This is a genomic window from Amycolatopsis sp. CA-126428, assembly GCF_002904335.1.
In the GTDB taxonomy this organism is placed as follows: Bacteria; Actinomycetota; Actinomycetes; order Mycobacteriales; family Pseudonocardiaceae; genus Amycolatopsis.
On the sequence record NZ_PPHF01000136.1, the window covers coordinates 1 to 222,620 of the forward strand.

The following is a 222,620-nucleotide window of genomic DNA, read 5'->3' on the forward strand; positions in this document are numbered from 1 at the left end:
GCGGATGACGGGATTCGAACCCGCGACCCTCACCTTGGCAAGGTGATGCGCTACCAGCTGCGCTACATCCGCGTTGTCTTGCTGATGGGGGAAACTCTATACCCATGGCTGAGGGGTCCGGTCACCGGGTCCCCCTGTGCCGGGACCGGTGCTTCGGTGTCACAGCTGGCGTACAAGGGGTGACGACGGCTGATTCCCTCCGTATGGTGTCTCCATTCGACCGAATGGGGAGACCTTCGGGGAGGAGGTGCCGGGCCGGATGACCGAGCTGGGCACGGTGCCGCCACCAGCGGCCTCGGAATCCGATGAGCAGGCACTGCTGCAACGGCTCCGCAACGGCGAGGACGCCGCGTTCGGGGAGCTGTTCGAGCGGCACGCCGCCGCGGTCCGCCGGCTCGCGCAGAGCTTGGCGGCCGATCGGTCCGAGGCCGAGGACATCACCGCGGAGACGTTCTTCCGCGTGTTGCAGGCTCTCCGCCGGGGCGCCGGTCCCCGTGACTACGTTCGCGCTTACCTGCTGACCGTCGCCCGCCGGGTGTCGTGGGAGTGGCACGGGGCGCGCCGGGACGTCCCGGTGTCCGACGACGAACTGACTTTCCGCGCCGGGGCGGGGGCCGACACGCACGCCCGCACGGCCGAGCACACGTTGATCACGACGGCGTTCACGAGTTTGCCGGAGCGCTGGCGGACGGTGTTGTGGCAGACCGAGGTCGAGGGTGAGCAGCCCGCGATGGTCGCTCCCCACTTCGGGTTGAGCGCGAACGCGACCGCGGCGCTGGCCCGCCGGGCCCGGCAGGGGCTGCGGGCGGCGTACCTGCAGGCCCACCTTTCGGTGAACCGCGGGCCGGATTCGTGCCGGGCGGTCGTCGAGAAGCTGGGCGGGTTCACCGCGGGCAGCGTCACCGGCGCCGAGGCCGAGCGGATCAAGGCGCACCTGCACGGCTGCCCGTCGTGCCGGGCGACGCAGGACGAGCTGCGTGACGTCTGCTCGTCGCTGCGCGCGCACGCCGGGGTGCTGGTGCTGCTGGTGCCGGCCGCCGCGTCGCTGGGTGGTGGCGGGGTGCTGGCCGGGCTGGGCGCGACGGTCAAGGGCGTCCTGGTCGGTTCGAAGGTGAAGATCGGGCTGGCGCTGGCGTCGACCGCCGCGGTGGGCGCCGTCGGTGTCGCGGCCGGGCCGGTGCTGTTCGGGTCCGGGCCGGTGCGGGACATCGGGTTGCCCGGCGGGGCGCCTGAGCTCGTCGTGGTGCCGCCGTCGGAAACGCACCAGCCGCCTCCGCAGGCGCCGCCGGAGCCGCGGATCGGGATCGGCGTGCTCAACGGCCGGGGCAGCGCGGTCGCGGTGCCGGCCCGGGCGCGGGGCGGGGAGCCGCAGGTCGCCGCGAACGAAGTGCCCGCTCTGCCGTTCGCCGGGGACGTCCCGATCGCGGCCGTGGGCGGCAGCGGCGCGGGTGACCAGCTCGTCCCGCGTGAAGACGTCCCCTCCTCGACTTTCGCCGCGTCCGACCACCCGGGGTCGTCGCCGCGGCTGGATTCGTCGAGGCCTGTCATGACGATGACGACCGAGTCCACCGACGCGCCCGTGCCGGAGGACGCCGAAGCGCCCGAGCTGTCGCCGACCGGCAAGCCGCGCCCGTCGTCGGACGAGCCCACGGACCAGCCGGAGAAGCCGGCGCCGAAGGACGACCAGGCCGGCGACCCGCAGGCCGGCGACCCGGAGACACCGACGGACCCCAACGCGACGGACACCAAGACGACGGAGCCGTCGACGACGGTGACACCGACTTCGGGGAAGCCCTGCCCGAGCAGGGCGTCGTCCGTCACCGGGTCGGGCGAACCGGCGGACCCGGCTCCGGCCCCGCCGTCGGGTTCTTGATCAGCGATGATCGGTTCCGCCGGGCGAGTTGTCCGGTTCCTCCCTCGCGCGGGTGAGCCCGGGCACGGTACCGTTGAGGCGCTCACCCTGCGGGCGCCCCGGGAGGCAACTGAATGAACCGGCTGGTACGCGGCGAAGACGGCCGCGACTGGGTGGTCCGTGCCCAGATGGAATGGCGCGCACCGGCGACGGCCGACGACTTCGAGCACGACGTCGCGGGCAGCTACGGGCCCGGGATCGCGATGATCGTCGTCACCACGCTGCTGGCCGTGATCCTCGTCGTGTGGACGCCCGACCAGGTCAACGTGCCCGCGTGGGTGCTGCTGGCGCTGCTGCTCGTGGTGCTGTTCTTCCCGCTGCGGTGGATCCTGCGGCGCCCGTGGACCGTGGTCGCGGAGACCGAGGGCGACGTCACCGGCGACAGGCCGTCCGAGCGCTGGGTCGGCACCATCCGCGGCATGTTCACCGTGCAGGGCGAGGTAAAGAAGATCTCCAAGACCATCCAGCGGCATTCGCTGCCGGACTTCGACGGGCCACTCCACCCGGTCGAGTAGGACACTGGTGCCATGCCCGAGCTACCCGAGGTCGAAGCACTGGCTCACCACCTGCGCGAGAACGCCGTGGGCCGGCCGATCTTCCGCATCGATGTCGCATCGCTGAGCGTCCTGAAGACGGCGACCCCGCCGTGGACCGAGCTGCACGGCCGCGAGATCACCGGCGCGACCCGGCACGGCAAGCACCTCGACGTCGTGGCCGGTGACCTGCACCTGGTCGTCCACCTGGCCCGCGCGGGCTGGCTGCGCTGGTCCGACGGCCTCGCCGCGGCGCCGCTGAAGCCGGGGAAGGGCCCGATCTCACTGCGGGTGCACCTCGAGTCCGCCACCGGGCCGGGCTTCGACCTCACCGAAGCGGGCACGAAGAAGGGCTTGGCGGTCTGGGTCGTCAAGGACCCGCAGGAGATCGCGAGCGTGGCCCGGCTGGGCCCGGACGCGCTCGCCGTGGACGCCGCCCAGCTGCGTGAGCTGTTCGCGGGGAAGAACACCCGGCTGAAGTGGGCGCTCACCGACCAGTCGCTCATCGCCGGGATCGGCAACGCCTACTCCGACGAGATCATGCACCGCGCGAAGCTCTCGCCGTACGCCACGATCGGCAAGCTCGACGAGGGTGCGCTGGAGACGCTCGCCGAGGCGATCCACGACATCGAGACCGACGCCGTCGAGCGGTCGGTGGGGCAGAAGGCGGCCCGGCTGAAGGGCGAGAAGCGGTCGGGCCTGCGGGTCCACGCGCGGACCGGGCTGCCGTGCCCCGTCTGCGGCGACACGATCCGCGAAATATCCTTCGCCGACAAGTCGTTCCAGTACTGCCCGACCTGCCAGACCGGCGGCAAGCCGCTCGCGGACCGCCGGATGTCGCGGCTGCTGAAGTAGCCGCTTCCGGACGCTCGGTAGGGTCTCTTCAACTCTCGGTCATCGCTGTTGGACAGAAAGTGGGAACAGGCCTTGCACCCGGTCGGTCGAGCGCAGAGCATGGACGCCGTGTCCGGGTTTCCGCTTGCGCAGATCGTCCCGTGGGGTCTCGTGGTGCTGCTCGTCGCCGCGTTGATCGTGCTGCTGGTGCGGCAGCGCAAGCCGGCCAGCGTGGTGGAGGACGCCATGCTGCAGGCCGTGCACCGGATGTCGAAGGCGGCGCCGAACCTGCGCGCCGGCCTGGACGAGGACGCCGCCGACAAGATCACCACGCAGCTGCTGCAGATGCTCGACTGCGTCGCCGTGGGCATCACCGACAGCGAAGGCACGCTGCTGTCCTGGGACGGCGAGGCGAACGAGCACTACGTCGACCTCGTCGACGCGATCGGCAACGCGATCCGCAAGCACCGCCGCGAGGTCGTCGCGCACGACCGGATGCCGTGCAACCACCGCGGTACCTGCCGGATGAAGACCGCGGTCATCGTGCCGCTGCTGGTGGAGGGCGAGACCGAGGCGGCGCTGATCGTCGTCGGCCGCACCCGCGGGCGGCTGGTGCAGATGGCCGACGCCGTCGCCCAGTTCGTCTGCACCCAGTTCGAGCTGTCCCGGCTGGACGAGTCGAAGCAGCAGCTCCAGCAGGCCGAGATCAAGGCGCTGCGCGCGCAGATCTCGCCGCACTTCGTCTACAACGCGCTCAACACGATCTCCGCGCTGATCCGCACGGATCCCGAAGAGGCCCGAGAGCTGCTTCAGGACTTCGCCGACTTCACGCGCTACTCGTTCCGGACGTCGGGCATGTTCACCTCGCTCGCCGAGGAGCTGCGCAACATCGACCGCTACCTGACCATCGAGAACGCCCGCTTCGGCGGCCGGCTCGAGGTGCGGATGAAGATCGCGCCCGAGGTGCTCAGCGTCGTCGTGCCGTTCCTGATCATCCAGCCGCTGGTGGAGAACGCGGTCAAGCACGGCCTCGCGAGCAAGCCCAGCGGCGGCTGCGTCACGGTGATCGCGCAGGACTACGGCACCGAGGCGCTGATCAGCGTCGAGGACGACGGCATCGGCATGGACCCGCGGCGGCTGAAGGACGTCAAGAACGCGCACAGCACCGGCGCGCACGTCGGGCTCGGCAACATCAGCCAGCGCATGCAGCAGGTCTTCGGCAGCGACTACGCGGTGATGGTCGAGACCGCGCCCGGGGCCGGCATGAAGGTGACGCTGCGGGTGCCGAAGTTCGTCCCGGGCGTCCGGCCGAACATGCCGGACTACAGCTCCGAGACCGACTCCGGCGACGCCGACGTCCCGGCCCAGGGCGGTCCGACGCAGCTGAACGGCGCCGAGGTGAACGGCGTCAACGGCACGCGCTCCGGCATCCTCCCCATGGGCTGAATCCGCTGTGACATCCGGGGCTTCGCCCCGGGGCCGGGGGCTTCGCCCCGGGGCCGGGGGCTTCGCCACCCGGACCCCCGAAAAACCTGTGACATCCGGGGCTTCGCCCCGGGGCCGGGGGCTTCGCCACCCGGACCCCCGAAAAATCCGGCTAGCCTGGCTTCATGAGCGTTACGGACAAACTGGCTTCGCGGATCCCGGTGCTGGCCGACCGCGTCGAGCGCAAGGACGTCGTGGCCGTGGTGAAGCTGCACGGCGTGATCACGCCGTCGCCGTCCCCGCTGGCCCGGGGCGCGATCAACCTCGCCGCCGTGGAAACGGCGCTGACCAGGGCGTTCGGGCACGATCGGCTCAAGGCGGTCGCGTTGCTGGTGAATTCGCCGGGTGGCGCGCCGACGCAGTCGGGGCTGGTCGCCGAGCGGATCCGGCAGCTGGCCGACGAGAAGGGCGTGCCCGTCCTGGCGTTCTGCGAGGACGTCGCCGCGTCGGGCGGGTACTGGCTGGCCTGCGCCGCCGACGAGATCTACGCGCACCGGACGTCGATGGTCGGCTCGATCGGCGTGATCAGCGGCGGCTTCGGGTTCACCGGCCTCCTGGAGCGCTTCGGCATCGAGCGCCGGCTGCACACGGCGGGCGCGAACAAGTCGCGGCTGGACCCGTTCTCGCCGGAGAAGCCCGAAGACGTCGAGTGGCTGAAGAAGATGCACACCCAGCTCCACGAGCTGTTCGTGAACTGGGTGAAGGAGCGCCGCGGCGAGCGGCTGACCGACGCGGAGGACCTGTTCACCGGCGACGTCTGGCTCGGCGCGAAGGCGCTCGAGCTGGGCCTGATCGACGGCCTCGGCAGCCTCCGGCAGATCATCACCGAGCGCTACCCGGACGCGGAGATCTCGGTGGCCGAGCCGAAGAAGCCGCTGCTCGCGCGCCTCGGCCTCGGTGCACCGGCGGCGGCCTCGGCGGTGCTGGACGCGGTGACGCAGAAGGCGGCTTGGTCGCGCTTCGGCCTCTGACGCCGATGTCCGGTTCGAGTACTTCCGGGCAGACTTTGTGACCTGGATCACTCTTCCTGTGTAACGCCTCTGGAACCGGGGGTGGAGTGTCAGGTTTCCTCGTCAACGGGCTCTGTTGTGAACGGCAACAAATCCGGACGACAAGGAGGTCGTACCCGATGCCCCACCTCCGGTTCACCATCGGCGCGGTGCTCGGCGCCGCACTGATCGCCATCCCGCTGACCATCCCCGCCGCCGCGTCGATCCCGCCGCCCGAGTCGGGCTGGACGACGGTGTTCGCCGACGACTTCACCGGCGGCGCCGGCTCGCTCCCCTCGAGCGCCAACTGGATCGTCGACACCGGCCACAGCTACCCCGGCGGCCCCAGCAACTGGGGGACCGGCGAGATCCAGAACTACACGGCGAGCAGCAGCAACCTGTCCCAAGACGGCAGCGGCAACCTGCGCATCACGCCGTTGCGCGACGGCGCGGGCAACTGGACGTCGGCCCGGATCGAGACCCAGCGCGCCGACTTCAAGCCCCCGGCGGGCGGCGTCATGCGGATCGAAAGCCGGATCCAGATGCCGGACGTCACCGGGGCGGCCGCGCTCGGCTACTGGCCGGCGTTCTGGGCCCTCGGCGGCCCCTACCGCGGCAACTGGTGGAACTGGCCCGCCATCGGCGAGTTCGACATCATGGAGAACGTCAACGGGATCAACTCCGTCTGGGGCGTCCTGCACTGCGGCGTCAACCCGGGCGGTCCGTGCAACGAGACCACCGGCCTGCCGAACAACCGGGCGTGCCCCGGGAGCAGCTGCCAGTCGGCCTTCCACACCTACCGCTTCGAATGGGACGCGAGCAGCAGCCCGCAGGTCCTCCGCTGGTTCGTCGACGGGCAGCAGTTCCACTCGGTGAGCCAGAACCAGCTCGACGCGACGACCTGGGCGAACATGACCACCCACCAGGGCTACTTCGTGCTGCTGAACCTCGCGATCGGCGGCGCGTTCCCCAACAACAACTCCGGCACGACCACGCCGGGGCCGGGGATCGTGCCGGGGCACCCGATGGTCGTCGACTACGTCACGGTGACCACCCGCGGCGGTGGTGGCGGCACGACGACCCCGCCCACCACGACCACGCCGCCGACCGGTGGCGGCAGCGCCTACCGGACCATCCAGGCGGAGTCGTACAGCCAGCAGTCCGGTCTGATCACCGAGACCACCACGGACACCGGCGGCGGCCAGAACGTCGCCGCGGTGGCCAACGGCGACTGGGCGCTGTACCCGAACGTCGACTTCGGCGGCAGCGCGGCGACGAACTTCCAGGCGCGCGTGGCGTCCGGGGCCGCCGGCGGGGTCAGCGGGCTGGTCGAGGTGCGGCTGGACAGCCGGTCCAACGCGCCCATCGGCAGCTTCGCGGTCGGGAACACCGGTGGCTGGCAGAGCTGGCGGACCGTCCCGGCGAACATCGGCGGGGTGACCGGCGTCCACAACGTGTACGTCACCTTCACCAGCGGCCAGCCGGCCGACTTCGTGAACCTCAACTGGTTCACGTTCGTGCATTGAGAGCAGGGGCCCGCGGCTCCGGCCGCGGGTCTCCTCACTTAAGGCGGACGGGGGCTGGACATTGCACTCGGCAATGGGCAGGATGCGTTTCACTGTGAGTGCTCACGATGACACCCGGAAGCTCGTGGTCCTGGCTGTGGACGACGAGCCGAACGGTCTTGACGAACTCGTCCACTGCCTGCGCAACAGCCCGCACGTGGCGAAGGTGTTCCCGGCGATCGACGCCTCCGAGGCGCTGCGGTTGCTGTCCACCGACGACCCGCGGTTGCGCGAGCGCAAGGACCGTGGCCTGCCGATCGTCGACGCCGTCTTCGCGGACATCGACATGCCCGGGCTGTCGGGGATGGAGATGTCGCGCGTGTTCGCCGCGCTGCGGCCCTCGCCCGCGCTGGTGTTCGTCACCGGGCACGCCGAAGAAGCCGTCAACGCCTTCGACCTCGGCGCCCTCGACTACGTGCTCAAGCCGTACCAGCAGGATCGCCTCGATCGCGCCATCTCGCGCGTGCTGGACAAGCTGGCCGCCGCCGCGGCGCCCCCGCCCGGCGCGCTGGGCGGCGAGCCGGTCAAGAACGACGACGAGGTCATCCCGGTCGAGCTCGCCGGCACCACCAAGCTCATCCCGCGCTCCTCGGTTCGCTGGGTCGAGGCACAGGGCGACTACGCGCGGCTGTTCACCACCGAAGGCAGCCACCTGGTCCGCATCCCGCTGGCCCAGCTCGAAGAGCGCTGGGAGAAGGCCGGCTTCGTCCGCATCCACCGGTCGTTCCTGGTCGCCCTGCCGCTGATCACCGAGCTGCGCATGGGTCAGGGCGGCTACCAGGTCGTCATCGGCAACGAGGAGAAGGTGCTGCCGGTGAGCCGGCGGCACACCCGCGCGCTGAAGGACCGGCTGGTCGGTTCGGGCCGGAACGGCTGAGCCGGGGCCGGCCATGACGGACGACTTCTACGAGCGCCGCTCGAACGGCGTCCGCGAACCGGATCCGACCCTCGGCAGGCGCGGCCCCCGGCACCGGCCGCTGCCGCAGCCGGCGGAGCGGGCCGTCGTCGAGTCCCTGCCGCCGGCGCCGGAGAACGAGCCGCAGCCGAAGCCGGAACACCACGCGAAACCCAAGCGGGAGCGCGTGATCCTCGCCGACCCGCGCCGCGGCGCCGGCACCCTGCGCGCCCGGGTCGAGCTGGAGGAGCAGACCAGCTGGGGCAAGCTGCTCGTCCGCGACCACCTGGTGAAGGTGCAGCTGCGGACCGCGTTGCTGCTCGCCCTGCTCGTCGTCGGCGTCTTCGGCTCGCTGCCCGTGCTGTTCTACCTGGTGCCCGGGTTCTCCCAGGCCAGCCTGCTCGGCATTCCGGTGGCCTGGCTGATTCTCGGCGTGCTGCCGTTCCCATTCCTGTTCGGCGTCGGGATCTGGTACAACCGGCTCGCCGAACGCCACGAACGCGCGTTCGTGGACATGATCGAAAACTAGTTTCGCACCAAGTCGTGCGAGGATTCCTCCCGTGCAGTTGAACCCGTGGGCCTTGACCGGCATCGTGCTGGTCGCCGTGGTGACGCCCTACCTCGGTCACCGCTCCTCGCGGTCGGCGACGAGCACGCACGACTTCCTGGTGGCGCGGCGCACCGTGCGGTCCCGCCGCAACGCCGCCGCGATCTCCGGCGAATACCTGTCCGCGGCCTCGTTCCTCGGCATCGCCGGAATCGTGCTCAAGGACGGCGCCGACGCGCTGTGGTTCCCGATCGGGTTCACCGCCGGATACCTCGCGCTGATGCTGTTCGTGGCCGCGCCGCTGCGCCGGTCCGGGGCCTACACGCTGCCCGACTTCGTCGAAATGCGGCTCGGCTCGCAGGGCCTGCGCCGGTTCTCCACGGCGTTCGTCGTGTTCATCGGGATCCTGTACATGGCCCCGCAGCTGCAGGGCGCCGGCCTGACCCTGGCGACGGTCGTGCCGGTGCCCGCGTGGGCGGGCGCCATCGTGGTCATGGTCCTCGTGGCGTTCAACGTCATCTCCGGCGGGATGCGCGCGATCACCGTGGTCCAGGCGTTCCAGTACTGGCTCAAGCTGTTCGCGATCGCGGTGCCCGCGTTCGTGCTGTGCATGGTCTTCTTCACCGGCGGCGGCCCGGACGGGTTCCGGCCGCTCGGTTCGCCCGCGCCGCCGGTGTTCGTCAGCGACACCACGGTGGACGTGCAAACCGACGTCACGCTGCACGTCACCTCGGACACCTACCTCTACGCCTACGGCCGCACCGACAACGGCCCGGCGGCCGGGCCGACGCACTGGACCCCGCTGGCGCCGCACACGGTTTCCGAAGGCACCAAGCTGAAGTTCGTGGCCGGCACGCCGGTCCCGGTGGTCAGCGACGCGAGCGCGGACAACTCGGACTGGCTGCACCCGGCTTCGGGCAGCCTCACCGACCTGCTCCAGACGTACTCGCTGATGTTCGCGACGTTCCTCGGCACGATGGGCCTGCCGCACGTGCTGGTGCGCTTCTACACCAACCCCGACGGCAAGGCCGCGCGCCGCACCACCGTGCACGTGCTGCTGCTGCTGGGGCTGTTCTACCTGTTCCCGACGCTGCTGGGCGCGCTGTCGCGGATGTACGTCCCCGAGCTGCTGGTGACCGGCAAGACGGACGCCGCGATCCTGCAGCTGCCCTCGGCGATCCTGCCCGGCGTCGGCGGCCAGCTCCTCGGCGCGGTCACCGCCGCCGGCGCGTTCGCCGCGTTCCTGTCCAGCACGTCCGGGCTGCTGGTGAGCGTGGCCGGGGTGGTGTCGACCGACTTGCTGCCGGGCCGGGTGCGGGACTTCCGCGTGGCGGCCGGGCTGGTCGCGCTGTTCCCGATCGGGCTGGCGCTCGCGCTGCGGCCGGAGGACATCTCGCTGTCGATCGGGCTGACGTTCGCGCTCGCCGCGTCGACCTTCAGCCCGCTGCTGGTGCTGGGCATCTGGTGGCGCAAGCTGTCCTGGCCGGGCGCGCTGGCCGGGATGTTCGTCGGCGGCGGCCTGGTGCTGACCGCGCTGGTGGTCAACGTCGTGAGCGGCTACACCGGCGGCTGGGCGCCCTGGTTCGTCAACCAGCCCGCGCTGATCACCGTCCCGGCCGCCTTCGTGACGACGTACCTGGTCAGCCGTGTGACCGGCTACGGCCGTCCGGAGCACGTCCACGACATCATGCTGCGGCTGCACGCGCCGGACCCGCTCGGCTTCATGCGGGACAGGGCGGTCGCGCGGTTCGGGCAGGCCGAGGAAAAGACCCGCGTCACCAGCCGCGGCCGGCACCGCAAGTGATCCGCTGACCTCACGCGCGGGCAACGCCTCCGCATGGCAGCATGGACACCGTGGTGAGCCCTGCTGAACTGCCGACCGCCGAGGTCCGCGACCTGCCCAAGGACGGCCTCGTGCTGCTCGACGTCCGCGAAGACGACGAGTGGGCCGCCGGGCACGCGCCCGGCGCGGTGCACATCCCGATGGGGGAGCTGCCCGCTCGCGTCGGCGAGCTGGCCGAGCTGCCCGAAGACCAGCCGATCCACGTGATCTGCCGCAGCGGCGGCCGGTCCGCGCGCGCGGCCGCGTGGCTCAACCAGAGCGGCTGGGACGCGGTGAACGTGGCCGGCGGCATGGGCGCGTGGCAGCGCGAAGGCCGGCCGATGGTCGGCGAGCACCCCGGCATCGAACCCGAAGTGATCTAGCCTTGCACCCGGGGCAGCCTCCCGCCGGGCAGCCGTACCCGCCCGGGTACTGGCCGCGCCAGGCGCCGCCGCCGACGGCCCAGCAGCTGCACGGCCGGACGCTGGCCGCCCAGCCGGAGCCGTACCCCTACCACCGCCGTCCGCTGCACCGGCCGAAGCTGCGCTGGGTGGCCACCCCACCGCCCGGCGCGTGGCCGCGCCGCCGCGTCGTGGCGCCCGAGCCGTACCTCGGGCCGCCGTCGTACCCGGTACCGCCGCGCTGGGGGTTCCCGAACCTGGTCTGGCGCCGCCCGACGTCGGTGCCCGGCACGGCGTCCGACGAGGTCCGCCCGATCGACCGGGTGCCGGTGCTCAGCCGCAGCGTGGTCGTCGTCCTCTTCGCGTTCGCGGCGCTCGCCGTGGCCGCGGCGAGCGCGGAGATCTGGCGGTACGTGCTGCTCGTCCAGGGCCGCGAATCCGCGCTGTCCCGCTCGGTGGTGGCGTTCTCCGACGCCTTCGTGCTCACCGCGGGCCTGCTCGCCTCGATCCTCGCGCTGCTGCCCGCCGGGCTTTCGCTCTGGTGGCTGCTGGTCGCGCGCCAGGCGGCGGCGGACGTCTCGGGCGACGACCCGCCCCGGCCGGTGTGGCAGGTGCTGGTCGGCGTCCTCGTGCCAGTGGCGAACCTGCCGCTGGCGCTGTCGGTCGTCGGCGAACTCGAGCACGCGGTGCTGGGCCGCGCGCGTGACGTCCGGCCGAAGCCGTCGCGCCGGGTGCTCGGGTGGTGGGGCGCCTGGCTGCTCAACTGGGTGCTGCTGGGGGTGTCGATCTGCTGGCGCTTCCGCGACGACGTGCAGTCGATGGCCGACAGCGTCGTCCTGGTCGCGGTGACCGACCTGTCCGCGGCCGCGCTGGCGGTGATGACGGCCCTGGTGGTGCGGCGGTTCACCGCGCTGCTGGCGCCGTCGGACGCCCTTGCCGTGCGCGAAATGCGCGTGCTGAAGGTTCAGGGTGCGCCTGAGCCGGAGCTGCGGGCTTCGCGGCCGGCCGGCGCCGCGCGCTAGTAGCGACCGAAAACCGGTTCGAGCTGGTCGAAGGCCTGTTCCGCGATCGGCCAGAGCTCCTCGGCGACCGTTTTTTCGTTCTCGAGGGTCCGGTCGAAGGCCTCCTGGAAGAGCACGCGCAGGACCGTCGCCAGGTGTGCGGCGGCGAGCGTGGGGTTGAGGTCTTCTTCGGGGTGGCGGCGGATGAGGAGGTCGGCGAGCGCCGTCTCGCGCTCGCGGTGCATCTCGTGCAGCGCGTTCGTCAGGACCGGGCTTTCCTTGATCATCCGCACGAAGCCGGGGCCGGAGAAGCCGACCAGCGCGTGTTCGGCGCCCAGCGCTTCGAAGTAGAGCTCGCGCGTGTCGTGGAAGACGCTGTCGCGGATCAGGGCGGCGGGCCAGGAGGTGAAGTCCTCCCGGATGTCGAAGACGAGGTCTTCCTTGCGTGGGAAGTGGTTCGTCACGGTCATCTTGGCGACCCGCGCCTCGGCGGCGATGTCCGCGATCGTCACGTCCTCGAAGCCGTTGCGGATGAACAGCCGCGTGGCCACGTCGGAGATGGTCTTCCGGGTCTCGTGCTTCTTCCGGTCGCGGAGTCCCTCGCTCATGGCGTCACTCTACTGGGTCGGACCCAAGATTGTGCTTGACCTACTGAGTGGGTCGGACCTAATCTGAGGTTCGACCTAATCAACGGGGGGGTGAACATGACGACGGCAGTCCGGCCGGATGCGGCGCTGTGGCGGCTCGGCGGTGTGCTGATCATGGGTGCGGTGCTGTCGATCCTCGACGCGACGATCGTGACCGTCGGGATCGGCTCGATCGCCCGTGACCTGGACAGCCCGCTGACCACGGTGCAGTGGGTGGCGAGCGCGTACCTGCTCGCGGCCTCGGCGGCCATCCCGCTGTCGGGCTGGCTGACCGACCGGTTCGGCGGCCGCGCGGTCTGGCTGGCGGCGGTGGCGATCTTCACCGCGGGCACGCTGCTGTGCGGCTTCGCCTGGTCCGCGCCGGCGTTGATCGCGTTCCGGGTGCTGCACGGGCTGGGCGGCGGGCTGATGCAGCCGGTCGGGCAGGCGGTGTTCGCGCAGGCGGCGGGTCCGGCGCTGGGCCGGATGATCGGCGTGATCACCCTGCCGGCGGCGGTGGCCCCGGTGCTGGGCCCGATGCTCGGCGGTGCGCTGGTGGCGGGCTTGGGGTGGCGCTGGATGTTCTTCGGCATCGTCCCGCTGGGCGTGGCGACGTTCCTCTGCGCGCGGCGGCTCCTCCCAGCCCCGGCGCCGGGCGGCGAGCCTGCCGCGTTGGACGTCCGGGGGCTCGTGCTGCTCTCGCCCGGGCTCGGCGCGTTCGTCTACGGGCTGGCCGAGGGCGTGGTCGTCGCCTGGGTGGCCGGGGCCGTGCTCCTGCTGGCGTACGGCGTCCACGCTTCCCGGGTGGCGTCGCCGGTGCTCGAGCTGGCGTTGTTCCGGAACAAGGGGTTCGCGGTCGCGAGCGCGAGCACGTTCCTGCTGGGAGCGTCGCTGTACAGCTCGATGCTGCTGCTTCCGCTGTACTACGAGCAGGTCGAGCGCGCGAGCGCGTTGCGGGCCGGGCTGTTGCTGGCGCCCCAGGCCCTCGGCTCGGCGGCGGTCATGCTGGCGAGCGGCCGGCTCCTGGCCCGCTTCGGGCCGCGGCGCACGATGCTGGCCGGGATCGCGCTTTCCCTGCTGGGCACGATCGCGTTCACCCGGCTCGGCTCGGCACCCGGCGGTGCCCTGCTGACGCTGTCCCTCCTGATCCGCGGCGCCGGCCTGGGCGCGGCAACGGCCCCCGGCATGACCACGCTGTACGGCTCGCTGGAGCGGTCCCGCATCCCCCGGGCGGCGAGCGCGTTCAACGTGGTCAACCGGATCGGCGGCTCGCTGGGCACCGCCCTGCTGGCCGCGATCCTCCACAGTGAACTCTCGGCCGCCCCGGCCCCGGCGGCCTTCGGCACCACGTTCACGTGGGCACTGGCGCTCTCGGCGCTGACCTTGATCCCCGCACTTTTCTTCCCTACGAGGAGCACACGGTGACTTTCCGCCTCTTGAGCGTCCACGCCCACCCGGACGACGAGTCCAGCAAGGGCGCGGCCACCCTGGCCCGCTACGCGGCCGAAGGCGTCGACGTCCTGGTAGCCACCTGCACGGGCGGCGAACGCGGCGACGTCCTGAACCCGGCCCTCGACACGCCCGAGACGTGGGCGGACCTCCCGGCGATCCGCCGTCGCGAGATGGCCGCGGCTGCCGAGATCCTGGGCGTCCGCCAGCGTTTCCTCGGCCTGGTCGACTCCGGCCTCCCCGCCGAGGGCGAGCCCTTGCCCGAAGGCAGCTTCGCGGCCCTGCCGCTCTCCGAAGCGGCGGCCCCGCTGGTGGCGCTGATCCGCGAGTTCCGCCCGCACGTGGTGATCACGTACGACGAAACGGGTGGCTACCCCCACCCGGACCACATCCGCACCCACGAGGTGACGGTCGAGGCCTTCACCGCCGCCGCCGACCCCGCCCGCTATCCCGGCACGGGCGAGCCGTGGCAACCACAAAAGCTGTACTACCAGGCAACTCTGAGCCGCGCCTGGTTCGAGGCACTACACGAGGCCACCCTGGCCGCCGGCCTCGAATCCTCAATGGCCGAAGTCCTGACCGAACTCCCACCCGACAAACTCCCGCCAACAACCAAAATCCGCTGCGACGCCCACTTCGCCACCCGCGACCGAGCCCTCCTGGCCCACGCCACCCAGGTAGACCCGGCCCACCCGTTTTTCGCCCACTCACGCGAAATCGAGCGCCAAGTCTGGCCCCACGAGGACTACCACCTAGCCCACCCCACCCCAGGCCCCAGCATCGAAGAAGACCTCTTCACCGGAGTAACCCCATGATGCCTCCCCAATCACGCGAGTCGCCCCTCCAATCACGCGAGTTGGCTCCCCAATCACGCGAGTTGGCTCCCCAATCACGCGAGTTGCCTGCCCAGTCACGCGAGTCCCGTCCGGAATCACGCGAGAACCGGGCCAAGAGACCCCGTCACGCGGTGACCCGAAGCTCCTTCAACCCGCGGATCACGAACTCCGGCCGCCGCGGCGGAGTTCCGGCCAGTTGCAACCCCGGCAGCCTCTCCACCAGCGCGCTCAGCGCGGCGGCGATCTCCACCCGAGCGAGAGGAGCACCCACGCAGTAGTGGATCCCCATGCCGAACCCGAGGTGGGCGTTCGGCGTCCGGCCGATGTCCAGGCGGTCCGGCTCGTCGAACACCTTCGGGTCGCGGGCCGCGGCACCCAGGAGCGCGCCGATCTTCTCGCCGCGCGAAACGACATGTCCGCAGATCGACACGTCCTCCGTCGCGGTCCGCTCGAACAGCTGCAGGGGCGCGTCGAACCGGATCAGCTCCTCGACACACGAATCCAGAAGGGCAGGTGAGGCCAGCAGGCGCTCCCATTGGTCCCGGTGCGTGAGCAGGGCCGCGATGCCGTTGCCGAGCACGTTGACCGTCGCCTCGTGGCCGGCCATCAGCAGCAACACCGCGGTGGCCACCAGCTCGTCCGGCGTCAGCTCGCTGCGGAGGAGGTCGCTGATGATGTCGTCGCCCGGTGCGTCCGCGCAGGCCTCGGCGACCGAGCGGATGTACTCGACGAACTCGGCCGCGGCCTGCTCGGCGGCGTCGCGTCCTTCCTCCGGCAGGTCGTACTCGTACATCTTGACGATGGCGTTGGACAGCTGGACCATCCGCGGTCCGTCGGTGCCGGGGACGCCGAGCAGCTCGGCGATCACCGCGACCGGCAGCGGCTGGGCGAGGTGCTCGAGGAGGTCGGCACTGCCGTCGGCGGCGATCGCGGCCGCCAGGTCGTCGACCATGCGGGCGGCGAGCGTCGCGACCATCGGACGCAGGCGTTGCACGTGGCCGCGGCCGAAGGCACCCGCGATCAGGCGACGCAGGCGGGTGTGCGCGGGCGGCTCGTTCTCCAGGAGCGAATTGCGGTGCAGCAGGTTGAACGACGCGAACCGCTCGAGCGGCTGGGCGTCCTGCCAAATCCGGCCGAGGCCGCGGTGGCGCAGCACGGCCGAGGACGCGGCGTGCGACACCGCGATGGCGAGGCCGAGCCCTTCGTGGAAATGCACGTCGCCGCGCGAGCGAAGTGCGGCGAACGCCGGGTACGGGTCTTCGAGGAATGCGGGATCGCGGGGGTCGAACACGTCGCGAGACTAACCCTTCGATAGCGTCTGAAGCCGAGCCAGAGGAGGCAGCAGTGGGCAAGGGCGCGCGCAAGAAGGGTCCCAAGCAGGCGGCGGACCGCAAGCCGAAGGTGCGCGACGTCTTCGTCGGTCAGCCGTTCGAAGGTCTGGCGGCGGAGCCCGAGCTGATCGCGCTGCGCGAGTTCGTGCCGTCCGCGACGGCCCAGCTCACCCTCGCCGACGGCGGTGACGTCACCCTCGGGACCGTGCTGCCCATGGCGGCGGCCGCGTTCGTCCGCTCGGACGGCCGGCGCTACCTCGGGCTGCAGGTGCAGACCCGCTCGTCCGACATCAGCCGGGACCTCGGCCGGTCGCTGAAGTGGCTGCTGGACGCCAAGGAGGGCGACGTCCTCGGCGTGCCGGACACCACCACCCCGCCCTCCGCCGACGAGCACGCGCGGCTCCAGGACCTGCTGACGCCGGGTGCCGAACTCGACGTCACGCTGCACCAGGACTTCGGCTGGTGGCTGCCGGAGGACGCGGACGCCACCGGTGACGTCGCCGTGTCCCTCGAGCGCGCGAACGCCGCGATCATGCCCACCGAACGGCTCGGCTCGGGTGCCTACTGGGTCCTCGCCGGCGAGAAGGCGCACCTGCGCTGGGTCCGGCCGGAGCCGGAGAACCTGCTGCTCCAGGCCCTCGCCCGGCTGTCCGCGGCCGGTGAGCTCGGCCTCGGTGAGGGCTCGCGTTACGCGGGTTCGTTCCGGGCGCACGGCTTGCTCGTCCCGGTCTGGGACCTCGACCCCGAGGCCCACGCCCGCGAGTGGGCCGAAGCGAAGGACGCCCTCGGCGTCCGGCTCGAGACGGCGTTGAAGTCGCTCGACGACGAGCCGCTGAACGCGACCGAGCGCCGGGCGCGGGACGGCCTCATCGGCCGGCAGCTGACCCTGCGCTGACCCTGTCGGCGGGTGCCGGACCGTCGGTACGAACCGGCGGTCGGTCACCCGCTCGATGAGCGTTCAACCAGGCATTATGTGTCGCACGAGACACCGCCGCCGGATCGCGGTGGTGGGACCATTCTCGGCGTGATACTTCACATCTGTGGGGCGGCCGAGTGGGCCGAAGTGGGTGAAGGCGGCGAGTACCGGCCGTCTTCGCTGGGGGAAGCCGGGTTCATCCACTGTTCCGACTTCGGCACGGCCACGCTGCCGGCCAACATCCGCTACCGGGGTCGCACCGACCTGGTACTCCTCGAGATCGACCCGGCGAAGGTCGGGTCCCCGGTCCGCTGGGAAGACGGCGCTCCGCCGCACCCGGAGGGGATCTGGTTCCCGCACGTCTACGGCCCGATCCCGCACGCGGCGGTCGTCGGCGTGCACGAATTCCGTGAGTCCGAAGGCGGCGGTTTCCGGCTGCCCGACTCGCTCGCCCACCGCTGACGTGGGCAGACAATCACCCGGCCGAGCGATCACGAACTCGGCCGGGAACGCAGGCAACCTGAGGGGGCTGTGATGCGTGTTGGGGAGGAAAGCGACTCGGCTTCCGGCTACCCGACCCCGATGGGAGGCGATACGGTGACCGCTGCGGCACCCGTCTTTACCGGGGGAGATGCTGCGCCGACCGGTGACGATCCGACCGGCAGCCACGGCGTAACGGGTGCCGGTGAGTGGATCGACTCCGGGCCGTGTCCGCCTGCTTTCGGCCGGATCGTCACCCCGGTGACCAGCGCAGGCCGAGGGAGGGCCGCGACGTTGCCTGGCGAATTCGTCGACTTCGGCGACTTCGTGCAGGCCACCTTGCCCGGCCTGCTGCGCTACGGCCACGCGCTCACCGGTAACCCGCACGACGCGGCGGATCTGGTGCAGACCGTGCTGGAAAAGATCGGTTCGCGGTGGACCTACGTCCACGAAAAGACGGGCGACCCGCTGGCCTACGTCCGCCGGTCGATGGCGAACGCGCACGTGAGCCGCTGGCGCCGGACGCGTCGCGAGAACCTTGTCGCGGACCTGCCGGACACCAGCCCGCACGTGCCGGCGGACCCGTTCGAGCACGAGCCGCTGTGGCGTGCGTTACGAACACTGCCGCCGAGACAACGGGCCGTGATGGTGCTGCGTTACTACGAAGGTCTCTCGGAAGCGGAGATCGCCGGGGTCCTCGGAATCACGCAGGGCACCGTAAAAAGCCAGGCCAGCAAGGCGATCGCGTCGCTGCGGATGAAGCTGAAGTCGGTCGACGGCGAAGGCGAAGGGAGTGGTGCGGGTTGAACATCTCCGAGGACGAACTGGAGCAGCGCCTGCGCGCGCTGTTCGCCGACGAGCGGCTGGACTTGCCTCCGCCGCCCGACGCCGGCGCGGTCATCGTCACCGGTGCGCGGCGCCGTCGCCGGCGCCGCCACACCGTGCAGGCCGTGGCCGGGGTGGCGGCCGCCGTGGTCGCCGTCGCCGGTGGGCTGACCATGATCCGGCTCCACACCGAGGATGGGACCGCGGCGATATCCGTCCCCGGCACCGGAGTCGGCTCCAAGCCGGCCGAGAACCTCACGCAGGGCCGGCCGCCGGAGCCGTCGACGCCCGGCCCGACCGGAACGCAGAGCATCCAGGCTTCCGCACCGCCGGGAGCGTCGACGCCCTCGTCGCCGACACGGCGGCCGACGTCCGCCCCGGCGCCATCCACCCTCGCCGAAGTGACCACTGGACCGCTGCTCGCGGCGGACGGCTTCGGCAAGCTGAAACTCGGCATGTCCGAGGCCGACGTGGCCGCTCAGACAGTGACGCTCAGCGACGCCCAGGCCGGCGCGGGCTGCACCGTCTACAAAGCACAGGGCAGCGGGGTTCCCGCGTCCGCGAGCGTCGTCATTTCGAAGGCGGCCGGGCTCGTCGTCGTCACGCCGGACGTGGCCGCGCACACCGCCGAGGGCATCGGCGCCGGGTCCACGAAGGACCAGATCCTCGCCGTCTACCCCGCGGCCAAGGAAGAAACGGGTGGCGTGGTCGCCCCGGCCGGAACTGCCGCCGAATACCGCTTCCGGCTCGACCGGACCGGCGTCGTGCAGACGAGCTTGACGAGCGTCACCCAGGACTGCGCCGGCTGAGGGCCGGCGACATGCAGAAACCCGGGCTGTCCACAGGGGGAGAGCCCGGGTTTCGTGCTTCGCGCCGCGGTGCTGAACCGGCACCCCGCCCTCGACGGAGGGCTAACGCAGCGTCAGAGCTTGCCGCCGGCCACCGGCGGCATCTGCGAGTCGGCGCCGTCGTCGCCGACGGACTCGCGGGCCAGGTGGTTCTCGACCTCGAACAGGTTGCCGTTCGCGCGCTTGACGACGTTCAGCAGCGTGCTCATCTGCGAGATCTCTTCGACCTGCTCCTTGAGGAACCACTGCGTGAACTGCTCGCTGATGTAGTCCTCTTCGGCGCGCGCCGCCTTGACCATCGCGGAGATGTCGGCGGCGACCTCCTTCTCCTGCGCGAGGGCGAGCTCGATCAGCTCGGTGACGCCGGAGAAGTCGTTGTGCACCTCGCCGGTGCCGGGGATCTCGACGTGGTGATCGCGGTCGAGCATGTACTGCACGAGCGCCATCGCGTGGTTGCGCTCCTCGACGGACTGCTTGTAGAAGTGCTTCGCCAGCTGGGGCAGGTCCTCGGCGTCGAACCACACCGCGAGCGCGATGTACTGCTGGGACGCGTTGAACTCGTTGTGGATCTGCGCCTGCAGCAGTTCGTAGAACTTCGAGCGCGGCTCTTTTTTCTTGGTGAGGGCCATGGTGACCACGATACGGCAGAATTCGATTTCCGACTACATCCGCCTGGTGATCTTCCCCCTATTAGGGTTACCATTCCTAAAGAAGACTCACCTAATTTAAGTAAGCCTTCCCTAAAGGCATGCGCACTTTAGGGAAGGCTGCCATTACAGCGGATCGCGGCGGACCGGACAGGACATGCACCGCGGCCCGCCCCGGCCGGAGCCCAGCTCGGAGCCCGCGATCGGCAGCACCTCGATGCCCGCCGCTTCCAGCCGCTCGTTCGTCTCGGCGTTCCGCTCGTAGCCGACGACCACGCCGGGCGCCAGGGCGAGGGTGTTGTTGCCGTCGTCCCACTGCTCGCGTTCGGCCGTCACGGGGTCGAGGCCGGTGTCGATCACGCGCAGCCGGTCGATTTCCATCGCCTCGGCCGCGGCCACCAGGAACGGCGCCGGGCCGGCCACCTTCACCCCGCCGTCGCCGGTCGGGCGCAGCGTGAACGCCGTCAGCGAGTCGCGGGCGAGCGGGTACATCACCACCGCGTCGGCGTCGACCATCGTGCACACCGTGTCCAGGTGCATGGTCGCGCGGGACTGCTCGATCGGCACCGCCAGCACGGTGTGCGCGATGCCGTCGGCGAACACCGACCGGGCGAGCGACTCCGCGCCGGCCGCCGTCGTCCGCTCGCCGACGCCGATGGCGAGCACGCCCGGCGCCAGCAGCATCACGTCGCCGCCTTCGATCGGCGCCGAATGGGCGCCGTACGCGCGGGCCGCGTGGCGGAACTGCGGGTGGTAGGCGTAGATGAGGTCGAGCACCGCGGTTTCGCGGCGGCGCGCGGGCATGATCAGGGACGAAATCGCCACCCGGTCGCCGATCCACACCGACGAATCGCGCGTGAACAGCAGGTTCGGCAGCGGGTCGACGGCGAAGTCGTGCGGGTGGTTCATCATCCGCACCAGCGACGCGCCCTCCGCCGACGGCAGCTCCTCGAACGTCATGCCGGCCATCAGCACCTCGGCGAGGCCGGCCGCGTCGACGCTCGAGAGGTGCGAGCGCAGCGAGTCGGCCAGGTCGCCGCCGAGCCGCCGGTCGTCGACCGCGGCATGCACGCCCGCCGCGTGCGCCCGGTCGTCGTCCAAGGCCGTCCGGAGCGCGTCGGCCAGCAGCAGGACCTCGACGCCGCGGTTGCGCAGCACCTCGGCGAACGCGTCGTGCTCGTCCTGGGCCCGGTCGACCCACGGGATCGAGTCGAACAGGAGCTGGTCGTTGTTGCGGGGCGTCAGCCTTTTGAGCTCGTTGCCGGGCCGGTGCAGCAGCACCGCGCGCAGGGGTCCGACTTCGCTGTCCACCCGGGGAGGTGCCGTTTCGTCGATCACCCCCCTGATCCTAGTCAGGGCAACCAGGAAACGTGCCCCTTGAGCAGCGAATACCCGACGAACGAAACGAAGTCGAACAGCGTGTGCGCGGCGACCAGCGGCCACAGCCGGTTGGTCTTCTGCCACAGCCGTCCGAACACCAGGCCCATGATGAAGTTCCCGACGAACCCGCCGAACCCCTGGTACAGGTGGTACGACCCGCGCAGCACCGCGGCGCCGAACACGGCGTTGTTCTCCCGGACGCCGAGCTGCCGCAGCCGCGTGAGCAGGTACCCGATGACCAGGACTTCTTCGGCGAAGGCGTTGCCGAACGCGGAGAGCGTCAGCGTGATCGGCCGCCACCACGTGTCGCCCAAAGTGGACGGTTGCACCGCCAGGCTGAACCCGAGGTGGTAGGAGACGAAGTAGAGCACGAGGCCGGGGATCCCGATCAGCGCGGCCAGCCCGAGCGTCAGCAGCGTGTCGTAGCCCGCCGACCGGCGGTCCAGGCCCAGCCGGTTGACCTTGATGCCCGCGCGCCACAGCAGGTACAGCCCGAGCGCGCCCCAGCCGACCAGCTGCGCCGCCGACAGCAGCTGCTTGAGCAGGTCGATCAGGCTCGCCGCGGCCTGCGGCACGTTCAGCTGGGTCTGCTGCTGGGCCAGTGGCACCGGCTGCAGCAGCGAGTCCACAAGGGACAGCAGGCTGCGCACCCCGGACAGGCCGAGCGTGATGCCGAAGACGATCAGCAGCTCGAGCTTGATCGCCCGGCGCTCGGCCGGGTCCTCGACCGTGGCGGGGAACTCGGGGCGATCCGGCGCCAGCCACGATCGCGCGGTGAACGTCATGGACGCACGCTACCTTCGGGGTATGCCCAGGAGCATCGCCACCAACGAAACCGTCGACCGCGCCGCGCTGGTCGAATTCCTGTCGACCCGCCACCGCGCCATCCTGCTGACCACGAAGGCCGACGGCGGCCCGCAGCTCTCGCCGGTCACCTGCGGCGTGGACGCCGAGGGCAGGCTGGTCATCTCGACCTATCCGAAGCGCGCGAAGGTGGTGAACGTCAAGCGCGACCCGAAGGTCTCCGCCTGCATCCTGTCCGACGAGTGGAACGACCAGTGGGTGCAGGTGAACGGCGTCGCCGAGGTGCTGGACGTCCCGGATTCGGTCGAGCCGCTCGTGGACTACTTCCGCAGCATTTCGGGCGAACACCCGGACTGGGACGAATACCGCGAGGCCATGGTCAAGCAGGACAAGAGCATCATCCGCGTCACCATCGAGAGCTGGGGGCCGATCGCGAAGGGCGGCTTCCCCGCCGAACTAGCCTGACCGCCCGCGCAGGAACGGGCAGCCGACCAGCCGGCGCAGTTCGGACGCGAGCTGCGCCGGGCTGTCGACGGACTTCGAAAACGCCAGCCGCACGTCGTGGTCGCCCGTGTCGGACTCGACGCGCAGCCGCAGCCCGAACCGGTCGAGCCCGAGCGGGCGGATCCGGCCGCCGCGCAACGCCGCCGGCAGGTGCTTCGCCAGCTGCTCGACGACGTCGGAGTGGTCGCTCTCCAGGTGCCGCAGCCACCCGGCCTCGTAGTCGTGGAACGGGTCGGGTGGCGCGGCGCTGAACATGTGCGGGCGCAGCGAGTGCGTGCCTTCGGCGTCGGCGAGCACGAGCGACGCCGGCGTGAGCCGCAGCAGCGTGACGCCGTGGCCGACGTCGAGGAGCCGTTCGTCCGGCCGCGTCTCGGCGATCGCCACCGCCCGCGCGCGGGCCGAAACCGGGGAGAGCGGCCGCAGCCAGCCGGTGATCCACAGCAGCCCGCGGATGGGTTCCCGCAGGTCGACCGGGGCCTGGTCGGCGACCTCGACCATCACGGCCAGCTCCCCGCGCTGGGTCTGCTTCGCCGCGCGGACCATCGGGTGGTCGTCGGGCAGCAGCACGCTGACGCTGCCGCTGTGGTGCACGTGGTGCAGGACGGGGACGACGCGCTCGCCGTTCAGGTCCGCGCGGTCGCAGGTGGGCAGCAACGACGCGGGGCCGTTGCGGGTCGCGATCGTCTTGGCGCGCTCGGCGGGATTCGGTGCCGGCGGGCGGCGGACGGATGTGGGGGCCTCGGTCACGGCTCACCTCCTACTTAGGCGAGCCTAACCTGAATTCGATGGTCTGGATAGTCGTGACGGTCACCTCCCTTCCGCTGATCGGAGCATTTGGTAACGCCGGTGCCCACTTCGTCGAAAAGGCGGGTATCAGTGCCGACCCGGGTGGGGGCTCATCGTGCCGATCGTCCCGCTTCCCGAACGCGTGCGCGCGTTCGAACTCGACCCCGCCATGCCGTCCGGTGCCCTCCCGATCTTCGGCGAGTACCTCGACCGCCTCGGCGACACCGCGAACCGGCGGCTGGTGGCCGGGTTCTTCCTGGTGTTCGGCATCGCCCAGTTCGTCGCCGGCGCGGGGGTCGCCCGGCCGCTCGGCACGTTCGCGCTGGCCGGCGCGATCGAAGCGTGGTGGCTCTACCGGGCGTACGGCCGGGTGCCCGAAAGGCGGCTGAAACGGGAAGCCTTCCGGCAGGTGGACGTCACCGCCGACGGCCTGGTCGCGGCCGGCCGGACGGTCGGCGTGCGCCTGCCGGACGGCCGGTGGCTGCGCGTCCGGCTCGACGAAGCGCACCGCCTGCTGGTGGCCGGGCACCGGCGAGTGTGGCTGCTGGGGCGGGGCCCGAAGGTGTTCGTCGGCTTCTCCGGCGTCGTGCGGCTTCGCCGCGCCACCATCCACGACGGGCCGCCGCCGGGTGCGGTGCCGATGCCGGCACCGGCCGGGTCCGGTTCGCCGAGGCTCGACCCCGTGCTGACCGCGCACCGCCACCAGCTCGCCCGCGACCTGCGGGCGACAGCGGCGTTCCTGCTGGTCCTGGCCGCGTTCGCGGTCTGGGTCGGGCTCGGCCTCCCGGTGGTGGGCTGGCTCGCGTGGCCGTTCGTGGCCGGCGCGGTGCTCGGTGCGTCGGTGACCGCGTTCCGCGCGACCGCGTACCGGCGGCCGCTCCCGGCGGACCACTGGACGGAGCTGCGCGCGGTCCTCGACGGCCCGGTCCGCATGAGCCGCCACGGCGCGGCCAGGCTGAGCGGCCTGACCATGCTGGCCGACGGCCGCGTGGTCCCGTTCCGCCTCCCCAAAGCGGACCCGTCGATGGCGGCGAACATCGCGGCGACGGGCCGCCTGTGGATCGCGGGCGTCCCCCGGCCGGGCGCGGCCAAAACGGGCCTGCCGGGCTACCCGGTCCTGGGCACGGTCTGGCTCGGCTGAGCGGCCCAGCCCGGCCGCCACGCGCCGGCGACGCGCTCACTCGTCGCGAGGTGCCGCCGGAGGGCGGCGAGGCCGGGGTGCGCGTTGCCCCGGCGCCACAGCAGGGAATGCGGGTACACCGGCACGGGGTCTTCGATCGGCACGCGCCGCAGGTCGTGCCCGGGCGGCCACCACACCCGGCTGCCCGCCCCGACCAAGGTCACCACGTCCGCCGACTCCGCGACCGTGTCCAGCACGACCTCGGTGCCGAAGTTCGGCCCGGCGGCGTCGATCCACAGGTCGAACGCGGCCGCGAAGGCGGCGTAGTAGGCGCCCCACTCGGTCCCGGGCACCACACCGGGCAACCGGATCCGATGCCCGGCGAGCTCGGCCGGAGCCACCGACGGCGCTCCGGCCAGCGGATGCCGGGAGCCGCACAACAGCTGGATCGGCTCGTCGAGCACCCACTGGGCATCGAGGTCCTCCGGCAGCGCGACGACCGCGCGGAACGAGGCATCGATCGAGCCCTCCCGAAGAGCGGCGATCGCGGTGTCGAAGAGCGTCGCGACCTCCAACGCGACATCCGGGTGTGCCTCGTGGAATCCACGCAGCAGGGTGGCCGGGCACAGCCGCCGGCCGATGACGTCGACCCGGAGCGGCCCGTCGCGCACCGAGGCGAGCGCGCGCAGCTCGGCGGACAGCAGCTCGCGGGCGTGGGGCAGGAAGGCTTCGCCGTCCCCGGTGAGCACGGCCCCGCGAGCGGTGCGCGTGAACAGCCGCACTCCGAGCGACCTCTCCAGCGCGGCGATGCGCTTCGAAACCGCCTGCTGCGTGACCGACAGCTCGGTGGCGGCGTCCTGGAACCGGCCCGCCTCCACGACGGCGACGAAGGTGCGCACGGCATCGAGGTCCACGACGCGCGACTCTAGATGTTCTGTCCGGTGAGGTTGGGGACGCGGGTTGCGGATGGGTTTGCCGCCGAGCGCGGTGTGGCCGCAGTGGTGATTGCCATCCCGGATAAGGCCGCGTAGCTCATCCAGATTCACAACGCCGCGTTGTGGCTCGCCGCCGCGTCGGTTGTTTGCTCCGCGTGGGCGTTCCCCGCTTTGATCTCCCGGTGATGCGCGGGCGGTCGCTGGGACCGCGGTTCAGGTGGCTCTGGTCGGCTTACGCCGTGAGCGCGTTCGGGACGTGGCTCGGCTTCGGGGCCTTCCCCATGCTCGCCATCCTCGTCCTGCACGCCGGACCCACCGCCGTCTCGGCGCTCGCCGCGGTCGGGCCGGCCGTCGGTGCGCTCGTCGCCGTGCCGCTGGGGCCGTGGGTCGACCGGCGGCGGAAGCGGCCGGTCATGGTGGGGATGGATCTGATCCGGTTCGGGGCGCTGGTCAGCGTGCCGGCCGCCTACGGTCTCGGCGTGCTGAGCTTCGGGCAGCTCCTGGCCGTCTCGGTGGTCGTCGCCGCGGCGGACATCACCTTCAGCTCGGCCAGCGGTGCCTTCCTCAAGGGATTGGTGCCGCCGGAAGACCTGCTCCTCGCGAACGGCCGGTTCGAATCCACCAACTGGACCGCCACCGCGCTCGGGCCGCCGCTGGGCGGGGCCGCGTTCGCGCTGTTCGGGCCGGTGACGTCGGTGGTCGCCAACGCCGTCAGCTTCCTGCTCTCCGCGCTCGGGATCCGCGCGATCGGCGGGGACGAGCCGCGGCCGCGCACCGCCACCCGGCTTCGCCCGCGCGACCTCGCCGATGGGTGGCGCTTCCTGCTGGCGCACCCGGGACTGCGGCCGCTGCTGTTCAACACCATGCTGTTCAACGGCCTGGTCATGGGGACCGAGCCGCTGCTCGCCGTGCTGATGCTGAACCAGCTCGGGTTCACGCCGTGGCAGTACGGGCTCGCGTTCGCCGTCCCGTGCCTCGGCGGGCTCGCCGGCTCGCGGCTGACCCCGCGGCTCGTCGAGCGGTTCGGCCGGCACCCCGTCCTGCTGGCGGCCGGCGCGGTCCGGGCGTGCTGGCTGCTCCTGCTGCCCTTCATCCCGGCCGGCACCGGCGGGCTGGGGTACGTCATGGTCGTCGAACTGGGCCTGATCGTCAGCTGCAGCGTCTTCAACCCGGTGCTCGCGACCTACCGGCTGCAGCAGCTCCCGGCGGACCGCATCGCCCGGTCACTCTCGGCGTGGGCGGTCAGCACGAAAGCGGCGATCGCGACCCTCACCGCGGTCTGGGGCGTGCTCGCCGGCCTCACCGGCCCGCGCGTCGCGATCGGGATCGCCGGGGTCCTCGCGCTGGCGACGCCGCTGCTGCTGCCCCGCCGCGACCGGACGCCGGTGGCCGCTTAACCCAGCGACTTCCGCGTCGCCTCTTCGGTCTCCAGCACGCCCTGCCGGATGCCCTCCAGCTGGTCGCTCAGCTCCCGGACCGCGCCGGTGTCCACGGTGACGTCCGCCGTCGCCGCCGTCAGCTCCGCGACCCTGGCCACCAGGCTGTCCAGGCCGAGCGCGCCGGACTGCAGCTGGGCCAGCAGCTTGTCCCGGGCGCCGGACAGGCGGGCGTGCACGTCCGCCTGGGCCTGGACCGCCGTCAGTGCCTGCTCGAGGTCGCCGCGGACCTCGGGGTTCGCCGTGCGCAAGTCACGTTGCAGCCGACGTCGTTCGTGCGCGACCGCCTCGAGGTCGACCCTGGCCAGCGCCTGCCCGGTCGCCGACGCGCGGCCGGCCAGCCGCCGCAGCGTCGACAGCGTCTCCCGGACCACCGGCTCCATGTCCGCGACGCGCTCGGCGAGCGGGCCGGCGGCGAGGGAGGCGCTGAGCGAGCCGAACCCCTCGGCCGCGCCCTCCGCCCGGTGCAGCCAGTTCTCCTCGGCCGACCCGGGCGCGACGTCCAGGACGCGTGCTTCCCGTGGGGGAGGCTCGTCCTTCTCGCCACCCAGCACCGCCACGCCCGCCCGCGCGGCGAGCACCGCCACCCCGACCCCGACGGCGGCGGCGACCGGCAGCTGCACGGCCCACGCCACGCCGGCCGACGTGGCGGCGAGCAGCAGCCCCCACGGTTCGGCGAGCTCACGGGCGAACTTCATCAGAAATTGGAAATCACGGAGGTGAACACCTGGTTGATCGAGTCCGGTTTGGACGAATCGTACTCCGAGCCGGCGGTCGCTTCGGCGATCTGCTTCAGCACGTTCTGATCGGCATCGCCACCGTAGGCGATCGTGAACAGGCGGACCGTCTCCGCGTTGCCCTCCGGCCGCAGCTGCGGCACCAGGTGCTCGAGGTCGACGCCGCCGGGGTCCTCGTTGCGGCCGTCGGTGAGCACCACGACCGCGTTGATCGCCGCCGGGTCCAAGTGGGCGTTCAGGTACTCGTACGCGGCCAGCGACGAGTCGTACAGCCCCGTGCCGGACTGGGGCGTCAGCCCGCTCAGCCGCATGGCCAGGGTCTCCTTGCCGCCGGTCCCGAGCGGCTGCACCGGGAGCAGCTCCTGGTAGTCCTTGTCGCCGTCGAGGCGGGTCGAGAACTGCCAGAGCCCGACCTGGTCGCGCGGCACGAACTGGCCGAGCGAGTCGATCGCGGCCTGCTTCGCGAGGTCGATCTTGCTCTTGCCGGTGCCCTTGACCTCGTCACCCATCGAGCCCGAGACGTCCACGACGAGCAGCACGTTCGCCTTCTTGCGCAGGTCGGTCCACGAGGCCAGCAGCTTCGACAGCACCGACGGCGACGGCGGCCGCAGGAAGGTGATCTTCGCGTCCGGCTGGACACCGTTGGCCGGCGTCGCCTGCGGGCCCGGCTTGCCCTCGAACGACCGGAAGCCGAGGGCGGCGAACTTCGCCTGCGTCTCGTTCTGGCGCAGGTAGCCGAGGAAGTCGGCGGCGATCTGCTTGCGCGTGGCGTCCGCCCAGTTGAGCGTGACGAACGGGTGGTCGGAGTTCAGCGTCCCGTCACCCGGGTAGATCGCCACCAGCGGCACCTTCGGCGGCCCGTGCTGCCCGACCTTGGCCGGGTCGTTCGTCGGGTTGCCCTGGTTGTAGCCGACCAGCGAGTTCTCCTCGACGGTGACCGCCGAGATGTACGACAGCGCCGCGCCCTTGTCGTCGGCCTTCTGCAGGTTGGTCAGGAAGGTGAGCGTGGTGTCACCGTAGTGCACGATCGCCTGCTCGATGTTCGTGACGAACTGCTTCGCGTCCGGCTTCTCGAGCGCGGCCGTGGTGAGGTCCGACGACGTGCCGGTGGCGGCGTAGTAGGCGCCGATCGTGGCGTTCAGCCCCGACGTCGAGATGTTCGGGTTCGTCTTGCCCAGCCGGAACTTGCCCCACTCCGGGTGCCCGTACTTCGCCCAGCCCGCCGGGTCGGTCGCCAGCCCGGCGAGGTCCTTCCAGCCGATCGCCTTGCCGGGCCAGCCGAGCGCCTCGGCCATCGGCTTCGGCATCGCCACGACCAGCGGCGCGTTGGCGACCGACGGTGCGTCGCCGTCCGGCACGATCGAGCCGGTGTCGCCCTTCGCGTTGACGCGCAGCAGGTTGACCCAGCCGCTCGCGGCCGGCGTCCAGACGTCCGGGCGCGGCCCGTCGGTGGCCTCGTTCCAGCCGTTCGCCAGCGCCTGCATCGCCACGCCGGACGACTTCGATTTCACGACGACGTCGACGCAGTGCCCGGCGACGGTCCGTCCGGAGTAGGCCTTCGCGGCCTCTTGGACGATTCCCGCTTTTTCCGGTGAAGAAGCGACGGTGAGCGCGACCGCGTCGGACCCGGTGCATTTCGGCTGGTCCGCCTCGTCGCTCGAGTCGCTGGTCCAGTACCGGATGCCGATGATCAAGCCGGCGGCGACCACGATCGCGGCCAGGAACGGGAGAACTTTTCCCCTGCGTCGTGTTGGCTGGGAATTGATCATCATGCCTCCCCGTTCCGCCACCCGGAATTTCATTATCCGGGCGGCGGAACGAGGATGGGACGGTATTTCCGAAACTTGACTAGGACTTAGGGCCGCGGCGCGACCACGTCCACGCGTAGCCGGGGTCTTCGGACGCGTCCGCGGCTTCGCCGAGCTCCAGCGGCGCGAACGTGTCGACCATGACCGCGGTCTCGTCGAAGAACTCCGCGCCGATCGACGCCTCCGCCGCGCCCGGCTGCGGGCCGTGCGTGAAGCCGGACGGGTGCAGCGAGAGCGAGCCGATCCCGATCCCCGACCCCTTCCGGGCCTCGTAGTTGCCGCGCACGTAGAACATCAGCTCGTCGGAGTCGACGTTCGCGTGGTTGTAGGGCACCGGGATCGAGTCCTCGTGGTAGTCGACCTTCCGCGGGCAGAAGGAGCAGACGACGAAGTTCGGGCCCTCGAACGTCTGGTGCACGGGCGGCGGCTGGTGCACGCGGCCGGTGATCGGCTCGAAGTCGTCGATGTTGAACACCCACGGGTAGAGGCAGCCGTCCCAGCCGACGACGTCGAAGGGGTGCGTGGCGTACGTGTAGCGGGTCAGCCCGGCGCGGTGCCGCACGAGCACCTCGACGTCCTCGCCGGCTTCCAGCAGTGGCTCCGACGGCCCGCGGATGTCGCGCTCGCAGTACGGCGAGTGCTCCAGGAACTGCCCCTTCGCCGACAGGTAGCGCTTCGGCGGCCCGATGTGGCCGCGCGCTTCGAGGGTGAAGAGGTTGACCTCGCCGTGGGGGACGACCCGGTAGGTGCACGACGTCGGGATGACGACGTAGTCGCCGTCGCCGACCTCCAGCCGGCCGTAGATCGTCTCGACCGTCGCGGAGCCGCCGTGGACGTAGAACAGCTCGTCGCCGGCCGCGTTGCGGTACAGCGGGCTGGGCGCGGTCGCCGTGACGAACCCGATGGTGACGTCGCTGTTGCCGAACAGCCGGCGCCGGTCGGTCACCGCGTCGGCTTCGCTGCCGAACTTGAGGTCCCGGGTCTGGTAGGCCCGCGGCTTGAGCGGGTGGTTCGGGGTGAGCGACCCGCGGTCTTCCTCGACCGCGACGGCGTCGACGATCGCCGTCGGCAGGCCGCGGTGGTAGAGCAGCGCGGAGTCGGCGGAGAAGCCCTCGACGCCCATCAGCTCTTCGGCGTAGAGGCCGCCGTCCGGCTTCCGGAACGCGGTGTGCCGCTTGTGCGGAAGCTCGCCTACTCGCCGGTAGTAAGGCATCGACGTCCCCTTCTGACGTGTCCGTTGTGCGAACGATTTTGTCCTGATGTCGTACGCTACTAGCGTGTCAGTCGTGTCAAGCGCTGTGGAACTCACGCCCCCCGGCCCCCGTGGAATTCCTCCCCTGTTCGCGAGGCTCGTCGACGACTCGGCGCTCTTCCCTCCGGGCGATGCGGCCATGCCCGAAGCGCTGCGCGCGCACTTCGCCAGCCGGGACTCCGAACACGCCGGTGTACTGGGGGTTTTCCTCTGCCAGGCGTCGCGGCTGCCCGAGCTCATCACCGAGCTGATCAAGATCAAACCGAAGCAGCCGCTGCCGCTTTCGCTGATCATCGACACCGGCCTCGGCGGCGTCCCGAAGGCCATCTCGATCGTCGAGTCGCGCAGTGAGCTGCTCGCGCTGCGGATGGTCGAGATGCCCGCGCCGTCGGACGTCGACGAGGTGTGGCTCGAGCGCGTCTCGGAGTTCGTCCCCGAGGACGTCATCCGGGTGGTCGAGCCGCGGCGCGGCGTCGGCTGGCTCGAGGGCGTGCGGAAGGTGATCGAGCACGGCAGCTGGCCGAAGATCCGCTGCGGCGGGCAGGCCGGTGAGAACTTCCCCAGCGTCGACGAGGTGGCGGACTTCCTCGCCGTCGTCAGCGGGTCCGCCGGGGCGTCGTTCAAGGCGACCAACAGCCTGCACCGCGCGGTCCGGCACACCGACCCGGGCACCGGGTTCGTGCACCACGGCTTCCTCAACCTGCTCGTCGCCTCGGCGCGCAGCCTGGCCGGTGGCGACGTCCGGGCGGCCCTGGAGTCGACCGACGCCCAGGCGCTGGCCGACGAGGCCCGGGCGCTGTCCGAGCCGGCCGCGAAGGCCGTGCGGGCGCTCTTCGCGTCCTACGCGGCGGCGTCGTTCGAGCAGCCCGTCGCCGACATGGGCGAACTCGGCTTGCTGTGACCGGCCGGGAGGGGTCGCTGACGCTCGACCGCGGCTTGGCGCTGCTGCAGGCCGTGGCCGACGCCGGCGGCGACGCGGCGACCATCTCCGAGCTGGCCGTGGCCATCGGGGCCAGCCGCGCGGCCGTCTACCGGCTGCTCGTGCCGCTGTCCGAACGCGGCCTGGTCTGGCGGGACGGCACGAAGGTCCGGCTCGGCGTCGGGCTGCTCCGGCTGGCCGGGCAGGTGCTCCCGCAGCTGCGGGACGCCGCCGGCCCGGTACTGCGCGAGCTGGCCGAGAAGGTGGGCGCGACCGCGCACCTGTCGGTCGCCCAGGGGGCGCAAGCGCTTGCGGTGGCCGTCGTCGAGCCGTCGTGGACGAATTTTCACGTCGCCTACCGCGTCGGCAGCCGGCACCCGCTGACCGCCGGCGCGGCCGGCAAGGCGATGACCCTGCGTCCCGGCGGCGACGGCTGGGTGACGTCGGCGGGCGAGCTCGAGGCGGGCGCGTCCGGCGTCGCGGCGCCGGTGCGCGGGGTGCCGGGGCTGCGGGCGAGCGTCGGCGTCGTCTCGATGGAGCCGCTGAAGGCGGCCGAGGTGGGCCCCCAGGTCGTCGTGGCCGCCACCCGGCTGGCCGACATCCTGAAGACGGACGCCTCCTAGCGCCGCGACACCGCCAGCAGCGGGCGGACCATGGTCAGCAGCAGGGCGACGTCGACGGTGAACAGCAGGCGCTCGAAGAGGCCCAGCGTGACGTCCTGCTGGGCCGGGCCGAGGACGAGCGTCAGGACGAACCCGCCGAGCACCACGCCGATGCTGACGAAGCTCGCGGTGGCCAGGCGCCGGATCGTCGTCCGGCGGGGCTCCCACGGGCAGCGCTCGCGGCCCTTCTTCGTCAGCACGAACGCGGCCACGGGAAGCGCGACGAACGCCGTCAGGGCGGCGAGGTTGTGGACCTGCCCGGCGAGCGAACGCGCCTGGCCGTTCGGGTCGACCGGCACGAGGCCGCAGACGAGCAGCCCGGCCGACCAGACGCCGAGCAGCACGCAGACGGCGGTGGTGCCCGGGCGGTGGGCCTTGGCGATCCCGGCGAGCAGGGCGACCGAGCCGAGGGACAGCGCCAGGCACATCACGCTGAACAGGGGAGCCGCCGAGGACGTGCCGAGCTTGCCGTAGACGTACTCCGAGAGCGTCTGCCAGATCGGGCTGACCTGGGCGGACAGCCGTAGGTGCAGGTCGATCGAGATGACCACGGCGAGGCCGATGCCGCCGAGCGCGAAGCGGCCGTGCAGCGGCGAGACCGCGCTCGAAGGCTTGTTCACCTGGTGCTCTCCCTTTCGTTTCCGAAAGGTTACCGGGCGAACCTGTGAAGGATCGGTCAGAAGGTCAGCTGGACCAGGGCGAAGGCGGCAAATCCGGCAAACGCGAACCCGGCGCAGCGCTGGATCAGCTTCGGCTTGATCCGGCTGCGGATCTTCGCGCCGATGAACACGGCGAGCCCGGCCACCACGACGAGCGCGGTGAAGGCGCCGACGCCGACGGCGAAGGGGTTGCCGATGCGGGCGGTGAGACTCGCCGTCGCGAGCTGGGAGGCATCGCCCCACTCGGCCGCGAAGAGCACGCCGAAGGACGTCATCGCCGAGCGGAGGAAGGACTGCGGCGCCGGCCCGACGCGCGACGCGTCGTCGCCCGCTTCGTCGGCCTTGCTGAATCCCTCGCGAAGGAGCATGAAAGAGCCGAGACCGAACATCGCGGCGACCACCAGCGAGAGGACGACGTCCGGTAACAGCGTCAACACGCTGCCGAACGAGACCGCTATGACGCATTGCACGGCGAACGCGGCGCACACCCCGGCGAAAACCGGCCAGCCGCGGAAACGGGTGGTCAGCACCAAGGTTGCGACGAGCGTCTTGTCCGGCAGCTCCACGGCGAGGACCAGGCCGAACGCGCTGATCAGCGCCACCATAGCGGTAGTCATGAGAGTTTTTCGCCCCTTTCACTGCAACGATAAAGGGGAGATCAGGAAAACCGCAAGCTGATGGCGATCGCGAAATTGCCGGATCGGCGGCCATGAATTTGGCACCCAGGAGCGTCACACAATTTTTTTCGGTGTGCCGAATTTTCGGTTGTGGCCTGCGGTAGGTTCACCGGCATGGGGTCACAGGCGCGTGCCGCGCAGGTCGAAGAGGTCATCCGCCGGTTGGACGCGCACTACGTCTTCCCGGACGTTGCCGCCAAGCTCGCGGAGGTCCTTCGCGCACGCCTCGGCGAAGGGGCGTACGCCGAGCTCGGGGACGCGGACTTCGCGACGGCCGTCACCGCGGACCTCCAGTCGGTGAACGACGACAAGCACCTGCGGCTGCGCCACCACGCCGACCCGGTGGCCGAGGACGGTGACGCGGAGCACGCGTCGGAGGACTTCCGGCGGGCGGCCGAGCTGGAGAACTTCGGGATCGCGTCGGTGCGGCGGCTCCCGGGCAACGTCGGCTACGTCGACACGACCCTGCTCTATCCCCTCGACCTCGCGGCGGCGGCGGTCTCGGCGGCGATGACGCTGGTCGCGCCCACCGACGCGCTGCTGCTCGACGTGCGGCGCAACCGGGGCGGCACGCCCGACACGAGCGCGTTCCTGCAGAGCTACCTCGTCGACGAGCGGACCCACTACCTCGACATCTACGAGCGCGAGGGCGACCTCGTCACCCAGATGTGGACGCTGCCGTACGTGCCGGGCCCGAAGTTCGGCGGCACCAAGCCGATCTGGGTGCTCACCGGCCCGGCGACGTTCTCCGGCGGCGAAGACCTCGCCTTCTCGCTGCAGCGGCAGGGGCGCGCGAAGACCGTCGGCGAGCCGACGCGGGGCGGCGCCCACCCGCGTGAACAGTTCAAAGTGGACACCTACCTGGACGTGACGGTGTCGATCGCCCGCTCGTACGACCCGAAGACGGGCGAAAACTGGGAGGGCACCGGCGTGCCGCCGAACATCCCGGTCGCCGCGGACAAGGCCTTCGACACCGCGTATGAGCTGGCCCTGCGGCACGTCCTCGAACTGGGCGAAGAGGGGCCGCGGCGGGTCGTGGCCGAGGAGGCGCGAAAGGCGCTCGACCAGCTGTAGGACGTTGGTCCCGCCACGAACGGGACCAGTTGATCTGGCCGCGTCACCAGGCTCGGAGCACGCTGGACCACGTGGAGGTCCTTGAGCTAGCGCGGTGGCAGTTCGGCATCACCACCGTCTACCACTTCCTGATGGTCCCGCTGACCATCGGGCTGTCGATCCTGGTCGCGGCGATGCAGACCCGCTGGGTCCGCACCGGCGAGCTGCGGCACCTGAAGATGACCAAGTTCTGGGGCAAGCTGCTGCTGGTCAACTTCGCCATGGGCGTGGTGACCGGGATCGTGCAGGAGTTCCAGTTCGGGATGAACTGGAGCGCGTACTCCCGCTTCGTCGGCGACGTCTTCGGCGCGCCGCTCGCGATGGAAGGCCTCGTCGCCTTCTTCGTCGAATCGACGTTCCTCGGCCTGTGGATCTTCGGCTGGGACCGGCTGCCGAAGAAGGTCCACCTGGCCTGCGCGTGGGCGTTTTCGCTGGCCACGATGGCGTCGGCGTACTTCATCCTGGCCGCGAACTCGTGGATGCAGCACCCGGTGGGCGTGACGTTCGAGAACGGCAAGCCGACCATGAACTCGATCTGGGCGGTGCTGACGAACAACACGGCGCTGGCCGCGATCCCGCACACCCTGGCCGGCGCGTTCTCGGTGGCGGCAGCGTTCCTGGTCGGTGTCGCGGGCTGGCACCTGTGGCGGCGCGGCGACCACGCCGACGTCTGGCGATCCTCGCTACGGCTGGGTGGCTGGGTCGGCGTGGCGGCGTTCGCGGTCCTCGCGATCACCGGCGACACGCAGGGCAAGCTGATGTTCGAGCAGCAGCCGATGAAGATGGCGTCGGCGGAAGCGCTGTGCCACACGGAAAAGCCGGCCAGCTTCTCGATCATCGCGATCGGCGACGTGTCGGGCTCGAACTGTGAGGACGTGAAGACGTTCAACGTGCCCGCGCTGCTGTCGTTCCTGGCGCACAACGACTTCAAGACCGAGGTCAAGGGCGTGGAGAACCTGGTGACGGAGTACCAGGCCAAGTACGGCACGAACTACCCGGACGACCCGGCGCTGGGGTCGCTGGCGGGCAAGCCGATCGACTACGTGCCCAATCTGCCGGTGACGTACTGGGGCTTCCGGATGATGATCGGCTTCGGTGCGGTCTCGGCGGGCATCGGCGTCCTGGCCCTGTGGCTGACCCGCAAGGGCCGCGTCCCGGGCCGCCGCTGGTTCCCGTGGCTGGTCCTCGGCGGCATCGCCACGCCGTTCCTCGGCAACAGCGCGGGCTGGATCTTCACCGAGATGGGCCGTCAGCCGTTCGTGGTCGCCCCCAACCCGACCGGGGTGGACGGCGTGTGGATGTTCACCGCCCAGGCGGTCTCCCGGCTGACGACGGGCGAGGTGTGGACGTCGCTGATCGCGCTGACCACCGTGTACGCGGCCCTCGGCCTGGTGGAGCTGTACCTGATGCGGAAGTACATCCGCGGCGGCGTCGACGCGGTGATGCCCCCGCAGAAGCCGGCGGACCCCGACAAACCGGGCGAGGACACCCTCGCCTTCGCCTACTGAGGTGCTGACGATGAGTGTCAACATGACCACTCTGTCGAGTTACCCACAGTTCGTCTGTGGACAACTCGCTCACCTGTGGATAACTCACAGCCACCGGACGGCCGGAGAAGCGCGATGAGCCTCGAAATCGCCTGGTTCGTCGTCATCGCCTTCTTCTGGCTCGGCTACCTCTTCCTCGAAGGCTTCGACTTCGGCGTCGGCATGCTGCTGCCGGTGCTCGCGCGCGACAACACCGAGCGCCGCGTCATGGTCAACACCATCGGACCCGTCTGGGACGGCAACGAGGTCTGGCTCATCGTCGCCGGCGGGGCCACGTTCGCCGCCTTCCCCGCCTGGTACGCGGGCCTGTTCTCGGCCGCCTACCTGCCGCTCCTGCTCGTGCTGCTCGCCCTGATCGGCCGCGGCGTCGCCTTCGAATACCGCGGCAAGGTCGACTCCGAGCGCTGGCGCCGCACCTGGGACCGCGTCATCGTGATCGGCTCGTGGCTCCCGCCGCTCGGCGTCGGCCTGATCCTCGCCACCACCGTCCTCGGCCTGCCGCTGGACGCCGACGGCAACCGCGTCGGCTCCGCGTTCGCCGCCGTCCGCTGGGACACCCTGCTCGGCGCGGTCGCGATCGCGGCCTTCTCGATCACCCACGGCGCCGCGTTCCTCGCCCTGAAGACCAGTGGTGACCTGCGGGAACGTGCCCGCACGCTGGCGCTCAGGCTGCTGCCGATCGCCATGCTGCCGATGGTCGCGTTCCTCTCGGTCGTCCAGTGGCGCGCGGGCACGTTGTGGACGCTGCTCGCGTTCGGGATCAGCGCGGTCGCCGCGGTGGTCGCCTGGCTGCGGCTGCGCGCCGACCGCGACGGGCAGGCGTTCGCCGCGCTCGGCGTCGTCATCGCCGGGGCCGCGGTGGTCATGTTCGGCTCGCTCTTCCCGAACGTCCTGCCCTCGACCCTCGACCCCGCCAACACGCTCACCATCGAGGGCGCCGCCTCGAGCCCGTACACGCTGACCGTGATGACGTGGGTCGCCGTCTTCGGCGCCCCGGCCGTGCTGGTCTACCAGGGCTGGACGTACTGGGTGTTCCGCAAGCGCATCGGCACCCAGCACATCCCGGCGGTCCACGCACCATGACAACCCAACTTCCCGGACGCGCTCCTCTTCCCGCCTCGGAGTCCACAACGGACTCGGCGCGACCGGGAAAGGGCCCGCTCGGCGCGTTGCCGGCCCTCGTGCCGGCGGTGCGCCGAGCGCTGGCCCTGGTGGGTTTCCTGTCGTTCGTCAACGCTGCCGCGCTGGTGGCACAGGCATTCCTGCTCGCCGGCGTCCTCGCGGCGATCGTCGGAGCAGGATCCGGGGGAAGCACCGCCCAGCTGGTCGCGCTGCTCGCGCTCGTCGCGACGCGCGCGCTGACCGGCTGGGCGGTGCGCTCGGTCTCCGCCCGGGCCGCCGCGACCGCGCAACGCGAGCTGCGGGCCAAGGCCGTCGACCACGCGCTGCGCCTGGGGCCCGAGTGGATCGCCCAACGCGGCCACGGGGAGCTGACCGCGTTGACGACCCGCGGCCTCGACGCGCTCGACGCCTACTTCCGCGAATACCTTCCCGCCCTGGTGACGGCGGCCGTCGTGCCCCTCGGCGCCGGGGCGGCGATCCTGCTCGCCGACTGGCCGTCCGGCGTGATCGTCGCGCTGACCGTGCCGCTGCTGCCGGTGTTCGCCATCCTCGTCGGCAAGTACACCGCCGACCGCGTCGCCGGCGCGACCGACGCGACGCACCGGATGTCCGGACGGCTGCTGGAGCTCGTGCGCGTGCTGCCGGTGCTGACCGCGTTCCGCCGGGCCGCGGCGCAGGCCGAGACCGTCCGGCAGCTGTCCGAACGCCACCGCCGCGCGACGCTCAAGACGTTGAAGGTCGCCTTCTCCTCGGCGTTCGTGCTCGAGCTGGTCGCGACGCTCTCGGTGGCGCTCGTCGCGGTGGTGATCGGCGTCCGGCTCGCCGGCGGCCACCTGCCGCTGGCCATCGGGCTCGGCGTGCTGATCCTCGCGCCGGAGTGCTACCAGCCGCTGCGCGCGGTCGGCGCCGCGTTCCACGCCAGCGAGGACGGCGTCGAAGCGGTCCGGCGCGTCGCCGGCCTGCTGGCTCTGCCGGTGCCCGCGGCCGGGACCGCGATCCCGTCTCGCGGCGAGCTGCGCGTGTCGTCCCTGCGCGTCGCGCGGCGCGGCGGGTTCGCCCCGGACGGCGAGTCGTTCGCGGTCCGGCCCGGCGAGACGGTCTGGCTCCGCGCGCCGAGCGGCGGCGGCAAGTCGACGACGCTCTCGGCGCTGCTCGGCTTCGTCCCGGCGGACGACGGCGCCATCACGGTCGGCTCGACGGACCTCGCCGACGCCGACCTCGTCCGCTGGCGCTCGCAGGTCGCCTGGGTGCCGCAGTCGCCGGTGTTCACCGGCGGCACGGTGAGCGAGGAGGTGGGCTCGTCCGGCGCGGTGCTCGCCGAACTCGGGCTGGCCGGGCTGGCCGACCGGCCGGTTTCCCAGCTGTCACTTGGGCAGCGTCAGCGCGTCGCCGTCGCCCGGGCGTTGCACCGGGTGCGGTGCGGGGCGTGGTTGCTGCTGCTCGACGAGCCGACGGCCCACCTCGACGAAGCGAACGCGCGCCTGGTGCTCGACGCGGTGCAGCGCGCCGTCGACAACGGTGCCGCGGCCGTCATCGCGGCCCACGAGCGCACCCCGGCGGTCGACCTGCCGCCCGATGTGGCGGCGGCTACTGAGACGTCCACAGTGGACTCTTCGGCCGCACCGCTGAGGTGGCGCGCGCTCCTCGACGGCCGGCTCTTCGGCGGCGCCGCGCTGGGCGCGCTCGCGCTGCTGGCCGGGGTGGCGCTGACGGCGACGTCGGGCTGGCTCATCGCCAAGGCGTCCCAGCAGCCGCCGATCCTGACGTTGACGGTGGCGGTCGTCGGCGTCCGCGCGTTCGGGCTCGGCCGCGCCGGGCTCCGGTACGTCGAACGGCTGGTCACGCACGACGCCGCGTTCCGCATCGCCGGCCGCGTCCGGGTGCGGCTGTGGAACTCCCTGGTCCGGCTCGGGCCGGCGCGCAGCCTGCGCGCGGGCGAGGGGCAACGCCGGCTGGTCGGCGACGTCGACACCGTGCGCGACCTCCTGCCGCGGGTGGTGTCCCCGCCACTGGTGGTCGCGCTGGTCGCGGCCGGGGCGATCGCCGTGCAGACGTGGGTGCTGCCGGCCGCGGGAGTGACGCTCGCGGCTGCGGTGGCCCTCGGGCTGTGCGCACCGTGGGTCGCCCTGCGCGCCGAGCGCCGGGCGACGTCCGCGCTGGCGGCGGGCCGTCGTGAGGTGGCCGCGCGAGTCTTGGTGATGTTCGAAGCGGCGGCCGAGCTGCTCGCGTTCGGCGCGGCGGGGAGTCACCGCCGCGCGCTCGCGGCCGCCGACACGCGGCTGGTGACGCAAGCGCGTCGGCAGGCGTTCGGCGCGGGCGCGGCGGAAGCCCTGGTCACGCTGGTCTGCGGAGCGGCGGCGGTCGTTAGCACAGCGCTCGCCGCGGCGGCGGTCGCGGGCGGACGGCTCGACCCGGCCCTGGCGCCGCTGCTGGCCCTGGTGCCGCTCGCGCTGGCGGAGGTCTTGGCTCTGCTGCCGCCGGTGGCGCAGCACTGGGACACGCTGCAGCGAGCTCGTCGCCGGCTCGCCGACGTGCCGGAAGCGCCCGTGCTCACTTCGCGCGGGACGGACGTCTCGTTGCGGGGCGCGGACCTCGGCTGGCCGGGCGGCCCGGTGGTGCTGCACGACGTCGACGTCGATCTCGCACCGGGCACGTACGCGGCGGTGGTCGGCCCGAGCGGAGCGGGCAAGTCGACGCTCGTCGCCGCGCTGCTGGGCTTCCTCCCGCCGCGGCGTGGGCTGGTCGCGGTCCCCGAGGGGGTGGCGTGGGCGCCGCAGGAGCCGATGCTCGCGGCGACGACGATCGCCGAGAACCTCCGCCTGGCCCGCCCGACGGCGGCGGAGGAGGAGCTGCGCTCGGCGTTGCACGCCGCGGCGCTGACCGACGTCTCGCCGGAGACGGTGCTCGCCAGCGGCGGCACCGGACTGTCCGGCGGCCAGGCGCAGCGGGTGGCGCTGGCGCGGGCCCTGCTCGGGGCGCCGTCGGCGGGGCTCGTGCTGCTGGACGAGCCGACCGCGCACCTGGACGAGGCGACGGCCCAGGCGGTCCGGGCGCACCTGCGGGAGGCATTGGCGGGCCGGACGGTGGTGCACGTGACGCATCTCGCCGAGGAGGCGGCCGGAGCGGACGTGGTCCTCGAGGTCCGCGACGGCCGGGTCGTCACCCGGGTGCCGGTGCCGTGATCGATTCCCGCTGTGTCCTTGCCGCACCGCCCTCGCGCCGCGCGATAATGACGGAACTCATGGATCCGACGCTTGCCGCCCGGGCACTGTCCGCGGCCACCGAGATAACGAGCACCGCCCTGTCCGGCGACGACCCGGGAGCGGTGCTGGACACGGTCGTGGCCCGAGCGGCCGAACTGGCCGACGCCGACCTGGGCCTGGCCATGGTCAGCACAGAGGACGGCCGAGTGGTGGTCGAAGCCGCCCACTACGCAACAGCCCACCCGGCAACGGAGGGCAGCACCAAGCAGGCCGCCTCCGCACCGGCGACCGGCGGTTCGGTCGGTGGCCCGGCATCGGGTACCAGCGGCGGCGAGCTGGCCGGGACTCCAGCCGCGACTGGCTCGGCCGCGCCGGTGGCTGGCGGCCCGGCAGAAGGCTTGGCGCCCAGCGCCAACGGCGGCAAGCTGGCTGGCGACCCGGCCGCGCCCGCCGCGAGCGCGCTGGCGGCTGGTGGCCCAAGTGACACCGCAGCCGCCGCCTCGGCGACCAGCGGCCCGACCGTCGCCACTGCCCCCGGCGCGCAGGCGGGCGATGCTCGCGGCGACTCCACCCAGCCATCCGGCAGCCCGGATCCGGCGTCGCTCCCGGGCCCACCGTCCGCCGGGGAGTCCTTGCGGGGGCTGGCTCTTCCTGCCGACTCCGCGGCCGGGCGGGTGGCCCGCGGTGGCGAACCCGTGTCCAGCGAGGACTTCACCGTCGATCCGCGCACCGCCCCCTACGTGCCCGCCGAACTTCATGGCTACGGGCCCTTCGCGGCCGCGCCGTTCGGGTCCGGGGGGCGGGTTCTCGGGTCGCTCACCGTCTACCGGAAGCAGGGGCGTGAGCCCTTCTCCGCCGGGACCGTCGAGATGCTCGTTGCCTTCGCCGCGCAAGCCGGCGTTGTCCTCGCGCTCGCCGAAGGCGCCAATGCCCGGCACCGGGTTGCTCTTTACGAAGAGCGCGAACGCATTGCCCGCGAGCTGCACGACGTCATCGTCCAGCGGCTCTACGGCGCCGGAATGCAACTGGACCGCGTCCGGCGCAACATGCGCAAGCGGTTCGCCCAAGCCGATGGGGCCCGGCTGTCCGACGCCATCGACCAGCTCGACCAGACCATCGAAGAAATCCGCGGCACCGTGCGCGCGCTGCGCTCACCCGAGCCTCGCCACGACACCGGCACGCCCGCCGACCTTGCCGAGTCGGCGCGCGGCGAGGTTCGTATCGCCGGCGAACTTCTCGGCTATCCGCCGACCCTGGAGCTGTCCGGCGAATTCGCCGACGTTCCCGCGGAACGCGCCGACCACATCCGGGCCGCTCTGCGCGAAGCACTGTCCAATGTGGTCAGGCACTCCGGCGCCAGCGAAACCCGCGTGACGCTGACCAGGGACTCCGGCGGAGTGAAACTCCGCGTCCGGGACAACGGTTCCGGCGTTCCCCAAGGTGTCGCCACCCGTGGTCTGCGTCATCTCGCCGAACGCGCGGACGCCGCGGGCGGGACGTTCTTCCTGAACTCCTCACCCAGCCTCGGCACGCTCGTCGCGTTCGACCTGCCTCTCGACTGACCCCGATCTCCTGCGCCTCACCCTTCTCGGGTCATCCCGTCCTCCTTTCCACGCCCTCTTGTTTGATCTTACCGGGTTGTCGAACATATATTCGACTCACGTTCGGGTGAATCTCTGCCCGAAAATGCCCTGATCGAGATGGCGGTCCGTGACGAGCTGCAAAAAGGTCGCAGCGAACGGCGGATTGCGGACGAGCGGTTACTTCTCGCGCCGCGCGATCCAGGCCGCAGCCTGCGTCCGGCGCTGCATGCCGAGCTTCGCCAGCACCGACGTGACGTAGTTCTTGACCGTCTTCTCCGCGAGGAACAACCGTTCGGCGATCTCGCGGTTCGACAGGCCCTGGCCGATCAGCTCGAGCACGTCGCGTTCGCGCTCGGTGAGCGCCGCCAGCTCGTCCGTCGGCGGGTGCCGCATCTTGTCCAGCACGCGCGCGGTGCTCACCGGGTCCAGCAGCGACCGGCCGGCCGCCACCTCGCGGACCGCGTTCACCACGTCCTGCCCCCGCACCTGCTTCAGCAGGTAGCCCGCGGCGCCGGCCATGATCGCGCCGACCATCGCCTCTTCGTCGTCGAACGCGGTGAGCATCAGGCAGGCCGGCGGGTTCGGCTTCGACCGCAGCTCGCGGCAGAGCGTGATGCCGTCGCCGTCGCCGAGGCGGACGTCGACCACCGCGACCTCCGGCTCGACGTGCATCGCCACCGCCAGGGCCTCTTCGACGCTGCTCGCCTCGGCGACGACCTCGATGTCGGGCTCGTCGCCGAGGAGGTCGCGGAGCCCGCGGCGGACCAGTTCGTGGTCGTCGACGAGCAGTACCTGGATCGGCATACCCCGAGGTTACGGGGTGCGCGGAGCCCGCGGTGGCGGCCGGTCGGCACCGTCACACGTGAATTACCTCAAAGGTGTGACCGCGTACCCGTAACATTCCCGCCGGTATGCATTCCTGGGGCACAGATCCGCAGGTCGAAGCAGAACCGGGGAAGAATCACCAGTCGCGTCGTTCTTCGTGGGACGCTGGCATTTCCGGAATTCCGGAACAGTCCGTAACGGCACCGCCGAGGCGGCGATAGTAACCACGCAATCGCCCCAGATTCCGCTCGGAAGGAATTCCGTTGTCCCTGTTTCGCCGCGCCTTGACGACGGCCGCCGCCGTCGCCGGGTTCGCTCTTCTCGGCCCCGTCCCCTTCGCTTCCGCGCAGCTCGCGACGCCGCTCGTCGGCGACAAGAACTGCCCGGACTTCCAGTACCAGGAAGAAGCCCAGGCGGTTTTCGACGCCACGCCGGGCGACCCGAACCACCTGGACCGCGACAAGGACGGCATCGCCTGCAACGATCTGCCGCACCGGATGCAGCGGAGCACGACCACGGCGGAAAAGCCGGTCACCACACCGCATTCCGCGCCGAAGACCGCCCCGAAGACGACCACCAAGAAGCCCGCCACCACCGGCGGCCAGGTGAAGGTCAAGCCGGTCGGCGGCGTCGCCACCGGCGGCGGTGAGCCGGACGCCGAGGTCCCCGGCTTGCTCGTGCTCGGCGGCACGCTGCTCGCCGCGACGGTGTCCGGCGGCATGGTGCTCTACCTGCGCCGGCGCCCGAGTTGAGGCACCCGCGCCTGTGGCCCGCGGTCGCGGCGGTCGCCGCCGCGCTCGGCGTGGTCCTGGCCGTGGCCCTCGTCCTCGTCCTGTCGCCGAAAGCGCCGCAGGAGATCGCCCCGCCGAGCCCGGCCGCCACGAACCCGGCGGGCACCGCGAGCATCGCGCACACCTCGGCAACGGCCGCCGACGGCCTTTCCGCGGCGAAACCGGCGTCCCTGACCATTCCGGCGATCGGCGTGCGGGCCGAGGCGATCAAGGACCTCGGCCTCACGCCGGACGGCGCGCTGGAAGTCCCGGGCGACGCGACGACGGTGGGCTGGTTCACCGGCGCGCCGTCGCCCGGGGAGACCGGCCCGGCCGTGCTGGCCGCGCACGTCGACTACAAGCACGTGCCCGGCGCGTTCTCCCGCCTGAAGGAGCTGCGCCCCGGCGAGCAGGCCAAGGTCGGCCGCGTGGACGGCCGGGTCGCGGTCTTCACCGTCTACCGCGTCGACCACTACCCGAAGGCGACGTTCCCGACCGACCAGGTCTACGGCGACACCCCGGACCCCGAACTGCGGCTCATCACCTGCGGCGGGGCCTTCGACCGGGCGAGCGGCAACTACCTGGACAACGTCGTGGCCTACGCGAGGCTCACCGCCGTCGAGGCCTGAGCCAGCTCGATCCGGGTCAGCTCGAGCCGCCGGTAGGTGCGCTCCCGGAGGGACCACACGTCCAGGACGTCACCGTCTAGCTCGGGATAGGCGATGACCAGGTGCTCGCCGCCGTAGGCGATGTCGACCGGCAGCCCGGCTTCGAGCTGCCAGCAGAGTTGCTGCTGCTTCGGCGTGAGCCGGCCCGCGTAGCGGTCGCTCATCGCCCGGGCTAGCTGCCCGCGCAGCAGGGCCGGGCCGCGCGCCGGGGTGGCCAGCAGCCGTTCGGCGTGTTCGGTGGGATCGGCGGGCCGCTCGCCGGGGCCGGGGTCTCGGACGGCTACCGTCGGCTCGGGCTGGTCACGGGCGGGCAGCACGATGCTGCCGTCCGCGGCGTGGTGGGTCGGCGCGTAACCCGCTTGGCGCAACGCCTCCAGCGTGCCCGCGGCGTCCACAGTGGACGTCAACACGGTCGGTGCCACCGGGCGCAGGCCGAGTTTGGCGAGCTTCCGGTGCGCGGCGAGCTCGGCCAGCACGGCGGGCTCGCCGACGACGACGCTCGCGACGTCGTACACCTGCGCCTCGCCGTGCCGCCGCGCGACGTCGTTGACCAGGTACACCAGCGGCTGCGGCAGGTCGCCCGCGGCGATGGCCCGCAGGTCGTCGAGCAGTCCGGCCGTCGTCGCGCCCTGGTCGAACGCCCGCCGGACGGACGCGGGGGAGAACCGCCAGCTGGTCGCGGTGCCCTGCGCTTCACGGTCGGCGACGCGGTCGAGCAGCGCGGCGAGCCGGGCGTCGGGCGAGCCGGGCACGATCGCGGTCAGGTCGGTGCCGAACAACGCCGTCGTGCGCGCCCGGGAGACCAGTTCGCCGGTGACTTCGACGAGCTTTTCCTGGGCGAGCAGGGCGCGTCCGGCCGCGGTCACGGCGCCGTGCGCGACGACGCCGAGCAGTTCGCCGTCGCCGAGCGCGGCCCGGACGTGCCCGGCGAAGTCGTCGGTCGGCAGCAGCGGCGCGTGCCATTCGGCGAGCAGGATCAGCGTGTCGACGTCGAGCGCGTCTCCGGGAGCCAGCCGCGCCAGCAGCCGAAGGACCAGCCGTCGCACCAGCGCGTCGACGTCGGTCTCGAACTGCGGCGGCGCCGGGTCCCACCAGGTCGTCAGCAGCAGGCGGTACAACAGCGCAGGCGCGGGCCGCGCGAGGTCCGGATCCGGCGCGAGCGTGGGCGCGGGTGCCTTCTGGCCGCGACGCGGCGGCGGTGGCTCGTCGGCCACCAGCAGCCCGGCCTGCGCGGCGAGGTCGATGGCCAGTTCGATCTCCGCCGGGGTGGCCCCGGTGTCCTTGGCGAGCTTCTTGACCAGCCGGGTCCCGATCGAGCCGTCCTTGAGCAGCGGCAACGGTTCCGCGGTGGCCAGGTCGAGGACCGCCGACACGCGGTCGAGCAACCGCAGCGCGGCCGCCGACGACGCCGCTTCGGCCGCCTCGGCACCGGTGTGGGTGACGGCGTACCCGGGTTCTTCGGGCGTGAACGGCAGCTGGTGGCCCGGGCCGCGCAGCGCGAGCGACACTTCGATCGGCATGGCCACCGTGCCGTGGTAGGTCCCGAACAGGAACCCGTGGTCGAACGCCCAGCCCGCCGGGACCAGGCCTTCGACCTCGGGAACGCCGCCGGCCATGTCCAGCAACAGGTTCCGGGTCTCCGCGGGCGCGGTGGCGAAGAGTTCGCGGACGCTTTCGCCGTCCCGGAAGAAGCGGACGAGGGCGAGCAGGAGCTCGGATTTGCGGTCGGCGCCGGGCAGGCCGAGGGCCCGCGACAGCGTGGCCAGCCGGCGCGTGCCGAGCTCCCCGAGCAGGTTCTCGACGGGCCGCCCGAGCCCCTCGGCGCCGAAACTGGTGCGGTGCAGCAGTTCCGGCAGCTTGACGCCGTCCTCGTCGCCCCACAGCAGCGCTCGCTCGGCCAGTTCGTCCACCGAGGACTCGACGGTGGCGGCGTCCGTGCCGAGCAGCCGGGCGACTTCCGCGACGGGCGCCGGCCGCCACCCGAGCGCGTAACCCAGCTGGACGGCTCGCAGGACCTGCACCAGCGGCAGCGGCAACCCGAGCAGCGCGGCATCGACGGACCCACCCGACGCGAGCCGCGCGGCGACGACGTCCAGCCGCCGCGGCCACGGTTCCTGCAGCACGTCCGGCCGGTGGGCCAGCACCTTCGCCAGTGCGGCCTCGTCCAGGCCCGCCAGCCTGCCGAGCAGCTCGTCGGCGGTCGTCATCGGCCCAGGCTAGAGCACCGTTCGCCGGCCACGCCGTCGCCGGGTCGGCGCCCCGCCGCGGCGGGGCTCGCCGCACTCGGTGGTGCCCCCGTGCGGCCTGGCCGGGCGGGACCCGGTTCACTGGCACCATGGCGGCAATTCCGGAGCTCGCGCTGCGGCAGATCGAGCGGTGGTGCGCGCAGCGCGTCCCCGAGCACCTCCAGGACCGGATCCGGGTCGAGTGCCGGACGCGGGGCCGCACGGTGACCATCGTCGAACGCCGCGCGCCGTGGTCGCCGCAGGCCGGGACCGAGTGGAGCGAGCAGAAGATCGCGCAGCTGCGGTTCGACGAGTTCGGCATCTGGTCGGTGTGGTGGGCCGACCGGAACGGGAAGTGGCTGAGCTACCCGGACGCGCCGGTCGCCAGCACGCCGCCCGCGCTGCTCGCCGAAATCGACCGCAATCCCGGCGGGGTGTTCTGGGGCTAGGCCGGCGGCGGGAAGCGGAGCTCGTTGCGGTCGATCTTCGCGTGGGCCGCGGCGGCCAGGTCGACGCCGAGCCGGTCGGCCAGCTGCAGCAGGTACAGCGTGACGTCCGCGATCTCGTCCAGCACCTTCCCCTCCAGCGCCGGATCTTCGCGCCACGCGTCGGATTCCTCGGGGGTCAGCCACTGGAACAGCGAGGTCAGCTCGCCGACCTCGCCGGAAAGCGCCATCACGAGGTTCTTCGGGGTGTGGTACGGCTCCCACGCGCGGGCCGCGGCGAAACCGCGCAGCCGCTGGGTTACCTCGTCGAAAGTCACGACTGCGATTGTGCCCGGCCGTCACCGTGCGCTAACAGCCGTATGGCGGATTGGCGTTGACCGGTGAATCTCTCACTCAATAGGTTGAACTTCGTCGGGATGCTTGCGGGGACCAAGGCTGGGAAGGGAACGTCTTGAAGTACCTGCGATCCGTCCGCGGCCGCATGCTGGGCATCGCGTTCATCCCCGGTGGCGCGCTCGTCGCCGTGGCCGTCGTGATTGCGATTCTCCTGATCCACCAAGCGGTTCGGACGCGGGACGCGGCCGTGCAGACGGCGGCGGCCGCGGACCGCACGGCCCGCGCGGTGGTCGCGCTGCAGGCCGAGCGCAGCGCGGCGATGGCCGCGCCCGAACAGCGGAGTGCCGCGTATGCGACTTACACACAGCGGATCGAGTCCGCCATCGCCGGCCTGCGCGAGTACGCGCGCCACGCCCCGGACGCCGAATCCGCCTGCCAGCAGACGACCGCCGTCGAGCTGCTTTCCGTCGCCGAAGGCATGGATCGCTCCGATTCCCTCGCTCTGGCCGGGCTGGACAACGTGACGCGGGGATCGTTCACCTCCGCCGTCGCCTCCTACCGGGCCGAGCTGGCGCGGGTCGTCCCGCAGCTCACCGAGAGTGGCCGGACGGCGTACGAATCGCTCACCCGTAGCGCCGAATGGAGCAGGCTGGCCGCCGCCGAGAACGCGTTCACCGCCGCCGAACCGCTTCCAGTGCCCGAACCCACGTGGCGAAGCGCCTCCTACGCCGTGGCCGCTCAGCTCGGCCTGCTGTACACGCAGCAGAGCCAGTACGCCGTGCAGCTGACGCTCGACGACGGCCGCCGCACCCTCGCCGGGGCGCTGGCGGCGGGAACGGCGCTCCTGCTGTTCGCCGGGCTGCTGATGGTGGTGGTCCGGCGGCTGGTGGCGCGGGTTCCGGTGCCGGTCGTCCCGATCATGGTGCCGACCGTGCACGCGGCCATCCCGCGACCCCGCCACGCACGGTCACGACGGCCGGGGCTGCCGGATCCCTGGCCGCTGAAAGCCGTGTTCGACGACCTGCGCCGCCGCTGAGCCGCTCACGCAACGTCATGGATTACTCCGAAAAGAGCACGCGGTTGGCCCACACGCGTGGCGAGGGCCGTCAGGCAGACTGGTGCGCGTGAGTCCCCCCTCGGATCTTCGCCCCTACCTGCGCACTTTGGACGCGGAGACGCTGGCGGACCTGCTGCACGCCCAAGCCGAGCGCGATCCGGAGCTGCGGCATTCGCTCGAGCTGCGCGCCGCCACCCAATCCGGTGACGTCACCGAAGCCCACCGGCTGCTCGATACCGCGGTCACCGACGGGAACGTCGAGTACACCGCCAAGATCGGCGCGGTCCTCGACACGCTGCAGCGGATGCTCGACGCCGGCAGCCGCGCCGACCTCGCCCCGCTGGCCCGGCGCACGGTCGACGACATCAGCGAGGTGCTGGAGCAGTCCGGCGACCACGCCGGCGACCTGGCCGACCGGCTGGACCGGGCCGTCGAGCTGTACGCCCGCGCCTGCGCCGCGCGGCCGCCGGACCCGGAGAAGCTGGCCGACTGGATCCTCGAGGTCGAGTTCGACGGCCCCGGCCGCCCGGTGATCGACCTCGCCGAGTTCGCGACGGCGCTGGGCGAGCCCGGGCTCAAGCGGATCAAGTCCACTGTGGACGAGGTACTCGCGGCCAACGGGCCGGGCCACCGCCGAGACGTGGCCGAACGGCTGCGCGAGCAGCTGGCCGAAGTGCTCGGCGACGTCGACGAGCTGGTGGCGATCCTGTCGGCCAAGCCGCCGCGCGTGGACGTCAGCCTCAAGATCGTCCGGGTGCTGCGCGCCGCCGGACGCCACAGTGAGGCCATCGCGCACGCCGCCCGCGCGCTCACCCACGACAAGCAGCCGCCGGCACCGGAGCCGGAAAGCGAGACCTCCCGCCGTCGCAAGGAATTCGACGCCAAGCCGGATCGCGAGACGTTCACCGCGTTGCGCGAGGCCGCGACGGCCGACGGGAAGTGGACGGTCCAGCGCCGGGACGCGCTGGCGTGCCTGCGCGAACGTGCCGCCGGAGGGGTCGAGCAGGCGGACGAGCTGGTCCGGGTCCTGCTCGACGACGGCCGTCCCGACGAAGCCTGGCGGGCCTGCGTGCGGTTCGGCGCGTCCGCCGAGCTCAAGCTGGAACTGGCCGAACAGCGGGCCGCCGAGCACCCCGCCGAGACGATCCCGGTCTTCCGCGAGCACGTCGACGAACTCATCGAGCGCAAGGACCCGCAGGCCTACCAGGAAGCCGCGCGCCGGCTGAAGCTGTTGCGCAGCTTGCACAAGCGGGCCGGGGCACCGGACGAATTCACCGCTTACCTGGCCGCGCTGGTGGAAAACCACCGGCGGAAAACCCGGCTGATCACGGAAATCCGGGCCGCCCGGATCGCGCTGCCGAAACCCGTAACCTCCCCGCGCACCCCTCGTTGACCCAGGCGAACCGGTGTTACACGTGCACCGGGACATCGTGAGCGCGCCAGGCGTCGCGGTGGCCCGGTTCCGTCGTCCCCGCTCGGCGCCTCCCCGCCGAGCAGGCGGCGGGACCCGCGCCAGGGCCACCGCGACCCACTCGCGGTGAGGTGAAAGCATGACGTTATGAGCCCGGTCAGTCGCGCCCGCAAGAGGCAGCCGCAGCCCGTCACGCACAGCGTGACCGGCCTGTTCAAGGACGTCCTGAACGACTTCTCGGCGCTGGGCGCCGACCCCGCGCCTGCCGACGTCGAGCTGCTCGCCTCCGAGGTGCTCGGCCAGTTCCACGACGTGCCCGTCGAGGACGGCGAAGAGCCGCTCGGCCTGGAGCTCATCGCCTTCGCGCAGCGCAAGATCACCCCGGGTGCCGCCGCGCTGCTGGCCGCGCTGAAGGTCGTCGCCGAGACCGACGTCGAGCGCAAGGCCGCCGACGCCGGGCTGCAGGTCGTCCTCGGCCGCGGCATCCCCGCGCCGACCTGGGCCGGCGAGCTGGGCCGCGTCACCGCCGGCGAGTGCTGGCGGACCGGGGACGTCTACGGCGACGAGTCGTCCCTGCTCTGCGTCTTCTCCCACGGCGACCAGGCGTACGGCCTGCTCGCGCTGCTCGACTTCACCGAGGGCGGCCGGGTGCGGGACCTCGTCGTGATCGACGGGCCGGCCGAGGTCATCGCCGAGATGCGGGAGCAGTCCGACGCCGACCCGGAACTGGTCCTTTTCGAGGCGGTCGACCCCGCCGAGGCCCACCGCCTGATCGCGGACGGCCTCGCCGCCACCGACCACCTCGACGAGGCCGACGTCAGCGAGGACTACGCGCGTTTCCACGCGGTCGCGCTGACCTGGTGCCGTGCGCTGCCGGAGCCCGCGCTGGTGCCCGAGGTGGCCGAGTGGTCCGCCACCGAGCGCGCCGCCGTCGTCGAGCAGTTCGTCGCGGCGAGCGGGGAGGACGCCGACGCCGCCCGCGCGATCGGCGCCCTGCTGCTCGAACACGGCCTGCGCACCGACCCGGGCAACCCGCTGCGCGTCGGGCCGGAGAAGATCGCGCGGTTCCTCGAGGGCCTGCTGGGCGAGGAGTACGACCTCGACGCCGACCACGAAGACGCCGTCGAGCCGGTCGTGCTGGCCTGGGTGCAGTGGGCGGGCGAGCGGGCGCACCTGACCGAGACCGCGATCGCCGCCCTCGACGAAGCCGTCGCCGACTACCTCAGCGAGTACGGCGACGAGGACGACTCACCGCTGGAGCGCTACTTCGCCGGCACCGACGAGCTGTCGCCGACCGAACTGGCCGACGCGCTGGAGCGCCGGATGTTCGCCGTGCCGTCGCTGACCACGGAAATCGACGAGGAAGAGGTCGACCTCGACCCGACCGACCCCGACCAGCGCCGCGCCCTCGTCATCGCCGAGGCCGACGAGGACGAGGAAGAGCAGCGGCTGATCCTGCGCGCGACGATCGTCGACCAGCTGTGGGACAACGAGCCCGCCGAGGTCTGGCCGGCCGTCGAGCGCCTCAAGGAGGGCGAACTCGACCGCGACGAGATCTTCGAGCAGCTGATCGACGCACTGGAAAACAGCCTGCTGGACGGGGAAAACCTCGAATACGACGAGGACGCGTACCTGGCGGCGCTGGCCGAGCTCTGACGCCTAGGGGAGGGGTCCCGCGGGTTCGACGGGCTTCGCTTTGCGGCGGCGCTCCTGCAGCCGGTCGTCGAAGTCGACGACGAACGTTCCGGCGGCCATCGCGATCAGCAAGGCCAGACCGAGCACCGCACCGACCCACGTGAGGATCATCGTGAACATCGTGGGCCTCCTCCCCAGCTCAGAGCCGTTTTCCTGACTTCTTCAGGGTCGCTTTCCCCAGCGGCCGGGGGTATCGGCCAACCGGTTACGGCTGAACGGCGCACCTCGGCCGATCGGCCGGATTCCGGCGCGGAGAGTCGCGAATCGGCAACGATTCGTGGCCGCGCATTCGCTCAGCGTGCGAATGCGCGGCATGTGGGTGACAGGCCGCGTGACCAGCCCGCCAACGCTCGTGAGTGGTAAGGCGGGTTCTAACCCGCCTTACCACTCACGAGCGGGTCAGAGCTTGCGCAGGCGGACCCGGTTGATGGCGTGGTCGCAGTCCTTGCGCAGCACCAGCGTCGCCCGCGGCCGGGTCGGCTTGATGTTCTCCATCAGGTTCGGCTCGTTGATCGAGTGCCACAGGTGCCGCGCCTCGGCGCGGGCCTCGTCGTCGGGCAGGCCGGCGAAGTGGTGGAAGTGCGACGCCGGGTCCGCGAACGCCGTGTGCCGCAGTTCGAGGAACCGCTCGACGTACCAGCGCTGGATGTCGTCGGTGTGCGCGTCGACGTAGATCGAGAAGTCGAAGAGGTCGGACACCATCAGCCGCGGCCCCGGCTGCAGCACGTTCAGGCCCTCGACGATGAGGATGTCCGGCTGCTGCACCACCTGCTCCTGGCCGGGCAGGATGTCGTAGGCCAGGTGCGAGTACACCGGCGCGGCGACGCGCTCGGCGCCCGACTTGACCTCCGTGACGAACCGCAGCAGCGCGCGGCGGTCGTAGCTTTCCGGGAAGCCCTTGCGGTGCATGATCCCGCGCCGCATCAGCTCGGCTCGCGGGTACAGGAAGCCGTCGGTGGTGACCAGGTCGACGCGGGGGTGGTCCGGCCAGCGGGCGAGCAGCGTGCGCAGGATGCGGGCGGTGGTCGACTTGCCGACCGCCACGCTCCCGGCGATGCCGATCACGAACGGGACCTTCGTGCCGCGGGAGTCGTCACCGAGGAACGTCGTCGTCGCTTCGTAGAGCCGCTGGCGGGCGGCGACCTGCAGGTTGATCAGGCGGGACAGCGGGAGGTAGACGTCGGCCACCTCGGCCAGGTCGACCTGCTCGCCGAGGCCGCGCAGCCGCAGCAGCTCGGCCGCGGTCAGCGGCAGCGGAGTCGAACTCCGCAGTTCTTTCCATTGTTCCCGGTGCAGCTCGACATACGGGCTGAGTTCGCGGACCCGGGTCATCGCACACTCCTCCGGCCGTCGCCTGCACTGGCGGACGTTTTTACCTGCTCGATCAACGGTAGGGCTTACGGCCGGTTAAAGCGCTGTGACGTAGTCCACCCCCCAACAGGGGTTGATCACCGAGCGTCACGATTTCCGAAGACTTCGTCCCAGGCCGCGGCGACCTGCCGGGCGCAGGTCGGGGCGGCCACGCCGCCGACGCCGGTGCCGAGGCCCGGCATCGCGATCGTCTGGACGAACTCCCGCACCGGGCCGTGGTCGAGCTCGCCGTCGCGCCACGTCAGGAACACCGCGCGGGCGGCGAGGTACGGGTGGACGGTGTCGGCGGGCAGCAGTTCGCCGGGCTCCCGCATGGTCGGCGCGCTGATCAACCACGCCGGCTCGGCTTCGCCGGTCGGCACCACCACGGCGTCGCCGATCGGCAGCTCACCGCCGTGGAAGGCCAGGACGGCGCTGCGGACGCTCTGCTCCACGCCCGGGAACGCCCGCGCGTAGACGGCGTCGATGCCGCCGCGCATCCAGCCGTAGGAGTTGGCCGGGCTGACCACGGCCTGGGCGACGACGTCGAGCACCGACCCGCGGTGCACCCGGACCCGGCCGGCCAGTTTCTGCGCGGCGGCGGTCCAGGCATCGGCGAGTGGTTCCTCGACAGCGCACAGCACCAGCTCCGGTGCGCGAGGGGCGAGCGGCGGCTTGGCGCCCTCACGTCCGGCGTGCGTGCCGGATTCGGCGGTCACGCCCTCAGCATCGCAAAAAAAGCCACCCGGCGTAACCGGTTCCCGTACCGGCTGTCCGAGTGAATGTCGCCACGGCCAGGCCCCGTAGCCTGGGTGCTGTGTCACGGATCGCATACTTCGGCCCTCAGGGGACCTTCACCGAACAGGCCGCGCGGGTGCTCGCCGCCGGCGAAGAACTGATCCCGTTCGAGACCATCAGGCAGGCGATGACGGCCGTCCGCGAGGGCGCGGCGGACGCCGCCTGCGTTCCCATCGAGAACTCCGTCGAAGGTGTGGTGCCCGCCACGCTCGACGGGCTCAGCGAGTCGGCGCCGCTGGTCGCCGTCGCCGAGACCATCCTCCCGATCCACTTCAGTGTGCTGACCCGGCCCGGCGGCGGGGAGATCCGCACCGTCGCCAGCCACCCGCACGCGCTGGCCCAGGTCCGCGAGTGGCTGGAGGCGAACTTGCCGAACGCGAACGCGGTGGCGTCGTCGTCGACGTCCGCCGCCGCGGTCGGCGTGCTGGACGGCGACTTCGACGCGGCGGTCTGCGCCCCGGTCGCGGTCGAGCACTACGCCCTCGACGTGCTGGCCACCAAGGTCGCCGACGTCACCGACGCGGCCACGCGGTTCCTGCTGGTCCGCCGGCCGGGCGAGCTGCCGGAGCGGACGGGCGCGGACCGGACGTCCGTGGTCGCCGCGGCCGCGAACCGCACCGGCACGCTCGCCGAGCTGCTCACCGAGCTGGCCAGCCGGGGCATCAACCTGACCCGGCTCGACGCCCGGCCGACGCGCAGCAACTTCGGCGAGTACCGCTTCTTCATCGACTTCGAGGGCCACGTGGCCGAGCCCCGGGTCCTCGACGCGCTGACGGCGTTGCGCCGGCACTGCCGCAACCTGCGGTTCCTCGGCTCGCACCCGCGTGCCGACGGCGTTGCCACCACCATCGAGGCGGGTTTCGGCAACGACGACTTCGTCGAAGCGGCCGCGTGGGCCGACGCCGTCCGCAAGGGGGCCCACGCGTGAGGCTGCTGCTCATCCGCCACGGGCAGACCGACGGGAACGTCCGCGGCGCGCTGGACACCGCCCTCCCCGGCCCGCCGCTGACCGAGCTCGGCCGGCGGCAGGCGGCCGACCTCGCGGTGCGGCTGTCGGAGGAACCGGTGGTCGCGGTGTACGCGTCCCAGGCGACGCGCGCCCAGCAGACGGCGGCGCCGCTGGCCGCGCGGCTCTCCCTGGACGTGCAGGTCGTCGACGGGGTGCACGAAGTCGTCGCGGGTGATCTCGAAGGGGCGACGGACCACGCGTCGATCCGGACGTACATGGAGACGGTCCGGCGCTGGACGCTCGGCGAGCTGACGCCGTCGCTGCCCGGCGGCGAGAGCGGCACGAGCGTGCGCACCCGGATGCTGGACGCGGTCGGCCGGCTGCGCGCCAAGCACGAGCAGGCCGACCCGGACGGGGTGATCGCCCTGGTCAGCCACGGCGGCGCGATCCGGCTGGCCGCGGAGTGGCTGGCGCCGAACGTGCACGCGGACGTCGCCAACGCGGCGTTGATCCCGAACACCGGTCTCGTGGAGCTGGCGGCGCGGCCGGACGGCCAGTGGCGGTGCCTGACCTGGGTCGACACGCCGCTCTGAAGCCCCCGAACGTGTGATCCTGTCACGTTTAGAACACGTCCGGTGGGGAATTTACGAGAGCAGCCAACCCGCCCGCGACCCGGTACGTCTACCCAGTAGCACCACACCAGGGAGGCGATTGACATGAAGCTTTCACGGTTGTTCCCGGTTGTCGCGGCTTCGGCGGGCGTCCTCGCGCTTTCCGCCTGCGGCGGTGGCGGCACCACGAACGCGGCGAGCAGCTCGACGCCGTCGACCTCGGCGTCGCCGACCGCCACCACGACGGTCACCACCGCCACGTCGAGCCCCACCCCCACCTCGACGCCGGTCGCGCCCCCGCCCGCCGCCCAGCCCGCCGACAGCGGGCTGTGCCGGTCCGGGGACGTCAAGCTCTCGCTCGGCCAGGGCGACTCGGGCGCCGGCTCGACGTACCGGCCGCTGCTCATCACGAACTCCAGCTCGAAGCCGTGCACCATCCAGGGCTTCCCCGGCGTGTCCTATGTGGCCGGTGCGGACGGGCACCAGGTCGGCAAGGACGCCTTCCGCGACGGCACCAAGGGCAACGCCGTCAAGCTGAACCCGGGCCAGGCGGCGGCGGCCGACATCCAGTTCGTCAACGTGCGCAACTTCGACCCGGGCACCTGCCAGCCGACGCCGGTCAAGGGCCTGCGCATCTACCTGCCGCAGGAGACCGCGTCGAACTTCGTGCCGGACGACGGCACCGGCTGCGCCAGCACGAAGATCCCGGGCAACCAGCTCGCGGTGAAGACGGTCCACCCCGCCTAAATCCGGCCACAGATCTCCTTGGCCTCGGTCAGGTGCCGCTGGCCGGAGATGTCGTTGAAGTGCAGGCTCAGCACCATCCGGCTGACGCCGTCGATGTGGTCGGCCAGCGGCTGGTAGTTGGCGTTCACCTGGGCGGCGGCCGCGGCCAGCTCGCGCGCCGCCATCATCCGGTGCAGCCGCTCCGAGCTGAGCCCGGGCGTGAGCGACGGCTGCGCGTCCCGGCTCGTGTCGGGCAGCTCGCCCACGCGGTCGAGCGCCTGGCACGCCGCGACGGCGTCTTCGAGCGCGCCGGCGTGCACTCCGGACAGTCCCCACAGGAGCCCGAGCACGCTGCCGCCCAGCACGAACCCGGCCACCGCGCACACCACGAGCAACCGGCGTGACGGCGGGGGCGAGGTGGACTCGGACTCGGGCTCGGCCGGAGACTCGTCGAAGTCGGGATCGGCGTCGGTGCCGGTCCCCGGGTCCACGGTGCGCATGACTGCCTCCTCACCACCTGGGTGAGGAGCTATTTCAGCTCACAATCCCGGATCGTGGTGGGTCGGCGCCGCGGCTGAGTCCGATTCGTCACCGAGCAGGCCGGGACCCGATCGTGGTCACGGGGGTTGCCACTAGCCCCAGCCGAGCTCGTGCAGCCGGGCGTCGTCGATGCCGAAGTGGTGCCCCAGCTCGTGCACGACGGTGATCAGGACTTCCTCGACGACCTCGTCCTCGTCCTCGCACATGGCCAGGATCGGCTGCCGGTAGATCGAGATCCGGTCGGGCAGCACCCCGCCGTACGACGACGTCCGCTCGGTCAGCGCGATCCCGTGGTAAAGCCCCAGGATGTCCGGTGCTTCGTCGTTGAACTCCTCGACGAGCACGACGACGTTGTCCATCGCGCGCGCGAACTCGGGTGGCACCTCGTCCAGGGCCTCGGAGACCAGCTCTTCGAACCGCTCCCGGCTCATCTCGACGGGCATCAGCCGCCCTGTTTCGCCGTCGACGGCGCGGGATTCGGCGTGGCCGCGCCACCGCCGCCGTCCGATGGCGGGCCGCCGTCCTGGGGCTGGCCGCCGTCCGGGCCCGCCGGGGCGGCCTTGACGCTGCCGGTCACCGCCTGCAGGCCGCTCTTGTCCGGCAGCACCGAGGCCACCTTGCAGTTGACCTTGGTCGAGCCGGTGTCCCAGCTCTCCTGCTCCCGCAGGTCCCAGGTCAGGATCACCTTCTTCGCCTCGAGGTCGGCGCCGCCGGTGTAGTCGCCCGCCGCCTTGTTGCACTCGGTGTCGAGCCAGGCCTTCTGGTTGTCCTGGGAGGGGTAGCCCTCCTTGAAGTTCGTCTTGAGGTCGAGGGTCGCGACGATCTCGTACGAGTGCTGCTTCGTGCAGTCGATCGGATCGCCGACGCCCTTGCCGCGCAGCGCCAGGCAGGTGCCCGGCTCGAAGACCAGCGACTGGTCCTGGTCCTTGGCCGGCCCGGTCGTCGGCAGCAGCTTGCCGCCGGGGCCCGCCCACTGCAGGCCGCACCGCAGCTGGCGGTCGCCGTCCTCCCACTGTGACGGCGTCGGGCGGAGCAGATTCGTCGTGAGCTTGCCGTACGGGTCGAGCTTGTGCCCGAGGTACGGCTTCACGTCCGCGGTGCACTTCTGCTGCGCGATCTGCTGCCACTGGTCCAGCGACGGGACGGGCGCGCCCTCCGGGTACTGGGCGCCGATGTCCACGAGCGTGGTCACCTCGAACAGGTGCGGCTGGGTGCAGGCCACCTTGCGCGCGTCGCTGGCGTCCGGGTTGTCCCAGGTCAGGCAGCTGCCGGGCGGGGAGTGGAACGCCTCCTGAGCCGCCGCCGACAGCTTGCCCGCGCCGCCGCCGGAACCGCCGACGATGCCGTCGCTCCACGAGAACACGACGCTGAGCGCGAGCGCGATGAGCGCGCCCGCGAAGATCCCGCCCATCACGACGCGAGTGCGTAACGTCTGAGGGGCGGTGGGGAACCGATCGGCACTGGGAGACATCGCAGTCCATGATGCCCGCGCCGCGCATGACGTGCGCGGTCCGGGTGGTTAGGGTGGTCACGGTTTCGCGGTGGCCGGTGATTACGGAGCGCACATGACGCAGGACAACAATACTGGGGACCAGCCGCCCCCCGAGCCGCCGAAGCGCGGCTCGATGAGGTTTCAGGACTCGAACACCCGTCCCAAAGAGCCCTCGCTCGCCGAGCAGCGGGCCCGCCAGCAGGCGCTGGTCCAGGAGGAGCGCGACGAGGAGCTGACCCGCCAGGCCGATGCCAAGGCGGCGACGCGGCGCAAGATCCTGATCGGCAGCGGCGTCACGGTCGGGCTCGTCGGCCTGGTCGCGACGTTCTACACCGTCGCGAAGCCGCAGGGCGAGGTCACCGCCGTCTGCACCGACAGCAGCGGCGTCGTCCAGAACGACGACAACTGCGACGAGAACTACGTCACCAGCCACCACGGCTACTCCAGCGGCGGCTTCTGGTTCATCCCGATCGGTGGCGGTGGCTACCAGAGCTACCGGTACAACTACGGCGGCAGCGGCACGATCGGGCAGCCCGTCACCGGGGGGTCCTACGACCCGCCGTCGTCGCGGACCAGCGTGAACACGAAGTCCGGCAAGTCCGTCCAGCGCGGCGGCTTCGGCATCAGCGGCAAGAGCGGCAGCACCGGGGGCACCGGCGGCAGCGGCAAGAGCGGGGGATCGTAGGTGTACCGGGACCGGCGTGAGCCGCGGCGCGACTGGCAGCGGATCGTCGAGGAGCAGGGGCTCGTCTACGGCACGCCGGCCCGCGACGGCAGCGGCCGGGTGCGGCCGTACTGGGACGAGTCCGTGCACTACGTCTTCGACATGGACGAGGTCCTCTCGCTCGAGGCCGACGTCGAGCTGCTGCACTCGATGTGCCTGGAGGCCGTCGACAACGTCGTGACGACCGAGGGCTACCAGCGCTTCGGCATCCCCGAGTGGGTCTGGCCGCACATCGCCGAGTCGTGGAAGCGGCAGGACCCGCACGTCTACGGCCGGTTCGACCTGCGCTACGACGGCAAGTCGCCGGCGAAGCTGCTCGAGTACAACGCGGACACGCCGACCACGCTGCTCGAGGCGTCCCTGCTGCAGTGGCACTGGAAGACCGACGTCTTCCCGGACGACGACCAGTGGAACTCGATCCACGAGAAGCTCGTCGAGCGGTGGGCGTTCCTGCGGGACAAGCTGCCGTCCAACGAGCTGCACTTCACCTGGTCGGCGGCCGACCCGAGCGGCGAGGACAACGTCACCACGGCGTACCTGCAGGAGACCGCGGCCGAGGCCGGCCTCGACACGGTGGGCCTGGCGATCGAGGAGATCGGCTGGGACCCGGTGCTCAAGCGGTTCGTCGACCTCGAAGAGCAGCAGATGGCGACCGTGCTGAAGCTGTACCCGTGGGAGTGGGTGGTCGACGAGGAGTTCGGCCGCAACGCCGTCGAGTCGCTGCCGCGGACGCTGTGGATCGAGCCGCTCTGGAAGATGATCCTCTCCAACAAGACGCTGCTGGCGATCCTGTGGGAGAACTACCCGGGCCACCCGAACCTGCTGCCCGCGTTCGCCGACGACCCCGGCATCCTCACCGAGTACGTCCGCAAGCCGAAGCTGGGCCGCGAGGGCGCGAACGTGCAGATCGTCGCGACCGGCTACGAGACCCAGACCGACGGCGTCTACGGCGCCGAAGGCTTCGTCTACCAGGCGTTCGACCCGCTGCCCGAGTTCGACGGCTACCGGCCGGCCCTCGGTGCGTGGATCGTCGGCGACAGCTCCGCCGGGCTGGGCATCCGCGAGACCGGCGGCCTGGTCACCGACGACGGTGCGGCATTTGTCCCACATCGCATCCCCGAGTCGTGATACAACACCGCTGCTGATCAGCTCTTTCTCCCGGGAGACAATTCGTGAACACGACCCTTGCGCTGTCCGACACGTTCGGCTCCGACCTCGTGCGGGGGATCGGCGCGATCCTGCTGTACGGCGTCATCGGGCTGCTGCTGATGTTCGCCGGCTTCTACGCGATCGACTGGACCACGCCGGGCAAGCTGTCGAAACTGGTCACGCAGGGCCTGCCGAACGCCGTGATCGTGACGGCGTCCGGGATGCTCTCGATGGCGTTCATCGTCGTCGTGGCGATCTTCAACTCGGCGAGCGACCTCACCGAGGGCCTGATCACCTCGCTGGTCTACGGCCTGCTCGGGATCATCGTCCAGGTCGTCGCGGTCCGGCTCCTGGAGTGGGCGACCCGCATCGACGTGGCCTCGACCATCGAGAGCGAGAAGTTCGCCCCGGTGAGCATCGTCGTCGCGGCGGCGCACCTCGGCCTGGGCCTCGTGGTGGCGGTCGGCATCTCCTGAGCGGTGTTTGTGAGCCGGGCCACGTGACGCGTGGTCCGGCTCTTCCGTTCGCACTAGCGTGGGGTCCGTGCGCCTGCTGAGGACACCGGACGACCGGTTCACGGACCTGCCCGACTTCCCCTTCGAGCCCCGCTACGCCGAGCTGGACGACCCGCACGACGGTCGCATCAGAGTCGGCTACGTCGAGGCGGGCCCGGCGGACGGCCCGGTGGTCCTGCTGCTGCACGGCGAGCCGAGCTGGTCGTTCCTGTACCGCAAGATGCTCCCGGTCCTGGCCTTGGCCGGCTTGCGCGCGATCGCCCCCGACCTGGTGGGCTTCGGCCGGTCCGACAAGCCGGCGAACCAGGCGGATCACTCGTACGCCCGCCACGTCGAGTGGATGCGCGGGTTCGCGTTCGACGCGCTGGACCTGCACGACGTGACCCTGGTCGGCCAGGACTGGGGCGGCTTGATCGGCCTGCGCCTGGTGGCGGCGGAGCCGGCCCGGTTCGCCCGGGTGGTGGCATCGAACACGGGCCTGCCGAGCGGCGACCACGACATGCCGGCGGCGTGGCACGCCTTCCGCGAGGCCGTCGAGAAGGCGCCGGTGCTGGACGTCGCCCGGTTCGTGCAGTCCGGCTGCGCGTCGAAGTTGCCGGACGCGGTGCGGGCAGCCTACGACGCACCCTTCCCGAACGAGACGTACAAGGCCGGTCCCCGGGCCATGCCGGGGCTGGTGCCCTACCGGCCCGACAACCCGGCAACGGAGGCCAACCGCGCGGCGTGGAAGACGTTGACCGAGCTGGAGCTTCCGTTCCTGGTGGCGTTTTCCGACGGCGATCCCATCACGGGTGGCTTGGCCCCGATTTTGCAGCGCTCGATGAAGGGGGCGCGGGGACTGGAGCACCCGGTGATCGCGGGGGCAGGGCACTTTCTGCAGGAGGATGCGGGCGAGGAACTGGCTGAGCACGTGGCGCGGTTCGTGCGGGGCTGAGCGGACTGGCGGCCGGCTGCGCAAGTCGGACCCGCTTTGCTTTTCTGCCGCGGCAGAAAAGCAAAAGCTGTCCTCGCCGGACGGGCAGGCTCTGGGATGGCCACCTCTTGCCGCTGCCGTCTCACCTTCTCGAGGTGGGCCGCTGGGTGGTCATCCCGTCGCCTGATCGAGGCCTATCACTTTGAGCCGGGCCCGCAAGCTTGCGTCGTTGTCTTGCGTTGGTCTGTGGGTTGCGGGCCCGGCTCAAAGTGATTTTTGCGGCCTCAGGCGACGGGATGACCACCCGCTCCTTTTGTCTGGGTCAGGCCAGCGCTGCGTTTGTTGCCGCCAGTGCGTCGATCAGGATGTCCAGGCCCTCCTGGGCCTCCTCCGCCGTCAGGGTCATTGGGGGGCCCAGGCGCAGCACGTTTCCGTGCAGGCCGCCCTTGCCGATGAGCAAGCCGCGCTTCTTCGTCTCCTCCAGCATGCGGGCGGCGGCTGGGACATTTGGCGTTGTCGTGCCCGGCTTGATCAGCTCTATCCCGATCATCAGGCCCTTGCCGCGTACCTCCGCCACGATCGGCGAGTCCGCGGCGCGCAGCCCCGAAAGGAGCTGCGCCCCCCTGGCCGCGCAGTTGGCCTGGAGGTTGTGGTCGTTGATGTAGTCCAGGACCGCTGTTGCCCCCGCCATCGAGACCGGGTTGCCGCCGAACGTCGAAAACGACTGGGCCTGGAAGCAGTCGAGCACGTCGCCGCGGGCTACTACGCCGCCGACCGCCAGGCCGTTTCCGAGGCCCTTGGCGAACGTCATCATGTCCGGGGTCACGCCGTGCGCCTCGATGCCCCAGAAGTGCTCGCCCGTTCGGCCCCAGCCCGTCTGGACCTCGTCCGAGATGAACAGCACTCCATAGGAATCGAGCACCTCCTTCATCGCCCGGAACAGGCCGTCCGGCGGCAGGCTGAAGCCGCCGACCCCCTGGATCGGCTCGGCGATCAAGCAGGCCACGTCGCCCGCCGTTGCCGTGTCCAGGACGTCCACCAGGTCCGCGACACACGCGTCGATGTAGTCCGCGTCGGTCATGTCGCGGAACGGGCTGCGGTACCGGTAGCCGCCGTGGACGTAGTTGACCTTGACCGGGCTCAACGCCGAGGCCGACCAGCCGCGGTTGCCGGTGATCGCGACCGTTCCGAACGAACGGCCGTGGTACGAGTTGCGCATCGCCAGCACCTGATTGCTGCGGCGGTACTGCGTCGCCAGCATCAGCGCCGTGTCGTTGGCCTCGCTGCCCGAATTCGTGAAGAACACCTTGGCGTCCGGGATGTTCGACAGCTTCGCGATCCGCTCGGCCAGCTCGACCTGGGAGCGGATCAAATACAGCGTCGAGGTGTGCAGGATGCCGGTGTCGAGCTGCTTGCGGACCGCGTCGCCGATCTCGGCGACGTCGTAGCCCATCGAGTTGGTCAGCACCCCCGCGAAGAAGTCCAGGTAGGTGCGGCCCTGGGAATCGGTCATCCGGCGGTCGTGCGCGTGCACGATCTCGATCGGCTCTTCGTAGAGCAGCGACATCCAGGACGGCATGACTGCGCGGTGCCGGGTCAGCAGCTCGTCGGTCATCGGGCGCCTCCTCAGGGTTTCCCTGGAGTATGGGGACGCCGTGAACAGCGCTTCAACGATCAGACTGTCGGGATAACCCAGTAGGGCCGCACAGTCTGTACGGACTACCCTCTGACCCGTGATTGACCCCAGGACTCTGCGCGATGACCCGGAAGCCGTGCGCGCGTCGCAGCGCGCTCGTGGTGAAGACGAGGGAGTGGTCGACAAGCTGCTCTCCCTCGACTCCCGGCGCCGGTCCTCGATCGCGGCCGCCGACAAGCTGCGCAACGAGCAGAAGCTGCTGGGCAAGCAGATCCCGAAGGCGCCGCCGGAGGAGAAGCAGCAGCTGCTGGCCACGGCCAAGGAGCTCGCCGCGCAGGTCAAGGCCGCCGAAGCGGAGCAGAACACCGCGTCGGAGGAGTTCGACCAGCTGTTCCGGACCGTGCCGAACCTCGTGCACCCGGACGCGCCCGTCGGCGGCGAAGACGACTTCGCCGTGGTCAAGCACGTCGGCGAGCCGACGAAGTTCGACTTCACCCCGAAGGACCACCTCGAGCTGCTCGAAGCGCTCGGCGGCGTCGACATGGAACGCGGCGCCAAGGTCTCGGGCTCGCGGTTCTACTTCCTCACCGGCGTCGGCGCGCAGCTGCAGCTCGGCCTGCTCAACATGGCCATCGCGCAGGCGCTCGAGAACGGTTTCACGCCGATGATCACGCCGTCGCTCGTCCGTCCCGAGATCATGGCCGGCACCGGCTTCCTCGGGCAGCACTCGAGCGAGATCTACCACCTCGCCGACGACGACCTCTACCTCGTCGGCACGTCGGAGGTGCCGCTGGCCGGCTTCCACGCCGACGAGATCCTCGACCTGAACGACGGCCCGAACCGGTACGCGGGCTGGTCGTCCTGCTACCGCCGCGAGGCCGGCTCGTACGGCAAGGACACCCGGGGCATCATCCGCGTCCACCAGTTCGACAAGGTCGAGATGTTCGTCTACGCCAAGCCGGCGGACGCCGAGGCCGAGCACGAGCGGCTGCTCGGCTGGGAAGAGCAGATGCTGGCGAAGATCGAGGTGCCCTACCGGGTGATCGACACCGCGACCGGCGACCTCGGCACGTCCGCGCACCGCAAGTTCGACTGCGAGGCGTGGCTCCCCACCCAGGAGACGTACCGCGAGCTGACCTCGACGTCCAACTGCACGACGTTCCAGGCCCGCCGCCTCTCGGTCCGGTACCGCGACGAGAACGGCAAGCCGCAGATCGCCGCGACGCTCAACGGCACCCTGGCCACCACCCGCTGGATCGCCGCGATCGTCGAGAACCACCAGCAGGAAGACGGCTCGGTCCGCGTGCCGGAGGCGCTGCGCCCGTTCGTCGGCGGCAAGGAAGTCCTCACGCCTCGCTGAATCGGATGGATCCGCGATGCTGCTCCGTTCGTCCCAGTACAGTCCGGGCCGAACGGGAGGACTCGCATGCGCAAGAGGTGGCAGGTCGCGGCGGCACTGGCGGCCGTGACCGTGGTGACCGGCTGCACGGTCACGGTCGGTGGCTCGGCGTCGCCCGTGCCGGGGCAGGGCCCGGTCGCCCAGGCCGTCGACGCCTGCACGCTGCTCGATGAGGCCCAGGTCGACGCCCTCGGCTACCGGTCGCCGGGCCGTTCGGTGCCGGAGAACAAGGAGCGGCTCCAGCCGCCGATGTGCCTCTGGAACTCGAAGGACGACATCGAGCCGTCGGCCGTCCTCAACGTGGGCGTCGCCTCGGACATGGACTTCAACGAGTACATCTCGGGCGCCGTCAAGAAGTCCGAGCCGCTGCCGGTCGGCGGGCTGACCTGGACGCAGTACGCCTCGATCCTGCCCGGCGACTGCACGTTCTACGCCCTGCTCGGCACCAAGTCGTTCGCCTACGTCAGCGTCTCGGCGGGCAAGCTCGACAAATCGTGCGAACTGGCGAAGACCGTGATCCCGCAGGTCGCGGCGCACCTGCCGGGCGGGCAGGACGCCCCGCCGCTCACGCCGACGACGTCGGCGAAGCCCGAGCCGGGCGGCCCGCTGCTGTCGGCGGACCCGTGCGCGGCGCTGAAGCCCGAGCAGGTGGCCCAGCTGAAGGACATCTCGCCCACCGGCGAGAAGGACACCTCGTCCACGGTGCCGAACGCGTCGTACTGCCTCTGGGACGACACCGACGGCGACGGCGGCCAGAAGGCGTTCGAGGTCTGGTTCGGTCCCAGCACGCCGGTCGGGGAGTGGCCGGGCGCGAAGGGCGTCAACCCGACCGAAACCGTCGACGTCGGCGGCCGCAAGTGGGGCCTGTTTCCCAACATGGGCGGCCTGCGGGTGACCTGCGGCGCGACCCTGGCGATCACCGACACGTCGTCGGTGCAGGTGGTCAGCGGGTTCATCGGCGACGACACGAAAACCTGCGACCTCGTCAAGCAGGGCCTGCCGTTGGTGACCGCGAACCTGCCGGGCTAACTCTCCGAGGAAACCTGGTCCGCGATGTGGCGCGCGATCTCCAGCGCGCTCGTCGCGGCCGGCGACGGCGCGTTCAGGACGTGCACCTGGTCGCGCGCGGTCTCGATGAGGAAGTCGTCGACGAGCGAGCCGTCGCGGCGCATCGCCTGGGCGCGCACGCCGGAGCCGTGGCGGACGATGTCGTCTTCGGTGACGGCCGGCACGAGCCGGGCGAGGCTCGCGGCGAACCGCTTCTTGGAGAACGAGCGGCGCACCTCGTCGAGCCCGGTCGGGAACGCGTACTTGCGCGCGAGCCGCCAGACGCCGGGGAAACCGGCGACCTCGGCGACGTCCTTCGCGGAGAAGTCGCGCCAGCGGTAGCCCTCGCGGCGCAGCGCGAGCACGGCGTTCGGGCCGGCGTGGACGCTGCCGTCGAGCATGCGCGTGAGGTGCACGCCGAGGAACGGCAGCGTCGGGTCCGGCACGGGGTAGATCAGGCCCTTGACCAGGTGCCGCCGCTCCGGCTTGAGCTCGTAGTACTCCCCGCGGAACGGCACGATCTTCGCGGACGGCGTCAGCCCGGCCAGCCGCGCGACGCGGTCGGAGTGCAGGCCGGCGCAGTTGACGAGCGCATCGGCCTGGACGACGTCGTCGCCGGTCGCGACCTCGACCCCGCCGTGGCTCCCGGCCCGGATGGCCAGCGCGGGCGAGTCCAGCCGAAGGTCGACGCCGGCTTCGTCGAGCAGCCGGACGAGCGCGTGGCAGACGGCGGGGAAGTCGATGATCCCGGTGGATTCGACGCGCAACGCGGCGACGCAGGCGACTTCGGGCTCGTACTCGCGCGCTTCGGCGGGCGAGATCTGCTTGGCCGGGACGCCGTTGGCCTCGGCGCGCTCGGCGAGCGTGTTCAGCGCGGGAATCTCCCGCTCGTGGGTCGCGACGACGAGCTTCCCGCACACCTCGACGGGCACGCCGTACTGCCGCGCGAAGTCCACGATGGACCGGTTGCCGGCGACGGACATCCGCGCCTTGAAGGAACCGGGCTTGTAGTAGAGCCCGGCGTGCACGACGTTCGAGTTGTGCCCGGTCTGGTGGGCCGCCCAGCGGGATTCCTTTTCCAGGACGGTGACGTCCAGCCCGCGCCTGGTCAGCTCCCAGGCCACGGCCAGACCGACGATCCCGCCCCCGACGACTACCACGTTGCGCACGGTCGATCAGGCTACGCGAGTCTTCGCAGATGGTCTTCCTGGCGTTACCTAACGTCTGTCAGGTAAAGTACCTAACCGATGTCAGGTAAGCGGTTGACGAGGGAGGCCCGCCGCGAGCGGATCCTCGCGGCGGCCGGCGAGGGTCGGCGCCCAGTTCGTCGGCCAGCGTGCGGCGGGCGTCTTCGAACGCGGCGAGCGCGTCGGCCGGCCGGCCGGCGGCGGCCAGCGCGCGGACGAGCTGCGCCCGCGGCCGTTCCCGCAGCGGCTGCCCGGCGACGGTCTCCCGCAGGCCGGCGAGGACGTCTTCGGCCTGCCCGAGCGCCAGCCGGGCCTCGACGTGGTCGTCCGCGGCGTCCGCGCGCAGCTCCTCGAGCCGGGTGGCCTGCGTGGCGGCGAAGGGCGCGTCCGCCAGGTCGGTGAACGCGGGCCCGCGCCACAACGCCAGCGCCTCGCCCAGCACCTCCGCGGCCCGCCCGTGCTCGCCGTTCTTCAGCAGCGTGCGGCCGGTCCGGGCGAGCCGTTCGAAGCAGTGAACGTCCACTTCGTCCGGTGCGACGGCCAGCCGGTAGCCGGCCGCGGTGAACTCGACCGGCGCGAGGTCCTTCAGCGCCGTCCGCAGCCGCGACACCTGCGACTGGAGGGCGTTCGCGGCGCCGTCCGGCGGGTGTTCGCCGTACATGCCGTCGATCAGCCGGTCGGCCGGGACGAACCGGCCGGCCTCCAGCGCGAGCAGCGCCAGCAGCGTCCGCGACCGCGGGCCGCCCACCGCCACCTGCGTGCCGTCCGGGCCCCACGCGGCGACGGCCCCCAGCACCCCGAATCGCATGGAGACCAGCCTAGGACGTCCCCGACCTGGGGGAAGCGTCACTCCAAAGGGGAGTTCGGCGTGGGGCTGTGAATCACCTGAGCGAGCGTCTATACACTTCGCCGGGTCCCCACGCAATGGGAGAGGTATGTCGCCCGAGAGCATTGCCCTAGGTCAACCCACCGTGGGCGAAGAGGAGCTCGCTGCCGTCGCCGAAGTCTTCCGGTCGGGGTGGCTGGCCGGTGCCGGACCGGCGTGCCGCCGCTTCGAGGAGCGCTTCGCCCAGGTCACCGGCACGGCGCACGCCTTGACGACCGCGAACTGCGGTTCGGCGCTCTTCCTGGGGCTGAAAGTCCTCGGGGTCCGGCCGGGCGACGAGGTGATCGTCGGCGACTACACCTTCCCGGCGACCGGCCACGCCGTCGTCCAGGCGGGCGCGAAGCCGGTCTTCGCCGACATCCGCCCGGACGTCTTCAGCGCGGACCCGGCGCACGTCGAAGCCCTGATCACCCCGAAGACCGTCGGCATCCTCGCGGTCGACGTCGCCGGCCAGCCCGGTGACTTCGACGAGTACCGCGCGATCGCCGGCAAGCACGGCCTCTGGCTCTTCGAGGACGCCGCCTGCGCCGCGGGGGCGACGTACAAGACACGCCCGGCCGGCAGCCTCGCCGACCTCGCCGCGTTCTCGTTCCACGGCCGCAAGGGCATCACCGCGGGCGAGGGCGGCGCGCTGGTCTCCGACCGCGAAGACCTCATCGCGCACGCCCGCAAGCTGCACACCTACGGCATCGAGCCGGCGATCAGCCGCGAAGGCTCGGACACGCTGCCCATCCCGGAGTTCCACGAGCTCGGCTACAACTTCCGCCTCTCGGACGTGCAGGCCGCGATCATGAACGTCCAGCTCGACCGCCTGCCGGACCTGCTGGCCGCCCGCCGCTCGGTCGCGAAGCGCTACCACGAGGCGTTCGCGGACGTCGGCGCGCTGACCGTGCCGGTGGAGCTGCCCGACCGCGAGCACCCGTGGCAGGCGTACCTGCTCACGGTCGCGCCCGAGGTCAGCCGCGACACGCTCGCCATGCGCATCCGCGAGCAGGGCGTCCAGTGCAACTTCGGCACCTACGCCTCGCACCTGCAGCCGATCTACGGGCCTCAGGCCCCGCTGCCCGTTTCGGCCGACGCGTTCGCGCGTCAGCTCGCCATCCCGATGCACGCCAACCTCACCGACGCGGAAGTCACCCGCGTCGGCGAGGTCGTGCGCGAAGCCGTGCAGTCCCTGTCCTGAAGCCGCCGACCGAGGAGAAATTGGTGTCCGACAAGAAGGTGTTCTTCACCGGGGGTGGCGGGTTCATCGCCGCGCACGTGATCCCGCTGCTGCTCGAGGGCGGCTACACGGTCCGGATCTTCGACAACATGACCCGCGGCGACCGCGCCCGCGTCAACGAGTTCGTCGCCACCGGCCAGGTCGAGCTGGTCGAAAAGGACGTCCGCTACGGCGGCGCGGTGCGCGAGGCGATGCGCGGCTGCACGCACGTCATCCACTTCGCGACGGTGTCGATCAACAAGTCGATCGCCGATCCGCACGAGTCGATCGACATCAACATGATCGGCAACCACAACGTCTTCGCCGCGGCCGCCGACGAGGGTGTCGAGCGGCTGGTGTTCGCCTCGACCGCGTCGGTCTACGGCGACCCGAAGCGGCTGCCGATGCACGAGGACGACGAGCTGCGCCCGCTCACGCCGTACTGCATCTCGAAGCGCGCCGGCGAGGACCTGCTCGGCTTCTACGAGCGCCAGAAGGGCCTGTCCTGGAACGCGCTGCGGTTCTTCAACGTGTACGGCCCCGGCCAGAAGATCGAGGCCTACTACACGTCGGTGATCAACCACTTCATCCAGCGCCTGCGCGCCGGCCAGCCGCCGATCATCGACGGCCGCGGCGACCAGTCGATGGACTTCGTGCACGTCACCGACCTCGCGCACGCCGTCGTCGCGGCGCTGGAGTCCGAGAAGGCGAACCTCCCGATCAACATCGGCACCGGCATCGACACGTCGATCGCGGCGCTGGCCAAGATCCTCATCGAGGCCGTCGGCGTCGACGTCGAGCCGCTGTTCAACGAGCGTGACGTGCTGGTCTCGCGCCGCGCCGCCGACATCACCCGGGCGCGGGAAGTGCTGGGCTGGGAGCCGCGGATCACCGTCGAGGACGGGATGCGGGATCTGGTCAAGGAAACGGAGTGACAACCACTGCGGGGCCAGGCCAGGGGCGTGCGATGCGCATCGCGGTGGTGAACAACTTCTTCCCGCCGCGCGTGGGCGGCAGCGCGCACATGGCGGCCTCGCTCGCGGCGCAGTTCGCCGCGGCCGGGCACGAGGTCCTGGCGATCACGGCCGCGTACGGCGAGGCCCCGGCCGAGGAGGAGCGCGACGGCTACCGCGTCGTGCGCTTCCCGGCGGTGAAGATGCCGCAGATCGGCCTGTCGATCGACTTCGACATGAGCTTCGCGTCGCTGCGGCCGGGCAACTGGCGGCGGCTGTGGAAGCTGCTGGACGAGTTCAAGCCGGACGCGATCCACCTGCACGGCCAGTTCTTCGACCTGTCGTGGCTGGCCGGCATCTGGGCGCGGCGGCACGGCGTCCCGGCGCTGCTGACCATCCACACGCTGCTGATCAGCGACAACAAGCTGTACGGCGGGGTGTTCCGGCTGCTCGACGCGGTGCTCGTGCGGCCGATGCTCGCCTACATCAAGCCGCGGTACGTCATCCTCGACAAGCTGGGCGTCGACTACTGCGTGGACCGCTACGGCACCAGCGACGCGAACTCCGAGTACTTCCCGATCGCCGTCGACACCGGCCACTTCGCGAAGCCGGTGACGAAGGACGTCCGCGCGGAGCACGGGATCGGCGACGCGCCGCTGATCGTGTCGCTCGGCCACGTCATCCCGCTGCGCAACCGGTTGCCGCTGATCGAGGCGCTGCCGTCCATCTTGGACAAGCACCCCGGGGTGCGGGTGGTCGTCGTCGGCCGCGTGTACCACGACGCGTTCCTCAAGCGGGCCGCGGAGCTGGGGGTTTCGGACGCGCTGGTCGTCACGGGCGCGGTGCCGAAGGAGGACGTCCCGGCGTACTTCGCGGCGGCGGACATCGTCACGCACGACCTCAACGGCGGCTGCGGCACCGCGTCGCTGGAGGCCATGCTGTCCGGCACGGCGACGATCGCGTCGGTCACCGAGGACAACTACCCGGGCATCGAGCTGCGCAACGGCGAGAACGTGCTGCTCGTGCGCCCGGACGACGCGGAAGCCGTGGCGCGCACGGTGATCGAGCTGCTCGACGACCCGGATCGCCGGGCCCTGATCGCGCAGCGCGAGAGCGAGCTGGTGCGGTCGAACTTCGGCCTCGACGTCGTCGCGGAGGAGCACCTCCGCACGTTCGAAAAGCTGGTGTCGGAAGCCGATGTTCTTCGATGACGAGCGCAGCCACCGGCTGCGCCCGCAGATCCTGACCGAGCTCGTCTCGCAGTACATGAACGACGCCGAGCGCGCGGCTTTTTACGGCTTGCCGCCGACCTGCCGCGTGCGCGAGCGCGTGAAGATCATCAGCCCCGAGAACCTCGAGATGGGCGAGCACTGCTGGATCGGCGAGGGCGCGGCCCTCGACGCGAGCGGCGGCCTGGAGATCGGCGAGCACACCAGCATCGGCCTGAACACGCTGATCTTCACGCATTCGAGCTGGCTGGCGAACATGACGCTGCAGAACCACTCGGGCAGCGACCTGATCGAGCGCAAGCCGGTGAAGATCGGCAAGGGCTGCTTCATCGGCGGCCTGGTGGTGATCATGGCGGGCGTGACGATCGGCGACTTCGCGACGGTCCAGCCGAACTCGGTGGTGGCGAAGGACGTTCCGCCGCGGACGCTGGTGGCGGGCAATCCGGCGCGGGTGTTCCAGCGGTACGACGAGGAGTACATCCAGTCCGAAGTGGACCGGGTGCGCGCGGAGAACGCCCGCCGCCGCGAGATCGCGGAGTCACACGGGCAGAACACTTCGGGCTGGGGAGCCCCATCGGGCGACTACTCAGAGGAGTAGCGATGCGGCAAGCTGGCGTGAGAAGATGACGTCCAGTAACTGACGGTGAGGAGAAGGCGGATGAGCGTCATGGAATGGCCTCACCATCTGCTGTCCCTCGACGACTGGACTGAACTACCGGAAACCCGGGAGTTCCATGTCGAAGTGGTCGAAGGAGTTCTCGCAGTGTCGCCGCGTCCGTTGCTGGCTCATCAGTGGGCGGTCACCCGCCTCGGGTATTGGCTCAACGAGCGGCTTCCGGCCGAGTACAGCGCGTGGAGCGAGGTCGAGGTGGTCATCGCCGAGACGCCGCTCACCGTACGGGTGCCCGACGTGGTTGTGGCTCGCACCAAGGTCATGGAGACCAACCCGGCTCGGCTCCAAGCCGGTGATGTGCGAATGGTTGTCGAGGTCTTGTCCGAGGGGAGCAGGCGGACCGACCGGGTCACGAAGTTCTCCGAGTACGCCGAGGCGGGTATCGACCACTACTGGATCGTCGATCTCGACCCACCGATCAGCATGGTCACGTATCAGCTGGTCGATGAGGACTACGAAGACTTCGGGGAACAGTCCGGCGTCGCCGAGCTGGAGTTCGCCGGTGCCGAGCTCACCATCGACCTGAACGCCCTCACCACTCCGCGCGCCCAACGGCCCTGACGTGGATGACGGCGGCACCGGCGCCGGACGCCGGCGCCGCCGTCGTGAAACCGCCCGATCCTCCCGGCGGCGAAGTCCCACGCACGGATCCGCACGCTCCGTACGCTGGACAATTTAGTACTCAGTGACCGAGCGCGAGATATCGGTTACACAACGTTTCGTCGACCTCGGCGTACGCTCACAAGATCCACGGAGCAACCTTCCGGCGCGCCGGCCGTCGCTGGGAAGGACGGAACGAGGTGACGCATGGCGCGTGGCGACGAGGAGTTCGCGGAGTTCGTTCGCGCGTCGTCGGCCCGGCTCACGCACGCCGCGTTCCTGCTCACCGGCGACCGCCACCAGGCGGAAGACGCCGCCCAGACCGCCTTCACGCGCACCTACGCGGCCTGGTCGCGCGTCCGGCACAAGGACGCCTACGGCTACGCCCGGACCGTCCTGGTGAACCACGTCATCGACGGCTGGCGGCGCCCGATCCGCGAGTACGCCACCGAGGCCATGCCCGAGCGGCAGGACGGCTCCGACGTCGACAAGGCCGTCACCCAGCGCGCCTGGCTCACCGCGGTGCTCAAGACGCTCACCGCCCGCGAACGTGCCGTCGTCGTGCTCCGGCACTTCTTCGACCTGCCGGAAGCCGAAGTGGCCCGTGAGCTCGGCGTTTCCCTGGGTACGGTGAAGAGCACGAACTCGCGGGCGCTGGCCAAGCTGCGACTCGAAGCGGCGGACCCGGAGGACACGCTGATCGGGAGGAGCGGGCGGTGAACGAACTCGACGACTTCCGCGCCGCCCTCCGGCAGCCGCCCGGCGAGCCCTTCGCCGAGCCCGATCTGGCCCGGATCATGGCCGACGGCACGCGCCTGCGGCGTCGCCGCCGCCTGCTGACCGGGGCCGCCGGGGTCGCCGCCGCGGCCGCCGTCGTGCTCGTCGTGGTGTTCGCCATCCAACTGCGGCAGCCCGCGTCCGCGCCGGTCGCGCAACCGCCCGCGCCGGCGCCGGCCGTGTCCACGACGTCGCCGGCGCCGGCCGCGGAGCAGCCGATCGGGGACGTCGTCGGCACCGGGATCCGGACTCAGTCGGGCGAGCTGGTCTTCTACGCGCGGGCCGTCGACGCGCCGGAGCTGCCGGACATCCGGTTCGGCCTGGTGGCCGGCTTCCGATCCGGGGCCTCGCTGCAGTCCGTGCTGGCGACGAACGAGTTCCGCGGCTCCGACCGGTCCTTCGGCTTCCACGCCACCGACGGCGGCGAGGTGCTCCGCGACCAGCTCATCCCGGTCTTCGGCTACTTCGCCGGCCCGGCGGCGAAGATCACGACCACGGTGCACGGCCGGACCGTCGAGGCGCACCTGGCCCGGTGGACCGCGGACGCGAACGTGGTCATCTTCTGGTTCGACCCCGCCGCCGTCCCCGACGCCGCCGTCCTGACGCCGCTGGTCGCCTACGACGCCGACGGCAAGCGGCTCACCAAGTAGGCGGTACCCGGCCACCCGATGCGGGCGTAAGACGTGGATCGTGACCTCTCGACGAGCGTTCCTCACCGCGTCGGCCGCCCTCGGCCTGGTGGCCGCCGCCGCTCCGGCCGGCGCCGCCGAACTGGGAGATCGCGGGCCCGGCGTCCCGGTCCGCCCGCAGCGTCCCGATCCGGAACTGCGCGCGCTGCTCCGCCAGGTCGACGACCGGCGGATCGAAGCGACCGTGCGGCGGCTGGCCGCGTTCGGCACCCGGCACACGCTGTCCGCCCAAGACGACCCGGTCCGCGGCATCGGTGCCGCGCGCGACTGGCTCTTCGCGCAGTTCCAGCAGGTCGCGGCGACTTCCGGGGGACGGCTGAGCGTCGAGCTGCAGTCGTACGTCCAGCCGCCCGCCGACCGGATCCCGGTGCCGACGAAGATCACCAACGTCGTCGCGACGCTGCGCGGGTCCACCGATCCCGGCCGCGTGTACGTCGTTTCGGGGCACTACGACTCGCGCCGCACCGATGTCATGGACTTCACCGGGGACGCGCCGGGCGCGGACGACGACGCCTCGGGTGTCGCGGTCGTCCTGGAGCTGGCCCGGGTGCTCTCGGCCCGGCAGCCGCCCGCGACGATCGTCTTCGCCGCCGTCGCGGGCGAGGAACAGGGCCTGTACGGCTCGCGGTTCATGGCGCAGCAGTTCAAGGCGGCCGGCACCGACGTCCAGGCGATGTTCACCGACGACATCGTCGGCTCGAGCCGCGCCGACGACGGCACGCGCGATCCGTTCACGATCCGCCTCTTCGCCGAAGGCGTTCCGACGGCGGAAACCCCGGCCGAGGCGACCCTGCGCCGCAGCATCGGCGGCGAGAACGACTCCCCGCCGCGGCAGCTGGCCCGGTTCGTGAAGTCCGTGGCGGAGAACGACGCGACCGGCATGACCGTCCGGGTCGTCTACCGCCGCGACCGCTACCTCCGCGGCGGCGACCACATCGGCTTCCTGGAACAGGGCTACCCGGCGGCGCGGTTCACCGAACCGAACGAGGACTTCGCGCACCAGCACCAGGACGTCCGCGTCGAAAACGGCGTCCAGTACGGCGATCTGCCGGAGTTCTGCGACTTCCCGTTCACCGCCCGGGTCGCGCGGGTGAACGGCGCCGCGCTGTGGTCGCTGGCCACCGCGCCGGGCACGCCGAAGGGCGTGAAGATCCGCACGGCGGCGCTGACGAACGACTCCGAGCTGCTCTGGACGGCCACGCCGGGCGCCACGAGCTACGAGGTCGTCTGGCGCGAAACGACCGCCCCGGACTGGACGCACGCCCTCGACGCCGGCCCGGCGCTGACGGCGAAGATCGATCTGTCGAAGGACAACGTCTTCTTCGGCGTCCGCGCGGTGGGCGCCGGCGGGCGCCGGAGCCCGGCCGCGTTCCCGGTGCCGGTGAGCTAGGCCGCGGCCTGCGTCAGGACCTGCTCGACGACGTGGTGCGAGGGCAGGATCAGGTCGCGCTCGGCGGCGGCGTCGATCTTGCCTTCGAGGAGGTCGCAGAAGCGGTCCAGCTGGGTGGCGAGGGGCTCCCGGGCCGTGACGAGCTCCGGGATCTCGATGACCGTCTGCTGCCGGTAGCCGAGGCCGTCCGGGGTGACGGAGTCGTGCGAGATGTGCCGGTAGATCGTGACGTCGCGGCGCAGCAGGTCGATCTCGATCAGCCGGTCGAGCTCCGACACCATCAGCGACCGGACCTTCCGCTGCCCCAGCCGCGAGGCCGACACCGTGGCCAGGCCGGTCGGGAACGACAGCACCGTCTCGATGGTGTCCTCGGCGCCGTCGGCCGACTGCGGGTGGAAGTAGCCCGCGCCGGAGGTCACGCGCTTCGGCGTCGCGCCCCCGAAGAACTGGATCGCCAGGTCGACGTCGTGCACCAGCAGGTCCCACGCGACGCCGGTCTTGATGCGCGGCGCGTACGGGCCGTGGCGGCGGGCCATCAGGTGGATCGGCTCCTGCACCAGCGCCCGCGCGGTCATCACCGCCGGGTTGTAGCGCTCCAGCAGCCCGCACATCAGCGGGATGTCGTTCTTCGCCGCCAGCGAGACGATTTCCTGGGACTTCTCGAAGCTGTTGCAGACCGGCTTCTCGACCAGCATCGGCTTGCCCTGGCGGAAGATCTCCTGCGCCAGGTCGTAGTGCACCTCGGTGGCCGACGCGAGCACCACGGCGTCCACATCGGACAGTTCACCGATCTCCGGCGTCCACTGCGTTTCGTACCGCTCGGCGACGGCCCGGCCCGCTTCCTCGCGCGGATCGATCACGCGGACCAGGTCGACGCGCTCGTTGCCGGCGAGCACGCGGGCGTGGAGGGAACCCATGTTCCCGGTACCGACCAGAGCGATCCGATGCGTCATGCGCCCAGTACCTCGCGAACGGTTTCGATGATGGTGTCCAGGTCGGACTCGGTCAGGTGCGGGTGCACCGGCAGCGACAGCGCCTGCTCCGAAACGGCGCGGGCCACCGGGAAGTCCTCGACGCGCGCGCCCGGGATCAGGTCGTGACCCGCGTAGCAGTCGTAGTCGAAGACGATCTTGGGGTAGTAGATGCCGTTGCCGATGCCGCGCTCGGTCAGCGCCGCGGCGAGCTCGTCGCGCGACAGGAACGCGTGCGGCCCGACCAGCACCGTGTACTGGTGCCACACGTGCTCGCGGCCCGGCAGCACCTGCGGGACGTCGAGGCCCGGCGTGCCGGCGAGGCCCTCCGACAGGCGCTTCGCGTTCGCCTGGCGGGCGGCGGTCAGCTGGTCGAGCTTCGCCAGCTGCGGGATGCCGACGGCGGCGTGCAGGTCGGTCATCCGGTAGTTGTGCCCGGCGACCTCGTACTGGTAGCGGGCGCGCATGCCCTGGTTGCGCAGCACGCGCAGCTTGTCGGCCAGCGCGTCGTCGTCCGTGGTGATGACGCCGCCCTCGGCGGTGGTGATGTTCTTCGTCGCGTACAGCGAGAAGCAGCCGATGCCGAACGAGCCGGCCGGCTTGCCTTCGAACGACGCGCCGACGGCCTGCGCCGAGTCCTCGATCACGTGCAGGCCGCGCTCGGCGGCCAGGGGCGCGAGCTTGCCCATGTCGGCCGTCTGGCCGTAGAGGTGCACCGGCATGAGGACCTTCGTGCGGTCCGTCACAGCCTTCGCGACGGCATCCGGGTCGATCGCGAAGTCGTCGCGCCGGATGTCGGCGAACCGGACGGTGGCGCCGGCCTCGAGAATGGCGTTCAGCGTCGCCACGAAGGTGAACGGCGAGGTGATGACCTCGTCGCCCGGCCGCAGGTCGAGCACCTGGAGCGCGGCCACCAGCGCGGTGGTCCCGTTGTTGACCGCGATCGCGTGCTTCGTCCCGGAGACCGCCGCGAAGGCGTCTTCGAAGCGCTTGACCATCGGTCCCTGTGCGATGGCGCCGGAGCGCAGCACCTCGACGACGAGGTCCTCCGCGTCGCGGACGTCGACCACGGTGATGGGGATCATGGGCAGTCTCTCTCGGCAGGCGATTTCGGCGCGTCCGGTACAGTGAGCCGCCGGTTCTGCGCCCGGCTGCCCTGCAACAACGCGGGCCACACGTTACCGGGCGCGATGGCACGCCCAGTACCCAGCCGCCGACGAACGGATACCCGCCCGTGGCCAACCGCATCCACCCGACCGCCGTCATCGGCGAAGGCGTCGAGCTCGGCGAGGACAACGTCATCGGGCCGTTCGCCGTGGTCGCCGGGCCGGTCCGGATCGGCGACGGGAACTGGATCGGCCCGCACGTGACGATCGGCACGCCCGGCGAGGACCGCAGCCGCCCCCACCCGGCGGCCTGGGAAGACGCCCCGACCGGCGACCCGGACCACGACGGCCACGGCGTCGTCATCGGCAGCCGCAACCGGATCCGCGAGTACGTGAGTGTCCACCAAGGGACCTGGCGGACGACGACGGTCGGCAGCGACGGCTACTACCTCCGCAACTCCCACATCGCGCACGACTGCCTGGTCGGCGACGGCGTCACGATCGCCTCCAACGCCGTCACCGGTGGCCACTGCCACATCTGGGACGGCGCGAACCTCGGCATGGGCGCGATCCTGCACCAGAAGGTCGTGATCGGGCCCGGCGCGATGATCGGGATGGGTTCGGCGGTGCGGCGCGAGATCGGCGCGTTCACCATCGCCGTCGGCAACCCGGCCCGCGTCACCGGCGTCAACGTGGTGGGCCTGTCCCGCCGCGGTCTCGACGAGGAGACGATCGAGGCACTCGGGCCGTGGCTGAAGGGCAAGGAAGGTCTCCCGGACGTCACGCTGCCCGGCGACCTCTCTACCTTGGTAAAGGCGTGGGACGCCCGCCCGCGCGAAGAGCACTAGGAGCTGCCTGATGTCGGAAGTCGCCCCCAAGCTGCGCGAGGTCTTCGTCGAGGCGCTGGACCTCGACGGCGGCGTGGACGTCGAGAACCTGAAGTACCGCGACATCGAGGCGTGGGACTCGGTCGGCCACATGGCGCTGGTCGCGGCCATCGAGGACGAGTTCGACGTCGAATTCGACACCGACCAGGTCATCGACATGTCGAGCTTCAAGGTCGCCGTCGACATGGTGACCGAGCTGCAGTCGAAGAATGACTGATTTGCCGCTGTCCGGTCGCGTCGCGCTCGTCACCGGCGGGACGCGGGGGATCGGCCTGGCCACCGCCCGCGCTTTGGTGGAGTGGGGCGCGACGGTGGTGCTCACCGGCCGCGACGAGGCTCGCGCCAAGGAGGCGGCCGCCTCGGTGGGCGCCTCCGGGCTCGCGCTGGACGTCACCGACGCGAAGGCGGTGTCTTCGCTGGTCAGGGGGGTCGCCAAGGAGCACGGCAAGCTGGACGTCGTCGTCGCGAACGCCGGGATCATGGAGGACGCGCTCCTCGGGATGATCAAGGAAGACCTCGTCGACACGACGCTGAGCACGAACGTCGCCGGCACGCTGCACACCGTCCAGGCCGCGGCCCGGGCGATGATGCGGAAGAAGACCGGCTCGATCGTCGTGCTCGCTTCGATCGTCGGCGAGTACGGAAGCGCTGGTCAGACCGTGTATGCGGCGTCGAAGGCGGCGGTGGCGAACATCGCGCGTTCGGCGGCGAAGGAGCTCGGCCGGTCCGGCATCCGCGTCAACGCGGTCGCGCCGGGCGTGATCGAGACCGATCTGACCGCGGGCCTGAGCGAGGACGCGAAGGCCGAAAACTCGGGCCGGACGCCGCTCGGGCGCCTGGGCCGGCCCGAAGAGGTCGCGAACGCGATCCGGTTCCTGGTGAGCGACGAAGCGTCGTTCATCACCGGCCAGGTGCTGGGGATCGACGGAGGCTTGGTGCTGTGACGTTGCTGGGTGCGGGGGCTCGGCTGGTGGACGTGGCCGGGGGCCGCACGCTGGCGGGCGCGGAACTGGCGGCCGAGGTCGGCCGCGCGATGGAGGCGCTGAGCGCGCTGCCCACCGGGGTCGTCTTCGCGCGGATGGCGGTCGACCTGCCGAGCGTGCTGACCTACCTGGGCGCGTTCGAGTCCGGGCGCGCGATCGCGCTGATCGACCCGGCCCTCGACGCCGACGTGCTCGCCGGGCTGGTCTCGCGCTTCCGCCCGGCGGCCGTGCTGTCGGCCTCCGGTGACGCGCCGGACGGGTACTTCGTCCGGGGTGACGACTGGGTCCGCTCTTCGGCTGACGGCGTCAGCCCGCACCCCGACCTCGCCGTCCTGCTCCCGACCAGCGGCTCGACCGGCAACCCGAAGCTCGTCCGGCTTTCCCGCGAGGCGATCCTCACCAACGCCGACGCCATCGCGCAGGTGCTGCACATCGACGCCGACGAGGTCGCGCCGACGTGCCTGCCGCTGCACTACAGCTACGGCCTGTCGGTGCTGAACTCGCACCTGGTGCGAGACGCGACCGTCGTGATCGAGCCGTCGGGCGTGCTCGGCCGCGGGTTCTGGGACGCGGTGACCGCCCACGGCGTCACGTCGCTTTCGGGTGTCCCGTACCACTACGAAATGCTGCGGCGGCTCAAGTTCGACCCCGCGAAGTACCCGACGCTGCGGACGTTGACGCAGGCCGGCGGGAAGCTGCGCGACGAGCTGATCGCCGAGTTCAACGACAGGATGCTCGCCGTCGGCGGCCGGATGTACGTCATGTACGGCCAGACCGAGGCGTCGCCGCGGATGACGACGGTGCCCGCCGAACGGCTGGCCGAAAAGCTCGGTTCCGCCGGGCCGGCGCTGCCGGGCGGGAAGTTCTCGGTCCGCCGGGACGACGGCTCGGAGACCACGCACCCGAAAATTGTCGGTGAGGTCGTCTACCGTGGGCCCAACGTGATGATGGGCTATGCGGACGACGAGTCCGGACTGGCCAAGGGCGACGAATTCGGTGGCGTGCTGGCCACCGGTGACCTCGGGTACCTCGACCAAGAGGGCTACCTGTTCATCACCGGCCGGCTCAAGCGCATCGGCAAGGTCTTCGGCAACCGCGTCAGTCTCGACGACCTCGAGCAGGCCGCGCGCACGGCGGCGGTGGGGATCGACGTGGTGGCCGCGGTGGCCGCCGGAGACAAGGTCGTGCTGTTCGCCGAAGGGGTCGACAAGGACATCTGCAAGGACGCGTCGCGGGCGCTGTCCGAGCGGCTGCACCTGCACGTCAGCGGGTTCGACGTCCGCCCGATCGAAACCGTGCCGCTGCTGGCCAGCGGCAAGATCGACTACCGGACCTTGGAGGGGCGGGTATGAGTGTGTTCACGCGGTCGCAGGCCGACCGGGAAGCCTTGCTGCTGCCCGAGCTGGCCGCGCTGACGGCCCACCACCGGGCGAACTCCGAGGGCTACGACCGGATCTTGGCCTCGCTGGGGATCGCGTCCGACGCCTCTTTCGCCACGATCGCCGACCTGCCGTGGCTGCCGGTGCGCATGTTCAAGACCCACGACCTGAAGTCCGTGCCGGACAGCGAGGTGTTCAAGACCCTCACGTCGTCCGGCACCACCGGCGCCGGCGCGTCGCGGATCTACCTGGACAAGGAGGCGGCGGGCGCGCAGACCAAGCAGCTGGGCGCGACGCTGCAGGAGGTCCTCGGCGGCGAGCGGCTGCCGATGCTGATGGTCGACACGATCGGCATCATCAAGAACCGCCGCTCGTTCTCCGCGCGCGGCGCCGGCGTGCTGGGCATGGCGAACTTCGGCCGCAAGCACACGTACGTGCTCGACGAAAACGACCAGCCGGACATCGAGGCCGTCAAGAAGTTCCTGGCGGAGTACGGCGACAAGCCGTTCCTGATCTTCGGTTTCACCTTCATGGTGTGGCTGTACCTCTACGAGGTCGCGCGGGACCACGGGCTGGACCTGTCGAACGGCATCCTGATCCACAGCGGTGGCTGGAAGAAGCTGATCGATCGCGCGGTCGACAACACGGAGTTCCGGCGGCGGTTCAAGGAGGACACCGGGCTCACCCGGATCCACAACTACTACGGGATGATCGAGCAGATCGGCACGGTGTTCCTCGAAGGCCCGTCCGGGAACTCGCTGTACTGCCCGGACTTCGCCGACGTCGTGATCCGGAACCCGGAGACGTGGGAAGAGCAGCCGGTCGGGGCGCCGGGCGTGATCGAGGTCGTCTCGACGCTGCCGCGGTCCTACCCGGGGCACGTCCTGCTGACCGAAGACCTCGGCGTGTACAACGGCATCGACGACGGCGACTGGCCGGGCAAGCACTTCTCCGTGCTCGGGCGGCTGCCGAAGGCGGAGGCCCGCGGCTGCTCCGACACGTTTTCGGGAGCGGCGGCATGACTTCCCTGACCCAGCGGTTCCCCGCCGCTTCCGGCATCGAGGTCGGCGAGCTGGTCTCCCAGCTGCGCGCTGAGCCGCCGGGTGGCCGGTTGCGCGTCGGCGACCCGCGGATCGTCGAGTTCGTCACGAAGTTCGCCCGCAAGCTGCTGGCCCCGGCCACCGCGCGCCGGTTCCCGGAGCTGGCGTCGCTCGGCTTCTTCCTGCGCAAGGGCGAAATCGCCAAGGCGCTGTCCACTCTGGACACTTCGGGCACCGCGCTGCGGTTCCCGCGCGGGCTGGTGTTCCACGTGCCGCCGGCGAACGTCGACACGATCTTCGTCTACTCGTGGGCGCTGTCCGCGCTGGCGGGCAACCACAACGTCGTGCGGGTGTCGTCGCGCTCGGCGGGGGCCGCCGAGGCGGTGCTGGAGGCGCTGAACGCGGCACTGTCCGAAGTGGACCCGGCGACCGCGGCCGCCATCACGGCCACCCAGCGCATGGTGACCTACGACCGCAGCGACGAGGTGAGCGGCGCCCTGTCGCTGGCCGCGGACCTGCGCGTCATCTGGGGCGGCGACGGCTCGGTCGCGGCCCTGCGCAAGTACCCCCTGGCCCCGCACGCGCGTGACCTGACGTTCCCGGACCGGTCCTCGTTCGCCGTCGCGTCGGTGGCGGGCTGGCAGCGAGCGTCCTCCGAAGAGCGCCGCGCGGCCGCCGAAGGCTTCTACAACGACTCGTACTGGTTCGACCAGGCCGCCTGCTCGTCCCCGCGCGCGGTGTTCTGGGTCGGCGACGAGCCCGGCGCCCGGGCCGCGGGGCAGGAGTTCCGCACGCTGCTGGCGGCGGTGCTGGAGACGAAGCAGCACGTCACCGAGCCCGCGATGGCGGTCCAGAAGCGCGTCTCGGCGTACGGCGCGGCGGCCGACGGACTGGTCAAGGAGATCGCGTTCCAGGGCAACGGCCTGGCCACGCTCGAGCTGACCGACCCGGCGGTGCTGCCGCGCGAGTGGCTCGGCGCCGGCACGTTCGCCAACGCGCGCGTGTCCTCGCTGGCCGACCTGGTGCCGATCGTGCTCCGCAAGGACCAGACGGTCAGCCAGTTCGGCTTCACGGCCGAGGAGCTGACGGCGTTCGCGCACGAGCTCGCGGGCCGCGGCGTCGACCGGATCGTGCCGTTCGGCTCGGCCCTGACCTTCTCGGCGGTGTGGGACGGCTACGATCTGCTGTCCGAGTTCAGCCGCCTGGTCACGGTCCAGGCCTGAGGAGAGCCGTCGATGACGACAGTTGAGGACCTGCCGGCTGCCGGCAAGCAGCCGAAGTCCACCCGGGCGAAGATCCTCGACGTCGTCCGGTGGGTGGCGATCCTGCTGGTCATCGGCTTCGCGGCGAAGCAGCTGGCGGCCAACTGGGGCGAGTTCTGGCACACCCTGCGTGATGTCGCCTGGGAGTCGTCCCTGCTCAGCCTGGTCGCCCTGGTCGCGGCGATCCTGGTGTCGACCTGGGGCTGGCAGGTGATGGTCGACGACCTGGGCGAGCCGATCGGCTACGCCCGCGGTGCGCAGATCTGCCTGGTCGGCTCGCTCGGCAAGTACGTGCCGGGCTCGGTCTGGGCGTACCTGCTGCAGATGGAGCTGGGCCGCAAGGCGGGCCTGGCCCGCGCCCGGATCTTCACCGGTTCCCTGATCCAGCTCGGCGTGGGCGTGGTGTCGGCGCTGGTGGTGTCGCTCCTGGCGGCCCCCGCGGTGTTCAGCAACAGCCCGCGCGCGCTGTGGCTGTTCGTGCTCATCCCGCTCGGCCTGGCGATGCTGCACCCGAAGATCCTCACCTGGGGCACCTCGCTCGTGCTGCGGATCCTCCGCCGTCCGCCGCTGCAGCACCCACTGGGCTGGCGCGTGATCGGCAAGGTCTTCGGCGCCTCGACAGCGGCGTGGTGCCTGCAGGGTGTCCACCTCTGGCTGCTGGCCAACTCGGTGGGCACGCCGGGCCTCAGCGGCTTCGTGCTGTGCGTGGGCGCGATGGCCGTGGCGATGACGGTGGGCACGTTCGCGTTCATCCTCCCCAGCGGCGTCGGCGTCCGCGAGGTGGCCCAGGTCGCGGTCCTGACGGCCAGTGGCTTGACGGTCGGCCAGGCCACGGCGTTCGCGGTGGCGTCCCGCGTGATGTTCACGGTGGCGGATCTCCTGACGGCGGGCTTCGCGGCGGTCGCGGCCCGCTCGGTCCGCCCCGCGGCCACCCCCGCCTGACCCGGGGTTGTCCCCCGGTTGTCCACAGGCCTTACGCACATGTGGACAACTCCGACCCGCTCGCTGGAGCGCATGCGCTGGCCGGCCGGTGCCGCGCGGTGCCCGAGCTGCCCACCGCGCGGCGGTGACCACGCTCGATCGCCCGGCCGACCAGAGCCGCCGACGCCGAGCCCACCCCTCACGGCACCAGCCGGTAGATCACCGCGTCCGGGTTCCGGTACACCGCCCTCAAGAACGGCTCGCCCGCCAATCCGGTCAACCCCGGCTGATAAGGCCGGCCCGGTTCGGCGGCCGGTTTTCCCAGAATGACCCAATGGATGTTCAGCCGGCGCACCGCCGCCCGCACCGCCGGGTCCGTCGAATAGTTTCGAAAGCGGTTCGCCAGCAGCACCGCGTCCGCCGGTGGGGAAGTTTCGTCGAAATGCGCGGCGACCGTTCGAATTCCTGTCAACGCGTATGTCCACGCGGTTCCGTCGAACCGGTCGTTCATGGCCCATTCGCCGGGTCCGGCCCGCGCGCCGAGTTCCGCCATCGCCGTCTGCTCACCGGGCGTCACGGGCAGCGTCGACGGGTCCGCCGCCTGGTAGCCCAGGTACACCTGGTGCCCGTTGGAGCGGACGTACAGCCCGTTCGTGAGCAGCACGAACCCCAGCAGGACCACCGAGACGACAGCGACCGGCGGGACCCGGGACGGCAGCCGATCGCGTAGCCAGGCCTGTGTCGAGGCCAGGCCGTGGGCCGCCAGGACCGACAGCGGGACCGCGGCCATCGAGAAGAACCGGTACGGGTCGTCCCACCAGGGCCGCGACAGCGCCATGGCGATCGGTGCGTTCGACGACGCCACCGCCATGTAGGCCAGGCCGGTCACCGCCGCCGTCAGGCCGATCCAGCGCAGCTCACCCGCCCGCGCGAAGAACACGATCCCCAGGAACAACGCCACCGACAGCCACACCTGCGGGTGCGGCTCGAGGTGCTGGAACCCCAGCAGCGCACCCAGCGCCGTCGAGGCGCGGTACTCACTCGGCCAGCCGTAGTACGGCACCGCCAGCCCCAGTGCCCCGAACAGCTGCAGCCAGGCCACCAGCAGCGAAACCACCGCGATCGGCAGCAGCGCCAGGAGGTCGCGGCCGAGCCGGCGCCACCCCGTGAGCCAGCGCTGCACCAGCAGCGGCCCGGCGAACAGGATCCCGCCGAACAACGTCGACGAATGAATGCACAGCAGCCCCGCCGCGGCCAGCACGAGCACCAGCGCCGTGTCCGGTGCGGGCCGCTCCAGGTAGCGGCGCAGGGCCACCGCGGCCAGCGGCGTCAACGCCACCCCCAGCGCGAACGGCAGCAGCGGCCCCCGGCTCATCGACTCGTAGACGCCCATCACCGGCGCCACCGCCGTCAGCGCCACCGCGCCGGCGAGCACCGCCCGGCCGCGGAACTCCCGCACCAGCGTCACCAGCGACAACGCCAGCAACGCCGGCAGCAGCACCGTGTTCGCGTCCAGCGTCTCCGGGATCGACACCCCGCCGAGCCGGTAGGTCACCGCCGCCAGCAGGTGGTAGGCGTTGGGGTAGAACACCGGCGCCGCGTCGCCGTACCAGTTCACGTGGCCCGTGCCGAACAGGCTGCCGTCGCCCGTGGCGGCGATGTAGCGGACGGCGTTGCCGTGGTAGACCGCGTCGAAGCCCTGCGGGAGCGCCCCGATGCAGCCCAGCCCGAGCAGCACGGCGGCCGTCCCGATCGCCGCCGCGAACAGCAGGCACGCCAGCACCGCCAGGTGCCCGCGCCGCGCCCACAGCCCCGGATCGGGCGCCGGTCGGCGGCGGCGCACCGTGCTCCTCCGGACACCGAAGGCGATCGCGGCGAACACGACGGCCGAGCCGGCGTAGGTCAGCGGGGTGAACGGCAGCCCGGCCGCCGCGGCCCACGGACCGGTCAGCCCGCCGGCGGCGTAGCTCAGCAACGGCGCCATCCCGGCCACGACCCAGCCGCGCAAACCCGCGGCGAGACCGATCACGAGACCGGGCACGACGATGACGACAATGGCGATGCCGGCGGAGAGCACGCTCGAGACTAAGCCCGGAATGGCCGGCCGGATGCGCTGTGCCGGCACCCCGATCGGTGCTTTTCCGGGACGTCACTTCAACCGTCGGAGGCGGCACCCGTTCGGGTTATTCTGGGCCGTGAATTTCCCTGATTGACTGTCGCCGGCGAAGTGATCCGCCCCAATTCGGGCCTGTGCTCGGCTCACGGGAAACGCCTCGCCGCCGAGGACCGATAACCTGGCCGGGGAACCGGCCGGGCGGGTGCGGTGACGAGGTGGAGGGGGCCGGGTGGTCTACGCGGTCGTGGTGGCGTGGCTGGTCGTCGCCGCGATCGTGGTGCTGACCTGGCACCGCCTCGACGCCGACCGCGGCTGGCGCGCGTTCGTCCTGACCCTCGTCCTCGGCCTTTCCCTGCTGCACCAGCTGCTGTTCGCGACCGTCACCGAGGACGCGCTCGTCACGTTCCGCTACGCGCAGAACATCGCCGACGGCAACGGCCCGGTCTTCAACCCCGGCGAACGCGTCGAGGGGTACACGAACTTCCTCTGGCTGGTGCTGGTCGCCCTGCCGCGCGCCGCGTTCGGGGCCGACGTCCGCACCACGGCCGTCGTCCTGGGGGTCGTCGCCGCGCTCGGCTGCGTGCTCGTGTCCTGCTTCCTGGTCAACCGGATCGTCGCCGCGCCGCGCCCGGCGATCGGCGTCGCCGCCGCCGTGCTCACCGCGAGCGCCGGCGGCCTCGCCGTGTACGGGGCTTCGGGCTCCGAGGTCCCGCTGTTCGTGCTGCTCGTCCTGGCCACCGGCTACGCGCTCGCCGCGCGCCGCCCGGTCGTCGCCGGGGTGCTCGTCGCTTTCGCCGTCATGACCAGCCCGGAAGGCCTGGTGGTCGCCGTGCTGGCCGGCCTGTGGCTCGCCGGCGCCGCGCTCAAGGGGAGGCACAGCTGGTGGGCGCCGGTCGGGTACGTGCAAAGCGCGCTGGTCTTCCTGATCCCGCGGCTGGCCTGGCGCGCGACGTTTTACCAGCACTTCGTCCCCGCGCCGCTGGCCGCGAAGCTCGGTGGGACGCTCGACGCGCGCGTCGCCGCCGGCTGGCCGTACCTGTCCGGGTTCGCCCTGGCGCACCAGGGATTCCTGCTGCTGGGGCTGGTCGCCGCGGTCGCGCTGGCGCTGCGCCGCACCGAAACGGCGGCTCGGGGCGATGCCGTGGTGGGCGCGGCTGCCGTTCGCGGGTCCCGGGAGGCGCCGGCTCGGGGTGAAGCCGCGGTGGGCACAGCGGCTTCCCGGGTGGCGGAGTCCCCGGCTCGGGGCAATGCCGTGGTGGGCACCGCCGTGGAGGCCCGGGCCCTGCTCTGGCTGTTGTTCGCGATGGCCGCCGGGCTGGCCACGGCCGCGGTGCTCATCGGCGGCGATCCGGGCCCGTCGTGGCGGCTGCTGGCCCCGCTGCCGCCGCTGCTCGCCGTCGCGGCCGCGGGGACGTACGGCGTGCTGACCGTGAACGTCGTGGCCAAGCCGTCGCCGCGGCCGAAGCCGTGGACCGGTGGGACGCGGCTGGTGCCGGTGACCGCCTGCGGGCTGGCCGGGATCGCGATCCTCGTCTCGGTGTTCAGCCCCGAGATGCTCGACCGCGTCCGCGTCTGGCACTCGCACGGCACCGAGCTCGCCGAAATCGGCGGCTGGCTGGGCGATTACCTGCCGCCCGGATCGGTGGTCAGCACCGCCGCGCCCGGCGCGCTCGCCGCCCACGGCGGGCCGTTGCTCATCATCGACGTCCTCGGCCGCACCGACGACCACATCGCCCGCGAAGGACGGCACGACGGCGGCACCGCGACCGACTACGACTACGTCGTCAACGTCCGCCGCCCGACCGTCGCCGTGCCCGCCGACGGCGGTTACGCCGACCGCCAGCACTGCGCGATCGACCCGGTGTACGCGGGCAAGTACGAGGTCGCGACCTTCCGCCGCGTCGGCACGCCCTACTGGGTCTCGGTGTACCCGCGGGCGGAACAGGTGAAGACCCTGGTCGCCGACCTCGACCAGGGACCGGACTTCCGCTACGTACCCTGTCCTTCGTGAAGCTCGAGGCCCCGGACCGGCAGCTGAGCGCCGAGGCGCGGCTCGGGCTCGGGGTGTTCGGCACGTCGCTCGCCCTGTTCGTGGTGCGGTTCCTGGTGCCGCGGCCGATCGCGATGTCCAACAACGGCGACGGCGGCCGGGTGCTGTGCGGTGCCGGGATCACCTGGAAGGGCCTGCCCGAGCCGTTCGTCCACCTCGCCTACACGCCCGCGCCGGGGACGCCGCCGTGCCGCCCGACGTACCTGCTCACGCAGAGCTGGCTCGCGGACCTCGCCGTCCGGATCGGCCGGCTGATCGGCCTCCCCGGCACGCTGAGCCTCGTCATCCTGGGCCTGCTGAGCAGCGTCATCGCGGCGGCGGCGATCACCGCGATCGTGCTCGGCCTGCCGCACCCGCGCCGCACCCGGCTGTTCGTGGCGGCCGGGCTCCTGCTGGTCGTCGCGGATTCGGCGTTCTTCGGGTACTTCGCGGCGATCCTCGGCGAAGGCGCGGCCTTCCTCGGCCTGCTGCTCGCCGCCGGTGGCCTGCTCCTGACCGCGCGCGAGGGCCGGTGGAGCCACGCGGGCATGGCGGTGACGTTCGTGGGCGGCGTCCTGGCGGTCAACGCCAAGGTCCAGACGCTGATCATCCTGCCGATCCTCGCGCCGGCGATCCTGCTGGTCCGGCCGGGCAGGCTGCGCGGGGCCAAGCGGTGGGCGTCGGCGGTGCTGGTCATCGGCGCGATCGGCGCCGTCACGCTCTACGCGCAGCAGAGCGTCGAGCCCGCGCGAGCCCCTGACGGCACGTACACCGAGTTCCCGGGCGACGACTCGCGCGAGATCAACGTCTTCAACTCGATCTTCCTCAACATCGTCGACGGGCGGCACGACACCCGGGCCGACCTGGCCGAGCTCGGGCTGCCGCCGTCGTTCGCGCAGTACGCGGGCAACGGCTGGTGGCACCCGCACCCGGCCACGATGGACCCGCTGTACCCGCGGTACCGCGACAAGATCAGCCGCCGGAACGTCGTGACGTACTTCGCCACGCACCCGGGCCGGACCCTCGAGGTGCTCGACCGCGCCGCGACCGACCAGCTCACGGCGCGCCCGGACTACCTCGGCAGCTTCGACCAGAGCGCCGGGTTCCCGCCGCACGCCCAGGAGCACCGGGTGCCGGTGGTGTCGTGGCTGACCGGCCTGATCGCCCCGCTCGGGCTGTTCGCGCTGGTGCCGATCTGGCTGATCGCGGCGGTCAGGGCCTGGCGACGACGCCGGACCGCGCTGGGGGTCGCGCCCGCGTTCCTGCTCGCCGTCTCGGTGACGCAGTTCGGCACGGCGGCGCTGGGCGACGGCATCGAGGGCGTCAAGCACCAGTCCGTCGCCCTGTTCGCGCTGCTGATCGCGCTCGTATTGTGTTCTTCCCCGCTGAACCGTCGTTCCGAACCTACGGTCCCGTAACCTTGCCGGATGGCTGACCTGGTTTACCCGCCCGTGATCGCGGCGGCCCGGACGATGTTCCGGGTACTCGACAACCGCATCCGGATCGAAGGTGCGGAGCACATCCCGCGCCGCGGCGGTGCGGTCATCGCCTGCAACCACGTGAGCTACCTGGACTTCATCTTCTGCGGCCTCGGCGCCCGCCCGGCCAAGCGGCTGACGCGGTTCATGGCGAAGAAGGAGATCTTCGACAACCGCATCGCCGGGCCGCTGATGCGCGGCATGCACCACATCTCCGTCGACCGCTCCGCCGGGCTCGCCTCCTACCGCGAGGCGCTCGGGAAGCTGCAGTCCGGCGAGGTCGTCGGCGTCTTCCCCGAAGCCACCATCAGCCGGTCGTTCACCGTCAAGGAGATCAAGTCGGGCGCCGTCCGGATGGCCGCGGCGGCCCACGTCCCGGTGGTGCCGATGGCGCTGTGGGGCACCCAGCGGCTCTGGACGAAGGGCCGGCCGAAGGACCTGACCCGCCGGCACGTGCCCGTCTCGATCCTCATCGGCGAGCCGATGCACCCGGCGAAGGGTGACGACTGGGACGTCGTGACCAAGGAGCTGCGCACCCGGATGAGCGCGCTGCTCGACCGGGCCCAGGCCGAGTACCCGGACCAGCCGGCGTCCGACGAGGACCGCTGGTGGCTGCCCGCCCACCTGGGCGGCACGGCGCCGACCCCGGCCGAAGCGGCCGAGCTCGACCGCCACTAGAGAGCTAGAACCAGCGCTCGAGAACCTGCGCGACGCCGTCCTCGCCGGCCGGGCCGGTGACCTCGTCGGCCACCGCGAGCAGCTTCGGGTGCCCGTTCTGCATCGCGACGCCGTGGCCGGCCCAGCGGAGCATCTCGACGTCGTTGGGCATGTCGCCGAACGCGATCACCTGCGCGGGGTCGACTTCCAGCCGCTCGGCGACGTCGGCGAGGCCGGTCGCCTTGGTGATGCCGTGCGCGGACACCTCGACCAGGCCGCCCGACGACGAGTACGTCACGTCGACGTCCCGGTCGAACAGCGCGTCGACCGCGTCCGCCATCTCCTGGGACGACATCCCGCGGTGGCTGACCAGCAGCTTGATCGCCGGGTGCCCGAGGACCTCGGCGCGCGGCCCGGTGCGGCCTTCGCCGTCGCCCCACGGGTTGTGGTAGTCCGGCTCGATCACGAAGTTGCGCATGTCGTGGTCGACCGCGCCGGTGCTGACGCGCTCGGTCGCCAGCCGGCAACCCGGCAGCGCCTTATCGAGCGCGTGCGCGATGTCGTGCAGCAGCGTGGGCTCGAGCAGGCCGTGCACCTCGATGACCTCTTCGCGGCCGCAGTCGTACAGGACCGCGCCGTTCGCGCACACCGCGTACCCGGTGAGCTCGAGCGGCTTCGCGATCGGGGCGATCCACCGCGGCGGGCGGCCGCTGGCCAGGACGAACGGCACTCCCGCCTCGATCGCCCGGCGGACGGCCGCGATCGTGCGGCCGGTCAGGGATTCGGAGGGGCCGAGCAGGGTGCCGTCGACGTCGGACGCGATCAACTGGGGTCTCTCCACCCGGCCATTGTCCCTGACTCGTTCGGGGGAAGACTTCCCCGTCCGTGCGACGGCCGGTGGTAACCGATAGCGTCCGGACCCGTGCGAGTTGGCATCGTGATTCTTCCGGAAGATCGTTGGTGGGCCGCCGAGCCGAAGTGGCGCGCGGCCGAGGAGTACGGCTTCGACCACGCCTGGACCTACGACCACCTGGGCTGGCGCAACCTGGTCGACGGACCCTGGTTCTCCGCCGTCCCGACCCTGACCGCGGCGGCGATGGTGACGTCCCGCATCCGGCTCGGCACGTTCGTCGCGTCGCCGGTCGCCCGGCACCCCGTGCCGTTCATGCGCGAGCTGAACACCCTCGACGACGTCTCGGACGGCCGGCTCGTCCTCGGCGTCGGCGCGGGTGTCGACCACCACCACTACGACGGCGCGGTGCTCGACGCCCCCGAGCTGACGCCCAAGCAGCGCGTCGACCGCTTCACCGAGTTCGTCGAGGCGCTCGACGGGCTGCTCATGACCGACAAGTTCGACTTCGACGGCGAGTACTACCGGGCCCGCGGGGCCCGCAACCTGCCCGGCCCGGTCCAGCGGCCGCGGCTGCCGTTCGTCGTCGCGGCGAACGGGCCGCGCACGATGACCCTCGCCGCGCGCTTCGGCGCGGGCTGGGTGACCACCGGCAAGGGCGGCGACACCGCCGACGAGTGGTGGGCCGGCATCAAGCAGCTCACCGAGGTCTTCGACCAGCGGCTGGACGCGGTGGGCCGCGAGCGGGCGAGCATCCAGCGGCACCTCAGCCTGGACGCGTCGCCGGTCTTTTCGCTGACCAGCGTCGAGGCGTTCCGTGACGCGGTGGGCCGGGCGCGGGAGCTGGGCTTCACCGACGTCATCTCGCACTGGCCGCGGTCGTCGTCGCCCTACGAGGGCCGGGAAGCCGTCCTGGAGCAGGTCGCGAGCGACGTCCTGCCGGAGCTCCACTAGTCCGAACGAGTGACATTGCGGTGATCGGGAAACCGATTGTCGCGCCCCGGGCGTCGGTACTTTGCAGACGAGACCACCCCGGGGGGTGCGGGGGCCCTCGTGGCCGCGGAGGGGCGCCGCGGCCACGAGGGCGTTCTACTTCACGATCCGGTAGATGGTCGCACCCGGGTTCCGGTACACGACTTCGAGGAAGTCGTGCCCGTCCAGGTGCCGCAGGCCCGGCGCGATGGGTGTGTCCCGGCGGATGGTGCCGCTGCCCACCAGCACGTAATGGACGTCGAGCCGCTGAACGGCCGCGCGCACCTGCGGGTCGCTGTCGTAGTCGGCGAAGTGCTGGGCCAGGTACAGCGCGTCCGGCGGGGCCACGCCCGCGTCATAGTGGCCGGCGACCGGGTGCACGCCGGTCAGGGCGTACATCCAGGCCGTGCCGTCGAGCCGGTCGTTGAGCACCTTCTGGCCGGCCGGGATGCCGAGCGTGCCGAGGCGGTCCATCGCGTCGATCTCGTCCTGGCTGACCGGCGGGACCACCTCGCCGGGCAGGCCGTTGTAGTAGAGCAGCGACACCGTCTTGGCGTTGGCCGCGCGGTAGAACCCGCCGGTCAGCACGCCCATCGCCACCACCAGAAGCACCGCCGTCGCCAGCCCGACCCGGCCGGTCAGCCACGGCCGCGCCCGTACCCACGCACGTCCGCTCGCGACCTTCGCCAGCCACTGCTGGGCCTCGCTCATGCCGTGCGCGGCGAGCAGGCACAGCGGGATCGCCGCCAGCGCCATCAGCCGGAACCGGTCGTTCCACCAGGGCCGCGACAGGCTGATCACCCACTCTTCGCCGCCGAAGCACGCGACGAGGACGAACAGCGTGGACAGCCCGATCGCCGAGAGCACCAGCCAGCGCATCCGCCGCAGCCGCACCAGCGTGAACACGCCGATGGCGAGGAACACCGTCAGCCAGATCTGCGGCACCGGCAGCACCTGCTTGAACGTCGCCAGCATCGCCAGGGCCTTCCACACCGCCATGTGGGAGCCCCAGGGGTGGTACGGATACGACCCGGACGTGAAGGTGAGCGCGCCCAGGATCATCGGCGCGGCCAGCACACCCGCCGCCACCATCACCGGGACCATGCGCAGGACGTCGCCGCCGACGACCCGCCAGGCGCGCCTGCCCTCGGGAACGCCGTCGACGCGGCGGCCGCGCAGCGCCCGGTACCAGCGCTGCACCACCAGCGGGAAGGCGAACAGGAGCGCCCCGAACAGCGCGCTCGAGTGCGCGGCGAGCAGGCCGGTCGCGCTCAGCGCGAGCACCGCGCCGGTGTCCACGCCCGGCCGCACGACGAACCGCTGCAGCGCGATCACCGCCAGCGGCGTCAGCACGATGCCGAGCGCGAAGGGCAGCAGGCCGCTCGACACCGATTCGTACGCCCCGGTCGTCGCGCCGCCCGCGACCAGCGCGGCGCTGCCGGCGAACACCGCGCGGCCGCCGAGCTGGCGCACCAAGGCGGCCATGGCCAGCGCGAACAGCCCGGCGATGGGCATCGTGATCGCGTTCAGCGTGACCGGGATCGACGTCCCGGACAGCTCGTAGACCAGGGCGCCGACCAGGTGGTAGGCGTTCGGGTAGAAGGAGCCGCCGGGGTACCAGTTGATGGTGCCCATGCCGGTCAGGGAGCCGTCGCCGGTCTCGGCGATGTAGCGGATGCCGTTCGCGTGGAACACGGTGTCCCAGCGCTGGAACACCGCGGTCGTCCCGCCGCGGCCGGTGACCACCACGGCGACCGACACGGCGACGGCGATCGCCACGCAGGCCCCGACGGCCAGGTGCGCCCGGCGGGTCCACGGCTCCGCCGGCTCCTCGGCCCCCGGCGTCGACCAGCCACGCCCGGTGAAGAGCCGGCGCAGGCCGTAGAGCACGGCGGCGAGCAGCAGCGTGCCCGCGGCGACGCTGAGCGAGCCGTACGGGATGTGGGCGATGGCCAGCCACGGGCCGGCCAGGCCGGTGATGGCGTAGCTGAGCAGCGGCGCGAGCCCGGCGAGGGCCCAGCCGCGGAGACCGGCGGCCCACCCGACGACGCCGCCAGGCACCGCGAGTACGGCCAGGTAGGTGGCCACCGCGGCGAAGTAGCTCCAGAAGTCCTCGGGTGCAGGCACTGCTTTCCAGGTGTGTCGTAGGCCGAAATGTGATAGTCGGGTGCGGGCCGGGTCAGCGACCTGCGTACCCTCGACGCCCGTGAGCGCGCACACGAACCCCGCCAAGATTACTGAAGACGATTTCGCAGGTTACGACCTCGTCGTCGTCGGGTCCGGTTTCTTCGGCCTGACCGTCGCCGAACGGGCCGCGGCCGAGCTGGGCAAGAAGGTCCTCATCCTCGAGCGGCGCAGCCACCTCGGCGGCAACGCCTACTCGGAGCCCGACCCGGAGACCGGGATCGAGGTGCACAAGTACGGGGCGCACCTGTTCCACACCTCGAACAAGCGGGTGTGGGAGTACGTGAACCGGTTCACCGAGTTCACGAACTACCAGCACCGCGTCTTCGCGCGGGTCAAGGACCAAGTCTACTCGTTCCCGATGAACCTGGCCCTGATCAACCAGTTCTTCGGCAAGTCGCACACCCCCGACGAGGCCCGCGAGCTCATCGCGAAGCAGTCGTCGGAGTTCGAGACCTCCGCCGCGCAGAACCTCGAAGAGAAGGCGATCTCGCTGGTCGGCCGCCCCCTCTACGAGGCGTTCATCCGCGGTTACACGGCGAAGCAGTGGGAGAACGACCCCAAGAACCTGGGCGAGAACATCATCACGCGCCTGCCGGTCCGCTACAACTTCGACAACCGGTACTTCAACGACACCTACGAGGGCCTGCCCGTCAACGGGTACACCGCGTGGCTCGAGAAGATGGCCGAGCACGAGAACATCGAGATCCGGCTGAACGTCGACTACTTCGACGTCCGCGAGCACATCCCGGCGGGCACCCCGACCGTCTACACCGGGCCGCTGGACCGCTACTTCGGCTACTCGGCGGGCCGGTTCACCTGGCGCACCGTCGACTTCGAGTCCGAGGTCGCGCAGACCGGTGATTTCCAGGGCACCTCGGTCGTCAACTACAACGACCAGGAAGTCCCGTACACCCGGATCATCGAGTTTCGGCACTTCCACCCGGAGCGGGACTACCCCAAGGACAAGACGGTCATCTTCCGCGAGTTCTCCCGCTTCGCGACCGACGAAGACGAGCCGTACTACCCGATCAACACCCCGGAGAACCGCGAGAAGCTCGAGGCCTACCGCGAGCTGGCCAAGGCCGAGGCGCGCGAGAAGAACGTGCTGTTCGGCGGCCGGCTGGGCACGTACAAGTACCTCGACATGCACATGGCCATCGGCTCGGCGCTGTCGGCGTTCGACAACAAGATCGCCCCGCACCTGACCGACGGCGCGCCGCTCGACGGGTCCCTCGATGCTTGAGAAGGGGCACCCCACCGGCGAGGTGGCCGTCCTGGCGAAGGCTCAGGGCTTTCTGAAGAGTGAAGCTTCGGTGAAGGCTGCGCGCGGCATGTCGCACTTCGGCGAGCACGCTCTCGGCTGGTTCGGCCTGGGGCTGCTCGGCGCCGTCGTCGACAAGAAGCGGCGCACGGACTGGCTGGTCGCGTCGGCGGGGGTCGTCGGCGCGCACGCCGCCTCCATCGCGGTGAAACGCGTGGTCAGGCGGCCGCGACCGGACCACCCGAGCGTCGAGGTCCTGGTCGGCACGCCGAGCAAGCTGAGCTTCCCGTCGTCGCACGCGACGTCCACCACGGCGGCGGCGGTGCTCTACTCCGGATTGACCGGGCGTAACCTGGTGCCCGCCCTGGTACCGCCGATGCTGGCCTCGAGGCTCGTGCTCGGCGTTCACTATCCGACAGACGTTGTGGCCGGTGCAGCTCTCGGGGGGCTCGTCGGTGGTCTGATACGACGGAAGCTGAAGAAGAACCCATGAGCGAGACGACCGAGCAGCGCAACAGCGACGAAGCGGCCGTGACTCCTGAGGCACCGGAGACACCGGTGACTGAAGTGTCTTCGGAGACGTCGACGGTGACCGCCACCCGGGGGAAGTTCGGCCTGGTCGGCGGCGTCATCAAGACGGCGCGGCCGCGGCAGTGGGTGAAGAACGTCCTGGTCTTCGCGGCCCCGTTCTTCGCGTTCTCGAAGTCGACCGACCGCACCGGTCTCCTGATCGACGCGATCATCGCCTTCGTGGCCTTTTCGCTGGTGGCGAGCTCGGTCTACCTGATCAACGACGCGATCGACGTCGAGGCCGACCGGGCCCACCCGACCAAGCGCAACCGGCCGATCGCGGCCGGGATCGTGCCGGTCCCCGTCGCGTACGGGGCCGCGGTCGTGTTCTTCTTGGCCGGCCTCGGCGTGTCGTTCCTCGCCAGCTGGCAGCTGGCGGTCGTGCTGGGCGTCTACGAGGCCGTCCAGCTCGGCTACTGCTTCGGCCTCAAGCACCAGCCGGTGGTCGACCTGGCCATCGTCGGCTCGGGCTTCCTGATGCGTTCCATCGCCGGCGGCGTCGCGGGCGGCATCGCGCTTTCGCAGTGGTTCCTGCTGGTCACGGCGTTCGGCTCGCTCTTCATGGTGGCGGGCAAGCGCTACGCGGAGATCATGCTGTTCGAGCGGACCGGCGCGAAGATCCGCTCGTCGCTGAAGAAGTATTCGGCCAGCTACCTGCGGTTCGTCTGGGCCACGTCGGCGGCGATCCTGATCATGTCGTACTGCCTGTGGGCGTTCGAGATCCGCCAGACCGAGCACAACTCGGTTTGGGCGCTCATCTCGATGGTGCCGTTCCTGGTGGCGGTGCTGCGCTACGCGGTGGACGTCGACGGCGGCATCGCGGGCGAGCCCGAGGAGATCGCGCTCAAGGACCGCATCCTGCAGGTGCTGGGCGCGTCCTGGGTGATCACGCTGTTCCTGGCGTTCTACCTGTGACTCATTGCGGATCGACAGGTTCGCTTCAGCTCGTACACAGCTGAGCGGCGCACCCTGAGGTGGTGGGGGCGGGCACTGCGCCCGTCCCCGTGACCCCAGGAGCGACCATGAACGACCAGCCGCGCGAGCAGCAGGCCCCGGACGGAGCCGGGCAGCCGACTGTCGAGCACCCGACCGAGGCCACCCAGCCAACGGCGGCCACCGACACCCCCACCGCGGCACCGGCCCACCCGGCGACGCCCGCTTCCGAGCCCGCGCGGCCGGACCAGCCGGCTGCTACGCCCACTGCCGCTGCCGCTGCCGCGCCGGAAGCCACGCCTGCTGCTGGAGCAGCAGCCGGCGCGCCGGCTGATGCCGGGCCGGAGGCCGCGCCTCCTGCCGGAACGGCTGCCGCGCCGGGTGCGACCGGCCCCGCGACTCCCGGCCAGGCGGCCGGAGCCGCTCCGGCCGACCAAGCCGCCCAGGCAGCCGATCAGACCGCCGTCCACGGTCAGCAGCCGCCGCCGACCCCGCAGCTCTCGCAGCCCGGCCCCGGGCCGCACTACGCCGCCTGGGGGCCGCCGCCGGCACGCCCGGCCGGTGGCTTCCGGCGGTTCGCCGGTCATCGCGCGACCCAGCTCGTCGCCGTCGGGGTGTTCGGCATGCTCGTCGGCGGCGGCATCGTCGGCGGGATCGCCGCCGCGAGCCACCACGGCCCGCGGGACAGCCGGCCCGGCGTCCACCGCCAGTACGACGGCCCCGGCCAGGGCTTCGACGGCCGTGGCCCCGGCTTCGGCGGCCGCGGCAACGCCGGCCCCGGTGCCGGGGACGGCATCTGATCCCCTGACTGTGGCCTAGGCCACCCGTACTCCGCTCAGATCACAGAAGCATCACGAGCGGGGTACGGTGGCCCGGATGCGAAGCGCCTCCGCAGAACTCCCCCAAGCCGTCCGCGCGCTGCCGGCGGCCATCCCCCTCGCCCGCTCGTGGGCCTTGCCGGCGGGCGCCGCGGCCGCCTCCGCACTGGTGTTCGCGCTGGTCAGCAGCCATCTCATCGATGACACGTACATCACGCTGTCCTACGCGAAGAACCTCGCCTTCCACGGCCACTGGGGCCTGATCGAGCAGGGGACGGCCAACACCGCGACGTCGCCGCTGAACGTCCTGGCCCTCGGCGCGGTCACCTTCGTGGTGCGCGACGCCGTGCTGGCCGCCGGTGTCGTGTTCGTCGCCGCGCAGGTGCTGCTCGTGCTGGGCCTGCGCCGGCTGGGCGAGCGCACCGGCCTGCCGCCCGCGTTCGCGCCGCTCACGTTCGCGCTGCTGCTGGTCAACCCGCTGCTGCTGTCCTCGATCGGCCTGGAGGTGGCGCTCGGCGCCGCCGGCGTCGTGTGGACGCTGGTTTACGTGGGGGAGCGCCGGGCCGGCCGCCTGGGCGTGGCGATCGGGCTGCTCGCGCTGGTCCGGATCGACCTGCTGCTGATCGCCGCGGTGCTGTTCGCCGCCCGCCGTGAGTTCTGGGCCGGCATCTGGCAGACGATCTTCGCGGCCCTCGCCGTCACGCTGCCCTGGTTCGGGTTCAGCTGGGTGGTGCTCGGCTCGGCCGTGCCGGACACGCTCGTCATCAAGATCAGCCAGCAGTCGTGGGGACCGTTCAGCTTCACCAACGGCCCGCTGCTGTACTGGCGCAACTTCCCGGCCGCGGCCACGCTTTCGTTCCTGCCCCTGGTGCTGGCCGCCCTGGCCGGGGTGGCCTGGATCGTGCAGTACCGCCGAGGTTCCGGGACGGCCCGCCTCCTGACGCCGTTCGCGGCGCTCGCCGTCGCCGGCGCGCTGCACTACCTGGCCTACAGCCGGCTGGGCGTGCCGCCCTACCACTGGTACTACGCGCCGAGCATCATCGGCGCGACGATCTTCCTCGCCGCCTGCGCGTCGGCGGTCCCGGAGCGGGTCAGGCGCGGGACGTGGACGGCGGCCGGCGCGGTCCTCGCGGCGAGCGTCGCGGTGTACGCGCTGCCGGGCCTGCCCCGCCAGTTCGCCCCGATCACGAGCAATCACGCATCGACGACGGAGTACCGCGAAATCGGCCACGAGCTGGCGGCGATCGCCCACGGCCGCAAGGTCGAGACGGCGGGCGAGGTGGGCGCGCTGGCGTACGCGTGCGACTGCGAACTGGTCGACGAGTTCTCCGACCGCGGCGCGGTCGACCCGGCGATCACCGAGACCAAGCGCCGCAGCGACGACCTCGGCCGGGCGTTGCTGGAGGCCAACTTCCACAACTTCGACCACAGCGTCGCCCCGGCCAGCCCGGACCTGGTCCTGGCGACGACCCGCCGCACCCCGCCGCCGGCCGCGCTGGCGAGCTGGCACATCGAATCGCCGTGGGTGGGCAGCCAGAACCTCTACCTGGTCCCCGCCCACGCCATCGGCGGCTGAGCCGAGTTCCGCCCTGCGGCCGTTCAGGCTAAAGGGCTTGCTCCCCCGTGCGGGTGACCGGTAGGACGAGAGCCGGTCAACCGCGGGGAGGAACGACAGATGGCGGACCCGTTGACGCTTTCGGTGCTCGGGGCGACGGTCCTCACCGAAGGCATCAAGTTCGTGTACAACCAGGCAACCGAACTCCTCAAGCGCCGTCGCGAGAAGGCGGCAGAGGTCCCGGACGCGCCTGCTCTGGAGGGGCAGCTGGCTCCGCTGGACCCGGATCCCGCGGTGCTCGACCGGGTCGAACCCGACCTCCGCGAGCTGCGCAAGGTGCTGCAGGACTACGTCGACGAAATCGAACCCATCAGCACCCAGGACGAGAGGTTGCTCGAGACCACCGACGCCGTCCGGCGGTTGCTGGAAGCCGTCTACCGCCAGCGCATCACTTTCCGGGGCGAGCAGCGCCCGGCCTCCGGCCCGGTGGTCGAGGGCTCGGTCGACGTCGCCGCGGTTTCCGGCTACGTCGCCGGTGTCCGCGCGAGGGTCGTCGGTGGCGGCGCCCACGTGCGCGGCGCCATCCGGGCGGACGAAGTCTCCGGGACCGCGGTGGGCGTCGACCTCGACCGGATCGGCGATTGACCGACGAGCAGGCCCGGCTCAGCCGGGACGAGTTGCTGTACGAAAAGGTCATCGCCCGCTACCTCGAGCAGGGGTTCGTCGAGCGCTTCTGGCTGGCCGCGAGGATCGAACGGCACTTCCGGGACCCGGACTGCCGGTTCGTCCTGATCTCGGGCGGCCCGGGTGCGGGCAAGAGCACGCTGCTGGCGTGGCTCACCCAGCGCCATGCCTTGTCGCCGCGGTACTTCCTGCGGCGGCTCAGCAGCCACCCGCTGGCCAGCGGCGACGCGTGGTCGTTGCTGCTGAGCGTCGGGCACCAGCTCGCGTTGCTGCGTCCGGAGCTGATGCGGGTCGACCTGGACGTCCAGGTGACCCAGGCGGTCGGCAGGGTGGCCGAAGCGGGTCGCGTCGTGGGCGCACGAGTGGGACTGCTGCACATCTCGCCGTTCCAGCACACGGCCGTGCAGGTGGCGCAGCAGGTCGACGTGGCGGAAGGCAGCGTCGTCGGGTTCGAGATCGCCCGGATGGTGGCGGATTCACGGCTCAACGACGTCGGCAACCTGCAGCACCTCGCCCTGATCGAGCCCGCCGTCCGGCTCGCCGCCAGTGACCCGGCGGCCATGGTCGTGCTGTGCATCGACTCCGTGGACGAGCTTCGCCACCAAGGCCGTGACGTGGGGCGGACGGACATCCTCGAATGGCTCGCCGACTGCCCGGAGCTGCCGGCGAACCTGCGAGTGGTGGTGTCCGCGCGACCGGACACCGAGCTGCTGAGGCGGTTCCGGCTCGCGCAGGCGGACCGGCTGCGGGAGGAACGGATCGAACCTTCCGCCGCGGAGGTTCGCGAGGACCTGCTCAAGTACGCCCGGACAGTGGTTTCCGCTCCCGGCATCGCCGAGCTGCCCGAAGTGCGCCGGGTCGGCGCGGAGGCGGTCGCGCGGCGCATCGCGGACCACGCCGAGGGCAGCTTCCTCTACCTGACGCTGTGGGCGAGTGGCCTGCGGGACGCGGTGAGCGACGGCGACGGCGAACGGGTCGCGGCGCTCACCCGGCTGTCCGTGCTGCCCGCGGGGCTGGACGGTATCTACGAGTACTTCCTCGTGGTGATTCGCGACACAGTGAAGCGTCGTGAAGGTAACCGGTGGACTCACGTGTGGGCGCGAGTGCACCGGAAGCTGCTGGAGGTGCTCGCCGTCGCCCAGGCACCGTTGCCGCTGAAGACGCTGCTCCTGCTCGCCGACCTGAGCCGCGATCGCGCCCACGCCCGCGCGGCGCTCGATGATCTGGCCCAGTTCCTGTCCGGGGACACTCGGACCGTCCGGCTGCACCACGTCACCATGGCCGAGTTCCTGACCTCGGCGGACGAGGACCGGATCCTGGATGATTGGCATGTGGAAGCCGACGAAAGCCATCTCGCCGTAGCTCAGCGGCTGCTCACCGAACACGGTGACTCCTGGGCGACGTGCGACGACGCGTACGCCTTGAACAACACGGCCTCGCACCTCGTCGCGTCGATCCGGACCGCCGCCTCGGCCCGCACCCGCCGCGAGGCCGAGCAGTTGCTCACCGACCTGCTGGCCGGGCCGTCCTTCGGGCTCGCCAAGAGTCGCCGGGTCGGCGTGGACGACATGCTGGGTGATTACGTGGCGGCCTACGTGGCCTTGTCCGGTTCGCCCGAACTGGAAGAGGGCCTCACCGCCGTGCTGGCCCGGTTGATCAACGAAGGTCGTACCGACCTCGCGAGCAGCCTGCACGCCATGCTCCAGCACCGGCACGACGTGGCCGATCTCAACGCGGCCGTGCTGCGTCGGCTGAGCGATTCGGACTACCTCGAGCACGCCATCCCGAACCCGAGGAACCGCGCGGCCGCGCGAATCGCCTTCTCCCACGGTGAGGCGGGGCGGCTGCGCCGGCTGGGCGGCGCGGACAACCTGGACGCCGCGCACCGGCTGCTGGCCCAGGCGATCGCGGACGTCGAGGACGTCGACCACGTCACCTCGGCGCGACAGCGCTCTCCTCTGTTCTACGACCTCGCCTACCTCGAAGCCCTGCACGGCCGGCTCGACCAGGCGCTGACCTGGTTCACCGAATCCGCTGAAGCCGCCGAGGAAGCCGGTGACCGGACCAACGCGTACATCTCCCGGTTGGTGGGCCTGCGGCACGGCTTGCTGGGCGGTGTCGTCGATCCGGAGGAGTACAAGGCCGAGCACCTGTCCGCGCTTGAGTACTTCGCCGGCGAGGACGCGCAGGGGCCGAACGTGTCCCGCTGGGTGATGAACGCGCACGCCCACCTGGCCGACCTCGGGTTGCTGACCGGCGACCTCGATCTCGTCGTCACCCACCTGCAAGCGCTCGAGGGTGATCCGTGGATCCGGCAGAACGACCGCGGGGACCTCGTGTTGATCTACCGGGCTCGCGCCGCGTGGGCGTCGGGACACTGGGCGGTGGCCGCCGAACTGTTCGCCCAGGCACTGGACGGCCACTTGACCGAGCCGCCGTCACACCGCGAGGCGCTCTCCCGCGATCTGTACTACTACGGGCAGGCGATGGCCGAACTGGGTGATGTGGAGCGGGCGCGTGAGCTGTGGGAACTGGGGCTGAGGTGCCCTGACCACGCCGGGAACTGGCCGTGGAAACCGAAGATCACCGAGGCCCTGAACAGCCTGTGACATTCACCCAGGTGCGGCGCGCCCTTGCGGCCGGCAGCACCTGGGTGACCCGTGGGTGCGTCAGATCGGGAGCTTGCGGAAGATCGGCCGCGGGACGTGCCGCAGCGCCGACATCACCAGCCGGAACGGTGCCGGCGCCCACACGAGGTCCTTGCCTGCGCGGGCCGCGCCGACGGCGATCTCGGCGACCTGCTCGGCCGTCTGGGCCAGGGGAGCGTCCTTCAGGCCCTCGGTCATCTTCGTCTTCACGTGCCCGGGGCGGACGACCGTCACCTTGACCCCGAACGGCGCCAACGCCTCGCCGAGCCCCAGGTAGAAGCCGTCGAAACCGGCCTTCGTCGAGCCGTAGACGAAGTTGGAGCGGCGGACGCGCTCGCCGGCCACCGACGACAGCGCGATCACCGTGCCGTGGCCCTGGGCCTTGAGCTTCTCCGACAGCGCGACCCCGACCGACACCGCCGCGGTGTAGTTCACCGTGGCCAGCTCGACGGCCTTCGCGTGGTCCTGCCAGACCTCTTCGGGGTCGCCGAGCAGGCCGAACGCCACGACCGCCACGTCGATGTCGCCGCCGTCGAACGCCTTGGCCAGCACGGCCGGGTGGGTCGCGGTGTCCTTGGCGTCGAAGTCCACAGTCGACACTTCGGCGCCGCGGTCCTTCAGGCGCTGCGCGGCCGCGTCGAGGCGCGGCGACGGCCGGGCGGCCAGCACCACGCGCAGCGGCTTCTCGGCCAGGTACTTCTCGGCGATCGCCAGCGCGATGTCGGACGTGCCGCCGAGCAGGAGCAGGGATTGGGGGTTGCCCACCGCGTCGATCACAGTTCGAGCCTCCGGCTCATGTCAGAGGCGAAAACGCCTTCGGGGTCGATGGAAGCGCGGACCTTGCGCCATTCTTCGAGCCGCGGGTACATCTTCGCGAACGTCTCGGGCGAGGTGCGCGAGTCCTTCGCGGTGTACAGCCGCCCGCCCAGCTCCAGGACGTCTTCGTCGAGCTCCTGGCAGAACCGGCTGAGGCCGTCCTTGATCGGGAAGTCGACGCAGACCATCCAGCCCGGGTGCGGGAACGACAGCGGCGCCGCGTTGCCCTCGCCCATGCGCTTGAAGACGTTGAGGAAGGACACGTGTCCCGACTCGGCGATCTTGCGGACGATGTTCCGCAGCGGCTCGTGCGCGTTCAGCGGGGTCGAGAACTGGTACTGCAGGAAGCCCTTCGAGCCGTAGGCGCGGTTCCACTCGCCGAACATGTCGAGCGGGTGGTAGAAGGCCGTCAGGTTCTGGATCACGCCGCGGGCCGCCTTCGGCGTCTTGCGGTAGTACAGCTCGCCGATCGCGCCGAAGGTCAGCTTGTTGGCCAGGCCGTTCGGGAAGACGTCCGGCAGCGTCGCCAGCTGCGGAGCGTCGAACTTCAGCGGGTTCGCGCGCAGCTTCGGCGGCAGTTCGTCCAGCTTCGCGAGCGAGCCGCGGCCGAAGGCGGCGCGGCCGAGCTTCGAGCCGGTGGAGATCGTGTCGAACCACGCCGACGAGTACGTGTAGTTGTCGTCGGAGCCGTTGCTGACCAGCTCCAAGGTCTCGTCGAGGTTGTTCGTGCGCTCGTTGTCCGCGAGGAAGTACGCGGTCTCGGTCTTGGTCATCCGGATCTTGGCCCGGACGATGATGCCGGTCAGCCCGATGCCGGCCACGGTCGCCCAGAACAGCTCGGCGTCCGGGCCCTCCGGCGTCAGCGTGCGGAGCTGCCCGTCGGCGGTGATCAGGTCCATCGACACGACGTGGTTGCCGAAGCTGCCCGCGCTGTGGTGGTTCTTGCCGTGGATGTCGTTGGCGATCGCGCCGCCGATGGTCACCTGGCGCGTGCCCGGCAGCACCGGGACCCACAGGCCGTACGGCAGCGCCTCGCGCATCAGCTGGTCGAGGCTCACGCCGGCGTCGACGTCGACGAGGGCGGAGTCCGGGTCGATCGAGTGGATCCGGTTCAGCGCCGTCATGTCGACGACCAGGCCGCCGGCGTTCTGCGCGGGGTCGCCGTAGGAGCGGCCGAGGCCGCGGGCGATGACGCCGCGCTCACCGGCCTGGGCCACGGCGCGGGCGATCACCTCCACGTCGGCGGTGGTCAGCACGTCGGCGGTGGTCGGTGCGGTCCGCGCCCAGCCCATGAGCGTGCGACGCTGTGTATTGGGTGCTTGGGTCACCCGTCAAGTAAACCAGCGGCGCGAAGCGCCTCCGTTGAGGGTGGTGGTGGGGGCATGGATGGAGGTAGCCACGCCGACGGACGCCCGGAACGTGACCCTGAAGTGCTCGCTTCTACACTTTGCGCATCAAGGCACAAGCGCCCGCGCGGGTGACCATGACACAGGTGACGAGGTAATGCAGTGGTGGCGACCGATCCGCAAGCCGAGGCAACGGCTGGGCAGTCCTCCGTGGGACTGCTGGGCCAGCTCGTCCGCTTCGCCCTGATCGGGGGCTTTTGCGCTCTCGTCGACCTGGGCACCTACACGCTGCTGACCCAGGTGGCCGGGATGGCCACCTCACCGTCGGTCGACATCGCCCGCGCTATCTCTTTCGTCGTGGGCACGACCACGGCGTTCTTCCTGAACCGGAAGTTCACCTTCGCCGGCGGGCGCCGCGACGGGAAGGCGCAGGTCGGCTCGTTCGTCCTGCTCTACACCGTGACGTTCTTCGTCGCGGTCGGGGTGAACCAGCTAATGCTGAACGTGCTGCCGGAGTCCGCCTGGCAGCACACCCTGTGCTGGGCCGTGTCGCAGGCCACCGCCACCGTGATCAATTTCGTGATGCTCAAGTGGGTCGTCTTCCGCGAGCCGTCGACTGAGGAGAACTGAGGAACCAGATGCCCGGTAAAACAGCCACCCCGGCGCCGACCACCGAAGCCGGCACGGCCACCGAGACGCGGTTCACCGAGCACACTCCGCAGGGTCGCCTGACGGCGCAGCGCGGGCTCTACGCCGGCCCGGCGCCGATCGTCAGCAAGGACCTGTACGCCGAGCTCCAGTGGGGCGCGGCCGTGCGGGAGCGGGCGTCGATCGCCCTCGAGCCCGCCTCCAAGGTGTCGGGCAACACGTACTTCGGCCGGTTCCCGGCCAGCTACTGGCAGCGCTGGACCACGGTGACCGAGGTCTCGGTCGAGGCCGTCGTCACCGGCACCGGCCTGCTGTCGATGGGCGCCTCCGACGTCGAGGGCGAGCCCCGCGTGGTGGCCGCCGAGCAGGTCAAGGACGCCAAGCAGGCGAAGGTGTCGCTGACCGGCAAGCTGGACAAGTTCTACGACGGCGGCGCGCTCTGGCTCGACCTCGAGACCGAGGGCGGCCAGACGCTGCGCGTCGAGCAGGTCCGCTGGACAGTTGAAGCGCCGGAGAAGATCCGCCCGACCGCGGTGACCATCTGCACGATGAACCGCGCCGACGACTGCCTGAAGAACCTCCAGGCCCTCGCCGCGGACGTCTCCTCGCTGGAGACCCTGGACGCGATCTACGTCGCCGACCAGGGCACCGACCTCGTCGAGTCGCGCGATGGCTTCGAGCAGGTCGCCAAGGACCTCGCCGACAAGCTGCACTACATCAAGCAGCCGAACCTCGGCGGCGCCGGCGGCTTCACCCGCGGCCTCTTCGAGGTGGCCGGGCACACCGCGACCGAGCACGCGAACGTCCTGTTCATGGACGACGACGTCCTGCTCGAGCCGGACCTGGTGATCCGGATGACGGCGTTCTCGAACCGCGCCGCCAACCCGATCATCGTCGGCGGCCAGATGCTCAACCTGTTCCACCCGAACCAGCTGCACGTCGGCGCCGAGTACGCGCGGCTCAACACGCTCGAGCCCGGCCAGCCGGTCGAGCACTCGCTGTCCACCGCCGACCTGCTCGGCGTGGACGAGGAGACGCTGAAGCCGAACCGCCAGGAACGCCGGCTCGACGCGGGCTACAACGGCTGGTGGTCGTGCCTGATCCCCTACGAGGTCGTCCAGGCCAGCGGTTACCCGCTGCCGTTCTTCTTCCAGTGGGACGACGCCGAGTATTCCTACCGGGCCCGCGCGCACGGCTTCCCGACCGTCACCCTGCCGGGTGCGGGCGTGTGGCACGCGGACTTCCACATGAAGGACTGGGACGAGTGGCACCGGTACTTCAACCTGCGCAACTCGATCATCACCGCGGCCCTGCACTCGCCGTTCAACCTGAACCTGCTTTCGCGGGTGCTGATCGCGCAGCTGGTGCGCTACCTGCTCGGCATGCAGTACGGCCTGTCGGCGACGCTGATCAAGGCCGTCGAGGACTTCCTGAAGGGCCCGGAGATCCTGCGTGACGGCGGGGTCGAGGCGATGAAGGAGATCCGCCGCATCCGCGACGAGTACCCGGAGACCAAGCGCCACAAGGCGACCGACGTCCCGGGCATCGCGTCCAACGACATCGGCATCATCAACAGCTCGCCGCGGCCCAGCCTGCAGCGCGTGGTGCTGATCAGGCGCGTCCTCGACCGGCTGCTCGGCCGCAGCCGCTTCGGGCTCGGCGCGGTGCCGATCGACGAGGCCAACTGGTGGCACATCGCGCTGTTCAACACCGCCGTCGTCACCGACGCGAGCCAGGAAGGCGTCCGCGTCCGGTCGTACGACCGGGTGAAGATGTTCGCGCTGGCCAAGCAGGGCGTGAAGGTCATCCAGCGGCTGCGCAAGGAAGGCGCGGCGGTGCAGGAGCAGTACAAGCGGGCCATGCCCGAGCTCACCTCGCGCGAGAACTGGAAGCGCCTGTACAAGCTCTGAGCACGGGCTCCCGCGAAGGCCGTCTCACGTTCTCGTGAGGCGGCCTTCGCCGTGTCAGGCGTGCATGCCGAACACGGTGCTCTTGCGGTTGAGGTCGTCGATGTACGCGGCGGCGACGTGGGCGAAGTTGATCGCGACCACCGCGTCGGCCTTGGTGGTCACCGATTCGACGGCGCCGGTCTTGACGAGCTGGGCGAGCTTGCCCGCCAGCTTCCCGGATTCTTCGGTGGTCAGCGCGAACAGCAGCGGTTCGCCGCCGGTGGCGAGGTGCAGGACGAGGGCGGGTTTCGGGTCAGCCATGCGTCCATCGGACCAGCGCCGATCTTCGCCGGGCAAGCGGGTTCGCTGAGGGCGGAGCTGTCGTTCGGGGGGCTCCCGGTGGCGGAGCCCCCGGCCCGGGGCGAAGCCCCGGTTGTCACCGCGGTGGACTACCGTTTTCGGCGACGACCGGAAGACCCCGGGGGGACGGAAGCGATGCCTCACTCGTTCTCGCTGTCGCTGGCAGCGGTGGACATCCTGCTGGAACAGCTCGGGCTCGGCCGCGCGCCGACGCCGTTCGAGGTCCCGCACGTCGGCACGACCGTCGAGCAGCGCGCGATGATCCGCGACGCCGTCGTCCGCGACCTGACCGGCCGCGGGCTGTGGAGCCGCGGCCGCCTCGACCCGGACGCCGAGCTGGCGCTGGCCACGTTCGTCCGGGGGAGCGTGTCCATCAACGCGGCCGCCGAGCTGGGCGACCGCCACCTGTTCGCGCGCGTCGCCTCCGACGGCCAGTTCGCGGTGCTCGCGCGCCAGGAGGAGAACCTCCTGGTCTTCGAGGAGGTCCGCCCGACGGGCATCGTGCCGGCGATCGTCGACCTCCTCCCGCTGACGCCGGCGGCGCCCGGCCAGTCGGTGACGATTTCGCGGCCGGTCCAGCAGCCCCGCCACCAGCGCCGCGACGAGACGTACGACCCGTTCGCCGGCGTCGCCGGCCCGCGCGCGCACAGCAACGCCGGCGGCCCGCAGGTCCGCATGATCGAGCGCGTCTTCCAGGAGCCCAAGAAGCGCGTGGGCCAGTTCACGGCCCAGACGCGCGGCGGCACGTTCCCCCCGCTGGCCTGGTTCGACACCCCGAGCGGCCGCTGGCTGATGTCCTCCCGCGCGGCCGCCGACGGCCAGCGCTGGATCACCTACGCCCCGGCCGACAACGCCCGGCTGGCCCAGCAGCTGTACGCCCAGCTCGAAGGCCAGTTCTGACGGGACGGGAACCGGCCGCGCCCCGGGCGCGTCCGAAGTGGAGATCGGTGAACGGCGGTCGCGCTGGGTGCCCGGCTAGTAGACTTCCGGGTGCACACGCACGGGCGAAGCGATTCGGGGTGGAACAGCGATGCAGATGGCTGACGGCGGGGGCGGCGGCTCGATCGCCGACATCGTCAACCCGCTCTCCTCGGCCGGGATGGGCGCCGCGGTGCAGGCGGTCACGGCCGAGACCCAGAAGCTGGTCGACGCGGCCAAGGGCGGCGGGTTCAAGATCACCCCGGAGGGGGTGAAGCCGATCCGGGACGCCCTCCTCGACCTCGTCAACGGCCTCGCCGACGTGCAGTCCACCAGCTACTTGCTGGACCAGAACCCGCAACTCGGCGACCACCCGTACGGGCACACCGTCGCCAAGCACGACTCGACGGCCGCGGGTAAAGCGACCGAGGTTCTCGAGCAGCTCAGGCGGGTCGCGCAGCAGGCGGACGAGGCGCTCGCCAGGGCCGCGGGCCTCTACAAGGAAACGGAGAGCCAGGCCTTCTCCGCTCTCCAGACCAAGCAGGCTTGAGGGATGACGAAACTTTTCGTTCGGGTGCTCCTTCCGCTCGTGGCCGGCGGCACGCTGCTCGCCGGGTGCACCACGACGCAAGGGGGAACGCCGTCACCCGCCCAGTCGTCTCCGGCCGGCGAAGCGGGAACCTCGGAAAACCCGTCTTCCGGTGGCGGCGGGACCCAGTCGATCACCGACGCCTGCTCGCTGCTGGAAGCGAGCGACCTGAGCGGCTACGGCGAGTTCAACGAGCCGCTGAACAAGACGGTCGGCGGCGTGCGTTCCTGCAGTTACCGGCAGAAGATCGCCTCGGCGAGTGACAACGCCAAGGTGATCGGCGTCAACGTCCGCGACACCGCATCGGTCGCGCAGACCAACGACACCGGCGGTGGCGTGGTCGACAAGGACGTCAACGGCCGGAAGGCGAAGGAAGCGCCGGGTGGTGCGTCCGTGGCGGCCTGCACGCTCGCCCTGCCGGTGGGAGATTCGTCTCGGGTGGATGTGGCGGTGACCGGTGCCGCCTCGGCGGACGAGGCCTGCCAGGTCGCCGAGGCGGTCGCGAAGGCCGTCGAACCGCGGCTGCCGAAGGGATAGGGGAACCCAGATGACCACGCGACAGGGACCGCGGCCGAAGACCGAGGACAAGACGCCCCAGCAGGTCCAGGACATGGCGCCCGCCGAGCGGGACGCCTACCTCCAGCAGAAGGCCGAAGAAGGCGTCGACCCGAGCAGCTGGTTGTTCGGGCCGGTGCAGCAGTGGGTGGCCCAGGCGCAGGCGAAGAACCAGGCCCAGCAGATGGGCGACAAGAACGTCAAGGAAGCCACCCAGGGCCGCGACGTCGAGTACGTGCAGGGCCTGAACCCGTCGAGCGCGGACTACAAGGGCAGCGACCACACCCAGCTCCAGAGTTATCTGAACACCAACCTGAACGTCGAACAGGTTTCGGAGCTTTCGACCGCGTACCACGACGTGCACAAGGTCTTCGACAAGTTCGCGCAGTCGATGAACACCGCCGTCAACGCCTCGAAGGGCACCTGGGAAGGCAGCGCCGCCGAGAACGCGCAGCAGTACTTCACCAGCCTCGGCAAGTGGTCCGACGCCAACTCCCAGAACGCCAAGCTGGCCTCGGAAACCATCTACGACCAGGGGCAGGCCGCCGCCACGGCGAAGAACTCCATGCCGGCGCCCATCCCGTTCAGCTGGACCGACGAGTTCAAGGGCTGGGCCACCTCGAACCCCTTCAACCTGCCCGACAACGTCGACAAGTCGATCCAGAAGCAGAAGGACAGCCAGGCCGCGCACGACGAGGCCGCCGGCGTCATGGCGACCTACGACAAGAACCTCTACGAGGCCGCCTCCAAACAGCCCGCTTTCGCGCCGCCGCCGAGCTTCAGCACCGGCGGGGGCAGCGATGACCCCAACGGCACCGGCGACAAGAACGGCGTCAACAACCCCTCGAGTGTCAACATGCCGGGCTCGCACTCGGTGAACACCCCGGGCGGCACCGCCCAGGGCTTCGTGTCCGGCACCACCTCCGGCCCGCTCGGTAGCCCGGCCGGGCACTCCTTCTCCGGGCCCGGCTCGACCACCGGGTCCGGGTTCGTGCCCGCGGGCACCACCACGCCGTCCGGCTTCACGCCCAGCTCGGTCCCCGCCGCGTCGACGTCGAACTCGAACCAGCAGTTCGGGATGCCGCCGATGAGCCCGATGCCGATGGGCGGGATGAACTTCGGCGGCGACGAGGCCTACAACTCCAAGGTCGGTGGCGGCGGCGGTGGCGGCGGCGGGCGCGGTGGCGGCGGCTTCGGCCCCGGCGGCTCGGGTGCCGGCAACGCGACGGGCGCGGGCGCCGCGTCGGGTGCCGCCCGGCCGGGCGGGATCGGCGCCGCGGAAGCGGCCGCGGGGCGCGGGATGGGCGGCCTGGGTGCGGGTGGCGCCGGTCGCGGGGGCATGAGTCCCGGTGGCGGCGGCCTGGGCCGCGGCCAGAAGGGCGAAGGCGACGAGGACACCGAGCACTCGCGCCCGACCTACCTGGTCGAGGGTGACCCCGACGAGGTCTTCGGCACCGACCTGCGCACGGCGCCGCCGGTCATCGGCGAATAAGCCCGCTCGACGGAAAAGGCCCCCGCGACGGGAGCGGGGGCCTTTTCCGTTGCGGGATCAGTAGCGGTAGAACTTCTCGGCGCGGCCCTGCCGCACCAGCTTCAGCCACTGCAGGAACGCCTTCGGGTCGCGCTTCACGCCCACGAAGTACAGTCCGAAGCGGACGATCTCCAGCGCGCCGATCTTCCGCATGCCCGGCTGGGACAGCAGGTAGCCGCGGTTGCGGTAGGTGTAGTACCGCTTGACCTCGTTTTCCGGGTCCTGCGCGTGGAACTTGCCGCCCAGCATGGGCTTGAACTCGTCCGAGCCGTCCGGGTGCAGGTACTTCGTCTTCAGCGACGTGCCGAACGGCAGCCCGGACCGGACCAGCCGCCGGTGCAGCTCCACCTCGTCGCCGCGGAAGAACAGCCGCAGGTCCGGCACGCCGACGACGTCCAAAGTGGACGCGCGGAAGAGCGCGCCGTTCATCAGGGACGCGATGCCGGGCAGGAAGTCGGCCCCCAGCTCGGACTGCGAACGCTTCCAGGTCAGGCCGCGGCGCAGCGGGAACGCCAGCTTGTCCGGCGCGTCGATGTTCGACACCACCGGCGAAATCTCGGCCAGGTCCCGCTTTTCCGCTTCCTCCAGCAGGATCGCGAGCACGTTCTCGTCGGCCGGGCGCCCGTCGTCGTCGGCCAGCCAGATCCAGTCCGCGCCCAGCGAGAGCGCGTGCAGCATGCCCAGCGCGAACCCGCCGGCGCCACCGAGGTTCCGGTGCGACGGCAGGTACGTGTGCGGCAGCGGGTAGTTCTCGACGACCTCGCGCGCGGAGTCGTCCGGCCCGTTGTCGACGACCACCAGGTGGTCGACCGGCCGGGTCTGGGCCGCGATGACCTTCAGCGAGTCCGCGAGCAGCTCCCGCCGGTGCCGCGTGACGACCACGCCGACGACCGCGCCGCCGGGCAGCTGCCGGGTCTCGCTGGCCATCATTCCCCGCCGTTCGTCATCGCCGCCGGCTCGATGCCGAAGCGCTCCAGGGTTTCCTGGCTCATGTTCTCGAAGGGGTCACGGCCCTTGTACGACGTCAGGACGTCCCGCAGCGAACCCTGTTGCTTGAGGTGCCCCTCGTCCATCCAGATGGCCGAGTCGCACAGTTCGAAGAGGAACTCGTCCGAGTGGCTGGCGAACACCAGGATGCCGGAGCGCTTGACGAGGTCCTTGAGCCGGTCGCGCGCCTTGTTGAGGAACGCCGCGTCGACCGCGCCGATGCCCTCGTCGAGGATGAGGATCTCGGGGTCGATCGACGTGACGACACCCAGCGCCAGCCGCACCCGCATACCCGTCGAGTACGTGCGCAGCGGCATCTGCAGGTAGTCGCCGAGCTCGGTGAACTCGGCGATGTCGTCGACCCGCTTCTCCATCTCCTTGGCGGTCATGCCGAGGAAGAGGCCGCGGATGATGATGTTCTCGACGCCGGAAATCTCGGGGTCCATGCCGATGCCGAGGTCGAACACCGGCGCGATCTTGCCCTTGATCCGCGACGAGCCGCGGGTCGGCTCGTAGATCCCGGCGAGCAGGCGCAGCAGCGTGGACTTGCCGGCGCCGTTGTGCCCGACCAGGCCGACGCGGTCGCCTTCACTCAGGTTGAGGGACACGTCGTGCAGGGCTTCGATGATCGGCACCTTGGTGTCGGTGCCGATCTTGCCGCCGACCTTGCCGAGGACCTTCTTCTTCATCGACCGCGTCTTCGCGTCGAAGATCGGGAAGTCGACGAACGCGTTGTGGACGTCAATGGAAACCATGTGTCACACCCAATAGGAGACGCGGGCACGGTAGTTGCGCATCGCGACCAGCGCGAGAGCCCAACCGACGACGGTGATGGAGCCGACCACGATCCAGTTCCCCACGGAGAACTCCTGCCCCAGCAGCGGCGCGCGGACCACCTGCATGAAGTGGTAGAGCGGGTTGATCTTGACGATCGGCAGGATCCAGGAGGCGCCCTCGCGGGTGCCGCCGGTCATCAGCTGGTCCACCGGCCAGACGATCGGCGTGCCGTAGAAGAGCAGCTGGATCAGCGAGTTGACGACCTGCGGGATGTCGCGGAAGCGGGTCGAGATGATGCCGAACAGCAGCGTCACCCAGGCGGCGTTGAGCGCCAGCAGCACGAAACCGGGGATGGCCAGCAGGATGTTCCAGCTGAGGCCCGGGTGGCAGATGTGGCCCGGGACGCACGACCCGTTGCCCAGCAGCGAGTACCTGTTGCTGAGCGCGCTGAAGAAGATCGCCAGCACGCCGACGTAGACGATCATGTTGTGGGCCAGCATCAGCGTCTGCCGCCACACCGTGCGCAGCATGTACACGCTCAGTGGCGCCGGGACCTGCTTGATCAGCCCCTCGTTCGCGATGAACGTCTCCATGCCCTCGGAGAGGCAGCCGCTGATGAAGCCCCAGATGATGAAGCCGGTGGAAATGTAGGGCAGGAACACCTCGACGGGCAGCTTGAACAGCTGTGAATACAGCAGCCCGAGCCCGAGCGCGAGGACGGCCTGGCTGATGGTGATCCAGAAGGGGCCGATCACCGAGCGGCGGTATCTCTGCTTGATGTCCTGCCAGCCCAGGTGACCCCAGAGCTCGCGGGCACTGAATCCGGCCTTGATGTCGGCGAAGGCACGCGAGAACGTCTTGCTGTCCGACGTCGGGGGCGCCGAAGTCGTCACGGGTGAGTCTGCGGCCTGAACCGTGCTGGTGGCATGCACGAAGACGAGGGTACCGATGGGTCGTTCACCGGCCTGGCCACCCCGCCCGCAACACGTGCTCGCGGGGGGCGCGAAGGTGACCTGGATTACAGTCCGTCACACCGTACGATTCGCCGCATGGCGGTCGCTCCCGGTGAGAATTCGTCGACGAAGTCGGCCCAGCGTGCTCTCTATTACCTGGTGGCTCCGGTGGGGCACCCCAATTACGGCGACGAGCTCATCGCGGCGAGCTGGCTCGGCGAGCTGGCCGCGATGGCTCCGGACGCCGACGTCTGGGTGGACACGCACTCTCCGGGGCCCGCGGCGGTCCTGCTGGACGGCATCCACCCCCGGGCGAAGTTCACCGACACGCTGTGGCGGTTGTGCTGGGAGGCGCCGTCGGAAGAGCCGTGGCAGGTGGCCGCCTGGGTGCGCGAAGCGGTGCACAACCCCGGCATGATGCCTCGCCTGCACAGCGGGATCGAGCTGCTCGCGACCGCCGACGTCGTGCACGTCGTCGGCGGCGGCTACATCAACAAGCTGTGGCCGAAGCAGCTCGGCCTGCTCGCCGGCGCCGCCGCGGCGGTGGAACGGTCCGGTGGCCGCGCCGCGATGACCGGGCACGGTCTCGTGCCGGCCTGCGAAGACGTCACGCCCCTGCTGCTGAGCCTGCTGGACCACTTCGACGTCGTGGAGGTCCGCGACGAAGCATCGGCGGCCCTCGTCGACGTGCAGCCCGGGATCGACGACGCGTTCCTGGACATCGGCCCGCACCGCTACGAGGCCGCCGAGGACCAGCCGGAGGTGATGCTGTGCCTCCAGTCCGACCTCGTCGAGGTCGGCATCGGCAAGCTGGCGGGCGCGGTGCTGTCCATGCTGCGCGCCTGGAAGGTGCCGCCGGAGCGCGTCGGGGTCGTCGAAGGGGTGCCCCGCGTCGACCGCGAGGTGTTCGCCCTGCTGGAGCGCGAGCTGCCCGGTGCCCGGTTCTACCCGTTTTCCCACATCTGGGCGCACGGCCTGCCGGCCAACTCCCACCAGACGTGGATTTCCACCCGCTTCCACATCCACATGCTGGCGGCCGCGGCCGGCGCGTCCGGGGTGGCGGTGTCCATCAACCCCGACTATTACGCGACGAAGCACCGCTCACTGGCGGCGCTGGGCTCGAACTGGACGGTGCTGGAGGATCTCACCCAGGTGCCGGACCGCCCCACGGCCGGGGGCTATCCGGCGGACACCCTCGCGCACCTGCGACGGGCCAAGGTCGAGATCGCGAAGACGGTATACGCCCCGGTAGCGCGTCGGATTCCCGAGAGCGCTTCGGATGAACCGCAGCCGGAGTCGTTCCGGCGTCGCTGGTCGAGGCGGATCCTCGGCTGAGCGGTTGTCCGGGGTGGCCGCAGGCGTCCACCGCCCCTAGTTGTCCACAGAGGTTGTCCACAGGCCCTCCGGTCTGTGGACAACCCCGGCCGTCAGAGGTACTGGCCCGTTCCCGAGATTCCCGGTCCGTGCTCGTGCCCGTGGCCGACCGCGCCCGAAGGGCCCGCCGGCAACCCGCGCCGCATCTGCTCCAGCTGGACGCGGGCGGCCATCTGCTGGGCGAACAGGGCCGTCTGGATTCCGCTGAACAGCCCCTCCAGCCAGCCCACCAGCTGGGCCTGGGCGATCCGCAGCTCCGCGTCCGACGGCGTCGAGTCGTCGGTGAACGGGCGGACCAGCCGCTCCAGCTCGTCCTGGAGCTCCGGCGCCAGCGCCTTCTCCAGCTCGCGGATCGACGTCTGGTGGATCTCGCGCACCCGCGTGCGGGAGGCGTCGTCCAGCGGGGCCGCCCGGACCTCCTCCAGCAGCTGCTTGATCATCGTGCCGATGCGCATCACCTTCGCCGGCTCTTCGACGAGGTCACCCACCGACTCGGGGTGCTCGGCGCCGGCGTCGGGGGAGGGCAGCTGCGTGGCGCCGACCGGCGTGCCGTCCGGTCCGACTACCACCACCTGGGGTGAAGATTCCTGGCCCGGGTCACCCGCTGTGAAGTTCGGCTCGGTCATGTGCTCCATCCTGGCTTGCGTTCGACACGCTCCGCGACACCCACGGGGTGTCCGTCTCCGAGCGTAGCGGCTCCGAGGGTTCCCGGTGGCTCTCCACCCAACCCCGGACGCACGGCGAAACCGCACGTCCGTACGGTGTCCCCATGGCGTTCGACGTCGCTCGTATCCGTGGGCTCTTTCCCGCGCTGGGTGACGGCTGGATTCACTTCGACGGCGCCGCCGGAATGCTGGTCCCGGAACAGGTCGCATCGGCCGTTTCCACGGCGATGCGCGCCCCGGTGTCCGGGCCGGGCGGAGCGTTTCCGGCCTCACAACGCGCGGAAAGCATCGTGACCGCGGCCCGCCGGGCCGTGGCCGACCTGGTCGGGGCCGACCCGGCCGCCGTCGTGCTCGGGCCGAGCGCGCCGGTGATGCTGCGCCGGCTCGTCGACGCGCTCGCCGAGCGCTGGACCATCGGCGACGAACTCGTCGTCTCGAGGCTCGACGAGCAGGCGAACCTCGCGCCGTGGCAGCGCGCCGCCAAGCGGGTCGGGGCCGTCATCCGCTGGGGCGAGATCGACATCGAGACCTGCGAGCTGCCCGCGTGGCAGTACGAGCAGCTCGTGTCGGCGCGCACCAAGGCCGTCGCCGTCACGCTCGCGTCCGGTTCCGTCGGCACCCGGCCGGACGTGCCGACGATCATCGAGTTCGCCAAGCGGGTCGGCGCGCTCGTCGTCGTCGACGCCACCTACGCCGCACCCTTCCTGCCGCTGGACATCAACGCGCTCGGCGCCGACGTCATGGTCGTGTCCGCGCAGGCCTGGGGCGGTCCGTCGGTGGGCGCGCTGGTCTTCCGCGACCCCGAGCTGATCGAGCGGATCCCGCCGGCGTCGCTCGACCCGATGGCCCGCGGCGCCGCCCGGCTGGAGCTCGGCCCGCACGCCTACCCGCTGCTGGCCGGGCTGATCGCGTCGATCGACTACCTCTCCGGCCTCGACGACGCCGCCACCGGCTCGCGGCGCGAGCGCCTGGTCACCTCGCTCGGGTCGGCGAAGTCCTACCACGCCGGGCTGCTCGCGCAGCTGTCCACCGAACTGCTGTCGCTGCGGCACATCATGGTCATCGGCAACGCCATGCGCCGGATCCCCGCGCTCGCCTTCGCCGTCGCCGGCAAGAAGTCGCCCGAGGTCGCCGAGTACCTGGCCAAGCAGGGCTTGTGTGCCTTCGCCGACGACGGCACGAGCGGCGTCTTCGCGTCACTCGGCGTCGGAGAAGTGGGCGGCGCCGTGCGGATCGGGCTCGCCCACTACTCCAACGTCTTCGAGATCAACCAGCTCGTGCGGGTGCTCGACGAACTGCGCTGACGCAGTCAGGACTTCGCGGCCAGCAGGACCTTGCCGAAGACGCTGCCCTCTTCGAGGATCCGGTGCGCGGTCGCGGCTTCGGCCATCGGCACGACCTGGCCGACGATCGGCTTGACGAGCCCCTCGGCGACCAGCGGCCACAGGCGCTCGCGGACGTCGGCGACGATCGCCGCCTTCTGGTCGAGCGGCCGGAACCGCAGGCCCGCGGCGAACACCGAAGCCCGCTTGCCCAGCAGCGTGCCGACGTTCAGCTCGCCCTTGACCCCGCCCTGCATGCCGATGATGACCAGCCGCCCGTCCTGCTGCAGCGCGTCGACGTTGCGGCCCAGGTAGGACGCGCCCATGTTGTCGAGGATGACGTTCGCGCCACCCGTTTCCTTCTTGAGGACCTCGACGAAGTCCTGGTCCTTGTAGTTGATCGTGATGTCGGCGCCGAGCTGGCGGCAGCTTTCGAGCCGGTCCGGCGAGCCCGCGGTGACGGCGACGGTGGCGCCCAGCGCCTTGCCGACCTGGATGGCGTGCGTGCCGATGCCGCCGGCGCCGCCGTGGACCAGCAGCACCTCGCCTTCGGTGAGCTTCGCGTGCATCAGGACGTTCGCCCACACCGTGCAGGCCACCTCGGGCAACGCGGCCGCGGTGATCAGGTCGATCTCGCCCGGCACCGGCAGCAGCTGCCCCGCCGGGACGACGGCCTTCTCCGCGTAGCCGCCGCCGGAAAGCAGGGCGCAGACCTCGTCGCCGACGTTCCAGCCGGTCACGCCTTCGCCGAGTTCCGCGATCGTGCCGGAGCACTCGAGGCCGAGGATTTCGCTCGCGCCGGGCGGCGGCGGGTACTGGCCCTGGCGCTGCAGCAGATCCGCGCGGTTCACCGCGCTCGCCGCGACCTCCAGCAGCACCTCGCCGGGGCCGGGCCGCGGATCCGGCACCTCCGCCCACTCGAGAACGTCCGGGTCACCTGGTTCACGGATGGTGATCGCGTACATGTGTCGACTGTATACCGGCGGTGAAGTTCCCGCCGAAAGGCGCATTGACGGACTTCGCATATCGAACAAAGGTGAGCAACCATGTCACCCTTTAGAACGAAATTTCTCCCGCCGCTGGCCTTGGCCGCCGGCGCGACGCTGGTGCTCGGCCTGACCCCGGCCGCCGCCGCGAACACCGTTCCCGACGGGCCGGCCCTGGCGAAGCAGCTCGTCAAGAAGGTCGACGCCAACGGCGTCAACCGGCACCTGATCGCGCTCCAGCGCATCGCCGACACCAACGGTGGCACGCGGGCGGCGAGCACCGAGGGCCACAAGAAGTCCGCCGAGTACATCGCGACCAAGCTCGAGGCGGCCGGCTTCCAGGTCACCCGCCAGGAGTTCCCGTTCACCTACTCGCAGACCCTGGCCGAGAAGCTGACCGCGGGCGGCGCGAACGTCCCGGTCATCGCCATGGAGTACACGACGTCGACGCCGGTCGGCGGCATCACCGCGCCGCTCGCCGTGATCGCCGTCGACGACACCAGCGGCTGCGAGGCCACCGACTACACCGCGGACGTCGCGGGCAAGATCGCGCTGATCAAGCGCGGCGGCTGCTCGTTCGCGCAGAAGCAGCAGACGGCCGCGGCCGCGGGGGCGATCGGCGCGATCGTCTACAACAACACCGACGGCGCCCTGAACGGGACGCTCGGGGGCCCGGAGAACGCGAAGATCCCGACCGGGGGCGTGACGGCGGCCGCGGGGGCGCAGCTGGCCACGCTCGGCGGGCAGAACGTGACGCTGGAGCTGCGGGCCTTCCAGGAGGCCCGGACCAGCTACAACGTCATCGCCGAGACCAAGACCGGGCGCAAGGACAACGTCGTGATGCTGGGGTCGCACCTCGACAGCGTCCCGGCCGGCCCGGGCATCAACGACAACGGTTCCGGCTCGGCGACCCTGCTCGAGACCGCGCTGCAGCTGGGGAGCAGCCCGAAGGTCAACAACGGCGTGCGCTTCGGCTTCTGGAGCGCGGAGGAGTTCGGCCTGATCGGCTCGACCTACTACGTCGACCAGCTGACGTTCGAGCAGCAGCTCGACATCGCGCTGTACCTCAACTTCGACATGATCGGCTCGCCGAACGCCGGCTACTTCGCCTACGACGGGGACAACTCCGACGGCGTCGGCGCGGGCGCGGGCCCGTACGGCTCGGCGCAGATCGAGAAGACCTTCGTCGACTTCATGCAGGCCGCGCGGGGCGTGTCCCTCGAGGGCACCGACTTCACCGGCCGCTCGGACTACGGCGAGTTCATCGCCGTCGGCATCCCGGCCGGCGGCCTGGACACCGGCGCCGAGGTGCTGAAGACCCCGGCGCAGGCGGCGAAGTGGGGCGGCACGGCCGGCATCGCGTTCGACCCGTGCTACCACCAGGCCTGCGACAACCTGGGCAACATCGACCGGGTCGCGCTGGACCGCAACGCCGACGGCGTCGCGTGGGCCCTCGGCGTCTACGCGACGAGCACCGAGAGCGTCAACGGCGTCCAGCCGGGCAAGGCCAAGGCGGCCAAGCAGAAGGCCGCCGAACGCGGTGCGCAGCGGAACTTCTCCGCCCGCGCCGTGGCCGGTGACCCGCACGCGCTGACTGCCTGACCCCGGGTCGTGAGTGGTAAGGCGGGTTCTAACCCGCCTTACCACTCACGACGGGTTTGGCCGTCAGCCGAGGTTGTTCGTGCCGAAGGTGTCGCAGCGGGCCGGTTCGCCGGTCTGGAAGCCGGTGGTGAACCACTTCTTGCGCTGCGCCGACGTGCCGTGGGTGAACTTCGAGCGGTCGACCTGGCCGCCGCCGAGGTTCTCCTGGATGTAGTCGTCGCCGATGCGGGACGCGGTGTCCAGCGCGGCGTTGATGTCGTCCTGGGTGACGTCGGTGATCAGCGGCTTGCCGCTCTCGGTCGGCGTCGTCGAGGCGTGGTTGGCCCAGACGCCGGCGTAGCAGTCGGCCTGCAGCTCCAAGCGGACCGAACCGGACGTGGGGCCGGTGCCGGTGCCCTTCTTCGAGGTGCCGAGCAAGTTCTGCACGTGGTGGCCGTACTCGTGGGCGAGCACGTACGCCTCGGTGAAGAGGCCGCCCTGCGCGCCGAAGCGGGTCTTCAGCTCGTCGAAGAACGACAGGTCGATGTAGACGTCGGAGTCGGCCGGGCAGTAGAACGGGCCGGTGTCCGAAGTGGCGCTGCCGCAGCCGGTGCGCACGCCGCCGTTGAAGAACTTCGTCGGCGCCTTCTGGTAGGTCGAGCCGGAGCGCGCGAACTGCTGCGCCCAGTAGTCCTGGACGGAGTTGACGATCGCGACGATGGCGCAGTCGTGGTTCTTGTTGGCGTCCGCGCCCGTCTTGCACTCGCTGGACAGCTTGGAGTTGTCGACCTGCTCGCCGGACCCGACGCTGCCGAGCCCACCGCCCAGACCACTCCCGCTCGGCGCGCTGACCCCGCCGAGCTGGGACAACACGAAGTAGATGATCAGCCCGACGACGCCGAGTCCACCGCCGCCGAGCGCCACGCGGCCGCCGATCCCGCCGCCGCCTCCACCGCTTCCGCGCAGGTCCTGGACTTCGGAGGTGTCCAGGCCGGCGTCGTCGTCGAATCTCACCCGGGAATCGTAACGAGCCTGGGCCCGGCCGTCGCGCTGACTGCCGTGCCCAGGCTCTTGTACCGAGGTATGTCTTTGGTCGAGCGGCTGGCCGCTTCCGGGGCCGGCGTTCAGGCGCTGTGGTCACAGCTTCCGAGACCGTGACCGGAGCCAGGCCCGACCGACGCCGTATGCGTGATGCGCATGGAAGCCCGCTCTTGGCTGTTCACAATCGCGGCCGATCCGGTAGGTGTCCGTTCCGGTCGCGGGGACGCAGCGGGCGGTCAACCGCGAGGTTCACCCGTCACACAACCACCTGACCTCTCCTGGCGGGGGAGCCGGGCCGGCACGTCACCTTCGCCGCGCCGCCTACCTGGCCGAACGTCCGCCCACAAGCAGAATGCGCCTTTCCCGGCCGAGTCTCAACCTTTTCGTAACCCCACCTTCGGGCGATGTTGCCACGGTATTTTCACCGGCAGACGAATCGGACTCGGACCGCGCGGTTCCTTGATCAGCGTTCTACGCTGTCTTATGACCGAGGAGCGGGCTGTGCGGTGGTTGAACGAGGCCGAGATGGCGGCGTGGCGCTCCTACATCGTGGCGACCCTCCTGCTGCGGCAGCGGCTGCACCGCGAGCTGACCGAGTGCCACGAGGTGTCACTGGTCGATTACGAAGTGCTCGTCTGCCTGCAGATGCAGCGCGACCACCGGATGCGGATGTCGGAACTGGCTTTCATGATGGGCTCGACGAAGAGCCGGCTTTCGCACCAGGTGGCCAAGCTCGAGGAGGCGAGCCTGGTCCGGCGGGCGCGTGACCCCGAGGACAAGCGCGGCGTGATCACGGAGCTGACCGACGAGGGCGAGGCGCTGCTGGAGAAGGCGGCGCCGACGCACGTCGAGGGCGTGCGAGAGCACCTCATCGACCTGCTGAGCCCCGAGGAGCAGGCGACGATCGCCGCCGCGTTCGAACGCGTGCAGGCGCACTTGCTGGAGCCGGAAAGCTGAACCCGGGCGCTCGGCGCGCCCGGGTGCTCAGTGCGGTAGCGGTGGGATTCGAACCCACGGAGAGGTTGCCCCCTCGCATGTTTTCAAGACATGTTCCTTCGGCCGCTCGGACACGCTACCCCTGCCCACGAGGGTAGCCGACGGTTCCGGGCAACCCCGGCCGCGCCTCCGACGTCGTCACGCCGTGAAGACGCGATGGGATCCGGACGGCCCCGGCTGGCCGGCCGACGCCCCGGGTCCGCCGGCGACGGCGTTCTCGATGGCCTGCCTGGCGATCGTGCTGGTGTCCTTCGGTGGCCTGATCTTCCTGGCGGCCACGCTCCGGGACCGGGCCGGTTCGGTCGTGGCTCCGGCGACCGTGGAACGGGTGGTGTCCCTGGATCGGGTCGTCGCGCGCGTCGACGGCCGGCTCATGGACGTGCGGACGCCCGCGCACTACGACCGCCACACCCACCTCCGGACCGGCCCCGGCTACGTCCGGGGCACCCGCTTCGAGGTGCGCTACCGGCCCGGCAAGGCCGAGCCGGCGACCGACACCGCGCGGGAAGTCCGGCTGCCGGGCCCCTGGATCTTCGCCCTCGCGGGCGGCGGGCTGCTGCTCGGCATCGCCGGCCTGCTGGTGCCGGCCCGGCCGCTCAGGTCCAGGTCAAAGTGAGGGCCGCGCCCTGTGCGCGGCCCGCTTCGGCCGCCGGGGTGCGGGTGGCCGGGTCCAGCGGGTTCGCGCCGGCCGCGGCCTTCGAGGCCTCGTCCGGGGTGATCAGGGTGACCTCGGCGCCCGCGGCGCGCAGGTCTTCCAGGACCTCCAGCAGCGGCTTCTCCATCGGCAGCGGGGCGTCCACGCCCAGCGGCGAAACCACGGTCACGCGCTTGAAGCCGGTCGCGTAGTCGGCGTTCTCGGCCGAGCGGACGCCGCCGTCGACGTAGCGGCGGCCGTCGATGGTCACCGCCGGCCAGACGCCCGGGACCGCGCAGCTCGCCGCCACCGCGTCGACCAGCGAGACGCCGGACTCGCTGTCGAAGCGGCGGGGCTCGCCGGTCTCCGCGTCCACCCCCACGATCACGAGACGCTGCGCCGGCCAGTCGTGCACCGGCAGCCGCGCCTCGATCACCGCGCGACGCTCCGCCTCGGACACCGTTTCGGCCGCCAGGGCCAGCCGCCCGACCGCTCGCCGCACCTCGGCCGGGTCGGTCGCACCAGTGAGCGCGCCGCCGAACTCGGCGGCGAACTTCTCGAAGTCGATTTCGGCCGGGATCTCCGGCGTCTGGTGCGCCGGATCGGCCTGGCGCGCGTACAGCTCCGCCAGCGGCCGCCCGCTCGCCACCTGCGCCGCCACGACTGACCCCGCCGACGTCCCGACGAGCAGGTCCGCGCCCGTCAGATCCTGGCCGTGTTCGGCCAAGCCCACCAGCAGCCCCGTCGTCCACGCGATTCCGGCGATCCCGCCGCCACCCAAAACCAAAGCCTGTCCGCCCATGCGGGCAGCCTAGCGACGGGGTCCGACAATTCCCGGCCGCCGGGATTACCCTCCAGGTCGGTGCGGCGAGAGGGGCGGAAATGACCGCGAAGATCGAAGGCATCCACCACGTCAAGTTCCCCGTGAGCGACCTGGCGCGCAGCCGCGCGTGGTACGAGCGCGTGCTGGGGCTGGACGTCACCCACGAGTTCCCGGACGCCGACGGTGTCGTGCGCGGGGTCGCCGGGGCGATCGACAGCGTGCCGGTGGCGTTGCGCGTGCAGGAGGCGGCCGCCGCGGGGCTCGCCGGGTTCGACCCGGTCTGCTTCTCGATCGCCGACCGCGCGGCCGCCGACGCGTGGATCGCGCGGCTGGACGAGCTCGGCGTCGAGCACTCGCCGCTGTTCGAAGCCACCACCGGCTGGATGGTCCGCTGCACCGACCCCGACGGCACCGAAATCCGGCTCTACAGCCTGGCGAAGGACGACGGCGTCGACCACACCGGCGAGCAGGGCTACGCGCAGCGCGTGCGCTGACTCAAGGCCGGCGCATGGCCTTCGCGGCGATCCGCGCCTGGACCTCGGGACGGCGCAGCGGCGGCACGGTCGCCGGCGGCTGGCGGCGCTCGGGCAGCTGCTCCAGCAGCCGGGTGGTGATTTCGGTGATTTCGGCGACCGCCGCCTCGAACGGCTCGCGCGTGGCGTCCGACAGCGACTGCACGCCGGTGACCTTGCGGACGTACTGGCGGGCCGCGGCCTCGATCTCCTCGCCCGTCGCGGCCGGCTGGAGCCCTCGCAGGGTGGTGATGTTTCGGCACATGCCGCTCAGGGTACGGCTTTTCGCGGGCATCGATCACACGGTCGGGTAGGCCGGGCCCGGCTTCGTTGACGCCCGAACCGCCGCTGGGCAAGGTCGGGGAAGTGCCCCTCAGACCACGCCCGTTCCGCTCCGCCCGTCCCGAACCCGGCATCCTCCAAGAAGAGGCCCCGGAAACCCCGATCCCGGAACAGGCCTGGCCCCGCGTGCGGGCCGACGAACTGGTCACCCTCGTGGCGCACGTCTTCGCCGCGCACGGTCTCCCCGAAGCGCGCGCCCGCATCGCCGCCGAAGCGCTTTGCCACGGCGATCTCACCGGCTCGCCGGAGACCGGGGTCGCCGACCTGACCCGCGTGCACCTGCCGCTGCTGAAGAACGGGCTCGTCGTGCCGCACGCCGAGCCGCTGATGATCGCCGACCGCGGGGCCGCCGCGCTGATCGACTACCGCCGCGCGCTCGGCCTCTGGGCCGTCGGCGACGCGATGGACCGGGCGGTGACGCGGGCCGGCCGCTTCGGCGTCGGGCTCGTCTCGCTGCGCGGCATCGGGCCGTTCGGCCGGGCCGGGCACCACGCCGCGCGGGCGCTGCCGCACGCCATGATCGGGCTGGTGCTGGCCGCGGGCGGGGAGCCCGGCCAGCCGATGAACCCGCTGGGCATGGCGGCGCCGGGCGGCGCGTACCCCGAATTCGTCTTCGACATGGACCGGCCGGGCTCGGAAGCGGCCGGGCTGACGCTGCTGGTCGAGGTCCTCGCCGGGGTGCTCTCCGGCGTCGCCGACCACGAGCACGACACCGGCCTGCTGGTGCTGGCCATCGCGCCGACGACCCTGCGCAGCGCGGACGGCTTCTACCGGGCGGCGAGCGCGCTGTTCGGCAGCATGCTCGGCTGGGACGGCGGCGCGCCGATCCGCTACCCCGGCTGGCGGGAGGCCCAGCACCTCGAGCAGTGCCGGGCGCTGGGCGTGCCGCTGGCCGGGCCGGTGCGCCGCGAACTCGACGCGCTCGCCCGGTCGCTCGGCCTGCCGCCGCTGACCAGCGTCGGTTAGCGGACCAGGATCACCTTGCCGCGGTCCGGGCCCACCGCCACGACGTCGCCGTCGGTCAGCTGGCGGCCGCGGCGGGTCTCGACCTCGCCGTTGACCGTGACCTCTTCGGCGTCGATCAGGTCCTTGGCGTGGGAGCCGTCCTCGGCGAGGCCGGCCAGCTTGAGGAACTGGCCGAGCCGGATCGGCTCTCCGGTGATGGGTACGTCGACGGGCTCGCTCATGCCCCGCATCATGCCGCCTCAGGTGCGGGCGGTCGTCTGCCGGTAGAGCGCGAGGACGTCGGTGTCGAAGTAGCTCGAGTACGACGTGTCGGCGTCGTCGCCGCCGAACTCGAAGCCGCCGATGACGCCGATGACCGTGCCGAGCCGGGTTTCCGGGTTCTGCCCGGCGACCCACGGGCCGCCGCTGGTGCCGGTCGGGAAGCCCGCGCAGTCCACCCGCAGCTGGTAGGTGTCCTGCTTGGCGGTGGTGTTCCGGCAGACCGCGGGCACCTCGGAGTCGTCCGGGTAGCCGGTGAGCGTGATGGCCTGCTCGAACGCGGTGCCGGTGGCCAGCAGGTTCGCCCCGACCAGGCTCTCCAGGGACTTCGCGGTGCCCGCCTGGTGCGCGGTGGCGAAGCCGACGTCGAGGTCCGGGTCCGAGGACGCGGCCCAGCCCGGCGCGACGAGCTCGTCCGACACCGCCCAGTAGCCGAACGGCGCGACCCCGTCGTGGTAGCCGGGCGCGAAGGTGACGCCGGTGAGGTAGCCGCCGCCTTCGCCGTTGTGGATGCAGTGGGCAGCGGTCAGCAGCACGTCACCGCGCTCGCTGTGCACGACGCTGGCGGTGCAGTAGTGCTCGCCCTCGGCGAACAGCGCTCCGACCGCGGGGCTCGACACCGCGGGCAGGTCGGCCGGAGCCGCCTCGGCCGTGGCGAGCTCCGGTGTCGTGGCGCTCGCCAGCTGCGCCGGCCGGGCGGCGGCGACCACGACGAAGGTCACGCCGAGCAGCACGATCGCGGCGAGCGTGAGCAGGACGAACGGCCGCCGCAAGATCATCGCCTCCTCGTCTCGGTGCTGCCGGAGAGACCACCATAGGACGACGCACCGACACAATCAGCACACCCACAGCAAGCTCACAGCCGCTAACATTCCCTACTCGGGAGTAACACCGGACGGTCGGGAGAGCCGATGAAGCAGTTCGCGGACAAGGTCGTGGCGATCACCGGAGCCGGCTCGGGCATCGGCCGCGCGCTCGCGTGCGAGTTCGCCCGGCGCGGGGCCCGCGTCGCGCTGTCCGACGTCGTCACCGCGAACGCCGAGGAGACGGCCAAGCTCGCCGGCGACAACGCCCGCGCGTACACGTTGGACGTCGCCGACCGCGGCGCCGTGCTCGCGCACGCCGAAGAGGTCGCCGACGAGTTCGGCGCGGTCAACGTCGTCGTGAACAACGCGGGCGTGGCGCTCGGCGCGACCGTCGAGGAAATGACGTTCGAGGACTACGACTGGCTGATGGGCATCAACCTCGGCGGCGTCGTGAACGGCACCAAGGCGTTCCTGCCGCACCTGATCGCGTCCGGTGACGGGCACGTCGTCAACATTTCCAGCGTGTTCGGCTTCGTCGGCGTGCCGACGCAGAGCGCCTACAACGCGGCGAAGTTCGCGGTGCGCGGATTCACCGAAGCGCTGCGCGAGGAAATGCTGATCGCCCGGCACCCGGTCGCGGTGAGCTGCGTGCACCCGGGCGGGATCAAGACGAACATCGTGCGCAACTCCCGCAGTGCCGCCGACGACCAGGAAAAGGCCGCGCAGGGCTTCGAGCGGATCGCCCGCACCACCCCGGAGAAGGCGGCGCAGACGATCCTGCGCGGGATCGAGCGGAAGTCGGCGCGGATCCTCATCGGACCGGACGCCTACGTGATCGACGCCATTCCGCGCGTGCTCGGCGCGGCCTACCAGCGGCCGTTGGCGGCGCTCGCCCGGCTCGGCTTGAAGCAGAGCTGAGCCGCGCTGTCACTCAATGGAGTTGCGTTTCTGACAGAACCGTCCGAAACGGTCCAGAATGCTGGGGGTCCGCCAGCCCCGTCCCGGAGGTCCCCGATGCTTCGCACCGCACCGCGCAGTGCGACCCGTCCGTCCAGCGACCGCACCGCGGTGGAACTGCTGGATCGCACCGGCATCGTCGCGGCGAGCCTGCCCCGGCGCCGCCGCACCGACGGCGAGGTGGCTCAGCCGGAGGAGCCGATCTACACCCGGCCGCCGGTGTGCGACCAGGACCTGCGCCCGAAGTCGGTGGTGATCCGGCGCCGCGCCCGCACGTGGCTCGGTGGCGGGGCCGCGGTGCTGCTCGTCGCGGCCGGTTGGCTGGGCGGCGGGCTCTTCGCCGGCGGCCTGTTCGCCCCGGAACGTGACGTCGCTCAGCTCGACGCGCGCCCGGCGGTGGCCGCGGCCCCCGCGCCGCAACCGCCGGTCGCCCAGGCTCCGCCGGCGCCGCCCGCCGTCACGCCCGCCCCGAAGACCGTCTACGTGGCGGTGCCCGCGAAGCCGGCGCCGAAGCAGGGGCAAGCGCAGGCGCAGGCGCTGCCGAAACCGCAGCCGAAGAAGCCGGTGCCGGACGAGGACGCCGAAGCCCGGGTCGACCTGCCGTCGTCGGCCACCCCGCCGCCGGTGAGCAACCCGATCCAGGCGTGGGTCGACGTCGCCGAGAGCATGGCGCGGCGCTACGGCGGCCGCTGAGTCAGGCCTCCGACCAGAGGTATTCGTGCTCGGGGCGGCCGGTGGCGCCGTAGCGCAGCCGCATCTGGACGGTCCCGGACTCCGCCAGCGCGGTGAGGTACCGCTGCGCCGTCGCCCTTGCCATGCCCAGCTCGCCCGCCACCTCCGCGGCCGACAGCGGCCGCCCGGCGCGTCGCAGCTGCTCCGAGACCAGCCGGGACGTCGCCGTCGACTGGCCCTTCGGCGCGGTCGTGCGGTCCTGGTCGTGCAGCACGCGGTACGCGCGGTCGACGTCGTCCTGGGCCAGCGCCCGGTCTTCGGCGAGCAGGCCGCGGAACCGGGCGTACGACGTCAGCCGCTCCGCGAGCTGGCGGGTGGTGAACGGCTTGATCAGGTAGTTCAGCGCGCCGGCGCGGATCGCCGCGGCCACCGACGTGCTGTCGGTCGCCGCGGACAGCACGATCGTGTCCGTCTGCAGCTCCGGGAGCACCGCGAGGCCGGACTCGTCGGGCAGGTAGACGTCGAGCAGGATCAGGTCCGGCGCGAGTTCCCGGACGCGGGCGCGCGCCTCGGCGGCGGTGTGCGCGGTGCCGACCACCGCGAAGCCGTCGACCTCCTCGACGAAGCCGGCGTGCACCCCGGCGACCCGGAAGTCGTCGTCGACGATCAGCGTGCGGATCATCCGTCCTCCGTCAGCATTCCGGGCAGTTTGGCGACGAACAGGGCGCCCGTCTCGCCTTCGCCGGGGTCGGCCAGCCAGACGTCGCCACCGCGGGCGCGGGCGGCCTGCCGGGCGAGCGCCAGGCCGAGGCCGTGCCCGGGGGCGATCTTCGTCGAGACGCCTTCGTCGAACAACCGCCGCCGCAGGTCCGCCGGCACGCCGGGGCCACTGTCCACAACGGACACGTGCAGGGTGCCGCCCTCGGCGAGCAGCCCGACCTCCACGGTCGCCGGCCGCCGCGGGCCCATCCGCGCGGCGTGCAGGGCGTTGTCGACGAGGTTGCCGATCACGGTGTTCGCGGCGATCGGGTCGGTCACCGCCGTGGGCACCCAGGTGTCTTCGGCGAGCTTGAGGACGAGCCCCTTTTCCTGCGCCTGCTCGGTTTTCGCGACGAGCAGCGCCTGCAGGTACGGGTCGGCGACGGCGTCGCCCAGCTCGCTCGGCCGCGCCGACGACGAGTCCGTCAGCGTCTGCAGGTACTCGACGGCTTCGGTGTGGTGGCCGAGCTGGAGCAGCCCGTAGAGGGTGTGCAGCCGGTTGGCGAACTCGTGCCGCTGGGCGCGCAGGCCGTCGGACAGCGCGCGGATGCCGTCGAGCTCGCGGGTGAGCGTGTCGAGGTCGGTGCGGTCGCGGAAGGTGAGCACGGTGCCGATCGGCCGGTCGTCCAGGCGCACGGCCCGCGAATTGATCACCAGCACCCGGTTCCCGGCCACCGCGAGGAGGTTGTCGACCGGGCGCCCCTCGCCGACGGCCTTGTGCAGGCGGGGGCTGAGCTCGAGCTCGGCCATCGCCGCGCCGATCGGGAGTTCGGTGCCGAGGAGGCGCTCGGCTTCGTCGTTGCGCACCGAGACGCGGTTGTGCTCGTCCACGGCGAGCACGCCTTCGCCGATCCCGTGCAGCACGGCTTCGCGTTCGTAGAGCAGTTCGGTGAGCTCGTGCGGCTCGAGGCCGTGGGTGACGCGCCGCAGCCGCCGGTTCAGCAGCGCCGACGCGCCCGCGCCGAGCAGCAGCGCGCCGCCGGCGAACAGCAGCGTGATCGCGAGCTTCTGGTTGAACTCGCTGATCGGCTGGGCCACCTCGAAGCCGACACTGACTTCGCCGACCACCCGGCTGTGGTCCGGGGTCCAGATCGGCGTCTTGCTCCGGACGGACAGGCCGAGGGTGCCGCTCGCCACGGTGTTGATGTCGTCGAACCCGGCGAGCGCCCGCTCCGCCGAGGTGCTGACCTTCTTGCCGATCTCGGTCGGGGTCGGGTGCGCGAGCCGGATACCCCGGTCGTCGGTGATCACGACGAACAGCGCGTTCGTGCGGTCTCCCACGGCCAGCGCGCGTTCCTGCAGAGCGCCCCCGGGGATCTTCGCGGTGGCGTTTGCGACGACCACCGGGTCCGCCGCCACCGACTTCGCGATAGCCAGCGCACGCTCGCCGAATTGGTCGGTGAGGGTGTCGCGAAGGAGCACGCTGACCAGGGCGACGCCGATTCCGACGACGAGGACGACCACGCCGATCTGCAGCAGCAGCACCTGCCTGCTGAACCGCATTCGCGGGAAGAGCGCCCACTTTGGCATGGCTGGGAACATACCCCCAGGTCAAGCCCGTGCGCTAAATGAGCAAAACATTCAGAACGCACCGCCGGCGCGAAGAACGTCGACAAGCTTCACGCGGGCGCCACACGTACTTAACGTCCCTTCCCAACGTGAGCCCCACCACGTGACGAAGGAGTCACCTCCACCATGGTTCCCCCACTGATCGAACTCACCGGAGCCACCAAGCGGTTCCCGAGCGGGTCCGGGTCCGTGCACACGGCCGTCCGCGATCTGACCATGACCGTCCGGCCCGGCGAGTTCGTCGCGGTCGTCGGCCCCACCGGCTGCGGCAAGTCGACGACGCTCTCGCTGGTCTCCGGCCTGCAGCCGCCGTCGGCCGGCCGGGTGCGGGTGAACGGCGAGGACGTGAAGTCCATTCCGGACGGGGTCGGCTACATGTTCCAGACCGACGCGGTGATGCCGTGGCGTTCGGTGCTGGAGAACGTCGCTTCCGGCCCGCGGTTCCGCGGCGTGCCGAAGGCCGAGGCCCGCGCGCAGGCCGTCGACTGGATCGCCCGGGTGGGGCTCGCCGGGTTCGAGAAGTACTACCCGCACCAGCTCTCCGGCGGCATGCGCAAGCGCGTGGCGCTGGCCCAGACGCTCGTCACCAAGCCGAAGATCCTGCTGATGGACGAGCCGTTCTCCGCGCTCGACGTCCAGACGCGGGCGCTGATGCAGGACGAGCTGCTGCGGCTGTGGTCCGGTTCGGGTGCCGCGGTGATCTTCGTGACGCACGACCTCGACGAGGCCATCGCGCTGGCGGACAAGGTCGTCGTGCTGACGTCGTCGCCCGCCACCGTGAAGGACGTCTTCGAGATTCCGCTGGAGCGGCCGCGCAAGGTCGAGGACCTGCGGCTGACCGAGGAGTTCCGCAAGCTCTACGCCGACATCTGGGAATCACTGCGCAGCGAGGTCGACAAGGCCCGTGAGAAGGGAGCGAGCAATGTCGCTTGAGACCCCGGCGGCGCCGTCCGCTGCTCCCTTGCCGGTCCTGGAGACCGAGCAGGACATCCTGGCCCGCGCGAAGCAGGCCACGGCCAAGCGCAGGCGCAACATCTGGCTGCTGCGCCTGGCGATCGTCGTCGTCTGGCTGGGCAGCTGGGAGCTGACCGCCACGTACTGGATCGACCCGTTCTTCTACTCGAAGCCGTCGAAGATCTGGGCACGGCTGGTCGAGTGGTTCAGCGCCGGCACCGACTTCGGCTCGATCTGGTACCAGATCCTGGTGACCGTCGAGGAGGCCGCGATCGGCTTCGTCATCGGTGCCATCTTCGGCGTCGTGTTCGGCGTGGTCCTCGGCCGCAGCGCGTACCTGGCGCAGGTGCTGGCGCCGTTCATCAAGGCCGCCAACGCGTTGCCGCGCATCGTGCTCGCCGCGCTGTTCGTCATCTGGTTCGGGCTCGGGCTGTCGTCGAAGGTCGCGACCGTCGTCGTGCTCGTGTTCTTCGCGGTGTTCTTCAACGCCTTCACCGGCGCCCGCGAGGTCGACCGCAACCTGATCGACAACGCCCGCATCCTCGGTGCGACCCGCGGCCAGGTGCTGAAGTCGATCGTGCTGCCGAGCGCGACTTCGTGGATCCTGTCGTCGCTGCACGTGGCGTTCGGCTTCGCGCTGATCGGCGCGGTGGTCGGCGAGTACACCGGCGCGAAGGCCGGCATGGGCTTCCTGATCGCCAACGCGCAGGGCACGTTCGACACCGCGGGCGTGTACGCCGGGATGCTGATCATCACCGTCGTCGCGTTGCTGGCCGAGTGGGGGATCAGCACGCTGGAGGGCAGGCTGCTGCGGTGGCGCCCGCCGTCCGCCTCCGAAGCCGCGATCAAGGCGGTCTGACATGCGTCTCAAAAGGACAGTCGGGGTGGTGGCCGCGGTCGCCGTCGCCGCGGCCGGGCTCACCGCCTGCCGCGACTCGCGGGAGATCTCGCTCGGCACCGGCGGCCAGCCGCACATCAAGATCATGGTCGGTGGCCTGTCGAAGGTGATCTACCTGCCCGGGCAGCTGGCCCAGCAGATCGGCGCCTACAAGAAGCAGGGCCTCGACGTCGAGCTCTTCGACCAGCCGTCCGGGGCGAACGCCGAGACGTCGCTGCTGGCCGGCGAGGTGCAGGCGGTGGTCGGGTTCTACGACCACACGATCGACCTGCAGGCCAAGGAACAGTGCATCGAAAGCGTCGTGCAGTTCGCGAACGTGCCGGGCGAGGCCGAGATGGTCGCGACCAAGAAGGCCGGCGAGGTCAAGTCGGGCGCGGACTTCAAGGGCCGCAACCTCGGTGTCACGTCACTGGGTTCGTCGACGGACTTCCTGACCAAGGCGCTGGCCGCGCGCGGTGGCGTCAGCTCGAAGGAGTACACGCCGGTGAAGGTCGGCGCCGGGCAGACGTTCATCTCGGCGATGAACCAGGGCTCGATCGACGCCGGGATGACGACCGACCCGACGATCGCGCAGCTGACGAACACGGGCCAGGCGAAGGTGCTCTACGACATGCGCACGCCGGAAGGCACCAAGGCGGCGCTGGGCGGTTTGTACCCGGCGAGCTCGCTGTACATGGGCTGCGAAATCGTGAAGCGCTATCCGGACATCGTGCAGAAACTGGCCAATGCGTACGTCGAGACCCTGAAGTGGATTTCGTCGCACACACCGGCGCAGGTCGCCGCGATGATGCCGCCGTCGTTCGCCGGCGGGGACAAGGCGCTGTACGTCAAGTCGCTCGAGGACAGCCTGCCGATGTTCACCGAGGACGGCCGGATGGACCCGGCCGGGGCGCAGAACGTGCTCAAGGTGCTCGGTTCGTCGTCGAGCAACGTCAAGCCGAAGAAGGACAAGATCGACCTGTCGAAGACGTACACGACCCAGTTCGTGGACGCCGCGCACGCGCAGGCGCAGCAATGAGCCCCGCTCACCTGACCGGGCGGTAGGTGAGCGACATGGACCCGTGAAGGCCTCTTTTCCCCCGCGGAGGCCTTCACGGGTCTTTTCGGTTCAATTCCGGCAAATGGTGAGTATTTCCCGGAATGTGAAGACCCTTCGAAAGTAGCTACCTTCTCGCGGGCGCGAATCCAACACTGGGCACACACGGCTTTCCCCGGTCCCCATCGGTGAACGGAGTCCCCGCATGTCCAAAACCCTTCGCGTCCTCACGGCGATCGCCGCCGCAGCCGCCGGTCTCGCCGTCTCCGGCACCGCCCACGCTGCCGTCGAGTACGGCTCACACTTCCACGGACACCAGTTCTCGGGCGGCAACTGGGGCGGTTACGTCAGCTTCGGCAGCTTCACCACGGCCACCGCGAGCTGGACGGAACCGTCCGTGAGCTGCACGTCCACCAACGACCTGTTCGCGCCGTGGGTCGGCATCGACGGCGACGGATCGTCCACTGTGGAGCAGACCGGCGTCGAGACCGACTGCTCCAGCGGGAGTCCGGTGTATTCGGCCTGGTACGAGATGTACCCGGCCGCGCCCGTGTACTACAGCGTTTCGGTCAGCGCGGGCGACCACATCACCGCGACGGTGACGCGCACCGCCACCAACACCTACCGGCTGGACCTGGCCGACACGACCAAGGGCTGGTCGAAGAGCACCACGAAGTCGCTGACGTCGAAGCACGCGTCGGCGGAGGCGATCATCGAGTCGCCGACCGACTCGTACCCGTCGATCTCCGGCGGCATCAAGTTCACCGGCGTCAAGTTCAACGGGACGAACCTGGCCTCGACGAGCCCGTCCGGCCTGAACGCCGACGACCGGGGCCGCTACACCTGGAGCCCGAGCGCCGTCGGCTCCGACGGCCAGAGCTTCACGATGACCCGCCACTGAATCACTTGAGGTTGTTGATCGCCCACGCAACGACCATGACCGCCAGCACCAGTGAGATGACGGCCTGCAGCATCATCGTCATCTTCGCCCAGATCCGCAGGGGCAGCACATCGGTGGGGCTGAAGGCCGCCGCGTTGGTGAACGAGAAGTAGAGGTAGTCCAGGTAGGACGGTTCCCAGTCCCGGTGCGCCAGGTCCGGGTCGGCCATCTGCGGGAACTGCAGGTCGGGGAATTCGGCCCGGCCTGCGGCCCGCCGGCCCGGGCCGCCGCGGTCGAACTCCCAGTACCAGAGGGAGAAGGCGACGATGTTCGTCCAGTAGACGGTCCCGCCGGTGACCAGCACGGCCCCGGCGCGGTCGCCGATCGTGCCGTTCGCGATGGAGTAGACGAGCGTCACCGCCGAGCCGGCGTTCACCGCGGTCACGGCGGCGACGAGCAGCAGCGAGATGACCCGTTCGACGGCGCTGAACTGCGACATCCGGCCCGGGTTGACCAGCAGCAGGGCGACGACGAGCAGCACGGAGACGCTGGGCAGCAGCCACCACGGGCGCAGCGCCATGTCATCGGGCAGGGCGACCTGCAGGACGAGCGTCGCGACGACGACGCCCATCGCGGGCCAGCGGGTCTCGCCGGACGTCCGCCGCCGCCACGCGGGAAGTGCCTCTTCTGTCACGCGCTCAAGGTAGGACGGCGACGCCCCGCTAGCCAGCCGGTGCGGTCGCCACCTCGCCCGGCAGTTTCCTGGCCACGTCCGTCCGCGAACGCGCGCCCAGCTTGCGGAGCACCTTGGCCACGTGCTGTTCGACCGTCCGCGGCGAGAGGAACAGCCCGTCCGCGATCTCGCGGTTCGTCCGGCCTTCCGCGAGCATCCGCGCCACTTCCCGCTCGCGCGGCGACAGTTCACTCCCGTACCCGCGCCGTCCGCGCTGGGATGGCGCCCAAGCGCCGTGCTCGCGCAGCTGGTGACGGCAACGTCCGGCGTCGCGGGTCGCCCCGAGCTGCTCGTACGCCTCGGCCGCCGCGGCCAGCTCGTCGACGGCCGAACGGTTGCCCGCCGCGAGGCGGCACATCGACGCGCGTTCTCGCATGGCCGTCGCGGGGTACGGCATCGGCAGGGCCGCGTAGCCGGACACGGCTTCGTCGTACAACGTCGCCGCGGCCAAGTGCTTGCCGCGCGCTTCGAGCAGCACCGCGCGGCCCGCCACGAGCGCGGCCGCGGCCACCGGCGCGTCCCGGCCTTCGATGCCGCGCGCGAACGCTTCGACGACGTTGTCGGCCTCGGGCCAGCGCCCGGCCCGCGCGTACGCCTGTGCCGCCACCGGGACCAGCGCGGCCGCCCAGATCCAGACGCCCTTGCGCCCGGCCGCGGCCATCGCGGTGTCGGCCGCCGCGCAGGCGCCGTCGACGTCGTCGGTCGCCAGCAGCACCGAGATCAGCACCCCGGCGGCCGACAGCACCACGGGGATCGGGCCGCGGTCCGGCGCGTGCACGCTCGCCGCGGTCAGGTGCCGCTGCGCCGCGGCGAACTCCCCGCGCACCGCCGCGAGCCCGCCGAGCACCAGCGACGACTCCATGACGATCGGGCCGAGCTCCGGGTAGCTGTCCCGCAGCTGCTCGGCGGCCTCGGCCAGGCCGGTCCAGCGCCCGCGCACCCAGTCCAGCCGGACGCGGGTGCCCTGGATCAGGCCGATCGCGTACAACGCACCGGCGTCGGTCGCCCGCCGGACGCCTTCGGTCACCAGCCGTTCGGCGCGGTCGAGGTGCCCGGCCCAGGACTGGCCGTCGGCCAGGTTGCACCACAACCGGGCCAGCTGGACGCGCTCGGCGACGGTGCCGACCGTGTCCGACAGCGCTTCGAACTCCGCCCACGCCGAGCCGTCGCCGACGTGCGAAGCGGCGGCGATGCGGTCGGCGGTCAGCGCCAGCCGCAGCTCCGGGTCGTCGAGCCGCTCGTACACCTCGCCCGCCCGAGCGCGCCAGGATTCGTGCCACGACAGCGGTGTCAGCCCGTCGATCGGCTGGGCGAGCAGGGTGATCCCGCGAGCTGCGAGGTCCGGCCGGTCGGTCAGCTCGCCGACCGCGCGCTCGACCTCCAGCCGGCCGCGGCCGAGCCCGCCGATGGTCCGGACCAGCAGCATGCCGAGGCTCAGCCGGATCGAGCCGCGGACCGACGGCGGCAGCGTCACCTCTTCGAGGACGCGCTGCAGCGTGCCGAGCACTTCGGGGCGAAACCCCCGCAGCGCGATTTGGCTCAGCTTGCCCGCCACGCGCCCGACATCGGCCTGGGTGGGGCCGGGTTCGGCGAGCACCGACTGCAGGAGGTCGATCGCGCGGGACGTCTCGCCGCGCGTGATCGCCTCGTCGGCGGCGGCTTCCGCGTAGTGCCGCCACTGGTCGACGCGGCCGGCGGCGCGGGAGTGCCGGGCCAGCAGCGTGAGCGGCGGGGACGGCTGCGCGGCGAGCACGCGGATCGCCTGCGCGTGCAGCAACGCGCGTTCGGGGCCGCTCACGGTGTCGTAGACCGCCTTGCGGGCCAGCGGGTGCCGGAAGCCGTACTTGCCGTCGCCGACCTCGCCGAGCACCCCACCGGAGAGGGTGTCGAGCAGCGCGGTGCGGAGGGTGTCGCCGGAGAGGCCGGCCAGCTCGCCGAGCACGTCGGCCTCGGCGCCGACGCCGAGCACCGCGGCCGCGCCGGCCAGCCGCACCGCCGGCCCCGGCAGCGCGGAAAGCCGGTCGGTGACGGCTTCCCGCAGCAGGACCGGGACTTCGAGGTTTTCGAGCAGGCGGTCGGAGAGGACCTCGCCGACCGGGAGCCGGTCGGCCGCTTCCTTCAGCGCCCGCAGGGTTTCCTCGACGACGAACGGGATCCCGGCCGTGCACTCGTGCAGCTTGGCCGCGAAGTCGTCGGTCACCCGGGGTAGTTCGAGGAGGCCGGCGGCCAGCTCGCGCACCGCCCCGACGTCGAGCGCGCCGAGCGCGACGCGGGCGGAATGGACCGCCGGATCGGTGCGGAAGGCCGCTCCCCGGGTCGCCGCCCCCGTATCGGCGGCGGACCGGTGGGTGGTGACCACCGCCAGCTCGGGCGGCATCGTGCCGGCGAGGAACCGCAGGAAGTCGCGGGTGTCCTCGTCGGCCCACTGGAGATCGTCGATCAGCACGAGCGCCGGCCCGCAGGCGGCCAGCAGCTCCCGCAGGGCGCGGAACACGCGGTGGCGCTCGGCGACCGGGTCGGCGAGGGGCTCGGGCCGCGGGGGAAGCGCTTCCGCGAGTTCCGGCAGCAACGGCCGCAGCACGCCGGCGACCGGGCTGAGCGGCCCCAGCGGCCCGGCACCGACCGCGCGAAGCGCTTCCAGGACGGGCCCGTAGGGAAACGGTTCACGCAGCGGCTGGCAGGCGCCGGTGAGCACCCGGCCGCCGTCGAACTCCTTGCGGCGCCCGATCTCCGCGAGCAGCCGGGTCCGGCCCATGCCCGGCTCGCCTTCGATGAGGATCGCGGCCGGGCGCCTCCGCAGCACGGCGACGATGGCGTCGAGCTCGGTGTCGCGGCCGGTCAGCCGGGCGGGTCCGGACCGGACGGACACCGAGGTGGGGCGGGGGGTGGTCAGCCACATTTGACCTCCTCGACGCGCACCGAAGCACTGGTGCGCGGGAGCCTAAGCAGCGCCGATCCGTCCGTAAACCTTTCACCGAATACGTGGCCGGTACCGTTGTCACACGTCCGCCTACTCGCCGTCACCGGTTTGCTGCGGGATCCGGGGGGATCGGCTCACCCTGCGTACGAAACTCCGGCCGATCGCGCGTTCGAGCGTCGCTTAACGCGTTCGTGTACTGCGCGTGACTACTGAAAGTAGTTCACATAAACCCTACTTACGGACCTGTCCGACCGGGTGACGCCCGGCGCTTGAGCCCGCCGGAGCAGGGGATTCGTCCTCGGTGAATGCGTATACCCATTCGCCGGGCGCCCGGATTGCACCGTAACGCCCACTGCGGGGACGCTCACTCGGGGGAGTACCACTGCGTGGCCGATGCGGAGCCGCGCGTAACCACCGTAACCACTTGGGAGAAGCATGAAGATCGCGAGACTTCTCGGTGCCGCTGCCACCGCGGTGATGGCGACGGGCGCGCTGGCCGCGACCGCCGTCCCCGCGTCGGGCCAGGACCTGCTGAACCCGGACATGGTGCCCGCCATGCAGCGGGACCTCGGCTTGACCCACGACCAGGCGCTCGCGCGGCTGAAGAGCGAGGACGTCGCGAACAAGGTCACCGAGTCGCTCACCGCGGCGCTCGGCGACGCGTTCGGCGGCGCCACCTACAACGCCGCCACGGGCAAGGCGCACGTCACCACGACGAACGCCGCGCTGGCCGGCAAGATCCGCGAAGCCGGTGCGGAAGCCGAAGTCGTGCGGTTCAGCGCCCGCCAGCTCAATTCCACTGTGGACAGGCTGAACGCCGCCGACAAGGCCGCGCCCGCCGCGATCACCGGCTGGGGCGTCGACGACGCCACCAACCGCGTCACCCTGGACGTGCTGCAGGGCCAGCGCGCCGCCGCGACCGCGTTCCTCGCCAAGTCCGGTGTGGACTCCGCCGCGGTGGCGATCCGCGAAACGGCGTCGGTGCCGACCACCTACGCCAACATCCGCGGCGGGGACGCCTACTACATCGGCGGTTCGTCGCGCTGCTCCGTCGGGTTCTCGACGACCACCGGCTTCCTCACCGCCGGCCACTGCGGCGCGCTCACCGGCGGCGGGTCGCTGACCGGGTCCAACGGCGCGGCGCTCGGCAGCTGGATCACCTACCGCTTCCCGGGCAGCGACTACGCGGCGGTCCGCACCAACAGCAACTGGACCCCCGTCGCGCAGATGAACAACGGGACCGCGGTGCGGGGTTCGTCGAACGCCGCGACCGGCTCGTCGGTCTGCAAGGCCGGCTCGACCACCGGCTGGACCTGCGGCACCATCGGCGCCAAGAACCAGAGCGTCCGCTACTCCGAGGGCACGGTCAACGGCATGACCGCGACCAACGTCCGCTCGGCGGCCGGTGACTCGGGCGGCGGCTTCATCGCCGGCAACTACGCGCAGGGCCTGCTGTCCGGCGGCAACACGTCCGTGACGTACTTCTTCCCGATCGCCCCGGCGCTGTCGGGCACCGGCACGACGCTGAAGACCAGCTGAGTCGTTCTCAAGACAGCGAAAGGGCGGGTTCCGGGCGCCTCCAGCGCGCCCGGAACCCGCCCTTGTTCCTCGCCGCGGGAATGGGAGGTTCAGGGGTCAGACGTTGCTGATCTCCTCGATCAGCCCGTCGACGTCGAAGTGCGCGCTCTCTTCGCCGAGCGGCACCAGTTCGGTGGACGCGTCCAGGAAGGTCCGGACGTCCTCGACTTCGAGCTCGAACGACGCATAGCCGTCCGGTGACTCGATTTCCAGGGTGAGGAAGTCTTCGTCATCGGAGAGATCCGGGCGGATCCGGACGTCGCCGAGGCCGGCCGGCTCGTCGAGCCCGGCCACGAGCAGGTCACGCGCGAAGGTCCACTCGATCCACCGGCCGCGCTCGGTCCGGAAGGCCACGGTCACCGCGAAGGGTTCGTGGGCGTGGTACGACAGGCGCGACAGGACGGGCGTGGTGCTCTCGTTCAGCAGCACGAACTGGCTCTGGTGTACGGCGTCGGTGTGCACGGCCCCTCCTGGAGTCTCGCGGTGGTTCGCGCGGCGCGAACTGTTCGGCAAGGAGATGACGAGGGCCAACGGTCATGACGGAGAAACTCTCACGTTCACTTGATCGGTTGCATCCGTCCATTGTGGTGTAACACCGGGCACATACCCCTTGCGCTCAGGCGGACACGGCTGGTGACGGTTCGCGCAGGGCGGCGGGTAGCTTCTTCCGCAGCACGACCAGCGCGGGGACGGCGGAGGCGCAGGTCAGAGCGAGGATCGACCAGGTCAGCGCGTTGCTCGCGCTGAGGAGGGTGGCCAGCAGGCCCGGCGCCAGCGCGATGGGCAGGCCCCAGGAGAGCTGGAAGATCGAGCTGGCCCGCCCTTCGGCCCCCGGCGGAGCGGCCGCGGCGGCCGCCGCGGTGGCGGTCGGGCCGAAGAGCGCCTCGGCGATCGAGAAGCCGAGGCTGGTGAGCAGGATCAGCACGGTCGCCACCGGCAGCGGGACGGCTTGCAGCGGGATCAGCAGCGCGAAGCAGAGGGCGAAGAGAACGGCGGCCCCGATGAGCCCGGCGGTCCGGCTCCGCCCGGCGAGCAGCCCGACGATCGGCCGCTGCCCGGCGACGACGACCACGGTCCCCACGGTGATGGCGGTCCCGGCGATCCACTGTGGACCATGCAGCAGATCGCGCACGACGATCGGCAGCACGGAGAACTTGCTCGCGCTGGCGAGGGTGAAGGCCATGTGGGTGACGCAGAACCCGGTGAAGGCCCGATCGCCCAGCACCGCCCGCCAGCTCCCGGGCCGAGCTGCCGCCGGCCTGGCGGCCTCCGCGAGCCCACCGCCCCCGGCTCCCGCGCCAGCCGCCGAGTGGTCTGCCGCGGCTGGTCGTGAGTGGTAAGGCGGGTTAGAACCCGCGTTACCACTCACGACCCGCGGCAGGAGGCGGATCAGGACCGCCGCCACGCCGAAGCTTGCTGCGTTCACGTACGCGAGCAGGTGGAACGCCCACGGGCTCGTGATCGTCGGCAGCACCGCCATCGCCGCCGCGCCGAGGCCCGCCCCGCGAACCGGCCGACGGTCTGCGTGGCCAGCACGCGGTCCGTGTCGCTGCCCGAAGTGAGCCGGGTCACCATCGGCGCGTTGCACGTCCAGAACAACCGGTCGCCGAAGCCCGCCACCGCTGACACCACGACCACCTGCCAGCTCGTGTGCGCCAGCGGGTAGGCCGCGAACGCGGCGAGCCGCACCAGGTTGCCCGCGATGAGCAGCGCCCGCGGCCCGAAGCGGTCCATCGCCGCCCCGGTGGCCGGCCCGGTCACCAGGGCCAGCAGGGCGCCGGTGGTCAGCGACGCGCCCGCGTCGACCAGGCCCATGCCCTGCCCGTGCACGAGGAACAACAGGGCGAACGGGACCCACAGCCCGCTGCCGAGCGCGTCGATCAGCGTCGCGGCCAGAAAGATCCGAAGCATGCCTCCCCCAGCGGGACAGCTTACGGGTCGAGCGGGAGGCTGAGGCCCACCTTCACGCGATCCATCGTCACGCTCGTCGTGAAGTGCCGGACGTTCGGGTTGTCGAAGAACATCCGCCGGGTGAACGCCTCGAAGCCCGCCATGTCCGGGCACGTCACGATCAGCACGAAGTCCGCCGTGCCGGTGACGTAGTAGCACTGCTGGATCGCGTCCTCGGCCAGGACCTGGCGGCGGAACCCGTCGAAGACCGCGAGGTTCTCCCGCTCCATCTCGACCGTCACCACGAACGTCATGCCCAGCCCGAGCGCCTCCGGCGACAGCACCGCCACCTCGCGCTCGATGACGCCCGCCTCGCGCAGCCGCTTGATCCGCCGCTGCACCGCCGCGGCCGAGAGCCCGACCTTCGCGCCGATCGTTTCGGCGATCGTGCGGGCGTCCGCCTGGAGGCAGGCGAGGATGGCGATGTCCAGCTGGTCGAGGTCGGGTGTCCGCACCCCAGCAGGCTAACCGGCACCCCCGACAATTCGCCGCCGTTCACCCCTCCGTGACGTCGCTCACTACTCCCTCCGCGGGGAAGATGAAACAACTTTCAACGTGAGCTGGAACACAACTGACGGGTCTACCAGGGGGTAGCCCATAGAAGTGGTAGACCAGCCGGTCGCTCTGCCAACCCGCCGGCGTGGGGAGGCTCTCCCGTGCCCGCACCTGCCGCCGTGTTGACCGGTCTCGGTTCCTGGTTGCCGACGAAAGTCCTGGACAACCACGAAATCGCCGCCCGGCTCGACACCTCGGACGAGTGGATCCGGACCCGCACCGGGATCCGCGAACGCCGCGTCGCCGGGCCCGGGGAGTCTACTGTGGATCTCGCGGTCGGGGCGGGCCGCGAAGCGCTCGGGGGCACGTCCGCCGACGCCGTCGTCCTCGCCACCTCCACGCCCGACCAGCCCTGCCCGGCCAGCGCACCGCAGGTCGCCGCCCGGCTCGGGCTCGGCACGGCCGCGGCGTTCGACGTCAACGCCGTCTGCAGCGGCTTCGTCTACGCCCTCGCCACGGCCGCCGGCTTCATCGCGGGCGGCCTGGCCGAGCGCGTGCTCGTGATCGGCGCCGACACCTTCACCACGCTCATCGACCCCAGCGACCGGACCACCGTGCCGATCTTCGGCGACGGCGCGGGCGCGGTCCTGCTGCGCGCGGGTGAGGCCGGCGAGCCGGGCTCGTTCGGCCCGTTCGACCTGCACAGCGAGGGCGAACACGCCGACCTGCTGTGGGTCGAGGCCGGCGGCGCCCGGAAGCGGCTTTCCGACACCCCGGCCGACCGGTTCCTCGCCATGCAGGGCACGGCCGTGTTCCGCCACGCCTGCGCGCGGATGGCGGAGTCGTCCCGGACTGTGCTTGATCGCGCGGGCTGGATGGTCGGCGACGTCGACCGCTTCGTCGGCCACCAGGCGAACATCCGGATCCTCCAGGCGACGGCCAAGCAGCTCGGCATGCCCGCCGACGCCGTGGTCGCCAACATCGACCGGGTCGGCAACACCAGTGCCGCGTCCATCCCGCTCGCCCTGGCCGACGCCCGCGCCGACGGCACCCTCGTGCCCGGTCACCGCGTCCTGCTCAGCGCGTTCGGCGCCGGCCTGACCTGGGGTTCGACCGTGCTGCGCTGGCCGGACCTGGGTCAGCTGCCCTGAGGGCCGGTCGTCCAGGTCGGCGTCGCCTCCGCGCGGCCGCGCAGCTCCAGTTCGCCGTGCTTCTCCCAGTGGGCGGCTTCGCCCGGCAGCGCCCCGGAGACGACGGCGTCGCTGGCGAGCACCCGTGACGGGACCGCCTTGGCGAGTTCGGTGAGCCGCGCGGCTTCGTTGACCGCGTCGCCGATCACGGTGTACTCGAGCCGGCTGCTGGTGCCGAGCTGCCCGGCGAACACCGGGCCGCTGGAGACGCCGATGCCGAGGTCGAGCTCGCCGGCCTCGCGCACCGCGTCCCGGATCGCCCGCGCCGCGGCCAGCGCGGCCGTCGGGGCGTCCGCGAGCCGCGTCGGCGCGCCGAAGATGCACAGCGCGGCGTCACCCTGGAACTTGTTGACCAGCCCGCCGCGCGCGTTGACCGCGGAGACGACCGCGGCGAACAGCCGGTTCAGCTTCCCGACCAGCTCCTCCGGCGGGGTGCGGTAGGCCAGCGCGGTCGAGTCGACGACGTCGACGAACAACGCCGTGACCTCGCGGACGTCGCCGGAGAGGGACGCGCCGTACTCCAGGGCGTGCCGGGCGACGTCGGCGCCGACGTGCCGGCCGAACAGGTCCCGCATCCGCGCCTGTTCGCGCAGGCCGGCGGCGAGCTGGTTCACCGACGTCTGGAGCAGGCCGATCTCGCTGGAGTCGTCGACGTCCACGGCGACGTCGTTGTTGCCGCGGGCGATCTCGTCGAGGGCCACGCGCAGCCGGTGCAGCGGCGCCGCGACCGCCCTGGCCAGCAGCGCCGTGCCGATCGCACCGACGCCGAGGCCGATCACCGACAGCATGATCAGGCTCGCGGTGTGGTCGCCCGAGCCCAGCTCCGGCGGGGTGGCGATGAGCAGCACGCCCACCAGCGGGACGCCGCTGGCCAGCGCCCAGGTGACGACCAGCCGGGTCAGCACGGTGACCGGCAGCGAGCCGCGCGGCGGCAGGACGTCCAGGGCGATCGTCATCACCGGCCGCGCCACCCACTCGGCGGCGAGGTAGGTGAGCCCGACGGTGGTGAGCCCGCCCAGGCCGATGACCGTGGCCATGCCGACGGCGTCGTCGCGCGAGCCGAGCGTCCCGGCGAGCGCGGTGAGGACGACGGTGCCGATGAGCCAGAGCGTGCCGCTGACCACCGCCATGTCGACCGGCAGCCGCAGCGCGCGCCGAGCCTCGCTTTCCGACGGCGGGCGGCCGAGCACGAACCAGATCACGGTGCGGCGCTGCAGCCACGCCGTCCACAGCGTCCCGGCGAGCAGCGCCCCGGCGACGATGCCGGCCGCGGTCAGGCCGAGCACCCAGCCACGATCGCCGACGTCGTTCGGCAGGCCCTGCACCACCAGCAGCAGCGCGACCACGCCGGACCCGGCGACGCTCGAGCCGAGGCCCAGGCCGGCGAAGCCCAGGCTGGTGCGCAACACCACCCGGAAGTTCTTCACGGCGATCTTGCGCACGGCGTTGATCGTACGGCCGAAAATGCGTGGCCACCGCCGGTGGCCGGTGGTTACCGTGCGGATCATGGACCCACTCGGCCAGGAGGAGATCCGGGCCTCGTTCGTCAACTGCACCCGCGGCGAGGCCAAGGGCGTGACGCTGCCCGCGCGGCCCGAAGAGATCCCGTGGGAGCAGCGGGAGTTCCTCGGCTGGCGCGACCCGAAGGCACCCGCGCGCGCCTACCTCGTGCTGCCCTACGGAGGTGAGGTCGTCGGGCTCGCCCTGCGCGCGGCTCCGCCCCCGAAGTCACGCCTGCGCAGCAACATCTGCGGCTTCTGCACCACGATCCACGGGCTCGCCGACATCACGCTGTTCTCGGCCAAGCGCGCCGGGAAGCCCGGCCGCGAGGGCAACACGCTGGGCACCTACGCCTGCGGCAACCTGGCGTGCTGCCGGTACGTCCGCGGCGACCTGAAGTCCGACGTCCCGCAGCCGTTCGAGACGCTCACGCTCGAGGAGCGCATCGCGCGGCTGGAGGAGAAGCTGCACAAGTTCGTGGCGCGGGTGCTGGAGTCGCGTTAGAAGCGGTACCGCACGATGTGCGCGGTCCGGGCCAGCGGCGGGAACACCTTCAGCATCCGCATCTGGAACCGGGTGATGGGGCCCAGCTTGGCCAGCACCTCCGGCGTCGCCCAGTGCCCGGCGTCCAATGAGGACTCACACGTGAGGCCGCAGCTTTCCAGCTCGCGCGGGTCGTTGACGCCCCAGTACAGCGTCGCGCCCGCCTTGCGCACCGGCGCGTTGAGCTTCTGGATCTTGATGGCGCTCCTGCTGAAGAGGTCGCAGATCAGCTCGCCCGACGGGAACTTCCCGGCCAGGCGGCGGAACAGTTCGGTGCCGGTCTCGGGCTTCAGGTACATCGTGAGGCCCTCGGCGACGATCAGCGTCGGCCGGTCCGCCGGCACCTGGTCGAGCCACTCGAAGTCGGTCACCGACGAGCCGATGTGCGTCTGGTTCGGCGCCTGGGGGTACAGCTTTTCGCGCAGCTCGATGACCTCGGGGTAGTCGACGTCGTACCAGTGGACGGTCTCCGGCGGCGCGAGGCGCTGGAACCGCGTGTCCATGCCGCAGCCCAGGTGCAGCACGACCGCGTCCGGGTGGGCGCGCAGGTATTCGGCGGCCCAGTCGTCGATCGGCTTCGCCCGCAGGACGACCGACACCGCGCGGTCGGGGGAGATGCCGATCTTGGTGAAGTCGTAGTCGATCCGGCGGACGGCGTCGTCGGCCGCCTTGTCGCCGAGGATCGGGTGGGCGCTGCGGTAGTCGAGCGCGCGGCCGTACAGCGTCGCCAGGTTGGTGGCCTTTTCTTCGGTGAAGTGGACCTTCTCCATCACAACCCCCAGAAGTTTCACAACGTTGTGAAAAGTCTAGCGCGTTTCGGGGTGGGCGGCGTAGTCGTGCGCGTAGGTCTTGGCGTCCACCAGGTGCTTGAGGGTCAGCTCGCGCGCGGCGGCGGGATCGGCCCGGCGGATGGCGTCCAGGATGGCGCGGTGGTCGGCGACGGCCTTGCGGATCTGCCCGGGCAGCCGCAGCGCCGCCCGCCGCTCCTCGCCGACCAGGGCGAGCACGGACCGCAGCAGCCCGGCGACGTCGTCGTTCCCGGCGTTCTGCGCGATCACCCGGTGGAACTCGGCATCGGCGGCGATGACGTGCAGCATGTCCCCGTCCTCGGCGGCCTGCGCCATCTCCGCGACGTTGTCCTCGAGCCGGCTCAGCACTCTCGCCGTCGCCTGCCCCGCCAGCCGGCCGGCCAGCGTCGGCTCGACCGTCGCGCGCAGGTCGAACAGCTTCTCGACGAGCTGGTCGTGCTCGGTGAACCAGGTCCGCAGCGGCTGTTCCTGCTGCTCGCGGACGTAGGTCCCGGAGCCGGCGCGGATCTGGACGTATCCGATGGAGGCGAGGACGCGCAGGGCCTGCCGCAGCGACCCACGGCTGATCCCGAGTTCCTCGCACAGCGTGCGTTCGGCCGGCAGCCGGCTTCCCGGTGCCAGTTCGCCGGAGTCGATCAGCGACCGCAGGCGGTCGACGGTCGCGCTCCAGACCTGCTCACTGTCCACAGGCTCATCCTCTCAGCTCGCGGAACCGCCGGGGGTGGCTGCCATGATCACCGGCATGGACATCCTGGGGGCCTGGGTCCGCGGCTGGGCGGTGTCGCGGGCGACACCGGCACCGGTCGCCGAGCCCGACGGGTACCGCATCGAGGTCGGCTTGCCGGGGCACCGGGTGCGCTACCTGCTGCGCGCTCCGGCGACGGTTTCCGCTCGGGCCCGCACGGTGGCCGCGCCGGGCACGTGGCTGAAGACGTGCGGCTCGCGGTCCGCGGTCCTGCCGGCCCTGACCCCGGCGTGGACGGCGGGCGAGACGGAATACCTGATGGCGTTCGAGGGGCCGCTGCCCCCGGTCGCCGTGCCGCCGGGCTATGCGGTGACGGTAGTCGGCGATGGGCCGGCGTGGGACGTGGTCGTGTCCGCCGGCGGAGAACCGGCGGCCCGGGGCCGCATCGCGGTGGCCGGCGGTGTCGCGGTGTTCGACAAGATCGAGACGGAGCCGGCGCACCGGCGCCGCGGCCTCGGCCGGGTGGTGATGCACCGGCTGGCCGAGGCGGCGGGAGCCCGGTCGAGCGCGCTGCTGGCCTCCGAGGCCGGCCGCGGGCTGTACCGCGCACTCGGCTGGCGCGTGGTGTCCGACGTCGTCCCCGCGCACGTCCCGGAAGGAACGGCATGACAGCACGGTTCAAGGACCTCGCCCTGGACGCGAACGACCACCAGGCCCTGGCGGACTGGTGGTGCCGCGATGCGCTGACCGGTGACACTCGCCCGGAAGACGGGCCGGTCCCGATCGCCGACCCCGACCCCCGCGGGCCGCTGATCTGGCTCAACCCGGTGCGGTGACTGTCTGACCTGACACATCTGCGTCGCGGGAGTGGCCCACGGTGCTTAGGCTCCGCACGTGATTGCTTCATGACGTGGTGGCACGCCCTGATCATCGTGGTCGCCGGGGTCTGGGCGGGAACCATCAACGCCGTCGTGGGGTCGGGGACGCTCGTCACCTTCCCCGTGCTCGTCGCGCTCGGGTATCCGCCCGTGACCGCCACCACCTCGAACGCCATCGGCCTGGCGCCCGGCACGCTCAGCGGTGCCTGGGGGTACCGGCACGAGCTCACGGGCTATTGGCGGCAGACCGCCAAGTTCGCCGTCGCGTCCTTCCTCGGGGCCATCGGCGGCACCATCCTGCTGCTCTCGCTGCCGAAGGACGCGTTCGAAGCCGTCGTTCCCGTGCTCGTCGGCCTGGCCGTGATCCTCGTGATCATCCAGCCGAAAGTTTCGAAGTGGGTCGCGCAGCGGCGCGAGGAGAACGGGACCGAGCACAAACCCGGGCCGCTGCTGATGTTCTTCATCTTCCTCATCGGCATCTACGGCGGGTACTTCACCGCCGCGCAGGGCGTGATGCTGATGGCCGTGATGGGGATGCTGCTGTCGGAGCCGCTGCAGAAGCTCAACGGCGTCAAGAACGTGCTCGCCGCCGTCGTCAACCTGGTCGCCGGGCTCATCTACGCGTTCGTCGCGCCGGTCAGCTGGGCCGTCGTGCTGTGGCTGGCCGTCGGCTCGACCGCCGGCGGCTTCCTCGGCGCGAAGATCGGCCGGAGGCTGCCGCCGGCGGTGCTGCGCGGCGTGATCGTGGTGATCGGCGTCGCCGCCGTCATCCAGCTGGTCGTCAAGCAGTTCGCGAAGTGAATTCGCGCGCCGCGGCCAGGAAGAGGTCGTTCTCTTCGCGGGTCCCGATGGTCACGCGGACGCCGTCGCCGGCGAAGGGGCGCACCACCAGCTTGCGGTCCAGCGCGTGCTCGGCGAACGGGACGGCCTGGTCACCGAGCGGCAGCCAGACGAAGTTCGCCTGCGTGTCCGGCACCCGGTAACCCGCTTCCAGCAGCGCTTCCCGCACCCGCCCGCGCTCGACGACGATCTCCTGGCAGCGGGCCAGCAGCTCGTCGGCCGCGTCGAGCGAGGCCAGCGCGGCCACCTGGGCGAGCATGTTCACCGAGAAGGCCACGTACACCTGGCGAAGCGCGTCCGCGATCGGCTCGGGGGCGACCGCGTAACCGACACGGAGGCCCGCAAGGCCGTACGCCTTCGAGAACGTCCGAAGCACCATGACGTTCGACCGGCTGTGCGTGTACTCGACGCCGTCGGGCACCTCGGGATCGGTGACGAACTCCTTGTAGGCCTCGTCCAGCACGACCAGCACGTGCTCGGGCACGGCGGCCAGGAACCGCTCGAGCTCCGCGCGGCGCACCGCCGTCCCGGTCGGGTTGTTCGGGTTGCAGATGAAGACCACCCGCGTCCGGTCGGTGATCGCCGCGAGCATCGCGTCGAGGTCGAGCTCCTGGCCTTCCGTGATCGGGACCTTCACCGAAACGGCGTTCGCGACCTGCGTGACGATCGGGTACGCCTCGAAGGAGCGCCAGCCGAAGATGACCTCGTCGCCGGGCGCGCACACCGCCTGGATCGTCTGCTGGCACAGCGACACCGAGCCGCAGCCGATCGCGACGTGCTCCACCGGCACGTCCAGCTCGCGCGCCAGCCGCTCGCGCAGCACCTGCGAGCCGGTGTCGGGGTAGCGGTTGATGCCCGCGGCGGCCTCGGCGATCGCCTGCGCGACGCTCGGCAGCGCACCGCCGGGCACCTCGTTGCTCGCCAGTTTGATCGCACCTTCGATCGTCCGGCCGGGGACGTATTTCGGCAACGATTCGAGATCGGGACGCGGGGACACGGACGGCATCTTCGGCGCTCCTGGAGATCGGCGGGACGACCCGTTCACCGTATCTTTTCCGGCCGTCACCCCGCGACCGCCTTCAGGCGGGCCGGTCTCGGCGACCTGCGTCACCGGGCTTCCTCCCGTTCACCTCCAGGTGGTTGGGTGAGGCAATGACGTCGACCTCCACCGTGGACTACCAGCGCACCGGCGGCCGCACCCTGCGCCTGACCTTTTCGGAACCCGAGGGCGCGCTGCGTGGCGGCTTGGTGGTGCTCCACGAGGCCGACGGCGTCACGGACGGGGTCCGGCTGCTGCTCGCCAGCCTCGCCACCGAGGGCTGGCTGACCGTCACCCCGCACCTGGAGAACGACCGCCTCACCCAGCAGGACCTGCTCGACGCGACCGACCTCACCCTCGCCTGGCTGGTCGAGCGGGGCGTCCAGGCCGACCTGCTCGGCGTGATGGGCTTCGACCTCGGCGGCAGCGCGGCCCTCGTCGTCGCGTCGCACCGCAAGCTCGGTGCCGCGGTCAGCGTCGGCGGGCAGCAGTCCGTCGAACTCCCCGCGCTGGTCGAGATCGCCGGGCGGCTCACCAGCCCGTGGCTCGGCATGTACGGCGACGCCGGCGACGAGGCGGGCGGCGCCGAAGTCGAGCGTCTGCGCGACGCCGCCGCGTCGGCGAAGGTCGCCACGAACGTCGTCCACTACCCGGGCGCGAACCACCGCTTCGACGCCGACCCGGGTGCGGCGGCGGAGGCCTGGCAGCGCACGCTGAACTGGTTCGACGCGCACCTGCGGTAAGTGTGGGCGGGCACCACCGTTCGCCGGTGTTCCATGTCGGTTCCGACCACGGTGACTTCCGGATCCGAGGGATTAGGCTCGGGGCGTGACGCACACCGCCGACGCCCCCGAAGTGCTCTGGCGCCCCGAGCCGGGCCATGTTGCCGACACCAAGATCGAAGCCTTCCGCCGGTGGCTGCGCGCCGAGCGCGGTGTGGAGGTGGACGACTACCGCTCGCTGTGGGAGTTCTCGGTCGAGCGCGGCCCGGACTTCTGGGCGGCGGTCGCGGACTTCCTCGGCGTCCGCTGGCACGACCAGCCGGGTGAGGTGCTTTCGGGCGGGATGCCGGACGCCGTCTGGTTCGAGGGCGGCACGCTGAACTACGCCGAGCACGCGCTCACCCCCGGCGTCGCGGGCGCCGCGAAGGCCGACGACGAGACGGCGGTCATCTTCCACCGCGAAGACGGCTTCGCGAGCCACCTGACGTACGGCAAGCTTCGCGCGCAGGTCGCCGCGGCCCGCGCCGCGTTCCTCGAACTGGGCGTCGGCAAGGGCGACCGGGTCGTCGCCTTGGCGCCGAACTGCCCGCAGACACTCGTCGCGTTCCTCGCCGCGGCGAGCATCGGGGCCATCTGGTCGTCCTGCTCGCCGGACTTCGGCGTCCGCGCGGTCGCGGACCGGTTCGTGCAGATCGAGCCGAAGGTGCTCTTCGCGGTCAACGCCTACGCGTACAACGGCCGCCAGTTCGACATCCGGACGACGATCGCCGACCTCCAGGCGCAGCTGCCGTCGCTCGCCGCGACCGTGCTCGTCGAGTACGTCGGCGAGGGCCGGATGGACGGCACGCTCGACTGGGACGAGCTGCTCGCGCAGCACGCCGGCGCGCCGCTGCTGTTCGAGCCGGTCGAGTTCGCGCACCCGCTGTGGGTGCTGTACTCGTCGGGCACGACCGGCCTGCCGAAGGGCATCGTGCACGGGCACGGCGGCATCACGCTGGAGCACCTCAAGGCCCTCGCGCTGCAGACCGACCTCGGGCCCGGCGACCGGTTCTTCTGGTTCAGCACCACCGGCTGGATGATGTGGAACTTCCTCGTCTCCGGTCTGCTGGTCGGCACCACGATCGTCCTCTACGACGGCAGCCCGGGGTTCCCGGACCTGAACGCGCTCTGGCACCTGGCCGAGCAGCACCGCGTCACCTACTTCGGCACGTCGGCGCCGTTCATCCAGAGCTGCCTCAAGGCCGGCATCGAGCCCGCCGAGCGCTACGACCTGACCGGCCTGCGCGCGCTGGGCTCCACGGGCGCGCCGCTGAGCGTCGAAGGCTTCCGGTGGATCGTCGACGAGGTCGGGAAGAACGTCCAGATCTGCTCGGTCTCCGGCGGCACCGACCTGTGCGCGGCGTTCGTCGCGTCGGCGCCCGACGTGCCGGTGTGGCTCGGCGAGCTGTCCTGCCCGGCGCTCGGTGCCGCGGTGAACGCCTTCGACGAGGCGGGCAACGCCGTCGTCGAGCAGGTCGGCGAGCTGGTCATCACGAAGCCGATGCCGTCGATGCCGGTGTTCTTCTGGAACGACCCCGACGGCTCGCGGCTGCGTGAGGCGTACTTCGAGATGTACCCCGGGCTGTGGCGCCACGGGGACTGGATCCGGATCACCGACCGCGGCTCGGCGGTGATCTACGGCCGCAGCGATTCGACGCTCAACCGCGGCGGCGTCCGGATGGGCACGGCGGAGTTCTACCGGGTCGTCGAGGGCTACGACGAGATCGCGGATTCCCTGGTCGTGGACACTTCGGCGGCCGGGAACGAGGATGGTCAGCTGATCTGCTTCGTGGTGCTCGCCGGTGGCGTCGCGCTCGAAGACGTCGAGCCGCGGCTGCGCAAGGAGCTTCGTAGCGCGCTGTCACCGCGCCATGTACCCGATCGGTTTGTCGTGGTTTCCGAGATTCCTCGTACCTTGAACGGTAAGAAGTGTGAGGTACCGGTGAAGAAGATCCTCGCCGGTGTGGCTCCCGACCGGGCCGTCAGCCGTGACGCACTGGCCAACCCGGCGGCGCTGGCGCCGTTCGTGGAGCTCGCCGGGGGGTAGATGGGGGAAGCATGATCATCCACGGCGGGTTGTACAGGTGGTGACGGGGACACGCGCGCAGATCACCTGGAAGGCGGCCGGGGCCACCACGGTCGGGGCGATCACCTGGGTGACCCGGCTGGCGGGGCTGATGACCCTGGTCTCGATCCTGATCCCGGCCGGGCGGCGCAGCCTGCGCGGGCACCTGGCCGAGTGGCTGGAGCTGCCGCAGGAGGCCACGGTCGCCGCGGCGACCGTGGCGCTGGTCATGGGGGTACTGCTGGTGATGCTGGCCGCGGGGCTCCGGCGTCGCAAGCGCCGGGCCTGGCAGCTGGCGGTCGGCGCGACGGTGCTGCTCACGATGTCGCACCTCGGGCTGAAGCACGTCTTCGGCGCCGGCCTGGTGTCGGTGGTGCTGCTGGTGGGCCTGATCGCGAACCGGCGCTACTTCGTGGCGAAGCCGGACCCGGTGGTCGGCCGCTGGCGGGCGGTGCGGGTCTTCGTCCAGCTGGCGATGGCCGGGTTCGTGATCAACGTCATCCTGCTGTCCGTGGCGCCGCACACGGCCCTGGAGCCGATGGGCTTCGGCGACCGGCTCGCGGAGTCGGCGCTCGCGCTGGTCGCCGCGAGCGGGCCCGCGGTGTTCCACCAGATGTGGCTGGAGGACCTCACCGCCGCCGTCGGCCTGCTGTTCGGCCTCGCCGCCCTCCTGGTTTCGGCGTACTTCCTGCTGCGCTCGGCCGAGCCGGCGCCGCGGCTGAGCGACGAGGAGGTCGCGCGGCTGCGCCGGCTGCTGGACGAGCACGGCGAACGGGACTCGCTCGGGTACTTCGCGTTGCGGCGGGACAAGTTCGCGGTGTTCTCGAAGACGGGCAAGGCCGCGGTCACCTACCGCGTGATCGCCGGGGTCGCGCTCTGCTCGGCCGACCCGCTGGGCGACCACGAGGCCTGGCCGGGCGCGATCGAGGAGTACCTGGAGGTCTGCCGCCGCGGCGGCTGGGTCCCGGCGGCGATGGGCGTGTCGGAGCTCGGCGCCACGGTCTGGGCCCGCTTCGGCCTGGAGGTCCTGGAGATCGGCGACGAAGCCGTCGTCGACGCGGCCGGCTTCACCCTGGACGGCCGCACCATGCGCGGCGTCCGCCAGGCGGCGGCCCGCACCAAGCGCGCGGGCTACAAGGTGCTGGTGCGCCGGGCCGAGGACCTGCGTCCCGGCGAACTGGCCGAACTGGAGGTCCTGGCGGCCAACTGGCGCGGAACGGACACCGAGCGCGGCTTCTCGATGGCGCTGGGCCGCATGGGCGACCCCCGTTCAGTGCTGGTGACAGCCGAGCAGGGCGGCCGCGTCCGCGGCGTGCTCCAGTTCGTACCGTGGGGACCGACCGGGCTCTCCCTGGACGTCATGCGCCGCGACCGCACGGCCGACAACGGCGTCAACGAGCTGATGATCTCGGAGCTCCTGCTGGCGGCAAGCCGCCACGGCGTCTCACAGGTCTCCCTGAACTTCGCGGCGTTCCGCGCGCTGATGGAACAAGGGCAGCGCATCGGCGCGGGCCCGGTCGCCAAGTCGGCGGCGAAGGTGCTGCACTTCTTCTCGCGCTGGATCCAGATCGAGACGCTGTACCGCTTCAACGCGAAGTTCCAGCCACGCTGGGTGCCTCGCTACTTGGTGTATCCGGGAGTGCGCGAACTCCCGCGCGTCGGCATCGCAACGTTCGAGGCCGAAGGCCTGGGCGGCCGCTCTCCGCGCCTGCTCAGGCTGCTGCGCCGAGCGTGAGGGGGGTGCTGTCGAAGGGGGTTCGGGGGGTGTGTAACCTATCTGAGCAGTGGTCGTTGGGCCCAGGAGGCTTCGCCTAGTCTGGTCTATGGCGCCGCACTGCTAATGCGGTTGGGGGTAACCCCCCCTCCCGGGTTCAAATCCCGGAGCCTCCGCTGGTGCCCGGTTCGCCGGGTGCTAGGTTACAACTGAACACGCGCCCGTAGCTCAGCTGGATAGAGCATCTGACTACGGATCAGAAGGTCAGGGGTTCGAATCCCTTCGGGCGCACGTCTGGTTGAGACAGCAAACGGCCCCCTCTCACGAGGGGGCCGTTTCTCTTTTCCGTGCGGCGCTTGCGGGCCGGTGGCGTCCGCGCGTCGAAATGTGTTTCGGGTGACCGAGTATTGCCTTCGCGGCCGGAAACGAGTGGGCCGCGGCTAACCGGCGCCGTAGCAGAGGAAGCCCGAGGCCGCGGCCTTCGTGGCCGGGTCGGCGTTCCGGAAGTCCCGGCGCGCCATGGCCAGCGCCGTGGCCGGGCCTGCGCCCCCGCGGAGGTGGCTGTGCAGGCGCAGCATCAGGGCGTGGCTTGCCTCGTCCGGTACCGGGACCACGCTCGCGATCAGGCTCGTCGCGCCCATCGCGAGCAGGGCCGCGGCCAAGCCGAGCAGCTCGTCGCCCGGGCGGACCACGGACAGGCCGGATTCGCACGCGGACAGGATGACGTGCTTCGGGGGCCGGGGCAGCCGTTCCAGGTCGTAGACCGTCAACGGGCCGTCGACCAGCTGGAGGGCCGAAAAGAGCGGGTTGTCCGCGCGGAACCGGCCGTGGGCCGCGATGTGGGCCAGCTCGGCGCCGTCGAGGGCCGCTGTCACCGCTGTGACCGTTGCGTTGCGGCCCGTGAACCTCCGGGCGCCTCGGTAGCGGCTCGCCAGCGTCACGACTTCGGCGACCGAGTGCGGCAGGCCCGGGCCCGCGGCGAACACCCGGGCTCCGGTCGAGCCCGCCGTCGCGGTGGCGGCGCGCAGCCACAGCGCCGCCGACGGCGTCACCGACACCGGGCGACCGGCGCAGGACGGCAGCACCGCCCACGGCATCGCGTGCAAGGCGCCCGTCGGCACGATGATCAGCGGGCCGTCGCCGAGGTCCGGCCGCAGCGGCTCGACGAGCCACCGGTCCAGGACGGCGGCCTGGTGCTCGACCAGGCCCGGGCCGGCCGGGAGCGCGGTCGACGTGCCGTAGGCGAGCCGGCGCAGGCCGAAGCGCAGCGCCGTCAAGGCTTGCTCGATCTCGGCGACCGCGCCCAGCCGGTGCAGCCGGACCGAATCCGCGTGGACGACGACGGCGTGCAACTCGCCGTCCGCGGCCACGTACTCCACCAGCGCCGCCGGGCCGAGCGCGGCGCGCAGCCCGGCGACGGAGTCCAGCGCCCCGATCCGCGCGCCGAGATCCCCGTTCACGCGGTGGGAGCGTCGCCGGATCGCCGACTCGAGGGCTTTTTGCCGGCGCAGCAGGACCGCCGGGTCGCCGCCGCCCTCCGCGGCCGCGCCCAGCCCGGCCACGACCTGACGCAGCTCGGCGAGCTGCCGGCCCAGTTCGGCGTCGGCCACCGGCCGGGCGGGCCGCAGCAACAGAGCGCCCGCGCGCCAGCGCTCCAGCCAGGTCAACACCGCCTCCGGGTCCCCGGACTCCATCGCGAGCCGCAGGCCGAGGCGGGCGAGCTCGCCGGCGTGGCCCGCCGCGTGCACCCGCAGTTCGGTGGCCCCGAGGCCAGCGCGGAACCGCTCGAGCACCCGGATCCCCGCCAGGATCGCGGTTTCCGCGCCGGCCCGGTCCCCTTCGGACAGCCGGAGCAGGGCGCGCGCGTGCCACGCCCGTGCCTGCTGCTCCGCCGGCCGGCCGCGGTGCGCGAACGCCGGGTGGGCGAGCTCGCGCCGCGCGACGGCGACGCGGCCGGCCTCGAGCGCGGTCCGGGCCACGATCAGCCGCGCGTCCAGCGCCTCCACCACCCAGCCCGCCCGCAGCAGGGCCGCGGCCGACCGGCGGCCCGCGCGGATCACGGCGTCGCCCCGGTGGCCGCCTTCCCAGCGCGCCCGCAGCGCGAGGTAGCCGGCGAGGGCCGCCCAACCGGGACGGCGTTGCCCGATCGCGGACCGCCGCGCCCGTTCGGCCTGCTCACCCGCCACCTCGATGTCCCCGTCGAGCAGCGCCGCGCGCGCGAGCAGCAGCCGGGCCTGGACGAGGTCGACGGCGTTGCGCTGGCCGGCGAACCGCTCCACCGCCAGCTCGGCCGCCTGCCGCGCGTCCTTCACCAGGAGCGCCGAGAGCAGTGCTTCGGCCCGTTCGATCGGCAGCAGTCCCGGGTCCCGTCCCGAATCCCGGTACTGCTCGGCGGCTTCGTCGAACGCGGCCAGCGCGGCCGGCAGGTCCCCGCGGGCGACGGCGGCGAGCCCGCGGTTGTGGTGGACGGTCGCGGTCTTGCCCAGGTACCCGCTCGCCGTGTACGCGGCTTCGGCGCGGCCGAGGTCTTCCTCGGCGGCCCGCCAGTCCCGCCGGTGCACGTGGACGAGGCTGCGGTTGTTGCGGATGTCGGCCTCCAGCACCGCGTCCCCACCGGATCGCCGCAGCGCGGCCAGCGCGTCGCCGTACCCGGCCGCGGCCTCGTCGAAGCGGCCGGCCTCGGTCAGCACCAGCGCCCGCAGCATCCGCAGCCGCGCGCGGGATGAGCCGTGCAGGGCGGGCGCGGCCCGGTCGAGCTGCGCGAGCGCGTCGTCGAACCGGCCGGTCAGCGACCGCAGGTACGCCAGCGATCCCCGCGCTTCGGCCGCCCGGACGGCCAGTCCCGCCGCTTCCGCGGTCCCGACCGCGGCGAGCAGGTACCGCTCGGCCGTGGCCAGGTCGCCCAGCGCCGTGTGCGCCATCCCGAGGGCCCGCTCGGCGACGGCCACCGGTTCGCGGCCGTCACCCGCGGCGGCCAGGACGAGCTTCGCGAGCCGGCACGCCCGGGGCGGCGCGGTGTAGGCGAGGTCGACGGCGTCGAGGGCGCGACGCAGATTCGCACCGCCCTCCTCGCTGGTCATTTCCGCCTCGGCTTTCCGGCTACGCTGTATCAAACGGGTTCGTCACATTATCTCTATCGCGCGAAACCACTTCGGCACATCAGGAGGGCAACCGATGGGCGGACGACAGGGCGGCGCGGCGACACTGCAGCTCCACAGCCTGAAGCAGCTGATCGAACGGGACGTCGAGGTTTCCGCCGACGTCGTCGTCGGGGTGGTCGACACCGGCGTGGTCGTGCTCGGGGGAAAGCCCCACCCGTACCTCGAAAAGAATCTGGTCGACGGCTGGCAGGACAACGAGGACATCCTGCCGGAGGACCTCCTGGAACTGGGCCGGTTCGACGGCCACGGCACGTTCGTCGCCGGGCTGATCAAGCAGGAGGCCCCGGGAGTGCGCATCGACGTGCGCCGCGCGCTGGACCTCTCGGACACCCGGAAGCCCGATCAGGTCGTCGCGGACTGCATCAGGGCGCTCGCCAGGGTGGACCACCTGCGGGTCGTCAACCTGTCGTTCTTCGGCGAGTCGGCGGAGGAAAACCAGGAGCCGGCCGAACTCAAGAGCGCGCTCGAGGAATTGTTCGACGAAAAGCCCGGCGTCGTGGTCGTCACGGCGGTCGCGAACCGGTGGACCGCCGACCGGCACTGGCCCGCCGCGTTCACCGAATGTTTTCCGCGGCTGATCGCGGTGGGGGCGACCGACGAATCCGTGACACCGGTTCCCCGTCTGCGGCCGCCGAGGGCGAGCTTCTGCAGCTGGTGGGACGGCGTCGACGTGTTCGCCGGCGGCTGCGGGGTCCTCGGCCCCAGCGTGCTGCGCACGATTCCGGGGCTCGTCGAGCAGGACACGTTCAGCTTCAGCACGTGGAGCGGCGCGTCCTTCGCCGCGGCGAAGGTGTCGGGTCTGCTCGCCAAGGCGTTCGCCGGCGGCGCGTCCTCCGCCGAGGACGCGATCGAGAAGGTGATCTCTCCGTCGCTGCCGCGCATCCCGCTCCCGGGGCAGTCCGCCGACAAGCCCGTCATCCTCGGGAACTGGCCTTCGGAGTAGCCCGTCCCGGCCCGGTATCAGCGGGCCGGGAGGTCCCTCTGCTTTACGCACCCGCCGACAGCCGGCGCGTACAGCGAGGAGGGGTCTCATGGCACAGGCAACCGTTTTCCGGAAGCGTCCCTGCCACAACTGCGGCGGACGCTACTTCGTCGCGACGATCTCGGTGTTCTGGGCGGTGCTCGCCATCGCCATCGCGCTCGGGGGCATCGCGAAGGCCGTCGCCGGCAGCGGCGTGCTGGCCGCGGCGCACGGCGGCATCCCGCACCCCACCAACATCGTGGGGGCCGGGTTCTGGGCCGTCGGCGGAATCGTCGTCGCCGGGTTGGTGGCGCTGATCGGCCGCGGCTACCGCTGCATCGGCTGCGACAGCCCGCGGTGATCACTGCGCTGCGTAACCGGACTGGACCAGTGTGACGGCGGTACCGAGCACTGGTCTTGACCACCGGCCACGCTGCGTGGTGACGCTTCCCTAATTGGTCTGGACCACGTAACGTTTGGGCAAACGGCGCAAAACACCGCCCTGGTCCCCGCCGGCGGTGTCGATCCCGCACCTGGCTCAAAGGAGAGCGATGTCCAGAAAGAGATGGCACCTGCTCGGTCTCTTCACCGCGGTCGGCGCGATCGCGGTCGGCCTCGTCACCGTCCCGGCGAGCGCCGCCGGTGGCGTCGGCGCCGCCTTCAGCAAGGGCTCCGACTGGGGCACCGGGTACGAGGGCAAGTACACGATCAGCAACGGCTCGGGCTCGACGCTGCCGAGCTGGACGGTCGAGTTCGACCTGCCTTCCGGCGCGAAGATCGGCTCGCTGTGGGACGGCAGCTACACCGCGTCCGGCCAGCACGTCACGGTCAAGAACACCTGGAACGGCAACGTCGGCAACGGCGCCACCGCCAGCTTCGGCTTCAACGTCAGCTATTCCGGCACCTACTCGGCCCCGGCGAACTGCAAGCTGAACGGCGGTTCCTGTGACGCCGGCGGCGGCACCCCGACCACCACGCCGACCACGCCGACGCAGCCGACCACCACCCCGACGGCGCCGACCACGCCCACCACCCCGCCGACGACGACCACGCCGCCCCCGCCGGGCGGGCTGAAGAACGTCGGCTACTTCGTGCAGTGGGGCGTCTACGGGCGCAACTACCACGTCAAGAACATCGAGACCTCGGGCTCGGCGAGCAAGCTGACGCACATCAACTACGCGTTCGGCAACGTCAAGAACGGCCAGTGCACGGCGAACGACGACCCGTACGCCGACTACCAGAAGACCTACGACGCCGCGGGCAGCGTCGACGGTGTCGCCGACACCTGGGACCAGCCGGTGGCCGGCAACTTCAACCAGCTGCGCAAGCTGAAGAAGCTGCACCCGGGCCTCAAGGTGATCTGGTCGTTCGGCGGCTGGACCTACTCGGGCGGCTTCGGGCAGGCGTCGCAGAACGCGGCCGCGTTCGCGCAGTCCTGCTACAACCTGCTCAAGGACCCGCGCTGGGCGGACATCTGGGACGGCATCGACATCGACTGGGAGTACCCCAACGCGTGCGGCCTTTCCTGTGACACCAGCGGTGCCGCGGCCTACAAGAACCTGATGGGCGCGCTGCGCTCGAAGTTCGGCTCGTCGTTCCTGATCACCTCGGCGATCACGGCCGACGGCAGCAACGGCGGCAAGCTCGACGTCGCCGACTACGGCGGCGCCGCGCAGTACGTCGACTGGTACAATGTGATGACCTATGACTACTTCGGCGCTTGGGCCGCCCAGGGCCCGACCGCCCCGCACTCGCCGCTGACCAACTTCAACGGCATCCCGACGCCGGGCTTCTACTCCGACGCGGCGATCCAGAAGCTGAAGAGCAAGGGCGTCCCGTCGAGCAAGCTGTTGCTGGGCATCGGGTTCTACGGCCGCGGCTGGACCGGCGTCACGCAGGACGCCCCGGGTGGCACCGCGACCGGCCCCGCGCCGGGCACCTACGAGCAGGGCATCGAGGACTACAAGGTCCTCAAGAACACCTGCCCGTCGACCGGCACCTTCGCCGGCACCGCGTACGCGAAGTGCGGCAGCAACTGGTGGAGCTACGACACCCCGTCGACCATCGGCGGCAAGATGTCCTACGCCAAGCAGCAGGGTCTCGGCGGCGCCTTCTTCTGGGAGCTGACCGGCGACACCACCGGCGGCGAGCTCATCACCGCGATGAAGAACGGCCTGTCATGAGGCGCCGGTGGTTGCCCGCACTCGGGCTGGCGGCCGCGGCCGCCACGATCGGCGCGATGTTCGTGATCGCCCCGGCGAACGCGGCGGGCGGCGTGTCCGCGACCTTCTCGAAGGGCTCCGACTGGGGCACCGGGTACGAGGGCAAGTACACGATCGCCAACGGCTCGGGCTCGACGCTCGCCACCTGGACCGTCGAGTTCGACCTGCCCTCCGGCGCGAAGATCTCGTCGCTGTGGGACGGCAGCTACACGGCGTCCGGCCAGCACGTCACGGTGAAGAACACGTGGAACGGCAACGTCGCCAACGGCGGTAGCGCGAGTTTCGGCTTCAACGTGGCGTACTCCGGTTCGTACGCCGCGCCGTCGAACTGCAAGCTCAACGGTGGGTCGTGTGCGGCCGGGGGCACACCCCCGACAACAACACCGCCCACTACGACGCCGCCTGTGACGACGACCCCGCCGACCACCACGACCCCGCCCCCGCCGGGTGGCCGTGGCGCGCCGTACCTGTACATGGGCTGGGGCAGCCCGCCCAACCCGCAGACGGTGATGAACGCGACCGGGGTCAAGTGGTTCACCATGGCGTTCGTCAACGCCGGCGGTGGCTGCACCCCGGCGTGGGACAGCAGCCGGCCACTGCAGGGCAGCGCCGACGCCACCGCGATCTCGCAGATCAAGGCGGCGGGCGGCCAGGTCGTCCCGTCGTTCGGCGGCTGGAGCGGCAACAAGCTGGGCCCGAACTGCTCGACGTCCGCCGCGTTGGCGGGCGCCTACCAGCAGGTGATCAGCGCCTACGGGCTGAAGGCGATCGACATCGACATCGAGAACTCCGACGAGTTCGAGAACGAGGCCGTGCAGGATCGCATCCTGGGCGCGCTGAAGATCGTCAAGCAGAACAACCCGGGCATCCAGACGATCCTGACGTTCGGCACGTCGACGACCGGCCCGAACTACTACGGCAACCGGCTCATCGACCAGTCGAAGGCGCTGGGCGCGAACGTGGACGTGTTCACGATCATGCCGTTCGACTTCGGCGGCGGCGCGAACATGTACAACAGCACGGTGAGCGCGGCGAACGGCCTGCGCGACAAGCTGAAGTCGACGTTCGGCTGGTCCGACGCCACCGCGTACGCCCACCTGGGCATCTCGGGGATGAACGGCCTGTCCGACCAGCAGGAGCTGACGGACCTGTCGACGTGGACCCAGATCACGAACTGGGCCAAGTCGAACAAGATCGCCCGCCTGGCGTTCTGGTCGGTCAACCGCGACCGCGGCTGCCCCGGCGGCGGCGTCCAGTCGACGTGCAGCGGCATCGCCCAGAACGACTGGGACTTCACGAAGGTGACAGCGGGCTTCTGACGCCTCGTGAGTGGTAAGGAGGGTTAGAACCCTCCTTACCGCTCACGACAAGCCGCGGCAGACCGCCCGCCGGAGGTCCCTCACAACATCTTGACGGCATCACCGATGGCCTGGTCCAAAATCGACAGACCCAGCGCGATCTCCTCTTCGGACGCCGTCAGCGGCGGCGCGATCCGGAACACCCCGCCCATCCCCGGCAGCTGCACGATGTTCATGTGCAGCCCCAGCTCGAGGCAGCGTTGCGTGACGCGCGCCCCCAGCTCGTCCGAGCTCTGCTTGGTTTCCCGGTCCACCACCAGTTCCAGGCCCGCCAGCAGGCCGCGGCCACGGGTGTCGCCGACCACCTCGTGGCGGCCCGCGATCTCCTCCAGGCCCTGGCGCAGCGACGCGCCCAGCGAGAGCGCCCGCGCGTCGAGGCGGTCGCGGGTCAGCACGTCCAGCACCGTGTTGCCGACCGCCGCCGGGAGCGGGTCCGATACGTGCGTCGTGAAGAACAAGAACCCGCGGTCGTGGGCCTCCTGCTCGATGGCGGCGCTCGTCAGCACCGCGGCCAGCGGCAGGCCGGCGCCGAGCGTCTTCGACAGCGTCAGGATGTCGGGGACGATGCCGTCGCGCTCGAACGCGTACCAGTTGCCCGTGCGGCACAACCCCGTCTGGGCTTCGTCGAGGATCAGCAGCATCCCGCGCTCACGGCACTTCCCGGCCAGCGCGGCGAAGTAGCCCGGCGGCGGCTCGATGATGCCGCCCGAACTCAAGATCGGCTCCACCAGGCACGCGGCCAGGCTGCCGACCGACTGCGCGTCGATCATCTCGAACGCGAAGTCCAGCTGACGACGCCAATCCAGCGAACCGGAGGCGTCGGTGAAGTCCGGCCGGTACGCGTTGGGCGCCGGGATGGCGAACTGGCCCGGCGCGGCCGGACCGTAGCCGCGGCGGCCCGCGCTGTAGGTCGCGCTCGCCGCGCCCTGGGTCATCCCGTGCCACGACCGCGCGAACGAGACGATCTCGTGCTTGCCCGTGACCAGCTTGGCCATCCGGAGCGCGGCCTCGTTCGACTCGGCGCCCGTGGTCAGCAGCAGGGCCTTCTCCAGCGGCGCCGGCAGCGTCTCGGCGAGCCGCCGGGCCAGGTCGACGACCGGGCGGCTCAGCATGCCGCTGAACAGGTGGTCGAGCTTCCCGGCCTGCCGCCGGACGGTCTCGACGATCTCCGGGTGCGCGTGCCCCAGGATCGCGCTCATCTGACCGGACGTGAAGTCGAGGATCCGGCGGCCGTCTTCGGTGAAGACGAAACTGCCTTCGGCGTGGTCGATGATCTCGTGGGTGAAGGCGCCGCCGTAACGGACGAGGTGCCGATCGACGTCGGACCAGAAGGATTCAGCCATGGATCGACGGTAAGTCCGCGACGAGCGACACGTCCATCTCACAATTCCGGCTTTCTTGTTCGGTTTTGCCGAACAAGAATGGCGGGATGCTGAACCCGTGGCGCCTGCGGCTGCTGAGCCGCCTCGACACCCTGGGCACGGTCCGCGCGGTGGCGCAGGACGCCAACCTGAGCGCGTCCAGCGTGTCGCAGCAGCTCGCCGTGCTCGAAGCCGAAACCCGCACCCAGCTGCTGGAACGCACCGGCCGCCGGGTCCGGCTCACGCCGGCCGGGCTGATGCTGGCCCGGCGGGCGCGGGTCATCCTCGACCACATGGACACGGTCGAGGCGGAGCTGCGCAGCCTCGGCGAGGAGCCGGCCGGCCTGGTGCGGCTCGGGGCGTTCCAGAGCGCGATCCACACCCTGGCCGTCCCGGCGGTGACCCGGCTGGCGCACCCGCACCTCGAGGTCCAGCTGCTGGAGCTGGAACCGCACGAAAGCATCCCGGCCCTGCGCGGCGGCGACGCCGACGTCATCATCACCACGACCGACTTCGTCGAGCTCCCGCTGGGCCCCGACCTCGACATCGTCCCGCTGGCGACGGACCCGATCGTGCTGGTGACGCCGCCGGAGGCACCTCGCGGCCCGGCGGTCCTGTCGGCCTACGCGGACGCGGCCTGGGCGCTGGACATGCCGCAGTCGTACATGGCGAACCTGACCCTGCGGCTGTGCCGCGAATCGGGCTTCGAGCCGCGGGTGGTGTGCCGGTTCAGCAACTACCTGATGACGCTGCAGCACGTCGAGGCCGGCTTGTCGATCGCGCTGCTGCCCGGGCTGGCCGTCGACCCCCGCTACCGCGTGGCGACCCGCGAGCTGGCCACCCCGGTGACCCGCTCGATCGTGGCGGCGGTCCGCCGGGGGACGCCGTTGCGCGCGGGCGTGAACGTGGTGCTGGACGCGCTGCGGCAGCCGCCGGACCTGCCGGCGTGGGTCACACTTCGGTCTTCTCCCTGACCGGCAGTTCCGGGTTCGCGCCCCACGCCAGTTCGGTGACCACCCGCACCGCGGCCGGAACCGCGGCCCCGACCGCCGGGGACAGCCCGATCCCGCCGTCGACGCACGCCGGTTCGCAGCCCAGGACCAGGACCCGGCCCGCGTCGCCGCCCAGGAGGCGGAGGAGGCGGACGACCGCGTCGCCGGGCAGGTCGTGCGCGTCGGGCGCCTCCGTCAGGGACAGCGTGCCCGGTGGCCCGCCGTGCGGGGTCGCGTCGAGCAGGATCGTCGTGTCGTAGCCGCCGGTCAGGTCGTACGCCAGGTGGACCGTGGCGATGTCGTAGTCGGCGATCTGCACCCACGGGGGCAGGCCCGCCCGGTCCAGTTCCCGGAGCACTTCGACACCGAAGCCGTCGTCGTGCAGGAAGACGTTGCCGATACTCGCGACCAGGACACGTGGCCTCATTGCGCGACCTCCAGGGGTGCGCTCTCAGGCTAGAGCTGTGAAATGGATCACACAATAGCTAGTGCTGGTGCTCCCGCTCGTCCTGCACGGTCTCCGCGCGGGCCAGCCACAGTTCGGCCTCGTGGGCGGCACCGCGCGCCCGCAGCATGCGCGCCAGGCTCAGCATGCCCTGGACGTCGCCCGTCTCGGCGGCCCGGCGGAACCACTGCTCGGCCGTCGCCAGGTCGTCGCGGTGCTCGGCGAGGTGGCCGAGGTTGGTGAGCGCCGGGATGCTGCCGTGCTCGGCGGCCTTGCGGTACCAAGCGGCCGCCTCCCCCTCGTCGCCGCGGTTGCGGGCCAGCACGCCGAGGTTGGTCATCGCCGCCGGGTCGCCGCGCTCGGCGGCGTCGAGGTACCAGGTCTCGGCTTCTTCGATGTCGCCGCGGCGGTGCAGCAGCAGCCCGAGCCGGGTGATCGCCTCGACGTGGCCGCCGCCCGCGCCCTGGCGATACCACGATTCGGCGTCGCCCGGCCGGCCGAGCCGTTCGGCCTGCCGGCCGAGCTGGCAGGTCGCCGCGAGGTCGCCGGCCTGCACGGCGGACCGCCACCAGCGGGCCGCCTCGGCGGCCTGGCCGCGGTCGCGCAGCACGACGCCCAGGTCGATCATCGCGCCGGTGAAGCCCGCTTCGGCGGCCTGACGCAGCCAGGACTCGGCCTCTTCGCCCTTCCCGTCTTCACGCAGCAGACGTCCGAGCGCGGCCATCGACGGCAGGTCGCCGGTCCGGGCCGCCTCGCCGTACCAGTGCCGGGCGTCGTCGCGCTTGCCGCGCCGCTCGCAGGACTTGGCGAGGTGCTGCATCCCGTGCGGCTCGCCGGCCAGGGCGGCCTCGTGGTACCAGCGTTCGGCCTCCTCCTGCGCGCCGCGTTCGGCGAGGAGGTGGGCCAGCGCCGTCATCGAAACGCGGTCGCCGCCCATGGCGGCCTTGCGGTACCACGACTCGGCCTCGGACAGCTCTCCGCTCTCGCGCATCGCCGCGCCCATCCGGGCCATGGCGACGACGTTGCCGCCTTCCGCGGCTTTGCGCTGGAAGAACTCGTCGAACTTCTTGAGCCGGCCGGGCATCGGCTGCTCCCTCCGGATGGGTCCTGCTCCGGTAGTCGCAGAAGATCGGCTCCGTGTGACAGCTCCGCCGTGGGTGGGCGAGGTCACATTCGCGCCAGGTCATCGTGTCGGCGCGGTTGTCCCGCGTCGGCAGAGGTGACACTACGCCGCGCGACCGCGCAGGTGAGAGGAGAAAATCGTGGCGGCCCGAAGCTTTCGGCTGAGCGTGACGCAGCGAACCCTGCTGGTAATCGCGGTTCTGGCCGTCGCGCTCTTCGGGTACTGGGCGACGAGGGGCGCGGGCGCGGCCCCGCCGACGTCGGGTGCGCCGGTGCCGGTGAGCGCGGCCGACGCGCAGAAGCAGCTCGACGAGCTCGCCATCGCCGCGCGGACGTCCATGGACGGCTATTCGCGCGAGAAGTTCCCCCACTGGGACAGCCAGGGGTCCGGCTGCGACACCCGCGAAGTCGTCCTCAAGCGCGACGGCAAGGACGTCCGGACCGACAAGGACTGCCGGCCGACGTCCGGGACCTGGACCAGCGTCTACGACGAGGAGACCTGGACGAAGGCGACCGACGTCGACATCGACCACATGGTCCCGCTCGGTCAGGCGTGGGCGAGCGGCGCGAAGTCGTGGACGACCGAGAAGCGCGAGCAGTTCGCCAACGACCTCACCCGGCCGCAGCTGTTCGCCGTCACCGACAACCTCAACCAGCAGAAGAGCGACAAGGCGCCCGACCAGTGGAAGCCGCCGCTGGTGGCGTTCTGGTGCACCTACGCGACCGACTGGATCGTCGTGAAGCACTACTACGGGCTCACCGTCACGCAGGCCGAGAAAACCGCCTTGACCGACATGTTGCGTCGCTGCTGAGCTGGGCGGGTGACGACTTTCGCGCTGATCCACGGAGGCGGCGGCAGCGGCTGGGACTTCCACCTGCTCGTGCCGGAGCTGGCCGCCCGCGGGCACGACGCGGTCGCCCCGGACCTGCCGATCACCGACTCCTCGGCCGGGCTGGCCGAGTTCACCGAGACGGTGCTGGACGCGCTGGGCGACCGCACGGACGTCGCCGTCGTCGGCCATTCGTACGGCGGGTTCACCGCGCCGCTGGTCGCGGCGAAGGTCCGGGCGCGGCTGCTCGTGTACCTGGCCGGGATGATCCCGGCGCCGGGGGAGCCGCCGGGTGAGTGGTGGGGCAACACGGGCTTCGCGTCGCCGAAGGGCCTGACCGAGACCGAGCAGTTCTTCAACGGCGTCCCGGCGGCGCTCGCCGAGGCGTGCCAGGCGCACGGGCGCGAGCAGGTCAGCAAGGAGTGGGACGAGCCGTGGCCGCTGCCGGCCCACCCGGACGTCCCGACCAAGGTGCTCCTCGCCCGCGACGACCGGTTCTTCGTCCCGGACTTCCAGCGGCGGGTCGCGCGGGAGCGCCTCGGGCTCGAGCCGGACGAGCTCGACGGCCCGCACTGCGTGCCGCTCAGCCACCCGGGCGCGCTGGCCGACCGGCTGGTGAGCTACCTCTGACTGGGCCGTTGGGCGGTTAAAGGTCTAGACCTATTGACTGTGTGGTCCAGGCCACTTACGGTCTTGACCAGCGGCGAACCCGCTCGCGTCACCTCCACCCGGTCCCCACCACGGAGGTTTCCTCGTCATGCGTTTCGCGCACGTCCTCGCGCTGACGGCCATCGCCGCCGGCAGTCTCCTCGCCGCCCCCGCGGCCTCGGCCGCGACGCTGCCCGCGTGCCAGCACTTCTACACCGGCCCGATCCCCGACCGCCCGGTCACCGGCGGGCACGGCCCCGGCACCCTCGTCGGCGCCGTGGACGTCGGCAGCCGCCTGCCCGCGCCCGGCTCGGTCAGCGGGGGACTGGGCACCGACGGCAAGGTCGCCTTCACCTTCGCCCGGGTCCCCGGCGCGAAGGCCTACCGGGCTTTCCGCAACGGTCAAGCCCTGCAGTGGATCAGCGACTGGGGGCAGCCGACGCTCACCGTCACCGACGCTAGCCCGTGCCAGAACGCGAACTACCAGCTCTACGCGATGACGGCGGAGGACAACTCCCCGGCTCGCTCGGGCAGATCTCGACCGCCTACCGCCTCGACGGCACGAACCGGCTCGCGGCCTACCGCATCCCGGCGGGCACCACGCTGAACTACCGCGTGACGGCGTACAACGACGTCGCCCAGACCGCGCTCGGCTACCAGGCCGGGCCGGGCTTCTGCGCCGTCGACGCCCGGCTCGTCCCGTGGGGCACGCGGTTCTCCGTGCCGGGCTACGGCGAGTGCTATGCGGCCGACATCGGCAGCTGGATCAAGGACGACATCGTCGACGTCTGGCTGCCCGGCTCCCAGGCCGACGCCTGGGGCATCCAGCGGCTCACCCTCACCGTGCGGTAAGCCAGTCTGCCGCAGCTTGTCGTGAGTGGTAATGAGGGTTCTAACCCTACTAAACACTCACGACAGCTGCGGCAGACCTGGTCACCAGCGGTCGAGGTGCAGGACCTCCTCGAGGGGCTGCCGCGCGGCCGGCTTGAACGTGTCGCCCGTGTAGAACGCCGTCGGGATCAGGGCCGCCTGGTGGACGTTCTTCGGCAGGCCCAGCACCTCCGCCGCCTCCTGCTCGTACTTCAGGTGCAGCGTCGTCCACGCCGTGCCCAGCGTCACCGAGCGGGCCGCCAGCATGTAGCTCCACACCGCCGGCAGCAGCGACGCCCACAGCCCCGCCTGGTTCCCGGCCGGCAGCTCGGAGGACGGCGTCTCCAGGCAGGGGACCACCAGCACCGGGACGTCACCCATCCGGTCGGCCAGGTACGCGACGCTGTCGCCGACCCGCTGCTGGACCGGGGCCCGGCCCGGGTCGTCGGCGAACAGCTTGCCCGCGGCGTTCGGGGACGCCAGGTACTCCTCGCACGCCCGGCGGTAGATCTCGCCGAGCGCGGCCCGCTGGTCCGCGTCGGTGACGAGCAGCCACTGCCACCGCTGCGTGTTCGAACCGCTCGGTGCCTGGAGCGCGACCTGAACACAGTGCTTGACCAGGTCGAGCGGCACCGGGCGCTCGAGGTCGAGGCGCTTGCGGACGGTCCTCGTGGTGGTCAGGAGCTCTTCGGGCGTCATCATCGGCCCATCATGCCGGGCTCACCAGCGGTCGTGCACCAGCGGCCGGATGAGCTCGTCGTAGGTTTCGCGGACGGCGGCGGCCGCCTCGGCCGGCAGCTGCGGGAGCGCGGCCGCCGCGGTGTTCGCCGCCGCCTGCCCCGCGTTGCGGGCGCCCGGGATCACCGTGCTGACGCCCGGCTGGTCGATGATCCAGCGCAGCGCGAACTGGGCGAGCGTCTGACCGGACGGCACGAGCCCGCGCAGCCGCTCGACGGCCTCCAGCCCGACGTCGTACGGCACGCCCGAGAACGTCTCGCCGACGTCGAACGCGTCACCGTGGCGGTTGTAGTTGCGGTGGTCGTTCTCGGCGAACGTCGTCTGCGCGGTGTAGCGCCCGGACAGCAGGCCGGAGGCCAGCGGCACCCGCGCGATGATCCCGGCGCCCGCCTCCGCCGCCGCGGGCAGCACGCGCTCGAGCGGCTTGAGCCGCAGGCAGTTGAGGATGATCTGGACCGAGGCGACGTTCGGCCGCGCCAACGCGGTCAGGGCCTCTTCGCAGGTCTCGACGCTCACGCCGTACGCCTTGATGCGGCCTTCGCCGACCATCGTGTCCAGGGCGTCGTACACCGCGTCGGAGGAGTACACCGGCGTCGGCGGGCAGTGCAGCTGGACCAGGTCGAGCGTGTCGACGCCGAGGTTGCGGCGCGACCGGTCGTTCCACTCGCGGAAGTTCTCGGCGACGTAGTTCTCCGGCACCTGCTCGACCCGGCGGCCCATCTTGGTCGCCACGAAGACGTCCCCGCGTTCGGCGAGGAACCGGCCGACCAGCCGCTCGCTGCGGCCGTCGCCGTAGACGTCGGCGGTGTCGAAGAAGGTGACACCGTTGTCGGCCGCCGCGTGCAGCACGGCCAGCGCGTCGTTCTCGTCGACCTCGCCCCAGTCCGCCCCGAGCTGCCAGCAACCAAGCCCGACGACGGACACTTCGCGGCCCAGGCGGGCGATCTTCCGGTTCTCCATGTCGCGATCCAAGCACACGACCGGCGCCTATGATCGGCCGTCATGGCCATGATTTCGGGTCCGGAGGGGTTGGGGACCCGGATGCGGCACGTCCTCGAGATCCTCGACGGCGACGTCGCGCGCTTCCTCGCCGACCTCGGCCTCGACGACTACCGGCCGCGCTACTCGCCGGTGGTGCGGGCGCTGCTCGCACGGGGCCCGCTGGCCATCCGCGAACTCGCCGGAGAGATGCGCGTGACGCACTCGGCGGCCAGCCAGACCGTCGCGCAGATGCACCGGGCCGGGTTCGTGAGCCTCGAGCCGGGCGCCGACGCGCGGCAGCGGATCGTGTCGCTCACCGCGCGGACGCGCGAGCTGCTGCCGCTGATCGAGGCGGAGTGGACGGCGACGACCGAAGCGATGGAGGCCCTGGAAGGCGAGCTGCCGTACTCGCTGCGCGCCCTGCTGGACGCCATCGTCGAAGCCCTGGAGCGCAAGCCGTTCCGGCAGCGGATCGGCGAGACCGGCGCCGCGCGGGAACTGTGCTGAGCAAGAGCGTGCTGAGCAAGAGCGGTTGATCGAACGAGCGCCGGTCAGGTGTCCGGCAGCGGGAAGACCGCCCAGACGTACTTGCCGCCGGGGCAGCGTTCGAAGCCCCAGTCCAGCGACAGCGCCTGCACCAGGACGAGCCCGCGGCTGCGCGCCTCGGCCGGCGACGGCGCCCGCAGCTCGGGCAGCGTCCGGCCGGTGTCGTGCACCCGCAGCGTCAGCCGGTTCCCGGCGTGCTCGAGTTCGAGCCGCTGGGGCCGTTCGCCGTGCTCGAAGGCGTTGGTGACCAGCTCCGACGTGGCCAGCAGGATGTCCTCGAGCTGCCGTTCGCCCACGCCGAGCCGGAGCAGCGCCATCCGGACCTCGTGCCGGGCCAGCGCGGGCGCCGTCTCGTCGGCGGGGAGGAGCACCCTCAGGGGGGCGGCGGCCGTGGCTGCGCGCTGCGGCGTCCTCGACATCGTCATCCGGTCCCCCTCCCAGTGAGTTCGGTACCGCTCGCCCGGCAAGTACCCAAGCGGATCAGCGGCTAATCAGGTGCCGTCGGCCAACTCGGACTCGTCCAAGCCGGACCGCAGTTTCTTCAGCGTCGCGGCCAGCAGGCGCGACACCTGCATCTGGGACACCCCGACGCGGCGGGCGATGTCCGACTGGCTCATCCCCGAGCCGAACCGCAGCGCCACGATCTTGCGCTCCCGCTCCGGCAGGCTCTCCAGCATCGGGCGCAGCGCCTCGCGCAGCTCGGCTTGGCCCAGCTCGGCGTCCGGCGCCCCGAACCGCGTGTGCGCCGCGTTCTCCAGCAGGTGGTCCAGCGAGGCGCCGTAGCGGCCTTGGCCGGCGCGGAGCCCTTCGTAGACGTCCTCGACGGGCACCCCGACCCGCGCGGCGATCTCACTCGGCTTCGGGGCGCGCGAGAGCTGCACGGTGAGCTCTTCGCGCGCGGCGGAGATGTTGGCGTTCAGTTCCTTGAGCCGCCGCGGCACCCGCACCGACCAGCTGTTGTCCCGGAAGTGGTGACGCAGCTCGCCGGAGATGGTGGGCACCGCGAACGCCAGGAAGTCCGTTCCCTGCGCGGGGTCGAACCGGTCGACGGCGTGGATGAGCCCGACCGTGGCGATCTGGACCAGGTCCTCCATCGCCTCGTCGCGGTTGCGGAACTTCCGCGCCAGGTTCCGCGCCAGCTCCAGGTGCGCGCGCACGAGGGTGTCGCGGATGCGTTCGCGCTCCGGCGAGTCCGCGCCCACGGCGGCGAGTCGGGTGAACAGCGCGCCGACGTCGAGGTCGTCCCCGCTGCTCCCGGCGGGATCGCTCACGAGTCCGCCGCCTGGCTCTCCCGGACGAGGTCCACCCGCGACAGGTAGCGGCCGTTCTCCGGGGTGATGGTGCGCTCGGCCGTCGTCGCGAGGGCGGTCAGCAGCTGCCACGACAGGCCGGCGTCGTCCTCGTGGTCGGCGCTGTCGGCCAGCACCGACACGGAGACCTCGATGCGCGGTCCGTTCCAGGAGAAGACGCAGGTCAACCTGCCGTCCGAGCTGGCGGGGAGCAGCAGCGAGCAGGCTTCGTCCACGGCCATCCGGAGATCCTCGACGGCGTCGAGGTCGAAGTCCTGGCGCATCGCGATGTCGGCCACGATGGTCCGCAGCGTGGGCACGACGTGCGGTATCGCGGCTGTCCGCACCTCGATCACCTGCGCGCCTTCCGGGACGAGCGGGGCGTTGTCCTCCACGTTTGTTCCTTTCTCCGCACTCGCGCTGCCGGGGATCGGCGGTGTCTGCCACGCCCGGTCAGCGAGATGCCCGTGGTGTGAGCAAACCAAACCCGGGTTTGATCCGCTCCACCGGCGGGCATGTAGCGCTGGACACGGGAGATCCTGGGAAAGGCGGGGACGACATGGCTGACGTGAGCCGGCTGCCCAACGTGGTTGCCGAAGAGTGGGAATGGCAGCTGCACGGCTCGTGCCGGGGTGCGGACAGCAGTCTCTTCTTCCACACGGACAACGAGCGGGGTTCGGCGCGGGAGCGGCGGGAAGCGCGGGCCAAGGCCATCTGCCAGGCCTGCCCGGTGCTGGCCCAGTGCCGCAAGCACGCGATGACCGTACAGGAGCCCTACGGCATCTGGGGCGGCCTCGGCGAGATCGAGCGGCGGCAGCTCTTCCTGCGCCAGCGCAGGGCGGCGCGGAAGACGATGAGTGCGCACTGAGCAGAGCGCTGAGCAGGCAGGATTTGATCCTCGGTGAGCAGTACACGCGAAAGGGCGGCGGCCGTGGCGGGCGCGGTCGCTTCCTGGGTTAGGGTTGGCCCCGGAGTTGCCTTGACCGTGCCGGGCGAGAGCTTTGGAAAGGCACGGTGACACGGTTGCCGCTTGAGACAGCAGGCGCGTACCCGGCGCAGGAGCAGCGCCTGACGAGGAGAAACTGCATGCCCGCAGCCGACCAGAACGCCACCCCGCCCGGGTTCGGCATCACGCTGGACACCGACGCGACGGAACCCCGGGTGGTGGTCACCGGCGAGCTCGACCTGCTGACCAGTCCGCAGCTGCAGGAGGCCCTGGCGGGGCTGATCGCGGACAAGCGCGCGCAGCGGGTCGTGGCCGATCTGACCGGGGTGACCTTCTTCGATTCCTCCGCGCTGAACGTGGTGCTCCGCGCACAACGCCAGGCCGGCGAGCAGGACGTCGAACTCGCGGTCGTCCCCAGCCCCGCGGTGAGCCGCGTGATCGAGCTCACCGGCGTGGCCGAACACCTGAGCGTGTCGGAGGACCCCCAAGCCTGACCGCCCGCTACGGTTCCGCGGACCGATTTCGTTCGCGGACCTGGGGGGCGGCACGATGATGGGGCGGACGCATGCCCTGACCGGCTGGTGCGCGGGCTTGGCCCTGGCGCCCGCGGTGGGGGCGGGTTCGGTGCACCAGGCGGTCGTCTTCGCGGCGACCACGGCGGGCTTCGCCCTGCTGCCGGACCTCGACCACCCCGGAGCGAGCGCGTCCCGTCTCCTCGGCTGGCTGACCGGCGCGTTGTCGTGGCTGCTGCGCCGCGTCTCGGCCGGGTTCTACGCCCTGACGAAGGGCCCGCGGGATGAGAAGGTCTCCGGCAAGCACCGCCACCTGTCCCACACGGTCCTGTTCGCGGCCGGCCTGGGCTTACTGACTTCCTGGGGCACCACCGAAGGCGGCCCCTGGGCCGTGGTGGGCGTGGTCGTCTTCGGGCTGATGCTCGCCGAAGGCGCCCTGGGCGACTGGCTCCTCCCGGTGAGCGGCGCCGCGGTGGCGTGGTGGTTCTTCACGGCGCCACCCGATCGTGCGGGTGAACTGGCGTCCATTTCGGGCTGGCTCGGGATCGCGGTCGCGGCCGGGTGCCTGACCCACTGCCTGGGTGACGCGTTGACGGAAGCCGGGTGCCCGTTCCTCTTCCCGATCCCGATCGCCGGCGAGACGTGGTACGAGATCCGGCCGCCGCGGGTGCTGCGCTTCCGGACCGGCAAGAAGGTCGAGAAGCGGCTGATCTTCCCGGTGTTCGCGCTGCTCGGGGTGCTGCTGGTCCCGGGGGTGTGGGAGCACACGGTGAGCACCTTCGAGCGGCTGTTCATCCCGCCGTCGAGCCAGCAGGCGACCACGCCTTGATCCGTTCGGCGGCCGCGGCGGTGTCGGTGTAGTCGCGCGAGTGGGTGATCAGGCCGTCCCGGATGGTCAGGACCAGGACGTAGGAGGCGGCGAACGTCGTCCCGCGGACTTCCTGGTGCAGGTCGAACTCCGCCACGAGCACCGCGGGGTCGGCCGTCTCGTGGACCACGACGTTGTCGGCCTTGGTGATCCGCCGTGACCCGGCGGCCGCGTGGAACCGGCGGCGCAGTTCTTCGCGCCCCTTCGTCACCCGTGGCATGCCCGGCAGTGTGAACGGCATTTCGAGGGTGACGTCCTCGGCGTAGAGGTCGGCGAGGTCGTCCCAGCGGTTCTCCACCGAGGCGGCGAGGAACCGGTCGAACACCGAACGCGTGAACTTCGAAGCCGCCGAAGTATTGGGGTAGTCGCGGTACGAGGTGATCTCACCGTCCACGACGGTGATGAGCCCCACCGACGACGGGAACTCGCCCGCCGGACCGGAGACCACCAGCTCCACCACGAAGCCCGAGTCCGCCAGGGTCGTCGTGACCTGCGCCTTCGTCAGCCCGACCGCCCGTGCCCGGGCACCTCCGGCCATCAGCGTCGCCACCACCGCGTCGCGGCCTTCGATTCGGTGCCCCAGGAACGGCATCTCGTACACCGCGTCCGCGGCGAAGAGGCCGGCGAACGGCGTGGCGTCCAAGGTGGACAGCCCCGAGCGGACCAAGGCGGCGATTTCGGACACGGTGCGCGACATCGGAATTCTCCTGGAAGACTGGACGTTGAATCGGAACGGTGAGCCCGCTTAGGACGATACGGAGTAGTCGCTCCGGTTGTCAACGAGGAGACGTGATGGAGAAGATGCGCGCCGACGCACGGCGTAACCGCGCCAAGGTGCTGGCCGCCGCCGAAGAGGCCTTTGCGCTCGACGGCCTCGCCGTGCCGCTCGACGACATCGCGCGGCTCGCCGGGGTCGGGGCCGGCACCGTCTACCGGCACTTCCCCAGCAAGGAAGCCCTGTTCCAGGCCGTCGTCCTCGAACGGATCCAGCAGTTCGCCGAGGAAGCCCGCGCGCTCGCCACCGCCGAGGACCCCGGCGGCGTCTTCGTCGACTACTTCGTCCGCGTCATCAAGCAGGCGTCGCTCAACCGGGCCATCTGCGACGCCCTCGCCGAGTCCGGCGGGCACGCCTTCAAGGCCGGCGCGGGCGACGAGTTCCGCGCCGCGCTGGCCGACCTGCTCGCCCGCGCGCAGGCCGCCGGCGCCGTCCGCCCCGACATCGACGGCGACGACCTGCGGGCGCTCATCGTCGGCTGCCTCGCCGTCGAGCGGTACGCGCCGGGAAGCGCCCACCTCGTTCGCGTGGTCATCGACGGTCTGCGGGCGTCAGATCGCGCAGCTTCCGCAGCGGCGACCACACCATGATCGCCGCCGAGGCCGGCACGCCGGCGTCCCCGAGCCACCGGGCGGTGAGGGCGCCGGTCAGCGACGCCGTGCCGAGCACCCCGATCACCCACGGCGAGAGCCCGACGTCTCGCGCGAGGAACACGACCACGATCGCCAGGTGGGCCGACTGGAAGAAGCTCGACACGGCGCCGTGCGCGCTGATCGCCAGCAGGACGCGGTCGCCGCGGACCAGCCGCAGCCCCTCGCCGATCTCGCGCAGCAACCGCCGTTCCCGCGGTTCGGGCCGCGTGTCCGGCGTCTCGATCCGGCGCGGCCAGACGGCCGACCACAGGTAGCTGACGGCGTCGGCCGCCGGCGCCGCCGCGGTGCCGAGCGCTTGGACCAGCAGCCCGGCGAGGCCGGGACCGGCGACCGCCGCCGGCGACCGGTTCGATCGGCTGTCGTCCGGCCTCGGCGGCTGCGAGCACCGGGTGATGGCGGATCCGGTCTCCTCCACGTGTCCTGCGGGCCGCCCGCTGTGGCCTCGGGAACAAGCTCTCGAAGATCGTCGCGCCGAGCTCGCACATGCCCGTGATCGACGCAGGAAGTTCGATCTTGTCCGCTCTATGTGCACATCGGGTAACACGACGTAAGATCAACGCGAGTTAGTCCTCGTACCTGCGCTGCGCGTGGCGAGGGGGTGCCGGATGACCAGCCGACCTACCTGGGGCTCCGCCGCGGTCACCGGCCTCGCGGGCTTCGCCACCGGATTGCTGGTGGCCGCCACGCTCGTCGCCGGGCGGCCCGCTCCGCGCACGGCTGAGACGCCCGATCCGCCGCCGACCCGGACCGTGTCCGCGGTGCCCGTCACCGTCACCGAGTCCGCGCCGCCCACCACCGTCACCTCGGTCGAGACGCCGCCGGCGACGACCACCACCAGCGTCGTCGAGGTCACCGTGCCGCCGGCGACCTCGGCCACCTCCGTCACGCCGACCTCGACTTCGTCCCCGTTGCCGCTGACGTCCATCTGGCGCGACTGACGGTGCAACCCGGCGGCCGCCGGTGCCGTCTGGTCGGCATGCGTTACGTACTGGGGTTCGCGATGCTCGCCGCCGCGGCGGCCGGTTGTACCGGGCCGGAGGTCGCCTGCACGGAGATCGGTGTCCCCGTCGGCATCAGCCTGTCGATCCCGTCGCCGAACGGCATTTCGCGGGCGACGCTCGAAGCCTGCTGGCGCGGTCAGTGCGTCACGTCCGAGGTCGGCCTCCACCCCGAGACGTCGGCCGGGGCGACGACCTGCACGGGCACCGGCCCGGACGGCTCGTGCGGCACGTCGATGATCCCGACCGGCGGCCTCCACGGCTTCGCGATCATTCCCGGCCTGCCCGCCGAGCCGGTGCGGGTCACCGTCCGGTTCGACGACGGGAAACCGCACACCATCGAGGTGACGCCGTCCTTCGCCGAGCCGAACGGCCCGGCCTGCGGGAAGGCCGGGCCGCAGGCGCAGCTCGTGGCCGGTGCCGACCACGAGCTGCGGGTGCGTTAGCCGACGTCCCGGCGCTTCCAGCCGGCCAGACCGGCGACCAAGGCGACGACGGTCACCGCCAACAGCCAGGCGAGCGGTGTCGCGGTGAACGCCTGGCCGGGGATCTTCGGCGGGTGCTGGAACGGCGAGACGTCCAGCACCGCCTGCGGCAGGTCGAGGACCGGGCCGAACAGGCTCAGCAGCAGCGCCAGCGCACCGACGGCCCAGGCCGCGGCCGAAAAGCCCGGCAGCAGCCCGAAGATCGCCACTGCGAGCGCGACCACCACCCAGGCTGCGGGCAGCTGGACCAGCATCCCGGTGAGGGTGTCCGCGAGCGAGCCGCCGACGTCGCCGGTGCGCAGCCCGTTGGCCAGGCCCATGAACACCCCGCCGGACAGCAGCAGCGCCGCCGTGCCGAAGAAGGCGAACACCAGGTGGCTGCCCGCCCAGCGCAACCGGCCGACGCTGGTGGCCAGCACTGGCTCGAGCCGGATCGCGGTCTCCTCGCCGCGCATCCGCAGCACCGCCTGGACGCCGTACAGCGACGCGACCATGGCGAACATCCCGGCCATCGCGGCCAGGAACGCCTGCGTCAGCGCGTGGCTGCCGCCCAGCCGCGCCATGATCTGCTGCGCCTGCGGGCTCGAGCCGACCAGGCCGCCGATGCCGCTGGCGATCGAGCCGAACACCGCGCCGACCACGGCCGTGCCGATCGTCCAGCCGAGCAGCGGGCCCCGGTGCAGCCGCCAGGCGAGCGCGAACGGCGACCGCAGGCTCGCCGCGGCGCGAGCCGGCCCCGGACGCGGCGGGAGGAACCCGACGCCGACGTCGCGGCGGGGCAGCAGCCAGTACCCGATCCCGCCGACGACGAGCGCGAACACCACCGGCAGCAGGAGCACCCACCAGCGCTCCCCGGCGAACGCCCGGACCTGCTGCACCCAGCCGATCGGCGACAGCCAGGACAGCCAGCGAGCGTCCACAGTGGAGTCTCCGGCGCCGCGCAGCAGGAACGCGGCGCCGACCACGGCGGTCCCGATGCCGTTGGCGGTCCGGGAGTACTCGGCCAGCTGGACGGCGACCGCCGCGACCGCGGTGAACACCAGTCCCACCAGCGCTTCCGAAGCGCCGAAGGCCAGCGAACCGGCGGCGGGCAGGCCGGCGCCGATCATCGTGCCCGCCTGGATCAGCCCGGTCAGCACGCTCGCACCGCCGGCCACCAGCAGCGCCGCTGTCAGCGCCGCGTACCGGCCGACCACCGCGGACGCGAGCAGCTCCGCGCGGCCCGTGTCCTCCTCGGCGCGGGTGTGCCGGGTGACCGTGAAGACCACCATCAACCCGGTGAGCAGCGCCAGGAAACCGCACATGCGCCAGGCGATGAACCCGCCGGCCGTGGTGAGGTCGAACGGCGGGCCGTAGAGCAGCGCGTAGGACGGGTTGGCGTTCGCGCCCGCCTGCAGGGAGAGCCGGTCGGCGGCGGTCGGGTAGAACTGCGTGAACGTCTTGACCGTGCTCGCCGGGACGATGCTGAGCAGCACGATCCAGATCGGCAGGATGACGCGGTCGCGGCGCAGCGCGAGCCGGGTGAGGTGGCCGGTGCCGGCCATTTCGTGGGTGGGCGCCCCGGCTTCGGTGCGGGAGAGCGTCGCGGTCATTTCGCGCTCGCTTCGGTCGTGTAGTGGCGCAGGAACAGCTCCTCCAGCGTGGGCGGCTGGCTGACCAGGCTGCGCACGCCGACCTCGGTGAGCTGCCGCAGCGCTTCGTCGAGGGAGCGCGTCTCGACGTCGAAGCGGACGCGGTTGCCGTCGACCTTGAGGTCGTGGATGTTGGCCAGCCGCGTGAGTCCGTTCGGCGGCCCCGCGAGCTCGGCGGTGATCGACGTCCGGGTCAGGTGCCGCAGCTCGGCCAGCGTGCCGGACTCGACCGTGCGGCCATTGCGGATGATGCTGACCTTGTCGCACAGCGCCTCGACCTCGGCGAGGATGTGGCTGGAGAGCAGCACGGTCCGGCCCTGCTCGCGCTCCTCCTGGATGGCGTACTGGAACGTCGCTTCCATCAGCGGGTCGAGGCCGGACGTCGGTTCGTCGAGGATCAGCAGGTCCACGCGGGAGGCGAGGGCGGCGACGATGGCGACCTTCTGCCGGTTGCCCTTCGAGTACGTCCGCCCCTTCTTCTTCGGGTCGAGGTCGAAGCGCTCGATGAGCTCGGCCCGGCGCTTCTCGTCCAGGCCGCCGCGCAGGCGTCCGAGCAGGTCGATCACCTCGCCGCCGGAGAGGTTGGGCCAGAGGTTGACGTCGCCGGGCACGTAGGCCAGGCGGCGGTGCAGGCTCGCGGCGTCCTTCCAGGGGTCGCCGCCGAGCAGCCGGACGTCCCCCGCGTCGGCGTGGAGCAGGCCGAGCAGGACCCGGACGGTGGTCGACTTCCCGGCGCCGTTCGGGCCGAGGAAGCCGTGCACCTCCCCAGCGGGTACCTGCAGGTCAAGGCCGTCGAGGGCCTTGGTCCGGCCGAACGACTTGTGCAGGCCGGTGACCGAAATGGCGTTTTCCATGGTTCGGAAGCTACACTTGCTTCACGAAGTTGTGAAGTTAAGAAAATGTCTAGATCGAGTGATCACGGGGGACGGGTGCGGGAGGATGGGCCGATGACGACGCCTGACACGAAGCGAGATGAAGACGCCGTCCGCCGGTACGTCGAGAGCCTCGGGCTCGTGCTTTCGCAGATCGGGATGCCGCGCATGTCCGCGCGGGTGTTCGCCGCGCTGATGACGACCGACGAGGGCCGCCTGACCGCGGCTGACCTGGCCGCGCAGCTGTCGGTCAGCCCGGCCGCCGTCTCCGGTGCGGTGCGCTACCTCGAGCAGCTCGGCTTGGTCACCAAGGAGCGCGAGCCCGGCGAGCGCCGCGACCACTACCGCCTCTACGACGACCTCTGGTACGCCACGTTCATGAAGCGCGACCGCATGATCATCATGTGGCGTGACGCGGCCGAGAACGGCATCGAAGCCCTCGGCGAGGACTCGCCGGCCGGCAAGCGGCTCGCCGAGATGCGGGACTTCCTGTCCTTCATGCTGGGAGAGCTCAACAACATGTACGAGCGCTGGCACCAGCTCCGCGAAGAGAAGAACGCCTAGAGGCCGGCGAGCAGGACGTCCGCGAGCTGCTCAGCCTGGTCGGCCGGCTCGGTCTCTTCGAAGGTGGCCAGGAAAGCCTGCTGGAAGCACGCGCCGAGGAGCAGGGCCGCGGCCGCCTCGACGTCGGTCCCCGCCTTGATCCGGCCCAGGGCCTGCTCGGCGCGCAGGTAGTCGGCGACACCCCGTACGGGCAGGTGCGGACCGTGCCCGCGCAGCCGCTCCCGATGGGAGCGCAGCAGTTCCCGTGACGAGAACATCGAGACGGCGATCGGGAAGCTGTCGACGTAGAACGCCAGGCCGAGCCGGGCCAGGCGGACGAGGTTGTCCCGCAGCGGCGCCTGGCCGGGGTCCGCGGTCAGTCCGGCCAAGGTGGCGCCCAGTGCGGGCAGTTCTTCGGCCAGCACGCTGCGGAACAGGTCGGTCTTGTCGCGGAAGTGCTTGTAGAGCATCGCTTCCGAGTAACCCGCGGTCTGCGCGATGACCTTGGTCGTGGCGTGGGCGTAGCCCTGCTCGCGCATCACCTTCGCGGCCGCGGCGACGATCTCTTCGCGGCTTCCCATGGCTGCTCCCTGAGTGCGTTCTCAGCGCGGTTAGTGAACACTCACCCTACCTGGTGAGTGTTCACTAACCGAGGAGGAGGCAGCATGAAGATCACCGTTCTGGGGGCGACCGGCGGCGTCGGCGGGGAGGTCGTCAAGCAGGCCCTGGACCGCGGCTGGGACGTCACGGCCGTGGTCCGCGACCCGGCCAAGCTGCAGCTGCCCGCCCGGGTCGTGGTCGCCGGGTTCCCGGACCACGACAAGCTGGCGGCCGCCGTCGAAGGCCGGGACGCGGTGATTTCGGCGGTCGGTTCCCGCGACCGCGGGCCGACCACGGTCTGCGTGGACGGCGCCCGCGCGGCGATCGGGGCCGGGGCGAAGCGCCTGCTGGTCGTCAGCGCCAGCGGCATGCACACCGAGGGAGACGGCTTCTTCACTCGCTCGCTGGTGAAGCCGCTGCTCAACCGGCTGTTGAAACACGGCTGGGCGGACATGCTCGCGATGGAAGCCGTGGTCGAAGCGACCGATCTGGACTGGACGATCGTCCGGCCGCCGATGCTGCTGAACGGGCCGCGCACGGGCAACGTCGCGAGCCGGCTCGACGGCAACGTCCGCACGTTCACCATCCGGCGCGCCGACGTCGCCGCGTACCTGCTCGACGCCGTGGCGGACCCCACCCTGATCAGGCAGAAGGTTTCCATCGCCCACGGATAACGTCGAGCCATGGTGCTCCTCGCTCAGGCTCTGTACGTCAAGCGCAAGACCCCGCGGCTGCCGGGCGCGGCCGGTCCGACCGAAGGACTCGTCCCGGGCCACGGCGAGCCCTTCCGGCTGGCCGTGCTCGGGGAATCCACGGTGGACGGGGTCGGCGCGGCTCACCACGAGGAAGCGCTCACCGGCTGCCTCGCCCGCGAGCTGGCCCGCGACGGCCGGGCGGTGCGCTGGCAGGCCGTCGGCCGGACCGGCGCCAACGCCCGGGTGGTCCGCGCCGAACTCCTCCCGCTGGTCCGCCCGGCAGATCTGGTCGTGATCGCCCTCGGCGTCAACGACACCATCGAGCTCCGGACCGCCGCGGGCTACCGCCGTGACCTCCTGCGCCTGGTCCTCGACCTGCGCCGGCGGCTCGGCCCGGTCGACGTCCTGCTGGCCGGGGTGCCGCCGATGGCCCGCTTCCCGGCCCTGCCGCGCCCGCTGCGTGACGTCCTTTCGGCCCGCTCAGCCGCTCTCGACCACGCGGCCGCGACACTCGAGAGGATCCCCGGCGTCCGGCACCTCCCGATGGATCCCGCCCTGCTCGACCCGGCCGCCTTCGCGAGCGACCGGTTCCACCCGGGGCCCGCCGGCTACGCCCGCTGGGCCGGGACGCTGGCACACGCCGTGATCAGTTAGCCGCTCTGCGTCGATTCTCAAAAAAATTCGCCGGTTCCGGTATCTGGCGGTGCCCCCACTGCGTCCTGTGGAGCAGCCAAGCACGGAGGAACACGACAGGGGGTGTCGCGTTCGGAGTGAACGCGGTGGCCGGGAGCCGAGGGGGCTGCCGGACACCGTCGGCCGGGTGCCCTTCGGGGGAGGGGACATCCGGCGGGGCCCGTTGGGGAGCGGGCCCTTGAGGGAGGGGAGTGCCGGTCGGTGCGTGCCACGCGTGCCGGCCGGTACCTCCCGCAACCGTCATTGACCGGTAGTGCACGACCGACGAAGTAAGTGACCTTGATGCATCCGAGATCCACCTGCACGCTCCTTCCCCCCGAAGGACCCGCGATACTGCCAATGCCGACTCGAAGACTCTTCCGAAGAGGGGCAGATACGGTGACCGACGTGCAAACCACAGAGGTAGACCCGCCTTGGGAGGGCCTGACCGGCGCCGAGCTGCACGCCGCGTGCATGCAGGCCGCCAGGGACGGTGACCGCCGGGCGATGGCCCGCCTCGTCGAAGAGCTGACCCCACTCGTCTGGCACGTCGCCCGGGCCAACGGGCTCGACCGCGCGGTCGCCGAAGACGTCGTCCAGACCGTCTGGCTGGCGCTGTTCAGCCAGCTCGGCAAGCTCCGCGACCCCAAGGCCCTCGCCGCCTGGCTGATCACCACCGCCCGCCGCGAGGCCACCCACCCGTTCGGCCGTCGCATGCAGCCGGTGCCGCTGAGCGACGAGGTGGCCGAGGCCATGCCGAGCACCCAACCGGCACCCGAGGACGAAGCCGTCCGCGCCGACCGCGACCGCCGGGTCTGGCGCGCCTTCGTCCGGCTGCCCCACCGCTGTCAGGAACTGCTCCGGCTGACCGTGCTCGCGGGTCGGGCGGAGTACCAGCTCGTCGCCGAGGCGCTGCGCATGCCGCGCGGCAGTGTCGGCCCGACCCGGGGTCGCTGCCTCGACCAGATGCGCGATCTCCTCGCCAGTGAAGGGGGAAGCCGATGAACGACCTCGGGGCGCCGGGGGGCCAAGCCTCCTTCGGTGACGACGTACTGCTGGCCGACATCGGCCGTTTTCTCGACGAACTGGACCCGCCACCGGGGGACCTGGTGCAGCGGGTCCAATTCGCGCTCGCCCTCGAGGACCTCGACGTCGAGGTCGCCCGCTGGGAGCGGCTGGACAACCTCGCCGGGGTCCGCGGTGGCGGCACCGGCACGATCACGTTCACGGTCAGCGACCTGACGGTGATGATCAACCTGACCAAGATGGGCAAGCTGCACCGCATCGACGGCTGGCTGGTCCCGGCCGGCCAGTACGGCGTCGAGGTCCGGGTCGCCGAGCACGGCACGTCGTCCACGACGGCCGACGAAGGCGGCCGGTTCGTGCTGGACAACGTGCCGTGCGGGACGACGCAGATCCTCGTGCACCTCGGTGACGTGTCGTGCCGCCGGACCGTCGTGACGCCGACGGTCGTGCTTTAACCCAGGAAGTCGGCGAGGGGGACGGGTGTGAGCCCGTCCTTCTTGGCCCGCTCCACGAACGCCGTGTAGTCCTCTTTGAAGGTCTTCCGGAAGTGCATCAGCACGATGTCACCCGGCTTGAGCTTGTCGCCGGACTGGAACTGGACGACGCCGTCGTTGACCGCGGCCGTCCACAGCACCGAGGCGCGCATCCCACAGGCGGCCGCCGCGCGCAGGGTGTTCTGGTCGAAGTTGCCGAACGGCGGCCGGAACAGCGACGGGCGCACGCCGAGGTCGCGCTGGAAGTCGTCGGCGTCGTCGCAGATCTCCTTGCGCTGGAACTCGTACGGCTTGCCCTTGAGGTTCGGGTGGTCGACCGTGTGGTCGCCGAGCGTGGCGCCGGTGGCGTCGAGGATCTGCTTGAAGTAGGCCTCGTGGCCCTTCACGTACTTCTGGTTCAGGAACAGCACCGGGTGGGTCCCGTTCCGCTGCATCAGCTTCAGCGCGTCGGGGTCCTGCACCGCGCCGTCGTCCATGGTGAGGAAGACGTACGGCTTGTCGGTGGTGATCCGGCGGATCAGCGGCACCTGGCCGTTTTCGACCGGGGGCGCCTTCTGCTGGACCGTGCCGAACGGGTAGGGGCCGGACGTCTTCACATCGGGGCCGACGCCCTGGGGTGCCGGGTTCGGCTGGCTCGTGCCGGACTCCGGCTGATCCGGCTCGTGGCCCGAACACCCGGTCAAGGCCAGTGCCGCCGCGGCGACCACGGCTGTCAAGCGCTTCCGCACGCCTTCCCCCTTTCGTGTACTACCCGAAAGAGTGACGCGGGAGGGCGGGGAAACGTTGCGCCGGGCGATCTTGTGTGGCCCGAGCCACCCAGCTCAGCGCCCGGTTTCGGCCGCCTTGACCAGCTTGGCCGAGAACAGCCGGATCACCATCCGGAGCGTGGCCGCCAGCGCGGGCCCGGTGCCCTTGACCGGCTCGGTGAACGAGCCGGTCCACCGCAGGTGCGTGCCGCCGCCGTCGGTCGGCGTGAACAGCACTTCGGCGCGGTAGTCCTTGATCGGGTTGCCGCCGGCGAAGGTGTAAACGTGCTTGCGGCCGGGCTCGTATTCGAGGGTCTCCTCGCGGATCAGCACCGGCCACAGCCCGACCTCGCGGACGGCGCCGACGCCGTCGGGTTCGGTGGCGCCGCGCCGCGCCCAGCGGGCCTGGACGATCAGTGGCCTTCCCCACTCCGCCCAGCGCGGCCCGTCCGCTTCGAGCGCGAACAGCGCCTCCGGCGGCGCGGTGCTCGTGCGGTTGACCTCGTACGAGTACTTGCGACCCACCGGAACCTCCCACGTTGTTGACAGACTGATAATTAATCGTCTCCGGGAGCGTAGGTCAAGATGAGGGGGTGAGCACGCCGCGCCCCGACCTCGCCGCGCCGCACTGGCTCGTCCAGCTCCTGCGCAGCACGCCGGTGCCGGTGCCGTGGAACATGGTCACCCGGGCCGTGGTCGCGCTGGCCGTGCCGCTCGCGATCGCGTACGCGGCGGGCGACATCGCCGTCGGCGCGCTCATCTCGACCGGGGCCCTGCCCGCCGTGCTGTCCGAATCGGCCGGGCCCTACCGCTACCGCGCCCGGCGGCTCGGCGGCGCGACGCTCGCCGCGACCGCGGGCTACCTCGCCGGGCTGCTCACCGGCGGCACCCCGGCGCTGTCCGTGCCCACGGTGATCCTGGTCGCCGCAGTGTCCGCGGTGATCAGCGCGGCCGGGAGCAACGCCTCGGTCGCCGGGCTGCAGATGCTCGTGTTCTGCGTGATCGCCACCGGGCAGCACGCGACCGGCGTCCGCGTCGAGGTCCTCTTCGGCTGCTTCTGCCTCGGCGCCGCCTGGAGCCTCCTGGTCGCGCTCGTCACCTGGACGGTCCGGGCGACCAGCCCCGAACGCACCGCCGTCGCGCACGTCTACGTCGAGCTGGCCGCGATGCTGTCGGCGACCGACGAAGCCGTCTCGCGGGTCGCCCGCCACCGGCTGACCACGGCGATGAACACCGCCTACGACCAGCTGCTCACCGCGCGCTCCTGGCTGTCCGGCCGCGACGCCGCTTACCGCCACCTGCTCAACCTGCTTTCGGCGACGACACCCGCCGTCGAAGCGTCGGTGGCGATGGTCAACGCGGGTCGCCGCCCGGCCGCGGAGGTCGTCGACCACTTCGTCGCGCTTTCCGCGGCGGTGCTGGCCGGCCAGCCGCTGCCGCCCCCGCCGCCGGTGCCGCCCGGCGACCCCGACCCGGTGCTCGCCGCGCTCTACGCCGGGCTGGTCCGGATCGGCAAGGGCGACGACCGCAAGCGCCGGCAGCCGACACCGTGGCACCGCCGCCTGCGGGAATGGGCGGGCTCGCTCGCGTCCGGCCCGCTGACCTGGATCGCCGCGCTGCGGCTGACGCTGTGCGTCGCGATCGCGGAGGTCGTCGGCCTGCTCGTGCCGCTGGAACGCTCGTACTGGATCACCCTGACCGTCGGCATCGTGCTCAAGCCCGACTTCGGCTCCGTCTTCGGCCGCGCGTTGCTGCGTGGCATCGGCACGGTCATCGGCGTCGGGATCGGTGCCGCCGTGCTCGGCCTCGGCGCGAACGGCTGGGTCCTGGTGGTGCTCAGCGCGGTCTTCGCCGGCGGCATCGCGGTGGGGAAGGTGCGCAACTACGGCATCCAGAGCGCCTTCGTGACGCCGTTGATCATCCTGCAGCTGGGCCTGGCCCACACCGGGAACTGGAGCGTGGTGCTGGCGCGGCTGGTCGACACCGTGCTCGGCTGCGTGATCGTGCTCGTCTTCGGCTACCTGCTGTGGCCCGGCAGCCGGCGCCCGCGGGTCGGCGGCCGGCTGGCCGACGGCCTGGACGCGGTCGCGAAGTACGTCTCCCACGCGCTGGTCGAAGCGTCGTCGGGGGAGGCGCGGCTGGCGCGGTCGCGGGCGCGGCGCGGAGCCTACCGGGCCCTGGCCGACCTGCGGACGGCCTTCCAGCAAGCCGTCGTCGAGCCGTCCGCGCACGGCCGCCAGGCGGTGGCGTGGTGGCCGGTGATCGCCGCGCAGGAGCGCGTCGCGGACGCCGTCACCGAAGTCGGCGTGACGATCGGGCGGGGCGTGTCACCGCCGGACCCGGCCGACATCGAGCTGCTGACGGCCGCACTGGGGGAACTCGCTTCGGCGGTCCGGGAGCAGCGGCCGCCGCGGTCGATGCCGCTGCCGGACGCCCCGCAGCTGTCCGGCGTGGTCGACCAGCTGGAGTCGGCGTTCGACGCCGTCCGCGGCCCCGACCTGGCCGAACGCCCACCCCTGGGGCTCGTCCGGCGGTTCCTGCCCTACCAACGGCGCACCTGAGCACTTGTGCGGTTCAATGCACCCATGGGAATCGACTTCGAAGCGTTGAAGGGCAAGGCCGAAGAGGCCCTGCGCGAGCACAATGACAAGATCGAGGAGGGCCTCGACAAGGCCGCCGACTTCGCGAAGTCGAAGTTCGCCGGCCACGACGGCCAGATCGACACCGGTGTCGAGAAGGCGAAGGACTTCCTCAACAAGTTCGACGACACGCCGGACAACCCGCCGGCGCGGTAGTCACTGAGGCTAATTCTGGTTAGGCCGCCGCGCCCCGCCCGCATACCGGCGGGGCATCGCAAAAGTCATGCGGCGGCCGACGGCTGAATTAGCCTCACTGGACTTCGCCGGTCGCGATCCCGTCCGCGAGGCCGGTGATCCGGCCGCCGCGTTCGCCCAGCGCGATCAGGCCTTGCCGCGCGTCCGGCGCGGCCAGGCTGATCCGGACCCCGGCCCGTTCGACGTCGAGGTTGGCCGCAAGCGCTTGCGCGCCTTCGTATCCCGCGTTGATCGTGGCCGCGAGGCCGCCGGTCGACGCGAGCGAGCCGCGGGCCGCGCCGAGCCGGCCGAGCGCTTCGTCGACGATCGGCAGCAGCGCGTCCCGGTTGCCTTCGGTCATCGCGCGGACGAGCTGCGGGTTCGAGCCGGCGACGCGCGTGCCGTCGCGGTAGGACCCGGCGGCCAGCGACATCGCCAGCGGGCCGCCCTCGGCGCCGATCGTGGCCAGGATCGCCGCCAGCAGGTGCGGCAGGTGCGAAATCCGGGCGACGGCTTCGTCGTGCGACTCCGCGGGCAGCGGGACGACGTGCGCCCCGATGTCCAGCACGAGCTTCGCCACCTCGGCCCAGGCTTCGAGGTCGGTGTCCTCCTCGACGGCGACCACCCACGGGGCGCCCTGGAACAGCGCGGCGTCCCCGGCCGGCCAGCCGGAGTTCGACGTCCCCGCCATCGGGTGCCCGCCGACGTACCGCGTGTACGGCACGCGACGGCGGACCGCGTCCAGCACCGGGGCTTTCACGCTGGTCACGTCGGTAAGCAGGCAGTGCGACGCGTGTTGGTTGACCAGGCGCAGCAGGTCTTCGACGGCCGGGAGCGGCACGGCGAGCACGACCATCGCGTCCTCGGCCGCGGCCCGGTGCAGGGCCGCCTCGACGTCGGTCGTGACGTCGTAGCCCGCTCTGCTCGCCGCGTCGGCGTCCACTTCGGATACCGCGGCACCCCACGCTGTGCGGCCGTTGGCGGCCGCCGCGCGCAGCAGCGACCCGCCGATCAGCCCGAGCCCGATCACGCATACGTCTCGCACGGGCCCATCCTGCCAGTGCCGGACGCATCTGGGGCTATAGCGCGGCGGCGAGCCTCGTCCCCTGGTCGATCGCGCGCTTGGCGTCGAGTTCCGCGGCGACGTCGGCCCCGCCGATCAGGTGCACCGGCAGCCCGGCGGCGCGCAGGTCGTCCGCGAGATCCCGCACCGGCTCCTGACCGGCGCAGACGACGACCGTGTCGACTTCCAGGAGCCGGGGCACGCCGTCGACGGTGATGTGCAGGCCGTCGTCGTCGATCCGCTCGTAGGTGACGCCGGTGAGCTGCTCGACGCGCTTGGCCTTGAGCGCGGCCCGGTGCACCCAGCCGGACGTCTTGCCGAGCCCGGCCCCGATCCCGGACTTCTTGCGTTGCAACAGGAACACCTGCCGTGGTGACGGCTCGGGCCGCGGTGTGCCGAGCCCGCCCGCCGCCTGTTCCGGATCGGTGACACCCCATTCCGCCAGCCACGCGTCGAGGTTCAGCGCCGGCGAACTCGTGTGCGTGAGGAACTCGCTGACGTCGACGCCGATGCCGCCGGCCCCGATCACCGCGACCCGCTCGCCGACCGGCTTGCCGTGCTTGACGACGTCGACGTAGGACAGCACCTTCGGGTGGTCGATCCCGGGCAGCGACAGCACGCGTGGCGCGACCCCGGTGGCCAGCACGACTTCGTCGAAGCCGGTGAGTTCGGCCGCGGCCACGCGCTTTCCGAGGTGCAGCTTCACCCCGGTCACTTCGAGCCGCCGCCGGTAGTAGCGGATGGTCTCGGCGAACTCCTCCTTGCCGGGGATCTTCCGCGCGATGCCGAACTGGCCGCCGACTTCGTCGTCGGCCTCGAACAGTTCGACGCTGTGCCCGCGTTCGGCCAGCGCGGTCGCCGCCGCCAGCCCGGCCGGGCCGGCCCCGACGACGGCGACGTGCTTCGACCGCCGCGCCGGCGCGAGCGTCAACGTCGTTTCGTGGCCGGCCCGCGGATTCACCATGCAGGACACCAGCTTGCGCTTGAAGGCGTGGTCCAGACAGGCTTGGTTGCAGGCGATGCAGGTGTCGATCTCGTCCTCGCGGCCGGTCTCGGCCTTCCGGATCCATTCGGGATCGGCGAGGAACGGCCGGGCCAGCGACACGAGATCGGCGTCGCCGCTGCTCAAGGCTTCCTCGGCGACCTGCGGCATGTTGATCCGGTTCGAGGTGACGACCGGGATGGTCACGTGCGGCCTGAGCTTCCCCGTCACCCAGGTGAAGGCGGCGCGCGGCACCGACGTGACGATCGTCGGCACGCGGGCCTCGTGCCAGCCGATGCCGGTGTTGATGATCGTGGCGCCGGCGGCCTCGACCTCTTGGGCCAGCGCGACGACGTCTTCCCAGCGCTGGCCGCCCGGAACGAGGTCGAGCATCGAAAGCCGGTAGACGATGATGAAGTCGTCGCCGGCCTTTTCCCTGGTGCGCTTGACGATCTCGACGGCGAACCGGCGGCGCTTCTCCGCCGTGCCGCCCCAGGCGTCGGTGCGCTTGTTGGTGCGCTCGGCCAGGAACTGGTTGATCAGGTAGCCCTCGGAGCCCATGATCTCGACGCCGTCGTAGCCCGCTTCGCGCGCGAGAGCGGCGCAGTCGGCGAAGGCGCGGATCTGCTGACGCACGCCGTGACCGGTGAGCGCGCGCGGCCGGAACGGGTTGATCGGCGCCTTGATGCTCGACGCGGACACGCTGAGCGGGTGGTAGGCGTACCGGCCCGCGTGCAGGACCTGCAGCGCGATCTTGCCGCCCGCTTCGTGGACGGGCGCGGTGAGCTGCCGGTGCTGCTTGGCCTCGGCGGAGTTCGTCAGCTTGGAGGCGAGCGGCAGCAGCCAGCCGGTGCGGTTCGGCGCGAACCCGCCGGTGACGATGAGCCCGACGCCGCCGCGGGCGCGTTCGGCGTAGTACTCGGCCAGTGCGGGGAAGTGCGCAGCCTTGTCCTCGAGGCCGGTGTGCATCGAGCCCATCAGGACGCGGTTGCGCAGCGTCGTGAAGCCGAGGTCGAGCGGCGACAGCAGGTGCGGGTAGGGGCTCATCGGGCGTCCTCGGGGTGGTGGAGGGCGGTCAGGACTTCGTCGAACCACTCGACCTGGCCCTCTTCGACGCGGATGCCGCCGCGCAGGACCAGGTACTGGTGCAGGTGCCGGTCGGTCAGGGCCGCCGGCGCGGGGAAGTCGCGCTTCTCGATCTGGCGGTAGACGTCGAGGCGTTCGGCGTGCTTCGCGCGGTGCCGGCCGATCTCCTCGGCGACCTTCGCCGGATCGCCGAAGGTCGCGCCGCGGATCTTCACGGCCAGCTCGACCGGCCCGGCGGACGGATCCGGCTCGGCCAGCCAGCGGACGAGTTCGGCGCGTCCGCTGTCGCTGACCGTGTAGACCTTCTTGTCCGGGCGTCCCGACTGCGCGACGACGTCGACGGCCGCCCAGCCGGCCTCTTCCATCCGCTTCAGCACGCGGTAGATCTGCTGGTGGGTGGCGCTCCAGAAGAGCCCGATCGACTTCTCGAAGCGGCGTGTGAGCTCGTAGCCCGAACCGGCGCGCTCGGACAGCGAAACGAGGATCGCGTGCTCCAGTGCCATCGCTGGATCGTCCTGTGCAACTAGTTGCAGTGCAACGAGTCGCGCATCACTTCACCCCGGTAGGGGGATAAAACGGGTCGACTTGACGAGCGGAAAGGCCAGGATGGGAGGGGTGCACCCGGTACTCGAACTGATCTCCGAACGGCTGGCGGCGGGCAGTGTCCCGGGCGAACGCACCGACGGCCGGCGCCTCGCGCTCGCCATCGAGGGTGGCAGCAGCCGCGGCACGTACTCCAGCGGCATGGTCCTGGCGCTGGACGAACTCGGCGTGACACCGGCGTTCGACGCCGTCTACGGCTCGTCGGCCGGCGCGCTGAACGGCGCCTGGCTGCTCTGCGGCCGGTCCTCCACCGGCGTCCGGACGTGGTGGAACCCGGTGGTGATGCGCCGGATCATCAACCCGCTGCACACCCTGCGCGGCCGCGCGGTGATCGACCTCGAATACCTGGTCCACCAGGTCTACTCGGTGCTCGAGCCGATGGACTTCCCGGCGATCCTGGCCAACCCGGTCACCTTCCACCCGCTGGCCACCGACGCCGACACGGGGGAGTCGACCGACCTGCACCCCTTCCTCGACGACGTCGACGCGGTCAAGGTCGCGCTCGCCGCTTCGTCGTGCATGCCGGTGCTGGCCGGGCCGCCGATCCCGATGGCCGGCCGCCGGTTCGTCGACGCCGGCGTGGCCGAGCCCATCCCGTACCGCACCGCGCTCGCCCAAGGCGCCACCGACGTCCTCGTGCTGCGCACCCGCCGCGCCGACGAGCTGCCGGTGCCGCCGCCGCGGATGCACGACGTCGTCGTGCCGCGGTTCCTGCGGCGCCAGGCCCCCGGCGCGATCCCGGCCTGGCAGGACACCTACCGGCGGGACGTCGAGGACGAGGAAACGGTGACCACCGACCCGCGCATCCTGACCATCCGCCCGCCGGCCGGCGCACCGGACGTGGCGGTGCTGGAGCGCGACCCCGAGGTCCTGCGCAAGGCCGTCGACCTCGGCAAAAGCGCTGTCCTCGACGTGCTGGACGGACTGCGCGAAGCCTCCTAAGGCTTGCGCGCGACGCCGCCGATCACCCGCGACTCGGACGGCGAACCGGCGAACACCGTGTGTTCGTCGGGGTGCCACGCCGGGGCGTAGACGAGCCCCGGCTCCAGCATCGGCCAGCCGCCGAAGAAGCGTTCGAACTCGGCCATCGTCCGCAGGAAACCCGGGTTGGTCGTGGTCTCGTAGTACTCGAGCAGGTCGAGCAGCGCCTGCCGCTCGTCTTCGTTCACCGGGTTCTCGTTGGTCATCTGCGACAGCACCAGCAGCGACCCGGGGGCGAGCCGGGCGCGGTAGAACTCGAGCAGCCGATCCGGGTCCTGCTCGTCCTTGACGAAGTGCATGACCGCGTTGATCACCAGGGCGATCGGCTCGCGCACGTCGATGAGGTCCGACGCCTTCACCCGCTCCCAGAGGTCGTCCGGCTGCAGGAAGTCCGCGGCGATGGCGTGGTGGCGCTCCGGGTCGGCGGTGTCGGCGAGCAGCAGCGTCGAGTGGGCCAGCGCGATGGGCTCGTTGTCGATGTAGAGCACCCGCGTGTCCAGCTCGGGGCGGGTTTCGTCGGCGACCTCGTGCACGTTGCCCGCGGTCGGCAGGCCGGAGCCGACGTCGACGAACTGCCGGATGCCTTCGCCGACGCACTGCCGGACCGCGCGGCCCAGGAACTGCCGGCTCGTCAGGCAGTACTCGCCCATGAGCGGCAGCCGGGCGCGGACCTTCTCGGCGAAGTCGCGATCGATCGCGTAGTGGGTGTTCCCGCCGATGAAGTAGTCGTAGATCCGCGCGGCGGACGGCCGGTCGAGACTGCTTGCGACGGCCTTGAGCGCGTCGTCGTGGTTGATCATGACCACCCCTTCGCAGCCCATGCTGCCACGGGAACGATCACGCCGGCGACCACGCCTCCCGACAGGCGTTCACGGACTCCGTCAACCGGTCCAGTTCGGCGCGCATCCGGGCGAGCCCGGCTTCGTCCAGGTTCATCGCCGCGCCGATCACGTCGGGGATGCCCCGCGCCTTCTCGTGCAGCGCCTTGCCGCTTTCGGTCAGGCTGACGCGGACCGAGCGCTCGTCGTCGGCCTGCCGGTTCCGGACCACCAGGCCCGCGGTCTGCAGCCGCTTGAGCAACGGCGAAAGCGTGCCCGAATCGAGGTTCAGCTCGGCGCCGAGCTCCTTCACCAGCCGGTGGTCCTGGTCCCAGAGCGCCAGCATGACCAGGTACTGGGGGTAGGTCAGATCGAGGTCTTCCAGGACGACCCGGTACAGCGACGTCACCGCGCGCGACGCCGAGTACAGCCCGAAGCAGAGCTGGTCGTCCAGCCGCAGCGATGCCATGGCGGCCTCCTCTTCCCTTGGCTGTCCATGGTGCGCGCGATCCGGCTGGTCGGCAACTTAAGTGCCCTGCATCTCATTGAACTAAAATTAGTTGTGCACAACTGAGTTGCGAGCTACCTTCGTGACATCAGCTTCCACCCCGAGGAGGACGACATGACCGCCAACCCGCACAACCTGGCCCTCGAACCGGCCGCGCAGGCGTTCGCCGAGGCCACCGACCAGCCGCCGTACCTGTTCCAGCTGGCGCCGGAGGACGGCCGCAAGGCCGTCGACGGCGTCCAGGACGGCGAAATCGCCATGGCCCCCGCCGAGATCGAGGTGCTGACCGTCCCGGGCGGCCCGAACGGCGACGTCGAGACGCGGATCGTGCGCCCGGCCGGGGTCGAGGGCCCGCTGCCGGTGATCGTCTACATCCACGGCGCCGGCTGGGTCTTCGGCGACTTCCACACCCACGAGCGGCTGGTGCGCGAACTGGCGGCCGGCGCCGGCGCCGCCGTCGTGTTCCCCGAGTACAGCCGTTCGCCCGAGGCGCGCTACCCGGTCGCCATCGAGGAGAACTACGCCGTGGCGAAGTGGGTCGCCCAGCACGGCGCGGAGAAGGGTCTCGACACCTCGCGCATCGCGATCGCCGGCGACTCCGTCGGCGGGAACATGACCGCGGCGCTGACCATCTTGGCCAAGCAGCGCGGCGACGTCACCTTCAAGCAGCAGGTGCTGTTCTACCCGGTCACCGACGCGAACTTCGACACCGAGTCGTACCGGCAGTTCGCCGAGGGCTACTTTCTCGGGCGCGAAGGCATGAAGTGGTTCTGGGACCAGTACACGACGGATCCCGCCCAGCGCGCGGAGATCACGGCGTCGCCGCTGCGCGCGTCGGTCGACGAGCTCGCCGGGCTGCCGCCGGCCCTGGTGATCACCGGCGAAGCCGACGTCCTTCGCGACGAAGGTGAGGCGTACGCGGCGAAGCTGCGCCAGGCCGGTGTGCCCGTCACCGCCGTCCGGTACCAGGGGATCATCCACGACTTCGTGATGGTGAACGCGCTTCGCGAGACGCACGCCGCCGAGGCCGCGATCACCCAGGCCGTCACCGTGCTGGCGCGCGCTCTGGCCGCGTAGTTGAGAAAGCGCTGAGCCCACCGCACGTTGCGGCCCTATGGCGGAGGTCACAAGGTCGCAACGTGCGAGGGGGCTCAAACGTGATATATACGCGAGTCCCGCGATCCGGGCGCGCACTTCTGCCCGCCCGGAAGGACCGTTGTCATGCACCTCAGCAGCATCCGGCTCGACTCGCCGATCACGATGGGCATCGTGATCGTCGTGACGCTGCTGGCGATCATCGCGATCCCGTTGTTCTGGGAGCGGTGGAAGCGCAAGCTGCTGTGGCGCACCGCGACCATCCTCTGCGCGGTCGTGGCCATCGTCGTCACCACCGGCCTGGCCGGCAACATGATCGGCGGCTTCTTCCCGACGCTCGGTTCACTGCTCGGCACCGGCGCCTACGCGGCCAACACCATCGACGCCGAGACGAGCGCGAACGGCGAGAACCTCGAGGTCGTCCGGGAGGTGGGTGCGGCGCACGCCAGGGAGGGCAAGGGAACCGTCGCCCACATGAAGGTGACCGGCCGCCGCACCAAGCTCACCCGCGACGTGACGGTGTACCTCCCGCCGCAGCAGTTCGAACCGGCCTACAGGAACCTCCGGTTCCCGGTCATCGAGTGGATCCCGAACTACCCGTCCGGGCCCGAGGTCGTCACCGACGGGTACAAGCTCCCGGAACACCTCGACGCGGCGATCGCCAAGCGCGTGCTGCCCCCGGTCGTGGTGATCATGCCGGACCCCACGGGCGTCCCGAAGATCGGTCACGACACCGAGTGCGTCGACGAGGTCAACGGCACCGCGAACGACACGTACCTGACGGCGGACCTGCGGGAGTGGGCGCTGCAGAAGCTGGGCGTGGCGGCGGACCGGAAGGCCTGGACCTTCGCCGGCTGGTCGTCCGGCGGCTACTGCGCGATGAACCTGGTGACCCGCCACCCGCAGTGGTACGGCCAAGCGGTCAGCGTCAGCGGCTACGACCGCGCCCAGATGGACGCCGAGACGGAGAACTTGTACAAGGGCCGTCAGGACGTCGACGACGCCAACAACGTCGGCATCACGGTCCGCCTCCACCCGTCCCCGGTGGACATCCTGGCCATCTGGGGCGAGAACGAGAAGTTCGAGAGCGCGGCGGCCGAGCTGATCCGCACCGGCGTCCGGTCGCCGGTCCGGTTTTCGGCGTGGAAGGTGCCGGACGCGGGCCACAACATGAACACCTTCAAGTCCCAGATCCCCGAAATCCTCACCTGGATCGGGGCCCACACGACACCTCCCGCCACGGCGGGCCGGCCGGTCGAGACCACCGGCGGGGTGCAGCCGTGGCCGCTGCCCCGGTCGGGCGCGGCGGGCGGGCTGGCGGACACCGACCAGTGAGCCGGCTCAGCCGCCTCAGTCGCCTCAGCCGCCGCCGAGCAGCGTCGAGGCGACCTCCGTGACCCGCTTCGAGCCGGTCGCGTAGTCGACCTTGGCGGGGTGCTCGGTCAGCACCACGACGATGTAGCGGCCGAGCACGCCCGAGGTGTGCAGCATCCGCGTCGGCCGGCAGCACGACCAGCCCTGCTTCACCGCCCACTGCTGCCCGGCGGCGGCGTCCGGGATGCCGAAGTACTGCCGGAACCCGTCGGACCCCCGCTCGGTCGCGTCCCGCAGCGCGTTCAAGATCGCGGTCGACTTGTGGTCGAGCAGGTACTGGTAGATCCGCACGATGTCCGACGCGGTGATGAGCGTGTCGCCCCAGCGCCCGGGATCCTCCGGCGGCCGGGTGCCGGTGAGGCCCAGCTTCGTGGTCCAGCGCGTGACGATCGCCGGCCCGCCGTAGGCCGACCAGAACCGGCTCGCGAGGTCGTCGTCGCTGCGGGACAGCATCCGCTGGACGTCCGCGACGGGACCGCCCTGCTCGAGGACGGAAAGCGCGATCAGCAGCTTCACGAGCGAGGCGGAGGTGTACGCGCGGTCCGCGCGCACGGAGGTGATTGCCGCGCCGCGCTCCCGATCGAAGACCACGGCGCTGACTTCGCCGTCGCGCACGATCTTGTCGAGCGCGGCGGCGGTCACCTTGACCGGCTCCGCCTTGGCCGCGGGCGCCGGCGTGGCGGACGGCTCACTCTTGGTTTTGGGTGCCGGGGACGGCGTCGAAGCCGGCGTCGGCGTCCCGGACGTCGGTGTGACGAATTCGGTGACCGCGATGGGCTGAGGCGCCGCGGCGGAGCTGTGACGTGCCGTCACCACCACCGCGCCGATCGCCCCCAGGCACAGCCCCACCAGGAAGATGCCGCTCAGCTTGCGCATGATCCGGATTGCCGGAACGGCCGTGCGCTGTTCGCCGGAAGGGGCCGGTTTGTGGGATAGCTCTCGAACCAGGCCCGATCCGGGAACGCACCGGGGCCCTGCGGGCAAGCAGGATCGTTTCGCTCACCGTGTTCGCGGGGTACCTGAGGGCGGTGACGGTCGTCACCACCCGCTGGGAAGGACTGGAGTCATGGTTCACGCGAAAGGCGCACGCATCCGGGTCCGAGGCCTGCAGCCGGCGCAGGTGCTGGCCGGACTGGCCGGGATCGCGTTCCTCGTCGTCGGCATCATCGGATTCACAAGGACCGGCTTCGGCAACTTCGCCGGGCACCACGACGCCGGGTTCTGGCGGTTCTCCGCCAACCCGCTGATGAGCTTGGTCCGCGTCGTGACCGGTGTCATCGGCCTGCTGTTCGCGTTCGGCTCGGGCCGCGCGCGGACGTTCGGCTGGCTGCTGTTCATCGGTTACGGCCTGCTGTTCGTGTGGGGCCTCATGATCGACGGCCTCATTTCGACCAACCCCTTCGCCAACGCCGGCAACCCGCTGGACGTCCGGCGCGCCGACACGTGGCTGCACCTCGGTGTCGCCGCGCTCGGCCTGCTGATCGCGGTCCTGCCGGCCCGCCGCACCATCCTGCTGCCCGAAGACGAGACGGTCGACGAGCCGGCGGTCGCCGAGCAGCGCACCGAGGTGATCGACCGGACCGGCCGCACGGACCGGACCGACTACGTCGAGCCGGTCGACCACGCCGACCGGGTCCACACCGACCGCGTCCAGACCGACGAGGTCACCGAAGAGCCGCGTCGCCGGTCGTTCCTGCGTCGTGACCACAAGGGGCGAGGCCCGGAGGTCACTCACGAAGAGCGTCCGCCGGGCCTCGCCCACTAGGAAGGGTTTTCAGTAGGTGGTGCCGGTGCCACCGGAAGTGTCGTTGCTGCTCCCAGTGTTGCTGTTGGCCGCCGGAGCCTGGTTGGCGGCAGTGCTGGGAGTGGTTCCAACCTTGCATCCGTTGGGCTCGATGACGAACCAGGTGCCGTTGACGCCCATGCCGTTCGCGTCGCCCGGCTTCAGGTCCTTCGAGAAGTTGTAGACCGGCCAGCCGCCGACGGTGACCTGCTCGGTGCCGTCCTGGCGCTTGATGCTGCCGAGCAGCTTCGAGTCGATGCCCTGCAGTTCGACCTTGCCCTTCGACAGGACCGGCGGCCAGGTCTTGGCGCAGTCACCGTTGCAGGCGGAGGCCTTCTTCTTGGTGTCCTTCGTGAACAGGTAGAGCGTCATGCCGTTCTGGTCGACGATCGCCTCGCCGAGGCCGTCGATGTTGCTGGCGCTGAGCTTGACGGCACCGGATTCGGTGCCGCCCGCCGCGGCCTGGCCGGACTTCCCGCCCTTGGCGTTCGCCGCGTACCAGGCGCCACTGACGCCCTGGCCGGTCGCGTCGCCGGGCTTGGTGTCCTTGGCGTAGCGGTAGAGCGCCCACCCGCCGACGGTGATCTGCTCGGTCCCGTCGGAGCGCGTCACCTTCCCGACCAGGTTCTTGTCGACGCCTTGGACTTGCACGTCCCCGGTCGCCAGCATCGGCGGCCAGGCCTTCGCGCAGTCACCGTCGCAGTTGGACTTCGGCGGCTTCGCGGTGTCCTTGTCGAACCGGTAGAGGGTCATGCCGTTCTGGTCGGTGAGCACCTGCCCGAGGTCGGCGACGTCCGCGACGACCAGTTTGCCTTCGTTCGACGCCGGAGCAGCGTTGCCTACCTGGCCGTTGGCGGCCTGGCCGCCTCCGGTGCCACCGGCCGCCGCGGGAGCGACAACCGGCTGAGAAGCGGTCTCGGCACCCGAGCAAGCGGTGAGCACTGCCAGCCCGGCTGCCGCCGCGGCGACGGAGACGGCGATGCGCGTGCGAAGCATGGAAGTTCTCCTTGTATCCGTTGGGGTTTCCCGCCGCTCGGTGCGGCTGCTTGATACCCACTACACGGACCCCCGCCGAGGGCGGTTCAAAGAATTTTCCGGCTACTCCGAACGGCCCGTCGCCGGCTCGTCACCGAGGGCGCGGTCGACCAGGGCACCCGCCGCGCCGGTGTAGCCGGCGGGGTCGAGCAGCTCGTTCAGCGCGGCCGCCGTCAGCACGCCGGCGATGGCGGGCAGCTCGTCCAGCACGTCCCGCAGCGGCCGGTCTTCGCGCACCGCCCGCCGGGACGCCTCGCCGAGCAGTTCCTTGGCCTTCGCCTTGCCGAGCAGCGGCGCGAGCACGGCGGAGAGCCGTTCGGAGACGATCAGCCCGTGCGTCGACGCCAGGTTCGCCCCCATCCGCCCGGGCACCGCGGTGAGCCCGCGCGCCAGCTCGGCGGCGGTGTGCGCGGCACCGCCGGTCAGCCGCAGGCACTCGCGGACCAGCTGCCACTCGGCGTGCCAGACCCCGGCCGACCGTTCGTCTTCGGCGAGCATCGCCTGCGTGACCCCGGCGGCCAGCACGGGCACCTGCAGCGCGGCCGACCGGATCAGCGTCGCGAGCACCGGGTTCCGCTTGTGCGGCATCGCCGAGGAACCGCCCCGCCCATCGGCGGCCGGTTCGGCGACCTCGCCCAGCTCGGTCCGGCTGAGCGTCTCGACGTCGACGGCCAGCTTCCCCAGCGCCCCGGCGGTGAACGCCAGCGCACCGGCGAGGTCGGCCACCGGCGTCCGCAGCGAGTGCCACGGAAGCACCGGAGCGGCCAGCCCGGTCTCCTCGGCGAACGCAGCGGTCAGCCGTTCCACGTAGCCGCCGACGTCAAGGCCGTCAGCCGTCTCGTCGGCGAGGCGCGCGTACTCGACGTACGCCGCCAGCGTTCCGGCCGCTCCACCCAGCGAGACCGGCAGCCCGCCGTCGAGCAAGCGCCGGATGCGGACGGCCGCGTCCAGCACCAGCTGCCGCCAGCCCGCGGCCTTGAGCCCGAACGTCGTCGGCACCGCGTGGGCCGTCAGCGTCCGCCCGGCCATGGTCGTGTCCCGGTGCGCGCGGGCCAGCCCGGCCAGCGCCTCGGCCGTGGCGTCGAGGTCGGCGGCGAGCGGCCGCAGCGTCCGGTCGGCGACCAGCATCATCGCGGTGTCGAAGATGTCCTGGCTGGTCGAGCCGCGGTGCACGTACTCGGCGGCACCGGGCGCGAGCTCACCGACCGCCGACGTCAGCGCCTTCACCAGGCCGACGACCGGGTTCGCGGTCGCCCGCGACCCGCGCGCCAGCTCGGCGACGTCGATCCGCGCCTTGCCAGCGGCCTCCGTGATCGCGTCGGCCGCCTCCGGCGGCACCGTCCCGAGCCGCGCCTGCGCCCTCGCGAGCGCCGCCTCGGCGTCGAGCATCGCGCGCAACCAGGCCTCGTCTCCGGTCGACGCTTCGGCCGGCGTACCGGCCCGCACCGGGGACAGGAGTCCGGAATCGGGGTCGACGGTCATGGCGTCAGCATCGCACGCGGCCGCCCTCGCCGACGGCCGCACGATCGGGTCTGGCACGCTCATCCGCCATGACCAGCGCTCCGTCCGCCGAGGACACCGCCGGCTCCGAAACCCGGGCCATCGCCGCCGAGCGGCTGACCTTCTTTTCGGACGCCGTCGTCGCCATCGCGATCACGCTGCTCGCGCTCGAGCTGCCACCGCCGGAGGGCGCCACCAGCGCCGAGCTGCTGCGGTCACTCGGTCATCACCAGTCCGAATATTTCTCCTTCCTGCTCAGCTTCATCGTCATCGGCGGCCACTGGCGCGCCCACCACCGCCTGTTCAACTACGTCACCACGCTCGGCGGCGGGCTCGCCCGCCTCACCTTCGGCTGGCTCCTGATGCAGGTGATCATGCCCTTCGCCACGAAGGTGATCGCCGAAGACGGCGGGTTCGAATTCCGCTTCGTCTTCTATGCCGTCGTGCAGGTCATTGCGCTGACGCTGTTCCTCCTCATGGCCTGGCAGATCAAGCGGAACCACCTCTACCGCGCGGACACCCCGCCGGAGCTCTTCGGCAAGGTCTACCGCGGGATCGGCGCGATGATCGCCGCGTTCGCCATCTCGATCCCGGTCGCCTTCTTCACGCACTGGGCCTACACGTGCTGGATCGTCGTTCCGCTGGTGGTCAGACTCCTTTCCCGCTTCCGCCGCCGGGCGGCAGCGGCCTGAGCCGTCATTCGCCGGTCTCGCCGTCGATCCGCTCCCGGATCAGGTCGGCCTGGCCGATGTGGCGCGCGTACTCGCCGATCATCCGCAGCATCACCCAGCGCAGAGTGAACGGTTCGCCGGTGCTGCGGCGAATGCCGGTCTGCTCCAGTGAGGCGGCCGCGACGATCTCGCGGGAGCGCGCGCATTCGGCGTGCCACAACGAGAACGCCTCGTCGACGTCGCCGCCCAGGTCCGTGAAGTCCTGCTCCGGGTCGTCGTCGGAGTAGTACAGGTTCGGGAGGTCCTCGCCCGAGAACTGGATCCGGAACCACCAGCGTTCGCAGCCCGTGAGGTGCCGCAGCAGCCCGTGCAGGGTCAATGTGGACGGTGGCACCGAGCGTTCGGACAGCTGCGCCGGGTTCAGGCCCGCGCACTTCAGCTCGAAGGTGCGCCGGTAGTACTCGAGGCTTTCGGTGAGCGCCCGGCGCTCGTCAGCGATCGGTGCCGGGTCGGTTCTGGGGCCGGTCAGGCGGTGCGGAGCCGCCACCGGGGTGGTGTGTTCGGTCATGTGCGGAGCGTGCCACGGGGGTCCGACAATTTTCGGTTCGCCGCCGCGGTCGGTGACCGGGCAACCGCCGTGAAACCCCAGTTCAAGCACGGTTTCACGAACCCGGTAACGAATTTCGGGGTGCGCCGATCTGATCTTCGTCACCCCTGCTGCGCACGCCAGATTCACCGGTCGGAGCGGCACCCCTCGGTTCGGAACCAGGAGATCACACTATGCAGCGAACCGGACGAAGAGCCGCCGTGCTGGCCGCGCTGGCGGCCGCGGCCCTGGGCGCGTCGCCCGCCGTCGCGTCCGCGGCCCCGCCCGCGAGCACGATCGACGTCAGCGCGACCACCGTGCGCGCGGGCACCACGTTCACGGTTACGGAGCAGTTGACCAACCCGACGGACTTCACGGTCACGGGCGCGAAGGCGGCGCTCTACGTCAAGGAGAAGCCGATCGCCGACGTGGTGGACCTGGTCTCCTGCGCCGGGGCGATCGCGCCGTGCGCGCCGTACCTCAGCAGCTTCCGCGGCGGCGTCGGCGACCTGGGCGCGGGCGAGAGCCGGACGGTGACGTTCACCCTGCGCGTCAAGGACGACGTCGCGCCCGGCCAGTTCACGCTCCAGCACCAGTTCGCCGGCGACAACTACGCGTTCGCCGTCGAAGACGGCCCGGCCGTCACGATCGCCCCGCCGGACGAAGCCGACGTCAAGGTGGCGCTGACGGCCACCTCGCGCCCCGGCCTGGTGGCCCAGGTCGAGTACGTGATCAAGGTGTCGAACACCGGCCCGGCCACGGCGACCGGCGTCCGCGTGACGGCCACCCCGGGCAGCGGCCGCACGGTCGTTTCGGCGACGGGCTGCACCCGCTCGGGCGCGACGCTGACCTGCGCGATCGGCACCCTGGCCCCGGGCGCCTCGGCCACGGCGAAGTTCACCTCGGAAGGCGGCTTCTTCGCCTGGGGAGCGTTCACGACAACGGCTCAGCGAGCAGCGAGCGCCCCGGCCGACCCGGAGGCGGCCAACGACAAGGCGTCGAAGAAGTGCACTGCCTACACGGGCCTGTTCGTCCAGTGTTGACGGCGTGACGCGCGGGACCGTGGCCGGGTCCCGCGCGTTCGTTTTCGTTCGTCCAAAGAGGATCAGAGCGCGAAGGCGGCCGAGCACCCCCGGCGCCGCACGGCATCGGCGGTCTCGTCGGCGGCCTGTCCGGTGGTGTCGATGACGTGCCGTTCCAGCTCGCCGAGTCCGGCGAACGCGCCGTACATCCCCTTGAGCGGTTCGACGTCGGTGAGCTGAGGCGCGTCGCGGGCCATCCCCCGAGCGAGGGTGACTTCGAGGCTGGGCCGGAGCACGACGTAGTAGAGGTCCAGACCGTCGCGCCGCGCGGCGTCCCGGTGAGGATCAGCAGCGAACCAGGCATGGACGCATCATGGCCAGCGAGCTGGCGAAGAACCAGTCTCGACCTTCCCGTCAGCCTCAGCCGCACCCGGCGTGCGAGGGCCCGACCGGGGCCTGGCTAAACTGGCGGCACGGGCCGTTAGCTCAATTGGTAGAGCTGCGGACTTTTAATCCGTAGGTTCTGGGTTCGAGCCCCAGGCGGCCCACTCAAACTCCCTGGTCAGCGGCCTGTCGGTCGCCACCGGTCAAGACAGGCTCCCCGGATTTCACGGAGCACCGCAGGACGTTGTTCGGGTCCCGCAGCGTGCCGGTCGTGCTGGCGAAGATCGGGCTCGCCAGTGGCCGGCCATCTGCCTTCGCCTCAGCCCACCGCCGCTCCCGCAGGGCCAGCGCCCACGAAGGCAGGGGGAGCGCGCATGCGCCTACGGCTACAACGGCGACGGTCTGCGCACGACCAAGAAGGTCGGCACGACCACCAGTACGTTCGCCTACGACACGGTGGACGGGCTGCCGCTGTTGCTGGCGGACGGCACCAACTTCTACCTCTACGGTCCCGGCGGCACCCCGATCGAGCAGATCGGCGCCACCTCCGGTACGCCCACCTACCTGCACGCCGACCAGCTCGGCAGCGTCCGGATGCTGACCGCGGCGGACGGAACCGTCGCCAACACAGCCACCTACACCGCCTATGGCGTGCGAACATTCGCCAACGTCGGCGGCGCGACGACGCCATTCGGCTTCGCCGGCCAGTACACCGACGCCGAGAGCGGCCTGCTTTACCTGCGAGCCCGCTACTACGACCCGGCGACCGGGCAGTTCCTCACCCGCGACCCGGCATCGTCGCCGCTGCCGGCGGCCGAGGTGCACGCCGGTGTGTCCGACACGTGGTCGGGTCGTTCAGCATTCCGAAGGTCTGGGACTGGCTGACGAATCTGTTCGACTGAGATGCTTCGCCGGTGACGCGGGAGAAACGTCGATGAGCCCTCATGCGGAAATGGGGATCGTTTTACTGGCGGTCTGCGCTCTCTTGGTGACGACGGTGTTCGTCGGGCCCGGTGGCGGGAGAAGACCGGAGGTCTCGGCCAAGTGCCGCCGCCGGCCCCGGAGTACGCGCGCCGGATCACGCGCTGCGGGACGAGGACTACGACCTCGTCCTGCGGGGCGGGGCCATCGTCAACGGCGTCAGCGCGACGTGGCCGTTCGCCGTCCTGCTGGTCAGCCGGGACCAGATCGAGCTGCGCGTCCGGGTCCTGGTGCCGATCCGGATCGCCCGCGCCGAGGTGACCGGCGTGCGTCGGGTGCGTGGCCTGTACAGCCGTGGCTTCAAGTTCCGGACCGAGTCGGGCCGGTTGGACAAGGTGAGCTTCTGGCCCGTGGGCAAAGCCGCGAAACAGCTGGCCGAGCTCGGCTGGCAGTGAAACGGTCGATCATTTCCGTACCGCTTCCGGTGGCGGCGGCCGCCTCGGCCGCCGTCACCGGTGCTTCAGCTAAGCGCTTTCAGAGTGCGGACTGGAAGAAGACGTCCTGGGTGAGCTGGGTGATCCGGCCGGCGGAGTCCTGCCAGGACAGCGTGGTCGGCTCCAGGGTCAGCACCACCACGATCTTGCAGTTGTTCGCGCCCACCGTGCCGCTCGTGTGCATGGCGCGGCTGGTCAGGTCGATGTCCTGGGCGCTGAACGTGCCCTTGGCGCCGAGCGTGCCCTCGCCGCTGGACGCGATCGCGGTGGCCGCCTTGACCTCCGGCGAATTCAGCACGCGCAGGGTGCGGGCGTTGGTCTCCGTGCATTCCTGGCCCGGCGCCGGCGCGGCGCCGAAACCGGACCAGCCCTGCTTGACCGCCTTCGGCCCGGGCACCGCGCTCGGCAGGCCGAACGACTGGTCGAAGCCGTCCGAACCACACTTGGTCGACTGCGCCAGGTTGCCCATGATGAAGTCGCGGTACTTCGGGTTCGCGTCGTGCAGGATGTACTGGTAGGTCTTGGCGATGTCCGCGGCGCTGATCGCGGTGTAACCCCACTTGCCGCGGGCGGCGGGCGGTGCGGTGTCGGTGAGACCGAGCTTGGTGACCATCCGCTTGACGATCTCGTCCCAGCCGTCGCGGACCCACAGCGTGCTGGCGGCGTCGTCGTTGCTGGAGCGCAGCATCGGCTCGAGCAGCGCCAGGTCGTCGGCCGGGATTTCGTAGTCGGGGCCGCGCGATTCGAGGTAGTCGAGCGCGATGAACAGCTTGACCAGCGAGGCCGAACGGTACTGCTTGTGCTCGTCGGAGGCGGAAACGGTGCCGGTCTCCTGATCGACGACGATGTAGCTGGCGGTCATCCCCTCGGGCAGGTCCACCGAAGACGTCGCCGCCGAAGCCGGTGCGGCCGCCATCGCCACACTTGCCACGACACCGGTCGCGATCGTTGCCAGACGTCGGATTTTCCCCACTTTTACCACCCAGATTTCTAGATCAACTTCGTCCGGGGGCCCACCCTATCGGGTTAATCGTGCTGGTGTCAGGAAATCTTGGGGCAGCATGCCCGCCACGTCGTACCCCAGCAGGTATTTCCACGCGCCGCCCGTGAACCACGCCCCGCGCCACCGCCGGTTCGGTGAAGGCGTGGATCGTCAGCAGCACCAACGGAATCGGGTACACCCACGCTGCCCAGCAGCTGCATCCAAGGCTTGGCCAGGTAATGCAGCGTCTCCGCTGCGCCAGCTGGGCGGTGCCCTGGATCGGTGGCGCGGTCACCGACGCGGACAACGACGTCAGCGGGACGCCGACGGCGAAGCCGGCGGTGCAGATCCCGGTGGGCTTGGTGCCGCAGGTCAGAACGTGACGATCCCGATCCTGGCCGAGGTGCTCAACACGGGCACCGACACGACTTGTCGCGGACCGACACGCCGGGTCTCGGCGCCGACGGCGTCGGAGGAGCGATGAGCCTGTTCGGCAGCGGGTCGGCCGACGCCATCGGCAAGGCCACCGGTGCCCTGGACTCGGTTTCGGGCCGGACGTTCGGCGGTCTGCCCGCCGGTGTCGCCGGAGCCACCGGTCACCAGGCGCGCAGTGACGTTCCGTCGCTGCCGGACCTGCTCGGTGGCGGTCTGCTGCCGCAGCTCAAGCCGCCGCAGGTCGCGCTGCCGGGTGTGCCGACCCAGCAGTGATCGGCCGAGCGGGAACCTGGGCCCTGGAGCGAACCGCTCCAGGGCCCTTCGCCGTTAGGGTGGCGGGCATGGACGCGACCAGGTGGCTCATCGTTGTCCGGCACGCGAAGTCGGACTGGTCGGAGGGCCTGCCCGACCACGAGCGGCCCCTCGCGCCGCGCGGCCTCCGTGACGCGCCTCGGCTCGGCCAGTGGCTCGTGGACGAGGGGCACGTTCCCGAGCTGGTCGTCTGCTCCACCGCGCGTCGCACGCGGGAAACCTGGCTGCGCGTGAGCGACGAACTGCCCGTGCCGCCGCCCGTCGAGTACGACGAAGACCTCTACGGCGCCGACGTCCCTGAGTTGCTGAACGCCGCCCACCGGACGCCGCCCGAGGTCACCACGCTCGCGCTGGTCGGGCACGAGCCTGGCGTCAGCGATGTGACGCTGCACCTCGCCGGGCACGGGGAAGAGACGCTGCCGGTCCAGACCAAGTTCCCCACCGGCGCCGCGGCGGTGCTCGCGACCACGGATCCCTGGGACGCCCTCCGCACCGCCCGGCTCGTCGCCTTCTTCCGGCCGCGCGACTTCACCGCCTGAGGGTCCTTGGTTTGGCCCAAACATTGCTTCTTCTATGTTCACATGCGTACTCTCCATTCACTCACAGGTCTGATGTTCATATTTGTGAATGGAGCGGACATGGTTTTCCGCCACACCGTCGTGGCCGCGCTCGCCGCGCTCGGCCTCGTCGCTTCTTTCGCCGCACCGGCCGAGGCCGCGTCGCGACCCACCGGCTGCGCCGTCCCGATCATCGGGCCGGTGTGCGCCCCCGCAACCGCCGTTCTCGACGGCAATCAGCTGCTTCGCACGAAGTTCGCCGCGCTGGTCGGCGAAAAGACGTCCCGCACGGCGCTGAACAACCTGCTCACGGCCGCGAGAACCGACCTCACGGCGGGGCCGTGGAGCGTCACGGCGAAGAAACAGGTTCCGCCCAGCGGGGACAAGCACGACTACCTGAGCCTGGCGCCCTACTGGTGGCCGACGACGCAGCCGACGGCCGAAGACCCGTGGGGCTGCCCGTTCGTGCAGCGCGACGGCCAGCGCAACCCGATCGTCGACGAGATCACCGACCACTCCTACCGCGGCCAGGCGTTCGCCGCGATCTACCGGCTCGCGCTCGCCTGGTACTACACCGGCGACACGCGGTACGCCCAGCGCGCGGCGCTCGACCTGCGCACGTGGTTCCTCGACGCGGCCACGAAGATGAACCCGAACATGAACTTCGCCCAGGGCATCCCGTGCAAGGTGGACGGCCGCGGCATCGGCATCATCGAGTTCTCGTACACGCTGAGCCAGGTCGTCGACGCCACCGCGATCCTGGCCACCGGCGCGCCCGGCTGGACGAAGACCGACCAGGCCGGCATGACCGGCTGGTACACGCAGTTCCTGGACTGGCTGCGCACCAGCAAGAACGGGACCGACGAAGCCAAGGCCCAGAACAACCACGGCAGTTTCTACGACATGCTCGTCGCCGCGCTGGCCCTCGGCACGGGGCAGCGGGACTTGGCCGCGGCCATTGCGCGGGACGCCGGTCCGCAGCGGATCGCGCCGCAGATCCAGGCCGGTGGCTTGCAACCCCAGGAGACGAGCCGGACGCGCAGCTGGCACTACTCGGCGTTCAACCTGGTCGCCCTGACCCGGCTCGCGCAGATCGGCAAGCACGTCGGCGTCGACCTGTGGCACTACACGGCACCGAGCGGCGCGACGCTGTTCGGCGCGGTCGACCTCCTGATCCCGGGCGCCACGCAGGGGCAGTCGGCGTGGCCGTACCCCGAGCTGGACTTCCGGCCGTACGCGGCGCTGGACGTCCTCCACGCGGCAGCCGACGCGGGCGACCGGGCGGCGCGCACGGCGCTGCCCCGGGTGCCGGTGGAGCCGGGCGGCGACCTCTACCCGGTGCGGCCGGCCGCGGAACAGCTGGACGACATTTCGACGTCCTGACGGCAAAAAGGGCCCGGCCGTTCGCGACCGGGCCCTTTTCCGGCGGAATCAGACGCCCGCCACCTGCGAAATCCAGCTGCGATAACGCGTGATGTTCGTGTACGCGGTGTTGTTCGAACGGTCGCTGGTCGACGCGACGCCGACCTGGCGGCCGGAAGCGAACATCGGACCGCCGGAGTCGCCGCCGGCGGTGATGCCGTTGACGCGGTTCGCGCACACGGCGACGCCGCCGGTGTAGTCGCTGCAGCCGATCGAGTTCACCCGCACGGTCGCGACCTTCAGGTACCGCGACTGGCAGTTGATCTCGGAGCCGCACTGGCTCGTCGCGCCCCAGCCGTAGACCGAGACGTTCTGGCCGACCGAGACGTCACCGACGTTGCCGAGCGGCGAGTAGGTGGCGTTCACCGAGGTGGTGAGCCGGACGATCGCCAGGTCGGCGGATCCGGGGTACCGCGTGATGGTGGAACCGGTGGCCATCGTCCCGCCGCTCGACTGGTCGAGGCTGCCGATGCGGAACGTGTAGGTGCCGGAGCTGCTGACGCAGTGCTTGGCGGTGAGGATGTACTGCGGGGCGATGATCGTCGAGGTGCAGTTCTGCTGACCGTTGACGAACAGGCGGGCCGCCCAGGGGCCGCTGGTGGCGGTGCTGCCGCCGATGATCGACGGCTGGGCCTGCGGGGTGCTGTCGGCGGCCGCCGGACCGCCGAGGCCGACGACGGCCAGTGCGGTGCTCGCGGCCAGCAGGACGAACTTGCCGAATTTCACGCTCACTCCTTTTCACGCGGGGAGAACCGCGTGGGGGAAAGCCGGTGGGGACCGAACTCGAAGATTGTCCGAGTTTCCGGCGAATGTCCGGAACCGACGAAAGTCGCCGGTCGAATCCGTATTTATTTCCCGGAGTGGGCTACGTGCAGTTCCCGTACTGTTCGGCGCGCGGCAGGGCTCGGCAGGGCTTGTCAGGGCTTGTCAGGGCTTGTCAGGCGGCGATCTTCACCGGTGCGGTCTTCCGCAGCCAGTACAGCCCGACGACCGGCAGCACGAGCGGGATGAACAGGTATCCCTCGCCGTAGACGGACCAGACGGTCGGGTGCCGGAAGGCGGCCGCGTCGACGAGGCTCAGCGTGCCGATCGTCAGCACGCCCAGGAGTTCGATCGAGCAGGCGACGAGGGCCACGCGCCACCAGCCGTCACCACGGCGGGCCAGCGCGATCGTCGCGACGATGTAGACGGCCGCGGCGAACGCCGAGAGCAGGTAGGCGAGCGGGGCTTCGTGGAACTTCGTGCCGATCTGGACGCCGGCCCGCGACGTGGCGGCCAGCGCGAAGATCGCGTACACGGCGACGAGCACCCGTCCGGGGCCGCTGGCCGTCCTACGCTGTTGCTCCACTCCACACCTCGTTCAGTCGCAGCACCATCACCGGGATGGCCAGGCAGGCGATACCGAGCACGGCGGTACTCGACCGGCTCCGCTCGGCCAGCGCCCAGGCGGCGCCGACGGGCAGCACGACCAGGCAGCCGATCAGGTAGGCCAGGTAGGTCGCCAGGCTGCCGGGCCGGTCACCGCCGACGAGCAGCACGATCCCGATCACCAGCTGCACGACCAGCAGCAGTTCGATGACCGCGAGCGCGACCAGGAGCGGGTTGTCCGGAAGCCGGTTCCGAGCCGACTGGACGAAGCTCCAGAGCGCGACGAGCGTGGCAGCCACGGCGACCGTGACGGCGAATCCGAAGATCACCCGTTCCTCCTTCCGGTCCGCCGGCCGTCAACTTACTCCGTGGTACTGGCGGGCCTGTCCGCCGAGGTGCCGCGGGCGTGGCGCGGACCACCCACGTCGAGGTGCCGCCGGCGTGGGCCGGACCACCACCGCCGGGTGCTGCGGTCGTGTGCCGGACCACCACGTCGGGATGCCGCGGGGGCGGTGCGGACCACCACCTGATCCGGCGTGGGCGACGTGTCCTCACGCGACGGGTGCCTACCGCGAAAATTGATCACCGGCCATCCTTGATGGCGATTTGCCAATTCGGTGGGATTTTCAGCTGGATCCTTTGGTGGACCTGCGGAAATGCCGGAAAGATCTTCACGTTGTTCCACTATGGTGTGGTGGCCGGACTGGACAAAATCACCCTGGGTTCGTATACCGGCCGGTAGACGCCCTTTTTGCCTACCTCGGATAGCCCAGTTGAACCGCCGGGTTGGCGGATTGGCGCAGAGCAGTCCGGCATGGGGGAATATTCCTCGTCCCGGGGCAGTCATGCCCGGGGGTCGCACGGAGGGGTATCTCGGATGGACCTGCGCTACGAAGCATTTTGCTTCGCTGACCCGTTGTTCTACGACGAACAGCAGGAAAACGGCGCACCGGCCGAGGATTTCACCCCGGCGCTCCCCGCCCCGGCCGCAGGATGGATCACCACGGACCGTGGAGTGTGGCGCTCGAGGCACCCCGATGGCCGCGTTCTCCCTGCCCAGGGCTGGCAGGTCCACGTTTCGGCCGGTCTGGACAACGCGAGCCGGGTGCTCGCGCAGGTATACAGGTCCTGTACCGAGCATGCGGTCGCCTACCGGCACCTCCGCTCGCCCCTGACGTTGCTCGCGCGGAATTCGAAATACGCATCCAGTGACAGCGAGGTCGAGCTGGCGACCATTTACCCGGCCGACCACAACGAACTCGAGCGAGTGCTCGCCGACCTGTCGACGCGGCTGGAGGGCGAGCACGGCCCCGGAATTCCGAGCGCCTTGCGGTACGGCGACGGACCCCTCTACGTGCGTTACGGCGGATTCGCCGAACAGTGGGTCGAGCACGACGGCGACCGCGTCCCGGCCGTCCGCAAGCCGGACGGCCGGCTGGTCCCAGAGAAGCGGGAACCGACGTTCTCCATGCCCGACTGGGTTAAACTCCCGGCCTGTTTGCGAAGCAGTATCACTGCGGGCAAAGCGGGTGCCCAGGCCCCGTTTCCCTACCGGATGGTGCGGCCACTACACGTCTCGAACGGCGGCGGAAGCTACCTCGCGGACCCGAAGACGGGCGGTGACCAGGTCGTCCTCAAGGAGGCCCGCCCGTACGCAGGCCTCGACGAGGCGCGGGTCGACGCCGTCGAACGGCTGCGCAGAGAGCACGAGGTGCTCGGCCGGCTCGCCGGCATCCCCGGCGTACCGCGGGTCGTCGAGTCGTTCACCGTGTCCGAGCGCCACTACCTGACCACGGAGTACCTACCGGGTATCTCGCTGGCCGGCTGGCTGACCCGCAACTACCCGCTGACCAGGCGCAGCGCGACGGCCGTCGACGTCGCCGCCTACGCGCGCCGCGCGCTGGACATCGTCGAGGGAGTGGAGAAGACGGTCGCGGAGGCCCACGCCCGCGGCATCGTCCTGGGTGAGCTGCATCCACTGAGCATCTTGGTCGACGAAGACCACCACGACCGGATCTCCCTGACCGACTTCGGGACGGCGTTCGACGCCGAGTCCGCCGACCGCCCGGCACCGGGCACGCCCGGCTTCCGCGCTCCGGCTGACCGAACCGGCTTCGCGGTCGACGAGCACGCGCTCGCAGCGTTGCGGCTGTGGCTCTTCTTGCCGCTATCGCCCCTGGCCGAGCTCGCTCCGGCGAAGCTGCGTCGTATCGCCGACTTCGTCGAACGCCGATTCCCCTTGCCCGAGGGATACGCCGACACTGCGGTCGCGGTGCTGGCCCCGCGTGAAGTCCCCGCGGAGCCGACATCGGTCCACACCGAGCTCGACCATGACAAACCGGACTGGTCGCTGGTCCGCAAGCAGATCGCCGAGGCGATCCTCGCCAGCGCGACTCCCGCGCGGCAGGACCGGCTGTTCCCCGGCGACATCGAGCAGTTCCGTGTCGGCGGCACGTGTTTCGGGGTTGGGGCCGCCGGCGTGCTGCACGCTCTCGACGTCGCCGGTGCCGGCCGCTTCCCCGAGCACGAACGCTGGCTGATCGAAGCGGTCCATCGTGAGCCGCCGACCCGGCCCGGCTTCTACGACGGCAGCTCTGGCATCGCGTACGTGCTGGAGAACTTCGGGCACCACGACGTGGCCGGCAAGCTGCTGGCGACGTCCGCGCGGCTCGTCGAGCAGACGACCGACCACTCCCTGGAGAGCGGCTTGGCCGGCATCGGGCTGACGATGCTGCACTTCGCGACTGTCCGCCAAGACAACGAGTTCGGGCGCCAGGCCTTGACCACGGCCGTCCGGTTGGGCGAGGCGCTGGAGACCGCCGCGCCGCCGGGCAACTCCGCCCGGGCCGGCCTGCTGTCCGGGTGGGCCGGGCCGGCGTTGCTGTTCATCCGGCTCTTCGAGCGCACCGGCGAGTCGGCCTGGCTCTCCTTCGCCGACCAGGCGCTGTGTCGGGACCTCGAAGAATGCATCGAGGCCGCTGACGGCTCGCTGCAGGTCCGCGACGGTGCGGCTCGCACGTTGCCCTATGTGGGCATCGGCAGCGCCGGGATCCTCCTGGTCGCCGAGCAGCTGGCGCGGCACCGCCCGGACGCGGAGGCCGTTGACAGCCTTTCCGCTCTTCGTGAGGCGTGCCTCGGCGAGGTCGTCGTCCAGCCGGGCCTGCGCAACGGCCGCTGCGGGCTGGCGGTCGCGTTGGCCGCGAACCAGGGCGCGGAGCAGCCGAGCCGTGCGGCGGCGATCGACCGGAACCTGGCGTGGCTGGCCTGGTATGCGGTGCCGTACAAGAACGGCCTCGCTTTCCCGGGCAACCGGTTACTGCGGCTCTCGATGGACGTCAAGACCGGCAGCGCGGGGATCCTCCTTTCTCTGGCTTCGCTCTTTGACGGCAATGAGGTGTTGCCCTTCCTGGGTGGCACGCCGATCTATCCGGCGACCGGTCGCTGACCGGAGTCGTCACGACGGCCGGCGAGGGAATCCGCTGTCTGCTTGAGACCGCGTCCTCGAAGGCGAAGCAGCGCTTCACGTCCAGCCGCCTCCGGGAGTGAAGAGCTCGACGGCCAGGTCGACATGCTTAGCCGCCAGCTACCGGGCCAGCCAGCTGCCGGGGCGAGCCGCTCAGGGCCGGACCAACCGCCCAGTGCTGCGTGGCCGCTGCCTGCGGTAGTGGCGCGGGCCGCCGCCGGGGCGCCTTCCGGCGACGGGTCCGCTACCAACTACCAGGCCGACTGCGGATGGGGGCGCGGTCGTCGGCGGGGCGCCTTCCGGCGACTCCGCGACCTCCACCTGGCCACATGGGCAGTGGCGCGTCCGCTCCCGGGGCGTCTGCCGGAAGCGGACGCGTGACCACCACTGTTTGGTCCACTTCTGTGTTCGGGTGCCGTGACCGTCGGCGGGACGCCTTCCGGCGACGGGCCGGGACCACTCTCGAGCCGTCGGCTCACCTTTCTGCCGCCGCAACCGGATCGACGCCTAGGTCGCCATCCGTGTTACTAGCCGATCCGGTGAGGAAACAGCTCGTCCACTGTGGACCGATCTCATGTGCCTCCTAGCTTATCGCCGTCGAGGGGGTGCGGAACCCCTCGTGGCAAATCTGTGGATAACTCGCCGGTTTCGGGCCGCCTGTGGACAACTCGGGCTGATCGGCCGGTTCTGTCGGTGCCGTGGTGCATGATCGGAAGGAAGAGAAGAACACGGCCAGGAATCGGCACCGTCGGAAAGGAGGTGACACGGCGGCGGTGCCCGTCATCCGGGCTGCAGTGCCTCCAGTGCCTCGCGCAGCTTGCCGGAGACCGGTTGCGGCCGGCGGGACTTGCGGTCCACGAAGACGTGCACGAAGTGCCCTTCCGCGACCAGGGACTTGTCGGCCGAGTACATGCCGATCTCGTAGCGGACGCTGGACTTCCCGAGGTGCGCCACCCGCAACCCGACCCTCAACGAACCAGGAAAGGACACCGATGAGTGATACCCGCAGTGCGACTCGACGCACAGCCCGATCACCGCCCCGGTTTCGATGTCGAGGCCGCCCTGCTCGATGAGCCACGTGTTGATCACGGTGTCCATCAGGGAGTAGTGGACGACGTTGTTGACGTGCCCGTAGACGTCATTGTCCTTCCAGCGCAACGGGACCGTCTGCCAGTGCGGGTACCCGCTCACCACAGGGACACCGACTCGCGCAGGATGCCGGACAGATCGTCCGCGGACGCTTCGCGGGGTGCGGTGGCCAGCAAGCGCTGCTGCTTGAGGGTTCCCTCGACGAGGGAGTCCACATCGGACTCCGTGTAGCCGACGGCACCGATGCCGTCCGGGATGCCGATCTGCCGCATCAGGTCGATCAGCACCGCGGGCAGGTGGTCGGCGAAGTCGCCGGGCCACTCGAAGTCGGGAGCCAGCAGGCGGGCGACGCGCAGGTGGCGGTCCGGTGCCGCGTCGAAGGTGAAGCGGAACGCGGCGGCCGCGGTCAGGGAGACGGCCATGCCGTGCGGCACCATGGGTTCTTCGCCCGGGTAGCCGTCCGGGTGGAAATCCCTGACCTGGCCGGCGATCGGGTAAGCGTTCGCGTGCGGGATGTGCACGCCGGCATTGCCGAAGCCGAGGCCGGCGAACGTCGCGGCCAGGGCCATGGCCTCGCGGGCCTTGAGGTCGGCGCCGTCGCGCACCGCGGCCGGGAGGGCCCACGACAGCAACCTCAGCGACTGCTCGGCGAACATGTCGGCCAGCGGGTTCGAGCCGCAGTACGGCACGCGCTGCTCCGGGCGCTTGCGCTCGAACTCGTTGTACGGCTTGGCGGTGTAGCTCTCCGCGGCGTGGCACAGGATGTCCATGCCGCTGGCGGCCGTCACCCCGGGCGGCTGGCTGACGGTGAGCCGCGGGTCGACGACGGCCAGGGTCGGGCGCAGCCGCAGGTGGCTGATCCCGCTCTTGACGCGCAGCGACAACACGTCCAGGACGCAGACCGTGGTGCTCTCGGAGCCGGTGCCGGTGGTGGTGGGCACGGCGACCAGCGGCTTCAGCGGGCTGGCCGGTGCGCGGCCGCCGCCGACGGGCGCGTTGACGTAGTCCATCAGCTCGCCGTCGTTGCTCGTCAGGAGGTTGGCCGCCTTGGCGGTGTCGATGGCGGACCCGCCGCCGACGGCCACGAAGGCGTCGTACGGACCGGTTCCGCGGGCGAAGTCAACCGCCTTCTGCATGCTGACATCGGTGGGCTCGACGTGTACGCCGTCGAAGATCTCGGTCTCGATGCCGTAGCCGGCGATGCCGTCGGCTATGCGGCGGGGCCAGCCTGTCGCGGCCACCTGCGGATCCGTCACGACGAGCACGCGGTGCGCGCCGTACTGGGTCAGGTCGTAGCCGATCTCGTCGCTGGCGCCGGTGCCGTACTTCAACGCCGGTGCGCCATAAGTAAAAACAGTTTCATGTTCGGTCGCGGCCAAGTCTGCGGTCCTCGCTCCCTTGATCGGCTACCAGTCGGTCAAAGCGGACATTCGGCCTATCCTTGTCCGGTTTCGGTGAAGATCACTTGACTGCACTGAATGGTGCCCGCCTAAGCTCTCCTCATTAGATACCAACTGGGAGCGACCGTCGCCCAGACGGCCGTGCGGATCCTGACCGAGGCGCGTGTCCGCCGCGTGTACGCGGTGGTCGGTGAGTCCTTCCTGGAACTGCTCGACGCCCTGCAGCGGGAGCGGGAGATCACGCTGGTCTCGGCGCGCCACGACGCGGGCGCGGCGTTCATGGCGGAGGCCGAGGGGAAGCTCACCGAACGTCCCGCGGTGCTGCTCGCCAGCCGGGGGCCGAGTGCGGCGAGCCTGGCCATCGGCGTCCAAACGGCGTACCAGGACGAGACGCCGATGGTCGTGCTGCTGGAGACGCCGGCGGCCGAGCCGGTGCCGTCGTCGTCGGGGGAGCTGCCGACGTCGGACCTCACGGCCATGTTCGAGTCGATCGCCAAGTCGACCTTGCGGGTGACCGACCCGGACGGGCTGCCGGGGTTGCTCGCGCACGCGCTGACGACTTCGCAGGAAGGACGGCCGGGACCGGTCGTGCTCGGCGTGCCCTGTGACGTCTGGGGCATGCCCTACGACGCGGCCAAGCCGATGGCGCGGGTGCGGCCACCGGCGTCCGGGACGCTGGGCCGTTCGGCCGACGCCGTGGCGCAGCTGGTGGACGAGGCCAAGTACCCGGTGGTCATCGTCGGCGGGCGGGCGCGGTCGGCGCGGGACGAGCTGATCGCCGTCGCCGACGAGCTCGCGCTGCCCGTCTACAACGCCTTCCGGCGGCAGGACGCCTTCCCGGAGAACCACGCCCGCTACGCCGGTCACCTCGGGCTCGGCATCCCGGCCCGGCAGCTGGACGCGCTCGAGCGCGCGGACTTGGTGCTCGCGCTCGGCACCCAGCTCGACGAGGTGACGACGCAGGCCTACCGCTACCCGACCGCGCAGCAGACGCTGGTCATGGTCGGCACCGGCATCGATGTCAGCCCGAAGCGGCGGGGGCTGACGTTCCGCGTCGACTCCGAGGTCGAGCCGTTCCTGCGGGAGCTGCGGGAGGTGGCGTCGCCGCGGACGCGGCGGGCTTCGGCGGCGAACGCGGCCGTGCACACCTTCATGACCCCGCCCGACACCAGCGGGAACACCCGGGTGCACCCGGTCGACGTCGTCCGGGCGCTGCGGAAGCTGGCGCCCGAGGACACCATCGTGACCAGCGACGCGGGCAACTTCGCGCAGTTCATGCACCGCTACTGGTGCTTCACGGCGCCGCGCAGCCAGCTCGGCCCGAGCAACGCCGCCATGGGCTACGCCGTGCCGGCCGCCGTGGCGGCGAAGCTGACCGAGCCGCGGCGGACCGTCGTGGCCATGGTCGGGGACGCCGGGACGCTCATGACCGGCCAGGAGATCGAAACGGCCGTCCGGTACCGGGCGCCGGTGATGGTGGTCGTCTTCCAGAACGGCGTCCACGGGGCGCTCGCCATGCACCAGGCCCGCACGTACGGCCGGCTCACCGGGGTCTCCATCCCGTTGACCGACTTCGCGTCGTGGGCGCGTGGGCTGGGCGCGGCCGGGTACACCGTGGACGATCGTGAAGAGCTCGAGCCCATCATCGCCAGCGCGCTGGTGCGGCAGCGGCCGTGCGTCATCGACGTGCGCACGGATCCCGACGTCGTGACGCCGGACGTGCGGATCTCGGCCCTGCTCGGACAGGCGCGTCCGCAACCTCCCGCCCAGTAACGGTTTCGTTCCGGAAAAGCTGGGAATGTCGTGTGGTAGCAGGGCGTTGGCTCGGGTAACCTGACGGTGTTCCGGTGGTGGTTCGCCGCTGAACCTTCCCGGCCGGGTCCCGGCGGGAAACAACCGGTTTCTGTCGGTGCCCCATGGCACCATCACGGTCATGACCCGCGCCGAAGCGGGCAGGGAACGAGGGGAGTTTCGACGTGACCGATCACCAGCACGCATCCGAAGCAGTGCGGAAGTCCTCCGGTGTCGTACCGGTGCTGTTCAGCGCCAGTGCGGAGACGCACGACGACGCCGTGGTCGCCCTTGAGCACGACACGACGTGGCGTTCGCCGTTCACCTCCGAGGGGCTGCGCCCGGCGAGTGGCGAATAGCTCACCCCTGCCGGGTGAAGATGGCTTGTCCGCCCTGCTCGAGGTGTGCTTTACTACTTACGGTCTCGATTTTTGTGTTCGTGATGCCTCACGCTCGCAGAACTCAGCGGGCGTAGTGTCTCCTCACCGAGGAAGCAAACCGTCCGGGTGACGACCCGGGTCGCTGAAGTGGCTTCCTGTTTTTTGGTGTTACACATGGAGATTTTTTTATGACTCAGGGCACTGTGAAGTGGTTCAACTCCGAGAAGGGGTTCGGCTTCATCACCCCCGACAACGGTGGCGGCGACGTCTTCGTTCACTACAGCGAGATCCAGGGTAACGGCTTCAAGAGCCTGGAAGAGAACGCTCGCGTCGAGTTCGAGATCGGCCAGGGCCAGAAGGGCCCGCAGGCCACGTCGGTCACCGTGATCTGACTTTGATCTTGGGAAAGGGCCGTCACCCGTACGGGGTGGCGGCCCTTTTCGTACGCTACGCACCATGATCGAGCATGGTTACACCGTTTCCGGGATGAGCTGCGGGCACTGCGCCCAGTCGGTGACCGAAGAAATCACCGTGCTGCCCGGAGTGGCCGAAGTGGACGTCGACGTCGCGGCCGGCCGCGTGGTCGTGCGGGCCGAAGCCGCGCTGGCGGAGGACGACGTGCGGGCCGCGGTCGAAGAAGCCGGCTTCACCTACGAGGGCGTCGCCGACCTGGTCCCGTAGTTCGCTGCCGGGCCTTCGTTCCGATTCTCCAGCTTGGACAGTCCACTGGAGATCACTGGGTGAGACGCGCTTTGTGATCTGCGTCGCTTCCGTTGCGCTTCACACCGGTACTGCAACGCTCTGCAACCCTTCCGTTCCGCCTGTTTGCGGAGTCTCCTGTTCCCGGGCGAAAGAACGGGAGGTCAGGTGGGCGAAACGGTGGCGGGGATCGTCGCGAACCCCGCTTCGGGGCGGGACATCCGCCGGCTGGTCGCGCAGGCGTCGGTGTTCCCCACCGCGGAGAAGGCGAACATGGTCCAGCGGCTGCTGGCGGCGTTCGCCGTCACCGGGCTCGACCGGGCCCTCGTCTCGACCGATCTGGGTGGGATTTCCGCCGCGGTCCTGCGCGCGCTCGGCCGGGGCGGCTCCTGGCCGAAGGTCGACTTCTGCGAGGACGACGCCCTCACCGGCACCGCCGCCGACACGACCAACGCGGTGCGGCGCATGGTCGAGGCCGGCGCTGGGGTCATCGTCGTGCTCGGCGGGGACGGGACCGCCCGGGTCGCCGCCGCGGCCTGCGAGGACGTGCCCCTCCTCGCCCTCTCCACCGGGACCAACAACGCCTTCCCGCAGATGCGGGAAGCGACCGTCGCCGGCCTGGCTGCCGGGCTGATCGCCACCGGGCAGATCGATCCCGACCTCGTCACCCACCGCGTCAGCGTGCTCGAGGTCGTCACGAAAGCACGCAGGGAGATCGCGCTCGTCGACGTCTGCGTGTCGCTGAGCAGGCACATCGGGGCACGGGCGCTGTGGGACCCGTCCTCGCTCACCGAGCTGTACTGCACCTTCGCCGAGCCGGACGGCATCGGCCTCTCGAGCGTCCCTGGCCAACTCTGCCCGAGCCCGCGGTCGAGCCCGGACGGCGTCGCGCTGCAGCTCGGGCCGGTCGGGGAGACGCCGTACGTCGTGCACGCGCCGATCGCGCCCGGGCTCGTGCGGCCGGTCGGCGTGCGCGGCTGGGGGCTCCTGCGGCCCGGCGTGCGGGTCGAGCTCGCTGCCGCGGGCGGCGTCATCGCGCTCGACGGCGAGCGCGAACTCGAGCTGAAGACCGGGGAGAGCGCGTTCGTCGAGCTCAAGCCGGACGGGCCGTGGGTCGTCGACGTCCGGGCGGCGATGGCGGAGGCGGCGCGGAAAGGGCTGTTGCGCGCGGACACCGATCCGGGGAAGGAGCGCCGAAGATGACGGACGCCCTCAGAGGTGCGTATCGCGTGATGCGGACCATCCGGGCCGTCGAAGAGCGGGTGCGCGCGACCGGCGAACCGGCCTGCGGCACCCGGTACGCCGGCGAGGAGGCCTTGGCCGCGGGGATCTGTCTCCACCTCGACCGCCGTGACGCCATCGCCGGCACCCACCGCCGCCACGGGCACCGCATCGCCAAGGGCGTCGACGTCGGGGCCGTCCTGGCCGAGATCCGCCACCACCGGCTGGTCGCGACGGACACGCTCGGCGGCGTCCCGCTCCTGATCTGCGGCGCCGCGATCGCCGCGAAACAGCAGCACACCGGCGGCGTCGGCGTGGCCTTCCTCGGGGACGGCCCGGGGACGACGCTGGAGGCGCTGACCCTCGCGTCGGCCTGGGACCTTCCCGTCATCTTCGTCACGGAGAACCCCGGTTACGCCGATCGGGTGGCCGGGCTCGGCGTGCCGGGAGTCGTCATCGACGGATCCGACTTCTTCGCCGTGCACGAAGCGGCCGGCGAAGCGGTCGGCCGTGCCCGTGACGGCGGTGGCCCGACGCTGCTCGAGGCCGGCTTCCCACGGCACGTCGGCGACTGCCTCCAACGGTTCCGGACCCGCGTCACCGACACCGGTGAGCTGCGCGAACAGGTCCTCGACGCCATCGACGCCGAAGTCGCCCAGCTCGTCGAGGACTCGGCCGCCGCGCCGGAATCCGCCCCGGACGACTTGGACGACCGGGGGACCGACGTCTACGTCTCGTACTGAAGCGGGACAAACCCGGCCCGACCGCGACGTGCCCCACCTACCGATCATCCGGCCGAAACGGCAGACTCCGAGGAGGCACAGCACAAGGAGCGGCGGTTGGGGCAGCGAGACCTCGAGGCGGCGTTGCCGGCCGGGGCGGATCCACGGCGGCACGCGCGCGTCCTCGCGCAAGTGCACGAAGCGGCCCTCAACGGCCGGGCGCTGCCCAGCCGGCTGCGGCCGGTCATCGGCGCGTCCTGGCAGCGGATGCGCCGCCTCGGCGTGGACCCGGACAGCCGGGCCGCCGCGCCCGTGCTGACCTTCGAACAGCTGGAAGCGCGCCGCCGCGCGAGCGGGCTGGCCGAGGCCATGCCGATCCTGCGCGGTGGCCTGATCAGCCTCGCCGAGCAGGCCGCGCACATCATGGTGATCGCCGACGCGGGCGGCGCCGTCCTCTGGCGTGACGGCAGTGCCGCGGTCCGCCGCCGCGCCGACGGGCTCGGGTTCGTCGAAGGCGTCGACTGGCAGGAGAAGTCCGTCGGCACCAACGCGATCGGCACCGCGCTCATCGCGCGCAGCCCGATCCAGGTGTACTCCGCCGAGCACTACGTCCGGGCCCAGCACTCCTGGACGTGCGCGGCCGCGCCGCTGCACGATCCGCGCGACGGCAGGCTGCTCGGCGTCGTCGACCTCTCCGGGCCCGCCTCGACCGTCCACGCGACGACGTTGGCGCTGGTCGACGCCGTCACGCGGCTCGCGGAGGCGCAGCTGCGCACCACTCACCTCACCGAGCTCGAACGGCTTCGCGGTTTCGCCGTCCCGGTCCTCGCGAAGGTCGGCGGCCGGGCGATGGTGGCCGACGAACACGGCTGGGTCGCCGCGGCCGCTGGGCTCGCGCCGGTCGACCGGGTCGCGCTGCCCACCGGCCTCGGGCCCGGGCGAGCCTGGCTGCCCGCGTACGGCGGCTGCTCGGTCGAGCCGGTGCCCGGCGGCTGGCTGCTCCGGCTGACCGAGGACGACGCCGCCCCGCCCACCCGCGTCGTGCTCGACGTCCGGTCGCCGCGCGAGCCCGAGCTCACCGTGGCCAGCGCGGCCGGGACCTGGACGCACCGGCTCAGCCCACGCCACGCCGAGGTGCTGTACGTGCTGGCCAGCCGGCGCGACGGCCGGTCGGCGTCCGAACTGTCGGCCGACCTGTTCGGCGACGCCGGCCGGACGGTGACCGTCCGCGCCGAGATGTCCCGGCTGCGACGGCACTTCGGCGGCATCCTCGGCGCGAAGCCGTACCGCTTCGCCGACGACGTCGAGGTGGTGGTCCGGCGGCCACCGGACCCCGAAGCCGTGCTCCCGCACTCGCTCGCCCCGGCCATCCGCGGCTGACCTCCCGGCGGGACATGACCCGGACGGGATCATGGACGCCGTGCCGAAACGCCTGCCCGACACCATCGCCCCGAGCCGGCTCGTGGTGCAGCTGCTCGGCACGCTGTTCTTCGCGGCGACCCTGCTCACCGCGCGCGAGGCGGACCCGCGCACCTGGATCGGCTACGGCGTCGCCACCGCCTGCTGGCTGGGTCGCATCCCGCCGGCCGGAGACGGCGGCCGCGCTGCTCGCCGCGGCCGGTGCGCTGCTGCCGACGGCGGTCGTCGGCTGGGCCGGGGATTCGTCGGCGATCCTGCTGTCCGTCATCGCCCTCGGCCGGCTCGCGACGCTCACCTCGGTCAGCGCCTGCGCGATCCTCGCCGCCGGCCTTCTGGACGTCGCCCTGGCGGTGACGTCGCACGTGCTCGCCCGCCAGTCCCTCGGCGAGTCGCTCGCGGACGCCGGGGTGATGCTGCTGCTGGTGCTGCTCGGGTCAACCGCCCTGCTGGCGCAGACGCGGCTCGCCCAGGCCGAACACGCCCGCGCCGCCGCGCTCGACGAACGCCCCCGGCTCGCCCGCGAGCTCCACGACGTCCCGGCACATTCCCTTGGCGCACTGGGGGTGCAGCTCGAACTCGCCGAGGCGCCGCTGACCGAACGGTCCGATGTGGACGGCGCGCTGCGGTCGATCCGGCGCTCGCGGCGGCTGGCAAAGGACGGGCTGGCCGAAGCACGGGACGCCGTCGCCGCGCTTCGCCAGGACGTCCCGCCGCTCACCGAAACCCTCGCGGCGGTCGTCGCCTTGGCCGGCATCGCGCGGGAAGCCCTGACGAACGCCGGCAAGCACGCGCGGGGCGAGGACATCCGGATGTGGTTGAGCCAGGCGCCGGCTCGACGTCCGCAACGCCCTCGCGGCCTTCACCCGGACAGGTGAAGGATTTGGCCTGGCCGGCATACGCGAACGACTCGCCCTCGTCGGTGGCACGCTGACTTCGGGTCCCGAAGACGGCCACTGGCGAGTCCTCGCGGAAGTCCGCACCTGATCACCGGTGTGCGCCGGAACACATCCGCCCAGATCACGTGCTGGTGACAGCGGGCGGTGCCGGTGGCTGCGCGCGCGGCGACTCGGCTACCTTCTGCGAGTAAGGCTCACAGCGATCTCTTTCGGGGGCTCCGGGTGGCCACGCCCCCGGCCTGGGCGCGGCCCCGGATGGCAGGGGGAGGAATTTCGGGGATGACCAGCACTGCGACGGCCCCGGGGCCTGCGGCGCCCGCGCCCGGACCCCCACCGTCGCCACCGGAGGGCCGCGACCGCACCGGGGGCCGCAGCGGCCTGCTGGGGCTGCTCGACCTGCCGGGCCAGGGGATCCGCGCGATCGTCCGGTCGGCCGCGACCACCCCCGGCCGGCTCACCGTGATCGCCGTCGGGCTGGTGCTGCTGGCGCTCGTCGCCGGGCTCGTCGCGACGCTGTCGGTGCAGAACCGCGACGACACGATTTCCGGCGTCATCGACCACCGCGAGCCGCTCGCCGCCGCGTCGCAGCAGGTCTACCGCTCGCTTTCGGACGCGGACGCGACCGCCGCGAGCGCGTTCCTCTCCATCGGCACCGAGCCGCCCCAGCTGCGCCAGCGCTACGAGCGGGACATCGCCGAAGCCGGCGCCGCGCTCGCGAAGGCCGCTTCCGACGCCGCGGACGTCGCCGACGCCGCCACCCCGGTCGACATGCTGAACCAGCAGCTGCCCGTCTACACCGGGCTCGTCGAGACGGCGCGGGCGAACAACCGCCTCGGCTACCCGGTCGGCGCGTCCTACCTGCGCGAAGCGTCCGAGCTGATGCGGGCGAAGCTCCTGCCCGCCGCCCAGGACCTCTACCGGGTCGACACCGAGCGGCTCATCGAAGAACAGGACAGCGCCACCGGTTTCCCGTGGCTCGCCACGATCCTGGTGGTGGCGCTGCTGGCCGCGCTGATCGTCACCCAGGTCTACCTGACCCGGCGCACCAACCGGCTGCTCAACGTCGGGCTCGTCGTCGCGACGGCCGCCGTCGTGGTGTCGCTGCTGTGGGGCGCGGTCGCGCTGATCCTCCAGGGCAGCCTGGTCGGCAGCGGCCAGGACGACGGTTCGCACCGCGTCGACGTGCTCGTCCGCGCGCGGATCGCCGCGCTGCAGGCCCGTGCCGACGAAACGCTGACGCTG

General features: G+C 71.2%; 226 protein-coding genes, 5 tRNA genes and 1 pseudogene (1 of these 232 running past the window's edge). 144 read left to right on the top strand and 88 right to left on the bottom strand.

The window, feature by feature from the left end:
* Positions 1-72, bottom strand: a tRNA-Gly gene (locus tag C2L58_RS32935).
* Between the two features lie 187 nt (positions 73-259).
* Between C2L58_RS32935 and C2L58_RS32940 the strand changes: the two genes are divergently transcribed.
* The 11 genes from C2L58_RS32940 to C2L58_RS32990 all read left to right on the top strand — a co-directional run bounded on the left by C2L58_RS32940 (position 260) and on the right by C2L58_RS32990 (position 12,005).
* Complete coding sequence (locus C2L58_RS32940) at positions 260-1,873, top strand: sigma-70 family RNA polymerase sigma factor (protein WP_103341565.1); 1,614 nt, start codon at positions 260-262, stop codon at positions 1,871-1,873.
* A 113-nt stretch (positions 1,874-1,986) separates the two neighbouring features.
* Positions 1,987-2,427 (top strand): hypothetical protein, encoded by a 441-nt coding sequence (locus C2L58_RS32945; protein ID WP_013222080.1) that lies wholly within the window; start codon positions 1,987-1,989, stop codon positions 2,425-2,427.
* A 12-nt stretch (positions 2,428-2,439) separates the two neighbouring features.
* Positions 2,440-3,300: an Fpg/Nei family DNA glycosylase gene (locus tag C2L58_RS32950; protein ID WP_103341566.1), complete on the top strand. Its 861-nt coding sequence runs from the start codon at positions 2,440-2,442 to the stop codon at positions 3,298-3,300.
* Between the two features lie 99 nt (positions 3,301-3,399).
* Positions 3,400-4,725 (top strand): histidine kinase, encoded by a 1,326-nt coding sequence (locus tag C2L58_RS32955; protein WP_103341567.1) that lies wholly within the window; start codon positions 3,400-3,402, stop codon positions 4,723-4,725.
* A gap of 164 nt (positions 4,726-4,889) precedes the next feature.
* The gene (locus C2L58_RS32960) at positions 4,890-5,735 is read left to right on the top strand and encodes a S49 family peptidase (protein WP_103341568.1); all 846 of its coding nucleotides are present in this window, start codon (positions 4,890-4,892) and stop codon (positions 5,733-5,735) included.
* Between the two features lie 158 nt (positions 5,736-5,893).
* Positions 5,894-7,279 carry a carbohydrate-binding protein gene (locus C2L58_RS32965; protein ID WP_103341569.1) on the top strand — a complete coding sequence of 462 codons (1,386 nt, stop codon included), beginning with the start codon at positions 5,894-5,896 and terminating at the stop codon, positions 7,277-7,279.
* Between the two features lie 82 nt (positions 7,280-7,361).
* The gene (locus C2L58_RS32970) at positions 7,362-8,195 is read left to right on the top strand and encodes a LytR/AlgR family response regulator transcription factor (RefSeq protein WP_043792552.1); all 834 of its coding nucleotides are present in this window, start codon (positions 7,362-7,364) and stop codon (positions 8,193-8,195) included.
* Positions 8,196-8,208: 13 nt separating this feature from the next.
* Positions 8,209-8,742 carry a hypothetical protein gene (locus C2L58_RS32975; protein ID WP_103341570.1) on the top strand — a complete coding sequence of 178 codons (534 nt, stop codon included), beginning with the start codon at positions 8,209-8,211 and terminating at the stop codon, positions 8,740-8,742.
* A gap of 31 nt (positions 8,743-8,773) precedes the next feature.
* A complete protein-coding gene (locus tag C2L58_RS32980) occupies positions 8,774-10,564 on the top strand; it encodes a sodium/solute symporter (RefSeq protein WP_103341571.1) in 1,791 nt (596 codons plus the stop codon).
* Between the two features lie 41 nt (positions 10,565-10,605).
* The gene (locus C2L58_RS32985) at positions 10,606-10,965 is read left to right on the top strand and encodes a rhodanese-like domain-containing protein (RefSeq protein ID WP_103341572.1); all 360 of its coding nucleotides are present in this window, start codon (positions 10,606-10,608) and stop codon (positions 10,963-10,965) included.
* Between the two features lie 2 nt (positions 10,966-10,967).
* Positions 10,968-12,005, top strand: a complete 1,038-nt coding sequence (locus C2L58_RS32990; RefSeq protein ID WP_103341573.1) for a DUF4328 domain-containing protein — start codon at positions 10,968-10,970, stop codon at positions 12,003-12,005.
* On the opposite strand, the gene C2L58_RS32995 is transcribed toward C2L58_RS32990, so the two are convergent.
* Positions 12,002-12,592 carry a TetR/AcrR family transcriptional regulator gene (locus tag C2L58_RS32995; protein ID WP_103341574.1) on the bottom strand — a complete coding sequence of 197 codons (591 nt, stop codon included), beginning with the start codon at positions 12,590-12,592 and terminating at the stop codon, positions 12,002-12,004. The genes C2L58_RS32990 and C2L58_RS32995 overlap by 4 nt on opposite strands.
* Positions 12,593-12,688: 96 nt before the next feature.
* Here C2L58_RS32995 and C2L58_RS33000 point away from each other — a divergent pair, with 96 nt between their 5' ends.
* Together C2L58_RS33000 and mca are read left to right on the top strand one after the other, a co-directional pair.
* Entirely contained in the window at positions 12,689-14,035 is a 1,347-nt protein-coding gene (locus tag C2L58_RS33000) for a DHA2 family efflux MFS transporter permease subunit (protein WP_233226072.1), read from the top strand.
* Complete coding sequence (gene mca / locus C2L58_RS33005; RefSeq protein WP_103341576.1) at positions 14,032-14,874, top strand: mycothiol conjugate amidase Mca; 843 nt, start codon at positions 14,032-14,034, stop codon at positions 14,872-14,874. The genes C2L58_RS33000 and mca overlap by 4 nt, the downstream gene beginning before the upstream one ends.
* Before the next feature lie 145 nt (positions 14,875-15,019).
* Here mca and C2L58_RS33010 read toward each other — a convergent pair whose 3' ends face one another.
* The gene (locus C2L58_RS33010) at positions 15,020-16,186 is read right to left on the bottom strand and encodes a cytochrome P450 (protein ID WP_103341577.1); all 1,167 of its coding nucleotides are present in this window, start codon (positions 16,184-16,186) and stop codon (positions 15,020-15,022) included.
* Positions 16,187-16,239: 53 nt separating this feature from the next.
* Here C2L58_RS33010 and C2L58_RS33015 point away from each other — a divergent pair, with 53 nt between their 5' ends.
* From C2L58_RS33015 to C2L58_RS33030, 4 genes are all read left to right on the top strand, one after another.
* Entirely contained in the window at positions 16,240-17,121 is an 882-nt protein-coding gene (locus C2L58_RS33015) for a DUF5926 family protein (RefSeq protein WP_103341578.1), read from the top strand.
* 129 nt (positions 17,122-17,250) lie between these two features.
* Positions 17,251-17,604, top strand: coding sequence for a DUF952 domain-containing protein (locus tag C2L58_RS33020; protein WP_199191569.1), 354 nt, complete (start codon positions 17,251-17,253; stop codon positions 17,602-17,604).
* Positions 17,605-17,916: 312 nt separating this feature from the next.
* On the top strand, positions 17,917-18,429 hold the full coding sequence (locus tag C2L58_RS33025; RefSeq protein WP_013222096.1) for a SigE family RNA polymerase sigma factor: 513 nt from the start codon (positions 17,917-17,919) through the stop codon (positions 18,427-18,429).
* Positions 18,426-19,256 carry a hypothetical protein gene (locus tag C2L58_RS33030; protein ID WP_103341579.1) on the top strand — a complete coding sequence of 277 codons (831 nt, stop codon included), beginning with the start codon at positions 18,426-18,428 and terminating at the stop codon, positions 19,254-19,256. The genes C2L58_RS33025 and C2L58_RS33030 overlap by 4 nt, the downstream gene beginning before the upstream one ends.
* A gap of 113 nt (positions 19,257-19,369) precedes the next feature.
* Here C2L58_RS33030 and C2L58_RS33035 read toward each other — a convergent pair whose 3' ends face one another.
* The 3 genes from C2L58_RS33035 to C2L58_RS33045 form a co-directional block, all read right to left on the bottom strand.
* Positions 19,370-19,924: a ferritin gene (locus C2L58_RS33035; RefSeq protein ID WP_199191570.1), complete on the bottom strand. Its 555-nt coding sequence runs from the start codon at positions 19,922-19,924 to the stop codon at positions 19,370-19,372.
* 144 nt (positions 19,925-20,068) lie between these two features.
* A complete protein-coding gene (locus tag C2L58_RS33040) occupies positions 20,069-21,253 on the bottom strand; it encodes an arginine deiminase (protein ID WP_199191593.1) in 1,185 nt (394 codons plus the stop codon).
* A 41-nt stretch (positions 21,254-21,294) separates the two neighbouring features.
* A complete protein-coding gene (locus C2L58_RS33045; protein ID WP_103341582.1) occupies positions 21,295-22,107 on the bottom strand; it encodes a CPBP family intramembrane glutamic endopeptidase in 813 nt (270 codons plus the stop codon).
* A gap of 22 nt (positions 22,108-22,129) precedes the next feature.
* Between C2L58_RS33045 and C2L58_RS33050 the strand changes: the two genes are divergently transcribed.
* Positions 22,130-22,591: a PPOX class F420-dependent oxidoreductase gene (locus C2L58_RS33050; protein WP_103341583.1), complete on the top strand. Its 462-nt coding sequence runs from the start codon at positions 22,130-22,132 to the stop codon at positions 22,589-22,591.
* Here C2L58_RS33050 and C2L58_RS33055 read toward each other — a convergent pair.
* The gene (locus tag C2L58_RS33055; RefSeq protein ID WP_103341584.1) at positions 22,583-23,377 is read right to left on the bottom strand and encodes a DUF2470 domain-containing protein; all 795 of its coding nucleotides are present in this window, start codon (positions 23,375-23,377) and stop codon (positions 22,583-22,585) included. The genes C2L58_RS33050 and C2L58_RS33055 overlap by 9 nt on opposite strands.
* Before the next feature lie 154 nt (positions 23,378-23,531).
* Between C2L58_RS33055 and C2L58_RS33060 the strand changes: the two genes are divergently transcribed.
* Positions 23,532-24,557 carry a hypothetical protein gene (locus C2L58_RS33060; protein WP_103341585.1) on the top strand — a complete coding sequence of 342 codons (1,026 nt, stop codon included), beginning with the start codon at positions 23,532-23,534 and terminating at the stop codon, positions 24,555-24,557.
* Here C2L58_RS33060 and C2L58_RS33065 read toward each other — a convergent pair.
* Complete coding sequence (locus C2L58_RS33065; RefSeq protein WP_103341586.1) at positions 24,524-25,450, bottom strand: LysR family transcriptional regulator; 927 nt, start codon at positions 25,448-25,450, stop codon at positions 24,524-24,526. The two genes, C2L58_RS33060 and C2L58_RS33065, sit on opposite strands and share 34 nt — an antisense overlap.
* 203 nt (positions 25,451-25,653) lie before the next feature.
* Between C2L58_RS33065 and C2L58_RS33070 the strand changes: the two genes are divergently transcribed.
* Positions 25,654-26,868, top strand: a complete 1,215-nt coding sequence (locus tag C2L58_RS33070) for an MFS transporter (protein ID WP_103341587.1) — start codon at positions 25,654-25,656, stop codon at positions 26,866-26,868.
* On the opposite strand, the gene C2L58_RS33075 is transcribed toward C2L58_RS33070, so the two are convergent.
* The 3 genes from C2L58_RS33075 to C2L58_RS33085 all read right to left on the bottom strand — a co-directional run bounded on the left by C2L58_RS33075 (position 26,865) and on the right by C2L58_RS33085 (position 30,665).
* Positions 26,865-27,605 (bottom strand): hypothetical protein, encoded by a 741-nt coding sequence (locus tag C2L58_RS33075; protein ID WP_103341588.1) that lies wholly within the window; start codon positions 27,603-27,605, stop codon positions 26,865-26,867. The two genes, C2L58_RS33070 and C2L58_RS33075, sit on opposite strands and share 4 nt — an antisense overlap.
* On the bottom strand, positions 27,605-29,413 hold the full coding sequence (locus tag C2L58_RS33080) for a substrate-binding and VWA domain-containing protein (protein WP_103341786.1): 1,809 nt from the start codon (positions 29,411-29,413) through the stop codon (positions 27,605-27,607). Before C2L58_RS33080 ends, C2L58_RS33075 begins: the two co-directional genes overlap by 1 nt.
* A gap of 79 nt (positions 29,414-29,492) precedes the next feature.
* On the bottom strand, positions 29,493-30,665 hold the full coding sequence (locus C2L58_RS33085; protein WP_103341589.1) for a homogentisate 1,2-dioxygenase: 1,173 nt from the start codon (positions 30,663-30,665) through the stop codon (positions 29,493-29,495).
* Positions 30,666-30,750: 85 nt separating this feature from the next.
* Here C2L58_RS33085 and C2L58_RS33090 point away from each other — a divergent pair, with 85 nt between their 5' ends.
* The gene (locus C2L58_RS33090; RefSeq protein WP_304532969.1) at positions 30,751-31,605 is read left to right on the top strand and encodes a hypothetical protein; all 855 of its coding nucleotides are present in this window, start codon (positions 30,751-30,753) and stop codon (positions 31,603-31,605) included.
* A complete protein-coding gene (locus tag C2L58_RS33095; RefSeq protein ID WP_103341591.1) occupies positions 31,602-32,246 on the top strand; it encodes an IclR family transcriptional regulator in 645 nt (214 codons plus the stop codon). Before C2L58_RS33090 ends, C2L58_RS33095 begins: the two co-directional genes overlap by 4 nt.
* Here the strand turns inward: C2L58_RS33095 and C2L58_RS33100 are convergent.
* The gene (locus C2L58_RS33100; RefSeq protein ID WP_103341592.1) at positions 32,243-32,905 is read right to left on the bottom strand and encodes a DUF998 domain-containing protein; all 663 of its coding nucleotides are present in this window, start codon (positions 32,903-32,905) and stop codon (positions 32,243-32,245) included. The genes C2L58_RS33095 and C2L58_RS33100 overlap by 4 nt on opposite strands.
* Before the next feature lie 56 nt (positions 32,906-32,961).
* Entirely contained in the window at positions 32,962-33,549 is a 588-nt protein-coding gene (locus C2L58_RS33105) for a TMEM165/GDT1 family protein (RefSeq protein ID WP_103341593.1), read from the bottom strand.
* Positions 33,550-33,735: 186 nt separating this feature from the next.
* Between C2L58_RS33105 and C2L58_RS33110 the strand changes: the two genes are divergently transcribed.
* The 5 genes from C2L58_RS33110 to C2L58_RS33135 all read left to right on the top strand — a co-directional run bounded on the left by C2L58_RS33110 (position 33,736) and on the right by C2L58_RS33135 (position 42,168).
* Positions 33,736-34,695: a S41 family peptidase gene (locus C2L58_RS33110; RefSeq protein WP_103341594.1), complete on the top strand. Its 960-nt coding sequence runs from the start codon at positions 33,736-33,738 to the stop codon at positions 34,693-34,695.
* A 71-nt stretch (positions 34,696-34,766) separates the two neighbouring features.
* Complete coding sequence (locus C2L58_RS33115) at positions 34,767-36,242, top strand: cytochrome ubiquinol oxidase subunit I (protein WP_103341787.1); 1,476 nt, start codon at positions 34,767-34,769, stop codon at positions 36,240-36,242.
* Positions 36,243-36,356: 114 nt separating this feature from the next.
* On the top strand, positions 36,357-37,364 hold the full coding sequence (gene cydB / locus C2L58_RS33120) for a cytochrome d ubiquinol oxidase subunit II (protein ID WP_103341595.1): 1,008 nt from the start codon (positions 36,357-36,359) through the stop codon (positions 37,362-37,364).
* On the top strand, positions 37,361-40,585 hold the full coding sequence (cydD, locus tag C2L58_RS33125; RefSeq protein ID WP_103341596.1) for a thiol reductant ABC exporter subunit CydD: 3,225 nt from the start codon (positions 37,361-37,363) through the stop codon (positions 40,583-40,585). The genes cydB and cydD overlap by 4 nt, the downstream gene beginning before the upstream one ends.
* Before the next feature lie 395 nt (positions 40,586-40,980).
* A complete protein-coding gene (locus C2L58_RS33135; protein ID WP_233226092.1) occupies positions 40,981-42,168 on the top strand; it encodes a GAF domain-containing sensor histidine kinase in 1,188 nt (395 codons plus the stop codon).
* Between the two features lie 198 nt (positions 42,169-42,366).
* On the opposite strand, the gene C2L58_RS33140 is transcribed toward C2L58_RS33135, so the two are convergent.
* Positions 42,367-42,993: a response regulator gene (locus C2L58_RS33140; protein ID WP_020642740.1), complete on the bottom strand. Its 627-nt coding sequence runs from the start codon at positions 42,991-42,993 to the stop codon at positions 42,367-42,369.
* Between the two features lie 284 nt (positions 42,994-43,277).
* Between C2L58_RS33140 and C2L58_RS33145 the strand changes: the two genes are divergently transcribed.
* Together C2L58_RS33145 and C2L58_RS33150 are read left to right on the top strand one after the other, a co-directional pair.
* A complete protein-coding gene (locus C2L58_RS33145) occupies positions 43,278-43,766 on the top strand; it encodes an excalibur calcium-binding domain-containing protein (RefSeq protein ID WP_103341597.1) in 489 nt (162 codons plus the stop codon).
* On the top strand, positions 43,763-44,413 hold the full coding sequence (locus tag C2L58_RS33150; protein ID WP_103341598.1) for a class F sortase: 651 nt from the start codon (positions 43,763-43,765) through the stop codon (positions 44,411-44,413). Before C2L58_RS33145 ends, C2L58_RS33150 begins: the two co-directional genes overlap by 4 nt.
* Here the strand turns inward: C2L58_RS33150 and C2L58_RS33155 are convergent.
* Entirely contained in the window at positions 44,383-46,659 is a 2,277-nt protein-coding gene (locus tag C2L58_RS33155; protein WP_103341599.1) for a helicase-associated domain-containing protein, read from the bottom strand. The genes C2L58_RS33150 and C2L58_RS33155 overlap by 31 nt on opposite strands.
* 128 nt (positions 46,660-46,787) lie before the next feature.
* Between C2L58_RS33155 and C2L58_RS33160 the strand changes: the two genes are divergently transcribed.
* Positions 46,788-47,126 carry a DUF3024 domain-containing protein gene (locus C2L58_RS33160; protein WP_103341600.1) on the top strand — a complete coding sequence of 113 codons (339 nt, stop codon included), beginning with the start codon at positions 46,788-46,790 and terminating at the stop codon, positions 47,124-47,126.
* Here C2L58_RS33160 and C2L58_RS33165 read toward each other — a convergent pair.
* Complete coding sequence (locus tag C2L58_RS33165; protein ID WP_103341601.1) at positions 47,123-47,440, bottom strand: nucleotide pyrophosphohydrolase; 318 nt, start codon at positions 47,438-47,440, stop codon at positions 47,123-47,125. The genes C2L58_RS33160 and C2L58_RS33165 overlap by 4 nt on opposite strands.
* A 134-nt stretch (positions 47,441-47,574) precedes the next feature.
* Between C2L58_RS33165 and C2L58_RS33170 the strand changes: the two genes are divergently transcribed.
* The 3 genes from C2L58_RS33170 to C2L58_RS33180 all read left to right on the top strand — a co-directional run bounded on the left by C2L58_RS33170 (position 47,575) and on the right by C2L58_RS33180 (position 51,583).
* A complete protein-coding gene (locus C2L58_RS33170; protein ID WP_103341602.1) occupies positions 47,575-48,495 on the top strand; it encodes a nitrate- and nitrite sensing domain-containing protein in 921 nt (306 codons plus the stop codon).
* 88 nt (positions 48,496-48,583) lie between these two features.
* Entirely contained in the window at positions 48,584-49,909 is a 1,326-nt protein-coding gene (locus tag C2L58_RS33175) for a hypothetical protein (RefSeq protein ID WP_369904271.1), read from the top strand.
* A 165-nt stretch (positions 49,910-50,074) separates the two neighbouring features.
* A complete protein-coding gene (locus C2L58_RS33180) occupies positions 50,075-51,583 on the top strand; it encodes a hypothetical protein (RefSeq protein ID WP_103341604.1) in 1,509 nt (502 codons plus the stop codon).
* Positions 51,584-51,586: 3 nt separating this feature from the next.
* Here C2L58_RS33180 and C2L58_RS49985 read toward each other — a convergent pair whose 3' ends face one another.
* The 3 genes from C2L58_RS49985 to C2L58_RS33190 form a co-directional block, all read right to left on the bottom strand.
* Positions 51,587-51,742: a hypothetical protein gene (locus C2L58_RS49985; RefSeq protein ID WP_199191572.1), complete on the bottom strand. Its 156-nt coding sequence runs from the start codon at positions 51,740-51,742 to the stop codon at positions 51,587-51,589.
* Between the two features lie 279 nt (positions 51,743-52,021).
* Entirely contained in the window at positions 52,022-52,954 is a 933-nt protein-coding gene (gene coaA / locus C2L58_RS33185; protein WP_103341605.1) for a type I pantothenate kinase, read from the bottom strand.
* A gap of 116 nt (positions 52,955-53,070) precedes the next feature.
* On the bottom strand, positions 53,071-53,691 hold the full coding sequence (locus tag C2L58_RS33190) for a macro domain-containing protein (protein WP_103341606.1): 621 nt from the start codon (positions 53,689-53,691) through the stop codon (positions 53,071-53,073).
* A gap of 98 nt (positions 53,692-53,789) precedes the next feature.
* Here C2L58_RS33190 and pheA point away from each other — a divergent pair, with 98 nt between their 5' ends.
* From pheA to C2L58_RS33205, 3 genes are all read left to right on the top strand, one after another.
* Positions 53,790-54,698 (top strand): prephenate dehydratase, encoded by a 909-nt coding sequence (pheA, locus tag C2L58_RS33195; RefSeq protein WP_103341607.1) that lies wholly within the window; start codon positions 53,790-53,792, stop codon positions 54,696-54,698.
* Complete coding sequence (locus tag C2L58_RS33200) at positions 54,695-55,312, top strand: histidine phosphatase family protein (protein WP_103341608.1); 618 nt, start codon at positions 54,695-54,697, stop codon at positions 55,310-55,312. Before pheA ends, C2L58_RS33200 begins: the two co-directional genes overlap by 4 nt.
* Before the next feature lie 117 nt (positions 55,313-55,429).
* A complete protein-coding gene (locus C2L58_RS33205; RefSeq protein WP_103341609.1) occupies positions 55,430-56,077 on the top strand; it encodes a DUF4232 domain-containing protein in 648 nt (215 codons plus the stop codon).
* On the opposite strand, the gene C2L58_RS33210 is transcribed toward C2L58_RS33205, so the two are convergent.
* The 3 genes from C2L58_RS33210 to C2L58_RS33220 all read right to left on the bottom strand — a co-directional run bounded on the left by C2L58_RS33210 (position 56,074) and on the right by C2L58_RS33220 (position 58,067).
* Entirely contained in the window at positions 56,074-56,556 is a 483-nt protein-coding gene (locus C2L58_RS33210; protein WP_103341610.1) for a hypothetical protein, read from the bottom strand. The two genes, C2L58_RS33205 and C2L58_RS33210, sit on opposite strands and share 4 nt — an antisense overlap.
* Positions 56,557-56,688: 132 nt before the next feature.
* Entirely contained in the window at positions 56,689-57,039 is a 351-nt protein-coding gene (locus C2L58_RS33215) for a metallopeptidase family protein (RefSeq protein WP_020642760.1), read from the bottom strand.
* Positions 57,039-58,067, bottom strand: coding sequence for a septum formation family protein (locus C2L58_RS33220; protein WP_103341611.1), 1,029 nt, complete (start codon positions 58,065-58,067; stop codon positions 57,039-57,041). The genes C2L58_RS33215 and C2L58_RS33220 overlap by 1 nt, the downstream gene beginning before the upstream one ends.
* A gap of 94 nt (positions 58,068-58,161) precedes the next feature.
* Between C2L58_RS33220 and C2L58_RS33225 the strand changes: the two genes are divergently transcribed.
* The 4 genes from C2L58_RS33225 to C2L58_RS33240 are packed head-to-tail and all read left to right on the top strand — an operon-like array spanning position 58,162 to position 61,410.
* The gene (locus tag C2L58_RS33225) at positions 58,162-58,773 is read left to right on the top strand and encodes a hypothetical protein (RefSeq protein WP_369904272.1); all 612 of its coding nucleotides are present in this window, start codon (positions 58,162-58,164) and stop codon (positions 58,771-58,773) included.
* The gene (locus tag C2L58_RS33230; RefSeq protein WP_103341613.1) at positions 58,774-59,940 is read left to right on the top strand and encodes a glutathionylspermidine synthase family protein; all 1,167 of its coding nucleotides are present in this window, start codon (positions 58,774-58,776) and stop codon (positions 59,938-59,940) included.
* Between the two features lie 44 nt (positions 59,941-59,984).
* Positions 59,985-60,437: a DUF350 domain-containing protein gene (locus tag C2L58_RS33235; protein ID WP_103341614.1), complete on the top strand. Its 453-nt coding sequence runs from the start codon at positions 59,985-59,987 to the stop codon at positions 60,435-60,437.
* Positions 60,438-60,495: 58 nt separating this feature from the next.
* Positions 60,496-61,410: a haloalkane dehalogenase gene (locus C2L58_RS33240; protein WP_103341615.1), complete on the top strand. Its 915-nt coding sequence runs from the start codon at positions 60,496-60,498 to the stop codon at positions 61,408-61,410.
* A gap of 301 nt (positions 61,411-61,711) precedes the next feature.
* Here the strand turns inward: C2L58_RS33240 and C2L58_RS33245 are convergent, their stop codons facing one another.
* Complete coding sequence (locus C2L58_RS33245) at positions 61,712-63,004, bottom strand: aspartate aminotransferase family protein (RefSeq protein ID WP_103341616.1); 1,293 nt, start codon at positions 63,002-63,004, stop codon at positions 61,712-61,714.
* Positions 63,005-63,122: 118 nt separating this feature from the next.
* Here C2L58_RS33245 and serS point away from each other — a divergent pair, with 118 nt between their 5' ends.
* On the top strand, positions 63,123-64,385 hold the full coding sequence (gene serS / locus C2L58_RS33250; RefSeq protein WP_103341617.1) for a serine--tRNA ligase: 1,263 nt from the start codon (positions 63,123-63,125) through the stop codon (positions 64,383-64,385).
* Between the two features lie 66 nt (positions 64,386-64,451).
* Positions 64,452-65,453 (top strand): DUF3558 family protein, encoded by a 1,002-nt coding sequence (locus C2L58_RS33255; RefSeq protein ID WP_103341618.1) that lies wholly within the window; start codon positions 64,452-64,454, stop codon positions 65,451-65,453.
* Here the strand turns inward: C2L58_RS33255 and lhgO are convergent.
* Positions 65,450-66,640, bottom strand: a complete 1,191-nt coding sequence (gene lhgO / locus C2L58_RS33260; RefSeq protein ID WP_103341619.1) for an L-2-hydroxyglutarate oxidase — start codon at positions 66,638-66,640, stop codon at positions 65,450-65,452. The genes C2L58_RS33255 and lhgO overlap by 4 nt on opposite strands.
* Positions 66,641-66,710: 70 nt before the next feature.
* Positions 66,711-67,466: pseudogene (locus C2L58_RS33265) on the bottom strand (AfsR/SARP family transcriptional regulator); the annotation flags it as partial.
* A 127-nt stretch (positions 67,467-67,593) separates the two neighbouring features.
* Between C2L58_RS33265 and C2L58_RS33270 the strand changes: the two are divergent.
* From C2L58_RS33270 to C2L58_RS33305, 8 genes are all read left to right on the top strand, one after another.
* Complete coding sequence (locus tag C2L58_RS33270) at positions 67,594-68,727, top strand: DegT/DnrJ/EryC1/StrS family aminotransferase (RefSeq protein WP_199191573.1); 1,134 nt, start codon at positions 67,594-67,596, stop codon at positions 68,725-68,727.
* Positions 68,728-68,750: 23 nt separating this feature from the next.
* Positions 68,751-69,680, top strand: a complete 930-nt coding sequence (locus C2L58_RS33275) for an NAD-dependent epimerase/dehydratase family protein (RefSeq protein WP_103341621.1) — start codon at positions 68,751-68,753, stop codon at positions 69,678-69,680.
* Positions 69,681-69,712: 32 nt separating this feature from the next.
* Positions 69,713-70,909 carry a glycosyltransferase family 4 protein gene (locus C2L58_RS33280; RefSeq protein ID WP_103341622.1) on the top strand — a complete coding sequence of 399 codons (1,197 nt, stop codon included), beginning with the start codon at positions 69,713-69,715 and terminating at the stop codon, positions 70,907-70,909.
* Positions 70,896-71,525 carry an acyltransferase gene (locus C2L58_RS33285; protein WP_103341623.1) on the top strand — a complete coding sequence of 210 codons (630 nt, stop codon included), beginning with the start codon at positions 70,896-70,898 and terminating at the stop codon, positions 71,523-71,525. Before C2L58_RS33280 ends, C2L58_RS33285 begins: the two co-directional genes overlap by 14 nt.
* A 60-nt stretch (positions 71,526-71,585) precedes the next feature.
* The gene (locus C2L58_RS33290) at positions 71,586-72,161 is read left to right on the top strand and encodes a Uma2 family endonuclease (RefSeq protein WP_199191574.1); all 576 of its coding nucleotides are present in this window, start codon (positions 71,586-71,588) and stop codon (positions 72,159-72,161) included.
* A gap of 246 nt (positions 72,162-72,407) precedes the next feature.
* Positions 72,408-72,920 carry a SigE family RNA polymerase sigma factor gene (locus C2L58_RS33295; RefSeq protein WP_103341624.1) on the top strand — a complete coding sequence of 171 codons (513 nt, stop codon included), beginning with the start codon at positions 72,408-72,410 and terminating at the stop codon, positions 72,918-72,920.
* The gene (locus C2L58_RS33300; RefSeq protein WP_103341625.1) at positions 72,917-73,627 is read left to right on the top strand and encodes a hypothetical protein; all 711 of its coding nucleotides are present in this window, start codon (positions 72,917-72,919) and stop codon (positions 73,625-73,627) included. The genes C2L58_RS33295 and C2L58_RS33300 overlap by 4 nt, the downstream gene beginning before the upstream one ends.
* A 40-nt stretch (positions 73,628-73,667) precedes the next feature.
* Positions 73,668-75,056, top strand: a complete 1,389-nt coding sequence (locus C2L58_RS33305) for a M20/M25/M40 family metallo-hydrolase (protein WP_103341626.1) — start codon at positions 73,668-73,670, stop codon at positions 75,054-75,056.
* On the opposite strand, the gene C2L58_RS33310 is transcribed toward C2L58_RS33305, so the two are convergent.
* Together C2L58_RS33310 and C2L58_RS33315 are read right to left on the bottom strand one after the other, a co-directional pair.
* Positions 75,053-76,009 (bottom strand): Gfo/Idh/MocA family protein, encoded by a 957-nt coding sequence (locus C2L58_RS33310; protein ID WP_103341627.1) that lies wholly within the window; start codon positions 76,007-76,009, stop codon positions 75,053-75,055. The genes C2L58_RS33305 and C2L58_RS33310 overlap by 4 nt on opposite strands.
* Positions 76,006-77,112 (bottom strand): DegT/DnrJ/EryC1/StrS family aminotransferase, encoded by a 1,107-nt coding sequence (locus C2L58_RS33315; RefSeq protein ID WP_103341628.1) that lies wholly within the window; start codon positions 77,110-77,112, stop codon positions 76,006-76,008. Before C2L58_RS33315 ends, C2L58_RS33310 begins: the two co-directional genes overlap by 4 nt.
* A 149-nt stretch (positions 77,113-77,261) precedes the next feature.
* Here C2L58_RS33315 and C2L58_RS33320 point away from each other — a divergent pair, with 149 nt between their 5' ends.
* The 7 genes from C2L58_RS33320 to C2L58_RS33350 are packed head-to-tail and all read left to right on the top strand — an operon-like array spanning position 77,262 to position 83,626.
* Entirely contained in the window at positions 77,262-77,981 is a 720-nt protein-coding gene (locus tag C2L58_RS33320; RefSeq protein WP_103341629.1) for a UDP-N-acetylglucosamine acyltransferase, read from the top strand.
* 10 nt (positions 77,982-77,991) lie between these two features.
* A complete protein-coding gene (locus tag C2L58_RS33325; RefSeq protein ID WP_003096467.1) occupies positions 77,992-78,237 on the top strand; it encodes an acyl carrier protein in 246 nt (81 codons plus the stop codon).
* The gene (locus C2L58_RS33330; protein WP_199191575.1) at positions 78,230-78,964 is read left to right on the top strand and encodes a glucose 1-dehydrogenase; all 735 of its coding nucleotides are present in this window, start codon (positions 78,230-78,232) and stop codon (positions 78,962-78,964) included. The genes C2L58_RS33325 and C2L58_RS33330 overlap by 8 nt, the downstream gene beginning before the upstream one ends.
* Complete coding sequence (locus C2L58_RS33335; protein ID WP_103341631.1) at positions 78,961-80,355, top strand: AMP-binding protein; 1,395 nt, start codon at positions 78,961-78,963, stop codon at positions 80,353-80,355. The genes C2L58_RS33330 and C2L58_RS33335 overlap by 4 nt, the downstream gene beginning before the upstream one ends.
* A complete protein-coding gene (locus tag C2L58_RS33340; protein ID WP_103341632.1) occupies positions 80,352-81,404 on the top strand; it encodes a LuxE/PaaK family acyltransferase in 1,053 nt (350 codons plus the stop codon). Before C2L58_RS33335 ends, C2L58_RS33340 begins: the two co-directional genes overlap by 4 nt.
* Complete coding sequence (locus C2L58_RS33345) at positions 81,401-82,645, top strand: acyl-CoA reductase (RefSeq protein WP_103341633.1); 1,245 nt, start codon at positions 81,401-81,403, stop codon at positions 82,643-82,645. Before C2L58_RS33340 ends, C2L58_RS33345 begins: the two co-directional genes overlap by 4 nt.
* A gap of 12 nt (positions 82,646-82,657) precedes the next feature.
* On the top strand, positions 82,658-83,626 hold the full coding sequence (locus C2L58_RS33350; protein ID WP_103341634.1) for a lysylphosphatidylglycerol synthase transmembrane domain-containing protein: 969 nt from the start codon (positions 82,658-82,660) through the stop codon (positions 83,624-83,626).
* A gap of 178 nt (positions 83,627-83,804) precedes the next feature.
* On the opposite strand, the gene C2L58_RS49990 is transcribed toward C2L58_RS33350, so the two are convergent.
* A complete protein-coding gene (locus C2L58_RS49990) occupies positions 83,805-85,682 on the bottom strand; it encodes a DUF6541 family protein (RefSeq protein ID WP_103341635.1) in 1,878 nt (625 codons plus the stop codon).
* Positions 85,683-85,950: 268 nt separating this feature from the next.
* Between C2L58_RS49990 and C2L58_RS33360 the strand changes: the two genes are divergently transcribed.
* From C2L58_RS33360 to C2L58_RS33370, 3 genes are read left to right on the top strand one after another with little or no spacing between them, the layout of a single operon-like run.
* Positions 85,951-87,732, top strand: coding sequence for a hypothetical protein (locus tag C2L58_RS33360; RefSeq protein ID WP_103341636.1), 1,782 nt, complete (start codon positions 85,951-85,953; stop codon positions 87,730-87,732).
* Positions 87,729-89,168, top strand: a complete 1,440-nt coding sequence (gene wsfD / locus C2L58_RS33365) for a glycan biosynthesis hexose transferase WsfD (protein WP_103341637.1) — start codon at positions 87,729-87,731, stop codon at positions 89,166-89,168. The genes C2L58_RS33360 and wsfD overlap by 4 nt, the downstream gene beginning before the upstream one ends.
* A gap of 9 nt (positions 89,169-89,177) precedes the next feature.
* A complete protein-coding gene (locus tag C2L58_RS33370; protein ID WP_103341638.1) occupies positions 89,178-89,906 on the top strand; it encodes a lysophospholipid acyltransferase family protein in 729 nt (242 codons plus the stop codon).
* 4 nt (positions 89,907-89,910) lie between these two features.
* Here the strand turns inward: C2L58_RS33370 and C2L58_RS33375 are convergent, their stop codons facing one another.
* A complete protein-coding gene (locus tag C2L58_RS33375) occupies positions 89,911-90,711 on the bottom strand; it encodes an HAD family hydrolase (RefSeq protein ID WP_103341639.1) in 801 nt (266 codons plus the stop codon).
* A 96-nt stretch (positions 90,712-90,807) separates the two neighbouring features.
* On the opposite strand from C2L58_RS33375, the gene C2L58_RS33380 reads away from it, so the two are divergent.
* Positions 90,808-91,689, top strand: a complete 882-nt coding sequence (locus C2L58_RS33380) for an LLM class flavin-dependent oxidoreductase (RefSeq protein WP_103341640.1) — start codon at positions 90,808-90,810, stop codon at positions 91,687-91,689.
* 135 nt (positions 91,690-91,824) lie between these two features.
* Here the strand turns inward: C2L58_RS33380 and C2L58_RS33385 are convergent, their stop codons facing one another.
* Complete coding sequence (locus C2L58_RS33385; RefSeq protein WP_103341641.1) at positions 91,825-93,834, bottom strand: DUF6541 family protein; 2,010 nt, start codon at positions 93,832-93,834, stop codon at positions 91,825-91,827.
* A gap of 79 nt (positions 93,835-93,913) precedes the next feature.
* On the opposite strand from C2L58_RS33385, the gene glf reads away from it, so the two are divergent.
* The 7 genes from glf (at position 93,914) to C2L58_RS33420 (ending at position 102,324) form a co-directional block, all read left to right on the top strand.
* Entirely contained in the window at positions 93,914-95,137 is a 1,224-nt protein-coding gene (gene glf / locus C2L58_RS33390) for a UDP-galactopyranose mutase (protein WP_103341642.1), read from the top strand.
* On the top strand, positions 95,130-95,648 hold the full coding sequence (locus C2L58_RS33395; protein ID WP_103341643.1) for a phosphatase PAP2 family protein: 519 nt from the start codon (positions 95,130-95,132) through the stop codon (positions 95,646-95,648). Before glf ends, C2L58_RS33395 begins: the two co-directional genes overlap by 8 nt.
* Positions 95,645-96,640 (top strand): decaprenyl-phosphate phosphoribosyltransferase, encoded by a 996-nt coding sequence (locus C2L58_RS33400; RefSeq protein ID WP_103341644.1) that lies wholly within the window; start codon positions 95,645-95,647, stop codon positions 96,638-96,640. The genes C2L58_RS33395 and C2L58_RS33400 overlap by 4 nt, the downstream gene beginning before the upstream one ends.
* A gap of 107 nt (positions 96,641-96,747) precedes the next feature.
* Entirely contained in the window at positions 96,748-97,458 is a 711-nt protein-coding gene (locus tag C2L58_RS33405) for a hypothetical protein (RefSeq protein ID WP_103341645.1), read from the top strand.
* A 76-nt stretch (positions 97,459-97,534) separates the two neighbouring features.
* Complete coding sequence (locus C2L58_RS33410) at positions 97,535-99,052, top strand: hypothetical protein (protein WP_103341646.1); 1,518 nt, start codon at positions 97,535-97,537, stop codon at positions 99,050-99,052.
* A 99-nt stretch (positions 99,053-99,151) separates the two neighbouring features.
* Complete coding sequence (locus C2L58_RS33415) at positions 99,152-99,676, top strand: hypothetical protein (protein ID WP_103341647.1); 525 nt, start codon at positions 99,152-99,154, stop codon at positions 99,674-99,676.
* Positions 99,673-102,324: a hypothetical protein gene (locus tag C2L58_RS33420; RefSeq protein ID WP_103341648.1), complete on the top strand. Its 2,652-nt coding sequence runs from the start codon at positions 99,673-99,675 to the stop codon at positions 102,322-102,324. Before C2L58_RS33415 ends, C2L58_RS33420 begins: the two co-directional genes overlap by 4 nt.
* A gap of 60 nt (positions 102,325-102,384) precedes the next feature.
* Here C2L58_RS33420 and C2L58_RS33425 read toward each other — a convergent pair whose 3' ends face one another.
* Both C2L58_RS33425 and C2L58_RS33430 read right to left on the bottom strand, forming a co-directional pair.
* A complete protein-coding gene (locus C2L58_RS33425; protein WP_103341649.1) occupies positions 102,385-103,140 on the bottom strand; it encodes a decaprenylphospho-beta-D-erythro-pentofuranosid-2-ulose 2-reductase in 756 nt (251 codons plus the stop codon).
* Positions 103,137-104,471, bottom strand: coding sequence for an FAD-binding oxidoreductase (locus tag C2L58_RS33430; RefSeq protein WP_199191594.1), 1,335 nt, complete (start codon positions 104,469-104,471; stop codon positions 103,137-103,139). The genes C2L58_RS33425 and C2L58_RS33430 overlap by 4 nt, the downstream gene beginning before the upstream one ends.
* A gap of 216 nt (positions 104,472-104,687) precedes the next feature.
* On the opposite strand from C2L58_RS33430, the gene C2L58_RS33440 reads away from it, so the two are divergent.
* Together C2L58_RS33440 and C2L58_RS33445 are read left to right on the top strand one after the other, a co-directional pair.
* A complete protein-coding gene (locus C2L58_RS33440) occupies positions 104,688-105,155 on the top strand; it encodes a GtrA family protein (RefSeq protein ID WP_199191576.1) in 468 nt (155 codons plus the stop codon).
* An 8-nt stretch (positions 105,156-105,163) separates the two neighbouring features.
* Positions 105,164-107,083 carry a glycosyltransferase gene (locus C2L58_RS33445; RefSeq protein ID WP_103341651.1) on the top strand — a complete coding sequence of 640 codons (1,920 nt, stop codon included), beginning with the start codon at positions 105,164-105,166 and terminating at the stop codon, positions 107,081-107,083.
* Between the two features lie 54 nt (positions 107,084-107,137).
* Here the strand turns inward: C2L58_RS33445 and C2L58_RS33450 are convergent, their stop codons facing one another.
* The gene (locus C2L58_RS33450) at positions 107,138-107,383 is read right to left on the bottom strand and encodes a hypothetical protein (RefSeq protein ID WP_103341652.1); all 246 of its coding nucleotides are present in this window, start codon (positions 107,381-107,383) and stop codon (positions 107,138-107,140) included.
* Between the two features lie 174 nt (positions 107,384-107,557).
* Here C2L58_RS33450 and C2L58_RS33455 point away from each other — a divergent pair, with 174 nt between their 5' ends.
* The 4 genes from C2L58_RS33455 to C2L58_RS33470 all read left to right on the top strand — a co-directional run bounded on the left by C2L58_RS33455 (position 107,558) and on the right by C2L58_RS33470 (position 110,976).
* Entirely contained in the window at positions 107,558-108,322 is a 765-nt protein-coding gene (locus tag C2L58_RS33455) for an ESX secretion-associated protein EspG (protein WP_103341653.1), read from the top strand.
* Between the two features lie 130 nt (positions 108,323-108,452).
* On the top strand, positions 108,453-108,890 hold the full coding sequence (locus tag C2L58_RS33460; protein WP_103341654.1) for a hypothetical protein: 438 nt from the start codon (positions 108,453-108,455) through the stop codon (positions 108,888-108,890).
* Between the two features lie 3 nt (positions 108,891-108,893).
* Positions 108,894-109,466, top strand: a complete 573-nt coding sequence (locus C2L58_RS33465; protein WP_103341655.1) for a DUF3558 domain-containing protein — start codon at positions 108,894-108,896, stop codon at positions 109,464-109,466.
* Between the two features lie 10 nt (positions 109,467-109,476).
* A complete protein-coding gene (locus C2L58_RS33470) occupies positions 109,477-110,976 on the top strand; it encodes a hypothetical protein (protein WP_103341656.1) in 1,500 nt (499 codons plus the stop codon).
* A 57-nt stretch (positions 110,977-111,033) separates the two neighbouring features.
* Here the strand turns inward: C2L58_RS33470 and glfT1 are convergent, their stop codons facing one another.
* Genes glfT1 through wzm form a run of 3 tightly spaced genes read right to left on the bottom strand, consistent with a single transcriptional unit; the run spans position 111,034 to position 113,711 of the window.
* The gene (glfT1, locus tag C2L58_RS33475) at positions 111,034-111,942 is read right to left on the bottom strand and encodes a galactofuranosyltransferase GlfT1 (RefSeq protein ID WP_199191577.1); all 909 of its coding nucleotides are present in this window, start codon (positions 111,940-111,942) and stop codon (positions 111,034-111,036) included.
* A complete protein-coding gene (wzt, locus tag C2L58_RS33480; RefSeq protein ID WP_103341658.1) occupies positions 111,942-112,757 on the bottom strand; it encodes a galactan export ABC transporter ATP-binding subunit Wzt/RfbE in 816 nt (271 codons plus the stop codon). Before wzt ends, glfT1 begins: the two co-directional genes overlap by 1 nt.
* Positions 112,758-112,760: 3 nt before the next feature.
* Positions 112,761-113,711, bottom strand: a complete 951-nt coding sequence (wzm, locus tag C2L58_RS33485; RefSeq protein ID WP_199191578.1) for a galactan export ABC transporter permease subunit Wzm/RfbD — start codon at positions 113,709-113,711, stop codon at positions 112,761-112,763.
* Between the two features lie 117 nt (positions 113,712-113,828).
* Here wzm and C2L58_RS33490 point away from each other — a divergent pair, with 117 nt between their 5' ends.
* Complete coding sequence (locus C2L58_RS33490) at positions 113,829-115,067, top strand: polysaccharide pyruvyl transferase family protein (protein WP_103341660.1); 1,239 nt, start codon at positions 113,829-113,831, stop codon at positions 115,065-115,067.
* A gap of 92 nt (positions 115,068-115,159) precedes the next feature.
* Here the strand turns inward: C2L58_RS33490 and C2L58_RS33495 are convergent, their stop codons facing one another.
* Entirely contained in the window at positions 115,160-115,741 is a 582-nt protein-coding gene (locus C2L58_RS33495) for a bacterial proteasome activator family protein (protein ID WP_103341661.1), read from the bottom strand.
* Positions 115,742-115,875: 134 nt separating this feature from the next.
* Here C2L58_RS33495 and C2L58_RS33500 point away from each other — a divergent pair, with 134 nt between their 5' ends.
* Positions 115,876-117,075, top strand: coding sequence for a cysteine desulfurase-like protein (locus tag C2L58_RS33500; RefSeq protein ID WP_103341662.1), 1,200 nt, complete (start codon positions 115,876-115,878; stop codon positions 117,073-117,075).
* A 5-nt stretch (positions 117,076-117,080) separates the two neighbouring features.
* On the opposite strand, the gene C2L58_RS33505 is transcribed toward C2L58_RS33500, so the two are convergent.
* Positions 117,081-118,058, bottom strand: a complete 978-nt coding sequence (locus tag C2L58_RS33505) for an NAD(P)H-quinone oxidoreductase (protein ID WP_103341663.1) — start codon at positions 118,056-118,058, stop codon at positions 117,081-117,083.
* Positions 118,059-118,139: 81 nt separating this feature from the next.
* Here C2L58_RS33505 and C2L58_RS33510 point away from each other — a divergent pair, with 81 nt between their 5' ends.
* Positions 118,140-119,681 carry a M28 family metallopeptidase gene (locus C2L58_RS33510; protein ID WP_199191579.1) on the top strand — a complete coding sequence of 514 codons (1,542 nt, stop codon included), beginning with the start codon at positions 118,140-118,142 and terminating at the stop codon, positions 119,679-119,681.
* 63 nt (positions 119,682-119,744) lie between these two features.
* Here the strand turns inward: C2L58_RS33510 and ypfJ are convergent, their stop codons facing one another.
* The gene (gene ypfJ, locus C2L58_RS33515; RefSeq protein ID WP_103341664.1) at positions 119,745-120,674 is read right to left on the bottom strand and encodes a KPN_02809 family neutral zinc metallopeptidase; all 930 of its coding nucleotides are present in this window, start codon (positions 120,672-120,674) and stop codon (positions 119,745-119,747) included.
* A 510-nt stretch (positions 120,675-121,184) separates the two neighbouring features.
* Here ypfJ and C2L58_RS33520 point away from each other — a divergent pair.
* On the top strand, positions 121,185-121,658 hold the full coding sequence (locus C2L58_RS33520; RefSeq protein WP_199191580.1) for a MarR family winged helix-turn-helix transcriptional regulator: 474 nt from the start codon (positions 121,185-121,187) through the stop codon (positions 121,656-121,658).
* Between the two features lie 33 nt (positions 121,659-121,691).
* On the opposite strand, the gene C2L58_RS33525 is transcribed toward C2L58_RS33520, so the two are convergent.
* Positions 121,692-121,778: transfer RNA gene (locus C2L58_RS33525), tRNA-Ser, on the bottom strand.
* A 64-nt stretch (positions 121,779-121,842) separates the two neighbouring features.
* Between C2L58_RS33525 and C2L58_RS33530 the strand changes: the two genes are divergently transcribed.
* The gene (locus tag C2L58_RS33530) at positions 121,843-122,313 is read left to right on the top strand and encodes a hypothetical protein (protein WP_103341666.1); all 471 of its coding nucleotides are present in this window, start codon (positions 121,843-121,845) and stop codon (positions 122,311-122,313) included.
* Here the strand turns inward: C2L58_RS33530 and C2L58_RS33535 are convergent.
* On the bottom strand, positions 122,294-123,133 hold the full coding sequence (locus tag C2L58_RS33535; RefSeq protein ID WP_199191581.1) for a patatin-like phospholipase family protein: 840 nt from the start codon (positions 123,131-123,133) through the stop codon (positions 122,294-122,296). The genes C2L58_RS33530 and C2L58_RS33535 overlap by 20 nt on opposite strands.
* 80 nt (positions 123,134-123,213) lie before the next feature.
* Between C2L58_RS33535 and C2L58_RS33540 the strand changes: the two genes are divergently transcribed.
* Entirely contained in the window at positions 123,214-123,648 is a 435-nt protein-coding gene (locus tag C2L58_RS33540) for a VOC family protein (protein ID WP_103341668.1), read from the top strand.
* A 1-nt stretch (position 123,649) separates the two neighbouring features.
* On the opposite strand, the gene C2L58_RS33545 is transcribed toward C2L58_RS33540, so the two are convergent.
* Positions 123,650-123,931, bottom strand: a complete 282-nt coding sequence (locus tag C2L58_RS33545) for a DUF2277 domain-containing protein (RefSeq protein ID WP_103341669.1) — start codon at positions 123,929-123,931, stop codon at positions 123,650-123,652.
* A gap of 101 nt (positions 123,932-124,032) precedes the next feature.
* Between C2L58_RS33545 and C2L58_RS33550 the strand changes: the two genes are divergently transcribed.
* A complete protein-coding gene (locus C2L58_RS33550) occupies positions 124,033-124,974 on the top strand; it encodes an Ldh family oxidoreductase (RefSeq protein ID WP_233226073.1) in 942 nt (313 codons plus the stop codon).
* Here the strand turns inward: C2L58_RS33550 and C2L58_RS33555 are convergent.
* Together C2L58_RS33555 and C2L58_RS33560 are read right to left on the bottom strand one after the other, a co-directional pair.
* On the bottom strand, positions 124,971-125,195 hold the full coding sequence (locus C2L58_RS33555; protein WP_013222201.1) for an RNA-binding S4 domain-containing protein: 225 nt from the start codon (positions 125,193-125,195) through the stop codon (positions 124,971-124,973). The two genes, C2L58_RS33550 and C2L58_RS33555, sit on opposite strands and share 4 nt — an antisense overlap.
* An 18-nt stretch (positions 125,196-125,213) precedes the next feature.
* On the bottom strand, positions 125,214-126,011 hold the full coding sequence (locus C2L58_RS33560; RefSeq protein WP_103341671.1) for a trypsin-like serine peptidase: 798 nt from the start codon (positions 126,009-126,011) through the stop codon (positions 125,214-125,216).
* Positions 126,012-126,143: 132 nt separating this feature from the next.
* Between C2L58_RS33560 and C2L58_RS33565 the strand changes: the two genes are divergently transcribed.
* The gene (locus C2L58_RS33565) at positions 126,144-126,956 is read left to right on the top strand and encodes an SDR family NAD(P)-dependent oxidoreductase (protein ID WP_103341672.1); all 813 of its coding nucleotides are present in this window, start codon (positions 126,144-126,146) and stop codon (positions 126,954-126,956) included.
* 96 nt (positions 126,957-127,052) lie between these two features.
* Positions 127,053-127,688, top strand: a complete 636-nt coding sequence (locus tag C2L58_RS33570; protein WP_103341673.1) for a hypothetical protein — start codon at positions 127,053-127,055, stop codon at positions 127,686-127,688.
* Between the two features lies 1 nt (position 127,689).
* Here C2L58_RS33570 and C2L58_RS33575 read toward each other — a convergent pair whose 3' ends face one another.
* A complete protein-coding gene (locus C2L58_RS33575) occupies positions 127,690-128,349 on the bottom strand; it encodes a response regulator (RefSeq protein WP_103341674.1) in 660 nt (219 codons plus the stop codon).
* Positions 128,346-129,929: a sensor histidine kinase gene (locus C2L58_RS33580; RefSeq protein WP_103341675.1), complete on the bottom strand. Its 1,584-nt coding sequence runs from the start codon at positions 129,927-129,929 to the stop codon at positions 128,346-128,348. Before C2L58_RS33580 ends, C2L58_RS33575 begins: the two co-directional genes overlap by 4 nt.
* Before the next feature lie 192 nt (positions 129,930-130,121).
* Between C2L58_RS33580 and C2L58_RS33585 the strand changes: the two genes are divergently transcribed.
* The 4 genes from C2L58_RS33585 to C2L58_RS33600 all read left to right on the top strand — a co-directional run bounded on the left by C2L58_RS33585 (position 130,122) and on the right by C2L58_RS33600 (position 133,784).
* Complete coding sequence (locus C2L58_RS33585; protein WP_103341676.1) at positions 130,122-130,928, top strand: ABC transporter ATP-binding protein; 807 nt, start codon at positions 130,122-130,124, stop codon at positions 130,926-130,928.
* Positions 130,918-131,808 carry an ABC transporter permease gene (locus C2L58_RS33590; RefSeq protein WP_103341677.1) on the top strand — a complete coding sequence of 297 codons (891 nt, stop codon included), beginning with the start codon at positions 130,918-130,920 and terminating at the stop codon, positions 131,806-131,808. The genes C2L58_RS33585 and C2L58_RS33590 overlap by 11 nt, the downstream gene beginning before the upstream one ends.
* Position 131,809: 1 nt before the next feature.
* Complete coding sequence (locus C2L58_RS33595) at positions 131,810-132,865, top strand: ABC transporter substrate-binding protein (protein ID WP_199191582.1); 1,056 nt, start codon at positions 131,810-131,812, stop codon at positions 132,863-132,865.
* A gap of 223 nt (positions 132,866-133,088) precedes the next feature.
* Positions 133,089-133,784 (top strand): G1 family glutamic endopeptidase, encoded by a 696-nt coding sequence (locus C2L58_RS33600; RefSeq protein WP_103341679.1) that lies wholly within the window; start codon positions 133,089-133,091, stop codon positions 133,782-133,784.
* 1 nt (position 133,785) lies between these two features.
* Here C2L58_RS33600 and C2L58_RS33605 read toward each other — a convergent pair whose 3' ends face one another.
* The gene (locus C2L58_RS33605) at positions 133,786-134,394 is read right to left on the bottom strand and encodes a DUF1345 domain-containing protein (RefSeq protein ID WP_103341680.1); all 609 of its coding nucleotides are present in this window, start codon (positions 134,392-134,394) and stop codon (positions 133,786-133,788) included.
* Positions 134,395-134,485: 91 nt separating this feature from the next.
* On the bottom strand, positions 134,486-137,395 hold the full coding sequence (locus C2L58_RS33610; protein WP_103341681.1) for an ATP-binding protein: 2,910 nt from the start codon (positions 137,393-137,395) through the stop codon (positions 134,486-134,488).
* 456 nt (positions 137,396-137,851) lie between these two features.
* Here C2L58_RS33610 and C2L58_RS33615 point away from each other — a divergent pair, with 456 nt between their 5' ends.
* On the top strand, positions 137,852-138,955 hold the full coding sequence (locus C2L58_RS33615; protein ID WP_103341682.1) for a S1 family peptidase: 1,104 nt from the start codon (positions 137,852-137,854) through the stop codon (positions 138,953-138,955).
* Positions 138,956-139,051: 96 nt separating this feature from the next.
* On the opposite strand, the gene C2L58_RS33620 is transcribed toward C2L58_RS33615, so the two are convergent.
* From C2L58_RS33620 to C2L58_RS33630, 4 genes are all read right to left on the bottom strand, one after another.
* Positions 139,052-139,456: an SsgA family sporulation/cell division regulator gene (locus C2L58_RS33620; protein WP_013222214.1), complete on the bottom strand. Its 405-nt coding sequence runs from the start codon at positions 139,454-139,456 to the stop codon at positions 139,052-139,054.
* A gap of 154 nt (positions 139,457-139,610) precedes the next feature.
* Positions 139,611-140,474 (bottom strand): MFS transporter, encoded by an 864-nt coding sequence (locus C2L58_RS33625; protein WP_233226076.1) that lies wholly within the window; start codon positions 140,472-140,474, stop codon positions 139,611-139,613.
* Positions 140,417-140,905 carry an MFS transporter gene (locus tag C2L58_RS50905; RefSeq protein ID WP_233226077.1) on the bottom strand — a complete coding sequence of 163 codons (489 nt, stop codon included), beginning with the start codon at positions 140,903-140,905 and terminating at the stop codon, positions 140,417-140,419. The genes C2L58_RS33625 and C2L58_RS50905 overlap by 58 nt, the downstream gene beginning before the upstream one ends.
* Before the next feature lie 20 nt (positions 140,906-140,925).
* Positions 140,926-141,399, bottom strand: coding sequence for an Lrp/AsnC family transcriptional regulator (locus tag C2L58_RS33630; RefSeq protein WP_103341683.1), 474 nt, complete (start codon positions 141,397-141,399; stop codon positions 140,926-140,928).
* A gap of 201 nt (positions 141,400-141,600) precedes the next feature.
* Here C2L58_RS33630 and C2L58_RS33635 point away from each other — a divergent pair, with 201 nt between their 5' ends.
* Positions 141,601-142,590, top strand: a complete 990-nt coding sequence (locus tag C2L58_RS33635; RefSeq protein ID WP_103341684.1) for a beta-ketoacyl-ACP synthase III — start codon at positions 141,601-141,603, stop codon at positions 142,588-142,590.
* Here C2L58_RS33635 and C2L58_RS33640 read toward each other — a convergent pair.
* A complete protein-coding gene (locus tag C2L58_RS33640) occupies positions 142,578-144,071 on the bottom strand; it encodes an adenylate/guanylate cyclase domain-containing protein (protein ID WP_103341792.1) in 1,494 nt (497 codons plus the stop codon). The genes C2L58_RS33635 and C2L58_RS33640 overlap by 13 nt on opposite strands.
* Positions 144,072-144,135: 64 nt before the next feature.
* On the opposite strand from C2L58_RS33640, the gene C2L58_RS33645 reads away from it, so the two are divergent.
* On the top strand, positions 144,136-144,633 hold the full coding sequence (locus tag C2L58_RS33645; RefSeq protein ID WP_103341685.1) for an FBP domain-containing protein: 498 nt from the start codon (positions 144,136-144,138) through the stop codon (positions 144,631-144,633).
* Here C2L58_RS33645 and C2L58_RS33650 read toward each other — a convergent pair.
* Both C2L58_RS33650 and C2L58_RS33655 read right to left on the bottom strand, forming a co-directional pair.
* Positions 144,630-145,442 (bottom strand): class I SAM-dependent methyltransferase, encoded by an 813-nt coding sequence (locus C2L58_RS33650; protein ID WP_199191583.1) that lies wholly within the window; start codon positions 145,440-145,442, stop codon positions 144,630-144,632. The two genes, C2L58_RS33645 and C2L58_RS33650, sit on opposite strands and share 4 nt — an antisense overlap.
* Before the next feature lie 36 nt (positions 145,443-145,478).
* The gene (locus C2L58_RS33655) at positions 145,479-146,168 is read right to left on the bottom strand and encodes a FadR/GntR family transcriptional regulator (RefSeq protein WP_103341686.1); all 690 of its coding nucleotides are present in this window, start codon (positions 146,166-146,168) and stop codon (positions 145,479-145,481) included.
* Between the two features lie 43 nt (positions 146,169-146,211).
* Between C2L58_RS33655 and C2L58_RS33660 the strand changes: the two genes are divergently transcribed.
* The 3 genes from C2L58_RS33660 (at position 146,212) to C2L58_RS33665 (ending at position 147,845) form a co-directional block, all read left to right on the top strand.
* Complete coding sequence (locus tag C2L58_RS33660; protein WP_103341687.1) at positions 146,212-146,835, top strand: GNAT family N-acetyltransferase; 624 nt, start codon at positions 146,212-146,214, stop codon at positions 146,833-146,835.
* On the top strand, positions 146,832-147,002 hold the full coding sequence (locus tag C2L58_RS48875) for a hypothetical protein (protein WP_199191584.1): 171 nt from the start codon (positions 146,832-146,834) through the stop codon (positions 147,000-147,002). Before C2L58_RS33660 ends, C2L58_RS48875 begins: the two co-directional genes overlap by 4 nt.
* A gap of 69 nt (positions 147,003-147,071) precedes the next feature.
* A complete protein-coding gene (locus C2L58_RS33665; RefSeq protein WP_103341688.1) occupies positions 147,072-147,845 on the top strand; it encodes a sulfite exporter TauE/SafE family protein in 774 nt (257 codons plus the stop codon).
* Here C2L58_RS33665 and hisC read toward each other — a convergent pair.
* Positions 147,826-148,890 carry a histidinol-phosphate transaminase gene (hisC, locus tag C2L58_RS33670; RefSeq protein WP_103341689.1) on the bottom strand — a complete coding sequence of 355 codons (1,065 nt, stop codon included), beginning with the start codon at positions 148,888-148,890 and terminating at the stop codon, positions 147,826-147,828. The genes C2L58_RS33665 and hisC overlap by 20 nt on opposite strands.
* Positions 148,891-149,036: 146 nt before the next feature.
* Between hisC and C2L58_RS33675 the strand changes: the two genes are divergently transcribed.
* The 5 genes from C2L58_RS33675 (at position 149,037) to C2L58_RS33695 (ending at position 153,754) form a co-directional block, all read left to right on the top strand.
* The gene (locus C2L58_RS33675) at positions 149,037-149,666 is read left to right on the top strand and encodes a dienelactone hydrolase family protein (protein WP_103341690.1); all 630 of its coding nucleotides are present in this window, start codon (positions 149,037-149,039) and stop codon (positions 149,664-149,666) included.
* An 85-nt stretch (positions 149,667-149,751) separates the two neighbouring features.
* The gene (locus C2L58_RS33680; protein ID WP_103341691.1) at positions 149,752-151,731 is read left to right on the top strand and encodes an acetoacetate--CoA ligase; all 1,980 of its coding nucleotides are present in this window, start codon (positions 149,752-149,754) and stop codon (positions 151,729-151,731) included.
* 37 nt (positions 151,732-151,768) lie between these two features.
* On the top strand, positions 151,769-153,484 hold the full coding sequence (locus C2L58_RS33685) for a phosphatidylglycerol lysyltransferase domain-containing protein (protein ID WP_103341692.1): 1,716 nt from the start codon (positions 151,769-151,771) through the stop codon (positions 153,482-153,484).
* Between the two features lie 65 nt (positions 153,485-153,549).
* Positions 153,550-153,639, top strand: a tRNA-Ser gene (locus C2L58_RS33690).
* 41 nt (positions 153,640-153,680) lie between these two features.
* Positions 153,681-153,754, top strand: a tRNA-Arg gene (locus tag C2L58_RS33695).
* 149 nt (positions 153,755-153,903) lie between these two features.
* On the opposite strand, the gene C2L58_RS33700 is transcribed toward C2L58_RS33695, so the two are convergent.
* Positions 153,904-156,543 carry a CHAT domain-containing protein gene (locus C2L58_RS33700; RefSeq protein WP_103341693.1) on the bottom strand — a complete coding sequence of 880 codons (2,640 nt, stop codon included), beginning with the start codon at positions 156,541-156,543 and terminating at the stop codon, positions 153,904-153,906.
* A 94-nt stretch (positions 156,544-156,637) separates the two neighbouring features.
* Here C2L58_RS33700 and C2L58_RS33705 point away from each other — a divergent pair, with 94 nt between their 5' ends.
* From C2L58_RS33705 to C2L58_RS33720, 4 genes are all read left to right on the top strand, one after another.
* The gene (locus C2L58_RS33705) at positions 156,638-157,567 is read left to right on the top strand and encodes a S8/S53 family peptidase (RefSeq protein ID WP_103341694.1); all 930 of its coding nucleotides are present in this window, start codon (positions 156,638-156,640) and stop codon (positions 157,565-157,567) included.
* 88 nt (positions 157,568-157,655) lie between these two features.
* Positions 157,656-157,946, top strand: a complete 291-nt coding sequence (locus C2L58_RS33710) for a hypothetical protein (protein ID WP_103341695.1) — start codon at positions 157,656-157,658, stop codon at positions 157,944-157,946.
* 190 nt (positions 157,947-158,136) lie between these two features.
* Positions 158,137-159,768 (top strand): glycosyl hydrolase family 18 protein, encoded by a 1,632-nt coding sequence (locus C2L58_RS33715; protein WP_103341696.1) that lies wholly within the window; start codon positions 158,137-158,139, stop codon positions 159,766-159,768.
* Positions 159,765-161,126, top strand: a complete 1,362-nt coding sequence (locus tag C2L58_RS33720; protein WP_103341697.1) for a cellulose binding domain-containing protein — start codon at positions 159,765-159,767, stop codon at positions 161,124-161,126. The genes C2L58_RS33715 and C2L58_RS33720 overlap by 4 nt, the downstream gene beginning before the upstream one ends.
* Positions 161,127-161,206: 80 nt before the next feature.
* Here the strand turns inward: C2L58_RS33720 and C2L58_RS33725 are convergent, their stop codons facing one another.
* Positions 161,207-162,508, bottom strand: a complete 1,302-nt coding sequence (locus C2L58_RS33725) for an aspartate aminotransferase family protein (RefSeq protein ID WP_103341698.1) — start codon at positions 162,506-162,508, stop codon at positions 161,207-161,209.
* A gap of 86 nt (positions 162,509-162,594) precedes the next feature.
* On the opposite strand from C2L58_RS33725, the gene C2L58_RS33730 reads away from it, so the two are divergent.
* Positions 162,595-163,500 carry a LysR family transcriptional regulator gene (locus C2L58_RS33730; protein WP_103341699.1) on the top strand — a complete coding sequence of 302 codons (906 nt, stop codon included), beginning with the start codon at positions 162,595-162,597 and terminating at the stop codon, positions 163,498-163,500.
* Here the strand turns inward: C2L58_RS33730 and C2L58_RS33735 are convergent.
* A complete protein-coding gene (locus tag C2L58_RS33735; RefSeq protein ID WP_103341700.1) occupies positions 163,478-163,945 on the bottom strand; it encodes a hydrogenase maturation protease in 468 nt (155 codons plus the stop codon). The two genes, C2L58_RS33730 and C2L58_RS33735, sit on opposite strands and share 23 nt — an antisense overlap.
* A gap of 58 nt (positions 163,946-164,003) precedes the next feature.
* Complete coding sequence (locus C2L58_RS33740; protein ID WP_103341701.1) at positions 164,004-165,047, bottom strand: tetratricopeptide repeat protein; 1,044 nt, start codon at positions 165,045-165,047, stop codon at positions 164,004-164,006.
* 178 nt (positions 165,048-165,225) lie between these two features.
* Here C2L58_RS33740 and C2L58_RS33745 point away from each other — a divergent pair, with 178 nt between their 5' ends.
* The 4 genes from C2L58_RS33745 to C2L58_RS50910 all read left to right on the top strand — a co-directional run bounded on the left by C2L58_RS33745 (position 165,226) and on the right by C2L58_RS50910 (position 167,415).
* Positions 165,226-165,897: an HNH endonuclease family protein gene (locus tag C2L58_RS33745; protein ID WP_103341702.1), complete on the top strand. Its 672-nt coding sequence runs from the start codon at positions 165,226-165,228 to the stop codon at positions 165,895-165,897.
* 9 nt (positions 165,898-165,906) lie between these two features.
* Positions 165,907-166,545, top strand: coding sequence for an alpha/beta fold hydrolase (locus tag C2L58_RS33750; protein ID WP_103341703.1), 639 nt, complete (start codon positions 165,907-165,909; stop codon positions 166,543-166,545).
* Positions 166,546-166,672: 127 nt separating this feature from the next.
* Complete coding sequence (locus C2L58_RS33755; protein ID WP_233226078.1) at positions 166,673-167,170, top strand: hypothetical protein; 498 nt, start codon at positions 166,673-166,675, stop codon at positions 167,168-167,170.
* An 8-nt stretch (positions 167,171-167,178) separates the two neighbouring features.
* The gene (locus C2L58_RS50910) at positions 167,179-167,415 is read left to right on the top strand and encodes a 3D domain-containing protein (RefSeq protein WP_233226079.1); all 237 of its coding nucleotides are present in this window, start codon (positions 167,179-167,181) and stop codon (positions 167,413-167,415) included.
* An 81-nt stretch (positions 167,416-167,496) separates the two neighbouring features.
* Here C2L58_RS50910 and C2L58_RS33760 read toward each other — a convergent pair whose 3' ends face one another.
* Positions 167,497-168,135: a nitroreductase family protein gene (locus tag C2L58_RS33760; RefSeq protein WP_103341704.1), complete on the bottom strand. Its 639-nt coding sequence runs from the start codon at positions 168,133-168,135 to the stop codon at positions 167,497-167,499.
* Between the two features lie 18 nt (positions 168,136-168,153).
* On the bottom strand, positions 168,154-169,131 hold the full coding sequence (locus tag C2L58_RS33765; protein ID WP_103341705.1) for an aldo/keto reductase: 978 nt from the start codon (positions 169,129-169,131) through the stop codon (positions 168,154-168,156).
* A gap of 48 nt (positions 169,132-169,179) precedes the next feature.
* On the opposite strand from C2L58_RS33765, the gene C2L58_RS33770 reads away from it, so the two are divergent.
* A complete protein-coding gene (locus C2L58_RS33770; protein WP_233226093.1) occupies positions 169,180-169,659 on the top strand; it encodes a MarR family winged helix-turn-helix transcriptional regulator in 480 nt (159 codons plus the stop codon).
* A gap of 44 nt (positions 169,660-169,703) precedes the next feature.
* Here the strand turns inward: C2L58_RS33770 and C2L58_RS33775 are convergent, their stop codons facing one another.
* From C2L58_RS33775 to C2L58_RS33785, 3 genes are all read right to left on the bottom strand, one after another.
* A complete protein-coding gene (locus C2L58_RS33775) occupies positions 169,704-170,123 on the bottom strand; it encodes an ATP-binding protein (RefSeq protein WP_103341707.1) in 420 nt (139 codons plus the stop codon).
* Between the two features lie 66 nt (positions 170,124-170,189).
* Entirely contained in the window at positions 170,190-170,969 is a 780-nt protein-coding gene (locus tag C2L58_RS33780; RefSeq protein WP_103341708.1) for a SigB/SigF/SigG family RNA polymerase sigma factor, read from the bottom strand.
* Complete coding sequence (locus C2L58_RS33785) at positions 170,966-171,382, bottom strand: anti-sigma factor (protein ID WP_013222240.1); 417 nt, start codon at positions 171,380-171,382, stop codon at positions 170,966-170,968. Before C2L58_RS33785 ends, C2L58_RS33780 begins: the two co-directional genes overlap by 4 nt.
* A 164-nt stretch (positions 171,383-171,546) precedes the next feature.
* Between C2L58_RS33785 and C2L58_RS33790 the strand changes: the two genes are divergently transcribed.
* The 3 genes from C2L58_RS33790 to C2L58_RS33800 all read left to right on the top strand — a co-directional run bounded on the left by C2L58_RS33790 (position 171,547) and on the right by C2L58_RS33800 (position 173,274).
* A complete protein-coding gene (locus C2L58_RS33790) occupies positions 171,547-171,855 on the top strand; it encodes a WhiB family transcriptional regulator (protein ID WP_103341709.1) in 309 nt (102 codons plus the stop codon).
* Between the two features lie 218 nt (positions 171,856-172,073).
* On the top strand, positions 172,074-172,427 hold the full coding sequence (locus C2L58_RS33795) for an STAS domain-containing protein (protein WP_003078104.1): 354 nt from the start codon (positions 172,074-172,076) through the stop codon (positions 172,425-172,427).
* A 58-nt stretch (positions 172,428-172,485) separates the two neighbouring features.
* Positions 172,486-173,274 carry a metal-dependent hydrolase gene (locus tag C2L58_RS33800; protein WP_103341710.1) on the top strand — a complete coding sequence of 263 codons (789 nt, stop codon included), beginning with the start codon at positions 172,486-172,488 and terminating at the stop codon, positions 173,272-173,274.
* Here C2L58_RS33800 and C2L58_RS33805 read toward each other — a convergent pair.
* Positions 173,237-174,010 (bottom strand): nuclear transport factor 2 family protein, encoded by a 774-nt coding sequence (locus C2L58_RS33805; RefSeq protein ID WP_103341711.1) that lies wholly within the window; start codon positions 174,008-174,010, stop codon positions 173,237-173,239. The genes C2L58_RS33800 and C2L58_RS33805 overlap by 38 nt on opposite strands.
* A gap of 95 nt (positions 174,011-174,105) precedes the next feature.
* Between C2L58_RS33805 and C2L58_RS33810 the strand changes: the two genes are divergently transcribed.
* Complete coding sequence (locus tag C2L58_RS33810; protein WP_103341712.1) at positions 174,106-174,678, top strand: TetR/AcrR family transcriptional regulator; 573 nt, start codon at positions 174,106-174,108, stop codon at positions 174,676-174,678.
* Here the strand turns inward: C2L58_RS33810 and C2L58_RS33815 are convergent.
* Positions 174,620-175,156 (bottom strand): MFS transporter, encoded by a 537-nt coding sequence (locus C2L58_RS33815; RefSeq protein ID WP_233226080.1) that lies wholly within the window; start codon positions 175,154-175,156, stop codon positions 174,620-174,622. The genes C2L58_RS33810 and C2L58_RS33815 overlap by 59 nt on opposite strands.
* 190 nt (positions 175,157-175,346) lie before the next feature.
* Here C2L58_RS33815 and C2L58_RS49995 point away from each other — a divergent pair, with 190 nt between their 5' ends.
* Both C2L58_RS49995 and C2L58_RS33825 read left to right on the top strand, forming a co-directional pair.
* On the top strand, positions 175,347-175,679 hold the full coding sequence (locus tag C2L58_RS49995) for a hypothetical protein (protein WP_199191585.1): 333 nt from the start codon (positions 175,347-175,349) through the stop codon (positions 175,677-175,679).
* Between the two features lie 38 nt (positions 175,680-175,717).
* Positions 175,718-176,185, top strand: a complete 468-nt coding sequence (locus C2L58_RS33825) for a hypothetical protein (RefSeq protein ID WP_199191586.1) — start codon at positions 175,718-175,720, stop codon at positions 176,183-176,185.
* Here the strand turns inward: C2L58_RS33825 and C2L58_RS33830 are convergent.
* Positions 176,182-177,816 (bottom strand): ABC transporter permease, encoded by a 1,635-nt coding sequence (locus C2L58_RS33830; protein WP_103341714.1) that lies wholly within the window; start codon positions 177,814-177,816, stop codon positions 176,182-176,184. The two genes, C2L58_RS33825 and C2L58_RS33830, sit on opposite strands and share 4 nt — an antisense overlap.
* Positions 177,813-178,709, bottom strand: coding sequence for an ABC transporter ATP-binding protein (locus tag C2L58_RS33835; protein WP_103341715.1), 897 nt, complete (start codon positions 178,707-178,709; stop codon positions 177,813-177,815). Before C2L58_RS33835 ends, C2L58_RS33830 begins: the two co-directional genes overlap by 4 nt.
* Positions 178,710-178,802: 93 nt before the next feature.
* Between C2L58_RS33835 and C2L58_RS33840 the strand changes: the two genes are divergently transcribed.
* Positions 178,803-179,291, top strand: a complete 489-nt coding sequence (locus tag C2L58_RS33840) for a GbsR/MarR family transcriptional regulator (protein WP_103341716.1) — start codon at positions 178,803-178,805, stop codon at positions 179,289-179,291.
* Here C2L58_RS33840 and C2L58_RS33845 read toward each other — a convergent pair.
* On the bottom strand, positions 179,288-179,851 hold the full coding sequence (locus tag C2L58_RS33845; protein ID WP_103341717.1) for a TetR/AcrR family transcriptional regulator: 564 nt from the start codon (positions 179,849-179,851) through the stop codon (positions 179,288-179,290). The two genes, C2L58_RS33840 and C2L58_RS33845, sit on opposite strands and share 4 nt — an antisense overlap.
* Before the next feature lie 84 nt (positions 179,852-179,935).
* Between C2L58_RS33845 and C2L58_RS33850 the strand changes: the two genes are divergently transcribed.
* The 4 genes from C2L58_RS33850 to C2L58_RS33865 all read left to right on the top strand — a co-directional run bounded on the left by C2L58_RS33850 (position 179,936) and on the right by C2L58_RS33865 (position 182,718).
* Positions 179,936-180,544, top strand: coding sequence for an NAD(P)-dependent oxidoreductase (locus C2L58_RS33850; RefSeq protein WP_103341718.1), 609 nt, complete (start codon positions 179,936-179,938; stop codon positions 180,542-180,544).
* 9 nt (positions 180,545-180,553) lie between these two features.
* Positions 180,554-181,219 (top strand): SGNH/GDSL hydrolase family protein, encoded by a 666-nt coding sequence (locus tag C2L58_RS33855; RefSeq protein ID WP_103341719.1) that lies wholly within the window; start codon positions 180,554-180,556, stop codon positions 181,217-181,219.
* Positions 181,220-181,636: 417 nt separating this feature from the next.
* A complete protein-coding gene (locus C2L58_RS33860; protein WP_103341720.1) occupies positions 181,637-182,242 on the top strand; it encodes an RNA polymerase sigma factor in 606 nt (201 codons plus the stop codon).
* Positions 182,239-182,718 carry a hypothetical protein gene (locus C2L58_RS33865; protein WP_103341721.1) on the top strand — a complete coding sequence of 160 codons (480 nt, stop codon included), beginning with the start codon at positions 182,239-182,241 and terminating at the stop codon, positions 182,716-182,718. The genes C2L58_RS33860 and C2L58_RS33865 overlap by 4 nt, the downstream gene beginning before the upstream one ends.
* Here the strand turns inward: C2L58_RS33865 and C2L58_RS33870 are convergent.
* Both C2L58_RS33870 and C2L58_RS33875 read right to left on the bottom strand, forming a co-directional pair.
* Positions 182,715-183,464, bottom strand: a complete 750-nt coding sequence (locus C2L58_RS33870) for a polysaccharide deacetylase family protein (RefSeq protein ID WP_103341722.1) — start codon at positions 183,462-183,464, stop codon at positions 182,715-182,717. The genes C2L58_RS33865 and C2L58_RS33870 overlap by 4 nt on opposite strands.
* A gap of 114 nt (positions 183,465-183,578) precedes the next feature.
* The gene (locus C2L58_RS33875) at positions 183,579-184,028 is read right to left on the bottom strand and encodes an SRPBCC family protein (RefSeq protein WP_103341723.1); all 450 of its coding nucleotides are present in this window, start codon (positions 184,026-184,028) and stop codon (positions 183,579-183,581) included.
* A gap of 68 nt (positions 184,029-184,096) precedes the next feature.
* Here C2L58_RS33875 and C2L58_RS33880 point away from each other — a divergent pair, with 68 nt between their 5' ends.
* Entirely contained in the window at positions 184,097-186,064 is a 1,968-nt protein-coding gene (locus tag C2L58_RS33880) for an FUSC family protein (protein ID WP_103341724.1), read from the top strand.
* A 24-nt stretch (positions 186,065-186,088) separates the two neighbouring features.
* Complete coding sequence (locus C2L58_RS33885; RefSeq protein WP_103341725.1) at positions 186,089-186,298, top strand: antitoxin; 210 nt, start codon at positions 186,089-186,091, stop codon at positions 186,296-186,298.
* Between the two features lie 94 nt (positions 186,299-186,392).
* On the opposite strand, the gene C2L58_RS33890 is transcribed toward C2L58_RS33885, so the two are convergent.
* From C2L58_RS33890 to C2L58_RS33900, 3 genes are read right to left on the bottom strand one after another with little or no spacing between them, the layout of a single operon-like run.
* A complete protein-coding gene (locus tag C2L58_RS33890) occupies positions 186,393-187,361 on the bottom strand; it encodes a prephenate dehydrogenase (protein ID WP_255410614.1) in 969 nt (322 codons plus the stop codon).
* A gap of 34 nt (positions 187,362-187,395) precedes the next feature.
* Positions 187,396-189,408, bottom strand: a complete 2,013-nt coding sequence (locus C2L58_RS33895) for an NADPH-dependent 2,4-dienoyl-CoA reductase (RefSeq protein WP_103341727.1) — start codon at positions 189,406-189,408, stop codon at positions 187,396-187,398.
* On the bottom strand, positions 189,405-189,950 hold the full coding sequence (locus tag C2L58_RS33900; protein WP_103341728.1) for a PadR family transcriptional regulator: 546 nt from the start codon (positions 189,948-189,950) through the stop codon (positions 189,405-189,407). The genes C2L58_RS33895 and C2L58_RS33900 overlap by 4 nt, the downstream gene beginning before the upstream one ends.
* A gap of 103 nt (positions 189,951-190,053) precedes the next feature.
* Here C2L58_RS33900 and C2L58_RS33905 point away from each other — a divergent pair, with 103 nt between their 5' ends.
* On the top strand, positions 190,054-190,992 hold the full coding sequence (locus C2L58_RS33905) for a patatin-like phospholipase family protein (RefSeq protein ID WP_233226081.1): 939 nt from the start codon (positions 190,054-190,056) through the stop codon (positions 190,990-190,992).
* Here the strand turns inward: C2L58_RS33905 and C2L58_RS33910 are convergent.
* Together C2L58_RS33910 and C2L58_RS33915 are read right to left on the bottom strand one after the other, a co-directional pair.
* The gene (locus C2L58_RS33910) at positions 190,989-191,831 is read right to left on the bottom strand and encodes an SAM-dependent methyltransferase (RefSeq protein ID WP_103341794.1); all 843 of its coding nucleotides are present in this window, start codon (positions 191,829-191,831) and stop codon (positions 190,989-190,991) included. The genes C2L58_RS33905 and C2L58_RS33910 overlap by 4 nt on opposite strands.
* Before the next feature lie 37 nt (positions 191,832-191,868).
* Positions 191,869-192,318: a MarR family winged helix-turn-helix transcriptional regulator gene (locus C2L58_RS33915; RefSeq protein WP_103341730.1), complete on the bottom strand. Its 450-nt coding sequence runs from the start codon at positions 192,316-192,318 to the stop codon at positions 191,869-191,871.
* Between the two features lie 153 nt (positions 192,319-192,471).
* Between C2L58_RS33915 and C2L58_RS33920 the strand changes: the two genes are divergently transcribed.
* Both C2L58_RS33920 and C2L58_RS33925 read left to right on the top strand, forming a co-directional pair.
* Positions 192,472-193,434, top strand: coding sequence for an alpha/beta hydrolase (locus C2L58_RS33920; protein ID WP_103341731.1), 963 nt, complete (start codon positions 192,472-192,474; stop codon positions 193,432-193,434).
* Between the two features lie 144 nt (positions 193,435-193,578).
* Complete coding sequence (locus tag C2L58_RS33925; protein WP_103341732.1) at positions 193,579-194,787, top strand: alpha/beta hydrolase; 1,209 nt, start codon at positions 193,579-193,581, stop codon at positions 194,785-194,787.
* Positions 194,788-194,811: 24 nt separating this feature from the next.
* On the opposite strand, the gene C2L58_RS33930 is transcribed toward C2L58_RS33925, so the two are convergent.
* On the bottom strand, positions 194,812-195,702 hold the full coding sequence (locus C2L58_RS33930) for a hypothetical protein (protein WP_103341733.1): 891 nt from the start codon (positions 195,700-195,702) through the stop codon (positions 194,812-194,814).
* 190 nt (positions 195,703-195,892) lie between these two features.
* Here C2L58_RS33930 and C2L58_RS33935 point away from each other — a divergent pair, with 190 nt between their 5' ends.
* Positions 195,893-196,591, top strand: coding sequence for a DUF4383 domain-containing protein (locus C2L58_RS33935; protein ID WP_103341734.1), 699 nt, complete (start codon positions 195,893-195,895; stop codon positions 196,589-196,591).
* Between the two features lie 9 nt (positions 196,592-196,600).
* On the opposite strand, the gene C2L58_RS33940 is transcribed toward C2L58_RS33935, so the two are convergent.
* Entirely contained in the window at positions 196,601-197,605 is a 1,005-nt protein-coding gene (locus C2L58_RS33940) for an SCO0930 family lipoprotein (protein WP_103341735.1), read from the bottom strand.
* 102 nt (positions 197,606-197,707) lie between these two features.
* Positions 197,708-199,126, bottom strand: coding sequence for a 3-carboxy-cis,cis-muconate cycloisomerase (pcaB, locus tag C2L58_RS33945; RefSeq protein ID WP_199191587.1), 1,419 nt, complete (start codon positions 199,124-199,126; stop codon positions 197,708-197,710).
* A 68-nt stretch (positions 199,127-199,194) separates the two neighbouring features.
* Here pcaB and C2L58_RS33950 point away from each other — a divergent pair, with 68 nt between their 5' ends.
* Positions 199,195-199,836 carry a TMEM175 family protein gene (locus tag C2L58_RS33950; protein WP_103341737.1) on the top strand — a complete coding sequence of 214 codons (642 nt, stop codon included), beginning with the start codon at positions 199,195-199,197 and terminating at the stop codon, positions 199,834-199,836.
* 4 nt (positions 199,837-199,840) lie between these two features.
* Here C2L58_RS33950 and C2L58_RS33955 read toward each other — a convergent pair whose 3' ends face one another.
* Complete coding sequence (locus C2L58_RS33955) at positions 199,841-200,383, bottom strand: DinB family protein (protein ID WP_103341738.1); 543 nt, start codon at positions 200,381-200,383, stop codon at positions 199,841-199,843.
* A gap of 212 nt (positions 200,384-200,595) precedes the next feature.
* On the opposite strand from C2L58_RS33955, the gene C2L58_RS33960 reads away from it, so the two are divergent.
* Entirely contained in the window at positions 200,596-201,444 is an 849-nt protein-coding gene (locus C2L58_RS33960; RefSeq protein ID WP_199191588.1) for a DUF11 domain-containing protein, read from the top strand.
* Positions 201,445-201,506: 62 nt separating this feature from the next.
* On the opposite strand, the gene C2L58_RS33965 is transcribed toward C2L58_RS33960, so the two are convergent.
* Positions 201,507-201,680: a hypothetical protein gene (locus C2L58_RS33965; RefSeq protein WP_233226082.1), complete on the bottom strand. Its 174-nt coding sequence runs from the start codon at positions 201,678-201,680 to the stop codon at positions 201,507-201,509.
* Between the two features lie 218 nt (positions 201,681-201,898).
* On the opposite strand from C2L58_RS33965, the gene C2L58_RS33970 reads away from it, so the two are divergent.
* The 3 genes from C2L58_RS33970 (at position 201,899) to C2L58_RS33985 (ending at position 203,183) form a co-directional block, all read left to right on the top strand.
* Positions 201,899-201,971: transfer RNA gene (locus C2L58_RS33970), tRNA-Lys, on the top strand.
* 292 nt (positions 201,972-202,263) lie between these two features.
* Positions 202,264-202,692: an RHS repeat-associated core domain-containing protein gene (locus C2L58_RS33980; protein ID WP_233226083.1), complete on the top strand. Its 429-nt coding sequence runs from the start codon at positions 202,264-202,266 to the stop codon at positions 202,690-202,692.
* Between the two features lie 128 nt (positions 202,693-202,820).
* Positions 202,821-203,183, top strand: coding sequence for a hypothetical protein (locus C2L58_RS33985; RefSeq protein ID WP_233226084.1), 363 nt, complete (start codon positions 202,821-202,823; stop codon positions 203,181-203,183).
* A 79-nt stretch (positions 203,184-203,262) separates the two neighbouring features.
* Here the strand turns inward: C2L58_RS33985 and C2L58_RS33990 are convergent, their stop codons facing one another.
* Complete coding sequence (locus tag C2L58_RS33990) at positions 203,263-204,138, bottom strand: hypothetical protein (protein WP_233226085.1); 876 nt, start codon at positions 204,136-204,138, stop codon at positions 203,263-203,265.
* Positions 204,139-204,443: 305 nt separating this feature from the next.
* Between C2L58_RS33990 and C2L58_RS50915 the strand changes: the two genes are divergently transcribed.
* The 4 genes from C2L58_RS50915 to C2L58_RS34010 all read left to right on the top strand — a co-directional run bounded on the left by C2L58_RS50915 (position 204,444) and on the right by C2L58_RS34010 (position 206,891).
* Positions 204,444-204,587 carry a hypothetical protein gene (locus tag C2L58_RS50915; RefSeq protein ID WP_233226086.1) on the top strand — a complete coding sequence of 48 codons (144 nt, stop codon included), beginning with the start codon at positions 204,444-204,446 and terminating at the stop codon, positions 204,585-204,587.
* Positions 204,588-204,633: 46 nt separating this feature from the next.
* Positions 204,634-204,912, top strand: coding sequence for a hypothetical protein (locus C2L58_RS34000; protein ID WP_233226087.1), 279 nt, complete (start codon positions 204,634-204,636; stop codon positions 204,910-204,912).
* 68 nt (positions 204,913-204,980) lie between these two features.
* Entirely contained in the window at positions 204,981-205,490 is a 510-nt protein-coding gene (locus tag C2L58_RS34005; RefSeq protein ID WP_103341741.1) for a SixA phosphatase family protein, read from the top strand.
* Positions 205,491-205,589: 99 nt separating this feature from the next.
* Positions 205,590-206,891 carry an alginate lyase family protein gene (locus C2L58_RS34010; RefSeq protein WP_103341742.1) on the top strand — a complete coding sequence of 434 codons (1,302 nt, stop codon included), beginning with the start codon at positions 205,590-205,592 and terminating at the stop codon, positions 206,889-206,891.
* 48 nt (positions 206,892-206,939) lie between these two features.
* Here the strand turns inward: C2L58_RS34010 and C2L58_RS34015 are convergent, their stop codons facing one another.
* The 3 genes from C2L58_RS34015 to C2L58_RS34025 all read right to left on the bottom strand — a co-directional run bounded on the left by C2L58_RS34015 (position 206,940) and on the right by C2L58_RS34025 (position 208,627).
* Complete coding sequence (locus C2L58_RS34015) at positions 206,940-207,656, bottom strand: S1 family peptidase (RefSeq protein ID WP_103341743.1); 717 nt, start codon at positions 207,654-207,656, stop codon at positions 206,940-206,942.
* Between the two features lie 211 nt (positions 207,657-207,867).
* Entirely contained in the window at positions 207,868-208,239 is a 372-nt protein-coding gene (locus C2L58_RS34020) for a hypothetical protein (protein WP_103341744.1), read from the bottom strand.
* 22 nt (positions 208,240-208,261) lie between these two features.
* Positions 208,262-208,627, bottom strand: a complete 366-nt coding sequence (locus C2L58_RS34025) for a hypothetical protein (protein ID WP_103341745.1) — start codon at positions 208,625-208,627, stop codon at positions 208,262-208,264.
* Positions 208,628-209,175: 548 nt separating this feature from the next.
* On the opposite strand from C2L58_RS34025, the gene lanKC reads away from it, so the two are divergent.
* Complete coding sequence (lanKC, locus tag C2L58_RS34030) at positions 209,176-211,743, top strand: class III lanthionine synthetase LanKC (RefSeq protein ID WP_103341746.1); 2,568 nt, start codon at positions 209,176-209,178, stop codon at positions 211,741-211,743.
* 798 nt (positions 211,744-212,541) lie between these two features.
* Here lanKC and C2L58_RS34035 read toward each other — a convergent pair.
* Both C2L58_RS34035 and C2L58_RS34040 read right to left on the bottom strand, forming a co-directional pair.
* Complete coding sequence (locus C2L58_RS34035) at positions 212,542-212,955, bottom strand: acyl-CoA thioesterase (protein ID WP_103341747.1); 414 nt, start codon at positions 212,953-212,955, stop codon at positions 212,542-212,544.
* Positions 212,949-214,181 carry a hydroxyacid-oxoacid transhydrogenase gene (locus C2L58_RS34040; protein ID WP_441296346.1) on the bottom strand — a complete coding sequence of 411 codons (1,233 nt, stop codon included), beginning with the start codon at positions 214,179-214,181 and terminating at the stop codon, positions 212,949-212,951. Before C2L58_RS34040 ends, C2L58_RS34035 begins: the two co-directional genes overlap by 7 nt.
* A 183-nt stretch (positions 214,182-214,364) precedes the next feature.
* Here C2L58_RS34040 and C2L58_RS34045 point away from each other — a divergent pair, with 183 nt between their 5' ends.
* The 9 genes from C2L58_RS34045 to C2L58_RS34080 all read left to right on the top strand — a co-directional run.
* Positions 214,365-216,023: a thiamine pyrophosphate-binding protein gene (locus C2L58_RS34045; RefSeq protein ID WP_071831721.1), complete on the top strand. Its 1,659-nt coding sequence runs from the start codon at positions 214,365-214,367 to the stop codon at positions 216,021-216,023.
* A 203-nt stretch (positions 216,024-216,226) separates the two neighbouring features.
* The gene (locus C2L58_RS50000; RefSeq protein WP_199191589.1) at positions 216,227-216,400 is read left to right on the top strand and encodes a hypothetical protein; all 174 of its coding nucleotides are present in this window, start codon (positions 216,227-216,229) and stop codon (positions 216,398-216,400) included.
* 209 nt (positions 216,401-216,609) lie between these two features.
* Positions 216,610-216,813, top strand: a complete 204-nt coding sequence (locus C2L58_RS34050) for a cold-shock protein (RefSeq protein ID WP_013222289.1) — start codon at positions 216,610-216,612, stop codon at positions 216,811-216,813.
* 64 nt (positions 216,814-216,877) lie between these two features.
* Positions 216,878-217,102 carry a heavy-metal-associated domain-containing protein gene (locus C2L58_RS34055; RefSeq protein ID WP_103341749.1) on the top strand — a complete coding sequence of 75 codons (225 nt, stop codon included), beginning with the start codon at positions 216,878-216,880 and terminating at the stop codon, positions 217,100-217,102.
* A 186-nt stretch (positions 217,103-217,288) separates the two neighbouring features.
* Positions 217,289-218,323: an ATP-NAD kinase family protein gene (locus C2L58_RS34060; protein ID WP_103341750.1), complete on the top strand. Its 1,035-nt coding sequence runs from the start codon at positions 217,289-217,291 to the stop codon at positions 218,321-218,323.
* Entirely contained in the window at positions 218,320-219,084 is a 765-nt protein-coding gene (locus C2L58_RS34065; RefSeq protein ID WP_103341751.1) for a thiamine pyrophosphate-dependent enzyme, read from the top strand. Before C2L58_RS34060 ends, C2L58_RS34065 begins: the two co-directional genes overlap by 4 nt.
* Before the next feature lie 96 nt (positions 219,085-219,180).
* Complete coding sequence (locus tag C2L58_RS34070; RefSeq protein ID WP_103341752.1) at positions 219,181-220,443, top strand: GAF domain-containing protein; 1,263 nt, start codon at positions 219,181-219,183, stop codon at positions 220,441-220,443.
* A gap of 14 nt (positions 220,444-220,457) precedes the next feature.
* The gene (locus tag C2L58_RS34075; protein WP_233226088.1) at positions 220,458-221,357 is read left to right on the top strand and encodes a histidine kinase; all 900 of its coding nucleotides are present in this window, start codon (positions 220,458-220,460) and stop codon (positions 221,355-221,357) included.
* A gap of 300 nt (positions 221,358-221,657) precedes the next feature.
* Positions 221,658-222,620: the 5' portion of a hypothetical protein gene (locus C2L58_RS34080; protein ID WP_103341753.1), read on the top strand. 456 nt of this gene lie beyond the right edge of the window; only the first 963 of its 1,419 coding nucleotides appear in the window; it begins with the start codon at positions 221,658-221,660; its stop codon lies off the right edge, out of view.

Coding starts and splice junctions, on each gene's coding strand:
- C2L58_RS32955 (WP_103341567.1), top strand. CDS start 3,400: ATGGACGCCGTGTCCGGGTTTCCGCTTGCGCAGATCGTCCCGTGGGGT.
- C2L58_RS34055 (WP_103341749.1), top strand. CDS start 216,878: ATGATCGAGCATGGTTACACCGTTTCCGGGATGAGCTGCGGGCACTGC.
- C2L58_RS33585 (WP_103341676.1), top strand. CDS start 130,122: ATGGTTCCCCCACTGATCGAACTCACCGGAGCCACCAAGCGGTTCCCG.
- C2L58_RS33665 (WP_103341688.1), top strand. CDS start 147,072: ATGACGTGGTGGCACGCCCTGATCATCGTGGTCGCCGGGGTCTGGGCG.
- C2L58_RS33580 (WP_103341675.1), bottom strand. CDS start 129,929: ATGCGGTTCAGCAGGCAGGTGCTGCTGCTGCAGATCGGCGTGGTCGTC.
- C2L58_RS50915 (WP_233226086.1), top strand. CDS start 204,444: ATGCAGCGTCTCCGCTGCGCCAGCTGGGCGGTGCCCTGGATCGGTGGC.
- C2L58_RS33105 (WP_103341593.1), bottom strand. CDS start 33,549: ATGGTGGCGCTGATCAGCGCGTTCGGCCTGGTCCTCGCCGTGGAGCTG.
- C2L58_RS33920 (WP_103341731.1), top strand. CDS start 192,472: ATGACCGCCAACCCGCACAACCTGGCCCTCGAACCGGCCGCGCAGGCG.
- C2L58_RS33565 (WP_103341672.1), top strand. CDS start 126,144: ATGAAGCAGTTCGCGGACAAGGTCGTGGCGATCACCGGAGCCGGCTCG.
- C2L58_RS33910 (WP_103341794.1), bottom strand. CDS start 191,831: ATGATCAACCACGACGACGCGCTCAAGGCCGTCGCAAGCAGTCTCGAC.
- C2L58_RS32950 (WP_103341566.1), top strand. CDS start 2,440: ATGCCCGAGCTACCCGAGGTCGAAGCACTGGCTCACCACCTGCGCGAG.
- C2L58_RS33570 (WP_103341673.1), top strand. CDS start 127,053: ATGCTTCGCACCGCACCGCGCAGTGCGACCCGTCCGTCCAGCGACCGC.
- C2L58_RS33410 (WP_103341646.1), top strand. CDS start 97,535: ATGCGAAGCGCCTCCGCAGAACTCCCCCAAGCCGTCCGCGCGCTGCCG.
- C2L58_RS33855 (WP_103341719.1), top strand. CDS start 180,554: ATGGTGCTCCTCGCTCAGGCTCTGTACGTCAAGCGCAAGACCCCGCGG.
- C2L58_RS33315 (WP_103341628.1), bottom strand. CDS start 77,112: ATGATCCCCATCACCGTGGTCGACGTCCGCGACGCGGAGGACCTCGTC.
- C2L58_RS33590 (WP_103341677.1), top strand. CDS start 130,918: ATGTCGCTTGAGACCCCGGCGGCGCCGTCCGCTGCTCCCTTGCCGGTC.
- C2L58_RS33755 (WP_233226078.1), top strand. CDS start 166,673: ATGCGTTTCGCGCACGTCCTCGCGCTGACGGCCATCGCCGCCGGCAGT.
- C2L58_RS33645 (WP_103341685.1), top strand. CDS start 144,136: ATGGACCCACTCGGCCAGGAGGAGATCCGGGCCTCGTTCGTCAACTGC.
- C2L58_RS33710 (WP_103341695.1), top strand. CDS start 157,656: ATGGCACAGGCAACCGTTTTCCGGAAGCGTCCCTGCCACAACTGCGGC.
- C2L58_RS33505 (WP_103341663.1), bottom strand. CDS start 118,058: ATGTACGCGATCACCATCCGTGAACCAGGTGACCCGGACGTTCTCGAG.
- C2L58_RS33535 (WP_199191581.1), bottom strand. CDS start 123,133: ATGGGCGGACAGGCTTTGGTTTTGGGTGGCGGCGGGATCGCCGGAATC.
- C2L58_RS33450 (WP_103341652.1), bottom strand. CDS start 107,383: ATGGCTGACCCGAAACCCGCCCTCGTCCTGCACCTCGCCACCGGCGGC.
- C2L58_RS34010 (WP_103341742.1), top strand. CDS start 205,590: ATGGTTTTCCGCCACACCGTCGTGGCCGCGCTCGCCGCGCTCGGCCTC.
- C2L58_RS33290 (WP_199191574.1), top strand. CDS start 71,586: ATGAGCGTCATGGAATGGCCTCACCATCTGCTGTCCCTCGACGACTGG.
- C2L58_RS33075 (WP_103341588.1), bottom strand. CDS start 27,605: ATGAAGTTCGCCCGTGAGCTCGCCGAACCGTGGGGGCTGCTGCTCGCC.
- C2L58_RS33760 (WP_103341704.1), bottom strand. CDS start 168,135: ATGATGACGCCCGAAGAGCTCCTGACCACCACGAGGACCGTCCGCAAG.
- C2L58_RS33700 (WP_103341693.1), bottom strand. CDS start 156,543: ATGACCAGCGAGGAGGGCGGTGCGAATCTGCGTCGCGCCCTCGACGCC.
- C2L58_RS33460 (WP_103341654.1), top strand. CDS start 108,453: ATGCAGATGGCTGACGGCGGGGGCGGCGGCTCGATCGCCGACATCGTC.
- C2L58_RS33465 (WP_103341655.1), top strand. CDS start 108,894: ATGACGAAACTTTTCGTTCGGGTGCTCCTTCCGCTCGTGGCCGGCGGC.
- C2L58_RS34005 (WP_103341741.1), top strand. CDS start 204,981: ATGGACGCGACCAGGTGGCTCATCGTTGTCCGGCACGCGAAGTCGGAC.
- C2L58_RS33540 (WP_103341668.1), top strand. CDS start 123,214: ATGACCGCGAAGATCGAAGGCATCCACCACGTCAAGTTCCCCGTGAGC.
- C2L58_RS33470 (WP_103341656.1), top strand. CDS start 109,477: ATGACCACGCGACAGGGACCGCGGCCGAAGACCGAGGACAAGACGCCC.
- C2L58_RS33495 (WP_103341661.1), bottom strand. CDS start 115,741: ATGGAGCACATGACCGAGCCGAACTTCACAGCGGGTGACCCGGGCCAG.
- C2L58_RS33610 (WP_103341681.1), bottom strand. CDS start 137,395: ATGTGGCTGACCACCCCCCGCCCCACCTCGGTGTCCGTCCGGTCCGGA.
- C2L58_RS33795 (WP_003078104.1), top strand. CDS start 172,074: ATGCCCGCAGCCGACCAGAACGCCACCCCGCCCGGGTTCGGCATCACG.
- C2L58_RS33625 (WP_233226076.1), bottom strand. CDS start 140,474: ATGGCGGTGCTGCCGACGATCACGAGCCCGTGGGCGTTCCACCTGCTC.
- C2L58_RS33835 (WP_103341715.1), bottom strand. CDS start 178,709: ATGGAAAACGCCATTTCGGTCACCGGCCTGCACAAGTCGTTCGGCCGG.
- C2L58_RS33825 (WP_199191586.1), top strand. CDS start 175,718: ATGCGTTACGTACTGGGGTTCGCGATGCTCGCCGCCGCGGCGGCCGGT.
- C2L58_RS33900 (WP_103341728.1), bottom strand. CDS start 189,950: ATGGCACTGGAGCACGCGATCCTCGTTTCGCTGTCCGAGCGCGCCGGT.
- C2L58_RS33430 (WP_199191594.1), bottom strand. CDS start 104,471: ATGGGCTGGGCGCGGACCGCACCGACCACCGCCGACGTGCTGACCACC.
- C2L58_RS33270 (WP_199191573.1), top strand. CDS start 67,594: ATGTCGCCCGAGAGCATTGCCCTAGGTCAACCCACCGTGGGCGAAGAG.
- C2L58_RS33595 (WP_199191582.1), top strand. CDS start 131,810: ATGCGTCTCAAAAGGACAGTCGGGGTGGTGGCCGCGGTCGCCGTCGCC.
- C2L58_RS33080 (WP_103341786.1), bottom strand. CDS start 29,413: ATGATCAATTCCCAGCCAACACGACGCAGGGGAAAAGTTCTCCCGTTC.
- C2L58_RS33110 (WP_103341594.1), top strand. CDS start 33,736: ATGGGGTCACAGGCGCGTGCCGCGCAGGTCGAAGAGGTCATCCGCCGG.
- C2L58_RS33765 (WP_103341705.1), bottom strand. CDS start 169,131: ATGGAGAACCGGAAGATCGCCCGCCTGGGCCGCGAAGTGTCCGTCGTC.
- C2L58_RS33660 (WP_103341687.1), top strand. CDS start 146,212: ATGATCACCGGCATGGACATCCTGGGGGCCTGGGTCCGCGGCTGGGCG.
- C2L58_RS33295 (WP_103341624.1), top strand. CDS start 72,408: ATGGCGCGTGGCGACGAGGAGTTCGCGGAGTTCGTTCGCGCGTCGTCG.
- C2L58_RS33490 (WP_103341660.1), top strand. CDS start 113,829: ATGGCGGTCGCTCCCGGTGAGAATTCGTCGACGAAGTCGGCCCAGCGT.
- C2L58_RS33905 (WP_233226081.1), top strand. CDS start 190,054: ATGGGAGGGGTGCACCCGGTACTCGAACTGATCTCCGAACGGCTGGCG.
- C2L58_RS32970 (WP_043792552.1), top strand. CDS start 7,362: ATGCGTTTCACTGTGAGTGCTCACGATGACACCCGGAAGCTCGTGGTC.
- C2L58_RS33615 (WP_103341682.1), top strand. CDS start 137,852: ATGAAGATCGCGAGACTTCTCGGTGCCGCTGCCACCGCGGTGATGGCG.
- C2L58_RS33790 (WP_103341709.1), top strand. CDS start 171,547: ATGGCTGACGTGAGCCGGCTGCCCAACGTGGTTGCCGAAGAGTGGGAA.
- C2L58_RS33330 (WP_199191575.1), top strand. CDS start 78,230: ATGACTGATTTGCCGCTGTCCGGTCGCGTCGCGCTCGTCACCGGCGGG.
- C2L58_RS49995 (WP_199191585.1), top strand. CDS start 175,347: ATGACCAGCCGACCTACCTGGGGCTCCGCCGCGGTCACCGGCCTCGCG.
- C2L58_RS33000 (WP_233226072.1), top strand. CDS start 12,689: ATGACGACGGCAGTCCGGCCGGATGCGGCGCTGTGGCGGCTCGGCGGT.
- C2L58_RS34075 (WP_233226088.1), top strand. CDS start 220,458: ATGACCCGGACGGGATCATGGACGCCGTGCCGAAACGCCTGCCCGACA.
- C2L58_RS33520 (WP_199191580.1), top strand. CDS start 121,185: ATGACCGAGGAGCGGGCTGTGCGGTGGTTGAACGAGGCCGAGATGGCG.
- C2L58_RS33400 (WP_103341644.1), top strand. CDS start 95,645: ATGAGCGAGACGACCGAGCAGCGCAACAGCGACGAAGCGGCCGTGACT.
- C2L58_RS33555 (WP_013222201.1), bottom strand. CDS start 125,195: ATGAGCGAGCCCGTCGACGTACCCATCACCGGAGAGCCGATCCGGCTC.
- lanKC (WP_103341746.1), top strand. CDS start 209,176: ATGGACCTGCGCTACGAAGCATTTTGCTTCGCTGACCCGTTGTTCTAC.
- C2L58_RS33990 (WP_233226085.1), bottom strand. CDS start 204,138: ATGGCGGCCGCACCGGCTTCGGCGGCGACGTCTTCGGTGGACCTGCCC.
- C2L58_RS33220 (WP_103341611.1), bottom strand. CDS start 58,067: ATGTCTCCCAGTGCCGATCGGTTCCCCACCGCCCCTCAGACGTTACGC.
- C2L58_RS33715 (WP_103341696.1), top strand. CDS start 158,137: ATGTCCAGAAAGAGATGGCACCTGCTCGGTCTCTTCACCGCGGTCGGC.
- C2L58_RS33605 (WP_103341680.1), bottom strand. CDS start 134,394: ATGGGCGTCGTCGTCGCGACGCTCGTCCTGCAGGTCGCCCTGCCCGAT.
- C2L58_RS33280 (WP_103341622.1), top strand. CDS start 69,713: ATGCGCATCGCGGTGGTGAACAACTTCTTCCCGCCGCGCGTGGGCGGC.
- C2L58_RS33740 (WP_103341701.1), bottom strand. CDS start 165,047: ATGCCCGGCCGGCTCAAGAAGTTCGACGAGTTCTTCCAGCGCAAAGCC.
- C2L58_RS33725 (WP_103341698.1), bottom strand. CDS start 162,508: ATGGCTGAATCCTTCTGGTCCGACGTCGATCGGCACCTCGTCCGTTAC.
- C2L58_RS33445 (WP_103341651.1), top strand. CDS start 105,164: ATGCCCGGTAAAACAGCCACCCCGGCGCCGACCACCGAAGCCGGCACG.
- C2L58_RS33735 (WP_103341700.1), bottom strand. CDS start 163,945: ATGAGGCCACGTGTCCTGGTCGCGAGTATCGGCAACGTCTTCCTGCAC.
- C2L58_RS50905 (WP_233226077.1), bottom strand. CDS start 140,905: ATGCTTCGGATCTTTCTGGCCGCGACGCTGATCGACGCGCTCGGCAGC.
- C2L58_RS33340 (WP_103341632.1), top strand. CDS start 80,352: ATGAGTGTGTTCACGCGGTCGCAGGCCGACCGGGAAGCCTTGCTGCTG.
- C2L58_RS33345 (WP_103341633.1), top strand. CDS start 81,401: ATGACTTCCCTGACCCAGCGGTTCCCCGCCGCTTCCGGCATCGAGGTC.
- C2L58_RS33800 (WP_103341710.1), top strand. CDS start 172,486: ATGGGGCGGACGCATGCCCTGACCGGCTGGTGCGCGGGCTTGGCCCTG.
- C2L58_RS32940 (WP_103341565.1), top strand. CDS start 260: ATGACCGAGCTGGGCACGGTGCCGCCACCAGCGGCCTCGGAATCCGAT.
- hisC (WP_103341689.1), bottom strand. CDS start 148,890: ATGCCGTCCGTGTCCCCGCGTCCCGATCTCGAATCGTTGCCGAAATAC.
- C2L58_RS33510 (WP_199191579.1), top strand. CDS start 118,140: ATGTCACCCTTTAGAACGAAATTTCTCCCGCCGCTGGCCTTGGCCGCC.
- C2L58_RS33140 (WP_020642740.1), bottom strand. CDS start 42,993: ATGCCGATCCAGGTACTGCTCGTCGACGACCACGAACTGGTCCGCCGC.
- C2L58_RS33180 (WP_103341604.1), top strand. CDS start 50,075: ATGAGCCCGGTCAGTCGCGCCCGCAAGAGGCAGCCGCAGCCCGTCACG.
- C2L58_RS33050 (WP_103341583.1), top strand. CDS start 22,130: ATGCCCAGGAGCATCGCCACCAACGAAACCGTCGACCGCGCCGCGCTG.
- C2L58_RS33285 (WP_103341623.1), top strand. CDS start 70,896: ATGTTCTTCGATGACGAGCGCAGCCACCGGCTGCGCCCGCAGATCCTG.
- C2L58_RS32960 (WP_103341568.1), top strand. CDS start 4,890: ATGAGCGTTACGGACAAACTGGCTTCGCGGATCCCGGTGCTGGCCGAC.
- C2L58_RS33865 (WP_103341721.1), top strand. CDS start 182,239: ATGAACGACCTCGGGGCGCCGGGGGGCCAAGCCTCCTTCGGTGACGAC.
- C2L58_RS33720 (WP_103341697.1), top strand. CDS start 159,765: ATGAGGCGCCGGTGGTTGCCCGCACTCGGGCTGGCGGCCGCGGCCGCC.
- C2L58_RS33045 (WP_103341582.1), bottom strand. CDS start 22,107: ATGACGTTCACCGCGCGATCGTGGCTGGCGCCGGATCGCCCCGAGTTC.
- C2L58_RS32985 (WP_103341572.1), top strand. CDS start 10,606: ATGGACACCGTGGTGAGCCCTGCTGAACTGCCGACCGCCGAGGTCCGC.
- C2L58_RS49985 (WP_199191572.1), bottom strand. CDS start 51,742: ATGTTCACGATGATCCTCACGTGGGTCGGTGCGGTGCTCGGTCTGGCC.
- C2L58_RS33500 (WP_103341662.1), top strand. CDS start 115,876: ATGGCGTTCGACGTCGCTCGTATCCGTGGGCTCTTTCCCGCGCTGGGT.
- C2L58_RS33370 (WP_103341638.1), top strand. CDS start 89,178: ATGGCTGACCTGGTTTACCCGCCCGTGATCGCGGCGGCCCGGACGATG.
- C2L58_RS32975 (WP_103341570.1), top strand. CDS start 8,209: ATGACGGACGACTTCTACGAGCGCCGCTCGAACGGCGTCCGCGAACCG.
- pcaB (WP_199191587.1), bottom strand. CDS start 199,126: ATGACCGTCGACCCCGATTCCGGACTCCTGTCCCCGGTGCGGGCCGGT.
- C2L58_RS33775 (WP_103341707.1), bottom strand. CDS start 170,123: ATGACGATGTCGAGGACGCCGCAGCGCGCAGCCACGGCCGCCGCCCCC.
- C2L58_RS33350 (WP_103341634.1), top strand. CDS start 82,658: ATGACGACAGTTGAGGACCTGCCGGCTGCCGGCAAGCAGCCGAAGTCC.
- C2L58_RS33840 (WP_103341716.1), top strand. CDS start 178,803: ATGACGACGCCTGACACGAAGCGAGATGAAGACGCCGTCCGCCGGTAC.
- cydD (WP_103341596.1), top strand. CDS start 37,361: ATGACAACCCAACTTCCCGGACGCGCTCCTCTTCCCGCCTCGGAGTCC.
- C2L58_RS33705 (WP_103341694.1), top strand. CDS start 156,638: ATGGGCGGACGACAGGGCGGCGCGGCGACACTGCAGCTCCACAGCCTG.
- C2L58_RS33830 (WP_103341714.1), bottom strand. CDS start 177,816: ATGACCGCGACGCTCTCCCGCACCGAAGCCGGGGCGCCCACCCACGAA.
- C2L58_RS48875 (WP_199191584.1), top strand. CDS start 146,832: ATGACAGCACGGTTCAAGGACCTCGCCCTGGACGCGAACGACCACCAG.
- C2L58_RS32995 (WP_103341574.1), bottom strand. CDS start 12,592: ATGAGCGAGGGACTCCGCGACCGGAAGAAGCACGAGACCCGGAAGACC.
- C2L58_RS33560 (WP_103341671.1), bottom strand. CDS start 126,011: ATGATCTTGCGGCGGCCGTTCGTCCTGCTCACGCTCGCCGCGATCGTG.
- coaA (WP_103341605.1), bottom strand. CDS start 52,954: ATGACCCGGGTCCGCGAACTCAGCCCGTATGTCGAGCTGCACCGGGAA.
- C2L58_RS33885 (WP_103341725.1), top strand. CDS start 186,089: ATGGGAATCGACTTCGAAGCGTTGAAGGGCAAGGCCGAAGAGGCCCTG.
- C2L58_RS33925 (WP_103341732.1), top strand. CDS start 193,579: ATGCACCTCAGCAGCATCCGGCTCGACTCGCCGATCACGATGGGCATC.
- C2L58_RS33955 (WP_103341738.1), bottom strand. CDS start 200,383: ATGACCGAACACACCACCCCGGTGGCGGCTCCGCACCGCCTGACCGGC.
- C2L58_RS34050 (WP_013222289.1), top strand. CDS start 216,610: ATGACTCAGGGCACTGTGAAGTGGTTCAACTCCGAGAAGGGGTTCGGC.
- C2L58_RS34065 (WP_103341751.1), top strand. CDS start 218,320: ATGACGGACGCCCTCAGAGGTGCGTATCGCGTGATGCGGACCATCCGG.
- C2L58_RS33225 (WP_369904272.1), top strand. CDS start 58,162: ATGACGCAGGACAACAATACTGGGGACCAGCCGCCCCCCGAGCCGCCG.
- C2L58_RS33160 (WP_103341600.1), top strand. CDS start 46,788: ATGGCGGCAATTCCGGAGCTCGCGCTGCGGCAGATCGAGCGGTGGTGC.
- C2L58_RS33215 (WP_020642760.1), bottom strand. CDS start 57,039: ATGCCCGTCGAGATGAGCCGGGAGCGGTTCGAAGAGCTGGTCTCCGAG.
- C2L58_RS33455 (WP_103341653.1), top strand. CDS start 107,558: ATGCCTCACTCGTTCTCGCTGTCGCTGGCAGCGGTGGACATCCTGCTG.
- C2L58_RS33395 (WP_103341643.1), top strand. CDS start 95,130: ATGCTTGAGAAGGGGCACCCCACCGGCGAGGTGGCCGTCCTGGCGAAG.
- C2L58_RS33960 (WP_199191588.1), top strand. CDS start 200,596: ATGCAGCGAACCGGACGAAGAGCCGCCGTGCTGGCCGCGCTGGCGGCC.
- C2L58_RS33950 (WP_103341737.1), top strand. CDS start 199,195: ATGACCAGCGCTCCGTCCGCCGAGGACACCGCCGGCTCCGAAACCCGG.
- C2L58_RS33805 (WP_103341711.1), bottom strand. CDS start 174,010: ATGTCGCGCACCGTGTCCGAAATCGCCGCCTTGGTCCGCTCGGGGCTG.
- C2L58_RS33675 (WP_103341690.1), top strand. CDS start 149,037: ATGACGTCGACCTCCACCGTGGACTACCAGCGCACCGGCGGCCGCACC.
- C2L58_RS33650 (WP_199191583.1), bottom strand. CDS start 145,442: ATGGAGAAGGTCCACTTCACCGAAGAAAAGGCCACCAACCTGGCGACG.
- C2L58_RS33965 (WP_233226082.1), bottom strand. CDS start 201,680: ATGGCCCGCGACGCGCCTCAGCTCACCGACGTCGAACCGCTCAAGGGG.
- C2L58_RS33035 (WP_199191570.1), bottom strand. CDS start 19,924: ATGGCCCTCACCAAGAAAAAAGAGCCGCGCTCGAAGTTCTACGAACTG.
- C2L58_RS33415 (WP_103341647.1), top strand. CDS start 99,152: ATGGCGGACCCGTTGACGCTTTCGGTGCTCGGGGCGACGGTCCTCACC.
- C2L58_RS33085 (WP_103341589.1), bottom strand. CDS start 30,665: ATGCCTTACTACCGGCGAGTAGGCGAGCTTCCGCACAAGCGGCACACC.
- C2L58_RS33600 (WP_103341679.1), top strand. CDS start 133,089: ATGTCCAAAACCCTTCGCGTCCTCACGGCGATCGCCGCCGCAGCCGCC.
- wzt (WP_103341658.1), bottom strand. CDS start 112,757: ATGGTTTCCATTGACGTCCACAACGCGTTCGTCGACTTCCCGATCTTC.
- C2L58_RS33940 (WP_103341735.1), bottom strand. CDS start 197,605: ATGCTTCGCACGCGCATCGCCGTCTCCGTCGCCGCGGCGGCAGCCGGG.
- C2L58_RS33245 (WP_103341616.1), bottom strand. CDS start 63,004: ATGACCGACGAGCTGCTGACCCGGCACCGCGCAGTCATGCCGTCCTGG.
- C2L58_RS33325 (WP_003096467.1), top strand. CDS start 77,992: ATGTCGGAAGTCGCCCCCAAGCTGCGCGAGGTCTTCGTCGAGGCGCTG.
- C2L58_RS33210 (WP_103341610.1), bottom strand. CDS start 56,556: ATGCGCACCGTGGACCCGGGGACCGGCACCGACGCCGATCCCGACTTC.
- C2L58_RS33930 (WP_103341733.1), bottom strand. CDS start 195,702: ATGCGCAAGCTGAGCGGCATCTTCCTGGTGGGGCTGTGCCTGGGGGCG.
- C2L58_RS33155 (WP_103341599.1), bottom strand. CDS start 46,659: ATGACGACCGCCGACGAGCTGCTCGGCAGGCTGGCGGGCCTGGACGAG.
- glfT1 (WP_199191577.1), bottom strand. CDS start 111,942: ATGGCCAGCGAGACCCGGCAGCTGCCCGGCGGCGCGGTCGTCGGCGTG.
- C2L58_RS33850 (WP_103341718.1), top strand. CDS start 179,936: ATGAAGATCACCGTTCTGGGGGCGACCGGCGGCGTCGGCGGGGAGGTC.
- cydB (WP_103341595.1), top strand. CDS start 36,357: ATGAGCCTCGAAATCGCCTGGTTCGTCGTCATCGCCTTCTTCTGGCTC.
- C2L58_RS33935 (WP_103341734.1), top strand. CDS start 195,893: ATGGTTCACGCGAAAGGCGCACGCATCCGGGTCCGAGGCCTGCAGCCG.
- C2L58_RS33255 (WP_103341618.1), top strand. CDS start 64,452: ATGCGCAAGAGGTGGCAGGTCGCGGCGGCACTGGCGGCCGTGACCGTG.
- C2L58_RS33845 (WP_103341717.1), bottom strand. CDS start 179,851: ATGGGAAGCCGCGAAGAGATCGTCGCCGCGGCCGCGAAGGTGATGCGC.
- C2L58_RS33810 (WP_103341712.1), top strand. CDS start 174,106: ATGGAGAAGATGCGCGCCGACGCACGGCGTAACCGCGCCAAGGTGCTG.
- C2L58_RS32945 (WP_013222080.1), top strand. CDS start 1,987: ATGAACCGGCTGGTACGCGGCGAAGACGGCCGCGACTGGGTGGTCCGT.
- C2L58_RS33770 (WP_233226093.1), top strand. CDS start 169,180: ATGATTTCGGGTCCGGAGGGGTTGGGGACCCGGATGCGGCACGTCCTC.
- C2L58_RS33545 (WP_103341669.1), bottom strand. CDS start 123,931: ATGTGCCGAAACATCACCACCCTGCGAGGGCTCCAGCCGGCCGCGACG.
- C2L58_RS33895 (WP_103341727.1), bottom strand. CDS start 189,408: ATGAGCCCCTACCCGCACCTGCTGTCGCCGCTCGACCTCGGCTTCACG.
- C2L58_RS33730 (WP_103341699.1), top strand. CDS start 162,595: ATGCTGAACCCGTGGCGCCTGCGGCTGCTGAGCCGCCTCGACACCCTG.
- C2L58_RS33310 (WP_103341627.1), bottom strand. CDS start 76,009: ATGACGCATCGGATCGCTCTGGTCGGTACCGGGAACATGGGTTCCCTC.
- C2L58_RS32965 (WP_103341569.1), top strand. CDS start 5,894: ATGCCCCACCTCCGGTTCACCATCGGCGCGGTGCTCGGCGCCGCACTG.
- C2L58_RS33405 (WP_103341645.1), top strand. CDS start 96,748: ATGAACGACCAGCCGCGCGAGCAGCAGGCCCCGGACGGAGCCGGGCAG.
- C2L58_RS33915 (WP_103341730.1), bottom strand. CDS start 192,318: ATGGCATCGCTGCGGCTGGACGACCAGCTCTGCTTCGGGCTGTACTCG.
- C2L58_RS33575 (WP_103341674.1), bottom strand. CDS start 128,349: ATGATCCGCACGCTGATCGTCGACGACGACTTCCGGGTCGCCGGGGTG.